This window comes from Nocardia coffeae (genome assembly GCF_019890715.1).
In the GTDB taxonomy this organism is placed as follows: Bacteria; Actinomycetota; Actinomycetes; order Mycobacteriales; family Mycobacteriaceae; genus Nocardia; species Nocardia jiangxiensis.
This window is the reverse complement of sequence record NZ_JAINZY010000011.1, coordinates 1-230,686: the sequence shown is the minus strand read 5'-3', so window position 1 is coordinate 230,686 and position 230,686 is coordinate 1. Positions and strand designations below refer to the sequence as shown.

Sequence of the window (230,686 nt, the reverse complement as noted above, 5' to 3'; positions counted from 1 at the left end):
CGAACGAGAACTCGTGGATCGGCTGTGCGCTTCGTTCGCAGATCGGGTCACCGCGACGTTCTCCGGTGTGCGCCCGCACGTTCCGGTCGAGGTGGCCGAGCAGGCTCGCGCGGCGGCGGCCGACGCGGATCTGGTGCTGTCGGTAGGCGGGGGATCGACGACGGGAACAGCGAAAGCCGTTGCACTGACGACGAATTTGCCGATCATCGCCGTGCCGACGACCTACGCGGGTTCGGAAGTCACGCCGGTATGGGGACTGACCGACCACGGCCGCAAGACCACCGGCACCGACCCGCGGGTGCTGCCGCGCACGGTGCTCTACGACCCGGAACTGACCGTGTCGTTACCGGCGGAACTATCGGTCGCCAGCGGCCTGAATGCCATGGCGCACTGCGTCGAAGCGTTCTGGGCGCCCCGGCGCAACCCGATCTCCAGTGCCGTTGCCGCGGAAGGCATCCGGCACCTCGTGGCCGGATTGGCGCCGATATCCGACACACCGGCGGACATCGCCGCCCGCACCGATCTGCTGCTGGGCGCGTATCTGGCCGGATCGGCGTTCGCGGTGGCGGGTTCGGGTCTGCATCACAAGATCTGCCACGTTCTCGGTGGCGCATTCGATCTGCCGCACGCCCGGACGCACGCGATCGTCCTGCCGTACGTGCTGGCGTACAACGCTCCGAACGCACCGGCGGCCGCGGATCGGATCAGCGCCGCGCTCGGACAGTCCGACCCGATCGCAGGGCTGCGGGAACTGGGCGAAAAGCTCGGCGTCCCAGCGGGTCTGCGCGCGCTGGGCGTCAGCGAAGCGGACATCGTCGCCGTCACCGACGACATCCGCGCGATCGCCCCCGCCGACAATCCCACCCCCGTAACCGCGGCCGGTGTGCGCGCGATCCTGCACGCCGCGTGGGCCGGAACCGACCCGACGAGGCCGACACCATGACAACTGACCACACCCGCGTCCCCGGACGGGCACAGGCGGTGACCGAGGAGGTGCTGGCCAGCTTCGACGCGACACCCGATCCACGGCTGCGCGAGGTGATGCACAGCCTCGTCCGGCATCTGCACGCGTTCGCCACGGACGTCCGGCTCAGCGAACGCGAATGGGAGCTGGCAATCCAATTCCTCACCCGCGCCGGCCATATCACCGACGAGCATCGCCAGGAGTTCATTCTGCTGTCCGATGTGCTGGGCCTGTCGATGCTGACGGTCGTCCTCAATGAGCCCGCGGAGCCCGGCGCCACCGAATCGACCGTATTCGGCCCCTTCTTCGTCGACACGGCCCCGGAGGTGCCGCTCGGCGGCGATATCGCACGCGGCGCGTCCGGCGCGCCCTGTTACGTGTCGGGCCGGGTCCGGTCGGTTACCGGCGCATCGATCGAGGGCGCGCGCGTCGAGGTCTGGGAGGCCGACGAGGACGGCTTCTACGACGTGCAGTATCCCGACGGCCGGTCGGCCGGTCGCGGATGGCTGCGCTCCGGTGCGGACGGCGAATACAGATTCTGGTCGGTGCTGCCCGCGCCGTACCCGATCCCGCACGACGGTCCGGTCGGCGACCTGCTGAACGCTACGGCCCGTGGTCCGATGCGGCCCGCTCACCTGCACTTCATGGTGACCGCACCCGGATTCCGTACCTTGATCACGCACATCTTCCTGGCAGGCGACCCCTACCTGGGCTCCGATGCGGTCTTCGGTGTGAAGGAGAACCTCGTGGTGAACGCCGTCCACCAGGAGGCCGGTCCCGCCCCGGACGGCGCACATCCCCAAGGTGGCTGGCACAGCATCACTTTCGATCTGGTCCTCGCCTCCGACCGCGACCGGTAACCCGGCTCCGCAATTCTTCGATCGAACACGCACGGGCCCGATCGCGGTCCGAATCACGCAGTGCGGCTGACCTTTTCATCAAGTTCCCAACGCGGAACCGCGACTGGCCCGCCGACCTGATCTCGCGGGGGAACCGACGTTCCCCGAATACGAAATATTCTTTGCTGCACAGGCATTCGCCGCAGCAGCTCACATTGGAGGTGCGACGATGCGCCGTACTCGTTGGATCGTGCTCGGCGGGTGTTTCCTGGCCTACCTGTTCGACGCGCTCGAGATAGTCCTGCTGTCCCTGGCGCTGCCCACCATCTGTAAGGACATGGGCCTGTCGGCCACGCAGGGCGGGCTACTGGCCACCGCCACCTTGATCGGCATCGGCGTCAGCAGCGTGCTGGGCGGATACGTGGCCGACAACTACGGGCGCAAGAAAGCGCTCATCGCAGCGCTGCTCACCTTCGGCGCCTTCACCGCCGCGACCGCGGCGACACCCGACTTCGCGGTGTTCCTGCTACTGCGGTTCCTCGCCGGTGTCGGACTCGGCGCGGTGTGGAGCGTGGTGTCGGCGTATGTGGTCGAGACCTGGCCCCCGCACACCAGGGGCCGCGCAGCAGCTTTCGTGATCAGCGCCTTTCCGGCCGGTGGCGCCATCGCCGCGGCCGTCTCGGGCCTGTTCCTGCCGGACTGGCGCCTGATGTTCCTGGTGACCGGCGCCGCAGTCGTGCTTCCGGTCGTCGTGGTGGCGGCCTGTTTCCGCGAGTCGGCCGGCTGGTCGGTCCAGAAAGCCGACAGCGCAACCGGTGTCGTCTCGGTACGCGACATCATGAGTGGACCGCTACGTCGCCGGACACTGCTCGGGACGCTCATGGCCGCGTTGGCGCTGACCGGCTACTGGGGCGCCACGACGTGGCTGCCCACCTATCTTGCCGGTGAGCGGCATCTGCCGTCGAGTACGGTGGCGCTGTTCGTGACGATCCTGAACCTGGGAATGTTCCTGGGCTACAACATCTTCGGATATCTCGCCGACCACATCGGCCGCCACCGGACCATCATCATCACCCTGCTCGGGGTCGGCGTCACACTCCCGATCTACGCGGTCACCACGGATCATCTCGGCCTGCTGTGGATGGGGCCGTTGTTCGGCGCCTTCACCGCTTTCTTCGGGCTGTTCGGCTCCTACCTCGCCGAACTGTTCCCGACCCGGACCCGCACCACCGGCGCCGGATTCTGTTTCAACGTGGGACGCGGGGTGTCGGCATTGGCGCCGTTCGCACTCGCCGATCTCGCCACCGCCATCGGATTCAGCGGCGGGCTCATCGTGTGCGCGGCCTTCTTCGGCCTCGCCGCCCTGGTGGCCGTGGCTCTGCCTCGCAACAGCGATGACGCCGGCTCGATTCTCGCCGAGCCGCGAGACGACGCACCGGCCACCGCGTGAGCCCGGCCGTGCGCCGATCGAATGCACCGGACCGGCCCAATGATCGAAGGAAATCCCCTGTGCCACAGACCATGACAGCTGCGGTGTACTACGGCGCACACGACATCCGGCTCGAAGAAGTGCCCGTCCCGGCGCCCGGCCACGGTGAAGCGCTCGTTCGCGTGCTGCGGTCGGGAATCTGCGGGACCGACGCGTCCGAATGGACCGCCGGACCGAAAACGTATCCCGTCGAGCGTCGCCACCCGCACAGTCGGCATCTCGGCCCGATCATCCCCGGCCACGAGTTCGTCGGTGAGATCGTCGAGGCCGACGCCGATTCGGACCTCATCGCGGGCGATCTGGTCGCCAGCGGCGCCGGAGTCTGGTGCGGGACCTGCCGCCGATGCCGCGAGGGCCGCACCAACCAATGCGCGCACTACAAAACCCTGGGACTCAACCTCGACGGCGGCATGGCCGAATTCGCGGCCGTCCCCTCGATGACGTTGCGCCGGTTGCCGAAAGGGCTGTCGGTAGACCACGCTGCCCTCGCGCAACCGCTCGCGGTCGGCATCCACGCAGCGCGACGAGCCGCGGCCCGCGACGGCGACGATGTCGTCGTGATCGGCGCCGGGGCAATCGGCTCCTTCGTCATCGCGGGCCTCGAGTGCATCGGCGGATTCGACATCACCGTCCTGGATATCGCGGAGGGTCGGCTCGCCCGCGCGATGCGACTCGGGGCCGATCGCACGCTGAAATCGTCGGCGACGATCGCCGCCGATGTCCGAGACCTGCTCGGTGGACGCGCACCCGAGGTCGTCATCGAAGCCAGCGGGGCACCCGGGCAACTCGCCGAAGCAGTGGCGATGGTCGCCGACGGCGGCCGCATACTGGCGGTCGGCATCCCGAAAGAGCAACCCGCGCTGGACTTTCACTCGATGATCTTCCGCGAGATCACCCTCGACACGACTTTGGCCCACGTCTGTGACACCGACCTGCCCGCAGCACTGGACATCCTGACCGACAGCGCGATCGGGCGCGAATTCGCCGAGACGCCAGTGGCACTCGACCGTCTCGGCGCCTGCCTGGACCGCCTCGCCGCCGGTCGAGTGGAAGGCAAGATCCTCATTGATCCCAGCGCGCGAGCCCATTGACCGCCGACTTCCGCGGCAGCGCAGGAATTGTCGACGGCAACCTCGTCACCGTGGTCGGGCTGACGATCGGGACCGTGGAGACGATCGACCCCCAAGCCGAGTACAGGGAGGTCCACGGGGCGACGCCGATCCACCTCCCGACCCGACACTGACCGAACCGAATCTGTAAGGAGCTGAACAATGTTCGAAATCTTCCCGGGAAACTACGTCTGGAACCTGTCGATCAACCTGGCACTCGCGCAGGGCGCCGCGATCGGCGAGATCGACGAGGCGTGCCGGCCGCTGGTCGGCGCCGAACCGGATTCGGAGAAGCTGTTCGCGAACCTGTGCGCGATCGCGGATCGGGTGCGCGCACAGGCCGATGCGGACGTCGCTGCGGGCCACGAGCTTTCGGCCGCACCGAGGTATCGCCGCGCGTCGATCTACTATCTCACCGCTGAGCGGATGCAGAGCCGGTCGTTCGCCCCGTGGAAGCTCGCGTACCGCACTGCAGCGCACCCGCCGTGAACGCCAGGTCGCCGGAACCGCCGAACCGTCGGTGCCGCACTTCTGGGAGCACGTGCTGTGGGTGTTCGGCAACGACTCGGTGGACGAGTTCGCCCACTTCGCCAATTCGATGACGATGGCCGACGCCAGCGCGAAGATCACGGTCCCGTTCCTGGTGGTGCACGGTTCGAACGATCGCCAGGTCCCTGTGGCCATGGCGCACAAGCAAATCGACGCCGCGGTCAATTCACCGGACCGGAAGCTGAAGATCATGGAACTCGCGGACGGGGAGTCGAGCACTGCTCCGCGGACAACATCTCACCCACGGTCGACTACATCGCCGACTGGGTTGCCGATCAATTCGGCACCCCGACAACGGCTCACGACCACCGCAGGGCCGTCAGCACTTCATGACTCTCGACACCTCGCATTCGAACCCGGTGTAACGGCGGGGTGAGATGGTGTCGAAGATCGTCGAGACCGACACCGAAGACCTCTGCCACCACAACGCCGTCGCTGGATGAACCGTGTCCTGACAGCTGATCAGCACTGTGGCGCTGTTTTCTCGACAACGAGACAGCTGGCGGCCGCAGCCTGCGGTCGGTTCCGGTGCCGGCTCGATCCGCGGCAGTGTCGTGTATCGATGGCCGGCGGTCACGACCCGGGGGTGTGGCCTACGCCGGGCAACACGGTCGACGGTCAAGCGTGTCGGCCGCCGGGTTTGGTTGCCGTACCGATGACCAGCGGTCGGACGATGGGGACCGGCATTCCCTGCCAGGTCGCTTCCTGAACCTCGTCGACCTCCAGTCCCGAGGCCCGGATCAGCTCGAGGGTGGCGCGGTTGCAGCGGCAGCCCTGCGCGAATCGGCGCCAGGGGACTTCGAGGCGGTCCTGCCACCGGGCAAGCCGCGGTGACTTCGAGCGGATGTGTTCGAGGAACAGCAGACTGCCGCCGGGGCGCAGCACGCGCTCGACTTCACGCAACACCGCGTCGGGTCTGTCGACAGTGCACAGCACGAGCGTGGAGACGACCGTGTCGACGGATTCTTCGGTGAACGGCAGCTGGTCCGCCGACGCGTCGAGCACCTTCGCTTTTCGTCGGGTGGTGCGCAGTCGCCGTTCCAGCCGCGTACGCATGGCGGGCTCGGGTTCGGTGAGAATGAGCTCTTCGACGTCGTCGGGGTAGTTCGGCAGGTTGAGACCGGTACCGCTGCCGAGCTCGACGGTCCGTCCTCTTGCGGGGCCGAGCACCTGGCGTCGACGGGCTCCCATGCCCGCCTGCTCACCCCACCACAGGAGGGGGTCGTACAGTGTCGCGAACACCCGCGCCCACAGGTCCGAGCCCCGTGTGGCCGCCGCCGGTGCGGTGCCGCTCATAGCTTCGATGATACGTCGGCAGACACTCTGCGGTGAGTGCCGTACGAGCGGCTACGGCTCGCTCGCGAGAACTACCGGGGCCAGGGCATACGATCGGGCACTGCGCCCGACGCGGCAGTGGATTCAGTCGGTGACTGGGCGCGCCGAGCGATCCGGCAGGATCCCGGCCTCGACGAGTTCGTCATAGATCCGCTGCTGCTCGTCGTCGAGATTCGAGTACAGCATGTCGTACGCGCGCTCTTCCTCGGCGAGCACCGCGACCGGATCCCAGTCGTCCCCCAGCGCCTCGAGGACCGCGCTGCGTCGTCGCGCCTCGTCGAGCGTGAGGTCGTAAGCAAAATCGTGGTCGGCCATCAGGCATCTCCAACCAGGTTCTATCCGAGATCGAATGGGCAACGCTGCCCAACCACGACAGACCGGGCAATGATCCGCATCACGTCTTCGGGTTGCGGTCGGTCACATTCGTGGCTGTGCGGGCACGACACTGTGCCGCGCGGAGAGATATTTCGTTGGCAGGCAAAAGGACTCACCAGACTCCGGCCACTTCGGGAGAACTCGAAATCGAGAATGAGCGGTTGATTCTGGCAAATTGACTGCAATAGCATGCGCTCGTCATGCAATCTCATCGGTAAGAAACAATTCCGACACCGACGGGGATTGACGTAGCGACGATCCGCCGAGGCAAGATCACTTGGGGTGGGACAGGTCCCTGACGCCGGTGATCGAATCGATGATGTTCTTGATGGTGGACGTGCCCTCGTCGAGGGCCGAGCTGCCGGAGTCGAGCGTGGCGGAACCGGTGGACGAGCCGGCCGAACCCGAGGACGAGCCGCTATCGGACGATCCCGAGGCCAGGGCGGCGGAACCGGAACCTGCCGCGGAGGGAGCGCCGGCGGCGGAGGCCACGGCGACCGGGCCGAAGAACAGGGCGGCGGCGGAGACGGTGGTGGCTGTAACGGCAAGGGCCTTGCGACGGATCATGTATGTAGCTTCCTTCACTGTTGGATAACGACGCCATCACGGCGCTTACCAGACAGGTTATGAATGCGATATCTATAAATCCACTGATTGTTATGTGGTGATGATCACCGTTAATATTTAGCTAACGGCATGTTGTGCCTCTATGGCACAGTTTGATCTTCATTCCAGATGTGAATTCCATGATCAAATTCGGATGATATTTCGGCGCACGCCCGAAGGTCGATGGTGATGCACCCGCCCTTGACGACGAACACTCGATCCGGGGTCGTCGACGAGAACGATTCGGGCACATCGAGATTGAACGGCGGCTGCGTTCAGGACTTCGTCGCGGCACCGGTGAGTATGTCGAGCCGCGGCCAGTAGCGGTGGTCGGCGTCGATGACGATCCGGTGAGCGTGGACTAGACCGCCGTCGGGCAGCGCACGCGCGTCGGCGAGGTGGTTCGGGTCGGTGCCGGGCTCGTGGATATGGACGAGTGGTTCGTTGTCCCGGCGCGGCCAGCAGGCCAGCCCGACGGACGCGCCGAGCGCGGCCACGACGGCGAGCACGGTCCAGGTGGTGGTGAATCCGTGGGTGGTGGCGAGCCATCCGGTGGTCGGGTAGACCAGCAGCCAGCAGGCGTGGGACAGGGAGAACTGTGCGGCGAACAGGGCGGGGCGGTCCTCGTCGCTACTCGAGCGGCGCAGCACCCGCCCGGTGGGAGTCAGCACCAGTCCGGTACCTGCGCCGATGGTTGCCCAGATCGGGAACAGGATCGGGTAGCGCCAGTCGTCGCCTGTCACGGTCGACACGATGAGCGCGCCGGCGATCGCGGCGAGCAGCACTGCGGCGCCGAGGAGCATGAGAGTGCGCTCACCGATGTGTTCGAGCAGTCGGGGAACCGAGAGCGCGACGAGGATCACGCCGAGCCCGTTGGCGGCCAGCAACCAGGCGACGTCGGATTCGGAGCGGCGGAGGGTCTGCTGGACCAGATTGACGGTGTTGACCATGACGATCGATCCGACCGCCGCCACGACGACATTCAGGCCCATCAGCCCGCGCAGGCGCGGGGTGGCGGTGAAGATCCGCACTCCCGCCAGGATCCGGTCGAGGACGGCGGTGTCGGCAATGCGACGGGTGGCGTCGGGGATTCGGCTCGAGACCACCAGGGACGCGGAGAGCAGGAATCCGGCGGCTGTGCCGGTGAACAACCAGTGGAAGGACGCAACCCCGACCAGGACCGCGGCCAGCAATGGGCTCAGCAGCGTTTCCATGCTCGATGCGAGTTGGGAGTACGACAGCGCCCGGGTGTAGTCGCGTTCGTCGGGCAGGATGTCCGGCAGCACTGCCTGGAAGGTCGGCGTGAACGCCGCCGACGCCGATTGCAAGACCGCGATCAGCACGTAGACCTGCCACACCTGGCCGACGAACGGCAGCGCCAGCACGACCGAGGCCCGCACCAGATCCAGACTCACCAATGCCGGCCGACGAGGCACTCGATCCGCCCATGCACCGGCCAGCGGCGCGATGAGCACGTAGGCGACCATCTTGACGGTCAATGCCGTACCCAGCACCGCACCCGCGCGCGGTCCGGCCAGCTGATAGGCCAGCAGCCCGAGCGCGACGGTGGTCAGCCCGTTGCCGAACAATGCCACCAACTGCGCACCGAACAGGTGCCGGTAGTCCCGGTGGGAGAACAGAGCAGCCGCCGAAGCGGGGCGCGAGGGTTGCGGCGGGGGCACAACCACGAGCATACGTGCATGAGTGCGCACATGAAGGATTACCGTGGGGTGGGGCAACCGCCGTTCGCGGGCGCGACACTTCGTAATGGAGTGCCTGGCCGCTTACTACACTCGCTACTACAAAGCCCTTCCGTGTCCCGGCAACCCGATCGTCCGTGCGTGGTCGCGAAGGGAAACCCCAGAAAGCGGTGAGCATCATGGGAGATACGACCAGCGCCGACGCGGTAGAACTGCCGCGGCCCAGCCTGGCTCACCACGTCGCCCCGGATCAGCAGCGTCTCGACGTCGCGACGAACACCTTCCGCATGCTCGCCGACCCGACCAGACTGCACATTCTGGCGATTCTCGCCGACACGGCAGCCGATGTCACCACCCTTACCGAAGCGTGTGGAGTCTCGCGCACCGCGGTGAGCCAACACCTGGCCAAACTCCGCTTCACCGGCCTGGTCGAGACCCAGAGAGAAGGCCGGCGGGTGATCTACCGCATCCGCGACGGTCACCTGACCCGCCTCGTGCGCGAAGGTCTCAATCATGCCGACCACGTCGTCACCGGCGAGCCCAGCCACGACTGACTACGGCCACCGGCTCACTTGCCGTAGTGGAATGCGTTGCGAGCGCAGCGCGTCGACCCTCCGCTCCTGGGCAGTGATCTGGCCAACATGGACGCTGGCGTAATTGTGACGCGGGCGGCGCTGTGCGGTCGTCAATGTGGGCGTCGCCTTCTGAAAACCATCTGACCAGCGGAAAGGTGACCGGGGTGAGCGCGCGAAGGTGACCGGTCGATACCGTGCGGTCTGGGATAAACCGGGATACCATCCTCCAAATTACTGAATAAGGTTCTATTCGCGAACTGAGCGGTCGAAGGCCGTAGCAACAAGAATCCGGGAGGACTCATGCCTGGAGAGTACGGTCGGCAGAACGTCTCGCCGCTTCCACCTGGTCTGACTGCAGATGCGCAGTTGGGCCGGTCGATCTCGATCCGATCACCCACCGGGTCGGTGCACACCCCGCCGCAACGGGTCCTGCTGACCGGCGGGACCGGGTTCCTCGGCGCCTATCTGCTGCACGAGTTCCTCACTCGCACGGACGCGAAGGTCTTCTGCCTGGTCCGGGCACGGGGTCATGCCGAGGCATTCGATCGGATCGTGTCCGCGTTGCACAGGTACCAGCTGTGGGATCCGCAGCACGCCACGCGGATCATGCCGTTCGCCGGTGATGTGTCGGAGCCGGGATTCGGTCTTCTCGCAAGGGAATACCGTGCGTTGTGCAGGTCGGACGTCATCGTGCACAACGCCGCCAGAGTCAACCACGTCGAGCCCTACTCCCGGCTGCGCGCCGCGAACGTGCAGGGGACTCGGCACGTGCTCGAACTCGCGGCCGGCGGGGCGATTCCGGTCCACTTCGTGTCGACGCTGTCGGTTGCCGCGTCCTGCGCACGACCGCCGGCCGGTCCGGTTCTCGAATCGGCCCGCCCAGGACCGGCCGAAGTGCACGGCAATGGTTATCTGCTGAGCAAATGGGCTGGGGAGGAGTTGATCGCGCAGGCGGGTGAGCGGGGACTGCCGGTGGCCGTTCATCGCCCCGACCGCGTCTGTGGCGGTGTGGCGACCGGAGCGGTGAGCACCGACGACGCCTTCTGGACATTGGTGCGCGCGGCGGTGATGCTCGGTGCGGTAGCGGTGGAGTCCGCCGAATTCTCCCTGGTTCCAGCGGATTACGTGGCGGCCGCGATCGTCCACCTGGCCACCCATGGCGGCACGGGACGGACCTATCACTTTACGAATCACTCCACCGCCCCGCTGACTCTCGTGTGGGATAGGTTGCGCGCCAACGGTTTCCCGCTGACCACGGCGCCTCTGGCAGACCTGGCCGCGCGGCTGACCGGTGCGGCCGCCACCGATCAGGGGCTCGCCCGCGCCGCGGCCATCCCGGTGCAAGGTTCGGACGGCGTGGTGTGTTTCGACGACAGCAATACCGTGCAGGCTCTGGCCGGTACCTCGATCAGGTGTGCACCGATGAGCGCCGAACTCATCGACCGCCATATCGAGTACCTCGTCGATGTCGGTTTCCTGCCGTCGCCCGTCGCGGTTGCCGGGGCGAGCGCCTGACCCGAAAGTTCCGTTCGCCGGCAACCGCCGCCTCCCCGTCCGACCCGGGAGGCCATACCGGTCTCGACTCGGGGCGAATGTACTTTCCGCTGAACGGAAGTCGTCGGTACAGGAACGTCGGCCATGAACCTGCAGGTGGTGCAGCAGTTTCGGCAATGCGCCACGAGCAGGTGGTCAGGGAGGATCAGTGGGCGGTGTGCCGGTACATGTCCAGCGGTACTCGGGCGAGGATCGCGTCGAGTTCGCCGGTGCGGGCATCGGCCCAGGAGACGTAGGCGTCGGTGCCGGTGAGCGTAATTCCGGACCAGCGATCACCGGGCGGGCCGGAGTTTCCGCGGGGTTCGGTGTCTCGATTGACCCGTATCGGGGCGGGGAATGAATGTCCGTGATCGAACGACACGGTGGAGTAGACGTCCACCGCGTTCGTCCGCTACATCACCCCGAGATCGCCGTTCGGTCCGTAGTCCATCCACGGGCGCTGGGCGTCCGGCGCGGCGATCACTGCCGGGCCCGACCAGCTGTGGCCGGCGTCGCCGGTCGTGTACACCTCGAGCGACGCGTCTCGTGGCACCATCACCGCGAATGTGCCGGTCCGTGTCGGGTCTGCCGATACCCAGGGCACAGGGTCGGCTGCCGCGCCCAGTTGTGGCGTCGGTACCAGCGGGCCGGTGCCCGCCGCGACCGGGGCGTGGTGACTGTCGGTGACGGGCAGATTCTCCCAGTGGCGCCCGTCGTCCCGGCTGACGTGCAGCACGACCGTCGGTGCGCCGACTTCGGAGGCGGACACCAGGATTCCGTCGTGTACGGCGAACTCACGCCCCGGGTAGCCGCACGACGGCGCCAGGAAGGGGATGATCGTCGTGCACGGTTGAGGCCCCGGAATCGTCTGCGGCGCACTCCATCTCGCTCCGCGGTCGGCACTGACCGACACGGCACCGGGGTACTCCCACCGTGCCCCGCCGACGGCGTACACCTTGCCGGTCGCCGTGTCGACGCGCAGCTTCGGCGCACCGCTGAGCGCCAGGGGCGTGATCACCGGTCCAGACCAAGTCCGGCCACCGTCGTGTGATGCGGACACCGCCACCTTGTTCCCAGATTGCCTGCCGCGCCGCTGCTCAACTGATTGTTCAGGATGTAGAACGCGCCCTTCGCGTCCGTGGCGACGGTCGGCTCGCCGCATTTCGGCCGATCGCCCATCGGCCATCGGACCTGTGACCAGCTTCGGCCCGCATCGACGGAATACGCCACGAAGCACTCACCCACCGGCTCCAGTTCTGGTGCTTTCGGGAAGATCGTCGCCGTGAACACCAGGTTGTTCGGGTCGGTCGGATTCACTGCGACCGTGGGCTGGCCGTTCTTCAGGTCCGGCATGCCGGTGACGTCGACCTCCTGGATCGTATGCGTACCGACGTCTGCCGGTGCGGGCCACGCTTGTGGGGCAACGGTTGCGGCAGCGATGGCCATTGCCGCCGCAACTCCGCACCGAGCCGCTGTTCTCGCCGATGTCATAGGTAATCTCCAATCTTGTTCGCGTCTCCGAAATGGAGGCGGCGCAACGGAATTCCGTCCTCAAGAGGGCGGCCTCGGTGAGGGGGTCGCTATCGGAACATCCTCCGCGGAATCGGATCGGACCCGCACCTGCCTCGGGCATTCGCGCTGCTGCACCATGAGGCTAGATGTGGGGCGGGGGCGCAAATATGGTGCTGCGGAACCGAATTGGCCCGCAGCGGTGGGACCGCGGTACCAGACGGCTGGAATTGATCGCCGGTGCCGCACCGCCACTTCCTGACACCGCACACCGGTGAATGAATTGCGGGACAGGGACTTCGGCTGCGATCGGCGGGTATCCTCGGGTCAGCTCCTGGGCGTGACGAGCCCGGCGTCGTAGGCGACGATCACGGCTTGGACGCGATCGCGGGCGCCGACTTTGGCGAGTACCCGTCCGACGTGCTTCTTCACCGTGGATTCGGTGAGCACGAGATGCTCCGCGATCTCGGCATTCGTCCATCCCTGGCCGATCGCGACCAAGACCTCGCGTTCACGCGGGCTGAGGGTATTCAGACGCGGGTCGACGGGTGGTGTATCGGGTGCGAGGACGTTGTGCGCGTGAGCGTCGAGCAGGCGCCGGGTCAGGCGGGGAGACACGACGGCGTCCCCGCTGGCGACGGCGCGGATTCCGGCGAGGAGTTCATCGGGGTGGGCGTCCTTGAGCAGGAATCCGCTGGCACCGGCGCGGAGTCCGGCGTAGGCGTATTCGTCGAGGTCGAAGGTGGTGAGTATCAGCACGCGTGTGCGGCCGCCGGTGGCTGCGATCCGGCGGGTGGCCTCGATCCCGTCGACTCCGGGCATGCGGACGTCCATGAGCACTACATCGGGGGACAGGTCGCTCGCCATCCGGATCGCCTGCGCGCCGTTGTCGGCCTCGCCGACCACCGTCATCGTGGGGGTGGCGTCCAACAACATGCGAAAACCCATCCGCTGCAGTGGCTGGTCGTCGGCGATCAGGATCGTGGTCATGAGGCCGGACCCGTGAGCCGGGGGAGTGCGACGTCGACGGCCCACCCGGTGCCGTCGCGGCGTGGTCCGATGGTGACTGTGCCGTCGTAGAGCGCGGCTCGCTGGCGGATGCTGGTCAGTCCGTGTCCGGGCACGCCGGCGGAACCAGATGCGGCTGATGATCCGTTATCGCTGATGGCCACGCAGATCCGGTCCTGGTCGATGGTGATCGATACCTCGGCCGCTGCGGTGGGTCCGGCGTGTTTGATCGTGTTGGTCAGCGCTTCCTGCACGATGCGGAAGATGGTGAGCTGCAAGCCGGTTCCGAGGCCGGCGACCGGTCCTTCGGTGCGGTAGGTGACTGCGGGGCCCGCATCCCGCACCCGGGCGATCAGGGCATCCAGGTCACCGATGCCGGGTTGCGGTGACCGGGTGGTGATTTCGTCGTCGGATTCGCGTAGCACGCCGAGAACGCGGCGCAGCTCGTCCATGGCTTGTCGGCCGGTATCGGCGATGAGGTGCAGGGCCTGCCCTCCTCGTTCGGGATCACTGGAGTTCAGGGCGGCGGCGCCATCGGCGAGGTTGACCATGATCGACAGGTTGTGGCCGACGATGTCGTGCATGTCGCGCGCGATTCGGGAACGTTCGGCCGCCGCGGTGAGACGCGCCCGCTGATCCTGTTCGACCTCCAGCCGCACTGCCCGGTCTTGCAACACCGCGAGATACAGGCGTCGGACCCGTACGGTGAGTCCCAATGCCACGGCCGCCGAACCGAGGCCGATCGACGACACCAGGAATGCGACGGGACTCGCCGGCCGAATCACCGCGAGCGCGACTGCCACCCAGACCGGCAGCGCAGCCGCCAGCGCCCGAGGCACGACGCGCGCCGGCCCGGTCACGACCAGGTTGTACAGGACGATCAGCAGGGCCGCGGCACCGGCCGGTCCGGCGCCCAGCGCCCACAGCAGCAGGCAAATCGGCGCCATCACCAGAAACACTGCGACGGGATGCCGTCGGCGCCACCACAGCGGTGCGATCAGCACGATTGCCACGGTCGTGACCACGGCGATCGGGAGATTCGCTCCCACGAGGCGGGGTGTGACCGACTGGGCGTGACCGTTGGTGAACAGATTCGGCGGGACCGCCGCCGCGACCAGCAACATCAGCATCGAGTCCAACAGCCAGGGGTGCCGCCGGTCGATGCTTTGCAGAAGCTGGCGAAGACGAAGCAGAGCCCTCATGGTCGCCGGCACCTCCCTGGCCGGGGCCGGGAAGGTCGCCGGTGTGTCTTCCCGCACCGAAGTCTCCTTATCCGCGGTGTCGGCCCCGGTCGTCATACGTCGGTGCGGCGCAGCCGGTAGGCGGCTCCGGCCAGCAGCACGATCGCCCATCCGACCAGGACGAACAGGCCGGCCGCAGGGCCGAAGAGGTGAGCCGGTTGGGTCGCGCTGGTCAGGGATTGGCCTGCACTGCTGGGAAGGAAACGGTTGACCGTGTCGGACCAGGAACCGGGCAGCAGTCCGGTCAGGCCGGGAAGGACCAGCACGACGCCGGCGAGGATCGCGATGCCGGCGGCGCTGTTGCGCACCAGCATTCCCACCGTCACCCCGAGCACGGCCACGAATCCCAAATAGAATCCCGCGCCCACGAGACAACGCAGCACGTCCGCATGTCCGAGCGACACCGCAATTGCCTGTCCGTGCAGTATGGCGCTGCCGAACAGGAATGACGCCACCGCCGCGACGGTACAGGACAAGAATGCGGTCGGGCCTAGGACCAGGGATTTCGCCCACAACACCGGCAGCCGTTTCGGCACTGCCGCGAAGGTCGAGCGGACCATGCCGGTGCCGTATTCACCGGCCGACAACAGCACTCCCAGCGCACCGACGGCCAGGGCGGCCAGGTTGGTGCCCGACAGTGCCAATGTCACCGCCGCCCCGCCGGAGTGGTCACTGCCCATCGGCCCGGTCGGCGAGTACAGGGCCGCGGCCACGGTGCCGAGACCGACGAGGAACAACAGGGCGATGCCGAGGGTTGCCCAGCTGGATCGCAGCGACCACAGCTTCGACCATTCGGATCGGATCACCCGGCTGATCGTGACTCGGTGCACCGGATCGACATCGGTGGGTGCGGCTGGTTCGACGGTAGTCGTCATGGGTGTCACGCGGCCTTTCCGGCGTCCGTGGTGGTCTGGTATTCGACAGCGTCGTGGGTCAGCTGCATGAAAGCGTCCTCCAGCGACTGTGATCGAGGAGTGAGCTCGGACAGCGGGATCTGGTGCCGAGCGGCGATCCGACCGATGCCGCTGGCGTCGATGCCCGTGACGAGCATGTGCTCGCCGTCGGAGGTGATCGTCACGTCGGGATCCGACAGCAGGGCCCGCAGCCGTGCGGTCTCACTGGTCACGACCTTCACCGCCCGGCCCCCGGTCTGTTGCATCAGGTCCTCGACGGTGGTGTCGGCGAGCAGCCGGCCGCGGCCGATGACGACGAGATCGTCTGCGGTCTGCGCCATTTCGCTCATCAAATGCGACGACAGCAGGACCGTGCGGCCTTCGGCGGCCAGCCCGCGCAACAACTGCCGAACCCAGCGCACGCCCTCGGGATCGAGCCCGTTGACGGGTTCGTCCAGCATGACCACTGCCGGGTCACCCAGTAGTGCCGCTGCGACGCCCAGCCGTTGTCCCATGCCCAGGGAGAACTTGCCCACCCGTTTACCGGCCACCGCGTGCAAGCCTGCCAGTTCGATGACCTCGTCCACCCGGCGGCGGGATATGCCGTGGGTGTGGGCCAGCGCCATCAGATGACCGACCGCCGTGCGCCCGGGATGCACGGACTTCGCCTCCAGCAGGCAGCCCAGCTCCCGCAGTGGATCCTGGTGCGCAGCATAGGGTTTGCCGTTGACCAGAGCCGACCCGCTCGTCGGGGCGTCCAAGCCCACGATCATCCGCATCGTGGTCGATTTCCCGGCCCCGTTGGGCCCGAGAAAGCCGGTGACCCGGCCGGGCCGGGCTGTGAAACTCAACCCCGCAACCGCGCTTCTGTCCCCGTACCGCTTGGTGAGTTCGCGGACCTCGATCATGAAACCTCCTTGCCGAGCGACGCGTGCCGGTTTTCCGGATGCGTCTTCGAAACTAGGGCCGGAACTGTCCCGAATCGTGGGCCCACGGGCGGAAATGATCGGTCGACGGTAGTACCGCGGTACACCTGCGGTGGCGGCGCTGCGCCGAACATCGCCGTAGTCGCCTGGCCCGCAATGGAATAGCTGCGCGAGATCTCCTCGAATGACGCTGTCGTTCAGTGACGTTCCACGAGTTCTACCGCGAGGCGGCTGCGCCGAGTTCGTCGAGGGCCGCGGCGAGATGGTGCGCTGTCGCGGGGCGGTAGGTGTAGAAGAAGTTGCGTCCCTCCTTGCGGACGTCGACCAGGCCGGCGGTGCGCAGCACCTTGACGTGGTAGGACACCGTCGAGGCGGACACGTGGGACTCGTCCACGAGATCGGTGCAGGGCATTTGCGGCACGGCGGCGATGCGCCGCAACAAGTCCAGGCGCACAGGGTCGGCCAGGGCTTTGAAGACCTGGACCAAATCCTGCAACGGGGGAGCATACGTCCGGGGCAGATCCACGACATTCCTTCGACAGGCATGTGGTTGCGGGTGACCCCGACTATAGCCACGATGCGGCCGCTGATCGGCCGGTGACGGCGACAACGGCCGCTGTCCAGCAGTCCTGCAGAAATGCATAGGTGTGTGCCGGATTGGTCGTTGATCACATTCAGGTGATCGCTGAGACTTGGCACACATCGGCTGAGCGAGCGATCCGGGTGGCAAATCACGCCTGGGGCACGTGCCGACCAGAAGCTTCGATAGTTCTACGAATTTGGAAGGATCCTGATGAGCGACCCCACAGCACGCGTGTCGGTAGCCGACTCCGGTGTCGACGTCGTCGATGTCGGCACTCTGCCGCCGCTGGGCGTGGTGCCTCGGCGGATGCACGCGCAAGTCGTCCGGCAGAGCCGGTACGGGGATCCCGCGACGGCGTTCGCCCACGAGGTGATCGACACTCCGGCGCTCGGGCGCGGTGAGGTGCTGATCGCGGTCATGGCCGCGGGCGTCAACTACAACAACGTCTGGGCCGCAAGGGGATACCCGGTCGATCAGGTCGCCACGAGACAGCGCCAGGGAGAGGTCGAGGACTTCCACGTCGGCGGCTCGGACGCCTCGGGCATCGTCTATGCGATCGGCGAGGCCGTCGACGGGGTTGCCGTCGGCGACGAGGTGGTCGTGCACCCGGGCGTGTGGGACGAGAACGACTCCTGGGTGCAGGCGGGGCGCGATGCGATGATCGGGCCGAGCGCCAAGATCTGGGGCTACGACACGAATTTCGGGTCGTTCGGCCAGTTCGCCCGGGTCCAGGCACATCAGCTGCTGCCGAAGGCGCCGCACCTGAGCTGGGCCCAGGCCGCCGCGCCGACCCTGGTCGGCACCACCGCCTACCGCATGCTGCACGGCTGGGCCGGCAATACCGTGACCGACGGTGATCTGGTCCTGGTCTGGGGCGGGTCGGGTGGCCTGGGCACGCAGGCCAGCCAGCTGGTGGCCGCCGCGGGCGGGCGGGCCGTGGCCGTCGTATCCGATGACGCGCGTGGCGCTTTCGCGATGAAGTACGGGGCCATCGGCTACATCAACCGCCGCGAATTCGACCACTGGGGTGTGCCGCCACTGGTCGACGATTCGGCCGGGCAGAAGGCGTGGACCGCAGGTGCCCGCGCATTCGGCAAGCGGCTCTGGGAGATCGCCGGGGGGCGGGAAGATCCAGCGATCGTGTTCGAGCACCCCGGTGCGTCCACCGTGCCCACCAGTGTCTTCGTCTGCCGCCCCGGCGGAATGGTGGTGATCTGCGCCGGCACAACGGGTTTCGATGCGATGGTCGACCTGCGCTACCACTGGACGCGTCAGAAGCGGCTGCAGGGCTCGCACGGAACCAACGACGAGCAGGCGCGGGTCTACAACCAGTTGGTCGTCGACGGGCGGATCGACCCGTGCGTCGGGCGGGTCCTGCCGATGGACGACATCCCGCTGTCGCACGCCCAGATGGGCAGGGGCGAAGAGGTTTTCGGCAATACGGTGCACCTCCTCGGCGCGCCCGACCCCGAAGACGGCCGTCGCGACTGAAGCAATCGACGTGAGGAGACGCACGATGGCCGGCGCGTGGACCGTGCGCGAATTCGGTGAACCCGGCGAGGTGATGCGGTGGGAGAGCATGCCCGACCCGCAGCCCGCGGCCGGGCAGGTGCGGGTGCGGGTCGCGGCCTCCTCGTGCAACTTCGCCGACATCCTGCTGTGCCGCGGCGGATATCAGGAGAAGCCGGCGATGCCGTTCACTCCGGGCCTCGAGGTGTGCGGCATCGTCGACGAGGTCGGCGACGGAGTCGACCCCGCTCTGCGCGGGACGCGCGTGGTGGGACAGCCGGTCCTGCCGCACGGCGGTTTCGCCGAACTCGCGCTGATGGGAGCCTCCGATGCGCTGGCCGTGCCGGACGGCATCGACGAATCCGTTGCCGCGACACTGCATCTGACGTATCTGACCGCGTGGCTCGGACTGCATCGCCGGGCCACGGTGCGCGAGGGTGATGTCGTGGTGGTGACCGCGGCGGCCGGTGGCGTCGGCTCGGCCGCCGTCCAGGTGGCCCGCGCCGCCGGAGCACGAGTGATCGGAATCGCTTCCGGCCCAGCGAAAGTCGATACTGTCCTACAGATGGGTGCGGATCTGGCGATCGACGGAGCTGCCGAAGACGTCATCACGCGGGTCCGGGAATTCGCCCCGGCGGGCGCGGATATCGTCTTCGACCCGGTGGGAGGCGACGCCTACCAGCGGGCGACCAAGTACATCGGGTTCGAAGGAACCATCGTCGTGGTCGGATTTGCCAGCGGCACCATCCCCGCGCCCGAACTCAATCACGCGTTCGTGAAGAACTACACGATCGCCGGGCTGCACTGGACGCTGTACCGCCGCCATCGGCCGGCTCTCGTCCGGCAGGCGCAAGCCGAGATCTTCGCGCTGGCACGGTCCGGCGCGATCAGCCCGCTCATCACGGAGCACAGCTTCGGCGACGTCCCGGCGGCATTGGATCGCCTCGCGAGCGGCCGTACCCGGGGCAAGACCGTCGTTGTGCCCTGAGCGGGCATCGAGAACCACGAGAACGAATCAGCACATCAGGAAAGGGACACCACATGACCGCGATCGACGAACCGGTAACCGGCACAGATGTCGCATACGAGCACCTGCGCGTCGAACGCCGCGGACCGGTCGCGCTGATCACCCTCGATCGTCCCGCGGCACTCAACGCCCTGTGCGATGCGCTGACGGTCGAACTGACCCACGCCCTGGATGCGACCGAAGCCGACGACAGCATCGGCGCGGTGGTATTGACCGGCAGCGCAAAGGCATTCGCCGCGGGCGCCGACATCAAGGAAATGCAGCCGAAGTCCTTCAGCGACGTCTACCTCGAGGACTTCATCACCTCGACCTGGGAGCGCGCGGCCACCGTACGCAAACCGATCATCGCGGCGGTCGCCGGCTACGCCCTGGGCGGCGGGGCCGAACTGGCGATGAGCTGCGACATGATCATCGCCGCGGACACCGCGAAGTTCGGGCAGCCCGAGATCACGATCGGGATCCTGCCCGGCGCCGGCGGCACTCAGCGTCTCACCCGGGCGGTGGGCAAATCCAAGGCGATGGACATGGTCCTGACCGGCCGCACCATCGACGCCGACGAAGCCGAGCGCATCGGGCTCGTCGCGCGCATCGTCGCGGCCGATGCCCTGATCGACGAAGCGATCGCGGTCGCCACCAAGATCGCGAACTTCTCCCGGCCCTCGACCCTGATGGCCAAGGAAGCGGTGAACGCCGCCTTCGAAACGCCGCTGCGCGAGGGACTTCGGTTCGAACGGCGGCTGTTCCACGCCGCGTTCGCCACCGACGGTCAGACCGAAGGCATGGCGGCCTTCGTCGAGAAGCGCAAGCCGGCTTTCAACAACCGGTGACACCAGGAAGGAATGCAGACTCCATGAGCACAGCTATTGCTCTGCCCCGCGTCATGCGGATCGGCGGCGGCGCGGTTCGCGACATCGGTGAGGTGGTGGCCGGCCTCGGTGTCGAGCGTCCGCTGGTCGTCACCGATGCGTTCCTCGCCGGGAACGGCGCGGCGGACCGCATGATGAAGTACCTCGAAGCCGCGGGCCTGACCCCGCGCCTGTTCGACGGCACCGTGCCCGATCCGACGACGGCCTCGCTCGCGGCAGGCCTGGATGCCATTCGCGAACACGCCGCCGACGCCGTCATCGGTTTCGGTGGCGGAAGCCCGATGGACACCGCCAAGGCTCTGGCATTGCTCGGCGAGCGGGGCGGGCAGATGCGCGACTACAAGGCGCCGGTGATCAACACAGGCCCTGCCCTGCCGATCGTCGCGGTGCCGACCACGGCCGGAAGTGGTTCGGAGGCAACGCAGTTCACCGTCATCAGCGACAGTGAGACGAACGAGAAGATGTTGTGCCCGGGCCTGGCGTTCCTGCCGCAGGCTGCCGTCATCGACTACGAGCTGACCGAATCCATGCCGGCGCGGCTGACCGCGGATACCGGTGTCGACGCGCTGACGCACGCGGTGGAAGCGTATGTCAGCCGAAAGTCCAATCCCTTCGCGGACAGCCTGGCCCTGGTCGCGATCGGGACCATCGGGCGTGTGCTTCGCCGGGCCTACGCTGACGGCAGTGATATCGAGGCCCGTGCCGACATGATGCTGGCGGCCACCCAGGCCGGCATCGCGTTCTCCAATTCCAGCGTGGCCTTGGTGCACGGCATGAGTCGGCCGATCGGTGCGCATTTCCATGTTGCGCACGGCCTTTCGAACGCGATGCTCTTCCCGGCCGTCACGGCGTTCTCGGTGGACGCGGCGCCGGGCCGCTACGCCGACTGTGCCAGGGCGCTCGGAGTCGCGGCGCAGTCCGATTCCGATCCGGCCGCTGCGGCCGCGCTGGTCGATGGGCTGCGCGAACTGTGCGCCGACGTCCGAGTGCCCACTCCACGCGAGTACGGCATCGACAGAACACGCTGGGACGAACTGACCCCGTTGATGGCCGAGCAGGCGCTGGCCTCGGGATCACCGGCCAACAACCCCCGCGTGCCCACCGACACCGAGATCCGCGACCTCTACGCCCAGATCTACGGCTGACACTTCCGAGGAGGAAACAACCGATATGACAGCAACATTCACCACCGAGCGGTCGGGCACCACGACTGCCGATATCGACCACTACATCGGCGGGCAGCTCGTTGTGAACCCGCGGGCCGCCCGCGCCGATGTGTACAACCCGGCCACCGGCGAGGTCACCGGACTCGTGGCCATGGCGACCGCCGCCGATGTCGACGCGGCGGTCACTGCCGCGGCCGAGGCGTTCCCGGCCTGGTCGGCCACTCCGCCGCATGTCCGCGCCCGGGTGCTGTTCCGCTTCCGGGACCTGGTCGATCAGCACGCCGATCGGTTGGCGGCCTTGATCACCAGCGAACACGGCAAGGTGCTCTCCGACGCCAGGGGAGAGGTCACCCGCGGCTTGGAGGTCGTCGAATTCGCCTGTGGCATACCACAGATGCTCAAGGGCGAGTTCTCCGAGAACGTCGGCCGCAATGTCGACGGCCTCACCTTCCGCCAGCCGCTGGGCGTGGTGGCCGGAATCTCGCCGTTCAATTTCCCGGCGATGGTGCCGATGTGGATGTTCCCGGTCGCGCTGGCGTGCGGGAACACGTTCGTGATGAAGCCGTCCGAGAAGGATCCCACGCTCAGCGTGGAACTTGCCCGTCTGCTCACCGAGGCAGGTCTGCCCGACGGGGTGTTCAACGTCGTGCACGGTGACAAGGTGGCCGTGGACGCGCTGCTGGCACATGATCAGGTCGAAGCGATCAGCTTCGTCGGCTCGACTCCGATCGCCGAATACATCCACACGACCGCGGTCGCCAACGGCAAACGCGTCCAGGCGCTAGGCGGCGCCAAGAACCACATGGTGATCATGCCCGACGCCGACCTGGACCAGGCCGTCTCGGCACTGATGGGCGCCGCCTACGGGTCGGCCGGTGAACGGTGCATGGCCATCTCCGTGGCCGTTCCCGTGGGTGCCGAGACCGCCGCAGCTCTACGCGAGCGTCTGGTGGCCGCGCTGGCCGAACTCGAAGTCGGACCCGGCACCCGGGACGGCGTGGAGATGGGTCCGCTGGTCACCGGCGCACACCGGGACAAAGTGGCCGCATACGTCGCCACCGGTGTCGAGGAGGGCGCAGAACTGGTCGTCGACGGCCGCGAGACCATTCCGGACGCGGTCGGGAAGGGATTCTTCCTCGGTGGCACCCTCTTCGACCACGTGACCCCGTCCATGCGGATCTACCTGGAAGAGATCTTCGGCCCCGTGCTGTCCATCGTGCGGGCCGAATCGTTCGCCGAGGCACTGCAACTGGTCAACGATCACGAATTCGGCAACGGCACAGCCATTTTCACCGCCGACGGGAGTACCGCCCGCACCTACCTGCACAACGTCAAGGCCGGCATGGTCGGTGTGAACGTGCCGATCCCGGTGCCGATGGCGTTCCACTCGTTCGGCGGCTGGAAGCGGTCCCTGTTCGGTGACCACCACATCCACGGCCCCGAGGGCGTGCGCTTCTACACCCGGAACAAGACCGCGACCACCCGCTGGCCGAACGACATCCAGGTCCGCGCCGAGTTCGCGATGCCGACCCATGACTGAGACACAGATCAGTTCTGCTGTGCGGGAACAGGACTCCGCATCCGGCGACGACGAGGTGATGTTCGTGCGGGACGGCCGCGTGGGCCGAATCCTGCTCAACCGGCCCAAGGCCCTCAACGCGCTGACCTTGCCCATGATCGAACAGTTCCACCGCTGTCTCGACGAATGGTCGCAGGCCCCGGGTTCGGTGCTGGTCCTGGAAAGCACCAGCCCGAAGGCGTTCTGCGCCGGCGGGGACATTCGCCGGATCCGGCAGAACACCGTCGAGGGACGGCACGACGACAGCGTCGAATTCTTCTCCGCCGAATATGCGCTCAACGCGCGGCTGGCCGGGTTCGAGACGCCGGTCGTGTCCCTGATCGACGGCATCTGCATGGGCGGCGGTCTGGGACTGTCGGTGTACGGTGCGTTCCGGGTGCTCACCGAGCGCGCTGTGCTTGCCATGCCCGAGACCGCCATCGGCTTCTTCCCCGACGTCGGCGCGAGCTACTTCCTGTCTCGGCTGCCCGGTGCGCTGGGCACGTACATCGGGCTGACCGGCTACCGGCTCGATGCCTCGGATGCTCTCCACACCGGCCTGGGCACCCATCTCGTCACGGACATCGACGCGGTGACCGCGGCACTGGATCGGCAGGACCGTTCGATCGACGAAGCGCTGCGGTCACTGGCGCCATCGACGATGCCCGAGCCCGGGCAGCTGGCCGGCCACCGCGGCGAGATCGATCACTGCTTCGCCTCTCCGAGCATGACGGTCATTCGATCACGGCTCATCGAAGTCGGAAGTCCCTGGGCGCAAGAGACTCTCACGGCCCTGGACGCGGCGTCACCGCTCAGCCTCGAGGTCACTCTGGCCGCGCTCACCGCCGGTCGGCAACTGCCGCTACGGCAGTGCCTGGCCATGGAACTGCGAATCTCGTCCGGCCTCGTCCGTACTCACGACTTCATCGAAGGAGTGCGCGCGGGTCTGGTCGACAAGGACCGATCGCCGAAATGGGCCGCACCTGAAGCACAGTCGTTCGACTACGCCGAGGCCGGTCTGTGGAACCGCGCCACGGCACCGAACTCCCTGACGGCGGCACCCGCGCTGCCGTAGGGCCCGGCGTGATCCGCCGTTCCGCACCACAACTCCGCCCGGATCCGGGCAATCGTTTCACCTCATCAGCACAGTGGAGTGTCGACATGAAACCACCCGACCACCCGACCGCACCACCACCGGCAGCCTCGCAGCACACGTCTGCGTCACTTCCCAAGTGGGTGATCTGCGCCCTCCTGATCACCGCACCGGTGGTGCTTTCACTGGCGGTACCGCTGTACCAGCGATCCGGGCCGGCTGTGGCGGGCATTCCGTTCTTCTACTGGTTTCAGATGGCGATGGCCGTCGCTGCGGCGGCCGGATGCGGCACCGTCTACCTGATCGCCTTCCGGCACGAGGCCGAAGGCGCTGATGCGCAATGACATTCAATGCCGTCACCTTCACGGTGTTCCTCGTGCTGTTCGTGCTCGTCACCGGATTGGGATTCGTCGCGAGCCGTTGGCGACGCGCCCAGGACCTCAACCATCTCGACGAGTGGGCGTTGGGCGGGCGCGGGTTCGGCGGATTCGTCACCTGGTTCCTGCTCGGTGGTGATCTGTACTCCGCGTATACGTTGATCGCGGTGCCGGCCGCGATCTTCAGTCTCGGTGCGTTCGGGTTCTACGCCGTGCCCAATGCTGTGGTGTTGTACGCGCTGGGGTTCGTGTTCCTTCCCCGGTTGGTCCGGCTGGCTCACGAGAAGGGGTACGTCACTCTCACCGACTTCATCAACGATCGATTCAAGTCGCGGACGCTCGGGCTGGCGATCACGATCACCGGGCTGCTGGCTACGCTGCCCTACCTGGCTCTACAGCTCATCGGGCTCGAAGTGGTGTTCGCCGCGATGGGGGTCAAGGCGGGGCCGCAGGCCACCTGGGTCGTCGGCCACCTACCGCTGTTCATCGCGTTCGGTGTGATGGCGGCGTACACGTACTCGTCGGGAATTCGTGCGCCGGCGTTGATCGCCTTCGTCAAGGACATCCTGATCTATCTCGTCGTGATCGTCGCGGTGATCGTCATCCCGATCAAACTCGGCGGATTCGGCGCCATCTTCTCCCACGCGGGTCAGGCGATCGCCGCCAAGACACACAGCACCGACCCGCAGGGAGCGACGATCGGCGTGAACGCCAGTGTCTACGCGACTTTGGCGCTCGGCTCCGGGATGGCGTTCTTCCTCTATCCGCATTCGATCACCGGTGTGTTCTCCGCCCGCGGCGCCAGGACCGTGCGCCGGAACATGGCGGTGCTGCCGATCTATACCGTGCTGCTCGGCTTCGTCGCGCTGCTCGGGATGATGGCGCTGGCGGCGGGCATCAAACCCCTCGACGGCAACCCGCAGTTCGCCGTTCCGCAGTTGCTGGCCACGATGTTTCCGTCCTGGTTCGTCGGCGTCGCCTTCGCCGCGATCGCGATGAGCGCACTCGTCCCGGCTGCAATCATGGCGATCGGGGCGGGAAATCTGGTCAGCCGCAACATTATTCAACAGTTCTCTCGCACCGCGCCGAACGCCCGGCGCGAGACCCGGATCTCCAAGATCGTGTCGGTGCTCGTCAAACTCGGGGCACTGGTGTTCGTGCTGACCCTGGACAGTCAGTTCGCGCTCAACTTCCAGCTCCTCGGCGGCATCTGGATCCTGCAGACGCTGCCCGCGGTGCTGCTGGGACTGTTCGTGGTCCGCTTCTCCGACAGCCGTGCGGTGCTGGCGGGGTGGGCAGTGGGCATCGTCTACGGCACGGTCGCCGCGTACAACGTGTCCTCCTCGAACGCACATCATTTCGGTGGGTCCACCGCGGCCCCGTTCTTCCTGTCGTCGCCGATGTACATCGCGATCTCCGCCCTGATCCTCAATCTGCTGGTCACGCTCGTGTGGGCGCTGGCGGCACGGCAGCTGCGGGCAATGCGGGGCCACGGCAGCGCCCCGGCCATTGAGGGGGCCGGGGCGCGGTCGGAAAACCGCTCCGCCGCAACTTTTTCGGCCAGTAATACCCAGAAAGAGAGTTCAATCTCATGACAGCAACAATCACCCGGTCCGACCGTGGTCCGGTACGAATCCTGACCATCACCAACCCGGCCAAGCGCAACGCCTTCAGCGCGGACATGGCCCCGATGCTGCGCGACATGCTGCTAGCGGCAGACCGGGATCCCACGGTGCGCTGCATCGTGGTGACCGGCAGCCGGGACGTGTTCTCCTCCGGGCACGATCTGCAGGATGTGCTCGAAAACCCCGAGACCGCAGGAGATCCCGAGGCCAACGCCGCGTTCACGCTGCCCGCCGAACTCGGCACACCCGTCATCGGCGCGGTCAACGGGGCCGCCTACGCCGCGGGTTTCATCCTCGCGCTGAACTGCGACATCCGCATCGCGGGAGACAACGCACGGTTCTGCGCCGTGGGAGCCCGGATCGGCCTCGTGCCGGTCGGCGGCCAGCTCAGCCGCCTGCTCGACCTGGTCGGTTACCCGGTCGCATTCGCCATGCTGACCACCGCGAACCCCGTGGACGCGCTCACCGCCCGGAAGACCGGCTTCGTGCACGAGATCTGCGACCCCGCTGACACTCTCGACCAGGCACTGGCGTTGGCCGACGAAATCAGCGAGGTCTCTCCGGCGGTCGTGCGGGCCATCAAGACCGGACTGCGCACGACGCTGCAGCACGGTCTGCGGGCCGGTGCGGCGCTGGAACCCGCACTGGCGCAGACGGTCCGGGACCTGCCCGACGGCGATGAAGGCGTGCGGTCGTTCCTGGAGAAGCGGCCCCCGCGTTACCCCGACGCGCCCGCCGATCTCCAGGACAGGCTCGACAAGGCAGGGGTGCAGTGATGAACCCGCGACTACGTGAAGACGCGGTCCGGGATCTGGCGATCGGCTACGGCGTGCCCGCCAACGCCATCACCTTCGCCGCGTCCGCGGACGACGCTCACCGCATCGCGGCGACGCTCGGGGTCCCGGTGGCGATCAAACTCGTCGCCGACGAAGTCGTCCACAAGAGCAAGGCCGGCGGCGTACTGCTCGGGGTCGCGCCCGAAGAGGTCCGCACCCGCACGCGGACGTTGCTGGACAGCCAGCGCGCGGCAGGGGTGAATCCGCGCGGCGTCACCGTGGAAGCCATGGTCGACGCGGGAATCGAGGCAGTCGTAGGCGGCCTGCGTGCTCCCGGCTTCGGGCCGGTGGTGATGTTCGGGCACGGCGGCGTCGACATCGAAACCCTCGACGACGTGGTGTTCGCACTGGCCCCGATCGACCCCGCCGGTGCGCGAAAAATGGTGTCGCACACCCGATTGGGCCGGGTGATCCTGAAGCGCTTTCCCGATCGGGTCGACGACCTCGTGCACGCGCTGCTCGCCGTCGGCGGGCCCGAGGGGATGCTGTTGCGCGAGCAGATCACCGAGGTCGACTTCAACCCGGTCGTCATCACCGCGGATCGGGTCGTCGCCGTCGATGCCCGCGCCACCGCGCTGGACCGCTCCGATGACCAGGAGTACGCGGTACCTGATATCGCGGCCGCCTACGAGGCGCTGCGCCCGGCCGTGTATCCGCAGTCGGTGGCGATCATCGGAGCCTCGGCCGACGAGCGCAAGATGGGCTACCGGGCGGTGCGCACTCTCGTCGACTTCGGCTTCACCGGGCGGATTTTCCCTGTCAGCAGTAAGAATGCCGAGATCTGCGGTGTTTCCACCGTCGCCGACATCGCGGGGTTGCCCGTCGGCGTGGATCGCGCGGTGGTCGCGGTTCCGGCTGCCGCCGTGCCGAATACCCTTCGGGCACTTGCCGATCGGGGCACACACACCGCACATGTGTACACCGCCGACACGGAGCCTCTGGCGGACGCCGTGTCCGGAACCTCGCTACGTGTTCTAGGGCCCAACTGCATCGGCCACTACTCCGCCTACGAGGGGGTGACGATGATCAGCCCTGGGGCCTCGACTGCGAATCCGGGGTATCTGGCCTTCGTCTCGCAGTCGGGTACCTATGCCGGCGATGTCCTGCGACGTGGCACCGAACTGGGACTCGGGTTCAGCTTCGTCAGCTCCGTGGGTAACTGCGACGACGTCACCCCCGCGGAGCTGCTGGCCTTCTGCGAGGCGGACCCGCGCACCGAGGCCGTCGCTTTCTACCTCGAGGACGACCGATGGGCCGGGCAGTTCTTCCGGCTGGCGCGCACCATGACCAAACCGGTGGTCCTGTTCAAGGGCGGACGCACGGCCGCTGGCGGTGCGGCTGCCGCCTCGCATACCGGCGCGCTGGCCAGTGACCCGCAGCTGCTCGAGGATGCCGCACGACAGGCCGGGGTGCATCTGGTCGACGATCTCGACCAACTCCTCGACGTCCTGACAGCATTGCAGTTCGTACCCCGCCTCGGTGGCGACAACCTGGCCCTCTTGGGCAGCGGCGGGGGAGTGGCCGTCGTCGGCTCCGACCGCGCGGACCGCTGGGACCTGCGGTTGGCTCCGTTCTCGGCGGCCACCCGCGACCGGCTCGCCCCGTTCGACGCACCGGGCAGCAGCCTGTCGAACCCCATCGACATTCCGATCTGGTCGATGTTCGACGAGTCCGGGAGTTTCACCGGCGCGATCGTGACCGCGGTGGCCGAGGACGAGTCGATCGACGCGATCTGCGCCTTCCTGGACCTGGGCACCGTCTTCGACATGAAGACGGTGGAGCACGGCGACAAGCTGGTGTGGATGCTGACCCAGGACATCCTGGAAGCCCCGCGCGGCGACACCCCCGTCGTACTGGTGCTGCGTAGCGGATTCGACGCCAACCAGGACGAACTCGTTCGGCAGCTTCGTCCCGTTGCCGCCGCCGCGGGCGTGGCCCTGTTCGACTCCGTGGACCGCGCTATCGACGCTCTCGGTGCGATTCGCTGGATGACGACGCGAGGAACAACTCCCGGAAGTGGCCGCAAGTGACCTCGGATGCGCGCGCAGCGCAGGCAAGCGCGGCACCGCCGCCGAGCACCGGTGCTCGGCGGCCGGGCGTTGCCCTCCTGCTGATCGCCGTCAGCACGTTCCTGTCGATGAGCGTGTGGTTCTCGGCATCGTTCGTAGCTCCGCAGCTGGTGGATATCTGGCACCTCAGCCCGGCGGGATCCTCGCTGCTGACGATCGCGGTGCAGATCGGGTTCGTCGTCGGGGCGCTGGCCTCGGCGGCGACCGGTCTGGCCGACGCCGTGGCGCCACCGAAGCTGATGTGCCTGGGCGCGATCGGGGCAGCTTTGGCCAACATCGCGTTGCTGGCGGCGCACGGGCTGGTCCTCGCCGTCCCACTGCGGGTGCTGACCGGGGTGTTCCTCGCGGGAATCTATCCACCGGCCCTCAAGGAGGTCTCCACCTGGTTCCGCACCGGGCGCGGTACCGCACTGGGCGTGATGATCGGTGCGCTCACGCTGGGGTCGGCGATTCCGCATCTGGTTCGATCGTTCGGATCCGTGCCGTGGCAGTACGTCATCGTCGCGACCACGATCATGACCGCCGGCGGCGGTCTGCTCGTACTGGCCTTACGTGGTCCGGGCCCCTACCCATTTCCGCAGCGCCCCTTCAGTTTCGCGGCAGCGCTCGCCAGTATGCGGGACAAGAAGGTCGCTCTCGCGAACATCGGTTACGTCGGCCACATGTGGGAGCTGTATGCCATGTGGGCGTGGATCGGCGCCTTCCTGGCGACCGTTCCCGCGATCGCCTCCAGCGCCGACTACGAACCGCTCTCCGCGGCCCTGTCGTTCCTGTGCATCGGCGTCGGTGCGCTCGGCTGTCTGGTCGGAGGCGGGCTCAGTGACCGTTATGGGCGATCTCGATCCGCGTTGACGTGCCTGGTCTGCTCGGGAGGCGCTGCCCTGATCCTGAGTGTCGTCGGCGCCGATTCGCTCTGGATCGTGTTGCCGCTGTGCCTCTTCTGGGGATTCTGGGTCATCGCCGACTCGGCTCAGTTCTCCGCGTTGGTGACCGAACACGCCGATCCGGTCTACGTCGGGGGCGCCGTATCGATCCAGCTCGCCCTCGGCTACCTCACCACAACCGTGAGTTTGTGGCTGGTTCCCGTTCTCGTCCAGCATGTTTCGTGGTCCGCCGCGCTGGCAGCCCTGGCGGTCGGCCCGGCCGTCGGCGCGGTCGCGATGATCGTGTTGACCCGCACACTCGACCGAGCCCGCGAAGCTGAGCCCAGCTACGGCACTGGGAATTCGAATCCTGCTGCAGGACAGTCGACTACATCGTCAGGACCAACGGCATGAGCACCTCGTCCCACCCGCCACACGACACTCCAGAGCAGCATCGCGTGCACGTTGGCCAGAGCGCCCAGCTGTCCCGGACCGTCAGCGAACGCGATATTGCGCTGTTCACCGAACTCAGCGGTGACCGGAACCCGCTGCACTACGACGAAGAGTTGGCGAAGTCGACGCGATTCGGCGGAATCATCGTTCAGGGTGGGGTGACCAGCGCCATCCTCAACGCCGTCGTCGCCGAGAAGCTCCCCGGGCCCGGCACGGTCTTCCTGAATGTCAACTGGGCCTTCCGAGCGCCGGTTCGCCCCGGCGACACCATCACCGGCCGGGTGGAGGTCGTCGCCGCCCGCACCGACAAACCGATGACCGAACTCGTCACCACCGTGACCAGGCAGGACGGAACTGTGGTTCTCGACGGCACTGCGGTCTGCTACACGCAGCCGCTCACACCTGGCAAGGCCTGACCGGCGTCCCTCGCCTGTATCCCGCGGGAGTCGGCGAGGCCCTCCTACCGGAACGGCGTCGCGCGGCTGTCCGCGTAACCCGTCGCCAATCGCAGGCCGCGGTGCTCAGCGACGAGGTCGACGATGCACCGGGTGATGGCGCGGACCCGTGCGAGCCGAGAGAACTGAGTGGGAACGACCAGCCAATAGCTGTTCGGCATCGACACGTCGACGGTCTCGACCCGCACCAGTTCGGAGGTCGAATCGCCGATCCACGTCGGCAGGTATCCGAGGCACAATCCCTGCTGGGTTGCCTCGACCTGTGCGGCGATGGTGTTGGTGAGTATCGTCAGGTTCGCATTCGGTACCGCCTGGAACAGTGCCTCGTAGGTGGGGACCGCGAGCGCCCCTTCCACATACCAGACGAATTGGTGCTCGCGTAGATCTTCCACCGTGTGAATTGGTGGATTCGACTCGAGATACGCCGGAGCGGCATAAGCGCCCATTTCGAAGTCCGCCAGTTTCTGGACTGTGACCGCGCGGGCGGCGGGTTTCTCGATGGATACCGCAACATCGAATTCTCGCGTCGACAACGACGCGTGCTGATTCGAGCTGACCAACTCTATAGCCAATCCGGGGAATGCGTTGCACATATGCGCGAGGCCCGGATTGATCAAGTAGCCGGCAAAGCCATCCGGAATGAGAACGCGCACCGAACCTTTGAGCTTGCTGTTGGAATCCAGCAGATCCTCGCGCGCCGCCTCCATTGCCGCTTCAACCGATTCTGCGTGAATGAGCAGCCGCAATCCGGAGTCGGTCGGCGTCCAACCGGAATGGTCGCGATGGAACAGACGCTGGCCGACCGACCGCTCCAACTGGGCTATCCGGCGGCTCACTGTGCTCTGGTCGAGATCCAAGTGCTTGGCCGCCTCGGTCAGACGGCCGCTTCGCGCCACTTCGAGGAAGACACCCAGGTTATCGGCAGACAGCACCGCTCCACACTATCGAATTCGCCCACCGACGGCTTCGTCATCAGTATTGTTGCGCACGTGATTTCTGCCGACGACCTGACCGTGTTTCTCGAAGTGGCACGCCGGGGCAGGTTGGTCGAGGCCGCGAAACATCTCCGGATCAACCACACCACCGTCGGCCGACATCTCACTCGGCTCGAGCGTGCGGTGGGACAGCGATTGTTCGATCGTCATGTCGACGGGTGGACGGTCACCGCGGCGGGCACTCGGCTGATGGTTCATGCCGAGGGCGTCGAGGCATCATTGCTCGCGGCCCGAGAAGAGTGTTTCTCGCAAGGGTCGAAGTTATCGGGCCGGGTGCGGGTCATCGCACCCGACGGATTAGGAATCTATCTGCTGTTGCCCGGCCTGGGGGCGATGCAGTCCACGCATCCCAGCCTCGTCGTCGAAATCGTCACCGCCAACCGGCATGCCACGCTCGCACCACGCGAGTTCGACGTCGCGATCACCATCGAGCGTCCCCAGGCCCGCGCGGTGGAGCTGCGCAAGCTCACCGACTACACGCTGTCCTTCTATGCGACACCGCGTTATCTGGAATCGCACGACGAAATTGTCGATCTGGGTGATCTCTATCGGCATTCCCTGATCTGGTATCTGGACGAAGCGTTGGACCTGACCACTTTCAACCTCCTGCACGACCTGCTGCCGGACATCGAGCCGACCATCCAGACCAACAACATCGCGGGACAGATCGAAGCGGCCAAGGCCGGGCTCGGTATCGCTTTCCTGCCGACATTCATCGGCGACGACATCTCCGGGCTCCGGCGGCTGAAGGTCGAGTCGAACACGGTTCGAAGCTATTGGCTGTCGGTGCCTCGAGATCTGCGGCGAATCGCTCGTGTCCGCGTCGTCTGCGACTACATCGAGGCGCTCGTCGCGGCCAATCGTGCTAACTTCTCGCGGTCATTGCCCAGTCGACGACCATGAGCTTGTCACCGGCGTACCGGCGGCGAGGAAGAGCTGATAGACAGGGCAGCGCCGCTCCACCTCGATCCCCAGATCATGTATCTGCTGCGGTGTCAGATCGGATTCGACAGCGATCTCGATGTCGACCGATCGAAATCGCGACGTTCCGGGAAGGCCGCGCACCAGGACGGCATTGTCGAACTGCGCGACGGTCGTGCTGCGAAACCCGCGCACCGTCCAACCCCGTGACTGGGCGACGATCTGGGCCGTAATCTGGCAGCAGGCGCCCAACGCGCTGAGCAGATGTTCGAATGGTCCAGCGGCCCTTCCTTTTCCGCCGAATACACGGTCGCCCTCGATGAACACCGGCGGTGAATCGGCGGCGCCGTGCGCCACGTGATACACCCCCGTGCCGCGGCCGGACACCTGTGCAACGTAGTTCATCGCCTCACCCTCTCTTATCCGCGCGTACGGGCAGGCCTCGTGGTTCGGTGAATTACCGCTGGAATCCGTCGACCAGCTGACGCCAGAGCGTGCCTGGCGCGGGAAGGTCGAAGTGTGTCCGCCGTCCCGGCCTTCGCAACCGGGAAGCTGCGGCAGCGTCATACATCATGGCACACAACGGATCTCGTCGCGACGGTCGAGATCTTCGTTGCACCTCTGAGCAGGGCATGTGCAATTCTGCGCACGCCTGCTCGAGGTTGGTCATTGCCGCACGCCACCGTTGCGGTGAGGCTTGGATCACACGCCGAGCAGACAGGGTGAGCAGCAGCGCACACGACACGAAAGTGCTGTCGGGCCTACCACTTTCGGCGTTCTCGGTCGCACGGTCGACCGCACTCACCGATGCTCGCCCGGCGCGTCAGGGTTCGAGAGGAGTTCAGCCACAATGAATACACCGACAGTGCAGTCGGCGAGACGGCGTGAGAATTCACCCCGGATGGTCGCACTCGGAAGCTTCATCGGCACCACGATCGAGTGGTACGACTTCTTTCTCTACGGCACAGCAGCCGCCCTGGTATTCAGCCCGCTGTTCTTTCCCGCGGTCAGCCCGGCCGTCGGATTGATCGTCGCGTTCGGCACCTACGCGGTCGGCTTCCTGGCCCGTCCGCTCGGCGGGATCATCGCCGGTCACGTCGGGGACCGGATCGGGCGCAAAGCGATGCTCGTCGTCTCGCTGATGACCATGGGCCTGAGCGCCACCCTGATCGGTGCCCTGCCCACGTATGCCTCTGTCGGTATCTGGGCGCCGGTGTTGCTGCTTGTGCTCCGGTTGCTGCAGGGGCTCGGCGTCGGCGGTGAATGGGGCGGCGCCGCACTCATGTCGGTGGAATCCGCGCCGGCCCATCGGCGCGGGTTCTACGGCAGCTTCACCCAGATCGGCGTGTCCGGGGGAATGCTGTTGGCCGTCGGTGCGTTCACCGCCGCCAAGACCGGATTGACCCATCCGGCATTCCTGGCCTGGGGTTGGCGACTGCCGTTCCTGATCAGTTTCGTCCTGGTATTCGCCGGCCTGGTCATCCGCAGCCGGCTCGTGGAGCCGGAGAGCTTCGCAAAGCTCAAGCGCGACAACGCCGTTGCCGACAAGCCTCTGGTCGACCTGTTTCGCGACGAACGCCGCGCGGTCTATCTGACCACCGGAATGCGGTTGTCGCAGAACGCGATCTACTACCTCTACACCGTCTTCGGACTGGCCTACGTCGCCCGGACCATCGGCGAAGACACCAACGTCGGCCTGCACGCGGTTCTGATTTCCTCCGCCATCGGCCTGGTGTCGGTGCCGGTGTGGGCCGCACTGTCCGACCGGTACGGCCGTCGGCCGCTGTACCTGTTCGGCGCCGTCACGAGCGCGGTCTTCATCGCGCCGTTCTTCCTGTTCGCCGATACCGGCAATCCGATCCTGATAACTCTGGCCATGGTCGTCGGCATCAATGTCTTCCACGACGCCATGTACGGGCCGCAGGCGGCCTTCTTCACCGAGATGTTCTCCACCAGGGTCCGCTACAGCGGCGCCTCGGTCGGCTACCAGATCGGATCGGTCTTCGCCGGAGGATTCTCCCCGCTCATCGCGACCGCACTGCTCGCCGCCGGAAACGGACAGCCATGGCTCGTGGTCGCCTACTTCATCGTCCTGAGCATCGTGACCATCGTGTGCGCCTATCTCGCGCCCGAGACGAACCGAAAGGACATCGATACGCATGGTGACCGAAAAGCCTGCACTACAACCCATCTCGGGGACTCCTCGCTGTCCGAGGTGTGAACTCCCGTCCCCTGGACGGCTCTGAGTACCGAATCAGCACGACAACTCGACCGAAAGGCGATCATCATGACCACCAGTGCGAAGTCCGCCGAACTCAACGGCGTCGATCGCGACGCTCTGACCGCCACCATCGACGCCGTCAAGGCCACTCCGGCGTTGGCCAAGGTGAGCTTCTCGCTCGGCTCGGCCTGGCTCACCGGCTGCCGTCAGCGGGCCGTCACCGGTGATGTGACCCAGAACGGCGCTGTCGTCACCGACCGCGAAGCCACCTATACATTCGAGTCCGACGAGCCCGCTGCGCTCTTGGGCACGGACACCGCAGCCAGTCCCGGAGAGTACGTCCTGCAAGCGCTGGCCGGATGCTACGCGGTCACCTTCGCCACCAATGCGGCGGTCCGCGGCATCGAATTGTCCTCGCTCGCACTGGATATGGAGGTCGACTTCGACCTGCAGGGCTTCTTGAACCTCGATGACAGCGTGCGACCCGGCGCGCAGCAGATCCGCGTCGATGTACGTGTCGAGTCGCCGAACGCCAGCGACGAACAACTGCGGGAACTGACCGCCGCGGTCCAGCGGCGGTCACCGATTCGCGACACCCTGGCCAATCCGGTCGACGTCGTGACGACGCTGGTGAAGTAGTCATGTACCCGCTGAGCATCGACCACCTGCTGTGGCGGATGCGACACGTTCATCGGCACTCCCGCGTCGTCGACATCGCCGGACCACACGACCGGCGAACGGACCGATCCTTTCCGGAGATCGCGACCCGAGCCGAGAACCTCAGCGCCGGACTGTGTTCGGCCGTGGGGATCGGTGCGGGCGATGTGGTCGGCGTGCTCGCATTCAACACCGGTGCGCATCTCGAGGCGTTGTTCGCCATCCCGCGGCTCGGAGCGGCGGTCAACAGCCTCAACGTTCGGCTCAGCGCCGACGCCCTGACCGAACAGGCGTTGTCGCCGAAGCCGGCCGCGGTACTGGTCGATACCGAGATGATCGACCATTCCGCACTGGGCGACAACGCCACGACGCTGCTGAAACAGATTCGGGAGAACGCATTCCGGTTGTCGGTATCGGCGACCGCGACTGGTCGTCGGTCGCCGATACCTACCTGAGCTACGAGGATCTCATCGAGCATGGATCGCACACGGTCGCACCTGCGGCCATCGAGGACGAGAACCTCACCGCGTTCCTGTTCCACACCAGTGGCACCACCGGGAGCCCGAAGATGTACTCGGTCAGTCACCGGGCCATGGTTCTGCATGCACTCTCGCAGTCGGGTGCCGATGCTTCGGGACTGACCCGCGACGACACCGTGCTGCCGCTCGCGCCGTTCTTCCACGTCAACGGTTGGGGGTTGCCCTTCACCTGTGCTTTGACCGGATCCTCCGTCGTGCTGGCCGGCGGTGACCTGACCGCGCGGCGCATCGCGCGGATCCTGTCCGACGAAGCCGTCACCGCTGCCGCAGCGGTACCGACGGTATGGCACGACATCTGCGCTGCGGTCGAGGCGGACCACGCACCCGCTCCGACCGCACTGCACACCGCCTTCACCGGCGGCAGTGTGGTCTCGAGGACGGTCGCCGACTCCGTCGCCACGGTCCTGCGTGCCCGGCTGGTCAATGCCTGGGGGATGACCGAGACCATGGCGTGCAGTACCTACGAACGTGACCGGCCCTGCGTGTCTGCGGGAATACCGATTCCGCTCGTCGAAATGTGCTTGGACGATAGCGGATTCGACAAAGCCGGGGGCGGCCCGGCGATGGGGCGGCTACAGGTGCGCGGGCCGTTCGTGGTGGGACAGGACGGTGCTGAGTGGTTCGACACCGGCGACATCGCCTCCATCGATGACGACGGCAACCTCGCTCTGCACGACCGAGACAAGGATTTGATCAAGTCCGGCGGTGAATGGATCGCCACGGCTGAACTGGAACTGCACCTGTGTGAACATCCCGCTGTCACCGGAGCTGCGGTCGTGGCGGTGCCGGATGCGCGGTGGACCGAGCGCCCGCACGCGTACCTCACCGTCGTGCCCGGTCGCGGCGGGGAGGAGCTCTACGCAGCTCTTCGCAGCCACATCCAGCAACGCTTCCCCCGTTGGTGGACACCGGACCGATTCACCGTCGTCGACGAGTTCCCGACGACATCGGTCGGCAAGGTCGACAAATCACGCTTCCGCGAAATGGCACGTTCAGAAACTCCGACACCGAAAGAAGCAATAGCATGACGAAGTCTGTCGAGAACCTGGTCATCATCGAACACCATGATGCGGTGGCATGGTTGACCATCAACCGGCCGAAGAAGCTCAACGCGCTGTCGGTCGAACTCATGCGTGAACTGTCGACGGCGCTGACCGAGGCCGAAGCCGACCCCGCCATCAAAGTCGTTGTGCTGCAAGGCGCTGATCACGCGTTCAGCGTCGGTTACGACATCACCCAGGAAGTGGAGATGGGGGTGTCCACCGCCGAGCAATGGCACGCCGGGCTCACGAACAACATCGGACTGTCGATGCAGGTGTGGCGATTGAAGAAGCCGGTGATCGCCGCGGTATCGGGATGGTGCCTGGCCGGCGGCTGCGAGTTGGCGATGGCGTGCGACCTGATCGTCGCGGCCGACGACGCCCAGTTCGGTGAACCGGAGATCCGCTTCGGCTCCGGGCCCGTCACGCTGCTCATGCCGTTCCTGTTGGGCCAGAAAGCCACCAACGAGTTGCTCTACACCGGCGATATCATCACCGCCGAGCGGGCCCAGGAGCTGGGGATGGTCAATCGTGTCGTCGCCAACGCCGAACTCGCCGGCGCCGTCGACCAACTCGCCCGCAAGATCGCGCTGACCCCGCTGTCGATCCTTCGCTACACCAAACGAGCGATCACCCGCGCGTACGACGCGATGGGGCTGACCAGTGCGGTCGAATCCAACCTCGACATCGCCGCGGTGTTGAACTCCGCGCACACCCCCGAACGTGAGGAGTTCACGAATTTGGTTGCCACCCGAGGCCTCGGCGCGGCTCTCGCATGGCGCGACAAGCGATACGGCGCCGTGGACAGCTGACCTGCGCCTCGGTCGCATCGACCCGACACCTCCGCGCCCGATCATGTGCAGTGAGTCTGTTCCATCAGCACAACATGATCTGGTCCGAATCACCCAAGTGGCGGCCCGGACCAGATCATGTTGTGCTGGGCGAGTTTTCGTGCGTGTGCTCAGTTGCGGGGGAGTGGTCCGATATCGTGCCGCCGTCTTTCAGTTGGTGACCGGGATCACTTGCAGTGCAGGCGTTTCGGACCGCCATGGTCTCGACGACAAACCAGCGCAACGACCAAGAACGCAAAGACGGCGGGGACTCGGCCGTCGAGCTGTTCGTCAAGGACGAGACGACGACTGGATCGACACCAAAGCCTGGACCGGACGAAACCAGCCGCGGCACCAGCACGCTTCACCACCACGGGTCCGTGGGACCTCCCACCCGCGACCTGATTCTCCAACGCCCTCTGGGAAGGCGTGCAGCATTCAGTGCGCCGGCCCGGGTGGTGTTGTGCCGAGTCGGTCACGTACCTCGCTGCACGCCAGAAGTATTCGTTGGATTTGTCGATCGCTGAGTGCTGCGTGCAGTGAGAACCTGATCAATGATCGGTCCGGTGGTGTGGCCGGTGCGCAGAACGGTGCGCCGAGCACTCCGTGTCGTTCGAGGATGTCGCGCAGCTGCAGGCTGCGCGTGTCGGGTCCGGTGGGTATGGAAACGATGTGACTGTCGGATCCTGCGAGGTCGAATCCGAGGGCCGTCAGCGCTTTTCGTACCGCCATCGATATCTCGTGCAATCGGGTCCGGCGGTGGTCGGCGGTGCGCACGACGTCGAGGGTGGCGGCCAGTCCGGCGATGTCGGGGGAACGCAAGGCCGAGGAGAACACCGCCGGATACGACGCCGACCGGAAGTAGTCGACGAAGTCCGGATCGTGCACCCCGATGAAGCCGGCGCGTCCAGCGAAGGTTTTGGCCAAGCTCGCGGTGCGGAACGCCACCTGCTCGACGAGGCCGAGCGCGACGACCGTGCCTGCCCCGCACGGTCCGTCGACACCCAGCGAGTGCGACTCGTCGACCACCAGCACACTGCCGGACTCCTCGGAGATTTCGCACAGCCTGGTCAGCGGGCTGTGGCTTCCACTGGTGCTGCAGATCGCGTCGACCGCGATGATGCCGGGACCGTGCTCGCCGATCCGGATGCGCAAATGGTCGGGCTCGTGGTGTCGGAAGAGGTGAATGGGCGCTGCCGCCACCACGGCGCCTTGCCGCAGAGACATGTGTGCCTTCTCGTCGATATAGACCGGAGTCTGCGGATCCGCGATCGCTTGCAGCAGGCCGAGATTCGCGTCCCAGCCCGACTGGCACACGATGCCGGCGCCGGCCTGTGTGTACCGGGCCAGGCGGTCGCCGAGCGTGCCCTGGTCGATGCGCTGCTGTGGTGACCCGGCGCCGGAGAATGCGGCAGCGACCGCCGCGGCGATCCGAGGATCGTCGGCCAGGGCGAGATAATCGTTTCCGGTCAGCACGACGTCCTCGGCTGTGGGTCGGCGACCGTGCAGGAACGGCCTGGTCCCGCGAGCGCCGTTCAGCCGCTCCGCGTGGAAATGCTCGATCCGGTCCTTGACCCGTGCGGCAACGGTTGCCACCTGTGCGCCTCCTGTGATTCGTGACCGCTTCCGGTGCGGGGAACGTGGTTGTACTCGATAACGCTCGCCACGATCATCACCTGCCGAGACCTCAGCACGCCTGGTCGACGTGGTGACGAAACTCTGACATTCATTTCCCGGTCCCGCCGAAGGACCGCCGTTGTGCCGGAAAGTGGCTGAGCAAGGCGAGGATTCAGTGCCGTCGTCGGGCGCGCAGGCTCCGGATCGCATAGGCGAGTGCACTGATCGCGAGCATGGTCGCGCACAGCAGCAGCCAGCGCAGCAGGAACGCCTGCTGGCTGCCTCCGGTCGCTGCGTGGTAGGTGGTTGCACCCTGCCGGATGATGCCGGGGAAGAACAGCAGAAACGACAGTCCGATCCCGAGGAGAGGTACTCGGATGTAGTTCACCGGCGACACCCGCAGTCCGGCCCGTGTGGACGCCGCGGTGAGGGCACGATCGAGCAGTGCGTATGCGGGGAACAGGATCAGGTCGTGCGCGATGATGGCTGCCGCGAACCACACCGCGATGGCCTGCCACCACACCCGGTGATTCCACAGGGCGTCGAACCCGAGCACCCATACGCTGTACCCGGCGAGCACCACCGATGCCAGCAGCACGGGTAAATGCAGCGGGTGCGCTCCGTACACGCGTTTCCATCGGTGGACCAGTCTTTCGGTGGTCATCTCATGCCCTCCGGAATTCGATGCTGGAGACCCATTTCGTGTTGTGCACGCCGGGCATGGCGGGGACGATGATCCGCGCCGGGTAGCCGTGGTCGAGTGAGAGGTCCGCGCCGTTCACGCGCAATGCCAGCAATGCGTCGGGGTCGAGTACCTGATTCGCTTGCAGGAGTGCGCGATTGAATGCCCCGGCCTGTTCGAGCGAGGTCACCGCCGCGGAAGCGGGCTGCTCCACCCCGGCATGGCGAGCCAGATCGCGTAGCCGTACTCCGGTCCAGGTTTGCACCGTCGACCATCCTTCGACGCAGGCGATGGGGAGCCGGGCGGCATGTTGCGGCATGGCCAGCAATGTCGCCCGGTCCAGGTGTACCGGAGCGGGACCGCCGATCAAGCTCAGCATCCAGGAATCGTCGATGTCGGCGGTGCTGATTCCGGCCGCGGTAGCGGTGCGGTTGATCTGAAAGTCGTTGGCGCCGTGGCCTTCACCGCGTCCGCGCGGGAGCAGTAGTGCGGCCCGGCGGGTGAATCCGCCGACGGTCTGGCCCGCGGTGAGGACCACGACGAACGCCACACCACCGCCCACGAGTGCCAGCGCGCCACGGCGACTGATGGTCGGCTCGGCGGGATCGGCGGCGACCAAGCCATCGGCGTCGGGTGGTTCGGGTTCGGTCTCGGCGCGGGAAGTGCGCAGCACCTGCCGCAGTGAGCGGGAGCGCAATGCGGTGATCATGCGCGGCAGCTTGACGGCCACGTGTGCGGCGAACCCGGCGATGAACACCCACGCCCCGAAGTAGTGGGCGGTGTAGAAGGAGAATCCGAAGATGTAGTCGTACTCGATATTGAGTATCCCGGTGGCCATTTCGAACAGCACGCCGCCCACCAGCATCACCAACGAGACCCGCTCGATCGCCGCAGCGACCGACCGCACCGGCGGCCAGGCGAACAATCGCGGGATCACCGACCACAGCTTTGCGGCCACCACCGGCACGAGCGCGAGCCCCAGACCGACATGTAAGCCCTGAGTGAGCCGGTACAGCCACGACGGGCGGGTGGGCCAATCGAACGTGGGCAGCGCCAGGCCCCCGACGTGCGCGGGGATCGCCTGACCGAACCGCGGCCCGTACGCGATGTACGACAACAAGCCGGTGACGATCACGATCGGCAGGCAGACCAGCAGTACCGAGCCGAACACCGAGGTCAGCCATGGACCCCGCAGCGGGCTACGCCACCGCGGCCGCGGCCGACTGTGCTTCTGCTGCATCATCACTTCGTCTCCCGTCGCTCCTGAACGACACGAATCCCCTCGGCTGTGCGAGCCGAGCGCACCGTGCTGTGTACGGATCTTCCGATAGGACAATCACTCGCGCTGAAGATACGTCGCAGCCTGCGGTTCCCGCGGTCGCCACCAGCGCTCGAATCCCGAATCGGTACCGCATTCGGTTGTCCTGCCAGGGCGAATGACGAATCAGTGACGGCCTGGAAAGACCCACGACGCTCGGCAGCCGGGACGCGCAGAAGCGAAGCGCTGTGCTCGGCGGCCAGATCACGGCCGCGGCGACGGCCGACAGCCACCGGCGGCTTTGCCGGCGATACGCTGGCGGTGTCGGAAGGTGAGCGCATGGCGCCCGGTACACGTGCCCGTGCCCGGCGGTTCCCGAGCCACTGATGGTCGACGAGGATCCGCTGCGGACCAGCCGCGACGTGAATGTGCCCGTTGCGGTGGAGTTGAGCGCGTCCGGTTTCGAGGATGCCGAGGAGATCGGGCAGGGTGGTTTCGGCGTCGTATACCGCTGTACGCAGCCGGCGCTGGATCGCACGGTGGCGGTGAAGGTGCTGACCGCGGAGTTGGACGCCGACAATCAGGCGCGATTCTTGCGTGAGCAGAAGGCGATGGGCCGGTTGACCGGGCATCCGAATATCGTCACGGTGCTGCAGGCGGGGGTGACCGGCAGTGGGCGGCCGTATCTGGTGATGCCATATCACTCGCTGGATTCACTGGATGCGTGGATTCGCCGGGAAGGGCCGTTGCCGGTCGAGACGGCGCTGTGGCTGGGGGTGAAGATCGCGGGTGCGCTGGAGACCGCGCATCGGCTGGAGATCCTGCATCGGGACGTCAAGCCGGGCAATATTCTGCTGAGCGAGTACGGGGAGCCGGCATTGACCGACTTCGGTATCGCCCGCATCGCCGGAGGATTCCACACGGCCACAGGGGTGGTGACCGCGTCGCCGGCCTTCACCGCGCCGGAGATGCTCGCGGGACAGGCGGCGACACCGGCCGCGGATGTATACGGACTGGGTGCGACCCTGTTCGTCGCGTTGACGGGGCATGCCGCGTTCGAACGGCGCAGTGGTGAGCAGGTCGTCGCGCAGTTCCTGCGGATCACCGGTCAGCCGCTGCCCGATATGCGAGAAGGTGGTATCCCCGAGGACGTCGCAGCGGTCGTGGAATCGGCGATGAATCGGGATCGGCACGCGCGGCCCTCGGCGGCGGCCCTGGGCGAGGCGATCCGAGAGGTGCAGCGCCGCAACGGATACCAGGTCGGCGAGATGGCCCTGCGGGCACGAGCGGCCGCTGCGCTCGGGCCTCACCAGGAGGCGTCGCCGAGTGCGGAATCTGTTGCGCCGCAACTGGGGCGGGCTCGCGGCCGCACTGCTGAACTCCCGCTCGAACTGACCAGTTTCATCGACCGCCGAGTGGAGACGGCCGAGATCAAGAGCTTGCTGGCGGCGGGGCGGCTGGTGACGTTGACCGGTGTCGGTGGTGTCGGCAAGACGCGGCTGGCGTTGCGGGCGGCGTCGACCGTGCGACGCGATTTCGCCGACGGGGTATGGCTGATCGAACTCGCCGACGTGACCGATCCGGCGTTGCTGATCGACGTGGTCGCGGGCGGACTGGGCTTACGCGATGATTCGGCGCTGCCGATGCGCGATGCGCTGGTGGATTTTCTGCGTTCGAGGGAAGCGCTGCTGATCCTGGACAACGGCGAGCAGGTTGTGGACGCCCTGGCGGATCTGGTGGAAACGCTCCTGGTGGCATGTGCGGACCTGCGGGTTCTGATAACCACCCGCGAGCCGGTCGACATCGCCGGAGAAGCGGTGCTGCGTGTCTCGCCGCTGACAGTTCCGAGTCTCGACAGCGCGCCGACGCTGCGGGGACTGCCTCGATTCGACGCGGTGGCGTTGTTCTCCGAGCGCGCCGCGGCGGTGGTGCCCGGTTTCGAGGTCACCGAGAAGAACATGACCGCGGTGGCCGGGATCTGCGCCCGGTTGGAGGGGTTGCCCCTCGCGATCGAACTCGCCGCGGCGCGCATCCGGACGATGTCGCCGGAGCAGATCCTCGCCCGGTTGACCGACCGATACGCACTGCTGACCCGCGGCAGCCGCACCGCTCCGCAGCGGCAGCAGACGCTGCGGTGGTGCATCGATTGGAGCTATCGATTGTGCACACCGGCCGAGCAGCGGCTGTGGGCTCGATTGTCGGTCTTCGCGGGTGGTTTCGACATCGATGCGGTCGAGCGGGTCTGCACCACCGAGTCGGGGCAGGGGAGTCCGCTGGACGTGCTGTCGTCGCTGGTGGACAAGTCGGTCGTGATCCGGGAGGAGCTCGAGGGAGTTGTCCGGTTCCGGATGCTCGAGACCGTGCGCGATTACGGGCGTGAGCAACTGCGGGAGTCCGGCGAAGAAATCACTCTGCGCCGGCGCCACCGCGATTGGTGCCGCCAGTTGGCGCTGGATGGCGAAGCCGGGTGGATCGGTGAGCGACAACCCGACTGGCTGGCGCGACTCGAACGCGAGCAACTCAACCTGCGCGAGGCGCTCGAGTTCTGCGTATCCGACAACACCGCGGAATCGGGTGAGGCCGGATTGCGGACGGTCACCGCGCTGTGGCTGTTCTGGAGCTTTCGGGGTCTGTACGGCGAAGGGCGCCGCTGGGTCGACCGAGTCCTCGCACACCCCGCCGCGCGCGCCGTGCCCGCCCGGGTGCGGGCACTCTACGTCGGCACCGTGATGGCCGCCGAGCAACAAGACTTTCGCGCCGCGGAGTTGCTGCTCACGCAGGTCCGCGAGCTTGCCGAAGGCGACCCCGCTCCGCTGCATCGGGCACTCGTCGCATCCGCCGCCGGCACTCTGGCGCTGTACCGAGGCGAGCCCGCACAGGCGGCCTCCTGCTTCGAGGGCGCGGTCGAGGTGCTCGGCTCGGATCCCGCCGGACATCTCCATATCGCGGCGTTGATGACGCTCGGCTGGGCGCAGGCGGCGCAGGGTGATATTCGGCGGGCCATCGGAAACCACGAGCAAGTCCTGGCCATCACCGAGGCGAGCGGCGAATCGCTGTTCCGGTCGAGCGCGCTGTGGGGCCTGGGAATCTACGCCTGGCAGCAGGGCGAAAGCTCCCGCGCGCAAGAGTTGCTGGCGCAATCGCTGCGAGTGAACCGGCGCGTTCGCAGCCCCGTCGTCGCGGTGCTCGATCTCGAGGGTCTGGCCTGGATCATCGCCGAGGAGGACGGTGAGCGCGCGGCGGTGCTGATGGGCGCCGCGGAAAATCTGGTGCGGTCCGGTTCCGGGTTCTCGATCTTCTTCCCGGAGTTGTCGCGGTCGCACGAGGAATGCGGCCGCGTGGTGCGTCGCGCGCTCGGCGAGCGACGGTTCGATGCGGCGTTCCGGCGCGGCCGGGCGATGACGATGAACGCCGCGGTGCTCTACGCGCTCGGCGAGCAGCCGAGTGCGGCCTCCACCTCCACCGGGTCGACGCAGCTGACCAAGCGTGAACGGCAGGTCGCGGAACTGGTCGCCCGAGGACTGACGAACAAGCAGATCGCCACACAGTTGGTGATCTCCCACCGCACCGCTCAAGGCCACGTCGAACACATCCTGACAAAACTCGGGTTCACCAACCGCGCCCAGATCGCCGCCTGGATCGTGGACCGGGCCCAGCAGCAGAATTCCTGAAGGGTGCCGGTTATGGGCGCGTGCTCCGTGTCAGCGGTCGCGCGGGCTCAGACCGCCCAGCAGGAGGCTTATCAATTCCTCGCGTCGGCCGACGGGCAGGACGTCGGCCGGGTGAGTGGAGGCCCGGAACGCGATGGTGCCGGTGATGGTGTCGGCCACGGTGGCGGGGTCGATGTCCGCGCGTACCTCGCCGCGGGCGACGGCGTCGTGGAGCGCGTCCTCGATCGCCGCGAGACAACGGTCGATCGAGTCACGTGTGAACACGGCGTACATGTCCGGGTAGTCGGCCATCTCCGCCGCGCAGCGTTGCAGGATGCTCAGCCGCGGCTCGACGAAGACCTCGGCGATCCGGTCGAGCAGGATCCTCAGATCATCGCCGATCGTTCCGGTGTGCGGTGGGACCAGTCCGGCGGCGAGAGTCGACATCCCGGCCAGAATGAGATCCTCGCGCCGGGGCCAGCGCGCGTAGATGCTGCGTTTGGCGGCGCGCGCGCGGGCGGCCACCGAGGTGATGCTGAATTCGGCGATGCCCCGCTCCGCCAGCTCCTCGACCGCGGCGTCGAGTACTCGCTGATCGACGGTGTCGTCGCGGGGTCGTCCGCGGGGCCGGGTCGAGGTCACCTCGGCAGCATATATGGCACGGTACCCGTTGCATAATTATGTGGACTGAAATACGCTCGGCGCTATGACAATTCACGAATTCTCCGTCACCACCGCCGACGGTGAAGACCGTTCGCTGGAGGCCTGCGCGGGCCGCGTGGTGCTCATCGTCAATGTGGCCAGCAAATGTGGTTTCACGCCCCAGTACGAAGGTCTCGAGGCGCTGTACACCAAAGGCCGGGACCGTGGGCTGGAGATCCTCGGATTCCCGTGCAACCAGTTCGGAGATCAGGAACCCGGTGCGGATGCCGAGATCCAAGAGTTCTGCTCCACGAATTACGGTGTCACCTTTCCCGTTTTCGCCAAGATCGAGGTCAACGGGCCCGAGGCAGATCCGCTGTTCACCTACCTGCGCGCGGAGGCGCCGGGAGATTTCGGTCCCTCGGCCGGACCGCTGTACGAGCACGTCAAGGCCACTCGTCCGGAAGCGATCGGCACCGACGAGGTGAAGTGGAACTTCACGAAATTCCTCGTCGGCCGCGACGGTAAGGTGATCCGCCGCTTCGAGTCGACCGTGACGCCCGAACAGATCGAATCCGAGATCGCCGACCTGCTGGATTGATGCTGCGTACCACCGCGGGATGTTCGCTCCTACCCGACACCACCGGCCCGGCCGAACGCACTGGGCCGGAGGTTCGCCGGTTCGCGGACTATCTCTCGATGCGTGACCTTCGATCACCGGCAGACGACGGTTGCCGGCGCACTCGCCGGATGTTGCCGGTCCGCGGCCATCGCGATGCGCCAGAGCGTCAAAGTGGTACTCGCGCGGGCATATCCGCTGCTGCTGAGCGGGGGATACCCGAGCTGGCGTTCGAGCCAGTCGATGCGCTGGCGCATGGTCGAGTGGTGCAGGTTCTGCAGACGGGCGACCTCGCGAATGCTGCTGTGACTCAATACCGCCTCGAGTGTCGCGACGACCCACGGCCGCTGGGTTTGCAGCTCGATAACCCGGCGCACGTCGGGTGCTTGCGCGGCCGCGTCCGCGTCGACGCTTTCCACGACGGTGGCGATGCAGCCGAGTTGGTCATAGCGCACGTGCGTGGGTTCGCCGGTGGTGAGTTCGACCGCGATGCGTAGTGCGGTCCGGGCGTGCTGCCACCCACGGGGGACCTCGGCGGCGGTGCACGTGTGCATCCCGGCGGCGATATCGCGCGGAATCGCTTGCGGCGCCGTGGATCCGGCGAAGAGATTGATCTGATGGTCGTCGACGACGAGCCCCGGTGGCATACGCCGCGCATCGGCGGCATGGGTTACCGCGACCGTCACGGTCGGCCCCACACCCAGTCGACGCAGTGCGTTGTCACGTTCGGCCGGAAGCACATTCGGATCGCAGACGGTGCGCAGCGCGGCAACGACCGGGGACGTGTCGCGAGACTTCTTGACCGCGTGCAGACTGCGGGCGAATCGTTCGAGGATCAGATGGTCCAGGGGCCAAGCCGATTCGTCCCGGTCCAGCCAGACCGTGATCTCCTCGAACCGCTGTACCTGACGTGATGGGGTCTCGCTGCCCACATCGGCAAGGGTTCGACCGGCAGCGTTCACGCCGAGTCGAAGGCCGCGTTCCGGATCCTCGAGCCCGGCGGGGCAATCGGCCAGAGCCGCAGCGGCCCGGAGCATGGCCAGCGCCGAAGACCTCTGGTCGACCAGCGTGTCGAAATGCTCGATCACCCGCAGCGCCTCGGCCGCACCGCCGTCGATCGTATTGAGCCTGACTATCCACTCCCGCACGAACGGACTCCTCGATCTTCACGCACAAGTCTCGGGCTCGTGCCATCGGTGCCGGGGTTCACGGGTGGCGCTTCCGCACCAGCGGCCGCGGGGAACAGCCTCGCGACGGCGGCGACGATCGCGGCCCGGCGCGCCGCGAAGGAAGGGTTGCGAATCTGCCCGTCGGCGAGCGCGACCACGCCGGGCTGCCACGCCCAGGCCAGCGCGATCTGGTTGACCAGGACCATGATGTCGATCGGGTCCCAGGCCGGATCCAGATATCCGGCCGCCTGTGCCTGACTCAGCTGCTCGATACCGCTGCGCACGGTCTGCCGCACGGATTCCTGAAAGGGGTCGCCGGGCGCCTCGGCGTCGGTGACCTCCAGCAGATTCCAGTGCATGAGCCGCAGATGATCGGGATGAGCCATGAAATAGTCGTGCACCCTGCCCGCGTAGCCGGGCAGGTCGGCGGCGTCCATGCGAGTGGCCTCGGTCATCGCGACGAGCTCGCGATCGGCGACGAACCGGTAGAGCTGCTGTTTGCTGCGAAAGTACGCGTACAACCGTTCCTTACTCGTCTTCGCCCGTCCAGCGATCCGCTCGATGCGAGCCCCGGCGATTCCGTACTGGGCGAACTCGTCGGTCGCGGCGGTGAGTATGCGCTCGCGGGTGGTATCGGCTTCGGAGGAAGTGGCCACGGTCACAGCCTACCAAACCAAACTGTTTGGTGTGGCCGAAGCTGGAAGAGTTCGCTCAGGTATTGCTCGAGAGCGGGGTCGCGATCCCCTCGGAGTCATTCGCGGTGCCGGACCCGAGGGGATCGCGCCGATCACGATGCGCAGCGATGGCGACGGCAAACCGCACCAGTGGAGGCGACGTACCCGTGATGTCCCGGATACCGGTGCCCGGAACACCTTCGGTATGTGCTGCGAACGATGTCGGCGGCTCTGTTCAGTGGTTGGTGTTGGCGGCGTGTGTGGCGGCGCGGTCGAGTCGTGGCTTGGGGGTGGGGACAGTGTCCTCGAGCCGTGTGACGCCGGGGATGTCGCCGAAGTCGGGTCCGAGGATGTCGGCCATGGCTTTGGCGAATGTGGTGTCCATGTACATGCGTTCGCCGGCGATCTTGTCGCCCGCGAAATCCATGGCGACGAAGTATTGGCCGGTGACTCGGCCTTCGGGGGTGTCGATGTAGACGTAGGCTTCGCGGGCGAGGCTGGTCGGTGAGGTGGCGTGGACTCGTTTGTCGGCCCAGAGGTTGTGGACGTCGCCGCCGTGCAGCAGGCGCTTGTAGGTTTCGCGGACCGCGTGTTGTCCTTCGATGCGCCAGCCGAGGGCGGGCAGTTCGTAGACGGGGTTGTCCACGAGTGTGGCCATGGTGGCGTCGAGGTCGACGTTGAACTCGGCCGTTTCGTGCATGGCCAGCAGCTCTTCCATCTGTTCCAGACTCAACTTGTTTTCCATTGCGATCGTCCTCTTCTTTGAGGTTGTCGCCGCGCAGACCGTCTGCGCGGCGCGAAGAAAATGTCGTGCTCGGGAACGCCCTAGATGCGCACGATCGTCCGGCCTTTGACTGCGCCCGTGAGGATTTCGGCGGCGACGGCGGGAATGCCGTCCAAGCCGACTTCGTGGGAGATGCTCTCCACCAGGTTCTTCGGCTTGAGGTCCGTGCCGAGACGCAGCCAAACCGCGGCGCGTACATCCTGCGGGCACATCACGGAGTCGATGCCCAGGAGATTGACGCCGCGCAGAATGAACGGCAGCACCGTGGTGTTCACCGCCGGACCGCCGGTGAGTCCGCAGTTCGCCACGGAGCCGCCGTAGCGGGTGGTGCGCAACAGGTAGGCGAGCGTGTCGCCGCCGACCGGATCCACCGCTCCGGCCCACAGCTCGGCCTCGAGCGGGTGCGGCACTTGCGCGGAAACCGCTTCGCGGCTGAGGATTTCGCTCGCACCCAGCTCCTCGAGATAGGCGTGTTCGGCGGCCTTGCCGGTGCTCGCGACGACTTCGTGGCCGAGGCCGGCGAGCATGCTCACCGCGGTGCTGCCCACGCCGCCGGTAGCGCCGGTCACGAGCACGCGGCCGTTGCCGGGCCGCAGCCCGTTCTGCTCGAGCCGTTGGATCGACAGGGCTGCGGTGAACCCGGCGGTACCCAGCGCCATTGCCTCCTGCAGGGTCAGCCCCTGGGGGAGCGGCTCGAGCCAGTCGCCGGACAGCCGCGCGTATTCGGCGTAGCCGCCCCAGCGGTCGGTGCCCAGGCCACGCCCGATCGCAATCACTTCCTGGCCGACGGTGAAGCGTGGGTCGCTCGACTCGGCGACAGTGCCCGCGATGTCGATGCCCGGCACCATCGGGTACGAGGTCACCACGGGGCTCTCCGGCAGGCAGGCGAGGCCGTCCTTGTAGTTGACGCTGGAGTACTGCACGCGCACGGTGACGTCGCCTGTGGGCAGGTCGTCGAGCGTGAGCTGCTGTACACCGGCACTGAACCCGGCTTCGCTCTTGTTGACGACGAAAGCGTTGAAGGACTTGGACATGACACCTTCCTGGATCGGGCATCCGGGGACGTCGCCGCGACCGGCTGGCCGACGGCAAGGAACGGGTCTCGGGCGAATTCCCTGACCGGTTGCGGTCGCTGGAACCAGATCTCGGGGCAACTCGGAGGAGTAGATAGATTAATCTACTCGGAGAGTAGCTGCATTTCTCCCGCTTCGTCAACGGTCGCGCGTTGCTTTCGGTGCGATACCGCCGCAGTAGGCTCGAGCCGCTTCCTCCGCGGATCATCTTCGGGCCGCACCGCGACGCTCCTCGTTGACGCGGCGGAGGGCAGGGTCTAGTGTCGACAAATTAGATCGTTCTATCTAATAGTGTCGCTCTGTCCGGCCGTCCAGTGCCGCCCTGCCTGTGCGTGCACGAACTCGACAGCGAGATTCGGGACCGAAGGATTGCCGGAGCAGCGTAACGAAAGGGAGCCGAATGCGACCGTGCGGCAAGTGCGCCTTGATAATTGGAGCCGAGGTTTGAGTACCGATTTCGATTCGGCGCGAGTGGCGGCAGCCGCGCGGGCCGTGGTGCGGGACCGCGACCCGCGTTCCGTTCCGGTTTCCGAGTTCCTCGGAGCCTGCTTCGATGCGGGCTTGTCCTGGGTGCATTTTCCCGAGGGGCACGGCGGACTCGGCGTCTCGCGCGGCCTCCAGTCCGTGGCGGATGCGATCCTTCAGGAGGCGGGCGGCCCCGTTCCATACAGCTTGAATCCCATCGGCTACGGCATGGCCGCGCCGACCCTGCACGAGCATGCCCAGAGTGAGGAACTGAAGCGTAAGTGGCTGCGCCCGTTGGCGAGCCTCGAGAACGTCTGGTGCCAGCTGTTCTCCGAACCGGGAGCCGGATCCGACCTGGCCGGGCTCGCCACGTCGGCCGTCCGCGACGGCGAGGACTGGGTTGTGAACGGGCAGAAGGTGTGGACCACGCTGGCACACCGCGCCAGGTGGGCGCTGTTGATCGCGCGTACCGATCCGGATGTCCCGAAACACAGGGGCCTCACGTACTTCGTCGTCGACATGCGCGCACCCGGCGTCGAAACCCGCCCGTTGCGGCAGATTACCGGCGACGCGGAGTTCAACGAGGTCTACCTCACCGACGTCCGCATCCCGGACGCGCATCGGCTCGGTGCGGTCGGCGACGGCTGGCGGGTCGCGATGACCACCTTGATGAACGAGCGCACCTCGATAGGTGCCAGCGGTACTCGTCGCGGTGACGGCGCCATCGCTGATGCCCTCGCACTGTGGGCGCAGCGGCCGGACCGTCACACCCCGGTGCGGCGGGACCGGTTGGCCCAGCTCTGGCTGCGCTCGGAGGCACAGCGGCTCACCTCGGAGCGCTCCCGCGCCACCGCGACCGTCCGCGGCCCCGGCCCCGAGGGGTCGATCGGCAAGCTCGTGGGCGCCGAGTCGAACCAGCGCGTCTACGAGTTCTGCATGGATCTGCTCGGCCCGGAGGGCCTCCTGTACGGCGACTACACCATGCGCGACATCGATACCGTCGAGGACTATCCCGAAGTGCAGCAGCGCTTCCTGCGCTCGCGCGCCAACACCATCGAAGGCGGTACCTCCGAGGTGCTGCGCAATATTCTCGGCGAGCGGATCCTGGGCCTGCCCGGTGACCTGCGCGCCGACTCCGGACGACCCTGGCGCGAGGTGCCCCGTGGCTGACAACACCGTGACCGACGAAACGTCCACTGCGAGTGCGGAATTCGCGTTCACGCCGGAGCAGCAGGAGCTGCGTGCCGCGGTGCGCCGCTTCTGCGCGGAGCACTCCGACGAGGCCACCGTCCGGCGGTTGATGAAGTCCACACCTGCCTTCGACCAGAAGGTCTGGCTGCGACTGGGATCCGAACTGGGCGTACTCGGGCTCGGTGTGCCGGAGGCGCTCGACGGCTCGGGCGGCGGCATCGTCGACGCCGCCATAGTGGTCGAGGAACTGGGCGCGGCCCTGTTCTGCGGTCCCGTCTTCGGCACCCTCGCGTTGTCGATCCCCGCGCTCGTCGCGTCACCGGACACACCGGCACGTACCGAGACCCTGGGCCCGCTCGTCGCGGGCGTCCGGACCGCCGCATTCGCCATCCCGGACCGCGGCGGCCGCTTCGCCGCCGACGCGGTGACGTTGCGTGCCAACGCATCCGGCGACACGTGGACCGTCTCCGGAACCGTCGAGCGGCTCGTGGACGCGGGCGCGGCGGACGATCTGCTCGTCGTCGCGAACGGGCCGGGCGGGGTGGCATTGTTCGTCGTCGACGCCACCGGATCCGGGGTGGAGCGCATCGCGTTGTCCACGATGGACTCGACCCGGCCGCAGGCCGCAGTTCAGCTCGTCGACGCTGCCGCCCGTCCACTGGCCGGGCCCGCGGAGACGCCCTGGATCTGCGAGCGTGCGCTGCGGGTCGGTGCGGTGCTGCTGGCTGCCGAGCAGGTGGGCGGCGGCCGGCACCTGCTCGATCTGAGCGTGTCGTACGCCAGGGAACGGCTGCAGTTCGGTAGGCCCATCGGGTCGTTCCAGGCGGTCAAACACCGCCTCGCCGATATGCTCGTCGACCAGGAGCACGCCCGTTCCGCCGCCTATCACGGCGCATGGGCACTGCAGGACGGCACCGATGATCCCGCCGTCGCGGCGTCGATCGCACAGGCGATCTGCTCGGCCGCGTACACCCGCATCGCCGCCGATACCATTCAGGTGCACGGGGGGATCGGATTCACGTGGGAACACCAGGCGCACTTGTATTTCAAGCGTGCCTTCACCGACGCCGCCCTCCTCGGCAGCGCCGAGGAGCACCGCGACCGGATCGCCGAACTCGTGCTCGATACCCATACGGGCGATTACGAAGTCGTGGTCGCGACAGGGCGAAGCTGAACGGCGCCAACCGATACGCAGGTGGCCCTCGCGCTGCCGGTCGACCCGATCATCGAGCGTGGCCGACTTCGTCTTTTCACCAAGGCCATCGGTGAAGCGGATGCGGTCCGTACCGTCGTGGACGCGGCTCGGCAGACGTGCCATCCCGATCTGCCGGGCCCCACGTTCTGCTACGGCCTTCAGCTGGAGACACCCGGCTCGTTCGGGTGTCTGTCTCTGGGCACTCGATGTGGACCTGCGCCAGGCGCCGCACGGTGTGGTGTCGTTCGTTCATCACCGCCCGGCTCACGCCGACCCTGCGGACCGGGATCGCCGACGTCTACAGCAAATAGGTTGGCGCGCTGTAATTCCCGGCCGAGCATACCGGCATCATTTCACGCTGACAGCCAATGAGCTGCCGTCGATCGATTGGGGTATCGAAGGGCGGCAGTCTCATTGGCTGCTGATTCAGAGAACTTCGGTCGAATCGGGCTGATGCTCAGTGCTTCAGCGCGCGACGGATGAACTCTTCTCTCGTCGAGAGCGACGCCTGGGAGATCGCTGCGGTCGAGATGTTCTCGTAGCCATGGAAACCGCCGGCCCACATGTGCAGATCGACGCTCACCCCCGCCAGGCTCAACCGGGTCGCGTAGTCGAGGACCTCGTCGCGGAAACCCTCCGCCGAGCCGACATCGATGAACGCCCTGGGCAGCCGGGACATGTCGGATGCGCGTGCCGGTGCCGCGTAGCAGGACACGTCCTCGGTGCCCCGTCGGTCGCCGAGCAGTGCGGTCCAGCCGTACAGACTGCCGATGCGGTCCCAGCTCCCGTCGTCGTCGAGCATCACGGAGCTGTGCGTTTCATAGCGGTCGTCGAGCATCGGGCACACGAGAACTTGATGGGTCACCCGCGGAGCACCCTGGTCTCGCGCCATCAGCGCGACACCTGCGGCGAGTCCGCCGCCGGCGCTGGTGCCGGCGACGATGACGTGCGACGGATCGAATCGCAGAGCCCCGGTGTTCTCGATGCACCAGGCGAGGCCGTTGAAGCAGTCCGTCACCGGCACCGGATCCGGATGCTCGGGCGCGAGCCGGTACTCGATCGACGCGACGACCGCCTGTCCGTCGGCCACGTGCGAAAGGAAATCGCCTAGTCCCAGATGGCGCCCGCCCGCGACCATCGCACCGCCGTGGATGAAATAGATCAATGGCCACGGGCCTTGCCCCTGCGCGGGGGACAGGACGACCATGGGCAGTTCGGCGTCCGGGGTTGCGGCGGTCATCTCGTCGACGCGAACCCGGCCGCCCACGGTCAGGTCCACCGGTTCGGTGCCCGGCACAGCCTTCAGGGTGAGCTCACGGATCTGCTCCAAGGTCTCAGCGCCCAACGGCGGCACAGCATTTCGCATTGCGGCGAGTCCGGCAACCAGCTCCGGATCGTACGGTGGCCGCGGCAGCCGCACACCGCCGGGCGTGTTCTCGGTCATGCCAGGAGTCATTCGGCGGTGCCCGCGGGTGCCATCGACTGCTGGGCCTTGATGATCGAATCCATCAACGACGGCTTATCGGTGGCGAAGGCCAATTTCTCCATGCCGCCATACGGGTTCTCGAAGCCGGCGACTTCCTCGGGGGAATTGTCTGCATACACTTCGAGTTCATTGCCATCGGGGTCGAAGAAGTAGACGCTCTTGGTCACTCCGTGGTTGACGGTGTAGGCGATCTCGACCTTCTCGCTCAGCAGCGTTTCGTAAGCTTCGATCAGGTCGGTTTCGTTGCGAAGCTTGAACGCGAAATGCTCCATTCCGACCTGATAGAAGGCCCCGTCGGGGGCCTCGGTGCCGAGCTCGGCGATACCCAGTTCGTGGTGGTCGCGTCCCGTCGACAGGAACACGACACTCGGATCGATTCTGCCCATGACCTTCAGTCCGAGGATCCGCGTGTAGAAGTCGAGCGACTTCTCCAGGCTGCGGACCTTGATGACAACGTGCGCGACCCGCTCGATTTTGATCATTCTGGTTGGCCTTTCAACTTCTGACTTCACGTGATGTGACGAGATGAGAATACTAGATCAATCTATCTAGAGCGAGGGAATCTCGTTGCCGCATCGCGCCGCGGGGTGGAACGGCGATGTCCGTGCCCGCGCCGCGCGTCGGTTTACGACGCGATGGGGTTCTTCCCGGCGACCAGCATCTGCGCCGCGAGGTCGGATCCGTACCGGTTGTCGAATTCGGTGAAGGCCCGCTCGACCTCGCGGTGCACCCCGAGCACGAGTGGCTCCCAGTCGCGGTGGGTGACGATCACGAACTGCTGATCCCGCATCGCCTGGACGACCTGCTCACCGACGCGATCGGGATCGGCGCCCTGGGTCAGCAGTGCGCCATTCTGTTCCGCGACAGCGGCATTGGGCTCGCGGCCGAGCAGCTTCGCCTGTCCTTCCTCGCCGGTCTCGTTGATTCGGGTGGCCACCGAGCCGGGACACAGCACGGAAACGCCGATATCGGTGCCGCGCAGTTCTTCGCGGAGCACCATCGAGAAGCCGACGCTGGCGAACTTCGAGGACACGTAGGCGCCGACAGTGGCCATCGGCACCAGACCGGCCATGGAGGCGGTATTCGTGAACCCAGCGCCACACCTCCAGCGGAGTTTCCTCGATCGCCCCGCCACCGTTCACACCGGCGTTGTTGCACAGGATCGAGATCGGGCCGAGCGCCGACTCGGCGTGATCCGCGGCGGCCTCCCACCGCGAGGCGTCGCTGACGTCGAGTTCCACCGCGGTGACCACGCCACCGGCGTCAGTCAGTTCCTGCACGACGTCGGCGAGCCGCGAGCCGTCGATATCGGCGAGTGCAACCTTGGCTCCCGCCGCGACCAGCGCCCGTGCGATGCCGAGTCCGATCCCCGATGCGGCGCCGGTGACGAATGCCGCTTCTCCCGCGGGCCAAACCATGATGTGCTCCTGTCCTTCGATGACGGTCGTAACCTGTTGTGGAACAATGGAATCGGGTGCCTCAGGACATCAGGGCCGCCATGTCGCGACTCGGCTCGGCACCGTCCCAGTCGGCCGCGACGGCCACGAGGGCGTCGAACATGTGCACGGCGGGACCCTGTCGGCTCATCAGCTCGGTCATGCAACCGGTCATCGGGCGGTGTCCACATAAGCCACGGGTGTCAGGCCGCCGACCGATCCGGTCATCACGACCTCGAAGCCGTGCTTCTCGTAGCTACGGCACTGGGCGTCGACATCCGGCTGATCATCGCTATCGCTCCAGTGCCCGGCGGATGAATTCGTCCCGAGCCGCGAGCGACGCCTGCGAGATCGCCGGCTGGCTGATCCCGATGTCGAATCCGTGGAATCCGCCGCCCCACATGTGCAGGTCGACGCCGACTCCCGCCTGGGACAGGCGCTGGGCGTAGCCGAGGGCTTCGTCGCGGAAGCCCTCGGCCGATCCGATATCGATGAAGGTGCGCGGCAGGCCGGCCAGATTCTCGGCTCGTGCGGGTGCCGCGTACGGGCTCACATCGGCGGTGCCCCGACTGTCACCGAGCAGAGCGGTCCACGCCCAGAGGTTTTCGTTGCGATCCCACGCACCTTCGCGGTCGAGCATCCGGGCACTGTGGGTCTGCAGGCGGTCGTCGAGCATCGGGCAGCCGAGGATCTGATGGGTGAGTGCCGGGAATCCGCGGTCCCGGGCCATCAACGCGACGGCCGCGGTGAGATTGCCGCCACCGCTGAACCCGATGGCGATGATGTGGCCGGGATCGATGTTCAGCAGGTCGGCGTTCTGTGCGGACCAGCGCAGGCCGGCATAGCAGTCCTCGACCGGCGCCGGATGCGGATGTTCGGGGGCGAGGCGATACTCGATCGACACCAGGACCGCCTTGCCTTCGGCAATGTACGGCAGCATTTCGGACAGGGCGCTGTGACGGTTGCCGGCGACCATCCCGCCGCCGTGGATGTAATACAGCAGCGGCCACGGACCCGTCCCGAATGCCGGTGTGAGGACCGTCAATTCGAGCTCCCGCTCCGGGCCGGGAATCGTCCGCTCATCGACGCGGATCGCGCCACCGACCGTCAGGTCCGGCGGTGGCTGGCCCGGGAGTCCGGTGCTCGACAGCTCGCGAACCTGGCCCAGGGTGTCGGTGGTCAGCCACGGAACGAGCGAACGGAACGCCTGCAGGACGGGAACCAACTCCGGGTCGAACGGCGGCCGCGTCGGAGTAGTGCTGGTGAACACGGTGGTGTGCGTCATGGAATTCAGTCAATCCGTCGATGGCGCGTGGTCGTAGCCACCAAACGACGTCATTGCCGCGCGATACATCCGCCAGATGGCGGTGCACGTAGATGGTCGCGCAGGACAACTGCGATGCTCGTCAGCCATTGGCATTGCCCCGATATCGGTTCCCTCTACGCCATCGACGCAGTTCGCGAAAACCGAAGCGCGCGTTCGTCAATGGCGCGGGCGCTTGCGGAGTCACGGGTACCCGGAGTCGGCGAATGCGCGAAGGGCTGTTGACGCGGCGCGAGACAGCACCTTACGCTCGACTAGATCAATCTATACAGCTACCTGCCGTGCGGTCCGTGTGCAGTCGTAAGTGACGCGCCACCGGTCGCCGAATGTTGGGAGAATCCCGTGAATCAGCCCGACCCCGTCGTCCTCGTGGCGACCCTGGTGCCTCAGCCGGGCGCTCAGCTCGAGGGCCTGCTCATCGGGTCGCTGGATGTCACTGTGCTGCAGCCGCTTCCGGCGGGCGACGTGAAACTGCCCCAGTTGTGAGGCCGGCCGCGCAGCGGCGGGCGAGTGCCGCGCTCCACCCGAACGAAAGGCCGACCGGAACGATGATCGCGTTCGAACCGATATCCGCCGACCCGGGCTTGCTGCGCCGGGCGTTCGGATGCTTTCCCTCCGGCGTCACCGCGGTGTGCGCGCTGGTCGACGGGGAACCGGTCGGCATGGCGGCGAGCTCGTTCACCTCGGTGTCGGTGACGCCTCCGCTGGTCTCGGTGTGCTTCCAGGAATCCTCGGCCACCTGGCCGAGACTGCGTGACCGGCCGCGGCTGGGCATCAGCGTGCTGGCCGAGGGCCACGACGACATCTGCATGAACCTGTCCCGCAAGTGCGACGACCGATTCGCCGATATCGCCTGGGATCACGCGGCCCATGGCGGGGTGTTCGTCCACGACGCCACCGCGTGGCTCGAGTGTTCGCTCTACAGCGAGGTTCCGGCGGGCGACCATACCGTCGCGCTGCTCGAAATCCACGGGCTGCGTGCGGATCCCGAGGCCGCACCGCTCGTCTTCCACGGCAGTCGGTTCCGTCGGCTCGCCGCCATCTGATCCGGCCGACGAGGAGTAGCGCCAACCGTGACGGGCATCAGATCGGCTTGCTGCGACTTCCGGTCACCCTGTTCGCTAGCGTGAAGGCGGCACCGGACTTGTCCGTCCCTACTTCGCGGCGAATCTAATTGCGGCGCAGGTGTAGTCGACGGGGCTGAACCGCAGCCGCCCCGGCCGATCACACTCATCAGGAGTCGTGGTTCGGCCGGGGCGGCGTGGTATCTACCGGATCGGTCGGCACGCGTACGGTGTGCGCCGCTCGGCAGTATGGCCCCGAGGCCTGCGAATCGCGCCTCGGGACCATGCGTGCATACGCAGGGTTTCGTGAAGGCGGCGCCCGGCTGGTCAGAAGATCGAGTATCCGCCGTCGATCACGATCTCGTCGCCGGTCTGGAATCCGCCGACGCCGCCGGCCAGATAGACCGCCAGACGCGCGAAATCGCCGGGTTCGCCCCAACGGCGTTGCGGCATCCGCTTCATCACGTTCTGCTCGAACGTCGGGTCCTTCATCTCCCGCGAAATCAGCGGCGTCTCGGTCCAGCCCACCACTAGCGAATGGGCGTTGATTCCGTAGCGTGCCAGCTCTATCGCGCATCCGCGAATGATCGCCGACAGGCCGGCTTTGCTCGCCGCGTAGGCCTGACCCCGCGGGGTGCCGTGCAGCGAGGAGACGCTGGAGGTGCCGACGAGCACACCACCTCCGCCGCGTTCCACCATGTGCTTCGCCGCGGTGCGCAGAGTGAGGAACGCGCCTTCGAGGTTCACCCGGGTGACCGACCGGAAGTCCGCGAGGGTGGTGTCGACGAAGCGGATATCGGGGGCGTGGGTGCCCGCGTTCGCGAAGCAGGAGTCCACGCGCCCGAAGTGGTCGAGCGTCTCGGCGAAGCTCGCGGTCACCGCGTCCTCGTCGCCGACGTCGCAGCGGACTGCCCGCACGCGGGTGCCGTGCTTCGAAAGTTCCTCCGCGGCGGCCTCGTTGCGTTCGGCGTTGGTCCCCCAGAGGCAGACGTCGGCACCGCACTGGGCGAGCCCGTGCGCCATGCCCAGGCCGATACCGGAGTTGCCCCCGGTGATCAGGGCGACGTGTCCGGTGAGGTCGAAGAGGGAGGTCATGCAGAATCCTTCGAATGGTTCCGGCGGGGCCGGGGGGCGGTCGAGAAGGCCCGACCGCAGGCCCGGCGGGCAATGAGGTCAGGCCGGGAGCACGCGTCAGCGTAGCTGGGAGAAGTCCGTCGGATCCAGGAACTGGGACGTCGCGCTGGCGGTGACTTGTTCGCCATCGGCCCGAACGGCGGCCCACTCGGGATCGGCCCAGAATGCCTCCCACGATTTCTGGGCGGCCTCGCGGCCGGCGTGGGCTACGAGATAGACCAGGGTCTCGGTGGGCTTGCCGTCGTCGCCGGTGGCCACCCAGAAACCGATGTTGGTCATCCCGTGCTTCTCGAACAGGGCCGCGGCGTGCTCGCGAAAGCGAGTCAGCAGCGCGTCGATCTTGCCGGGGACGGCCTCGTATGTGCGGAGCTCGAAAATGCGTGTATTTGTGGTCACTAGATCAATCTATCACACGGTCGATCGCCTGTTTGAACTGCTGATATTCATCGGAGAGAGGTTTTGCGACCCGATGTGGACGTGGGGGCCCGGGTCTGTGGATCCTCCTGCGTGGCCGCCTATTCGACTACTCGACGAGGGAAGTCGCATCCGCCGCCTCGCATAGCTCGCGCACCTGGCGGCTGAAGATGGGGTGCCGAACGCGGTCGGTCGAGCGATGCTTTCTTCGGGACCGAGACGCCGATGACGGGTCGCGCCGCGCTGAGCCCGATGGCGTTGTGGGCTGGGCATCTCGTATGGCGTTCGCGCACATCGGCGCCAGTAATGATGTGACGCAAAGGATTTGCGGGCGAACGGCGCGCTGAGAGATTTCGAGACCCGCGACGCGCCTTGTGCTGTCGAGACGGTGACGACTGCGTGCCGGAGTACCGTACTGATCGGTGACGTGCCGGAATCGATGTGCGAGTCGATCTCGCTGGGGCGAACGTCACAGTACGACAGATTGATCTAATGGGGTAATCTAGACGCATGTCTCCCACCTCGTCAACCCTCGGAAAGCGGCCCGAAACGCGAGAGCGTCTCGTCGAGTCCGCGGCAGAGCTGTTCAGTCGGCAGGGCTATGGGGCAACCGGCATCAAGGCCGTCCTCGCCGCGGCCGAGGCGCCCTACGGATCGCTCTACCACTTCTTCCCAGGTGGTAAGCAGGAACTCGGCGCCGCGGCGCTGGCTCACGGCGGCGAACGGTACCGGGAATTGCTCGAGTCGGTGTACCCGACGGGAGCCGACGTTGTCGAGGCCACCGCCGCTTCGTTCGTCCAAGCGGCCGAAATGCTCGAGGCGACCGATTACGAGGACGCGTGCCCGATCGCGACGATCGCCCTGGAGGTCGCGAACAACGACGAGTTGATGCGCACCGCCGCCGCTGCCGCGTTCGAATCGTGGCTGGAGGTTCTCGAGGAGCGGTTCACGACGGCCGGGATGACCTCCGAGCGCGCTCGTGAGGTCGCGGTGGAGATCTTCTGCCTCATCGAGGGCGCGGTGTTGCTGGCCCGCACCACGCGTTCATCGGCGCCGCTGCACACCGCCGGGCGCGCGGCGACCAATGCCGTGGCCGCCGGGCTCGCTGCCGGCCGCTACGACCGCTCCGGCCGGGGCAGCGGCGCGAGCTGACGCCTCCGGTATCGCCGTCGGCGTCATGTCGCCGGACAGACACCGGCTGACGGGTGCGGCGTGTTTTCCCAGTCCGCGAACCGCCACACCATCGAACATTCGTCTCTGCTCGATTGTCGGTAGTGGTGGCGTACTGCTGATGAGACATACTGTGCCGCAATAGAATTCCGTGGTACGCGGCTCGATGGTCGGCTGGCCGACTGCTTCCTGACAACGGACGCGTCCGCGTCCGGTATTCCGACCTCCGGCTGGGCGGGTTCGACACTTCACCGCTTCGGCCCACAGCCCCTGTGGCGCAACTTCTTTCTCGAACCCGCGCCGATCGCCGCGAACATCGGTGGCGCCGAGCGCACGGGCATCGCCGTCGCCCACCCGGCAATTGGCGGGCAAGCAACTCCGAGCACGCGCTGGTTGGCGGGTACTGGGTGCTCTCGTTTCCGCACAGACTTCATGGCATCGGAAATCGCCGGTCAGGAGGTGCGCGGATGACACGCATCGGTTGTGTTCGCTCGCGGTGCGATCCGATGCGAGCGCCGGATCGGACCGGCCCGCCGGGTATTGACGCAGATGGAGAATTGCGCTTACGCTTAGCGTGCTAGATCAATCTATTTAGTCCGTCGACCGGTGCGCCACCCCATTCCGACGGTGCCGGACGTGCATCCACGGAACCGACGGGCTCGATGTCAGCGGAGGCAAATATGCGCACCGCGAAACCACAATGGAGAGAGGCCGCAATGAAGCTGCTTGCGCACGACGTCGATAGTCACGAAATGATTCCCAGTCACCTGCTCGAGGATGTCCTGGGTCAGCCCGGCCGGATCATGGGCAGAGTTTTCGAATCCGCGGACCGGCTCCGCCCGGATCCGACCGCGACCAATATGCACCAGGTCGACATCCTCGGTGACACCAAGGAGATCGACGCCGAGGGAATCTGGAAGATCAAGGGCCCCTCGGCTCCGAGCGCGATCGATCTCGGCCGGCGATCCGAGGTCCTCGATGTCATGGGGATCGATCGTCAGCTGGTTTTCCCGACCACGGCGATCGCCGCGATGATCATCGGCGAGATGAACGACATCGCCTACGAAATGCGTTTCGGCGGAGACCTTTCGGTGTTCGAGGGTATCTCGAGGCCGGACTTCGCGAAAAGTTTCGTGCGGTCCTACAACGAGTGGGTCAAGGCCAATGCGGTCCTGGCCGACGGCCGCATTCGGGTGGTCGGAATCCTCAACACCAGCCCCGACGTGAACGAGATGATCGCCACGGCAAAGGATCTGATCGATGCCGGAGTCCGCGCGGTGTACCTGCAGGCCGACGTGCCGCCCGGCGGCGTTTCCCCGGCGCACTCGGCGCTCGACCCGCTGTGGCGGCTGCTCGAGGCCAACGACATCGCGGTGACGCTCCACATCGGTACCGAATTCGCGTTCCTGGATCCCGGATGGATGATCGCCGAGACCTTCGCGGATCTGTTCCAGTCGCCGGAAATACCGAACACCAATATCCAGCTGTTCTCGACCGTCCACATGGCAATCGACAACTATCTGTCCGCGATGGTGCTCGGTGGTGTGTTCGAGCGGTTCCCGCGCCTGCGACTGGGGCTGTTCGAGGTCGGCGCCCACTGGGTCGGAAACGCCGCCCGGCGAATGGATATGTACATCAACGTCTTCCCGGGCGCGGCCGCCGCCAAATTCCCGCTGAAGCCCTCGCAGTACATCGCGCGGAATGTGCGTGTCTCGCCGTTCAATTTCGAGCCGGTCGACCGTTATTTCACCGACGACCCGGAATTGGCCGACGTGTTCTGTTATTCGACCGACTACCCGCACGTCGAGGGCACGAAGGACTCGATGACGAACATGCGCGCGAAGGTCGAGCCGCTCGGTGCGGAGATCACCACGAAGTTCTTCCGTACGAATGCCGAGTGGCTCTTGCCGTGACGTTCGCTGAAGATGCCCCCGTTCCGCACCTCGGCCCGCTCGGGATCTGGTCGTACCAGCTCGATGTGCAGCCGATGGCCGTCGCGCAGCAGGCGGCCGCCGAACTCGACGAACTGGGCTTCGGTGCGCTGTGGGTGCCCGAGGCGATCGCTCGCGAACCGTTCGCCAACACCGCGCTGTTGCTGTCGGCCACTGCTCGCATGACGGTGGCCACGGGCATCGCCGGCCTGCACTCCCGCACGGCCATGACGATGAACGCGGGCTGGCACACGCTGAGTGAGGCGTTCCCGGGACGTTTTCTGCTCGGCGTGGGGGTGAGTCACCAGTCGATGGTCGACGGCAATCATCAAGGGCAGTACGGCAACAGGCCGTACAGCACGATGGTCGACTATCTGGACCGGATGGACGCGGGCATCTTCATGGGGGCGGCCGCACCGGTCGCCCCACAGCGTGCGCTGGCCGCGCTCGGGCCGCGCATGCTGCGGCTGGCCGCCGAGCGCGGCGTCGGTGCCCACACCTACTTCGTCCCGGTCGAACACACCGCCCTCGCCCGCGAGACACTCGGTCGCGACGCGTTGCTCGCTCCGGCCCAAACCGTCGTCTTCGAGACCGATCCGAGTGCGGCCCGTGAGGTTGCCCGCCGGTTCATGCAGCGGTACCTCGCGCTGCCGAACTACACGAACAATCTTCGCCGATCCGGTTGGGGCGACAGAGATCTGGACGACGGGGGAAGTGACCGGCTCGTCGACGCGATCGTCGCCCGGGGTTCGCTCGAGCAGATCGCCGCCCGGGTGCAGGCCCACCTCGACGCCGGCGCCGACCACGTGTGCGTGCAGGTGTTGACCTCGGATCTGCAGACGTTGCCGCACACCGAGTGGCGCGAGCTCGCGTCGATCATCCCCACGCTGCGTGCCCGGTCGGCCACATGACGCCCGTCCACGCTCCGAACAGAAAGCTCTCCATGCCGCACACCGCTGCTTCCCGCTATCTCACCGCGCTCGCCGAGCAAGGCATCGAGTGGTTCTTCGTCAATGCGGGAACCGATTTCGCGCCGATCGTCGAGGCCTACGCCGACAACAAGAGGGACGGCGGCCCGGATCTGCCGCTGCCCGTGCTGTGCGCGCACGAGAACCTGGCCGGCGGGATGGCGCACGGCGCCGCGTTGGTGACCGGGCGACCGCAGGCACTGATGCTGCACGTCAACGTCGGCACGGGCAATGCCGTGTGTTCCGTCGCGAACGCTGCCCGCGACCGGGTGCCGCTGCTGGTTACCGCCGGGCGTTCGCCGATCCTGGAGTTCGGCGCGACCGGCGCGCGTGATCTGCCGATCCACTGGTCGCAGGAGATGTTCGACCAGGCGAGCATGGTGCGCGAGTTCGTGAAATGGGATTACGAGCTGCGCGATCCGCGCCAGGTCGAGGCCGTGGTGGACCGCGCCCTGAGCGTCGCCACCGCGCACCCGCGCGGGCCCGTGTACCTTTCCCTTCCTCGCGAGGTCCTCGCCGAGGAGGCCGAGGAGCCGGTGCAGGCGCAGCGGCCCACTCCGGTGCCTGCCACCGTGCAGCCCGATCCCGCCGCGATCGACACGCTCGCGGAAAAGCTTGCCGCGGCGAAGTTCCCGGTGATCGTGACCGCGGCGTCCGGCGCCGAGACCGAATCCGTCGCTCTGCTCGCCGACTGCTGCACGCGGTTCGCGATCGGCGTCGCCGACCCGTGGGCCCGCTATCTGAACATCCCCTCCGATCATCCGCACCGCCTCGGCGCCGATGTGGCGGCCGTGCTCGAGCGTGCCGACGTGGTCGTATTCGTGGAATGCGACGTGCCGTGGATTCAGGCCCGCACGGCGCCTTCCGCGGACTGCTTCGTCGCCCAGGTGGGCGTCGATCCGCTGTTCACCACCTATCCGATGCGGTCGCACCGCTCGGATCTGACGATAGGCGCCACGCCGACCGCATTCCTGGCGCGGTTGATCGAGGCCCTCGAGGTGCGCGCCGAGGGCATCGATCAGGCTCGGGCCGAAGGGATCCGGACCCTCGCCTCGGCGAGTCGTGCTGCGGTCGACGGGCTGCGGCAGGCGGAGCTCGCCCGCGGCGACGAGGACGTCATCAGCATGGCGGCGATCTCGGCCGTCCTCGGCGATCTGCTCGATGACGACGACATCGTCTTCAACGAGTACGTGTCCTACCCGGATCTGTTGCACCGCAAGCAGCCCGGCACGTACTACTTCCTGCCCGCGTCCGGCGGTCTGGGGTGGGGCCTGCCCGCGGCGCTGGGCGCGAAGTACGCCGCGCGCGAGCGCACCGTGGTCGCCACCCTCGGCGACGGCGCCTACATGTTCGCCAATCCGGCGGCATGCCATCACGCGGCCGCGAAACACGAGCTGCCGGTGCTGACGATCATCGCCAACAACAGCAACTGGACGGCGGTCGATTCGGCGACCTACCTGGTCTATCCCGACGGCACCGCGGCCACCACCGGCGAGGACCGCTTCTCCAACCTCGCACCCTCGCCGGATCTGGCGGCCTACTGCACCGCCTCGGGCGGTCACGGCGCGACGGTGCACCGCCGCAGCGAGCTCGAGGGCGCGATCAAGGAGGCGCTGCGCGTCGTGCGCGACGAGAAACGTCAAGCGCTGCTCGATATCCGATGCAAATGAGCCCCTCGTCCCTGCCGATCTTTCACCCGATGGAGATCTGATGCGTTACAACCACGCCGAGCTGTTCGCCGGCATCGCCGCGGCGACACCCGAGCGCGACTGCATCGTGTTCCGGGACCGGCGTCTCACCTACCGGGATGTGGCGGGGCGAGTCAACCGGCTGGCGAATCTCCTGCTGTCGCACGGGATCACGGTTCACCGACCGCGCGCCGAGCTGCAGCCGTGGGAATCCGGCCAGGACCACGTTGCGCTGTATCTGTACAACGGCAACGAATACCTGGAGGGCATGCTGGGCGCGGCGACCGCCCGCGCGGCGTCGTTGAACGTCAACTACCGATACGTCGAAGCCGAGCTGACCTACCTGCTGAACGATTCCTCGCCCCGCACGATCATCTACCACGCGCGTTTCGCGCCGACCCTTGCGGCAGTCCTCGGCTCGCTGCGGAACCCGCCGGCGCTGCTGCTCCAGGTCGCCGACGAATCCGGCAACGCGCTGCTCCCCGGAGCCCTCGACTACGAGGACGCTCTGGCCGCCTCGAGCGCCGAGGCTCCGGCTACAGCGCCGGATCCCGACGACCTCTACATGGTCTACACGGGCGGTACGACCGGAATGCCCAAGGGAACACTGTGGGCGCAGTCGGCCATCCTCGAAAGTGCCTTGGCCGCTTTCCTTCCCGAGGGATTCTTCGATGTGACCTCGCTCGCCGGGGGCGTCGATCGTGCCGTCGCGAGCGAACGACGAGTCGTCCTGCCGTTGCCGCCGCTGATGCACGCCGCGGCCCAGTGGATCGCGCTGGCCGGGCTGCTGAGCGGAGGCGCTGTCGTGTTCCCGGATGTCGTGGATCGACTCGACCCCGCCACGGTGTGGAAGGTGATCGACGGCGAAGGCGTGCAACTGATGAACCTGGTCGGGAACTCGTTCGCGACTCCGTTGTGCGACGAGTTCGAGCGCGGCGGCTACCACGGGCGGTCCCTGCAACTGGTCGGCACCGGCGGCGCGGTGGCGAGCGCATCGGTCAAGGACCGCATCCTGCGACTCCTGCCGCACGTCGCCATCGCGGATGTGGCCGGTTCCTCGGAGACCGGTTCGCAGTTGTCGAACCTGAGTACCAGTGCGGCGCCGGCGATTTCGGGTGTCTTCACGCCGGCGCCGGGGAGCTGCGTCGTGGACGAGGATCATCGCCGGATCCTCGCGCCGGGCGACCCCGAGACCGGATGGTTGGGCCGATACGGTGCCATCCCGTTCGGATACCTCGGCGACCGCGCCAAAACCGAACGTACATTCCCCGTCGTCGACGGCAGGCGCGTGGCGCTGCCCGGTGATCGGGCGCGGCACCTGGCCGACGGCAGTATCGAACTGCTCGGCCGCGACTCGGTGACGATCAACTCCGGCGGCGAGAAGATCTTCGCGGAGGAGGTCGAGGAGGCACTGATCGTGCATCGTGCCGTCGCCGATGTGGTCGTCGTGGGCCGGCCGAGTGAGCGCTGGGGGAGCGAGGTCGTCGCCGTCGTGCAACTGCTTTCCGGATTCGACCTGGCCGATGCGGAACTACTCACCGATGTCGCGGGCCGGCTTGCCCGCTACAAACTGCCCAAAGCCATTGTCCGCGTTGACGAGGTGGTCCGGAGTCCGGCAGGCAAGGCCGACTATCGGTGGGCCGCCGAGATCGCCGCGCAGGATCCGTCCGCACAGAAGGAATTCATCGAATGACCATGACCACCGAATCCGCTGTCGAAGTCTCGCCTGCGGAACTGCAGCGCCTGCTGGACGCTCAGCGAGCCGCGCAGGCCCTCGATCCGATCCCCGACGCCGCGACTCGGCGTGATCGGATCGACCGCCTGGTCGCCGCGGTCCTGGAACACCGGCACGAACTCGCCGAGGCGCTGAACGCCGACTTCGGCGCTCGCCCGGCGACCACCTCGATGGAGGTCGACATCCTGGGCGGCTTGCCGGAGATCGCCGACACGCGCGAGCAGCTCGAGGCGTGGATGGCTGCGACCGAGGTGCCCGCCGCGATGGGCGGTGTCATCCCGGCCTTCGTACAGACTCGCCCGAAAGGTGTTGTGGGAGTTATCGGCCCGTGGAATTTCCCGCTCGTGCTCGTGTTCGTGCCGGCCGCGGAAGCGCTCGCGGCCGGTAACCGGGTGATGATCAAGTTCTCCGATATGACACCGCGCACCGGTGCGGTGTTCGCTCGTGCGGTGGCCTCGCGGATGAGCCCGCAGGAGGTCACCGTCGTCAACGGCGGGCTGGACACCGCGGCCGCGTTCTCCGACCTGCGCTTCGACCACCTCTTCTTCACCGGCTCACCGAAGGTCGGACGCCTCGTCGCCACGGCCGCGGGCAAGAACCTGGTGCCGGTGACGCTCGAGCTCGGCGGCAAGAATCCGGCGATCGTCGCGCCCGATGCGGATGTCGCCGAGGCGGCGGCCCGGATCGCGGCGGCGCGTCTGTTCAACAACGGCCAGGTGTGCCTGTCGCCGGATTACGCCTTCGTACCCGAATCCAGCCGGGACGCTTTCGTCGCGGCCTACCGCCGGGCGGTCCTGACGTACTTCCCCACCTTCGCCGACAACCCCGATGTCGTATCGATCGTCAACGACGCGAATTACGCCCGCGTCACCGGGCTCGTCGCGGACGCGAAAGCCAAGGGCGCGAGGGAGATCGTGATCGTGCCGGAGGAGGAGCGGGACCGGGTGCCCGCCCCGGAGACTCGTCGCCTCCCTCCGACGCTGCTGCTCGACACCGCGCCCGACGCCGAGGTCAACACCGAGGAGATCTTCGGCCCGATCCTGGTGGTGCACACCTACTCCGACGTCGACGAGGCCATCGCCTACACCGCGGCCGGTGAACACCCGCTGTCGTCCTACTGGTACGGCGGTGACACCGACGATTTCCGGCGGTTCCTGGTGCAGACCACCTCGGGTGGGGTGTCGCGCAACGACTTCGGGCTGGCGTACAGCAATCCCGCGGTGCCCTTCGGTGGTGTCGGGATGAGCGGTTCGGGCGCCTACCACGGCAAGGCCGGATTCGACACGTTCTCCCATCAGCGTCCCGTGGCCCATCACGACCTGCCGAGCGGGCTGGCCGGTGCGCTCGTTCCACCGCTGACACCGGAGCGCATCGAGGCCGTCGCATCCGCTGCCGCCGCGGCGGCAGCGGATGTCACCGCGCGGCTGCGCCGTCCCGACGGGCAGGGGTGAGGCGTGACCGACTTCGAGACCATCCGTTACGAGAGGCCCGCAGAGAAGGTCGCCCGGATCGTGCTGGACCGCGCCGACGCGCGCAATGCCCAGAGCATGCGCCTGCTGTACGAACTCAATGACGCGTTCGATCTTGCGGCGCAGGATGATTCGGTCAGCGTGATCATCCTCGCGGCGGCCGGTCCGCACTTCTCCGCGGGACACGATCTGCGCGAACGAGACGGTCTGCGGGTGGTGGCCGAGCACCGCCGGATCGGCACCTGGTGCGGATTCGGTTGTGCCGGTGCGGAATCGCAGATGGCGGTCGAGAAGGAAATGTACCTCGGCCTGTCCGAGCGGTGGCGCAACCTCCCGAAACCGACCATCGCCGCCGTTCAGGGCAAGGTCATCGCCGGAGGGCTCATGCTCGTGTGGCCGTGCGATCTGATCGTCGCCGCCGACGATGCGCTGTTCCAGGACAACACCGTATCGATGGGCGTATCCGGCGCGGAGTTCTTCAACCACCCGTTCGAGGTCGGCGTCCGGAAGGCGAAGGAGATGCTGTTCACCTCCGACTTCCTCACGGCCGCGGAAGTCCATCGGCTCGGCATGGTGAACCACGTCGTGTCCCTCGACGAGCTGGAGCCGTTCACGCTGGAGCTGGCGTCGCGCATCGCCGAAAAGCCTTTGTTCGCACTGAAATTGGCGAAGGAGGCGGTCAACGTGGCCCAGGACAACCAGGGTCGCGCGAATGCGATGCAGACCTCGTTCGCCTACCACCAGCTGTGCCACAGCCACAACCAGCAGATCCACGGCTTGCCGATCGATCCGGGGTTCCTGCGGCGAACGTTCACCGCCGAAGTCGGTTCCCGCACCGAATGATTCCCTGTCCCACCCAGTGCTGAAGAAGACCAAGATGACCAGCGTCGTGCTCATCGATGCAGGCCGGTCAGCAGTCATCCCGGATGATCCGGACCTGCCCGAGACGCCCACGGGGCTCACCGCGGACGTGATCGCGGCTCTGCTGCGCAGAACCGGCCTCGACCGCTCGGATGTGACCGAGCTGTTCCTCGCCGATCCCCGTTGTCTCTCGACCGGCTGCGCGGTCGGGCGGGCGGGTTGGCGTTTCGACCTACCGCCGCTCGGTCTCCCGACGACGGTCAGCGCCAGTGGTTCGCTGAGCGTGGCGCAGGCGATGCGGGCGGTGGAGCAGAATCCGGACGTCGTGGCGGTGGTCGCCGCATGCGACTTCGGTGTGGGCGCTGCGCGGTACGGCGGTGATCTCGCCTTGCCGCACCAGCAAATTCGGATGGCGCATTTCGTCGCCGCCTGGTGGGATGTCGCTCCCGAGGAGACGGCCGGGTGGGCGCGCGAGTCCTACAGCCGGTCCGCCGAATGCTCGGCGGCCGGTGACTTCGCGGGTGAGATCGTCTGCACCGCAGGGGATCACCTCGTCGATCGTTTCGTCGAGCCGGAAGCGAGCGACGCGTTCAACGGCGGGACAGGCTCCGCGGCGGTGGAGCGCGGGCATATCGGCGACGGGCCCGTCCTCCGGGCACACGCGGCCCGCGGCGCGAGTGCGATCATCCTCACCAGTGAGCCGAAAGCCATCGAGCTGGGCCTGGAATTCCGCGCCCGCCTGCACACCACCGCTGTGCGGTGCGATCGCACCGATTTCGGCATCGCCCCTCTCGGTTGCGCAGCGCTGGACGAGCTCCTGGCCCCCTGTGGAATCACGGTCGGAGGTCTCGATCAGCTCGAGGTTCCGGAGCAGTACGCCGTGACGCCGCTGGCCTGGATCAGGGAGACCGGAATCAGCGAATACCTGGTCAACCCACGCGGCGGGGACCTGTCCTTCGGCCATCTTCCCCGGTCCGGTCAGCTCCGGTCGCTGGTCACCATGGTGCATTCGCTGGAAGTCACCGGTGGTCTGGCAGGTGCCCTCGTGTCCTGCGATGCCGACCGCACGACCGCCTTGGTTCTCACCCTCGCCGACTCGATCACCCCGAAGGGGTGGAAAGACACCGCCGTCTCCCCGGCTACGCCGGCCACTGTGAAAAAGGAGAAAACATGAAGGCCGCTCTCTTCTATGGCAAGGAAGACGTCCGCGTCGAGGAGGTGCCGGAACCCGGCCGCCCCGGCCCAGGCCAGGTGAAGCTGCACAATGCCTTCTCCGGCATCTGCGGCTCCGATCTGCACTTCTACTTCTTCCCCGAAGCCTTGCCGTGGGACGTCAACCGGTCGCATCCCCTGACCGGCGCCACGTTGCCCCAGGTGCTGGGCCACGAATTCGCCGGCACTGTCGTCGAGATCGGCGAGGGCGTAAGGGATGTGCAGGTCGGTGACCGCGCCGCGGTATTCCCGCTGGCGCTCTCCTGCGGAGAGTGTGCGGCCTGCCGCCGCGGCTTGCGCTTCTCGTGCCGGATGATGGCCTCGCTCGGCGCAAGTGCCCCCGGCGGCGGCTTGTCGGAGTACACCACGGTGAACGCGTCGGCGCTGCACCTGCTTCCCGAGAACGTCGACCTGCGGATGGGTGCACTCGTCGAACCGATGACGGTCGGCTGGCACGCTGTCGCGCGGACCGGTGTCGAGGCCGGTGGTACGGCGCTCATCGCGGGAGCCGGGCCGATCGGCATCGGAGCGTGGTTCGCGTTCAAGGCGCGCGGCGTCGACAAGGTGCTCGTGTCCGAGCCGAGCGCGGACCGCCGCAAGATCATCGCAGCGCTGGGCGCGACCGTCGTCGACCCGGTGAACGAGGATCTCGCCGCCGCGGTCGCCGAATTCACCGAGGGCGCCGGTGTGGACGTCGCCGTGGAAGCCGCCGGAGCGGCACCCGCGATCACTTCGGCGCTGGCGAGTTTGGTGCCCGGCGGCCGAGTCGTGGTCGTTTCGCTGCATGAGCACCCGATGGAACTCAACCCGACGCAGCTCATGATGGGCGAGACCGAGATCGTCGGCGCCGTCGGATATCTGCCCGAGGAATTCGATGCCGTGATCGCCGCGATGGCGAACGGCATCTACGACACCACCGGCTGGGTCGAGGAGATTCCCCTGACGGGAATTGTCGACGCCATCCACGCGCTGCGCAACGGAACCGGCGCAAAGGTTCTCATCCGGTCGAATTGACCACCGCACACCGCCCGGTGTGACAGAGGAAAACAATCGATTCTCGAAAGGTTCGATGACATGTCCGAATTGACCAAGAAGGAAATGGAAGAAATCCTTCTCACCCACGAGATCGCCGAGCTGGAAATGGATGTCGAAGCCACGATGGCCACCTTGGCGCCCAATCCGCACTACGAGCTCGCATCCCTGGGATGGGCGATCGACGGGGAAGCTGCCGTCCGCGAGACGTATCTGCGAATTCTGCCCAATCGGAAACGAGATGTGGCCGCCGAGAAGCGAGTTCACGCGGTGGCGGCCAATACGCTACTGCGCGAGGCGTTCATGTCGTTCAACACCTTGGAGGGGGAGCGGACCACCGGCCTCTACCTGGTGGTGATGGCTTTCGATCCGGAGCTGAAGCTGATCTCGGGTGAGCGGATGTATATGGACCCCAATTTCGGAAAGATGATGGCCGAGAACCTCGGCCCCGACTTCGGGGACCTTCCCGGCGTTTCGCGCATCGGGGATTCGGCGCCCCTCATCGACAAACATGACGCCTACAAATATGCCTCCGCGCGTGGGTTGACCATCACCCCGCCCGCATAGGAAACGCGGCCATCGGTGCCGGTCGAGCCGGATTTGGCAGCAACTCGCATGCTGTCCGCCGCGCTGTCTGTGGCAGTGCGGCGGGAGGCGGAAAATCATACGGAGGCGGCCAGATGGGCCACTACAAGAGCAATATCCGCGACCTCGAGTTCAACCTGTTCGAGGTGCTGGCGATCGACAGGGTTCTCGACTCGGGAGCGTTCGGCGATCTGGACGCCCGCACAGTACGTTCGATGCTGGAAGAAGCGGCTCGGCTGGCGGAGGGCCCGGTGGCGGAATCGTTCGCCGACGCCGACCGCCACCCGCCGACGTTCGACGCGGCCGCACACGCGGTGTCGCTGCCCGCGTCGTTCGTCGCATCGACGCTGGCCTGGCGCAAGGCCGGTTGGCACAAAGTGGGGCTGACAGCGGAGGTCGGCGGCACGCCGGCGCCCTCTGTGGTCAAATGGTCGATCTGGGAACTGGTGCTCGGCGCCCAACCCGCGGCCTTCGTCTACACGAGCGGCCCGCAGAACGCCGCGATTCTGCACGACCTGGGTAACGCCGCCCAGAAACGCTGGGCCGAAATCGCGGCCGAGCGCGAATGGGCCGGGACCATGGCGCTGACCGAAGCCGACGCCGGATCCGATGTCGGGGCCGCCCGGACCACAGCGACCCGGCAGGCCGACGGCAGCTGGCACCTCGAGGGGGTGAAGCGATTCATCACCGGTGGCGACTCCGATATCTCGGCCAACATCCTGCATCTGGTGTTGGCCCGGCCGCAGGGGGCCGAACCGGGGACGAAGGGGCTGTCGCTGTTCGTGGTGCCGAAGTTCCATTTCGATTCCGGCACTGGCGAACTCGGTGCCCGCAACGGCGTCTTCGTCACCGGACTGGAACGCAAGATGGGCCTGAAAGCCTCGGCGACCTGTGAGCTGACCTTCGGCGGCCACGGCATCCCAGCCGTCGGCTGGCTCGTCGGTGACTCGCACACCGGGATCGCGCAGATGTTCAAGGTCATCGAATACGCGCGAATGATGGTCGGTACCAAGGCGATCGCCACCCTGTCCACCGGCTATCTCAACGCGCTCGCGTACGCGAAAACCCGTGTGCAAGGCGCCGATCCGACCAGGACGACCGATAAGGACGCGCCGCGCGTGACGATCACACACCATCCCGATGTGCGCCGCAGCCTGATGTTGCAGAAGGCGTACGCGGAGGGGTTGCGCGCGCTGTACCTCTACGCTGCCGCGCACCAGGACCCGGAGATGGCCGAGGCGGTGTCGGGGGCCGATGCCGAATTGGCCTTCCACGTCAATCATCTGCTGCTGCCGATCGTCAAAGGCGTCGGATCCGAACGCGCGTACGAGTGCCTGACCGAATCCCTGCAAACCCTCGGTGGGTCCGGCTTCCTGCAGGACTATCCGATCGAGCAGTACGCGCGCGATACCAAGATCGATTCGATCTACGAGGGCACCACCGCGATCCAGGCGCAGGACTTCCTGTTCCGCAAGATCTTTCGGGACGGAGGTGTCGCGCTCGACCACGTGACCGGGCAGATCGCGAAGTTTCTCGCGGATGGCTCCGGGTTCGATCATTTCGCCGTCGAGCGCTCTCTGCTCGCCACCGCCCTCGCGGACGTCGAGGATATGGTCGAGACCCTCGCCGGATACGCGTCGGCCGCAACCCGTGAGCCCTCCGAGCTGTACCGGATCGGACTGGTATCGGTGCGGTTTCTGCTCGCCGTCGGCGATCTGCTGATCGGCTGGCTGCTGCTGCGTCAGGCGGAAGTCGCGCGCGCCGCGATCGACACTACTGGCAGCACCCCGTTCTACGAAGGAAAGGTCGCCGCCGCATCGTTTTTCGCCAAGAACGTTCTACCTCGACTCGGCGCGGTCCGTGCGGTCGTCCGCGAAGTCGACCTCGCCATCATGAATCTCGCGGAGTCGGCCTTCTGACGCGGCGCCACCGGGCAGGAGCACCCGGTGTGTAACCGTTCGGTAGCGGCCGGGCGAACCCCGTAGCGGCAGAACGTATTCGCCAATTACAGTGCGCAGACGTGACAACCGACGACGATGCGCTCAATGTCAATACCGCGCACACTGCCCGCGTGTACGACTACTACCTGGGCGGCAAGGACCACTTCAAAGCCGATCGTGTCGCTGGTGAGCATGCCGAGCAGGTGCATCCGCATGTACGCACCTCCGCGCTCGAGAATCGCAAGTTCATGCTGCGCGCGGTGCGCCACCTGGCCGGGCACGGGGTGCGGCAGTTCCTCGACATCGGTACCGGTATCCCCACCGAACCCAACCTTCACCAGGCCGCTCAGGAGGTCGCCCCGGCCGCGCGCGTGGTGTACGTGGACAACGACCGCCTGGTCCTCAGTCATGCCCGCGCCTTGATGACCGGCACCGATGAGGGCCGCACCACCTATGTTCATGCCGATGTCCGGCAGCCCGATTCGATTCTGACCGCACCGGAACTGCTCGACACTCTCGACCTGTCGCAACCGGTAGCGGTGTCGGTGATCGCGCTCGCGCACTTCCTCGACGACCCGCAGGATCCCTTCGGTATCGTCGCGGAGTTGATGGGCGCCGTCCCGGCCGGGTCGTATCTGGTGATGTCGCACGCGACAGCGGATTTCGGGCCGGAGATGGGGGAGGTGGCGCGCGTGTACCGCGAGTCCGGAATGACCGCTCAGGTCCGCACCGGCGACGAATTCGCCCGCTTCTTCACCGGTCTGGATCTCATCGACCCGGGGATCACCACCCCGCACCGCTGGCACCCGGATATCGACCCATCCGAGGCCATGGATGGCCAAGTCCAGTTCTATGCCGGAGTCGCTCGCAAGAACTGACGGCTGGTGTCACCTGGTCGGTGCATCGTGAACGAGGTAGAGCGCATCATGCCGCTCTCCGTTCCTGGCACGTGCCGAGCGGAATGCCGAACTGTCCCAGCGCGAATGGTGCGAGGGTTCCCGGTCGACGTGACTGTCCGGTTCCCGCAGTTTCTCGCCGGCCTGCGCGCTGAGCGCAGGCCGGCGCTGCCGACCGGTCACGATGCCGAGTTGTCCGGAGGATCGAAACTGGTTGCCCTGGTTGTCGATCGGTAGTCGCCGTCTCGCCGGAGCATCGCAGGCGGCGACCGCCCGAACAGGGTGGTGTTACCGGTGCAGGTCGAAGCGGTCGAGGTTCATGACCTTGGTCCAGGCCGCGACGAAGTCGCGCACGAACTTCTCCTCGGCACGGGCGGTGCCGTAGACCTCCGCGACCGCGCGCAGTTCCGAGTTGGAGCCGAAGACGAGGTCGACGCGGCTGCCGGTCCACTTCGCCTTTCCGCTCGCGCGGTCGCTACCGACGAAGGTGCCGTCGTCGGCTGCCGACGGTTCCCATTTCGTGCGCATGTCGAGCAGGTTCACGAAGAAGTCGTTGGTGAGCGTCCCCGGCTTCGCGGTGAAGACGCCCAGTGGCGACTGCTTGTGGTTCGCGCCGAGTGCTCGCAGGCCACCGATGAGGACGGTCATCTCCGGAGCGCTGAGGGTCAGCAGGTTCGCCTTGTCGAGCAGCAGGTACTCGGCCGGGAGCCGGGCGCCCTTGCCGACGTAGTTGCGGAAGCCGTCCGCGGCCGGTTCGAGCAGCGAGAACGACTCGATATCGGTCAGCTCCTGCGTAGCGTCGGTACGGCCTGGGGTGAACGGCACCGTGATGTCGAATCCGGCGTCCTCGGCGCCCTTCTCGACCGCCGCGACACCGCCGAGCACGACCAGGTCCGCGAACGAAATCCGCACGTTCCCGGACTGGCCAGAGTTGAACGACTCCTGAATACCTTCGAGAATGCGCACCACCTGCGCCAGCTCGTCGGGCTCGTTGACCTCCCACCCGGCCTGCGGCTGCAACCGGATCCGGCCGCCGTTGGCACCGCCGCGCTTGTCGCTGCCGCGGAACGATGACGCCGCCGCCCATGCCGTGGAAACCAGCTGCGGCACAGTCAATCCCGAGGACAGGATGCGGCCCTTCAGGTCGGCGATCTCCGCGGGACCGACCAATTCGTGATCGACCTCGGGAACCGGGTCCTGCCACAGCAGCGTCTCGGCGGGGACGAGCGGCCCGAGATAGCGGGTCTTGGGGCCCATGTCGCGGTGGATCAGTTTGTACCAGGCCTTGGCGAATTCCTCGGCGAGTTCCTCGGGATGGTCGAGCCAGCGCCGCGTGATCGGTTCGTAGATCGGGTCGACTCGCAGCGAGATGTCGGTGGTCAGCATCGACGGGGTGCGCGTGCGCGTGCCACCCTGCGGGTCGGGCACGGTGTCGGCCCCGGCGCCGTCCTTCGGGACGTACTGCCAGGCCCCGGCCGGGCTCTTGGCTTTCTCCCACTCGTAGCCGTAGAGGGTTTCCAGGAAGCTGTTGTCCCACTGCGTCGGTGTCGGCGTCCAGGTCACCTCGATACCGCTGGTGATGGCATCCGCGCCGACGCCGGTGCGGAAGCTGCTGCGCCAGCCCAGGCCCTGCTGTTCGAGCGGGGCCGCCTCCGGCTCGGGACCGACCAGATCGGCATCACCGGCGCCGTGGGTCTTGCCGAAGGTGTGGCCGCCCACGATGAGCGCCGCGGTCTCGACGTCGTTCATCGCCATCCGGCGGAAGGTCTCCCGGATGTCGACCGCCGCGGCCAACGGGTCCGGATTGCCGTTGGGCCCTTCGGGATTGACATAGATCAGGCCCATTTGCACTGCGGCCAAAGGGCTTTCCAGGTTTCGCTGGCCGGTGTAGCGCTCGTCGCCGAGCCAGGTGTGCTCGGGCCCCCAGTACACGTCCTGGTCGGGCTCCCACTGGTCGACGCGGCCGAAGCCGAAGCCGAAGGTCTCGAACCCCATGGAGTCCAGTGCCACGTTGCCGGCGAACACGATCAGGTCGGCCCACGACAGCGCCGGGCCGTACTTCTGCTTGACGGGCCACAGCAGGCGGCGGGCCTTGTCCAGGCTGGCGTTGTCGGGCCAGCTGTTGAGTGGTGCGAACCGCTGCATCCCCCCGCCGGCGCCACCACGGCCGTCGTGGATGCGGTAGGTGCCGGCCGCATGCCAGGACATCCGGATGAACAGCGGCCCGTAGTGGCCGAAGTCGGCCGGCCACCAGTCCTGCGAGGTGGTCATGAGTTCCTCGAGGTCGCGGCGGACCTCGTCCACATCGAGGGTGGCGAATTCGGCGGCGTAGTCGAAGTCGGGGCCCATCGGGTCGGCGACCGCGGGATTCTGCGCCAGGATCCGCAGGTTGAGCTGGTTGGGCCACCACTCCCGGTTGCTGTTTCCGCCCTCGGCGGGATAGTTCAGACTGCCGACGACCGGGCAGCCGCTCACGCCGGGCTCGGTGCTGGCCTCTGCGATGGGTGGGTGTTCCTCGGACACGTCAATTCCTTTCGATAGCAAGCAGATTCGGGCTCTCGATCACGGAAGGTGTTGCGAGGAGGGAGAGTTCGAACAGGCAGGGCACAAACCCCAATAGACGACTTCGGCCTCGTCGATGACGAAACCGTGACTGTCGGAGGCGGTCAGGCAGGGGATCTCGCCGACAGCGCAATCGACATCGGCGATCACGCCGCATTCTCGGCAGACGGCGTGGTGATGGTTGTCGCCGACGCGTGTCTCGTAACGCGCCACCGAGCCCGTCGGCTGGATGCGCCGCAGCAGACCCGCCGCGGTCAGGGCCCGCAGCACGTCGTAGACGGCCTGATGAGACACCGCTCCCAGCGCCTCGCGCACCAGCCCGATGATGGAATCCGTATCCGAATGCGGCCTGCGATGCACCGCCGTGAGCACCGCTATCCGCGGCGCCGTGACCCGCAGCGCAGAGCCGCGCAGCAGTGCCTCGAAGTCCGGAGTCGTGGACACACTCTGAAGTATGACTCATTCAACCGGGCATGTGGGCAAGGTTCTGGCAAACTTACCGAAATATCTGTAGCTCGACTTTCGGATCGGATTCGCGCACTGGTGCAATCCTGGCAAACTGTCGAACGCGACGGACTGTTCCGGGTGACGGGGTGTTCACCCGCCGGAAGGCCCTTCGGTGCACGTGCCGCGGGTAGTTCGACCCTGGTTGCGGTCGTGGCCTCGGGGTGTGCTGGAAAGCATGTCGAAGCATCGGAAGATTTACCAGGACCATCGCACACTGACCCGGGCCGAGCTGGCTGACGAACTGCGCCGCCTGGCCGGTGACCTCGAGGCGGGCGGGCAGCTGGGCTATGCCGGAATGGGCGGCGCCGTCAGCGTGCCCCCGCAGGTGATCCGGGAGCTGGAGATCGAACGCAGCAAGGACGACACCGGCTGGAAGGTCGAGGTCGAATTCACCTGGGCCGACCGGCAGAGCGCGTTGGAAACGATTGCCGCCCAGCCGGACCATTCCGCGCAGCCGCATTAGACGCGCATCGAACGCGTCACACGAATCGTGATCACTACCGCGTGCGAGAACCCGGCGAACACGGGGCGACCCGCGGACACGATGAGTGAATCCGCGGGTCGCCGGAAGTGCCGCTAGTGGTGCTGCAGCTTCTTCTTGCCCGAGTTCTTGTCGTCCTTCATGTCGGGCCGCGCCTGTCGAGTCTCGCGCTCCATCCCGCCGGTCAGCTGATCGGTGTCCTGCTGCTGATCGTTGATCATGCGATCTGAATCGCGCTGCGCACGCTGGCCCTGGTTCTTCATGCCTTGTTTGGACTTCCCGGCCATCTGCCCGGATTTCCTGCTCCGATTGCGATCAGACATTTCAACCTCCACATCGGTCGATCTCGTCCGAACTGCGACATCGGACGCGGAGTGCGTTGCGTCCGCCGAATCTCTGAGCGCTGTCGAACGCCTCAGCGAGAACCGTCGACAACCAGATGCTCACCATCAGCTGTCAAGGCAACAACTGCGGCCCATACATCCTGACGATGATGGCTCATCGATGTCAACGCGTCGAGGCAGTTGGAGGCAGAGCGCGGCTCGGTAGTAGATTTATGTGGCATATCGATCACTCCCGGGCGGCGCGCGGCGGTCGGGCTCGAGGCCGCCGATGCCGCATTCTGCACATGAACCAGGACGGAGTGATCCGCTGACCACGTTGCGGGACCGGCGTCACCGAGACCGCCTGGCCGTATGGGCCGGCTGTGGGGTGCGGCGATCGCCATGTTCGTCCTGCTGGAGGAGACGATCCCATACGGTGACATGGGTGGAAGGTTCGCGGGCGCGGCGATGATCCTGGTCGGCACGTCGAGTCTGGCTCTGCTCGTCGGCGCCTGAGCCGCAACGGTTTTCACTGACCGGTCGGATAAAACAGTAAGGAGCGCAATCATGAACGTCGCGGTACTCATCGGACGCATCCTGTTCGCCGCACTGTTTCTCGGCTCCGCGTTCGGGCACTTCACCCAGCGCAAGCAGATGGCGGAATACGCCGGGTACAAGGGAGTCCCGGTTCCCGGGTTGTCGGTTCTGGCCTCCGGTGTGCTCCTGCTCGCGGGTGGTCTGAGCGTGCTGTTGGGCGTGTGGGCCGATCTGGGCTCGCTGCTGCTGGTCGTATTCCTCGTCCCGGCCGCCCTGCTCATGCACGCCTTCTGGAAGGAATCCGATCCGCAGGTCAAGCAGCAGGAGATGATCAACTTCAACAAGGACATCGGACTGGCGGGCGCTGCCCTGATGCTGTTCGCGTTCTTCTCGCACGTCGGTGGCGACCTCGGGCTGACCCTCACCGGACCGCTGTTCCACATCTGAGCCGCAAGGCCGCTCACCGAGGTCCGGGTTGTCGCGGCGATCCCTGCTCTGCTGCGTCGAGTGCCGGCACCAGCGGGGTGAGCGCGGCGCGGAGCAGGTCGGGCAGCGAGCCGGACACGACGACGAAGCCCGCGGTGGCGGGCACGCCTGTCGGCGGCTGTAGCCAGTGTTCGAGTGCGACACGGATCGCGGCGGCCACGGCGGTCGCGAGCACGGGGGCGGTGAGTTCGTCGGGAGCGTCGAGACGGTCGGCGATCGCGGCTGCCAGAGGTTCCGAGACCGCGCTGGTGGCAACGAGAAACGCATCGCGCAGCGCCGGGTGCGTGGTGATCAACAGCAACGCGTCGCGATGGTGTTCGCCCGGGTCGGTGTAGTGCTTCAGGACCGCCTCGATGACGGCGTCGGCGAGGCGAACGTCCAGCGGCCGGGCTGCTACCGCCGCCGCGACTCGCGCCTCCCGCTCGGCGGTGACGGCGCCGACGATCGCCTGCTCGCGACTGGAGAAGTAGTTGTTGTAGGTCCGCGGCGAGACACCGGCGGCCTCGGCGATGTCCTCGACGCGCACGTTGTCCGGCCCGTGTTCCAGCGCCAGTCGCAGCGCCGCTTCCCGCAGTGCCTCGCGAGTGGCCTGCTTCTTGCGCTCGCGCAATCCTGCCGGTCTCGTTGTCACGATCCGATCCTGCCACGAAAACATGCGTACGCGTAATATTGCGCGCACGCATGTTTTGCCTCTAGGCTGGCGCCGACCGAACCCGATCGACAGAAGGGTCACGCACATGCGAGGCAAAGGGATGACCTACGACACCGGTTTCATCCGGCATGGCCGGGCGTCACGGAAGGAATTCGACGCGGAGATCGTCCGGCGGGAGCTGGCTATCATCCGAGATGACCTGCACTGCAATGCCGTTCAGATCGTCGGAGGCGACGCCGACCGACTGGAACTCGCGGCCCGGTGCGCCGCCGAACTCGGGCTCGAGGTGTGGTTCTCGCCGTACCCGCTGGAACTGACCACCACGCAGATCCTGTCGCTGTTCGCCGACTGCGCGCGCAGAGCCGAGCGGCTGCGGCGAACGGGGGCCGAGGTCGTTTTCGTCACCGGCGTCGAACTGAGCTTGATGAACCGGGGATTTCTGCCCGGCGACACCGTCTGGGAGCGGCTCGAGTTCCTGCTGGGGAACCTCGATATCCGCGGCGAGCGACTCGCGGAGCTGATCGCCGGCCTCGACGACTTCCTCGGGGAGGCGGTACGCGTGGTCCGCGAAGCCTTCGGCGGCGAACTCACCTACTGCGCCATACCGTTCGAACGGATCGACTGGACACCCTTCGACATCATGTCGATCGAACTCATCCGCTCCGCCGAGGTGGCCGACCAGTTCCCGGCCGGTGTGCGTGAGCTGGTCGCGCAGGGAAAGCCGCTGGCGATCACCGGTTTCGGCACGGCCACCTGGCACGGCGCCGCCGAGGTGGCGCCGCGCAGCAACGAGATCGTCGAATACGACACCGCCACCGGCGACCCGATCCGGCTGAACGGACAGTACGCCCGGGACGAGGCCGGGCAGGCCGCGTACCTGAGCGAGCTGCTGGAGATCTTCGACAGCGAAGGCGTCGACAGTGCCTTCGTATTCCTGTTCGCACTCCACAGTCACCCGCACCGTCCCGGCGGCGATCCGCGAGACGACCTGGACCTCGCCAGCCTCGGCATCGTCAAGGTCCTGGAGGGCCGCCACGGCGACATCTATCCGGACATGGCCTGGGAACCCAAAGCGGCGTTCGCCGCCGTCGCCGAGTACTACGGCGGGATGACAGGCAGATCCGTTGCGACACCGGCCTTCTGAGTGAGGAGCAGCGTTCTCTCGCGGATCGAGCACTTGCTGTCGGCGTATCGCGCCGCGTCAGTCGACAGGCCCTCGGGCGGTCAGCACGGTCCTGAGCACGTGCTCGACCGCGGACTGGAACAGCGCTCCCCGTAGCTCATCTCGTTCGGCGAGGTTGCGGGTCGCGAGGTCGAGCATCTGGTCGGGGCACAGACGGCGCACCACCAGGGTGGCAACGTCTTCCAGATCGAGATCGCTGTTCGCGTTGTCCAGTCTGGCCAGGGCGAACGCGACGACGACTTCCTCGTCGGTCATACTTCGCCTCCGTCGTTCGCTCGTGCGGCTACGCCGTGGGCAGCCAGGCTCGATCCTACGGCGTCGGTCGATCGGGTCACCCTTCCGATCGGTAACACATCGGCCCGGACCAGCGACATTGCCTGTGCAACAAGATACTTCGGCAGAACTGGCGTAACGGCTGGTGAACTCTCGGGAGACTCCATGAAAGCACGCACATTCGTCGGCGTGGCGGTCGCCGCCGTCGCGGTCTCGATGGCCGGTACTGCCGGTGCGAATGCGGCGCCGCCCAGTGTCGATGTGACACCGTATCTGGTCGGCACCACCGCCTACTTCAGTGTCGATGGTGCGAATTGCTCGATCGAGTCCAACGGTGACGTCGGGTGTGACATTCCGGCGGGTATGGCCAAGTGGTACAACGTCATTCCGGTCACCGACCTGGCGATCGACCTGCCTGTCCTGCCCGCGCACCCGACCTTCGGGCTGTTCGGGCAACACGGGCGAGCGGGCAGCCCGGTGTTGCCGGAGGGAGACGGCTACGGCAGCACCATCAGCTATGCGGGAGCGACGTGTTCCGGCGGCGGCCGCGGCGCGATCAGTTGCAGCTCGAAGGGGCACAGTTTCAGCTTCGGCTGGTCAGGCACTCAGACCAGCTGAACGACCCACCCGGCGGCGAGACCGCCGGGTACGCACCGCGAACACAGCGCGATCAGAGGCGGTTCGTGGTCTGGTGGCGTTCGACGAGCTGCTTGAAGTTCAGTAACTGCCGTCGAGCCATGATCAGATCACCGACGGACAGCCCGAGCGCCACCCATCGGTTGGTCTGCATGACGACCTTGAGCAGCAGCCGCGTCGTGTCCTGATCCTGGGGCAGCAGGACGTAGGACATGAAGGCGCCCAGCATACTTCCCGTCAGCTGATTCCCCGGATCGACGGAAACGATTCGACCCCATTCGCGCCCGGCGGCGGTGGTGAATCGGTCTCCGACTCGAGGCTCGGGAAGGCTCACCAGTTCTCGCGGTGAGCGGCGGCCGAGGTTGTCGATCCAGTCGTACGAGTAGGGCGCGATCCGCACTTGCGCGACCCAGGGCCACACCGCTTCGACGGGTGCCGCGACACTTACGCCCCGCCACGCTTGCAGTGCGGGTGAGGTGACGAAGTCGTCGCAGGGATACGAGCGGACGACCTCGCTCTCGTGCACGCCCCACCGGTCACCGATCACGCATCCATTCTCCGCGCGGGGGATGTGGCAGAGCAACGGTTTGTGCCGTGAGGGAGTTGCTCGGCCCTGGCTATCGGCGGACAGGTTCGTCCCCGAGCAGATCATTCATGAAATGAACTTAGTTCACCTGAGACCTTCTCGTCGAGACATGTCCTCGCTACTCTCGAATCATCGAACTGAACTCAGCTCAATTGGAGGGTCATGTCCACGCCATTGGTCGCCGCAGGTGAAGTCCGCTGGCCACGTTCCGAACCGGTCGGGCTCACACCCGGTCCGGAGCAGTCCGCCCTGCGCGAGTCCCTGCGGGCGCTGCTGGCTAAACACGGCGACATCACTCAGGTTCGTGAAGCCTCGTCCGCGGAACGTGGGTTCTCCGCATCGCTGTGGCGGGCCCTCGTCGACGACATGTCGGTTACCGCACTCGCCGCACCCGAGGATCGCGGCGGGCTGGGATACGGGGTGGCCGAACTGGCGACGATTCTCGAGGAGTGCGGGCGCGCACTGGTTTGCGAGCCGGTCTACAGCTCCGCCGTGCTGGGCGTACAGGCTCTGCTGCTGACCCGCGCCGGCGACGACCTTCTGGCGGGCGTGCTGGCAGGGGACCTGCTGGCCACCGTCAGCGCTCTCGATGTCACCACGGACGATCTGCGGGCGGCCCGGACGTCGGCAGGATGGGTTGTCGACGGTACCGTCACCCACCTCACCTGCGGCCGAACCGCCGACGTGATCGTCGCATCCGCGGACTGTCCGGACGGCCGGCGCCTGTTCGCCCTGCGTCCGGGTCAGGACTGCGTACGGACCGAGCGAACGGTCCTGGATCCCACCCGCCGACAGGCGGACGTGACGTTGCGGGGCGCTGCGGCGGTGGCACTCACCGAACCGGAGGAGACCGCCGCCGCCGCCACGCGATTGCGCGATCTCGCCACGCTCGCCCTCGCCTGCGAGAACACCGGCATCGTCGACATGTTGCTCGAGATGACCGTGGCCTACACGTCGACTCGCCGCCAGTTCGACCGGGCGATCGGCTCCTTCCAGGCCATCAAGCATCGGCTCGCCGATCTGCTGGTGCTACTCGAGCGTGCGCGATCGGCCTCCCGGTATGCGGCCGCGGCCTTCGCCGAGGACCCGGATGCGGCGAGGCTGGCGGTTGCGGTGGCCGGTGCGGTGTGCACCGACGCGGCCGTCCACGCGGCGGCCGAGGCTGTCCAGTTGCACGGCGGAATCGGGTTCACCTGGGAGCATCCGGCTCACTCCTATTTCCGTCGCGCCATGGGAAATGAAGCGGCACAAGGCGGTTCCCGTACCCACCGCAGCACGATAGCCGCCCTCGTCGGTTTGTGAGCAGCCGCGTCGCCACACCGAATCCGGTGGACGGCGCGTATTGACGCCGGTGATTCCAGCCGGTAAAACTGAAGTGAATCCAGTTCAGGAAACTCTCCCCGACCGAAAGAGGCCACATGATCGACACCGACCACATCGTGCTCGAGAAGGACGGCGACATCGCCCGGGTCTGGCTCAACCGCCCGCACAAGAAGAACGCCGTCACCACCGAACTGCTGCACCGGCTCGACGAGATCATCGTCGAGGTCGACAACGATCCCGAGCTGAAGCTGCTCGTCCTGCGCGGGCGCGGCAACACCTTCTGCTCGGGCTTCGACCTCGATGAACTGCGCGCGAACTATGTCGGCAAGACCACCTCCATGGACGTGGCAGTGCTCTCGGCAAAGGTCTGCGACCGCTTGTACTCGATGAACACCCCGTCGCTCGCGGTGCTGGAGGGCTACGTCACCGCGGGTGGTTTCGAGCTCATGATCTCCTGCGACTTCGCCGTCGCGGCCGACGATGCCAAGATCGGCGACTTCCACATCCGCCGGGCGCTGTTCGGCGGCGCGGGACCGATCTACCGGCTGCCGCGCATGATCGGCATCCGCAAGACCAAGGAGCTGATGCTGACCGGGAAGCTGTTGAGTGGTCAGCAGGCCGCCGCGTTCGACCTCATCAACGCTTCGGCGCCGGCCGCCGAACTCGACCAGCTGGTCGCCGATTTCGCCGCGCCCATCGTCGACAAGAGCCCGTTCGCGATGAAGCTCACCAAGATGACCATCGACCGTGGTCTGGATGCGGACATCCAGTCGCTGATGGTGATGGAGCACTTGGCCGTCGGCAACGCGCTGCAGTCCGAGGACGCCGCCGAGGGCGTGAACGCGTTCCTCGAGAAGCGCGAGCCGAAGTGGGTCGGTCGCTGAATCACGAACCGGTTCAACCCTTTACGCCGACGTAAGAAGGAAAAGACATGGGCGTTCCGGAGGTCCTCGCACTCGAGGGCAGCAGGTGCACGACGTGCGGCACCGTCGCATTCCCGGCCGGCACGATGTGCGGGCGGTGCGCCACTGCGACCGCGATCACGATTCCCCTGAGCGACCACGGCGTGGTCTGGGCGTACACCGTGCAACGGTTCGCGCCCAAATCACCGCCCTATGTCGTTCCGGGCGAAGGCTTTTCGCCGTTCGCGGTCGGATATGTCGAACTTCCCGAAGGCATCAGGGTCGAGGCGGTTCTGGACTGCACCGACTTCGCCGAACTGGACGGGGCGCAGGTGCGGCTGGTCGCCGTCGCGCCGGTGCCCCGGTTCGCGACTCGCACGTTCATTCAGGAAGGTAAGGCGCAGTGACACAGTCGGTCTCGATCATCGGCACCGGACTGTCCCGGTTCGGCAGACAGCCCGAGGTCACCGGCCGCCGACTCGCGGTCGTGGCGATCAACGCCGCGCTCGACGACGCCGGATTGACGTGGCCGGACATCCAGCTGGCCTGCGGCGGCAGTGACAGCTCCGGGCTGGCCGATACCCTCGTGGCCGAATTGGGCTTCACCGGAATACCGTTCACCAACGTCAAGAACGGCTGCGCGACCGGCGGCAGCGCACTGCTCGGCGCGGTCAATGCCGTGCGCTCGGGTACCGCCGAGATCGCGCTCGCCGTCGGTTTCGACAAGCATCCGCGCGGTGCGTTCGACCCGATGCCGCAGGAATGGGGTCTGCCGGACGGCTACGGGGAGGCCGGGCTGATGGTCACCACACAGTTCTTCGGCGCGAAGATCAACCGGTACATGCGACTGCACGGCATCTCCACCATGACGCTGGCCAGGGTTGCGGAGAAGGCTTACCGCAACGGCAGTCTCAACCCCAATGCCTGGCGGACGGAACCGATGTCCGCGGCGGAGATCGCCGCGGCTCCCATGGTGAACGACCCGCTGACCAGGTTCATGTTCTGCTCACCCGGTACCGGTGGCGCCGCGGTGATCGTGGCGAGCGAGTCCGCGACCCGGCGCCTGGGCGCGCGCGGCGTCCGCCTGCGCGCGATCAGTCACCGCACCCGCCGCTTCGGCTCTTTCGAGGTGTTCAGCCCGGCGATCCAGGGCAGCGGCGAACCGACCAGCGTGAGTTCCGACGCGGCGGCCGCGGCGTTCGAGGAGGCCGGTATCGGTCCCGCCGACGTCGACGTCGCACAACTACAGGACACCGAGAGCGGTGCGGAGATCATGCACATGGCCGAATGCGGCTTCTGTGAACACGGCGAGCAGGAGGCGATGCTCGCCGCGGGCGACACCGAAATCGGTGGGCGTCTGCCGGTCAACACCGATGGCGGCTGCATCGCCAACGGTGAGCCGATCGGCGCGTCGGGGCTGCGGCAGGTCCACGAGATCGTCACCCAACTGCGCGGTGCGGCGGGCGCCCGGCAGGTTCCGGGGACGCCGCGGGTGGGGTTCACCCACGTCTACGGCGCGCCGGGGATCAGCGCTTGCACCGTGCTCTCGGTGTGAGCCGAGCACATCGATCGAGAGAAGAGCAGTGACCGAACCTACGATTCCCGAATTGGACCGGTTCATCGAACAAGCCACGTCCTGGCTCGCCGGTGTGGCCGCACCCCGCACCGAAAGTCCCTGGGGTAGCGGGTCCGATTCGGTCGCGGTCTTCGAAAACTGGACCGAAGCCCAGGAGCGTGCCGAGACCGAGCGTGTGCGCGCCTACGAACGCGCCAAGTTCGACGCGGGCTGGGGTGCGCTGAACTGGCCGCGCGGCTACGGCGGGCGCGAACTCCCGCTGTCGTACGTACTGGCCTTCCGGCGCGCCGAGGAAGCCTTCGACCTGCCGAAGCGCACCGAAATGTTCTCGGTGACACAGCAATTGGTGGCACCGACGATCGACCAGTGGGGCACCCAGGAGCAGCGGGAGCGGTATGTGCGCGCCATGCTGCGCACCGATGTCATTGCCTGCCAGCTCTTCTCGGAGACCGAGGCGGGATCGGATCTGGCCGCGGTGCGGACCAGGGCGGTCCGGACGGACGACGACGCGTGGATTCTCAACGGGCACAAGGTGTGGACCTCCGGCGCCCGGATCGCGGACATCGGCGTCGCGGTGTGCCGGACCGATCCGGGCGTCGCCAAACATGCGGGCCTGACCGTGTTCCTGGTTCCCATGGACACACCCGGGGTCACCGTGCGCCCGATCCGGCAGATGACCGGGGGGAGTTCCTTCAACGAGGTCTATCTCGACGACGTTCGCCTCGACGACGGCTATCGGCTCGGGCCGGTCGGCAAGGGCTGGCAGGTCGCGCTGACCGTGCTGGCGGCCGAGCGCCTGGACGGCGCCAACCTGGGCCTGGCCAACGCGGATCGCGCGATCGCGCTGGCCGGGAATCTGGATCGTGACCTCACCGAACTCGAACGCGACCGAGTGGCCGACCTGGTGACCCGCGGCTATGTGCAGCGCGTCGCCGCGATGCGGGTGGCCGCTGCCGTGGTGGCCGGGCGCGATCCGGGACCCGAGGCATCGATCGGCAAGCTGCTGGCCACCGACACGATGGCGCGGACCTCCGAGGTCGTGCGGCTGCTGCTCGGCCGCGACCTGGCCGCCGATTCCGGCGCGTGGGGCACCTTCGCGTGGACCGAACACGTGCTCGGCGCGCCCGGGTACCGGATCGCGGGCGGCACCGACGAGATCCAGCACAACATCATCGCCGAGCGCGTGCTCGGCCTGCCCAAGGAGCCGCGTCCGTGAGCGAGCGCAGCGAGCGAACAACAGACACAGCCGAGCCCTGGCTCATGCCGGAGCGCAGCGGAGGCATGAGCCCGACACTGGAACAGCGGGTCGCAGCGCGACTGCGTGCCGATCTCGGCGTGCGCCTGACCTCGTTCGAACGGCTGCCCGGCGGCCATTCCGGCCTGACCTTCCGGGCGGAAACCAGCGGCGAAGCGTATGTGGTCAAGGCGGTGCCGGAGGGCAGCAAACCGATCGGCCGACACGACATGTTGCGTCAGGCGCGCATCATGCAGGTATTGGCGCCGACTCCCGTGCCGGTGCCGCGAATCGCGGTGGTGGACAGCGACGAACCCGCTTGGTTCGCCATGGAACTCGTCGCCGGTGAGTCGCTGGAGCCGGTACTCGACGATCCCGCGGTCGCCGCGGACCTGGCCGCGGCCCGCATGCGCCGCGCCGCGCAGTTGCTGCCCGCGCTGCACGCGGTGGATTCGGCCGACATCTCCGCGTCCGCACTGACGCCCGCCGAGGAACTCGCCCGCTGGGCGCGCACTCTCGGCGCCGTGCCGCCGGAACTGGTTTCCGGCGGCGATCGGCTGCTGGCACTGCTCGAACGCCGGATCCCCGAGCCGATGACGCCGGGGCTCGTGCACGGCGACTATCGCCTGGGCAACATCATCTCCGCCGGCTCGGAACCGGTCGCCCTGATCGACTGGGAGATCTGGAGCCGGGGCGATCCGCGCGTGGAACTCGGCTGGTTCCACGTCTTCGCGGACGGCAGCAATTTCCCCGGTGTCGGCCGGGAGGTGCCCGGTCTGCCCAGCGCGGCGGAACTGCTGGACATCTACTGCGCAGGCGGGCCCGTGCTCGCCGAGCAAACCTGGTTCGACGCGCTCGGGCGGCTCAAGATGGCCGCGATCATGGGCCACAACCTCCGCAGGCACCGCGAAGGCCGACACCACGATCCGGACCAGGAAAAACTGCCCGCGACCATCACTCGCCTCATCGATACCGGAACCGCGCTACTCGCCGGTTGACCCTCGCCCTGCCGCTCAGGAGCCGCACTGTGGACTTTTCCTACACCGCCCGCACCCGGGATCTGCTCGTCGAACTCGACGACTTCATGAACAGCCACGTATTTCCGGCCGAGCCGGTATACGACGCGCAGATCGCCGCCAATGCCAACCCGCACGAACAGCCGCAGATCATGCGCGATCTGCAGGCCGAGGCCAGGCGGCGGGGTTTGTGGAACCTGTTCATGACGCACGACGGATTGGGCGCGGGTCTCACCAACCTCGAATACGCGCCGCTGGCCGAGGTGGTCGGCCGCTCGGTGATCGGCAACGAGGCGATCAACTGTTCGGCGCCGGACACCGGCAACATGGAAATCCTGGCCATGTACGGCACCGAGCAGCAGCAGCAACAGTGGCTGAAACCGTTGCTGGACTGCGGGATTCGCTCCGCTTTCGCGATGACCGAGCCTGCGGTGGCCAGCTCGGACGCCACCAACATCACCTCGACGATTCGCCGCGACGGTGACGAGTACGTCCTGAACGGCCGCAAGTGGTACACCTCCGGAGTTCTCGATCCGGACTGCAAGCTGATCATCTTCATGGGCAAGTCCGATCCGGCGGCGAAGACCTACCGCCAGCAGAGCATGATCCTGGTGCCCGCCGACGCCCCCGGCATCGAGGTGCTGCGCGATCTGCCGATGTTCGGCTTCCACGATCGTCTCGGCCACGGTGAGGTCCAATTCACCGACGTCCGGGTACCCGCGGAGAACATGCTGGGCTCCGAGGGCGACGGTTTCGCCATCGCTCAGGGCCGGCTCGGGCCGGGCCGGATGCATTACGCGATGCGCGCCATCGGGATGGCCGAACGAGCCATGGAGCTGATGTGCCGCCGGGCGCTGGAACGCACCGCATTCGGTGGCCCGCTCGCCGATCGGGGTGTGGTCCGCGAGTGGATCGCGCGCAGCCGCATCGAGATCGATCAGATCCGGTTGCTGGTGCTGCAGTCGTCCTGGCTGATGGACACCCAGGGCAACGCCGCGGTGCGCTCGCAGGTCGCGGCGATCAAGGTCGCGGCGATGGAGGTGGCGCACACCGTCGTCGATCGCGCCGTGCAGACCTTCGGCGCCGCCGGGGTGAGCAACGACACCGTCCTGGCCCGGATGTACGCCATCACCCGGGCACTGCAGATCGCCGACGGCCCCAACGAGGTGCACCTGCGCACGATCGCTCGTCTCGAAGTGGAGAAATACCGATGAACACATCCGATCTGACCGGCAAGGTCGCCCTGGTCACCGGCGCCAGCCGGGGCCTGGGACTGGCCATTGCCCGGGGCCTGCGCGACGCGGGCGCCACGGTGATCGTGTCGAGCCGGAAACTGGCGGCCTGCCAGGAGGCGGTGGCAGGGCTGGGCGATTCCCCGGTCGGCAGCGCCCATCCGCTGGAACTGCACGTCGGCAAGTGGGATGCCATCGAGCCGGCCCTCGACCGGATCATCGCGGAGTTCGGGCGGCTGGACATCGTCGTGAACAATGCGGGCATCGCACCGGTGGCCGAAGATCTCGCGTCGGTGACGGAATCGTTGTGGGACAAGACCATCGAGGTCAATCTGAAGGGACCGTTCCGGCTGATGGCCGCGGCCGGCGCCCGGATGGCCGCCGCCGACGGCGGATCGATCATCAATATCTCCAGCATCGGAGCCCTGCGGCCGAGCCCGCCGGAAACGATGTACGCGGCCGCCAAGAGCGGGCTCAACGCCCTGACCCTGGCCTTCGCCCAGGCGTACGCGCCGACCGTCCGGGTGAACTGCGTCCTGCCAGGCGGGTTCGCGACGGATATGGCCGAGTACTGGGACGACGAGTTCATCGCGAAGATCGTCGATCGGCTACCGGCGGGACGGCTGGGCAGACCGGAGGAAATCGCCGGACTCGTCACCCATCTCGCCGGTGATGCGGCCAGCTACACCACCGGCGCGATCATTCCGGTCGACGGTGGCCGGACCGCGGTGTACTGAGATGGGTACTGCAATGACCGACACCCGGACTGTCGATACCCTCACCCGCCTGTTCGGCTTGCCCGGCCGGACCGCCGTGGTCACCGGCGCGTCGTCGGGCCTCGGGCTCGGCTTCGCCAAGGCGCTCGCCGATGCCGGGGCCACGGTGTTCGCCGCGGCCCGCCGCACCGACCGCCTGGCCGCCCTCGCCGACGCCGATCCGCGCATCGTTCCGGTTCGGTGCGATGTGACTCTCGACGACGACCGCCGGGCGCTGGTGGATCGCTGCTACGAACAGACCGGCCGCCTGGACGTGCTGGTCAACAACGCGGGCAGGCCCGGACCCCCGCAGGCGGAGCAGGAATCGGCCGAGGGTTTCGCGGCCCTGCTCGAGGTGAATCTGCTCGCCGGATTCCATCTCGCCCTCGCCGCCGCCACCGCCCTGCCGGAGGGGCGAGGTGCATCGATCGTCAACATCTCGTCGATCATCGGACTGGCCTCGACCGCGCCGATCGGCGGGGCGAGCTACGCCGCGTCCAAGGCGGGAGTTCTGGGACTGACCCGCGAACTGGCCGGTCAGTGGGGTCATCGCGGGATTCGTGTCAACGCCGTCGTGCCCGGATGGTTCGATACCGAGATGACCGACGGACTGTTCAGCAACGACAAGTCCGGCGGCTGGGTGCGACGCAACACCATGCTCGGCCGCGGCGGTGCGGCCGGGGAGGTCGATGGCGCGGTGCTTTTCCTCGCCTCGGATGCGTCGTCGTACATGACCGGCCAGACCGTGGTGGTCGACGGCGGATGGACGGCCCGCTGATGTTGGCCGTACAGCTGACCGAATGGGGGCGGCCACCGGAACTGCGGGAAGTGCCGGTACCCCAGCCCGTCGGCGAGGAACTCCTGCTGCAGGTCACCGCGGCCGGACTGTGCCGATCCGATCTGCATGTCATGGACGCGGCGGCGGCGAGTTTCGACTGCCCGCTGCCGCTCACCCTCGGCCACGAGGTCGCCGGAACCGTTCTCGCTGCCGGACCGGACGCCGATCCGACATGGCTCGGCGAAACCGTTGCGGTGCACGGCATCTGGAGTTGTGGACACTGCCGCAACTGCGCGCGGGGCCGGGAGAACTACTGCCTGCGGCTGCGCCCCCGGACCACCGGCGCCCCGGCGCCGATCGGCAACGGCCTCGGATATCACGGCGGTCTGGCCCAGGCGATGCTGGTCCCGTCGGCCCGGCATCTGGTCCGCACCGATGGTCTGGACCCTGCCGTGGCCGCGCCCCTGACCGACGCGGGGCTGACCGCCTACCACGCGGTGCGCGAACACGCCGATCTGATCGATGCGCACGCGACCTGCGTGGTGATCGGCGTCGGCGGCCTGGGCCACCTCGGCGTGCAGATCCTGCGCGATATGGGCGCCGGTCGAATTCTCGCCGTCGACAACCGCACGGAGGCGCGCGAGATGGCCCTGCGGCTGGGCGCCGAGGCGGCCTTCCCTGACGTGGACTCCCTGCGAACAGCCGTGCGCGACGGCGCCGATGTGATCATCGACTTCGCCGGCGCACCGGACACCGCGCAGCCTGCGCCGCGCCTGCTCGCACCGGGCGGGCGACTGACGGTGGTGGGCAGCGCCGGTGCCCGGATGGAGGTCGGCAAACACCTCGGCCTGGCCGCGGGCTGGCGGGTCACGGCACCGTTCTGGGGTCCGCACGCGGATCTGGTCGCGGTGATCGACATGGCGCGGCGCGGGGCCCTGCACGTGGAAGCCACCCCCTACCCACTGGCCGATGGGGTCGAGACCTACCGGCGCCTGCGCACCGGCGACATCACCGGCCGCGCCGTGCTGATTCCGCCGCCTCTGGTGCGCTGACCGGCAAGTACGCAGCGAAGAACTCACAGTCCACACGAGGAAACAGACGATGAAGATACTCGCGAAAGAACTGCTCGAGCGGGCACAGCACAGCCCGGATCGGATCGCGGTCGTCGACGAGCTCGGCGAACATACCCTCGGTGAGATCGTCGCTGCGGCAACGACTCTGGCCGCCCGCATCGAGGCGATCGATCCGGGCGCCCCGACGGTACTCGTACAGGCGGACAACACCTGGCACACCGTGGCCGCCGCGCTCGCGGTCGGGATGCGGGGCGGGGTCGTCGCGGTGCTGAGCCCGCACGCGGCCGACTCCGAGTTCCGGCTCGCCGTGGCCGATATCGCGCCCGATCTGGTGTTCGCCGAGCCCGAGCCGTTGGACCGGTGGGACGTGCCCGCCGACTTCTCCCTCCGGGAGGCCGCCTTCGCCGGTCGCGTGGTGTGCGCCCGGCCGGGGCCGTTCGGACCGGTGGAACGCTGGCGCGGCGGAACGGCCATCGCGATGACCTCGGGATCCACCGGACGTCCCAAATGCGTCGTGCAGTCCGAGGAAGCTATTCGCTACGCCTGCGCCCGCACGATCGAGGTCGTGGGCATGCGGCCCGGCGACGCCGTCGGGGCGTTCGTTCCGCTGTCGTCGGTGGCCGCGTTCTGCTTCGGCATGTATCTGCCCGCTTACCTGGGCGGGAGCATGGTGACGATCGAGAAGTGGTCCCCGGCCGCCGCGTTGCGCGCGATGGCGGCCCATCGCGTCGCCTGGACGATGTTGGTCCCCACGATGGCCCTGCAGCTGTCGCTGGTCGACAATTCCCCGGGCACGCCGGCGCTGCGAGCGATGACCGTGGGCGGCGGCCCGATGAACGAGAGCGCCATGGCCGCGGCGGAGAACCGCCTCGGCACCACCTTCCTGCGGGTGTTCGGCATGTCCGAATGCCTCGGCCACACCACGCCGCGGATCGACGACCCGCCCGCGATCCGCCTCGGCCGCGACGGACGCCCGTTCGAGGGCACCGTGGTCCGCGCGGTCGACGGCGCGGGGAACATCCTGGGCCCGGGTGAGGTCGGCGACGCCCAGGTGAAGGGGCCGTCGCTGTTCGTGGGCTACGCCCGGGAGGGTGTTCCGGTGCCACCGCAACTGACCCCCGACGGATTTCTGCCCACCGGCGATCTGGTCGAGGTGGCACACGACGGCTCGATCCGCGTGCTGGGTCGGCAGAAGCAGATCATCATCCGCGGTGGCCGCAACATCGATATCAACGAGATGGAGGCGGCGATCGCGGGTCTGCCCGCGGTCGTCCAGGTCTGTGTCGTCGCGGTGCCCGACGATCTGCTCGGTGAGCGCGCGGCCGCGCTGGTCGTCACCGATGGTCCGCCGCTGACGCTGGACAGCGTCACCATGCAGCTCGCGGCCGCGGATGTGCCGAAGTTCAAGTGGCCGGAGTATCTGTTCACCGTGGCGGATCTGCCGCAGAACCGGGTCGGCAAACTGGACCGGCCCGAGGCGGTTCGCCTGGCGACCCGCTTGACAACCTCGACTGACTCGAGTTCAGCTCAGGTGAGGTAATGTCGATCCGGCTATATATACGAGACGCATGGGGGTATTTCACTGATGGTCGCTGATACCGAAGCTCGCCGCGAGAGCGCCCGTTCCAAGCGCAGCCATATCCTCAGCACGGCCATCGAGAAATTCGGGCAGGTCGGCTACGAGCAGACCAAGTGGGCATCGGTCGCCGGTGAGGTCGGCATCGGCCAGACCGCGCTGTACCACTACTTCGAGTCCAAGGCGCACTGCCTGCTGACGATCATGCGCCTCGAACTGGCCGATTCCGTCGACCGCTTCGTCGCCGCCACCGAGAATCAGGACGACCCCGAGCAGGCTCTGCGCGCAGCGGTCGCCGGAGCCCTGGCGGGCACACCGACCGACGCCCTGCAACGGCGGATCCTGCAGAGCCACATGGATCTGCTGACCGCACCGCGCCAGTCCGAGAAGGAGGAGGCCGAACGGCTGCGCTCCCGGGAGCTGGTACAGGAGATCGAACAGAACTGGTCCGGGCTGGTGTCGCGCGGTATGGACGCCGGCGTGTTCATCGACGGCGACCCGCGTCTGCTCGGACAGTTGATCCTCGGCATGATCGTCAGCATCTGGCGCTGGTACCGGCCTCAGGGCGATCTGAGCCTGGCCGAGATCACCGAGACGATCAGCACCTCGGTCGTCCGGCTTCTGGTCAAGTAAATCCCCGGCACATCCGAACGGGGTTCGGCATGCCCGCAGAAACCAAACAGAATTCAATTAGGAGAATCGTGTACAACCTCATCGTTCTGGCATCCCGCCCCAGTGATTGGTCGCACGAGCAGTTCATCGAGTGGTGGCGCGGCGAACATGCCGAGGTCACCTACCCCATTCCCGGACTGCTGCGCTGGCAGCACACCGAACTGCTCGAGTCGATGGACGAGAAGTCGGCAGGTTGGGATGGGCTGTCGATCCTGAGCTTCGAATCCCGTGAGGCGCTCGACGCCGCGCTGGCGAGTCCGGAATGGCAGGCCGCGGTGCGGCACGTCGGCGCCATGCGGGGTCGGCGGATGATCTGGTTCGGCGACGAGCGGACGATGGTGCCGCTCACCGAAACCGCCGCGTGAGTACGCACTGGGCGGAACCCGGGTGTTACCCGATAGCCGAAGGCATTCATCGCATTCCGCTGCAGATGCCACAGGATGGACTGCGTGCGATCAACGTGTACGTGCTGGAGACCGATACCGGCCTCGCATTGATCGACGGGGGCTGGCACCGGCCGGACACCTACCGTGAACTCGCCACCGGGCTCGCTCGAATCGGCCGTTCTCCCGATGAGATCCACGACGTGTTCGTCACGCACGTGCATCGCGATCATTACACCTTCGCCGTCGAGCTGCGTCGCAGGCACGGGTGCCGAGTCCATCTGGGCGCCGAGGAATCTCCCGGCCTCGAGGCCATCCACCGGCTCGGCACCAACGAGCCCGAGAATTCCCTGCACGAGTTGCGTCGCGCGGGCGCAAGCGATCTCGCCGCCCGCGCCCGGATCGGCAGCCTGGCCGAGTCTTTCGATCCACAGGACTGGGAGCCGCCGGACCACTGGTTGCGGCCGGGCACCGTCGAACTGTCCGGGTACCGTCTGCACGCTCAGGCGACTCCCGGTCATACCAAGGGCCACATGGTCTTTCGGGACCTCGATCGACATCTGATGTTCACCGGCGACCACGTGCTGCCGACGATCACCCCTTCGGTCGGGTTCGAACTCGGCCCATGGGAAATGCCCTTGGACAACTTCCTGCGCTCGCTGACACTGCTGAGCGACGACGACGCACCGGTGATGCTGCCCGCCCACGGCCTGCCCGGCGGGAGCGTCGGCCGTCGAGCGCGCGCACTGCTCGCTCACCACGAACATCGGTTCGCTCAGATCCTGGACGTCGTCGGCGAACTGGCGCCGTGCACGGGAGCGGTCGTGGCCCAGGCACTGACCTGGACGCGGCACGACCGCCGGTTCGACACCCTGGGCACCTTCGACCAGATGTTCGCCACCTGTGAGACGCTCGCGCATCTCGATGTGCTGGTCGCTCGAAATGTGTTGACCGCGAAGGACAACGACGGTGTGGACGTCTTCGGCATTGCTCGCTGAGGACGTCCACACCGTCGTTTCCGGACCCGCTCTACACGCAGGTCCACCCACCGTCGACGTAGAGTTCGGTGCCGGTGATGAAGGTCGAATCGTCGCCGGCCAGGAACGCGACCGCCGCGGCGACCTCCTCGGCTCGGCCGAGCCGGCCCATCGGGGTGTGCTCGAGCATCGCGCGGTGCCGGTCACTGCCCTCGTACCGGTCGAGCAGCTGGCGCGTCTCGATGAATGCGGGGTGGATCGAATTGACCCGTACCCCCTTGGTCGCCCAGTGCAGGGCCGCATTCTTGGTCATCGTCCGGACCGCGCCCTTGGCCGCCGCATACGCCAGACTGTTGCCCAGTCCGCCCACGGTGCCCAGGACCGAGCAGAGGTTGACGATCGACCCCCCGCCGGTGCGCTCGATGAGCGCACCGGCGTGCTTCATACCCAGCCAGGTACCGGTCTGGCTGATCGCGATCACCTTGTTGTACCGCTCGAGATCTTCGTCCACCACCGTGGCCAGGCTGCCGATCGCGCCGTTGGCGACGAGCGCATCCAGGCCCGAGAAGCGCTCGGCAATCACCTCGACCGCATCGCGCCACTGCTGCTCGTCGCTGATATCCAGCTCGAGCACGTGGTGTAGTTCGGGATTCGGGATCTCCGCCGCCACCCGCGCACACGCCTCGGCATCCAGATCCGTCAGCACGAGCACGGCGCCCTCGCCGGCCAGCCGCCGCGCGATCTCCACGCCGATGCCGCCGGAGGATCCGGTCAGCAGGATCACCTTCTCGCGCAATCTGGCACTACCGCTCGTCATATCCATCTCTCCACTTCCGGCTTTCGCCGCCCGGTCCGAATCACAGATTGCTCAACACGTTCCGGCCGCCCACGAGCATCGCCGCCGCCACGCCCACGGTCGTGACCGCGGTCATCAGCAGCGCCATCGCGGCGACGAGTGGATAGGAGCCGTTCTCCCACAGATCGAACAGCAGGGTCCCCATCACCTGGGTGGTCGATGCGCGCACCAGCAGTGAGGCGGCGAACTCGTGCGTGAGCAGGATGAACATCAGCGCGACCGCGCTCAGGATGGTCGGGCGCATCAGCGGGAGCATCACCCGGATGTTCGTAACCATCGGTGAGGCTCCGCTGGTCGCCGACGCCTCGCTGTAGGTGGTGCCCAGCGAGAGCAGCGCGGTCATCTGCATCCGGATCGCGTAGGGCAGCATCAGCACGATATAGACCAGGATGATGACCGCGCGGGTCCCGTACAGGATGAACGGCGGCTCGGTGTAGGTCAGCAGGAATCCCACACCGAAGATCACCGCCGGAATACCCATCGGCAACACGGCGATGAGGTCGGCGATCAGTGCCAGGATCCGGAATCGCCTGCCGCGCACCAGCAATGTGGCCACCGCGTAACCGATCGGAATGCATATCGCCACGGCGACCAGCGAGGTGATGACGCTGGTGACCACCGAGTCCACGATCGCCTGGTTCGAGGCGAGACTGCGGAAGTTCGCGAGGGTCAGGATGTGCGGGGACAGCGAGCCCGACCAGTACGGCGTCAACGAGACGACGACCAGCCCGAGCAGCGGGATGACCAAGGCCAGCAGGGCGTAGATCACCATCGTGACCGAGGCCCAGACCGAGCGTCCCGGCGGCGCCGAGAATGCCTTGCCGCCGTGGGTGACGAACCGAGTCTGGTTGCCCAGCAACCCTTTCTGGATCAGCACCACCGCGAGCCCGAAGAGCACCAGGGGTGAACCCGCGGCCGCGGCCGCGGCGAAATCCGACGGTGACTCCGAAACCCGGCTGTACATTTCGGTGGTCAGCACCTTCACGCCCTTGTTCTGCCCGAGCAGCAGCGGCCCGGTGAACTGGCCCAGGCCCAGCAGCAGGGCGATGCCGCCGCCGTAGACCAGCGACGGGCGCAGCAGCGGAAGCACGACCCGGAAGAACACGCCGACGGTCGAGGACCCGCTGATCTGAGCCGCCTCGAGATGTTCGGCATTGATGCTCTGCATACCGGCGCTGACGAACAGGTAGACGAACGAGGTCAGACCGAAACCGGTGAGGATGACGATCCAGGGCACCGTGTAGACGTCGACCGGTCCGGTGTCCGAGCCGCGCCACCAGGGCAGGTGGCGTAGCAGCACATTGAGATACCCCGGCCCGGGGGACAGCAGGAACGTCCAGCCGACGATATTGGCGACCGCGGGCATCACGATCGGCAGGATCGGGACGATGCGCAGGAACGACAGGCGCGCGGGCAGCCGGCTCGCGGCGAAGGCGAGCAGGGTCCCGAGGACCATCGCGATCACCAGCGATCCGACGGCCAGCACGATCGTGGTCCGGATCGTGTCGCCGATGTCGTATCGGCCGTACTGACTCCGGTAGCCGTGCGCTCCGTCCTGGAATGCCAACGCCTGCAACCGGATCATCGGGACGACGACCAGATAGGCGAGAACCGCGAGCAGGGCCAGGTATCCGATCCGCGACCGCCATTGCGCCGGAATCGCGAAAGGTCTTGCGGCGGTGATGCTCAGCGAGGTCATCAGGGGTGTCCTTGCGCGCTCACGGGTACCGCCACGGGTACCGCTGGGTCGAGATCGCCTGCCGGAGGGAAGATCCGGAGGCTCGCGGGCGAGAAACTGACCACCACCGGAGCACCGGGGCGGCTGTTGCGCAGCGCCGGACCGTGTGTCGCGGCATCCGCTCGCAGCAGGAGTTGCTCGCTGCCGGTCGCCACCGTCACGTCGAAGTAGCGGCCGCCGTATTCGTAGGTGACCAGTTCCGCGCTCAGCACCACGTTGCCCAGCGGCACGTCCTGGGCCGAGGCATGGAGCAGCACGTCGTCGGGACGCAGTCGCGCGACCGCCGCCGAGCCCCGATCGGCCGAGCCCTGGACCAGCGCATGCGTGAGGTCGATGGCGTCTCCCGCCGACGTGCGCCAGCCGTCGTGACCACGGTGCAGCTCGAGACGGTTGGCCATGCCGATGAAGGCCGCGACGTACTCCGACACCGGATTCTCGAAGACTCGTTCGGGTGCGTCGTATTGTTCGATCCTGCCGGACTTCATGATCGCGAGCCGATCACCGAGCGCGAACGCCTCGGCCTGGTCGTGGGTCACGAATACCGCGGTGAAGCCCAATTTCTGGTGCAGCTGATGGATCTGGGTGCGTACCTGGTCGCGCAGCCTGGCGTCGAGGTTGCTCAACGGCTCGTCGAACAGCACCAGGTCCGGTTGCGCGACCAGACCGCGTGCGACGGCCACCCGCTGCTGCTGCCCGCCACTGAGCTGGGAGGGATAGCGATCGAGCAGGGCGCCGCAGTCCACCATCTGCGCGGCGGCCTCGACCGCGCTCTCGGCGATCGCCTGTTTGCGCCCCCGCACCTTCAGCGGATAGCGGATGTTGTTCCGGACCGTCATGTGCGGCCACAGCGCGTACGACTGGAACACCATCCCGATATTGCGTTTGTGCGGAGGCACATTCGTGCGGGCGCGTCCGTCGAAGACGACGTGGTCCTTGAACGTGATCGATCCGCCCTGCGGGGTTTCCAATCCCGCCAGGCAGCGCAGTGTCGTCGTCTTTCCGCACCCGCTGGGACCGAGCAGGACCAGGAATTCTCCCTCCTCGATCTCGAGGTCGAGTTGATCGACCACGACGTTGGATCCGTAGGTCTTGCTGAGCCCGGCGACGGTGAATTGCGACATCGGCTCATACCTCCTGCGGCTGTCGCTTGGGGGTGTAGACGCCCGCGGCGGTACCGCCGTCGATGAGCAGGTCCACACCGGTGATGTAGGCGCTGTCGACGCCGGCCAGGAACGCGATCACCTTGGCCACCTCCTCGGCCGAACCCCGGCGCTGCATCGGGATGCTGCGCACATAGGCCTGCACGTCGTCGGATTCGAAGCCGGGACCCGCGGTGATCTCGGTTTCGATGCTGCCGGGGCACACCGAATTGACCCGGATGCCACGGCCCGCCAGCTCCAGGGCCGCGACCTTCGTGAGCGCACGGACGCCGAACTTGGCGGCGCCGTAGGCGCCCAGCTCGGCGGTGGCCAGCACCCCGCGCAGCGACGAGATGGTGACCACCGCGCCGCCGTCGCGCATGGCCGACGCGGCGGTCCGCAGGGCCAGGAAGGTGCCGACCAGATGCTGATCGAGGATCGTGCGGAACTGCTGCAGTGTGGTGTGTTCGAGCGGGGCCTTGAGCGCCGAACCGGCGCAGTTGACCAGCACCTGGAGCGGGTGTTCCGCCCATTCCATCTCGGAAACGACTGCCTGCCAATCGGATTCGGCGGTGACATCGAGTTTGCGATAGTGCGCGCCGGGCCCGAGTCGCCGGGCTCGTTCGCGCCCTGCGGCATCGTCGACGTCGGTGAGGTAGACCGTCGCGCCACGTGCGGCGAACAGTTCCGCGGTCGCGCCGCCGATCCCACCGGATGCCCCGGTCACCAGCACATTGACGCCGCGTAGCGGCTCGGCTGTCTCGTCCATCTGCTGTCCTTCGTCAAGGGGGGAGTGGTTGGGGTTGCGCCGGCGATCAGCCCTGGAAGCGCTTCGACCAAGCCTGGGAATACTGCGAAACTTTGTCCGGCGTCAGGTTCGCCGTATTCGGCGTCGGAAGGTCCTGGGCTCGGGCGACCGCACCGGGAATGTCCGGCAGGACCGCGGCGTAGCCGGAATTGAGCGCGACCTGTCCGTCACGGGTGACCATGAAATCGGCCAGTACCTGCGCGGCGTTCGGATGTGGCGCCACCTTCGTGACGTGGCTGTACCAGGGGGTTCCGAAAGGCGACTGCGGCAGAACCCAATTCACCGGCGCGCCCGCGGCCACCTCGGTGGTCAGCGGTTGCACCGAAGGGGTGACGGAGATTTCACCGGACGTGAGTGCCTGCGCGATGCCCAGGGCGCTCGGATACACCCGTGGCGCGAGTGCGGCGAGCCGCTTCCAGTAGTCCGCGCCGTAGGTCTTCTCGTAGTACTGGTACATATCGACGTACGCGGCGATACCGGTGGGGTTGGTGATGCCGATCTTGCCCCGGTACTTCGGATCGAGAATGTCGCGCGGATCCTTCAGCCCGCCCGGGACGGCCGCGGTGTTCCAGCCGAGTGCGAAGACCGCGGCGCTGGTGAGGGCGAAGCGGTTGTGCAACACGCTGGTTTGCGGCTGGTACTCGGGGGCGTGCAGGTCGGGACCTACGAGATCGGACGAATAGGTGCCGGACTGCGCGGCGGTCTGCACCCAGGCCGCGTCGGTCAACATATGCACATCTGCTATGCCTTTGCCGGTCTTGTTCTCGGTCTCCACGCGCGGATTGATATCGGCATCGGTCCCGCGCACGTACTCCATGTGGATCTGCGGATACTTCGCCTCGAATGCCCGTTTCAGGGCATCCAGATTGGCCGGTTTCTGGCTGGAATAGAGCACCACTTTGCCCTCGTGCTCCGCGGCTGTGACTACGTCGGACCAGCTACCTGATACCGGCTTCGTCGTCCCGGAAGCCCCACCGCAGGCGCTCAGGCCCGCGACGGCGGCGAAGACCGCGCCGATGGCGACGGCCTTCGACAGGGTCCTCATGATGCGATGCGTTTGCTGAAAGGTCACCGAATCCACCTAACTGAACTGATGTCAGTTTGAGAAACTAAGCCAGAAGGCCTTGTGGTGTCAATCACTCTGTGTCAATAATGTGAATTGAATCCAGTTCAAGGAGGATCTCATGGCCACACTGTCGGCTCCGCTGCGGATCGGCGCATTGCGCCTGGCCAACCGCCTGGTAGCCACCGCGCACGGGTCCGGCGCCGTCGCAGGTGGTCTGGCGCAGCCGGGAGACGACGAGTACTGGCGCCGCTGCGCGGCCGGTGGTGCGGCGATGGTGATCGCGGGCGGAACGGTGGTGAGCCCGGAATCGACCAACCGCATCGGCAACACCACCGAGGCGTGGCGGCCCGAAGCCCTCCCCGGGCTGCGCAGGCGCGCCGCGGCGATCGCCCAGGAGGGGGCGATACCGGTCTGTCAGCTGGTGCATCTCGGGCGAGAGACGCTGGGCGCGGAGATCTGGGGGCATCCGATCGGGCCGTCGGCGCTCCGATCCCCACGCGAACCGGTGCGTGCCCGCACGATGACCGAGGCCGATATCGACCGCGTCGTCGACGATTTCGTGGTGAGCGCACGGCACGCCGCCGAAGCGGGCTTCGCCGCGGTGGAACTGCATGCCGCGCACGGCTATCTGCTCGCGCAGTTCCTGTCCGGGGCGTCCAATCACCGCGCCGATGCCGACACGATCGCCGGCCGGGTGCGCATACTGCACCGGCTGCACGCGGCGATCGCCGATGCCTGCGCGGATCTCGTTCTCGGCGTGCGGGTTTCGATCGACGGCGCCGATGAGGCGGGTCTGGACATCGATGGGTTGTGCGAACTGCTGCCGCTGCTGGAGATGTTCGACTACCTCAATGTGACGGCGGGGGTTCGCACCACCTACGTCCGCGATATGGCCACCGACGTGCCGCCGCTGCTGACACACGGAGCCCGCCTGCGGGCCGCGACGACGCGACCGCTGCTGGTCTCGCAGGCGTTCCGGTCCCGCAGCGACATCGAATCGGCGTTGGACGCCGGCGCCGATCTCGTGGGCATGGCGCGTCCGTTCATCGCCGATCCGCAGATCGCCGAGAAGCTGCTCCGTGGTGACGATGCCGCGATCCGCCCGTGCGTCTCCTGCAATGAGGACTGCCGCACCTTCACCCCCGCGCTGCTGTGCTCGGTCAATCCCGACCTGGGCCCCGGCGGCTCGGGCGACCGTCCTGCGACGCCGCTGCGGCTCGGCCGACGACCCGGGCCCGGCAATCGCGTGGCGATCATCGGTGCCGGACCCGCCGGGCTGGAGGCCGCGTTGCGATTGGCGCCCACGCACGATGTGACGCTGTTCGAGGCCGGCTCCCACATCGGCGGGCAGTTGCGGACCGCCGCGCAGGCGCCCCATCGCGACGGGTGGGCCCGATTGCTCCGGTTCTATCAGGACAACATCGGCGCCGCGACGCTGAAGCTCGGGCACTCGGCGCGCCCGGCGGATCTGGACGGCTTCGGCGAGATCATCATCGCCACCGGCGCGACGGAGATGTCGACGCAGGGTGCGTGCTCCGCCACCGAGGTCATCCTCGACCGGGACCGGATCGGGCCGGGAAACCGGGTGGTCGTCGCCGACGACGGCTTCGGGTACTGGGCGACCATCGGCGCGGTCGAGTCGGCACTGGCGGCCGGCGCGGCCGAGGTCACGGTGCTCGTTCCCGGGCCCGCATTCGCGTCGTCGATTCCCGCGGAGAGCCGCGTCCAACTACGCAAACGGCTGGTGGGCCACCCGGTGACCTTGGTTGTGGAGGCCGCGCCCGTCACGGTGACCCCTGCGCCGGAAGCCACCTCGCAGACAGTGCTGACCTACCGAAACATTCTGTCCGGCAGCACTTCTGAGCTGGTCTGCGACAGGTTCATCGCAGTCGGTGAGCGGGTCGCCCGTGACTGGCAGCCGTTCGTGCAGGAGTTGCCGCACACTCGCATTCAGGTGATCGGCGATGCGGCCGTGCCGCGTCGCGTCGCGCACGCCATCGCCGAGGGATACGCCGCCGCTGAAACGATCACCTCGAGGCCGCACACGATCACCGCGGCATGACATGAAAGCCCCGGGACGCGATGGGCTTCCGTCGAGCGCTCGACGCCTGCTGCATCATCTCCCGGTTCGCGCACGCGCGGTGCAGGCATCCGTCCGGCGGTAGTAGCCCCGTCGGAACTCCCGAACCCGGCCTGCCCGACTCGAAGTCGACGCCGGGACAGTGACCCGACCCCTATCTCCCCTGACCAGGTCCGGCCGGTCCGCCGACCGTCGACCTTCCCCGGCGTCCCACGCCGGACCACACCTCCCCGGCGGCGAAGCCGAGGAGTCCGATGAGAGGAAACACCGATGAGGAAAATCGCTGCTACGTGCGCGCTGGTGGCCGGAGCCGTCAGCATCGCGGGTACCGCGCAGGCCGCCCCGGCGCCGAACGCGATCCACTACAAGACGACCGCCACACCGACCGGTACCGTCATCACCACCGACGCGGGAACCCTGAACGCCGACAAGGGCATATTCACGATCAAGAGCCCCAACGGAACCGTGCTCGCCGGGTCCAACCTGTCGTTCCGGGTGGACGATTTCGTCTTCCCGATCGCCGCGAAGATCAGCGGCCACACCGCCACGCTCACACCCCAGTTCGACCTCGCGCACGCCAGCTACCGGCCCGTCGCCCTGCCGTACGAGGACTCGGCGCCCTGGAAGACCCCGTACGACCGCGAACAGGCTGCGTGGAACCGGATGGCCAGCACCATCACCACCGGCGCGACCGTCGGAACCATGGTGGGCGGGCTGAGCGGTGCGGCGGTCGGCTGCGTGCTCGGCGGAATCGCCGGTGCGACGGTGGCGGCCGCGACCATCATCGGCATGTTCGGCCCGTTCATCCCCGCGGCCGCGGTCGGCTGCCTCGGCGGCATCGTGGCCGTCGGCGCATTGGGCACTGCGGTTGGCCAGCTCCTGGTCACCGCACCGCTCGCGATCATGGCCGCGGTGCAGTACTTCACCACCATCAACGAACCCGCCCCGGCCCCGGCCCCGGCCAAGTAACCCCGTAAACGGCCCGGAGCGTTCAGGTTTCGAGGTCTTCCCGACCAGATACCGAGCGCTCCGCGGTCGGGCCGCGGGCGAGGCAGCGATGCCGCGTCACGCACGCCACCACCGAGCCCGCGCTCGATCACCGCCGCATGAAGCGAAAGAACAAGATGCACAAGATATTCCGAACTGCCGTCGTAGTGGTGGCAGCCGCGCTCGCTCTGGCGGGCTGCGCAAGCTCCGCCAAGGTCTCCCAGCCGGTCTCGGGCTCCTGGGCCGACATCGTGGCGGCGGCGGACAAAGAGGGCTCGGTGACGCTGTATTCCACCCAGGCTCAGGCGGTTCTCGACAACCTGAAGAAGGCGTTCGAATCCGCCTACCCCGGCATCAAAGTGACGGTGGTGCGCGGCATCGACTCCGAACTGCTGCCCCGGATCGGTGCGGAGCAGAAGACCCACCACGGCATCGGAGACGTCGCGGTGACCACGGACGAGGCCTGGATCCACGCGAACGAAAACTCCGATACCGCTGTCGCGGTGCACGGCCCGAGCTTCGACGATCCGGCATATCGTCGGCGGGAGGCCATCATCGGCGGCAAGTTCTTCACCGAGAGCGCCATCCTGTTCGGTTTCGGCTGGAACACCAACCTGTACCCCAAGGGCATCAACTCCGCGCAGGATCTGCTGGATCCGGCGCTGCGCGGCAAGGTCGGCATCGTCACCCCAGCGACTTCCCCGACCTACATCGACTACTACGACTTCATCGAAAAGCATTACGGCGGCCGCGATTTCCTGCAGAAGCTGGCCGCGAACAAGCCGCGCATCTACCCGAGCACCCAGCCGCTGAGCCAGGCCATGGCCTCGGGTGAGATCACCGCCGCACTGATGTGCAATCCGATGCTTCCCGAGCGTGCGGCCGGCGCCCCGGTCGGCTGGAATGCGGGCAAGTACGCCTGGGGCGCGAAGTGGTACGGACTCACTCTGGGCACCGCGCCGCACCCGAACGCGGCCCAGGTCCTGGCCGATTTCATGGTCACCAAGGCCGGACAGCAGGCGACCTCGCCGGGTTACGGGGCCGCGCTGCCCGGCATCGACGGCGCACTGGCGGTCGCCCAGGATGTGCCCGCACAGAATCTCGAGGTCACCGTCGGCGCCGGCGCCGAGAAGTTCCGCAACGACTGGGAGTCCATCTTCCGCTGAACGCGCCGGGCAACAGTACGAATGAGGAAAGAGGGACGATGACCGCAGATCAGTTCGAGGGAAAAGTCGCCGTGGTGACCGGCGCGGGATCCGGGATCGGCGCGGCGACCGCGCGGCTGCTCGCCCAGCGTGGCGCCGCGGCGGTGTACCTGTGCGATATCAATGCCGATGCCGCCGTGCGCAATGCGGCGGCGATCGGCGTCGGCCATCCCGTCGGGCTCGACGTCTCCGACTCGGCCCGGGTGCGCGAGATGTTCGATACCGCCGTCGCCGAGCAGGGCCGGGTGGATGTGGTGGTGCATGCGGCCGGCGTCGACGATCCCCAGAGCAAGCAGTGGATATACGAGGCCGCCGAGCGCAACGAGCCCGTGGACGTGCTGACCCGGTTGGACGACGCCGACTGGCGTCGGGTGCTGACGATCAACCTCGACGGCACCTTCTTCCTGCTGCGCGAGGCCGTCCGGGTCATGCGGGGAACCGGTGGCGGGGCGATCGTCACCGTGGGTTCTTCCTCGGCCTTCGACACCCTGACCGGATATCCGCACTATTCCGCCTCGAAGGCGGGCGTCCACGCGCTGAGTCAGGCGGTCGCGAAAGAGGTTGCACCCCTGGGAATTCGGGTCAACACCGTAGCGCCCGGACCGGTCGACACCGGGATGGCCGCGCGCACACCGGCGCATCTGCGGGCAGCGATGAACGACGGTCCCACCCGCGGCTACGCGACTGCCGAGGAACTGGCCGACAACATCTTGTACCTCGCCTCCGCGGGTGCGGCGAACGTCGTCGGCGCGGTGCTGCTGAGCAATGGCGGGCGGTTCACCGTCTGACGCTCGACTCCGAACCGCCGGACAACGGCCTACATCAGATTTGTCACACCGCGAGCTGCGTTGCGCGGCAGCGGTTTCGACCAGGGAGCAACAATGCAGGTAATCAGGACCGACGTACTCGTCATCGGCGCCGGGATGGCCGGGCTCACGGCAGCGGCCCGGTCACTGGACCGGGGCAGCTCGGTCGTGGTGGTCGAGAAGGCAGCGGCCGTCGGCGGGTCGGCGCGGTACGCCGGATACGCGTGGACGGCGCCGACCCACGAGGTGATGGACGAGGTCAACCCCGACGGCGACCCGGCCCTGCGCCGAGCGCTGGTGGACGGGTTCGCAGACGCGATCGCCTGGATTCGTTCAGTTGGCGTCGAATGCGCCGACGCCGTGCCGATCCTGCGCTACGGCACCGGCCACCAGTTCGACACCAACCAGTACCTCGACGAATGCCGACGGCGAGTCGGCGCCGAGGGCAAGCTGTTCACCGAGACGGACACCCTGGCACTGCTCGGCAACAACGGAGTCGTCACCGGTGCGCACCTGCGCCTGCCGGACGGAACCGAGCTCGACATCGAATCCGCCACAACGATTCTCGCGACCGGCGGGTTCCAAGCCGATCCCGGATTGGCCTGCGAGCACATCCATCCGAACGCGGGCGTGATGCAGCTGCGTTCGAACCCGGCCAGCTCCGGGACCGGCTTGCGACTGGCCGCAGCGGTCGGTGCCGCAACCGGTAAACCCCGGTCCGGGTTCTACGGCCACCTCGTTCCGGCCGACGTTCCGTTCCGCGACTCCGGCGATTTCGTCGCACTGTCGCTGTACTACAGCGAGCACGCCCTGCTGTTCAACCTCGACAATCGCCGATTCACCGATGAGACGATGGGCGATCACCTCACCGCGATGCGACTGCTCGACCAGCCGGAGTCACGCGGACTGCTCGTCGCCGACGAACGTGTGTATCGCGATTGGGTTCTCGGCAGCTACGTCGAGGGCGCCATCGCGGTCGACAAGTTCGACCTCGCCCAGCGCCGCGGCGGCCGGTGTGGAATGGCCGAGAGCCTGGAGGAGTTCGCCTACCTGCCGCCGGAGTGGGGTTACGACGGTGCGGCGATCGCGGCCGAGATCCGCGCCGTGAACGCGGCCGGCGCGGCGGTCCAACCCGCACGCGTGCACGACTCGGCACCGCTGGACCGGGGACCTTATTACGTGATCGAAACCCGTCCGGCACTGACCTTTCCGTTCCACGGGATCCGCATCGACGAGCACGGCCGGGTGCTCGCCGCAGCCGGTGGCATCGTGGACGGCTTGTATGCGGCGGGATCCGATATCGGCGGTCTCTACGACCACGCCTACGCCGGCGGTATCGCACCCGCACTGGTCTTCGGTCTGGCTGCCGCCGACGCTGCGGCCACACACCGGCGCCGGACGCCGACTCCGCAGCCCGCGTAGCGCAGCTGCCCGGTCCCGGCCATCGAAACCGATACCGCCTGCCCCGCCCCGGCCGTCACCGATCGCCCCTGGGTGCGCGCGGGCCGTACTCCGGCGCGTTGCCCATGTACGGCCCTGTGCCGGACGGCGATGTGTCCGGGTGTGATCCGGAGTCGGTCGGCTCGACGTGTCGGTCGATACCGATCGTGGCGATGGGATTCGGCAACGGCTGCCGAGGTCGGGGACACGATCCTGCGGTTGAGTCGAGTTCGACCGGATGGCTTCGAACCGGACGTCCTGACCTCTCGACAAGACCCGATTCCTTGAACTAAATTCAATTCATGAGCTACGTAATCGAGAAGTACTACGCGACGCTCGACACCGGCAGGTTGCAGGACGCGACTGCTCTGCTGGCCGAGGACGTCGAGTTCGCCATGGTCCTGCCCGCGGGCGTGAACCGCGACCGCGGCCGGGCGGCGATGTTCGCCTATCTGAGCGGCAGGCCGGCGGTGGACCGCAAGCACGTGCTGCTGCGCGTCGCCGCCGAGGGGGATATGCAATTCGCGTACGGCGCGGTTACCGAGAACGGGTCCGTGACCACAGGCTGGTTCGTCGCCGCGATGCATGTCGACGCCGACGGCCGTATCGACCGGTATCAGGTCTCGTTCAGCGCGGATTTCGCGCTGCTGCCAGTGCAATCCTCGCGCGAGGAGGCGCGGCGATGACGGCGACTGTTCCGGTTCTCACTCGCTGGTTCACCTATATGGACTCCGACGACCCGGATCGCGTGCTCGGCATGATCGCCGAGGATTTCGCGATGTCCGTGCAGTTCTCCAAGGGCGGTGGGCAGAGCGCCGAATTCGTCGGTGATCGCGACGGCCTGGTCGCCTACCTGGCACAGCGCGAGAAGAGCACGCTGACCCACCACATCGATGTCGGTGCGGTGAGCGGCGAGTACGAGCTGGTTGTCGGTCGCACCACCCGAGCCGGCGCGTTCGAAGCATCCTTCAATGCGACCGCACAGCTCAACGCCTCGGGCGCTGTTCGCCGCTTGCTCATCGCGCGGACGCCCGAGGTCGCTTTCACACCGTGATTCGCACGCCTTCGTGCGGACGAGAAGGGATCCGTTTGATGAATCGTCATGTGCGCCTTGCCCGGCGCCCGATCGGGAAGCTGCGTGCGGCGGATCTGGAGCTGGTCGAATCCCCGGTCCCGGATCCCGGGCCCGGGGAGGTCCTGATCCGCAACACCTGGTTGTCGATCGATCCATCGATCAGGATTCGGCTCGCCGACACCACACCGAACGGGTATCTGCCGCCGCTACAGCCCGGCGACGAGCTCTCCGGGCTCGCCCTCGGCACCGTCGTCGAGTCTCGGTCACCGGAATTCGCCTTCGGCGATCTGGTGTCCCATACCTTCGGTTATCGGGAATACGCGATCGTCGGAACCCAGGCCCAGACCATCGGCGGTTACGGTGCACCGGCCCGGATCGATGCTGGACAACTGCCGATCCAATGGTTCCTCGGCCCGCTGGGCAGTGCCGGGCTCACCGCGTACGTGGGACTGTTCGAGATCCTCGAGCTGACCACGACGGACGTTCTGTGGGTGTCGTCGGCCGCGGGGGCGGTGGGTGCGCTGGCCGCGCAACTCGCGAAGTTGCGGGGGGCAACCGTGCTGGGTTCGGTCGGAAGCCCGGAGAAGGTCGCGTACCTGCGTGACGAACTCGGCATCCCGGCATTCGACTATCGCGACGGGTCGTTGCCGAAGTCCCTGGCGGCCCTTGCGCCCCGCGGCATCGACGCCTATTTCGACAACGTCGGAGGCGACCACCTCACCGCCGCCCTGGATGCCCTGCGCCCGTCCGGCCGGATCGCGCTGTGCGGAGCGATCGCCGGCTACGACGACAGCGCAGTGCCCGGCCCGCCGAATCTGTTCACCATGGTGTCGAAAGGGCTGCGCATGCGGGGATTCCGGGCCGGCTCGTTCACGCATCTCGAAGACTCGATGCGCCGAGAGGTGTCCGGTTATCTCGCCGACGGCCGGTTGATCTACCGCGAATCCGTCTTCGACGGTATCGAATCCGCGATCGCCGCGCTGCTGGCGATGCTGTCCGGGGCCACCGTCGGAAAAACCCTCTGTCGGCTCGATCGGTGAGGACCGGCGCGGTGTCGCGTCCGCACGGCCGGACGATCGCCGGACGAAAGTAGTTGCGAGCTAAGGAGATTGGTCCGTTCCGGCCGCTTTTCTGCGCCGCCGTGGTGCGGCCGATCGCGGTGGGGTGTGACGCATGTGGTCTCGCGCGCGGGCGAGGATGTCGGCGAGGGCCTCGATGTCGGATCGGGACAGCGGGGCGAACAGCAGGTCGTCGAGAACAGCGACGTGACCGGGGAAGACCCCCTCGAGCACGGCACGTCCCTCGTCGGTGATGGTGACGGTGATGCTGCGCTCGTCATCGGCGGACAGCGCGCGGGTCACCAGGCCCCGCTTCTCCAGTGTTTGGGCCTGGTAGGTCATTCCGCTGCGGCTGTAGACGACACCGTCGGCCAGATCGGTCATCCGCCGACTGCCTGTCGGGGAGTCGCCGAGGGTGGCCAGGAGCTGGAACTGCACGTAGCTGAGATCCCCGGCCTCCCGCAGCTGCTGTTCGACGGCGTGCTTCAGCAGGCTGCTCGCCTCGATGAGGGCGAAGTATGCGCCCAGCTGCGTGGGATCCAGGGGCGGCGGCGAAGCGGGCATGAGCCGAGTCTATCAGTACTTCGAACTCGAAGCACTTGCTTCGAGTTCGAAGCAGTGCTACCTTGGGCGTCAGTTGCTTCGAATTCAAAGCAACTCACCGAAAGGATAGACACCATGAAGGCAGTACGGTTCCACGAAACGGGCGGCCCGGAGGTTCTGCGCTATGAAGACGTCGACCTGCCGGTCCCCGGTGCCGGTGAGGTGCGCATCCAGGTCGCCGGGTCGGCGTTCAACCCGGCCGACGGCGGGATGCGCGGCGGCTTCCTGCCGATCCCGGTGACGCTGCCGCACGTTCCGGGCTACGACGTCTCCGGCACGATCGACGCGATCGGCCACGGGGTGGACGGCCTCGCCGTGGGCGACAACGTCGTCGGGTTCCTACCCATGGATGCCGACGGCTCGGCGGCGCAGTACGTCGTCGCCCCGGCGGAAGCGCTGGTGCAGGCTCCGGCGAGCATCCCACTGGCCGATGCTGCCGGGTTGCCGTCGGTCGGGCTGACCGCCTCACAGGCACTTTTCGAGGCCGGCGAGCTCGCGGCAGGCCAGCGGGTGCTGATCAACGGTGCCGGCGGCCCGGTGGGCGGATACGCTGTGCAACTGGCCAAGCGTGCGGGTGCGTACGTCATCGCCACAGCGAGCCCGCGCAGCAGCGAGATCGTCGCGGCAGCCGGTGCGGACGAGATCATCGACCACACGGCCACTTCCGTGCTCGACGCGGTGACCGAGCCGGTCGATGTGCTGCTCAATCTGGCCCCGATCACCCCTGACGGGTTCACCGCCCTGGTCACGCGCGTCCGTGATGGCGGCGTGGTCGTCTCCACGACACCGACCGTGACGACGCCCGGTGACCAGGAGCGAAACGTGCGCGCGGCCACGATCTTCGTCCACCCCGACGCGGATGTGCTCTCGCACCTCGTCGCCCTCATCGACCGCGGCGACCTGCACGTCGAGATCGCCCGGCGCGTGCTGCTGAGCGAGCTGCCGTCGATCCATCAGCAGGCCGAGGCGGGAGAGATCCACGGCAAGGTCGTGGCTGTCCCGCCCGCGGTCTGACGATCGGCCTCAGCTCGCCAACGCCGCCGGAACCTGTTCGGATCCATCACCACGACGGATCGGCCCCATTTCGATTGCACTGCGCCATCATCACGTCGGCGAGGGCGGTTGCACCGAGGCGGCAGTCCTCGAGGGTGGCGAATTCCTTGGGGGAGTGGGAGATTCCGGTGGGGTTGCGGACGAAGATCATGCCGGTCGGGATGTGCGAGGACAGGATTCCGGCATCGTGGCCCGCGGCGGTGGGGACGATCGGTATCTCGCCGTGGTGGGCCAGCGCCTGCTGTATCGCCTCGCGGGGCGGCTGTGGGAATTCCACTATGGGCGTGACGGATTCGGTGTGGATGTCGAGCGTGATCCGGTCCTCGGCGGCGTGTTGCCGGGCGAGGTCGGTGATTGCGGCCAGCAGTGCGTCGAGGGTGTGCTGATCGGCGGCGCGGGCATCGAGCCAGGCCCGGATCTGTGCGGCGATCGCGTTGGTGCCGTTGGGGGAGACGAGCACCTTGGCGAAGGTGGCGACGGCGTTCTGGCGTTCGGCGACGGTGCGGGCCGAACGCGCGGTGGCCGCGAACGCGAGCATCGGGTCGCGCCGGTCGGCGAGGTGGGTGGTGCCCGCGTGATTGGCCTCGCCGTCGAAGACGAATTCCCAGCGTCCGTGTGGCCAGATGGCGGACGCGACGGCCAGTGGCCGGTCGATGCGGTCCAACAGCCGCCCCTGTTCGATGTGCAGCTCGACGAAAATACCGATCCGGCTTATCAATTCGGGATCGGGGCCGAGATGTGCGGGCGTGCGTCCGGCGCGGGTGAGGGCCTCGGCCAGGGTGATGCCGTCGTTGTCACGCAAGCCCAGCGCTCGTTCGGGCGTGAGGGCGCCCGTGCTGAGCTGGGACCCGATGCACGCGACACCGAATCGGGCGCCTTCCTCGTCGGAGAAGGCGACGACACCGATCGGCACGGCGGGCTCGAAACCGCGGGCACGCAACAGATCCACGGCGGTGAACGCGGAGACCACGCCGAGCGGACCGTCGTAGGCGCCTCCGTCCGGGACCGAGTCCAGGTGTGAGCCGGTGACGAACGCGCCGCGCGGGGACCCGATCCATCCTCGGGGCAGCCACCAGGCCCAGAGGTTGCCGTTGCGATCGGTGTCGAGTTGCATGGATCGGGCCGCGGCGGCACCGGCGAACCACTCCCGCAATGTGAGGTCCGCATCGGACCAGGCGTAGCGGCGGTAGCCTCCGGTGCCGCGGTGACGGCCGACCTCGAGGATCTCGTTCCACAGCGGATCGAACACGCCCGCAACGGGATTCGGCTGTTCGGTCACGATCCGGCTCATATCGCGCCTCCTGGAATCCAGGTGGTGCCCGCGAGCGGAACACGTGCCATGGCGGCCGCCTCCACCGTGAGTGCCACCAGATCCTCCGGTTCGAGATTGCGCAGATGCGATTTGCCGCAGGCGCGGGCCAGGGTCTGCGCCTCCATGGTCAGCACGCGCAGATAATTGGCCAGTCGACGACCGCCCTCGACGGGGTCCAGGCGCTGGGCGAGCTCGGGGTCCTGGGTGGTGATCCCGGCGGGGTCGCGCCCGTCCTGGAAGTCGTCGTAACAGCCTGCGGCCGAAGCGATCTGCTCGTACTCCGCGGCGTGCGCCGGACTGTTGTCGCCGAGTGCGATGAGCGCGGCGGTGCCGATCGCGACGGCGTCGGCCCCCAGCGCCATCGCCTTGGCCACGTCCGCGCCGGTGCGGATGCCCCCGGAGACGATGAGTTGCACCGAGCGGTGCACCCCGAGTTCCTGCAGCGCCCGCACCGCCTGCGGGATGGCCGCCAGGGTCGGAATCCCGACGTGCTCGATGAACACTTCCTGGGTGGCGGCCGTACCGCCCTGCATCCCGTCGACGACCACGACATCGGCTCCGGCCTTCACCGCGAGTTTCACGTCGTAATAGGTGCGGGTGGCGCCGATCTTGACGTAGACCGGCTTCTCCCAGCCGGTGATCTCACGCAGCTCGAGAATCTTGATGGCCAGATCGTCGGGCCCGGTCCAGTCCGGATGACGGCAGGCGCTGCGCTGGTCGACCCCCTGCGGCAGGGTGCGCATCGCCGCGACCCGCTCGGTGATCTTCTGGCCCAGTAGCATTCCGCCGCCGCCGGGCTTGGCGCCCTGGCCGAGCACGACCTCGATGGCGTCGGCCTTGCGCAGGTCGTCGGGATTCATGCCGTAGCGCGAGGGAAGGTACTGGTAGACAAGGTGTTTGGATTGACCGCGCTCCTCGGTGGTCATACCGCCGTCGCCGGTGGTGGTGGAGGTGCCGGCCGCGCTGGCGCCGCGGCCCAGCGCCTCCTTGGCCGGCCCGGACAGCGCCCCGAAGCTCATACCCGCGATGGTGACCGGGATATCCAGGTGCAGTGGATGTTTCGCGTGCCGATCCCCGAGCACGACGTCGGTGTCGCAGCGTTCCCGATAGCCCTCCAGCGGGTAGCGGGACATCGAGGCGCCCAGGAAGAGCAGATCGTCGAAATGCGGGAGGGGACGTTTGGCGCCCCAGCCGCGGATGTCGTAGATGCCGGTGTCGGCGGCGCGCTGGATCTCGGCGATGACGCGGCGGTCGAAGGTGGCCGATTCACGCAGTACGGGATGGGAAGTGGTCATGATCAGTACGCTCCGGCGTTGTCGACGTGGAAGTTGTACAGCGTGCGGGCCGATCCGTATCGGGTGAATTCGCCTGCGTCGTAATCGAATCCCGCGATCGAGAGGAGTTCGGTCAGCTCGGCGAGGTGTTCCGGGCGCATAGGTTTGCGGATGCAGTCCGCCCCGAGGGAGGCCACTGTTCCGCGCACGTAGAGCCTTGCTTCGTACAGCGAATCACCCAGCGCCTCACCGGCATCGCCGCAGACGACCAGACGCCCGGCCTGTCCCATGAAGGCGCTCATATGCCCGACGTCGCCGCCCACGACGATGTCGACACCCTTCATCGAGATCCCGCAGCGGGCGCCGGCGTCGCCCTCGACGATCAGCAGCCCGCCGTGCGCGGTGGCCCCGGCCGACTGCGAGGCGGTGCCGCGCACCCGCACGGTCCCCGACATCATGTTCTCCGCCACTCCGACACCGGCATTGCCCTCGACGGTCACCGTCGCGTGCTGGTTCATTCCGGCGCAGTAGTAGCCGACCGGGCCGGTGATCCGGACGTCGAGGTCGGCGTCGAGTCCGCACGCCAGCGCGTGGGCGCCACGGGGATTGGTGATCGTCAGCGCGGCGGGCGCGTCCGGCCCGGCGAGCAGTGCGTTCACCTCGCGCACCGTCGAGGTGGTGAGATCGGCGATGACGCGCGTCTCGCGGTCGGGCACGATGCTGGTCACTGTCGGTGCCATAGGTACACCTCTTCCGGTTCGGGTTCGAAGATGCGGGCGTTCTGCACGCCGGGCAGATCGGTCAGTGCGCGGTATTCCGAGGCCATCGCCACCCAGCGGTCGGTCTCGGCGATGATCGCGGGTTTGCAGGCGATCGCGTCGCGCACGACCGCGAAGGAGTCGCTGGTGGACACCAGCAGCGTGTAGAAGCCGTCGAAGCGTTCGTTCAACAGCAGCAGCGACTTCTCCAGATCCGCTCCCGCGGCGAGTTGTTCGGCGACGAAGCGCGCGCCCACCTCGGTGTCGTTGGCGCTGTCGAATCGCACGCCGTGCCGCTCCAGTTCGTGCTTGATGCCCATGTGGTTGCTGAACGAACCGTTGTGGACCAGGCACTGGCCGGGGCCGACCGAGAACGGGTGCGACCCTTCCGCGGTCACGGCCGATTCGGTGGCCATACGGGTGTGGCCGATGCCCTGCCAGCCCTGGGCTGCCGGTAGGCCGAATCGGCGGGCCAGCTCACCGGGATTGCCGACGCCCTTGAGCACGGTGAGGTCGGAGCCGAAACCGACGATCCGCGCGTCGGGGGCGTATGCCCGGACCGCCTCGGCCAGCTCGGTCGCGTCGAGTGCGGCGTGCAGCACGGTGGTGGGTGTGAGGTCGTGCGTGACGACCTCGACTCCTGTTGCGCGAGTGAGTGATTCGGCGAGCTGTTCGGCCGTCACGGGGTTGTCCAGCAAGGAGACGGTGGCATGCCCCGGCGGTGACCAGACCGGATCGCCGTAGACGGCCATACCGGCCGAATCGGGTCCGCGGTCACACATGTGGCCGAGCATGTCGGTCAGCAGCGCACCCAGGCGCGGGTACAGGGTCGCGTCCCGCAGATGCAGTCCGACGATTCCGCACATGATTTTCTCCTCCGAATCGGGGGTCAGAACGCCGTGAGGTAGTGGTCGATCTCCCACGCGGACACCGTGTTGTGCCAGGTGAAGAACTCCTCGCGTTTGCGTTCAGTGAAGTAGGCGGCCACACCGGGCCCGGCGATATCGAGCGCGGCGGTGAGCACGGGGTCGGCGTCGAGGGCGTCCGCGGCGTGCACGAGGGTCATCGGCAGCATCCGATCGCCGCCCTCGCCCGGCCGTCCGGGGGTGAGTCCGCGGTCGATGCCGTCGAGTCCGGCCGCGATCGCCGCCGCGGCGGCCAGATAGGGGTTCGCCGAGCCGTCCGCACCGCGCAACTCGATCCGATTGTGATCGGGGACGCGCAGGTAGTGGGTGCGGTCGTTGCCGCCGTAGGTGGCGTAGCGCGGCGACCAGGTCGCGCCGCTGCTCGTGGTGGTGGCACCGGTTCGCTTGTAGGAGTTGACCGTTGGTGCGATCACCGCCTGCAACCCGCACGCGTGGTCGAGCAGACCGGCCAGGAACGCGTACGCGATCCGCGACAGGCCCAGCCCGTGCGTGTCACCGGCGCCGGGGAACAGCGGCTCGCCTCCGCGCCACAGCGACAGGTGCAGGTGCATGCCCGAGCCAGTGCGATCGGCGAACGGCTTGGGCATGAATGTCGCTGTCATTCCGCGCTTCTCGGCGATCACGGACAGCAGGTACCGGGCGGTGATCACGCGGTCGGCGGTGGTGAGCGCGTCGGCGTAGTCGAAGTTCTGCTCGAACTGACCGTTGGCGTCCTCGTGGTCGCTGGCGTAGTTGCCCCAGCCCAGCGCGTTCATCGCCGTCGACACCTCGGTGAGGTGGTCGTACATCCGGGTCACGTCACGCGCGTCGTAACAGGGCTGGCGGCTGATATCGGCGCGGTCGGCGGTGCCGAGCGTGCCGTCCGTATCGCGGTCGACGAGAAAGTATTCGACCTCGGCGCCCACATTCACGGTGAAGCCGCGTTCGGCGGCGCGTTCGAGGGTGCGCTGCAGGATCGCCCGCGGTGCAAACGGCCACGGCTCGCCCGCCACGTACGGGGTGCAGTGCACCAGCGCCAGTCCCGGGCGCAGGAACGGCACGGGGGTGAACGACGTGAGATCGGGCCGGGCGACCAGATCCGGATCCCGTGGTTGCTGGCCCATCATTCCCGCGGCGTAACCGGCGAATCCGGCGCCCTCGGCCTCCAGTTGATCGAGGGCGGCGACGGGGACCAGCTTCGCGCACGGCTTGCCGGACAGGGTGGTGAACAGCGCGAGTACGAAGGTGGTGTCGGTCGCCTCGGCGAGCCGGGTCAGTGAGGTATCGGTGGTTATCGGTGTGACGGTGGCGGCATCGGGCATGGCGGTTTCTCCTGCGATACTCATGTGATCGGTTGTTACTCAGCGCATTTCGCCAGCACCGTGGTATGGGTGCGGACTCAGCAGCGGTGCGTTCTCGGCGAATCGCGAATAGCGGAAGTCGGTGGCCTCGACGCCGGGCAGGGTGGTGGTTCCGTCGAGCAGCAGATCGGCGACCAGGCGCCCGACTGCGGGGGAGATCTTGAAACCGTGGCCGGAGAATCCGGTCGCCAGGAAGAGTCCGGGTGCGGGGGAGGGGCCGATGATCGGGTTGTAGTCCGGGGTGACGTCGTAGGCGCCGACATAGCTTCCACTGATTCGAGGGTCGGGCATGTTCGGCAGCCGGTGATCCAGCTTTCCGATGACCTTCTCGATGGTGCTGTCGTCGGCGTGGTTGGTGTAGTGGTCGGGGTCGATGTACTCGGGTGCGACGTGATCGCTGTTCCCGGCGAGGATTTCGCCGTTCGGTTCGCGGCACAGATACTGCAATCCGGCCAGGTCCGACAGGACCGGGACAGGCGGGAGCGGCTCGCCCTGATCGACCAGGACCAGTTGGGCGCGTTGTGCTTTCACCGGGACATCGACGCCGACGGTGGCGCCGAGCGCGGCCGACCAGGGACCGGCCGCGACGATCACCGTTCCGGCGTGGACCTGCGTCCCGTCCGCGAGCGTCGCGCCGTAGACCGTGCCGCCCGAATCCTGTAGCAGCGCCGTCACTTCGGTGCTCTGCCGGATTCGCACGCCCAGCAGCCGGGCCGCGGCCGCGAACGCCATCCCGGTCAGATGCGCGTCGCCGCGGCCGCCGCGCGGCTCGTAGGCCAATGCGGCGAAATCATCGAGCCGCAGGCCCGGCCACAACTGCGCCATCTCGTCGTGATCGATGAAGTCGACGTCGATGCCCAACTGCTGCTGCATCACGACATTGGCCTTCAGCGGCTCGACGTTGTCCGGGCCGACACCGACGACGTAACCGCACTGGCGGAAACCCATGTCGTCACCGAATCGTTCTGCTGCCGTGGCGAATACCTGCACGCCGTACCACGACATCGCGGCCAGCGACGGGGTGCCGTAGTGGCAGCGCACCACGCCACTGGATTTGCCGGTCATGCCCGAGCACAGCGTGTCGCGCTCGACCACGAGTACGTCGGTGGCGCCGCGATCGGCCAGTGACCAGGCGATGGCCAGGCCCTCCAGTCCGCCGCCGACGATCAGGTATTCGGTGGTCTCGGTCATGCCACATCCTCGGTGAATCCACTGTCTGTCATCTGAGGTGAATCGATGTTGACTGTCATGAAACATGGCGGACATGACGGCGAGGTTTCCTGAGCATCACGAAACGATGTCTACTGCTGGTGGACAACGCTCTACGCGATCCTGCGGCGATTAACCATGGATTCACATTCGAGTCGGCTGTCGCAACATCCGCCATGTTCACTCTTGTGAGACGCCGATTCCTCATAGGCGTCATGAAGGCTCTCTGGAAAACAGGTGATCACGATGAATCAGGCAGTCGCCGCCGACACGGCGTGGATGCTGGCCGCCTTCGCGGCCGTATCCCTCATGGTGGCCGGGCTCGCGTTGTTCTACGGCGGGATGGTCAGCGTCCGCAACACCCTCAACATGGCGATGATGATCTTCGGCGCGCTGGCCGTGGTCGGCGTGCTGTGGATCGTGGTCGGATATTCGGCCGCATTCGGCAATTCGCTCGGCGGACTCGGGCTTCTGGGCGACCCGTTCGAGTACTTCGGTTCCTCGGGGCTGCTCGCCGCGCCGGCCGGTGCGTTGCCACCGGCGGTGGTGTCGGCGTTCCAGCTGCTGTTCGCGGCGATCACGGTCGCGTTGATCGCCGGTGCGGTGGCCGATCGGATGAAGTTCGGGTCGTGGCTGGTGTTCGCGGGACTGTGGGCGGTGCTGGTGTATTTCCCAGTGGCGCACTGGGTTTTCGCGTTCGACAGTAAGGACGGCTCGGTCACCGGTGGCTGGATCGCCAACAAGCTGAAGGCGATCGACTTCGCCGGCGGCACGGCGGTGCACATCAACGCCGGCATCGCCGGACTCGCGCTGGTCCTGGTGCTGGGCAATCGGCAGATATTCCCCAATGCACCACGCCCGCACAGCCTTCCGCTGACCATGCTCGGGGCCGGGATGCTGTTCTTCGGCTGGTTCGGGTTCAACGGCGGCTCGGCGTTGTCCGCCGGGAACTCGGCGTCGGTCGCGGTACTCAACACCCTCGCCGCCTCCTGCGCGGGCATCTGCGCCTGGTTGGCGGTGGAGAAGGTACGCGAAGGCCGCGCCACCTCTCTCGGCGCGGGGTCCGGACTGATCGCTGCGCTCGTCGGCATCACCCCGGCGTGCGGTGCGGTCTCACCGCTGGGCGCGCTCGTGGTGGGCGCGGTCTGCGGTGCGGTCTGCTGCCTCACCGTATCGCTCAAATACCGGCTGAAACTGGACGATTCGCTCGACGTCGTCGGAATCCACCTGGTCGGCGGCATCCTGGGGACGCTGCTGATCGGGCTGCTCGGCGATCCGGCCGCGCCCAATGCGGTGGCCGGGCTGTTCTACGGCGGTGGACTGAATCAACTGTGGCGCCAGGCCGTTGCGGTGCTTGCCGTGCTGGCGTACTCGTTCGTGGTCACCTGGATCATCGCCAAGATCATGCACATGGTCCGCGGTATCCGGATCGATCGGGACAGCGAGAGCGAGGGGCTGGACGTCGCGGTGCACGGCGAAACCGCCTACGTGCTCGACACATTCGCGACCGCCACGGCACCGGCCCAGGCTGCCGATGCGGTGGCCGCGGCCGAATCCCTCACCGCCGCGGCCGAATCCGCCACCCGGAACTGATTCCGGTGTCCCGCCCGCCGCGGAACCACGGCGGGCGGGGCGTCCGCCACGGCGCGATGCGGCTATTCGACGTGGTTGTCCGGGTAGGCCGTCACCGCCAGGAATCGGATCGGCAGCCGCACGAGTTCGTTCGGCCCGTGCGGTCCCTCGCCGTCCAGGAGAAGCGAATCACCCGGGCGCAGTGTGTATTCCGCGTCCCCGTGGCCGTACACCATGACACCCTCGAGCATGTGCAGCAACTCGGTGCCGGCATGCTGGAACAGCGGGAAGGTCTCGCTGGACTCGGTGAGCGTGACCAGCACCGGCTCCAACCTCTTGTGCTGGCCCCGCAATCCGCCGAGCAGTTCGTAGTGGTGGCCCACGCGCGTGCCGCGGCCCACGATCACCGCGCCATGACCGGCGGGGGTGAACACCGCCTCTCGTTCGGCGTCGGCCCCGCGGAACAGCGACGTCACCGGAACGTCCAGTCCGGCGGCCAGTCGCGCCAGCGTGGACAGGCTGCACGAGGTCTGCGCGTTCTCGATCTTCGACAGCATCGCCTTGGAGATCCCGATCTTGGCCGCGGCCTCTCCGACGGTGAGACCGCTGGCCGCGCGCAGCCGCCGCACCTGATCGCCGATGACCCGCTCCAGCCCGAGCTGGGTGGCCGCGTCCGGGTAGACCTCACGCTGTACCGGCGCCGGATCACCGGTGTCACGGTGCTCGCGGCGGATAGCTGGCTGACTCATGGTCACCAGTCTATGACCCACAGTTTCCTGCTAGTAAACAGACAACGCGTTTCGCCCGATCTGGTCCGGAGTGGACTGCGGGGATATTCTGATTGGCGCCCACGGGGTTGGGTCATGAGTAGCCGATGGTTGAGAGCGATCCGTTCCAGACACAGCGTGATGTCGGCATCGATGTCATCACGGAGCTGGCTGCCGCTGGTTTCGAGGATGCGGAAGAGATCGGCCGGGGCGGGTTCGGCCAGGTGTATCGCTGTACCCAGCTCGGCATGGACCGGATGGTCGCGGTGAAGGTTCTCACCGGCGGGCTGGAGGAGAATCGCGAGCGTTTCTTCCGTGAGCAACGCGCGATGGGGCGGCTGACCGGGCACCCCAACATCGTCGACGTGCTCGAGGTCGGTGAGACTGTGCGCGGGCTGCCTTATCTGGTGATGCCGTACTGTGCGCGAGGCGCGGTCGATGCACGCATTCGCCGCGACGGCCCGCTGCCGCTGCCCGAAGTGCTACATCTCGGGGTGAAGATCGCCGGCGCGCTGGAAACAGCGCATCGGGCCGGCGTGCTGCACCGTGATGTCAAACCGGGCAATATCCTGCTCACCGACTACGGCGAACCCGCGCTGACCGACTTCGGGATCGCCCACATCGACGGGGGATTCCGGACCGGGACCGGCACGGTCACCGGTTCGCCCGCGTTCACCGCGCCGGAGGTACTCGCCGGGGATCCGCCGAGCCGGGCCTCCGATGCGTACGGGCTCGGAGCCACCCTCTTCTGTGCTTTGACCGGCCATGCCGCGTTCGAGCGCCGCAGTGGTGAGCAAGTGGTCGCGCAATTTCTGCGAATCCTCGAGCAGCCGGTGCCCGATCTGCGTGCGGGCGGCATGCCCGACGACGTGTGCGTGGTGATCGAGTCGGCCATGTCGCGCGACCCGCAGAACCGCCCGACCGCTGCGGAACTGGGCGAACAACTGCGGCAGGTGGAACGCGATCACGGTTTCGCCGTCGACGAGATGGCCCTGCGCGGCGAACCGGGACCCGACCGCGCATCACCCCACGTGCTGGTACTCGCGGCGGGAAACGGCATCGAAGGAAACAGCATCGGGAATCTGCCGCTGGAACTGACCAGCTTCGTCGATCGACGGATCCAGGTCGCCGATGTCAAGGGCCTGCTCGCGGAGTCGCGTCTTGTGACGTTGACCGGCATCGGCGGAGTCGGCAAGACCCGGCTCGCACTGCGCGTGGCGCACAAGGTGAAGGACGATTTCGCCGACGGCGCGTGGCTGGTCGAGCTGGGTGATCTACGGGATGAAACATTGCTCGCCGACGTCGTGGCCGCGGCCCTCGGGCTGCGCAACCAGAGCGCCAAGCCCATGTCGGAGGTGCTGGCGGAGCGGTTGGCTTCGCGTGCCGCGCTGGTGGTGCTGGACAACTGCGAGCATCTGATCGATGCGGTCACGAAGCTGGCCGATGTGCTGCTGCGGTCCTGCCCGCAGCTGCGGATTCTGGCGACCAGCCGCGAGGCGCTGAGTCTGGGCGGGGAAGCGGTGTACGCGGTGCCGCCCTTGGCAATTCCCGATGCGACGGACAAGCCGGCGCCGCGGGCGGCGGCACGCTCCGACGCGCTGGCCCTGTTCGCCGAACGCGCCGCCGCGGCCGTACCCGGGTTCGAGATCACCGTCGACAACCGGCTCGCCGTGGCCCGGATCTGCGCCCACCTCGACGGCCTACCGCTGGCGATCGAACTGGCAGCGGCCCGATTACGGACGATGTCGCCCGAGCAGATCCTGGCCCGGCTCGACGACCGATACGCCCTGCTGACCCGCGGCAGCCGTCGAGCCCCGAAGCGGCAGCAGACGCTGCGGTGGTCCATCGGCTGGAGCTATGACCTGTGCACGCCCGTCGAGCAGCAGCTGTGGAACCAACTGTCGGTGTTCGTCGGCGGTTTCGAACTCGAGGCCGCCCAACAGGTGTGCAGCGTCGACATGACCGAGCCGGAACTGCTCGATGCGCTGTCCGCGCTGGTCGACAAGTCGATCCTGATCCGCGGCGAATCCGACGGCACGATCCGTTTCCGGATGTACGAGACCGTCCAGGAATACGGCAGGGATAAAGCCGCTGAAGGTAGCGGATACCTGGAATATGCTCGGCGGCAACGAGATTGGGTCGGGCGGTTGGCGGCCGCAGCACACGCGCAATGGGTCGGTCCGCACCAGTTGCGGTGGGTTGCCCGCTTGGAGCGAGAGCTGCCGAATATTCGAAAAGCGTTGGAGTTCAGCCTGTCGGAATCGGACGGGAGCGCGTTGCGGATCGTCACCGACCTGTACATGTTCTGGACATTGCGCGGGCGCCTGGGTGAGGGCCGCCGCTGGTGTGAACGCGCGCTGGACCGATCGCCTGATGCGCCGGTCGTGGATCGGGCGAAGGCACGTCTCGCGGCCTGCACGATAGCCGCCATGCAGGGTGACATCCCGGGCGCGGCCGACAATGTGGCACAGTTTCGGACCCTGGCCGAGCAGACGACCGACCCGCTGGTGGGGGCCTTGCTCGCCCACGCCGAGGCAAACCACATTGTCGGCGGCGGCGATGGTGATCTGGCTCGCGCGGGTAGCCGTCTGGCCGCGGCCCTGGACCTCTACGAGATGTCCGACGACCTCAGATTGCAGGTGGACGCCAGGATCTCGCTCGGCTGGGCGTACGCACTACAGGGGGATATGCCGCGCGCCCTCGCCTGTCACGAAAGAAACGTGGCGATCACCGAATCCGCGGGTGAGACGATGCTTCGCGCGTGGGGGTTGTGGGGCATGGGATTCGCCGTGTGGCGGAGCGGCGCTCCCGACCGTGCCGCGCACCTGTTGCAGGACGGTATTCGGGCAGCGCAGCTGGTCGCCGATCCGCTCGTCCCCGCTGCCTGCGTGGAGGCACTGGCGTGGATCGCGATCGAGGAGCCCGAGGCGCGGCGCGCTGCTGTCCTGCTGGGCGCGGCCGATATGCTGAGCCGCATCGTCGGTGGCGTCAGCTTCATGTTCGCGAATCTCATTGTGTACCACGAGAAATCCATCCACGACGGCCGCGAGATGCTCGGCGAAGAAGCATTCGAGGCGGCCCGCGGGCAAGGCGCCGCGATGAGCGTCGATACCGCGGTGAGCTACGCGCTGGGCGAGCGATACGAAGATGCGCCGGCCCCTTCGGAAGCAGTGAAGCTGACCAAGCGTGAGCGTCAGGTCGCGGGTCTCGTCGCGCAAGGCCTGACCAACAAGGCGATTGCCGCCCAACTGGTGATTTCGCAGCGCACCGCCGAGGGGCACGTGGAGCACATCCTGACCAAACTGGGATTCAATTCGCGCGCACAGATCGCTGGATGGATCGCCGAGCAGTCTGAACCCTGAACCTTCGGGCCTCCTTGCGCGCGTGCCACCGAACACTTCGACATCGATGCGAGCGCGCCGAGCTTATTCGGCTCCGACGCCGATCTGCTGTTGCAACCGTAGCCGGACGCCGGGCGCCTGTTCTTCGATCACGGTCGCCAGGTGGTCGGCCGCCACCGTCGCCGCGTAATCCGAGACCAGGAAGGTGAATTCGCGGGTGGCGGCCCTGGGTCGAAGGTGGGAGCCGAGTCGAAGACCCGCCGGATTCCGGCCAGCGCCCGATGACACGCTGGGTGGGGGAGGGGGTCGAAAACGGCTGGACATCTCAGCGCCTGGCGGGTTGGTCGAGACGGCGGCGCGACGATGTGCCGCGGCAGTGGCGGGCACACGCCCTGGCGTCGTGATTCCAGCGTTCGAGTCCGGGTGAGCGGGATCGGTAGACGGCGCCACGGACCGGTCGATCCGCTTGATAAACAACAGTATCGACATATGCGCATCTAACTATCGGAGATCAACAAGTCAACATAACCACCGAAAAACACACGGACGGGAGGGGGCGACCCGTGAGGCTGCGTGGACTCGTTGCTCGAATGCTGCGCGGGTGTTTACTGAGGGGAGCGGTTCGGTGTGATTACCCTTCGATGGCCGTTCGAGGTTTGTATGCCGGTATGGCGACTGCGCGAATTTCGTGACGCTGATCTGGATCAGGCGATTCAGATCTGGGAGCAGAGCCGTGCGGCCGGTGGGGATGAGCCGGTATTCGCATTGGCGGAGGTGCTCGCGTCCGCGCGGGCGGGGCAGCCGGCTGTGGTGGCCGAGGTCGGCGAGGAGATCGTCGGTATGGCGGTCGCGCAGATTCAGGGTGAGCGTGCGTGGGTGCTGTTGGTGGCGCTGGGTGCCCAGTGGCGGCGGCGCGGTATCGGCAGTGCGTTGCTGACCGAACTGGAGCGGCGGCTGCGTGCGGATGGCGTGCGGCGGATCTGCACGCTGGCCCCCGAGGGAGCCACCGGATCGGTTGCGTTCGAGAACTCCGGGTACCAGCGCAGGACCGGTTTGGTCTATTACGAACTGGTCGAGCCGTTGGCGCCCGCGCAGGCCGGTTTGCTCACCGAATTGGGTGGGCGCCTGTTGCCTCCCGGCCTGTGGCAATCGATGGGGGGAATGGACCGCGAAAAGGAGATCATCGAGCGACGGATCGTGCTGCCGTTGGCGAATCCCGATGTCGCTGAGCGTTATCGGGTTCGGCCACCCAAGAGCGTCATCCTGTTCGGGCCGCCCGGTACCGGTAAGACCAGCTTCGCGAAAGCTGTCGCTTCGCGGCTCGGGTGGCCGTTCGTGGAGTTGTTTCCCGCTCGGCTGGCCACGACGGCCGGTGGCGGACTGGCGGCAGCACTGCGCGAGGTGTTCGCGGAGCTGGCCGAACTCGATGAACTGCTGCTGTTCATCGATGAGGTGGAGGAGATCGCCGGTGCCCGCGACGGCAAGGCGACCAGTCCGGCCCATGGTGTGACGAACGAACTGCTCAAGCTGATACCGGTTTTCCGGGAGGACTACAGCCGCCTGCTCATCTGCGCGACCAACTCGGTGCGTTCGCTGGATTCGGCGTTCCTGCGGCCGGGCCGTTTCGACTACGTGATACCGGTCGGCCCGCCCGATGAGCCCGCGCGTGCAGCGATCTGGCAGCGATACCTGGGCCCGGCTGCCGAGACCATCGACCTCGACCAGCTGGTGAGCGCTACCGATCACTTCACGCCCGCGGACATCGAGTACGCCGCCCGCTCAGGGGCGCAGTCGGCGTTCGAACGTGCGATACGTGAGAAAACGAGCGAACCCGCGCGCCTCGAGGATTATCTGTCCGCCGTCGCCAATACCCGCCTGACCCTGACGCCGCAGATCTTGACCGCGTTCGACCATGATCAAGCGAACTACACCCGGCTGTGAAACCCAGCTGGGGTGATAGATCATTGCCGGCTGTTGATCGTGTTTCGGCGCTCGGAATTTTGTCGTGTGGGCCGATCGTGGCGATGACAGTCGAACGCGTCGGCTGAATGGCCGCTGAGCGGACATTGGTCGTGGTGATGAGGTCTTCCGTCCCTTATCTCGACACGCCGCGCCAGGCAATGTGGACGCAACGGATACCCCGCCGACACGCCGATCCCGAGAGAGATGACACGACGATGCGCACCGGCTTCGAGTTCTATCAGCGCCTGCAGCGGCTGGTACGCGAGTGTGAGAGGGATCCGCGATCGTGACTGTTGATGCCCCCGTGCTGAGTGAGGTCATGTCTCGCGATGAACTGCCGGATGAGTTCTTCGCCCTGTTCCTCGACCGGACCCGCACCTACAGTTGCGCGCTGTGGACTCGCCCGGACGACACCCTGGAACGCGCTCAGTCGGCGAAGATCGACCTCGCGTTGGCTCAGTGTGATCTGCAGCCGGGGATGACGTTGTTGGATGTCGGCTGCGGTTGGGGTTCGACCATGTTGCGGGCCATGGACACCTACGGGGTGAACGCGATCGGGTTGACCGGCAACTGTCACCAGTACCGGTACGTGCGAGATCAGCTCGCCGACCGGCTGATTCGCGGCCGCCCCTACGGCGGGGTACGGCGGCAGGAGTGGGCTCAATTCGACCGCCGCCCGGACCGAATCGTGTGCATCGGCACGCTGGAACACCTTGCCCCGCAACGCTATCCCGATTTCTTCGATTTCGCCTACCGGATGCTGCCCGAGGACGGAGTGCTGTTGGTGCAGACCGTCGTCGCACCGGGCCGCGATCGTTCCGATGCCCAGCGGACGGAGTTCGCGGACACCGATCTCGTTCGTGCCCCTGGCGTCATCTTCCCGGCCGATCGACTCCTGCCACCGACCGGCCGCAGCCCCAAAGGGATTGCCGAGTACGCGGCAGATGCCGGATTCGCCATCACCAGAATCGGCAAACTGGGACCGCACTACACGACCACACTGCAGAGCTGGGCCTGCGCTCTGCACGAGCGCCGCGACCGGGCGATCGAACTCGCCGGGCAGGGCACCTACAACGCGTACATCAACTCCATGACGGGGTACGCCGACGACTTCCGCAGCGGTCACCTCGACGTCATGCAGTTCACCTGCACAAAGTCCACCGCACTGCAGCAACCCGTGCCGTGCTCGGTTGTGCCTCGCGATATCCCGGCTCCGGCGATCACTTAGCGAAGGCTGGAGAATTGGGCTAGGAATCGGTCCAGGCGACAGCGCGCAACGGAAACGAGCTCATCCCGCGCACAGGCGCCGGTAGTGCGACCAGCCTGGCGCCGATGTCGGGAACCGCGCCCAGGTTCGTCATCTGCTCGATGATCGGAATGCCCGCACCGAGCAGCGCATGGTGGCACGGCCGCGTCGGCAGCGACGTGTCGTCGATATCGAGCGAATCGATTCCGACCAGCGCTACGTTGGCAGCGACCAGTGCATCCGCGACCTCGCCGACCAGAAAAGGGTGGCCCGGACTCCGGTACGCCGGCGAACCCCACCGGGCCGACCATCCGGTGTGCACGAGCACAGCCTTGCCCCACAACCGCGCGGGATCTCCGAGCACATCCGGCCCCACCGCGCGGGTCCCTACCGCGCGGATCATCACTATCGCCACGTTGAGCAGCCGTTCGAGCGGCAACTGGGCGATATCGGCACCATCGGCGTGGAAATGAAAAGGCGCGTCGATATATGTCCCGGTATTGCCGACCATATTCACGCGTGCGATGTCGTAGGTCATCCCGATCAGCTGCGACCGCTCACGCGAAAGCTCTCTGGTGATCTGCGGACCTGGCAGGCCGGCACAGGTGATCATGCCGTCCGAGATCGGATGAGACAGCTCCACAACCACCTTGCTCATACAGGGACCGTACCGGCCGATCCCGCTGTGTGAGCAGACAAGAAGCGAGTTCACCTACAAGTAGCTGACAACGACTGGAGATAGCCGCAGTCGGATGCGAGCCGCCAGTCAACTGCCGATGGCCAGAGTATTGGCGGCGAAGACGCTTTGTCGCGACACATCTTTTTCGAACGCTGAACGGTAGCTAGGGCATATCATTGCTGAATGGCCCAATGTGAGGTTTGCGGCAACGAGTACACGATGGCATTCACGGTCGAGGCGCAGGGCGCCCGGCACGTATTCGACTGCTTCGAATGCGCTATCCACAGGCTGGCACCTATCTGCGAGCACTGTCAGTGCCGGATCATCGGCCACGGTGTGGAGGCGAACGGGCGCTTCTTCTGTTGCGCGCACTGCGCGTTGTCCGAAGGCGCCAAGGGGCTGGTCGACCACATTTGACGATATTTCGGAGATCGCTTCACGGGCTACGGCACCCAAGTTATCGGCAGGTCGCCGAGAAACGGCACGCTGCGCGCTTCCAGATGGCGCCGATGTCAGTGGTATTGACCGTTTTCGCCGTTATGAGGGGCATGCGCTGGGGGACTCGCCGGAAGATTGCCACATGAGCGTGCGGAGTGGATAGGGTGGCATCCGCTCGGCGCGTGTGCCCACAAGCGGGGGATTCTGATGGAGGAAAGGAAGCGATGCCAGTAGCTCTGAATGCCACTGCGGCACAGCTGGTGAGGGATATCGTGGCCCGGTACGGTTCCTTGGACGCGTTCTGCGCCCGCCTGCGAGGTAGCGTCGAGAATCCGACCGAGGAACTACGCCGCATCACCGGCACCTGGGCGGGGTCCGGGGCGTCTCCAGCACCGGTGCGGGCCGAGCGCGAGGGGGACGGCGGCAGGCACCGATCGCAGCGGTGAGCGTTGATGACGCGGTCCACTGCGCATGTGCTTGATTCGCACAAGCGAAACCTATTGTGCTGTAGGTCGTTTGGATCGGAATCCGCTGACGGGCGCAACCGTACGGATCAGTGCGGCTGCTCGGGCCGTGCTCTGCCCGCCGGCTCGCCTGGAACGGTATCGAGGATGCGCAGAACCCACCGGTCCTTGCTGCGGGTCTTGGCCTGATACAGCTCCCGGTCGGCGGCCTCGAGCAGGGTGGTGGCGTCGGTGTTCGACGCGGTCGCGATGATCGCCCCGATACTGGCCGATACCCACTGTGTGTGCCCATCGACCGCGATCGGGCCGGCCAGCGCCGAGAACATCCGGTCGACAACGGCAACCACTCGCACGTCGTCGACCGGGGGCGCGAGCAGGGCCACGAATTCGTCACCCCCGATGCGGGCGAGTGTGCAGTCCTCGTCGGCCAGCTCCTCGTGCAGGAGGTTAGCGACCGCACACAGGACCTGATCACCGATCCCATGCCCGTAGCGGTCGTTGATCTGTTTGAACCGGTCCAAATCGACGAAACACAGCCCCACCCGGTCCTCGCCGCGGGCCTCGGCGCTGAGCATCTCGATCCGTTCGAGAAGGTACCGCCGGTTGGGCACGCCCGTCAGTGCGTCGTACCGTGCCTGCCGGTGCAATTCCTCGTCCAGGCGGCGCCGCTCGGTGACATCCTCCCCGACAGCCAGAAGATGGTCCGGGAGTCCGTCCGAACCCTTCACATAGGAGATCGTGAACGCCGCCCACCCGATGCTGCCATCGGCCCGCACCAGCCGACGCTCCAGCTTCGCCGCGCCCTCGCGCGCGCGAACCAGGCGATCGAACACCACCGTGTCGATCTCGTCCTGGTCACCGGGGTGGGCGAAGCGATAGACCGAGATCCTCCGCAACTGCTCGACCGGAACACCGATCATCTCGGCCAGACTGCGATTGGCGTACACCAGAGTGCCATCGGTGTCGGCGATCGCCATCGCCATCGCCGCATTGTCGAACACGCACCGAAAAACCTCGTCCCGCAGAACAAACGCTTGTTGCTCGGCCCGGCGATGCTCGAGTCTGGTGTGGTGGTGCACCTGGCGACGCACTTCCTCTGTCACAGCACTCGAGCCCTTCATCTCCGATAGAGCGGATTCGTTGTCACGCTGGTGATCGTCCCCTCGAGTCACCCGGACCATCTTTCCTGCGCGGCAACGACTTTGCACCCTACATGCGTGAAAGCCAGGGTGATTCATTCTGTCGCAGCATTTTTCGGAACGCGATCGCCGAGGGGAGTTGCTGGTCGATCAGCCGTTCCGGCCTGCCGTGGTCGTGAGCGGACTTTTGTACCAAATGCGCAGTGCGCGAGGCGATTTCATTCCCTCAGATAGGGTCTCGATGTCTGGATCATCGGTCTGTGTCGGCTCGTTGTGGACCGAACACCTTGTGGGGCAGCGCCGTACCGCCGCGGGGCGGGTATCGATCATGGTGTGAGCATAGGCGGGCGGGCGGTGCGCTCGGCGCGGAATCGCCCACTACTCGCAGCCCTGCAAGGTCGCGTTCGTCAGTTCGGTGATGACGTCGCCGACATCTCGATGTGCGCGGAAGGCGTTGATCTGGCGGCGTGCGCCGTTCCCGCGGTCGAATACCGTCGCGATGGTGTCGGTGACGAACGCGTGGTCGCCCAACTCCTTCAAGGCGAATCCCAGCGAATCCACGAGTTTGTCGAGTAGTTCGCGAACAGCGGCCATGTGGCCGTTCACCGGGTCCATGCCGTCACCGTCGATGCCGGTGCGTGCGGCCTTCCAGTACGCGGCGAGCAGCGTCTCCGCTGGGACCTGCGGGGCTGTGCGCTTCTCGGCCAAGGACATTCGCGCTGTCGTTACCGCACCCCGTATCAGGGCCGCGAGCAGCGCGGTCTCCTCGACAGTGGCGGGTACGTCGCTGATACGGATCTCCACCGTGGGGAAGGTCAGGGACGGGCGGACGTCCCAATACACCATTGTCTCGTCGAGGATGCAGCCGCTGGCCCTCATCATGGCCACCATCGCGTCGTATTGATCGGCCGAGGTGAAATAGGGTGGCGGCCCGGCGCTGGGCCAACGCTGCCACAGAATGCTGCGCCAACTCGCGAAGCCGGTTTCGGCGCTGCGGTAGATCGCCGAATTGGCGGTCAGCGCCAAGAACAACGGCAACCAGGGTCGCAGGAAATTGCTGATCTGGATCGCGGTTTCTCGATCCGGAACCCCGACGTGGACGTGACAGCCGCACAACCCCTGTTCATGCGCGAGCATGCCGAAACCATCGGCGATTCGTCGAAACCGTGGCGTGTCGGTGACCGGAAAACTGTGCGGCACCGTCGGGGGAATCGCCGCTGCCAGCAGGCGTGCGCCGTTCTTTTCCGCGCACTCGGCGACATCTCGACGCAACTCACGCAATTCCCGAAGCAACCCCGCCAGAGTGCAATGCACGCCGGTATTCGTCTCCACCTGACATTGTGTGAGCTCGAGTTTCAGGTGGATACCGGCTGCTTCCGCCGTCCGCGCCACCTCGGTGTTTTTCGGGACAGGTGCGCCGGTGTGCGGATCTGCCAGGAGGAACTCTTCCTCAACGCCGACGGTCACGGAAGCGACGTCCATAGCCACGAGATTACTCGCCGACATTGCGGTTCCACGACGTGTCAGTCGGCATTGACGCTTCGGTCGGCGAATCCGTTGGGCTCTCGCGTATCCGGACTCGAGCAGCCGGTCTCGGCATCCTGCGGTAGCGAGTTCATTACACCGCATATGTCGGCGCCAGGTGCGGTCTGTTCGGCCTGCTCCCGGGTCGTTCCGTGGTGACGGCGGCCGATCCTCTGGCCGGTGGACGCGCGTGACAACCTACCGGCTGGGGAGTCTGCGAGGTTTGGGGATGCGGTGTGCGGGTGAGGATCCCGGTGGTATGAGGTTGTCGGCGATCGCGCGGTGGTAGGTGAGCTCCGGTGCCGCCCGCGAGGCACATGACCTATGCCTCCATCGGCACCGTACGCATCCTGCGGCCTGTTGGATCCAGGACCACTCCGGCGCGTTTGGTGGTGCGCAGGACCACGGCGCGGTCGATGATCTCGACGTCGGGGAGGTGGGTTTCGATGGCGGCCTCGAGTCCGGTGACGTCGGTGAGTTCCCGGAGCCAGACGGCCATGATGACGTTGTTCGGGCCGGCGATCTGCAGGACGGTGCGGATTTCCGGGAGTGCGCCGAGGCGTGGGCTGATCGCGGTTGCGGCTGCGGCTGGGACGCGCAGGAAGAACCAGGCGTAGATCGGCCAGCCGCTGGCCGCAGCCCGTAGTTCGGTGCGCAGAGTGAGGCGGCCGGAGCCGAGCAGGTCGCGCACCAGATCTCGCGCGCGCCGCGGGTTCAGGCCGGTGGCGGCGGCCAATTCGGTGGTTGAGGCCCGGCCGTCGGCGACCAGTGCATCGAGGACGGCTCGCTCCTGGTCGGTCAACTCGCGTCGGCGGGTGTGATCCGTCGGCACGGCGGACTCGCGTAGCCGGGCTTGTTCGGTCTCGGTGAGCGCAGTGAGCCGCCAGTCGGCGCCTTCGGCGATCACGCGGGTGACGGGGTGGGTGCGGACGGCGCGTACGTGGTCGAGGTTTCCGAGGCGGTGCAGTAGATAGTCGGTGAGGCGGGGGAGATCGTGCGCGCTGACCGTCAGGAGCAGGTCGCGACCGCCCGAGGCGATATCGATCGAGGCGCATTGCGGGTCGTCGGCGAGCCGGTCTGCGATTTCCAGGGAGTGACCTGCGCTGTCGATTTCGACGAGCGCCACTGGTCCACGTTCTCCGGGGGGAGCGATGTAGGCGGTGATCCAGACGTCTCCGTGGTCGCGCAGCCGTTGCCAGCGACGGGACGCGGTCACCGGATCGATGCCGAGCACCGCACCCACCTGCGCCCAGGATGCTCGCGGGTTCACTTGGAGCGCGTTGACGACTCTCCGGTCGAGGTCGTCCATAGGAGCCGAATCCTGCACAGATAGACGATATATCAACCAGATCGTGCAGATTGATGTGTCAAGGCTGCCGGGTTCAGGACACTTTTCCATCAATCGTCAGATCTATTTTGGAGCGTGTCGGGATGTCCAGCATTCCTTCTTCCGCCGCAGCGACCACGCCCGTTCCGGTGCGTATCGCTTCGATCGTCGGCTTTCTCGTGTTCACCGAGCTGGCCTCGGGAATCACCCAGGGGTGGATCGCGCCTCTGCTGCCCAGCTTCATCGAGCGGTACGGGCTGACCTCGGCCGATGCGAACTGGATCGTGGCGTCCGCGCTGCTGGCGACCGTGGTCCTGGTGCCGCTGCTGTCCAAGCTCGGCGACGTCTACGGCCACAAACGGCTGCTGTTGGTGGCTGCCGTGCTGGTGGCTCTGGGTTCGGTGATCGTCGCTGTCGCTCCGTCGTTCGCTCTGCTACTGGTCGGACGCGTTCTGCAGGGGGCGGTCACGGCGTTCCTGCCGTTGGAGTTCGCGATCGTGCGGGAACGGGCCGATGACCGGGCGGGCCGTGCGATTGGCTTGCTGGTCGGGTCGTTGACGGTCGGCGCGAGCCTGGGCCTGCTGCTGGCTGGTGTCGCTCGGCAGTATCTGAGTCTGCCGGCCACGCTCTGGCTGCCCGCGATCATGATGCTGATCATCGCCCCGATGCTCGCCCGGCTCGTTCCGGAGACCATCGTGCGCAAGCCCGGCGGCGTCGACTGGCCGGGAGCCGCGTTGCTCGGGATCGGGCTGCTGTTGTTCCTGGCCGCTGTCGGCAACGGCACTCGGCTGGGCTGGCTGAATCCGTGGATCGTCGGAGGCATGCTCGGTGGTGCCGTGCTGCTGGTCGCGTGGGTGTACGTGGAGAGCCGCATCGAGCATCCGTTGGTGCCGTTGGAGGTGATTCGCCGCGGTGGGCAGGGGCTGCCGCTGCTGACCGCCTTCGTGTTCGGCGCCCATCTGTTCGGCGTTTCGGCGCCCACCGCGGTGTTCCTGGGTACCCGGCCGGGGGTCGCCGGGCTCGGGATGGGCCTGGCCGGTACCGCGCTCGGTGGTGCACTGTTGGTGCTCGGCGTGGCGATGTTCGTGGGCACGACGATCGCGGCCCGGTTGGCCGACCTGATCGGTGAGACGGCCACGTTGGTCGCCGGTGCGCTGCTGTCCGCGGTCTGCTATCTCGCGGCCGCGGCGTTCCATCACGATCTGGCCGTCTTCCTGATCTGGCAGGCCGGGCTGGGTCTGGGTGGCGGGTTGGTGGGGGCGACGCTGCCGACGATCATCGTGACGCGTGCACCGGCGGATTCGGTCGGAATCGTCTCCGGGCTGTACAACACCGCGCGCACGGCGGCGGGTTCGGTCGCGGGCGCGATGTTCGCCGCGGTCATGTCGGCGCTGGTACTGACCCGGCACCGGCCCGGCGGCGGCACGACGACGGTGTCCGCGGAGTCCGCCTACGTCGTGGTGTGGTTGATCTGCGCGGGCTTGGCGTTGCTCGTCGCGATCCTCGCGATCGGTGTGACCCGGCGCGGGCACCGGATCGTGGAGCAGGCGTGAGCGGCCCCGTCGTCACCACCGGGCTGCGCTCCGTGCTGGACCTGTTCTCGATCGGGATCGGTCCGTCCTCGTCGCACACCGTGGGACCGATGCGCGCGGCGACCGCGTTCGCCCGGCCGCTGCGCGGCCTGCAGGTGACCCGGCTGGAGATCGAACTGCTCGGATCCCTGGGCTCGACCGGCATCGGTCACGGCACACCCGACGCGGTCGTGGCCGGGCTGCGCGGGCTGGACCCGGCCACCTGCGACCCCGGCGAGGTTCACGGTGCCTGGTCGGCACTGGGCAGCGGCAGCCCGATCGGTCTGGCGTTCGGGACCGTAGTGCGGTTGCGTGCCAACGACATTCGGTTATGTCCCGGTGTTCGGATGCCTGGACACCCCAATGCCCTGCGGATGCGGGCATGGCTCGATGGCGTGTGTGAGCCCATCGAACGGGTCTACTACTCGATCGGCGGCGGCGCGATCATCGAAGAGGGCGCCCAGCATATGACCATCCGAGACATCCCGGTGCCGCACCCGTACAGCTCCGCGGCCGAACTGCTCGAGCTGTGCGCGGCGCAGCAGTGCGACATCGCCGAGATCGTTCGACGCAACGAAATCGCCCAGCACGGAGCAGCTTTGGACCGGGGCCTGACCGAACGCTGGACGGCGATGCGCGACTGCCTCACCGCGGGGCTGTCGGGCCACGGGATATTGCCGGGCGGCCTCGGTACCCCGCGTCGCGCCGGAGCGTTGGCCGACACCCTGCGCAACGATGGCATCGCGCCCGGCGCGCCGGAGTGGTTGCAGGCGTATGCGATAGCGGTCAACGAGGAGAACGCGGCGGGCCACCGAGTGGTCACAGCGCCCACGAACGGGGCCGCCGGAATCATCCCGGCGGTGCTGTACCACCACCTCACGGCCTGCGGCGGCGACACGGCCGCAACCGTACGTCCGTTCCTGCTCACCGCCGCGGCGGTCGGGCAGTTGATGGCCCGCAACGCCTCGATCTCGGGCGCGGACATCGGCTGTCAGGGTGAGGTGGGTTCGGCCGCGGCGATGGCCGCAGCGGGCTACTGCGCGGTGCTCGGCGGTTCGCCCGCCGTCGTGGAGAACGCCGCCGAGATCGCGCTGGAACATCACCTCGGCCTGACCTGCGATCCGGTCGCCGGTCTGGTCCAGATCCCGTGCATCGAACGCAACGCCATCGCCGCGGGCACCGCGGTGGCCGCCGCGCGACTTGCCTTGCGCGGCACCGGCACACACCGCGTCCCGCTGGACGTGGTGATCGAGACCGTGCGGCAGACCGGCCGCGATATGTCCCACCGCTACAAGGAGACCTCCGACGGCGGCCTCGCGGTGACAGTTCCCTACTGCTGATGAAGGAGCCCAGCACATGACCACAGTTTCGAACCGGACCGCATTCGTGCAGGATGTGCGAGCTCGCATCCTGCGCACGATCGACGAGCACGCGGATCGGCTCATCGCCCTGAGCCACGAGATCCACGCCAACCCGGAACTGTCCTACGACGAGCACGCCGCGGCCCAACTGGTCGCCCGCGCGGTCGAGACGGCCGGATTGACGACCGAGCTCGGCGCCTACGGCGTACCCACCGCAGTGGAAGCGGTGGCCGGGGACGGCGATCTGACCGTCGCCGTATGCGCCGAGTACGACGCTCTGCCCGATATCGGACACGGCTGCGGGCACAACATGATCGCCGCGATGGGAGTGGGTGCGGTCGTGGCGCTGGCCGAGGTGGCCGCCGACCTGGGCCTGCGGGTCAAACTTCTCGGCACTCCGGCCGAGGAGCACGGTGGCGGCAAGGTCGATCTGCTGCTGGCCGGTGCCTGGGAGGATGTCACGTTCTCCTTGATGGCGCACGGCAGCACCGGGCCGGACGCACCGGCCGACGCGATGCGCAGCACCGCGGTCGAACGGCTGGAGATCGAATACACCGGCCGCGCCGCGCATGCCGCGGGTGCCCCGACTCGGGGGATCAACGCGGGCGCCGCGGCCACTGTCGCGCTGACCGCGCTGGGTCTGCTGCGCCAGCAGCTCAGTCCGAACGTCAACGTGAACGCCTTCGTCTCGCACGGTGGCGAAGCGACCAACATCATCCCGGAACGAGCCGTCGTACAGGTCGAGGTCCGCGCCTACGACCTCGACGAGTGGCGCGAGCTGCGGCGGCGGGTACTGGCCTGCTTCGAGGCGGGTGCGATCGCGACCGGCTGCTCGTGGCAGCACCGCCGCACCGAGCATCCCTATGCGCCGCTGGCCCCGCACGCCGGGATCGCCGAGATCTGGGACCACAACCTTGTGAGCCTGGGCCGCGAACTCGACCCGAACCACATCGTGGGTGGCGGTTCCACCGACATGGGCAACGTCTCACAGGTACTGCCGGCCATCCACCCGCTGGTATCGGTACTCGGCCAGGCCGCCGTGCCGCACAACGCCGAGTTCACCGCCGCGGCCGCGAGCCCTCAGGCCGACGCCGCCGTGCTCACCGGAGCCACGGCGCTCGCTCTCACCGTCGTCGACGTCGCGCTCGACGAGCAACTGCGCGCCGAACTGATCGACCTGCAACGGGCCCGGCCCGAAGGCGCGACCCGCACCACTCTAGACGACTGGCAAGGAGTTGACATGACCTCCGTACAGGAGCTGAAGCCACTGATCACCGCCCTGTCGCCGACCTACCACCAGCTCGGTGACGACATCTGGGACCTGCCCCAGCTGCGCTGGGCCGAACACGACGCCACCAGCCGACACATCGCGCTGGCCGAGCAGGAGGGCTTCACCGTCACCCGCGACCTCGGCGGCATCCTCACCGCCTTTCAAGCCGAGAAGGGCAGCGGCGGCCCGCTCATCGCGTTCCTCGGCGAATACGACGCCCTCGCTGGACTGAGCCAGGCCTCCGGCGCCACCGAGTGCCGACCGGACCCGGCCAACACCACCGGCCACGGCCACGGCTGCGGGCATCACCTGCTGGGCGCGGGCTCCCTGCTCGCGGCCGTGACCCTCGCACGGTATCTCGAGGCGAACGAGCTGCCGGGACGGATCCGCTATTACGGGTGCCCCGCCGAGGAAGCCGCCGCGGGCAAGACGTTCATGGCCGCGGCCGGCGCGTTCGACGACGTGGATGCCGCCCTGACCTGGCATCCGGCAGGCGGTACCGGCACCCAGTCCACCCAGGGGCGTTGCTTGGCATACGCGCAGGCACGGTTCCACTTCACCGGCATCGCCAGTCACGCGGGCGTCTCCCCGCACCTGGGCCGCAGCGCCCTGGACGCGGCGGAGTTGATGAACGTCGGGGTGAACTTCCTGCGCGAGCACATGCCCGACAGCGCCCGGATCCACTACGCCTTCACCGACGCCGGCGGCACCTCCCCGAACGTCGTCCCCGCCGCAGCGGAGGTCTACTACCTGGTCCGCGCCGAAACAGTCCCCGCTATGCAGGAACTCTACGACCGGGTCGTCGCGATCGCGCAAGGCGCGGCCCTGATGACCTCCACCACGGTCGAGGTCACCCTCGAAGGAGCCAGCGCCGAGATCCTGCCGAACCGTGTCCTGGAACAGGCCCTGCACGCCACGCTGGTCGAAGTGGGCGGAGTGCCGTTCGACGCGGCGGACCAGGAGCGCGCCGCGAGGTTCAGCGCCGGTTTCGCCGCCGAGGAGATCCGCCGCGCCCGAATCGCCTGCGGCATGTCCGCCGCCGACCCCCGCCACCTGCACGACGGCGTGCCCGAACTCGGTGACCCCGCGCATCGCCCGCTCAACAACGGCTCCAGCGACGTCGGCGACGTCAGCTGGATCACCCCGACCGTGCAGATCCTCAGCAGCGCAGTCGCATTCGGCACCCCGTGGCACACCTGGCAGTACGTCGCGCAGGGCAAGCTGCCCGCCGCACACAAAGCGCTCAGCCATGCCGCCACCGTCATCGCCGCGACCGGCCTGGACCTGATCACCCAACCCGAGCTACTTGCCGCAGCCCGCGCAGAACACACTGCTAACACCGCCGCGACGCCGTACGTCTGCCCGATCCCGAAGGACCTGCTCGCGCCTCCGGTGGTGCGTGCGGCCGCCCACTGACACCCGAACCCCGTACGTCGCACCCCGAACGATCCACCGGCTCGCCCCCCGCACACCAGACCAGCCGCGAAGGGCATCAACGGCTCGGAACTCGTTCTGCCCGAAGGGAAGTCGACATCGCTCGACCGGGTGAACCCCTATCCCCCCGAACAGGTCCGGCCCGTGCACGGCCGTGGACCCACCCCGGCCCCACGCCGGAGTCCGACCTCGCCGGCACTCAGAGCCGGAGAGTCCGATGAGAGGAAACAACGATGAGGAAAATCGCTACTACCTGCGTGCTGGTAGCCGGAGCCGTGAGTATCACCGGAACCGCCCACGCGGCCCCACCCCCGCAAGTGATCCACTACACGAGCACCGCCACGCCCACCGGGACCGCCATCACCACCGACACGGGATCGCTGAAAGTGGAGAACGGCGTATTCGAGATCAAGAGCGCCAACGGGACCGTGGTCGCCGGAACCGACCTGTCGTTCCGGGTCGACGAATTCCTCTTCCCCATCACCGCGCAGATCAGTGGCCACACCGCGACGCTGACACCCCGTTTCGATCTCGCGCACGCCACCTACCGGCCCGTCGCCCTGCCGTACGAGAATCAAGCACCCTGGAAAAACCAGTACGACCGCGAACAGGCGGCCTGGAGTCGGCTGACCAGCACGATCACCACCGGCGCGACCGTCGGAACCATGGTCGGCGGCCTCACCGGCGCGGCGGTCGGCTGTGTACTCGGCGGGATCGCCGGCGCCACCGTCGCCGCGGCCACGATCATCGGAATGTTCGGCCCGTTCATCCCCGCGGCCGCCATCGGCTGCCTCGGCGGGATCGTGGCCATCGGCGCACTGGGCACCGTGGCCGGGCAACTGCTGGTGACCGCACCCATCACGATCATGGCCGCGGTCCAGTACTTCACCACCATCAACGAACCAACACCCAGCCCAGCCCCGGCCAAGTAAACCCCACCGCGCCAGGGGGTTCGGCGCCGAAGGCCGACACGACCCAACCGGACCACGTGCATCATGTACGTACTGCCGGTACGGCCGATCCTCCCCGAACCCCCGGAGCACCCCTGTTCTGCAATCGCATTGTCACCGCGGACTGACCCGATCAGCCTTGGGGTGCAGAGGAACAGCTCCGGAAATAGCGAAAGCCGTTGCGATGCAACGGCTTTTGTTTCGAACTGTGTCCGGATCGGCCGGTCTGGGGCCTAACATCTCCTGGTTGCTGCGGTACTCCCGCCGACGTCGTGAGATGGCTTTCTCGGGGGTAAACTTCGATTTGCTCGTTGGTGTCCGAATGGTGAACTCGACGGGGTGACTATGAACCTCTCCGAAGGCATGGTGGACGTCATCACCTGGACGGCCGATGCGACCGTGGCTGTGTCCGGGGCCGTGGGTGGCGCTACCGTCAACGGCGTGATCGGCAGCATCAGGGGTGCCGCGATCGGTGTGCGGGACGGGGTGAGCAGTGGCAGTCACTCGAGGCCTGCGGCGCTGCTGCCATTGTCGGCGATCGGCCAAGCCGCCGACAGCCGGGATCGTCAGTCGACGATCTCGATGACTTCCAGGCGCAGCAGCACCGCGTACAGCTGACGCAACGGCACCGTGAGCACCTGCGTCAGAGCGCTTGTCAGAGGATCCGACCCGATGCCCATGTCAGTACTCGTCACGGTCACCACAGTGCGGATCGCGGGCGTCGGATACTCGAATACATCATGGCCGGGAGGCAACCAATGGCCGAAAAATCACTAACTGGTCACCGCAACGCGGTCGATCGTGTGCTGTCTGCGCAGGGTTTCGCCGTGGATCTGCCGGGGATCGGCCGGGTCCGCATCCCGCGGCCCGAGCAGTTGGCGTACTACGGCGCCCTCGGTGCGCTGGCGGCAGCGGAAATCATCGAATGGCCTGTCGCGGTGGTCCTGGCAGCGGGTCATTGGCTGATGCAGGATCAGCACAACCGTATCGCCCACCAGATCGGTGAAGCCCTGGAAGAGGCGTGAACTCACTTCTGTGCGTTGATCTGCGTGGCATGGTCACGATCGGCAGGTCTCTCGATGCGCGGGCCTTGCCATTCATCTCGGCGGGGCCGGGACTCACTGCGCACCTACCGTGATGACTCGATCAGGAAACGCAATAGCGATCTTTTGGCAACCCTGCTCGTCGAGCAGCGAGAATTCTGTCGCCATATCGACGAAGGTTGACATTGGTGCCGACTGAACTGGATATTTACTGCCTCCGTATATGGCTGTCGACGTGAGTGTGCTGCCTTCTGTCTAAGCTTCATGGGTCGTTCTGAGGATCGAAGAGTATTCTGGCAACGCACTGGTTTCCGCAGGAAGTTCCTTTTCGCGCTACCTACGACAACTGGGGTGTGAAGATGAGCGTTGCAGCGGGCGCTGTGAAGATATTGCAGACTACGGCATCGGCGACTGTCCAGGGGGTCGAGGCGGCCGGTGGAGCCGTCGTCGGTGCGATGACCGGTGCCGCACGCGGCACTGTCGAGGGCGCCGTATCCGGTGCCCGCAACGGGATCGATGTACCGACCGCCACCGTGCTGGGTGTCGTTGCGGCCGGCGTGACCGGCCTGGTGGACTGGCCGCTGGCCGCGGCCGCGGGCGGGGTGGCGGGTGCGGCGTATCTGTTGCGGCGCGCGAGAACCGAACCCGAGACGCAGGGCCCGGCCGAAAAGCCGAAACCGCGGAAGAGCCCGCCGCGGAAGAGTTCACCGAGTAAGAGTGCTCGGCAAAAGCAGTCCTCAGCGGGTTCGCGGCGAGCGCGAACCGCTGCACGGTGATGGTGTCGCTGCGTGCTGTGGCCACTGCGCCGATCCGGCTGCCTCTGACGGCGAGCGGAGTCACGCTCGGACTGCTTCGGCGGCCGGTCACGGTGGCGTCGCGCCTGGCGGACCCGGCAGTCACTCGGATCGCCACCGAACTCACCGAGGGCCTCGGCCGGGAACTGAGCGCGCTGGTGGATCCGCGGCGCATGCGTACGCAGCGGCGGGTCACGGTGCACGGCAACCGGATTCACGCCGAAGTTCGCGGTTTACGGTCGGCGCGCAGCGCGCGGGTGGCCGAATTGGTGCACAAGCACCTTGAGCAGGAACCGGCAGTGGACCGGTTCCAGGTGAACGCCGCTACGGGGCGGGTCATGGTGGCCGCGGAGCCGCAATGCCTGTCTCCGGCACAACTGGAAACGATCCTGGAACGTGTCGAGGACCTCGCCGGAACCAGTGACGAGCCGTGGAATCGCGAATTCGAGCACCCCTCGGATCGGGAGCCGATAGTGACCTCGGCGCTGCAGTTGGCCGGCGATGTCATCGGCATCGGTGCGGCGGTCACCGGCCGGTTGCTGCCGGCGCCGCCACCGGCGCACGTGGTCCGGGGTGTGGTGGCTCTGGTTGACGGGCAACCGCGGTTGCGCGGCACAGTGGAAGCTCAGCTCGGCCGCCACCGTGCCGATACGGTGATCTCGATCGGAAACGCCGTGGGTCAGGCGCTGGACTCGGAAGTGACCGGCCTGTGTACCGATGCGGTGCAGCGGTTGGTGCGGCTGGTCGAGGCCGCCGCCCGCTTCGCCCAGTGGCGGCGCTGGGAACAGCTGATCGCCGACGCCGATCTACCGGGCGTCGACGAGTACGACCCGCCCGAGCCGCGTCCGATCGCTCTGCCGCGCGGACCGATCGAACGCTGCACCGAACAGGCCGGCGCCGCGGCCGTAGTCGCCTCGGCGGCGACGCTGGCCGGTGGCCGGGCGGTCGCCGATGCCGCCGATGCCGTGGCAGCGGGTGTGCCCAAAGCAGCGCGGGCCGGTCGCGAGACCTTCGCCGGTGCGATGTCCACCCTGATGGCCGCGCGCGGCGTGCTGACCCTCGACCCGCTCATGTGGCGCCGCCTGGACCGGGTCTCCGCGGTGATCGTGGACCGGGACGCCGTGCGGGGTCAACGGGCCGTGGTGCTCGACGCCGAATCCCGCGACGACAGCTGGCCGGTCGAACACGTGTGGAGCGCGGCCCAGCGGCTGCTTCGGCGCAACGGTGAGGAACTGCCGATTCCACCACCACCCGAGCACCGGCGCGAGAATCTGCACCTGGGCATCGACGCCGACCCACGACCCGGCGTCGCCACCGATCCCTCCGGCTCGGGATTCGATTCCGGGGGCCCGCGCTGGCATCTGCTGCACGAGTACGGACGTGTGGTCGGGCGGGCGCTGATCGGGAACGAGCCACATCCCGGTGCCGTCGGGCTGCTGGCCACCGCACGGCAGGCGGGCCTGCGGGTAGTGCTCATCGGTGACGAGGGCACCGGCGAATTACGGCGCAGTGCAGACGAATTCGTGCTCACCGGCGGGTCGGTGTCCGAGCTGGTACGGCGACTGCAGCAGCAGGGGCATGTCGTCGCGGTGGTGAGCGGTCACGCACATCGCGCCCTGGGCGCCGCCGATCTCGGGATCGGTATCGCCACCTGCACCCGCGGAGTCCCCACCCAGATTCCCTGGCAGGCCGATGTGGTGTGCCCGGATCCCGGATCGGCACGGCAGATCATCGCCGCCACCGGCCGAGCGCGCGATGTCAGTGACCGCGGTCGGGTCCTGACGCTGTCGGCGGGCACACTCAGCGGACTGTTGCTGGCCTCCGGTCCAGCCGAGTCGCGGGCGGCACGCGCGACGAGCCCGATCGCGGCGGCCACTCTGATGGGGTTGATCACGGGGCTGAGTTCCGGGCGCCGGGCAGCGAACGCGGCCGGACCGGCCGAGGTGCGCCTGGTGCCGTGGCACGCGCTGGAACCGGACGAGGTGCTGGCCCGGCTCCCTGCCCCGCATCGGCCGACACCGCCGCCGCGTTCGCACGCCGGCGCCGCCACCAGCCGCCTGTCGCGGCGATTGGCCACGCCCGCAACGTCTCTCGCCGGTCTGGTCGCGGATGTACGCCGCGAGCTGGCCGATCCGATGACGCCGATTCTGGGCGTCGGTGCGGTCGCCTCCGCGTTGCTCGGCTCGCCCACCGACGCCGTGCTCGTCGGCACGGTGCTGGGGCTCAATGCCACGGTGTCGGCCCTGCAACGCCGGCGCGCCCGGGTGTCGCTGGACAAACTGCTGCTCGGCGAGCGATTGACCGCGCGCCGGCTCACCGGAGACGGTGAAATCCGAACTCCCGCAGACGATCTGCTGCCCGGTGATGTGATCGCGCTGGCCACCGGCGAGGTGGTCCCGGCGGATGCGCGGCTGCTGGAGACCGACGGGCTGGAGGTGGACGAGTCCGGCCTCACCGGCGAGGCGGTGACCGTGGAGAAGCAGACCCCCGCCACACCCGGGGCCTTGCTGGCAGAGCGCACCGGCATGGTGTTCGAGGGCAGTGTCGTGGTCAGCGGTGACGCGACCGCGGTGGTGGTCGCCGTCGGAACCGCCACCGAAGCCGGCCGCGCGCTCGCCACCGCCGCACCGCCCCCGACCGGTGGTGTGCAGGAGCAGTTGCACAGCCTCACCAGGCGGGTGCTGCCGTTCACCCTCAGCGGTGGCACCGCTGTCACCGTCACCAGTTTCCTGCGCGGACTGCCGCTGCGCGCGGCCCTGGCCGACGGGCTGGCCGTCGCGGTCGCCGCCGTGCCGGAAGGACTGCCGCTGGTAGCGACGGTTGCCCAACTGGCCGCCACCCGCCGCCTGTCCCGCCGCGGGGTGCTGGTGCGCTCCAGCCGCACCATCGAGGCACTGGGACGCATCGACACCATGTGCTTCGACAAGACCGGCACCCTCACCGAGGGGCAACTGCGGCTGGTCGCCGTTGCCGACCTCGACCAGCAATGGGACAGAGACGATTTCGCGAGCACGCCACAGTCGCGGGAACTGCTGCGCGCCGCCGCCCACGCGTGCCCCAACCCTGAGGACAGCCCACTGGTACATGCCACCGACCGGGCCGTCGTCGAGGCGGCACACACGCACCTGGGCCACCGACCGCCCCACGCCTGGGATCGGATCGACGAGGTGCCGTTCGAGAGTTTCCGCGGTTACTCCGCGGCGGTGGGCAACACGGGCCTGCACATCCGCCTGGCTGTCAAAGGCGCCCCGGAAGTGCTCCTGCCACGTTGTGACCAGGTGTTGTGCACCGACAACGAAGGCCGCCCCCGGATTTCGGGATTCACACCGAAGTCCCGCACCGCCGCGGAGACGGCGGTGCGGCGGCTGGCCGCGCAGGGTCTTCGGGTACTGGTGGTGGCGCGGCGCGATTTCGCGTCGGCTCCCGATGACGTCACCGAGGAGATCGAGCAACTCACCCTTCTGGGCTTCCTCGGCATCGCCGACAGCCCGCGCCCGCAGGCGCTCGAACTGCTCGCCGAACTGGCCCGCAACGACATCAGCGTGCGGATGATCACCGGCGATCACCCGATCACCGCGCGGGCGGTCGCCGAACAGCTCGCCATCCCCGCCGACACCGTGGCCACCGGCGCCGACCTGGACGCGCTGGACGAAGACGGCCAAGCCGAACTGATCGAGCAGGCAACGGTTTTCGCGCGGGTATCGCCGGAACACAAAGTGCGGATCGTGTCCGCACTCCAGCGCCGCGGGCACACGGTGGCGATGGCAGGTGACGGCAGTAACGACGCGGCCGCCATCCGCACCGCCGACGTCGGGATCGGGCTGGCCGCCCGAGGGTCGGTCGCCGCACGCGAGGCCGCGGACCTGATCCTCACCGACACCGGCTCGGTCCTGGACCTCACCGTGCTACTCGAGACACTGGCCGAGGGCCGCGGCATGTGGCAACGGGTGCGCGACGCGATCGGTGTGCTGGTCGGCGGCAACGCCGGGGAAGTGGCCTTCACCGTCCTGGGCACGCTGCTGTCCGGTCGAGCCCCGATCGGCACCCGTCAATTCCTGGTGGTGAACCTGCTCACCGACCTCGGCCCGGCCATGGCCCTCACGCTCGCGGACACCCGTCCCGTCGACGACACCGACACGGCCGACACGACACTCGGACCGCCGCCCGGCATCGGCACCGAATTCCTGCAAGCCGTGGCGGTACGCGGCACCTGCACCACCCTCGGCGCGGGCGCGGCCTGGCTCCTCGGCCGCGCCACCGGCCGGCGCCGTCGCGCGGACACCATGGCGCTGGCCGCCCTGATCGGCACTCAACTCGGGCAGACCCTGGTGATCGGCCGGCACAGCAGCCTGGTCTGGACAACCGTGGCAGCCAGCTCCGCGGTCCTGGCCGCGATCATCATGACACCCGGAGTGAACCGGTTCTTCGGATGCGTACCACTCGGGCCGGTCGCGTGGTCGATCGTGCTGGGCTGCACCGCAACCGGAACCGGCGCAGCGCTTCTGGCCGGCCGCGCGCTGTCCGAACCGCAGGCCGCGGACGTTCGGTGAAGTGCGGCCACCAGCGGGCCGGAGATCGGGGGAGTGGCCCTGGTCTTCCTCACCGCGACCGTCGGGGAATCAGTGCGGTGAGCGCGAGCGCGATCAGTACGACGCCGTAGCCGGTCGCGGTGGTCAGCAGGCTGACGTGGGTCGCGATGGCGCCCGCCGCGACGGCCGGGATGCAGAACGCGAGGTAGCTGAGCACGTAGAACGCGGCGACGAGCTTGCCGCGTTCGGTGGCCGGTGCGAGTGGGAACACGGTGCGGGTGATGCCCTGAAAGCTGGCGCCGAAGCCGATCCCGGCGATCACCGTGCCCACGAACAGCAGCGCCGGCGACCCGGTCTGGACGGCCGCGATGGTCACCGCGATCCCGATCGCGAGCACGGCGGCGGCCAAGCGCATCACCCGGGCGGCCGCGACCGTGCGCAGCAGCCAGATCGCCGCCGCACCCACCCCGGCCAGCGTGAACACCAGCAACCCGCCGAGCAGGATCGAGTTCGAGCCGGTGACCACACGGACCAGGCTCGGGCCGAGCGAGAGGTAGAACCCGCTCAACGCCCACGCCGCGATGTCCAGTAGCGCGGTGGCCGCGAACGCGGACCGTGCCGCGGCCGGGACGCCGACGGTCGGCCGGATCGCCTGCCGCGCGCCGGGCATCATCGGTGAGGTCTCGCTCACCACGATCGTGCCGATCGCCTCGACCGCGAACAACACGATCAGCACCAGGTACACGGTCTGGCCCGGCCACGGCAGGAACTGGACCAGCGCCGCGGAACCGAGTCCGCCGACGGCCAGACCCGCCACCGGGGCAACGCTGTTCACGATCGGCCCGTGTGGTCGCTCCGCGTCCAGGATCGCGGCGGCCAGCGCACCGGTTGCCGCGCCGGTCGCGATGCCCTGCACCATGCGCGCCGCGATCAGCAACCCAACGCCGTCCGCGGTGCTGAACACCAGCATGGCCACCACGTCGAGCGCGATGGCGCCGAGGATCACCGGGCGGCGTCCCACGTGGTCGGACAGCGACCCGACGGTCAGCAGTGCCAGCAACAGGCACACCGCGTAGACGCCGAAGATCACCGTCAGCATTCCCGAGGAGAACGCCCAGCGCGCCTGGTAGACGCGGTAGAGCGGGGTCGGCGCGCTGGACGCGGCGAGGAACGTCAGCATTGTCGCCGCGGGCAGGACGGTGGCCAGCCCGGACGACATACGCCGGGTGGCCGGAGCGATCAGCATGGAATACCCCAACATCGGTTAAAGCGAAGATTATTGCTTTAGCTGACGGTACATGGGGCGGAGCTTAAAACAAAGACCTCTGCAATAATGGCCGCATGTCGGCCACCACACCAGCCCGGCGGCCCGGCGGGCGCAGCGCGAAGGTCCGGGACGCCATCTACACCGCCGTCGGCCAGCTCATGGGCGAGGGCAAGGCGGACCGCATCACCATCCCGGTGCTGGCCAACCGGGCAGGGGTCAACCCGACCAGCATCTATCGCCGCTGGGGCGACCTGGACACGCTGCTCGAGGAGGTCGCTGTCGCCGCGCTCACCAAGGACGGCGACGAACCGCCGGACACCGGGTCACTGCGCGATGACCTCTCGGCGTGGGCTGGGATCGTGGTCGACGACATCACCCAACCGCGCCGGACCCGTTACCTGCGCGCCATGATCTCGGCCCGCGACGAGGTCGGCACCTGCCCGTGCTGGGAGCAGCGCCGCGCACAGGCCAAGGTGATGCTGGACCGGGCACGGGCGCGCGGGGAGCGGACCCCGACCGAGCAGCAGGTCCTCGATCACGTGATCGCGCCGATGTATCACCACGTGGTCTTCGGCCTGTTCGTCGACCGGGACTACGCGAGCCAACTGGTCCACGACGTGCTCGCGATGGCCTAGGCGCCCACCGTATCTCCGCGCGTTGGTGCTCGGCTGGGCTGCGGGGTGTGGTTGGTCGGCCGAGGTCCGTGACGATGTGTAATGATTCGGGCAACGGGCGCGACATCCGGTGCAGCGGCTCACTTCCGGGCCGTTCTACGGGTTCCTATTCGAGGACAACCTATGCGCAGCATCGCGCGCGTTCGCGCCGTGTTCGCCCTTGCCCCGCCGCGCCGGAGGGTCACGGTGGGGGTTATCGGCATTCTCATCTGTGCGGCTGCGATGAGCGGCTGCTCCAGCGATTCACCGGCGCCGAGTCGGTCGACGACGGTTGCCGTGGATACCACCCCGGCACCGGAAGCCGCCGCGCCTTCCCAGCCGGGCACTGCCCAGACCGGCAACGACGAGGGCGACGTCCCGTCCGCGGTGTCCACCACGGAAACCGTTGGCGCGCAGCCATCTCCAGCCACACCCGGCACCGCGGCATCGCCGCCCCCGAATGCTCACCCCGCAGCCGGGACGCCGTTCCCCGGCGAGGGGATGACCGTGGCGCAGGTCGAGAATCTGCAGCAGGCCGTCGACGGTGGGCATCAGCCGTGGCGGCTCGATCGCGTCGCGGTGGCAAAGTCGTTCGCACAAGCGCGATTCGGGTGGTCGAATGCGCAAACCAGCACCGGCGCGGCACCGAACGTCATCTACCTCACCAACAGTGACGGCACGCGAGTCTTCGTGCACCTTATTCAGCCGGCCACCCAAGGGCCCCATGGTATCTGGACAGTCGACAGCGGTGCGTGGTCCTGAATTCCGTTATCAGGTTCCGCGAGTCCGGCTGGTGTCGGCGGCGACAGTGGTCTCCTCGCGGAGCGCAGGTTCGAACTCGGCGGAGCTACGCTCGCGGTGGCGGTGGGTGAAGGCGATCCCGGCTATGAGGATGGCCAGCAGCGCCGCTGAGGTACCGTAGGTGCCCAGTGCCAGACCCCCGGATGCGTGCGGCTTGGACAACAGGTCGCCGCCGGTCGCTCCGAGCGGGCGCGTGAGTACGAACGCAACCCAGAACAGAAGAACGCCAGGGATTTTCGTGAAGTAGTGCGCGGCGAGGATCGCGGCCATGACCGCGGCGATGAGAACGGCACTGCCCCAGTAGCCCAGTCCGGAGCTGTCGGACAGGAAATCACCGGTCGAGGTGCCCAGGGTGTTCGACAGCAGGATCGCCGCCCAATACAGCAGTTCGCCCCTGAAGGTCGTGATGTTGGCGACGTCGTAGGTTTGGCCACTGAATTTCCACACCAGGAACACCACGGCCAGGCCACTGATCAGGATCGCGGCGCCGGCGGGATAGCCCAGGCCCCCGGCAGTGGACGTGCCGTCCCCGGGGCCGCGGTTGAGCAGGTCGGACATGGTGGTGCCCGCCGTGCTGGTCGCTGCGATCACCGTCCAGTACAGCGCGGGATGGAATCGGCGCGCGCGCAGTTGGATGAGCAGGCTCACCACGAGGACGGCCAGGAACAGCAGGGTCGCATCGACGTACCCGAGTTTCAGGGTTTGCGAGATCATGTCGCCACCGGTCTCGCCCAGGGTGGTGGCTGCGATCTTGAGTACCCAGAACATGATCGTGATCTGTGGCAGCTTGTACTCGGTGACGAGGTCACGGGCCTGTGTCATGGCCTCCACTCACTTCTCGCCGCACATGCGGCGCATCGGATGCTCATCACACCGTAGTGTGCCCGAGCCGCGCTGAGACGTGGCTGAGAGATCAGCGCCCAGATGGATACGTACGACGGGCGGAGTTGTCGCTCCGCCCGTCGTACGCCCCTCATCGGGTCCGGTCGCTAGCCTCCGCTACCGATGGTCTTGTTCGCCTCGATGACGTACTGATCGGTGTAGGTCTTCGCGAGATCGATCTGCTGTTTGATCTTTCCTGCCTGCTGATCGATCGTCAGCGCGGTCTGCGGGGCGCCGGCGGGCATCATGCCGTCCGGCAGGAACTGGCCTTTGTCCTGGTCCAGCGCCTTGATGTAGTCGTCTTTGGTGATCAGGGAGTTGGATACGAATTTCGGCGGCATGTGCGCGGCGATGTCGGCCGCGGAGTGGGTGTGGATGTAGTGCATGGTGGCCACCAGCGCGTCGACGACCTTCTGAACCAGGTCCTTGTGTGAGTTCACCCAGCTCGCCTGCGCCAGAACTCCCGCTGCCGGGTAGACCCCGCCGAGCCATTTCTGTGCGCCGTCGGTGCTGGCGAGGTCGATGGCCGAGTAGCCGAGGTTCTTCTTCTCGATGGCGGCCACGGTCGGCTGCGTGGTCATCGCACAGCTGATCCGGCCGCGCTGCAGCGCCGAGATCAGGGTGCTGCCTTCGCCTACGCCGACTCGGCTGAAGTCCTGGGTCGTGAGCTGTTGGCGCGCAGCCAGATAACGGGTCAGATCGTCGGTGCCCGAACCGGGGTCGGTGACCCCGACGCTCTTGCCCTTCCAGTCCGCGGGTGTGTGCACGTTCGCGTTGGTGGCGCACATCTCGCGTTCCCCGGGCGCGCCCGAGAGCTGGGCGACGCTGATGACGTCCTTGCCGGACTGCTGGAACTCGATCGTGTGCTCGTACCAGGCACCGGCCATGTCCGCCTGCCCGGAAGCCATCGCCTCCTCGGCGCCGACCCCGCCCTGTTGCTCGGTGCTCAACTGCATGTCGACGCCGTATTTCTGGTAATAGCCGAGCCCTTGGGCCAGCTGATACGGCAGGTAGATCTGTTTGTCGATACCGCCGACCATCATGGTCACGGTCGGCAGGGCGCTGGAGTGGCTGCTGCCGCCACAGGCGGTCAGGGCCACCGCCAGACCCGCGGCGATCGCGGTCCCGGTGAGGCGGGCGATCAGGGTGCGCTGCATTGTTGTTTCTCCTCGTCGAGAGTTGCGGGGCAAGGGATGTCGAAGGAGTCCGGCGCTAGCCCGCGGCCTGCTCCGAGGGCGCCGCGGGCCGCCAGGCCAGCAGTCGCTTCTCCAGGCGGGTGATGATGAACTCCGCGGTCAGGGCGATCGCGCCGATGATGACCATGGCCGCGAACACGCCGTTGGGTTCGAAGTTGTTCTGCGCGGTGGAGATCACCAGTCCCAGGCCGTGCTGGGCGCCGAGGAATTCGCCGACGATCGCGCCGATCACCGAAAATCCGAAGGCCACATGCAAACTCGCGATGATCCAGGTCAGCGCCGAGGGCAGGATCACGTGCCGGGTGATGTCCCAGCGCGAGGCGCCCAGCACGCGGACGTTGGCCAGCAGGTTGCGGTCCACCTCGCGCACTCCCTGGAAGGCGTTGAAGAAGACCACGAAGAACACCAGCACCGCGGCCAGCATCACCTTCGAGGCGGTGCCCAGCCCCAGCCACACCACGAAGATCGAGCCCAGCACGATGCGCGGCATCGAATTGAGCACCTTGATGTAGGGGCCCGCGACATCGGCCAGGAATCGGAACTGCCCGAGCAGCACCCCGGTCACCACACCACCGACCGTGCCGTAGACGAAGCCCAGCAGTGCTTCCTTCATGGTGATCCAGATCTGCTGCCACACCGACCCGTACTGGGTGCCGTGCTGGACCCAGTCGCCCAGCGTGGACACGATGCCGCTGGGACGGCCGAAGAAGAACGGGTCGATCACTTTCCAGCCGGTCAGCAACTGCCAGCCGCCGATCACCACGACGGCCACCGCGATCCGCACGAGGTTCACCCAGATCTTGCGCTGCCATGCCTTCCGTCGGGCCGCGGCGGCGATATCGGCGTCCTCGGGCACGCGCCGGATTTCGGTCTGCATGGAATTCACCGCCGCCAGGGATTCGGATTTCGTGGTCATGCTCGCGCTCCCGCCGTGGATTGCGAGTAGGCCTGCTCGACCTCTTCCCGCAACGACTGCCAGATCTGTTCGTGCAGTTCGAGAAACCGCGGCTGGAAGCGGATCTCCTGGACCGCGCCGCGGGGGCGGGGCAGGTCGATCGTGAAGCTGGCCTTGACCGTTCCCGGGCGGGCGGTCATCACCACGACCACGTCGGCCAGCGCGATCGCTTCCTCGAGGTCGTGGGTGATGAACAGGACGGTGGGGCGGGTCTGCTCCCACAGCTGCAGCAGCTCGTTGGACATGATGGCCTTGGTCTGCACATCAAGGGCGCCGAAGGGCTCGTCCATCAGCAGGAGCGAGGGCTCGTTGATCAATGCCGCGGCCAGGCTGACTCGCTTGCGCATACCGCCGGAGAGCTGGTGCGGGTAATGGTCCTCGAAGCCTGCCAGTCCGACTCGGCGTAACCAGTCGCGTGCCCGGGTGTTGGCCTGGCGCTTGGATATTCCGTGGAACCGCGGCCCCAGCGCGACGTTGTCCAGCACGCTCTTCCACGGCAGCTGGGCATCGGCCTGGAACATGAAACCCGTTCCGGGACGGATGCCTTCGACCGGGCGCCCGCCCACCCGCACGGCGCCGGTCGTGGGCCGGTCGAGCCCGGACACCAGGGTCAGCGTGGTCGACTTGCCACATCCGGTGGGCCCCACGATCGCGCAGAACCGGCCGGGTTCGACGGTGATCTCCACCTCGCGCAGGGCAGTGAACGCAGTGCCGGTCGGACTGGTGAATCTCTTGGTGACCCCGGACAGCTCTATGCGGGAATCATGGGCGCCGGCAGTCGGCGGGGCGGCCGCGGGACCGTTCGGGGCGGACATCGGTGGTCGTCTCCTCGAATTGTGGTGAGTTCGATACAGACGACCATCGGCTATGACCGGGGTCACGTCGATATTTCCGACAATGACCGCGCCTTTACTGTCATTACGAGCATTTCTGCATATAAAGCTCACGAAGCCGTCGAGAAATATGCGCTACCATTCGCGCGTGACGCCCCTCACATACCGGCGTCGGAGCTTGCGTTTGTCCACCCAAGTGCTGGTTCTACTGCTGGGTATCCTATTCATTTCTGCTATTGCCGACGCTGTGCTGTCCTATCGGGAGATTCGTGCGGACCTGGACCATCAGGCCGGTGAGAATTCGCTGCGTATCGCGCATTCGGTCGCTGCGGATCCGACGGTGCTGGCGGGATTCACCACCTCGGACGGGGCGCGCACGATCGCGCCGGTCGCCGAGTCGGTGCGCCAGGCCACCAGCGCCACCTTCGTGGTGGTCACCGATCTGCAGGGTGTGCGGTACTCACATCCCGACCCCGCACTGATAGGCACCTCGCTGCTGCACGATCCGGGTGAGAATCCGGCTGCGGTGTTGTCCGGCGGCTCTTACGTCGGGGTGCAGCACGGTTCACTGGGGCGGTCGATGCGCGCGAAGGTGCCGGTTCGAGATGCCGCGGGCCGGGTCATCGGCATGGTTTCGGTCGGCACCCTGGAAAAGACGGTGGGAACCGAGTTGCACTCCCGGCTGCCCTCGACCTTCGTGCCCCCGTTGCTGGCGCTGGCATTGGCCGTCGTCGGCACGCTGCTGCTGGCCCGCCGGATCAAACGCCAGACCTACGGGCTCGAACCCGCGGAGATCACCGCGATGCTCGAACAACGCGAGGCGATGCTGCACAGCATCGCCGAGGGCGTCATCACCCTCGACCTGGACGGCTGCATCACCCTGGTCAACGATGAGGCGCAGCGGCTGCTCGACCTGGACCGCGAGCACGTGGTCGGGCGCTCGCTCGTCGAAGTGGCCCCCGAGGGGCGGGTGCGTGACGTGCTGATCGGCCGGGTGCCCGGCCGCGACGAGATCGTCCTGTTCGGACATCGCATTCTGGTCGTCAATCACATGGCGGTCGAGGTGCGCGGGCGCCGGATCGGTGCGGTGATCACGTTGCGCGACCGCACCGAACTGGAGGCGTTGCTGCGCGAACTCGATGACACCCGCACCCTCGCCGACGCTCTGCGCGCGCAGGAACACGAGTTCGCGAATCGGTTGCACGTCATCGCCGGGCTGATCGAACTGGGCCGCTACGACGACGCGGTCGAGGTCGTCAACCGCGCGTCCGCGCAGAACCAGCGACTGGCCGCGCGGCTGGTCGACGGGGTGAGCGAACCGATCCTCTCGGCGCTGCTACTGGGCAAGGTCGCGGTCGCCGCGGAACGCGGCGTCGAACTGGTGGTGACGACCACAGGGGAAATCCCTGGCGACCTGGACAACCCGGAAGGACTGGTGACCGTGCTGGGCAACCTGATCGACAACGCGGTGGAATCGGTGGTACACGCCGGGACCGGAGGCAGGGTGGAGGTTGCGATCACCACCGCCGCAACGGAGTTGACGATCACGGTGCACGACTCGGGACCGGGGGTGGACGAATCGCTGACCGAGGAGATCTTCCGGCACGGCTTCACCACCAAAGCGGCCCGGGACGGGCGCCGCCGCGGCCTCGGGCTGGCGCTGGCGGGGCAGGAGGTCCGGCGGCGCGGTGGGTGGATCAGGGTGTCCAATGCCGCCGGTGCACTGTTCACCGTGATGATCCCACTCACCGAACCGGCCGCGGCGCAGGCGGTGCGGTCGTGATCCGGACACTGGTGGTCGACGACGACCCGATGGCCGTATCGGTACACCGCCAATTCACCGAGCGCGTCGAGGGATTCGAAGTGATCGGCGAAGCCACCTGCGGCGCGGCCGCCCTGCGGGCAGTGCAGTCGCAGCAACCCGAACTGTTGCTGCTGGACATGTACCTGCCCGACCTCGACGGCCTCGAGGTGCTGCGGCGGCTGCGCGGCTCGAGCGCGCCGGTCGATGTCATCGCGATCACCTCGGCCAAGGACGTGGATGTGCTGCGCTCGGCGATGCATCTAGGGGTCGTACATTATGTGGTGAAGCCCTTCACTTTCCGGACCTTCCGGGAGCGACTCGACAGCTACGCCGCCGCCCGCGCACAACTCGATCGCATGCGAGCACCCGCGCAAGGCGACATCGATCGGCTGTACGGCAGACTGCGCTCGAGCGGTGAGCAATCCCTGCCCAAGGGCATTTCCGCGGCCACACTCACCCATGTCACCGACACGGTGCGAGCACTCGCCGACGGGCTCACCGCGAGCGAACTGTCCGAACGGGTGGGATTCAGTCACGCTGCGGCCCGCCGCTACCTGAAATTCCTGCACGACACCGGGGCTGTGCAGGTCGCACTGCGTTACGGGGCGGCCGGTCGGCCCGAACACCTCTACCGGTGGTCCGGGACCTGATCCGCCCCTGGGCCCAGGCTCAACCGCACCTCGGCGTCAGGCGCAGGAGCACCAGGCCGTGGGGCGCGACGCCGACATGGCTGATCGCGCGGGTTGTCGTCGTTGATGTGTGGGCCCACAAGTCGCGCACCGTATAGCACTGTGCACCGGGCAATCCGGCCGCAGTGGCCGTGGTGCTGATGTCGGCAGGGCTGCGGTCCGGGTTGTACAGGGCGACCGCAACCGAGCCGTCGGAGAGCGGTTTGACCATGACGTGGTCGTCGGCAGGCAGGAAGGTTCCCTGCACCGATGCCGGATCCTGGTCGACGGCGATGACCTCACGGTTGGTGAGCATCACCCGGGTCTGCTCGGTCATGGCGCGTACGTCGTTGCCCGCGATCAGGGGCGCGGCCAGCATGGCCCACAGCGAGAAATGTGTGCGTTGTTCCTCGGTTGTCAGGCTGTACTGCGGATCGCGCAGGGCCGCAATCTGTTCCGGGGTCAACGTCAGCAGCGATGTCGCCTGTTTGACGCCCGCGCGGGCGGAGATCCGTTGTTGCAGAGTCAGCGGCAGGGCCTTGAGTACCGCGCTGGGCACCGTGCCCGGGTGCATGCCGAGGAATTCGGCCAACTGGGTGCCGACGACCAACATGTCGGGATCGTTCCAGTAACCGGGACGGCTGCGCGGGGCGACGGGAGTCGCGGCCGCCAGCTGATCGGTGATGCCCAAGAACTGCTCGGACGAGAAGTCGTTCACTGCGACGACCGGAGTTCGGTTGTGCCAGAACGGGTACAGATCGTGGGCATTGCGAGTCAGGTCCCCGATACGGGACCAGTCGTAGTCCTGCGCCGCGTGCAGTCCGGCGGAACTGTTCGGGTTGATGCTGTAGACGATGTGGCGGCCGGTGGCGCGCAACGCATCTCGCATCGCGGTGAACACGCGCACCTGAGCGGTCAGGTCGTCGTCGTTACGGCACCAGTCGTATTTCAGGAAGTCCACACCCCAGGCCGCGAATGCCCGCGCGTCCCGATTCTCGTGCCCGGCACTCGCGTTCTGCAGTGATTGGCCACAGGTTTCGTTGTACGGGCTGGAGTACAGCCCCAGCAACATCCCCCGATCGTGCGCATAGCGCGCCAGCGCTGCGATTCCGCTGGGGAACCTCTGCGGGTCGGCCACCAGGTCCCCGGCCGCATCGCGAGCGGCCGCCGCCCACCCGGCATCGAGATTCACATAACGGTAGCCCGCATCCCGCATTCCCGAACTCACCAGGGCATCGATCGTGGCCCGAATATCGACCTCGGTCAACGGGATTCCGGAGTTCCACGAATTCCATCCCATCGGCGGACCCGAGCTCGCGGGCTCCGCGTTCGCGGCCTGTACCGGAGCCACGCCGAGCACCGCGGTCGCCGCGAACACCGCCGCGACCCAATGACGAATCCGCATCACGCCACGATGTCGGGCGATCTTCACCGCTGTAGATCGGGGCACGATGCCATGGTCGCAGCGTCTCGCTGATGGGAAGGATCAGCGCAGCTCTCTTCCCCCCGCGACGGCAACGTCCGCAGTCGTGAAGGGCTCTGGAGTCAGGGCTGTGTAGACGGCACCGGCGCTGGTGGTGGCCGAATCGACCAGGCGAAAGCCGGTGGCCGGTGCGTCAGGGGTGAAGAGTCGCTTGCCTGTTCCGACGCAGACGGGGAACGTCACCAGTCGGTACTCGTCGATGAGCCCGGCACGGTGCAGGGCCTGCACGAGGCGGCAGCTGCCGTGCACTTGAAGCTCGCCGCCGGGCCGCTGTTTGAGGGCGGTGATCCCTGCGAGCGGATCGTCGGCGAGTACGGCGGTGTGGTCCCACCCCGGGGTGTCGATGGTGTGCGATACGACGTATTTGGGCAGGCCGTTCAAGGCTGTCGCGATGGCGTTGCCGGGGTCGGTGACGTGCGGCCAGTACCCGCGCATCGCAGTAAATGTGTTGCGTCCCAGGAGGATCGCCTCGGCGCGCGAATACCACTGCGCGACGATACGGTCCATGTCCGGATCCCGTCGTGGCACCAGCCATCCGCCCCGGTCGAAGCCGTCACTGGGGTCTTCAGCGGCCGCTCCGGGGCCCTGCATGACGCCATCGAGAGTGAGGAAGATCTGCGCGGTCAGTTTCACCAGTGATCCATTTCCTTTATCCGCGAACACCTGTCAGCGATACAGACGCGGCACGGCCCCGAAAATCATCGACGGGCCGGTTTCTTCGAGCGTCAAGGCCGTGTGGCTACCACCTCGGACGCAACCTCGAGGAAGTTCAGGTCGGTGACGGCAGGGACCAGGATGAACTCGTCGCACCCGGCCCGCTCCGCGCCGGCGAGAATGCCGGCGAGCACCTCGGGACTCGACGCCCGCGCTGATGCGGCGACCATGTCGGCCAGGTCGGGGCCGAGGAAGCCGAGGTAGCGAGCGGTGAAGGAGTGCAGCGCCTCGGATGCATCGGTGACGCCCAAGGCGGTGAAGCAGCCGCTGACCTTGCGCGGGGTCGTCGCACGACCGGTCTCGGCCCAGCACCGGTCGGCGAGCTCGCCTACCTTGGCGATCTCCTCGGCGTCGCCCGGGATGCTGAAGCTGGAGATGCCGTCGGCCCACCGCGCCGCCCGACGCATCGCCTTCGGCCCCATCGCGCCGGCGAGGATGATCGGCCCACCCGGCTGCACGCACGCCGGCCCGACCGGGTCCGCGCCCTCGAACGGGGGTTCGCCGGCGAGCAGTGACTTCAGCTCGGCGACCTTCTCGTCGAGTTGCTGGTGCCGTCGCGTGAAGTCGGCGCCGAGAGCGCGGTAGTCGTGCTCGCGACCGCCGACGCCGACGGCTACCTCGAGGCGGCCGTTCGCGAGCTGGTCCAGGGTGCCGATCTGCTGGGCGACCATTGTCATCGGGTGCTGGGGGAGCACCCAGAGATTCGCCAGGACCCGCACTCGCTCGGTGACCGCGGCGCAGGCGCCCAGTGTCGCGACCATCTCCGGGTTCGAGAACGTCACCCGCTCGCCCACCGAGACGCTCGAGAACGGGCCCGCGTCGATTCGCCGGGCCCAGTCGAGCGTCGTACCCGGTCCGTAGCCGGGAGCCATCTGCGGAAGTGCGACACCGATCTTCATATGGCGACCCTCTCAAACCCACCCGGCCCCGGTCACGCGATCCCCAATTCCGACAAGTGATGGCTCACCCGGGCACCGACAACACGTCCGATCAGCATTTTCGCCCGCCCCACGGGAACGCCATGCCGACCGCACGGCGATGCCGCTGGGCGGGCATTGCGCGTCGCCAGATCGACTGCAACGCAAAATATTCGGAGTAAGCGATGACTATCGCATGCTTATGTCGGAGCCGACACGCGGCAGGCACGAGGAGGTTGAAGAGTTGCCGGATACCGCGGCTCCGAGATGCTCGAAGACATGACCGAACCATCGCCGTCGGGTCTGCGGGAGCGCAAGAAACCGCGCACCGAGAAGGCCCCGAGCGAGGCGGCTAATCGGCAGGGTGGGTGCTGATTTGGATGAGGAAGGTGGTGATCGCACGGATCGTTTCGGTGGGGCGTTCCAGGTGTGCGAGGTGACCGGTGCCGGGCAGGTCGACTCGAACGGTTTCCGCCCGCCCCGGGAAACAGAATCAGCGGCGTGCCGAGGCCGGTGATCTCGACCGAGAGATGGACACCCGCCGCAGTCGTGATCTGTTTCGTGACCATCGTGTTCCGCCTTCACCGAACCACTCGGTCCGGCCGATGCCGGACAGATCTACCCAGAATTTCAGAATCAGCTACCCCATTGGACATTGATGCAGAAGTCGCGCGACCGGCGAATCGGGCAATGGCGTTGTTCTGTCTCGTTGAGGCTGAGGCAGTCTCGTCCGTCTATCGGCCCGCTGCATACGCGCGCATCTGTTCGGCCATCCGCTCGAGCTCGGCCATCGCTGCAGGAGAGGCGCTGTTGAGCCCGCTGTGCGCGGCGGTCGGGCTTCGTAGGAAGCGTCGCAGTACGACCATGAGCAGCCCCTCCGGCAGGATCTGTAGGGCGACGAACCCGCGGGGGACCGGCGGCGTCGGCATGGCGGCCAGGTGCTGGCGCATGAGGCGGATCATGCCGCGGACTGCGTCCGGATCCTCGGCGAGTGCTACCGGGCCGCCCGCCGCGTGCACCGTTTGCTCCAGGGGCACCGCGAAAGCGGCGTGCGTCTTGAGCCAGGCATCCATCCGTGGCTCGGCCTTGGCGTTGATCCCGGCGGCACCGAGCGCCCGCACGATCCGTTCCAGCCGCAGGGTGTTTCGGCCGTCGGGTTCACCGATCGGCATCGGGAGCAGGCGGGTCATGGGATTGGTCGCGCGATAGCGGACAACGTCGCCGTCCATCGTGCCGCCGGCAGTGAGGAACCCGAGCAGTACCCGCTCGTACCCGATCACCGCGCCCAGCGGCTCCGCGCCGGCCGCCCAGTTGAGCAGGAACAGCACGTCGCCTTCGATACCGGCGAGCGACTCCAGCACCGTGTCCACTTGATGGGTGCGGACGACGACCGCGATCAGGTCGTACCCGTCGGCCGGGTGCTCGACCACCGGAACCGGTATCCGCCTGACGTGCGGGCTGTTTCCTTCGGCGAGTTGCACGCCGTGCCGACGCAATGCGGCAAGGCGCCGGCCCCGGGCCAGGAGCGAGACGTCGTGTCCGGCCTCGTGCATCCGGGCGGCGAACAGGCTGCCGAGAACCCCGGCACCGTACACGAGCAGTCTCATGACGACCCTCTTTCATACGTTCGTTTCAGTCATACGTTCGTTTGATTCAAACATATGTATAGTACGTACACATGGCGCCGCCGGACACCCGCACCCAGATCCTCGACGCGGCCGAACGCCTCTTCGCCGAGCGCGGTTTCCGCGGCACCTCGGTCCGCGCGATCACCGACCTCGCCGGAGCGAACTTGGCCGCCGTCGGGTACCACTTCGGTTCGAAGTCCGAACTCCTGGCCCAGGTCGTTCGCCGCGTGGTCGAACCCATCAACGCCGCGCAGTGCGCCGAGCTCGACCGACTGCTCGCCCGGACTCAGGACCCGACGGTGACCGAACTGGTGGAGGCATTCGCGGGTCCGCTGTTCGACGAGACACCGGCCGGCGACGAGGGCGGCGCTCGCGCATCCCGGCTGATCGTGATGATCTTCGGCGACCCGGCCGAGGAAATGCGCAACTGGACAGGTCCGGCCGAGGAGACCGTCCGTGATCGCTACCTGGCGGCCTTCGCACGCGCACTGCCCGGCCTTTCCGCGGAGGAGCTGTGGTTCCGGATGCGAGGCATCCTCGCCGTGACGGCCGTGGACCGCGTCGAGGTCTACAACCGATGCCCCCCGGCCTGCGTGTCCCCGGAGGCGGGCGAGGCGACCCAGCGCTGGGCGATCACGTTCCTGGCGGCCGCGATGAGCGCGCCACCCACCGAGACCTGACAACTCGGGACGGCCGTGTGCCTCATCTTCGATCAGACAGGACAGTCGTGCAGTCCGTCCGTCGGTCCACAGTCGGCTCGGCCGACCGCGGACCCGTCACTGCCGCGAAAAGCCCTGGGCCAGAAGGGAAATGACTCCCGGTCTGCGTGCCACACCGAGGGTTACCGACAAGCTTTCGGACACGCCCTCATCGCTGGGCTGGTGTGGGGACAGCGTTGTCGATGAGGACCGCGGCGATGGCGGCGGCGATGGGGAAGGTTTCGGCGTTGAGGGCTCGATTGCGGGCCGAGGCGCCATCGAGCAGCAGCGCCAGTTGTTCGCCGAGCTGTTCGGGGTTGGTGGCACCGGCCTCGCGGGCGGTCTCGGCGAGCCGTGCGGCGACGGCTTTCTTGTAGTCGTGTGCGTGTCGGCGTGCGGGGTGGTCCGGGTCCTGGATTTCGACGGACGCTCCGATGAACGGGCACAGGGGCGTGATGTCGTCCTCGGTCGCGTTCGCGGGCGCCTCGAAGGCCGCGAGGAGTCGTTCGCGCGGCGTGAGGTCGGTACGGTCGAACACTCCGGGCATGACGTCGGGATCGAATCGGCGCAGGTATTCCGCGACGAGTTCGTCCTTGCCTGCGAAGTGCTGGTAGGCCGTGCGCTTCGACACCTGCGCCGCCGCGCAGAGCTGGTCCATGCCGGTCTGGTTGATGCCCTGCTCACGGAACAGTTGTTGTGACACGTTGAGGATGCGCTCGCGCGCACCCCTGCCGCGGCGCTGACCCCGGGGGCCTTTCTCCAACTCCGTCATCGTGCCAGTGTAGCCGGTTTGGGTAACGACCTGTGTACATAGCTTGCCCTCCTGTCGACCGTTCGATACGGTAAGCACACAGATCGGTGTACATAACTCGAACGATGGAGTGATCGTGGGAAAACTCGATGGCAAGGTAGCGGTGATCACGGGCGCAACAAGCGGCATGGCGCTGGCCGGCGCCAAGCTGTTCGTCGAGGAAGGCGCGCATGTCTTCATCTCGGGCAGGCGGCAGGAAGCGCTGGACGAAGCCGTCACGTTGATCGGCAGGAACGTGACCGGCGTGCAGGGCGACTCGGCGGACCTGGCGGATCTGGACCGGCTGTTCGACACGGTCGAGCGGGAAAAAGGCACGATCGACGTGTTGTGGGCAAGTGCCGGAACGGGCGAGCAGCGCAGGCTCGGCGAGATCACCGAGGAGCACTTCGATGCCACGTTCGGGCTCAACGCGCGCGGGACGCTGTTCACGGTGCAGAAGGCGCTGCCGTTGTTCAACGACGGCGGCTCGATCTTCATGACCGGGTCGAACGCTTCGGTCAAGGGCTATCCCGAGTGGAGCGTGTACGCGGCGAGCAAGGCTGTGCTGCAGGCCTACGCCCGCGTGTGGTTGTCCGAGTTGAAGGACAGGCGGATCCGCGTGAATGTGCTGATGCCCGGCCAGGTCGCCACGCCGAAGCAGGAGGAGTTGTTCGACGAGGAGACCAAGCGGCAGTTCGAATCGCTGATCCCGCGAGGAGAGATGGGCCGCCCCGAGGAGATCGCGACGGTCGCGTTGTTCCTCGCCTCGGACGACTCGAGCTATGTGAACGGGATGGAACTGGCCGTCGACGGCGGCACCGCGGCGATCTGAGCGGCGGAAAGCCAGAGCAGCCAACCTATTCGATCGTCAGCAGAGACGGGACAACTCATGAGCAGCATCAGCATCATCGGCACCGGGAACATGGCTCGCACCATCGGCGCGCTGGCGGTGGCCGGCGGCAACGCCGTCGAGGTCATGGGCCGCGATCGGTCCAAAGCCGCTGACCTGGCCGAGACTCTCGGCGGCGGCGCCACGACGGGAGAGTGGGGAGCCATTCCGTCCGGGGACATCGTCATCGTGGCCCTGCTGTACGCCGACGTCGTTCCGGTCGTTACCCACTACGGGGACGCCCTCGCGGGCAAGGTCATCGTCGACATCAGCAACCCATTCAATTCCGCGGCCGACGGGCTAGCCCACAGCGAGGGCACCTCGATCGCGCAGGAAGCCGCCAAGGTGGCCCCGGCGAGCGCCAGCGTGGTGAAGGCATTCAACACGATCTTCCGCCATGTCCTGGAGAAGGGCCGGCCCGCCGTCTTCATCGCCGGCGACGATGCGCAGGCCAAGGCAGGCGTGGAGGCATTCATCGAGAGCCTCGGGCTGCGCCCGCTGGACGTCGGCGACCTGAAAATGGCGTACTGGCTGGAAGGAGCGGGCGTGGTGACGATGGGCCTGGCCCGCCACGGCGTCGGGAACTGGGACTTCGCCCTCGGCGTCACCGAACTTCCCGGCTGAGCCGCACTGCCCGATGCCAACGCGCCCAACCGGCCACCGTGAGAAGTCGGGTTGATCTCCGGCCTGCTAGTGCCCGCCCAGAGATTGGTGGTCAGAGGTTGCCCTGTCGGCGAGCGCCAGGATTGCAGTGGCGACGGGTGTGGGGCTGTTGACCGGTGTGAGATGGGCTGCGCCGGGGATCACTGTCGGTGTTCCGGCGCCGATCTGTTCGGCGGTCCGGGTGGGGGCGTTGCTGGTGAAGACAGAGTCCTGGGCGCCGAATACCACCGATTTCGGCAGCGGCATCGTCGCCAGCTCGGCGAGGCGGGCCGGGGGAAGGCCGGGAACACCGAGGGTGAGCATCGCCCACAGCGCGGGCTCGGCGCCTGGAATCTGCAGGGGGCGGCGCCACTGGTCGACACCAGCCGCATCGAGCCGCGGGCAGCCCGGACCACAGGCTTTGCGATACACGCTCTCCACGAGAGTGTCCGAGCGCACGGCCAGTCGCAGCAGTGTCGTTCGGTAGGGCTCGATCAACAGGTGGGTCAAGGGGGACCGTGAGCCGGCGCCGGTGGCCAGAGCATCGCCGTCGAGGAACATCAGGCCACCGACCGCCTGCGGGTTCCGCAGTGTGGCCGCCGCCGCGATCGCCGCCCCACTGGAATGCCCGACCACAACCGGGCGCTCGAGGTGCAGAGCCGTGATGAACTCCAGCAACTGACTGGTCTGATGGTCGAGGTCGAACGGTGCGCCCCTGTGCGTGTAGCCGAAGCCGTCGAGGTCCAAGGCGTAGACCCGATGTCCGGCGGCAGCCAGGCGGGCAGCCACATACTGCCAGGTATCCGCCGATTCGATGAAGCCGTGCACCAGCACGATCGGGGTTCCTTCGTCTCCCCACTGCCGATAGCGGGTAGAGATATCGCCCGTCTGCACGTACGCCGCGCCGATCGGTGCAGTGGCGCGATCGGGCGTCGCCGCGTTGTAACCGAACGAGAACGCCGTGACAGCGACGATCGAAGCCGCAATAACCATCACGGTCCGCCGGAGCCACCGACGAGCCCGGCCGCGAGCCGTGGCCACGCCCGCCGCAACGGCCTCGGACTCGGCCGAGTCGGGCTGATCGAGGGTCATTCCAGGGCGTACCTTCCTGGCGCACAAGAGTGTTCGCCTGTGACCTCAACTCGATGAGCGGAGCACATGACGGTTGGGAGTGCCGGTTCATCGATGTGGATGAGCTCCACGTCGACGAGTGCTCCAGAAACGACGAAAGCCGTTGCGATGCAACGGCTTTCGTTTCGAACTGTGTCCGGAGGGGGACTTGAACCCCCACGTCCGTTAATAGGACACTAGCACCTCAAGCTAGCGCGTCTGCCATTCCGCCACCCGGACCGGTGGTGCTCAGCAAGGTTATCGGATCAGTCCACGTGGACCAAATCACAGGGGTTTGTGCAGGTCGCGGGGCTGTTCGATGCTGAGCGCCGCCGGGATCAGTTCTTGATCGCCTCGAGCAGGGCGGCGCGCTGGCGCGAGCCGAGGCCGCCGATGCGACGGTCGGCGGGGATCTCCGCCTCGTCCATCAGCTTGGCGGCTTTGACCGGTCCGATGCCCGGCAGTGCCTTGATGACCGCGGCGACCTTCGTCTTCTTCACGAGATCTTCCTTGTCGGCCCGTTCGAGCACCTGGGACAGCGACACCGATCCCTTGCGGATCTGCTCGATCAGCTCCGACCGAGCCTTGCGGACGGCGGCAGCCTTCGCCAGCGCCTCGGAGCGTTGCTCGGCCGTCATGGTTGGAAGTGCCATGTCTACTACCTTTCACTCGTTCGCTGGAACTGCAACGGCACCGATTGAACATCACCGAGCGCCGGGCTGTGTAACGACACACCGCGAGGATAGACGCGGTAACGAGCCGAAGTCACGCGGTCGTGAGCATCGGATGCGGGTAATTTGCCCGAGTTGCGGGCAGTGGGGGCGCCCGGTCAGATGCCCAGTCCGGAAGCGAGCACCGGCCAGGACTTCACGAACGCGTCGTTCCAGTAACCCCACGAGTGGGTTCCGGTCGGGGTGTAGTCGTAGGTGGCGGGGATGCCGAGCTGGCCCAGGCGTTCCTGGAGGTGGCGGGTGCAGGCGTTCACCCCGGCCTCGATCAGCCCGCCGAGCAGGATCTGATTGGCCAGCGTGTCGGGGGTGCGGCTGAATCCGTAGGTCAGGTACGGGCTGTCCAGGGTGTCGTGCGGTCCGGGTAGTCCACTTCCGGCGGAGATGAACAGCTTCACCCCGCGTAGTTGCTCGGCGTGCACGTACGGGTCATTGGCCGCCCACAGCGGGCTGTCGTCCGGGCCCCACATGTTCGCCGGGTTGCCGTGGCCCCAAAATTCGACCATCGTCTTGATCTCGCGCTGGCCGAGCGGATCGCTGGTCTGCGCGCAGCCGCTGTAGGAGGCGATGCTGCGGTACAGGCCCGGTTTCGCGATCGACAGCGCCAACACCGATTCACCGGCCATCGACAGGCCCGCGATGGCGTTGCGGCCGTCGGTGGCCAGGGCCGCGTCGATCAGCGGCGGAAGTTCGCGGGTGAAGAAGGTCGTCCACTTGTTGCGGCCCAGCTTCGGATCGTCCTTGATCCAGTCGGTGTACACGCTCCACGCGCCGCCGAGCGGCTGCACCACGTTGACGTTCTTGTCCGTGAGGAATTGCAGGACGTGGGTCATGGTGGCCCAGCTGTCACCGTCGGTGCCCCCACCCGAGCCGTTGAGCAGGTACAGCACCGGTCGCGGTGTCGAGCTGTCGGCGGGGCGTTGCACCTCGACGGCGATGTCGCGGCCCATCGCGGTGGAATACACCTGCAGGGTCAGGTGCCGTGCGTCGTGCACGGTCAGCTTCGTGACGGTCGATCCGTCGGATGCTTTCGCGGTGGCCGCGGGCCGCCCGGAGGAGGTGATCGGATCCACCGGCCCGGCAGCCGATGCGGTGCTTGCGGTGCCCGTCGTCACGACAGCGGCGGTGAGGGTGGTGACAACTGCGAGTGCGGCCACCCGCATCGCGTCTCCGGGTGTCAATTCGATATCTCCATTTTCGGCCAGCGATTCGATGCCGCGCCGTCGCGGCGCGTCCACTCTCGCATACGACCAGCGATGGAAAATACCGATTCCCCCTCGGCTATTTCGGCTGCAACATTCCGAATGGGACTGTGGCGGAACGACTATCGGGATGTGGTGTAACACCGGACAAAATGTTCGGCCGAGAATTGGCGTAACGCCGCACCGGGGCTCGCGGACACTTCCCGAGCCGGGCGCGGGGCTTTCCGTGCGGGCACGCCGTGGGGTGGTGTCATGCCGGGAAGTGGGCGCGGCCAGGACATAGAGTTGGGCCGGGCGACGAGGCTCGCCCGGCCGACCGATCGGAAGGAGTCCGGGTGCGCCGCATGTTGTTCGCGCTGTCCGCACTGGCCGCGATCCTGCTCACGCTGCCCGCCGCGGGGTGTTCCGCGTCGCCGGGCGGTTCCTCCGCGCCGTCCAGCCCCGCCGCACCGCAGGGGACGGTGAAGGTGCAGGCCGGAACCGGCACCGAGCGGTTCCCGGTCCCGATGGTCGCGGTGCGGGTCACGCGGTGTTCGGGGAACGACGCCATGGCGACGTTGACCACCGGAAACGACGGCGCCGCGAGTCACAGTTTCGCGCCCGGCTGCTACAAGGCCACCGTGACCTCCGTGCCGTCCGGATGTTCGCCCGATGCCGTGGCGAACGCTCAGGTCGATGTGAAACCCGCCGATACCGCCGTGGCGACGTTCCTGATCCACTGCGCGTGAGGTTCGGCTATTCGTGCCGGTGACCGGTCTGGTCCACGAGGGCGTAGATGCTCGCCGGCGAGCCCGAGCCATGTTCGCTGACGAATCCGCCGACCACGACGGTGAAACCGCGCGCCGGCAGGGCGGCCAGACCGGTCAGGATCTCCAAACTCAGCCGATGCTCGCGGTACAGGAGTTTGGAGACCGCGAAGGTGTCGTCCACGCCGAGGTCCGGGCTGAACGCGTCGGTGCCCAGTGCGCCTCGGTGCCCCAGGACGTCGTGGTCCAGCAGCCAGTGCACCGCCTCGACCGAGAATCCCGGATGATGCATCCGCCCGTCCGGGCCGAGGTTGGCGAAATCGTCGGTGCCCCAGCGGATATCCCACCCGGTGTGCAGCAGCACGGCGGCCTCGACCGGGAACGGACCGTGCCGGTCCTGCCATTCGAGCAGATCGGCGACCGTGACGGCGTAGTCGTGTTCGGCGGCGGCACGCTCGGCGATATCGATCACGACTCCGGGAAGCACGAAATCCTCGGCGAGCAGCTCGTGTGCCGCCGCGGCCCCGTCGGTGAAGTGCGCGGGGGCTCCCCAGTGTGTGCCGGTGTGTTCGCCGACGGTCACCGTTCGCAGGTAGTAGCCGTCCTCGGCGAGGGTGCACACGGTGTCCAGGCGCGGCGGCGGATCACCGGGGAACACCGACACCCTGGTCGTGGACAGTGGATGCGACAGGATGTGCACCGACCCCATGACCCCGCCTTTCCGGTGCGAGCTGCGCGCTCACCGACCGTCTCGGTGGACATCATCACCCGGCGCGGTGCTCGAGGTCTCGTGGCACACCGTGCACGAGTGCACCCGGTGCCGCCCTGCGGGTCCTCCGGAAGGCTGAACATCCGGCCTCCTACGATGGCCGGATGAAGGCCCTGCGGTTCGATCGGTTCGGCTCCCTGGATGCGCTGCAGCTGGTGGAGACGCCCGCGCCGACGCACGAGTCCGGCGACGTGCTGGTCCGGGTGCATGCGGCCGGGCTCAACCCGAGCGATGTGAAGAACGTCCTGGGCAGATTCCCGTATACGACCCTGCCGCGGATTCCCGGTCGCGATGTGGCCGGTGAGGTCGTGGCGGGACCGGCCGAACTTCTCGGGGCCCGGGTGTGGGCGAGTGGACGCGAACCGGGATTCGTGCGCGACGGCACCCATGCGCAGTACATGACGCTGCCCGCGGGCGGGGTGACCCGGTTGCCGGAGAACCTGTCCTTCGCCGAGGCCGCGGCGGTGCCGGTGCCCTATGTGACCGCGCTCGAGGCGCTGGACCGCAGTCTGGTCGGGGCCGGCACGCCGACGGTGATCATCGGATTCGGTGCGGTGGGCTCGGCGGCGTATGCGCTGGCGCTTGCTCGCGGTGCACGGGCGTGTGTCGCGGTGCGGCGTGCGGAGCAGGCCGCCGCGTTGCGCGAGCGGGGTGCTGACGCGTTCGTGTTCGCCGAGCGCGAGGACTTCACCGCGCAGGTGCGCGACCGGTTCGCCGACGGCGCCGAGGCGATCTTCGACACCAGCGGATTCCATTTGCCCGCAACGATTCCCGCGCTCGCCGCGGGTGGCCGGACCGCGGTGATCGCGGCACCGCCGGACGGGCACGAACGCGTCCCGGTGCTGGACCTGTACCGGCGTGGCGGAACCCTGATCGGGGTCAATTCGCTGCTGCACGAGACGGTTCGCACCGCCGGGGCGCTGCGGACCCTGGCCGGGTTGTTCGAGTCCGGCGATCTGCGAGCACCTTCCGGGATCGTGGAACGTCCGCTGCTCGAGGGGCAGGAAGCGTACCGCGACGTTGCTGACGGCGCTACGGCCAAAGTCGTCCTCACGCCATGGAATTGATTACTGCCACGCGTCGGCCGGTCGCACACCCTCTGTGTAGCCGCACTCGATGCGAACCCGTTGACGAGGCATTTGTCGGGATATCGAGTGCGCGAACCGCGCTCGACTACACTTCTCCGCGCCTATCGCATACCTTCGGACACCGTGAGTGATGTAACACCGGCCCGACCGAGCGTCCCGCCGGACCCGACTCCCACCGCCCCGCCCACACCGCGAGGCGCACATGTTGTGCGCAGATACGCCTCGTTACGGCGGGTTCGTTCGCGGGATGTGCGTCGCCTGCTCGGCTCGATGATGATGGCATTGCTCACCGCCACGGTCACCCTGGCGTTCGCCCCGGCCATGCACGCCTCGGCGTCGGTGAACAATCCGGGCTCGGAGAATCGCGCGGCGCGCGCGGCGGTGACCGATCTGATCGGTGCGCATCCGTGGGACGTGCGTCTGCCGGCCGATTTCGTCGAAGGGGCGGGGTACCGGCCGGTGGTGGAGAACCATCTGCTCGTGGACCCGGGCGGGGCGTGTTCGTCCCCGATCCAATTGCCCGCGGAGTTCCTGTCCGCCTGCCGTGCCCACGATCTGGGGTACGACGTGCTGCGTTATGCCGAACACCGCCATCAGCCGCTGGGCGCGTGGGGCCGTCAGGCCATCGACGCGGTGTTCCAGCAGCGCATCCACGCAGCCTGCCAATCGCGGGTGGACAGCATGTCCGAGACCGGTTGCGAGCTGATGGCGACCGTGGCCACCACCGGCGTGGACCTCAATTCCCGTCGACAGAACTACGCCACACCCGAACCGGAGTACATATTCGGCACGCAGCTGTCCGGTAAGACCTTCGATCATCAGCTCTGGCACATGGGCGGCCCGGCCGCGGTGATGGTGATCGGCGCGCTGGTACTGCTGGCGGTGGCCGCGATCGGATATCGCCGCCGGAGCCGGAGGGTGGTGGCGCGATGAACCGCATCCGTCCCCGGGTGGGCACCATCGCGGCGGTGACGATCGCCACGGTCGTCTCGTTGCTGCCCGCGGTGCTGCCGCGGACTTCGGCAACCCAGGCGGTGCTCACCGGCGTACTGGCCGCGGTCGCGATCGGGATCGCCGGACTGGGGCGAATCATGTTGCGGCGGCGCGATATCGACGTCGAGAAGCGGTGGGGGCAGCATCGGGTGCCGGTGCTGCTGGTGTGCGGGTTCGCGGTGATCGCCGCGACGGTCAACGCCACGCACTGGCAGAGCGGATTGCGCGCGGACATGGGGATGGCGCCGGTGGGTCCGGCGTACTGGCTGCGTGCCGCGGTGGGCACCGCGCTGCTGGCGGCCATTCTGGTGGGCCTGTCGCGCGGGCTGCGCTGGTTGGTGCGCAAGGCGACCGGTGGGAATCGGAGCCTGCCGGACGAGCTGCCCACAGCCGCATTGCCGGAGGTTTCCGGCCCCGAGAGTGAGCAGGCCGAACCGGAGCCCGCGGTGTCCGCACGGGCCTCGGGCTGACCTCGTGTCCGAGCGCAAGATCGTTCTCGTCACCGGTGCCGGGACCGGCCTGGGCCGCGCGATCACCGTCGCGCTGAGCGCGGCGGGGCATCACGTCGTCGCCGCCGGTCGCACGGCCGCGACACTCGCGCAGACCGTCTCGGCCGCGCCGGATCCCGGTTCGGCCGAGGCCGTCGTCGCCGATGTCACCGATGCCGACTCGGTGCGGGAACTGTTCGAGCACGTCGAACGCCGTTGGTCCCGGCTCGACGTACTGATCAACAATGCCGGACTGTTCGGACCTTCCCAGCCGATCGAGCAGGTCGAGCATGCGCAGTGGCGTCGGGTGATCGACACGAATCTGACCGGGTCGTTCCTGTGCGCACAAGCCGCGTTCGGGTTGATGCGCCGCCAGGACCCCGCCGGCGGGCGGATCATCAACAACGGCTCGATCTCCGCGCACGTGCCGCGCCCGTACGCGGTGGCCTACACCGCGAGCAAGCACGCGGTGACCGGGCTGACCAAGGCGCTGGCCCTCGAGGGCCGCGCCCACGGCATCGCGGTCGGTCAGATCGATATCGGCAATGCGGCCACCGATCTGACTGCGGGAATCGCCGCGGGCGCGTTGCAGGCCGATGGCACCGTGCGCCCCGAGCCGACCATCGACGCGGCCGATGTGGCTCGGCTTCTCGTACAGACGATCGACCTCCCGCTGAACACCGCCGTGCCGTTCTTGACGGTGATGGCGACCGCGATGCCCTATATCGGGCGCGGCTGAACGACTCCCCGGGCGGGTCAGAGCAGTTCGGCCAGCGCGGACAACGGACCCGGCAGCCCGGCGAGATGCGTGCGGATGCCGGTGGTGACCGGATTGGGGGTCTCGGCGCGCAACCGGTCCAGTTCGGTCTGCATGGTGGACACGGTGTGCTCGTAGCAACGCTCGACCGTGGCGGTGTCGCAGTGGTCGCCCGGCTCGGTGGACCACTGCAGCGGCGGCAGGAAACTCACCTGCACCGAGGCCGGGAGCGGCACCTGCGGCAGGACCGGCGCGACACCGAAGGGCAGGCCCACGGTGTAGGGGAAAACCTTGGCGCGCAACAGCTTGTCCAGTCCGAGCAGTCGCGCGGTGCGTTCGCCGCGGCTGAGTACGAAGATCGCGTCGTGGCCGCCGTTGGCGACCGCGGGGATCACCGGGATGCCCAGTTCCAGGGCCAGGCGCACGAATCCGCAACGTCCGGCGAAATCGACCTTGCCGCGTTCGGTCCACGGACGGCACGCCTCCCAGTCGCCGCCGGGATACACCAGGACCGCCCCGCCGTCCTTGACCGCAGTGGTGGCCGCCTCCCGGCAGGCGGGCAGCACGCCGAGGCTCTGCAGGCTGTCGCGCAGAATCGGTGTACGCAACAGAATGTCGTGCGCGACACCGAAACTGGGCTCGCCGCGGCGGTGGTCGAGCATGGTCATGAAGGTGATCCACACCTCGGGGGCCCAGTAGATCGAGGAGTGGTTGCCGATGATCAGGGCCGGGCCCGCGGTGGGCAGGTTCTCGAGTCCGGTGACGCGCGGGGTGAAGTACTTGGTGTAAACGCGCGCGACGGGGATCAGCGGATGGTCGAGGTCGGGCATCGGTGCGGGGATGTTCATGTGCCTTCCTGTCTGTCGGGTCGCCAGGAGCACGGCAGCATCGTGTGCGCGTCGACGTCGTGTCCGTGCTGCGTGTGGGCACCTGACATCGTCGAGCGGCAGTGATCTGCCCTCGGTCACATCCCCGTTGATAGTCCCCGATGGGCCGCGTATCGCGCGGTCCGGTTCGGCGCGTAGCGCGATCGTCGTCGATCGCCGCGGCCGTCCTCCTGCACCAGCGACGGTAGCAAGACAAGCATTTGCTTGGTAGCAGATCGGGAACTACTGTGGGCTATCCCACTGCAATCGCGCGAGCCGGGGCCTCAGGCCCCGGGTCGCACCAATCCGTGCTGATGGGCGTACACCACCGCCTGAATCCGGTCGCGCACACCGAGTTTGGCCAGAACCCGGGACACGTGCGTCTTGACCGTCTCCTCACCGACATGCAGGGCCGCGGCGATCTCGCTGTTGCTGCGCGCATCGGCCAGCAGAAGCAGAACCTCTTTCTCCCGGGCGGTGAGCGTGGCCATCTCGGGCGGTTCGGCGCGATCGGTGAGCGTTCCGGCGAACCGCCCGGCCAGACGCCGCGTCATCGACGGGTCGATCACCGCGTCACCGCGCGCGGCGATGCGCACCGCGGCGATCAATTCCTCCGGGGGCAGCGTCTTGAGCAGGAACCCGCTGGCTCCGGCCTGCAACGCGCGCGCCAGGCTCGCTTCGCTGTCGTAGGTGGTCAACACCAGCACCCGGGTGCCCCCGGCCGCGACGATCGCCTCGGTGGCGGCCAGGCCGTCGAGTTTGGGCATGCGCACGTCCAGGATCGCCACATCGGGGCGCAGCCGGGACACCTCGGCCACGGCCGAACGGCCGTCCCCGACGTCGGCGACGCATTCGGTCTCCGGATGCGCCTGCACCACCGCGCGCAGCCCGGATCGGAACATGGCGTGGTCATCGGCGATCAGGACGCGGATCGGGGTGTTCATGTGCCTCCCAGGGGTAGCGATACCGTGATGCGCCAACCATTTTCGTCGTCGAGCCCGTAATCGACCGTGCCGCCGAACAATTCGGCACGTCGGCGGATCCCGTCCAGGCCGCGGTGCAGCGAATGTGTCGTATCGGGTTGTGCGGCGACCGGATTGGTCTCGGTGATCAGTACGCGATCGCCGCGTTCGTGCACCGTGAGATCCGCGCGGCCCGCACCGTGCCGCAGCGCGTTGGTGAGCATCTCCTGCACGATCCGGTACACCGTCACGTCCAGGGATTCCGGTAGCGGCGTGTCCGAACCGTGGGTGTGGATCTCGAGGTCCAGGCCCGCGGCGCGCACGTGCGCAGCCAGTTCTTCGATGTCGGCGAGTCCGGGCTGGCGGCGTCCGGCCTCGTCACGGCCGTGCAGCAGATCGAGTTGGCGGCGCAGATCGACCATGGCCGCGCGACTGCTGGCTTCCACCGCGGCCAGGGATCTGGTCGCCGGATCGTCGGGGACCGCACCGGGCGCGAGCGCCAGCCGCGCCGCGCCGGCGTGGATGCCGATGGCGCTGACGTGGTGGGAGATCACGTCGTGCAGGTCGCGGGCGATCGCCTCGCGTTCATCGGACAGCGCCCGGTCCAGCGCGGCGCGCTGTTCCTGGCGCCGAAGTCGTTCGCGCTGTTCGAGTTCGGCGATGTACGCGCCGCGGGCGGTGGTGTATCGCCCGACCAGCCACGGCAGCACTCCGGTCGATACCGCGGTCACGGCCAGTCGCCGCCAGTCGTGCATGGCCGGGCTGTCGGCGATCAGCGCGCTGCCGCACGCGCCCAGGCCCAGCAGCGGCACGATGATCAGCGAGGCCCGCCCCGACAACCAGGCACCGGCGCGGTATCCGGCGATGAGGAATCCCACGTCGCCCACACGCACCGGCAACCCGTGCCCGTGCAGCACCACAGCACCGGCCAGCCGCAGCACCACCTGTGCGACGGCCACCACCCCGGCGGTGCGAGGTGCGGCCGCGAAGGCCAGGTCGGCGGCTACGATGAGCACGGTCACCACGATCGCGGGCACCGGCGCCACGGCGAAGATTCCCGACAGCGCCAGGATCACCGTGTCCAGGATCGCGGTGGCGACGGCCACCAGCATCGACTGCCGAGACAGCGATCGCAGCACCCCGGCCAGGTCACCGCCCTCGGCCGAGCCGACATCACGCGCCGAGGCGAACAGGCGCGGCAGCCGCCCGCGATGCCCAGGCACCGATCCGGTAATCACGCCAGGGACGATACCCGCAGGCCACAGCCCGATCGTCCCGCGAGCGAGGGATGCCGCGTCCCCCGGTGGGGCGAGCAGCCCGCAACCCGCGGCATACGTGCGGACAAGCGCGGGGACTCGAATCGGCCGCGTTCCCGGAAGATCGACAGGGGGCCTGAACCCCGCTGCAGTGCAGAATAATACGCAGATCAGCCGCAGATGAGCGGGCAGGAGCATGGACAGTGTGGTTCGCGTGCTCTGCGCAGTGGACGCCGTCGCGGCCCGGCCGCGGAGGCCGCATGGCCCGCACCGGTCCTGGTGCTCGGTACCGCGCGGATGGCGCGGTTGCGGCGTGCGGAGACTGCGGTTTTCGCGAACCGACGGCGTTGCGGAACCGGTGATCGTGCCCGGTGATCTCTCCCGAACCGCGGTGGTCGGCTCCGGTGACGGCTATTGCGCGAACCGCCCGCGCCCCGGAGGCGGTGCCGCCTCCAGGGCGCACGGGATTACGCGCGGGCTGCGGGCAAAGCGTGGATGAGAGCTGGGGCAATGGTAGGAAGGGGTACGTGTCCGCAACTGGTGAAGATATGCGATCGGAATCGACCTCCCGCGCGGTATCGGAGGTGGTGGATCTGGTCAGTGCGCTGATCCGGTTCGACACCTCCAATACCGGGGATCTGGCCACGACCAAGGGGGAACGCGAATGCGCCGAGTGGGTGGCCGATCAGTTGCAGCAGGCCGGTTACACCACCGAATACGTGGAATCGGGTGCGCCGGGGCGCGGTAACGTCTTCGCTCGTCTGCGGGGTGCGGATCCGAGCCGGGGTGCGCTGATGATCCACGGGCATCTGGATGTGGTGCCCGCGGAGGCTTCGGACTGGAGTGTGCATCCGTTCTCCGGTGCGGTGCGCGACGGGTACGTGTGGGGCCGCGGCGCGATCGATATGAAAGACATGGTCGGCATGACGCTGGCCGTGGCACGGCAGTTGAAGATCGAGGGCACGGTCCCGCCGCGGGATCTGGTGTTCGCGTTCCTGGCCGATGAGGAGAACGGCGGACGCTGGGGCTCGCAGTGGCTGGCCGATAATCGGCCCGATCTGTTCGAGGGTGTCACCGAGGCCGTTGGCGAGGTGGGCGGGTTCTCGTTGACCGTGCCGCGCCCGGACGGCACCGAGCGGCGGCTGTATCTGGTGGAGACCGCGGAGAAGGGTCTGGGCTGGATGCGCTTGCGCGCCAAGGCTCGCGCCGGGCACGGGTCGTTCCTGCACGAGGACAACGCGGTCACGATCCTGGCCGATGCGGTCGCGCGACTGGGCAAACACACCTTCCCGCTGGTGCTCTCGGATTCGGTCGCGGAATTCCTGGCCGCGGTGTCCGAGGAGTCCGGTCTGCAGTTCGATCCCGACAGCCCCGATATCGAGGGCCAGCTGGCGAAGTTGGGCACGATCTCGCGCATCATCGGCGCGACCCTGCGCGATACCGCCAATCCGACGATGCTGCAGGCCGGATACAAGGCCAACGTCATTCCCCAGACCGCGGAGGCAGTGGTGGACTGCCGGGTGGTGCCGGGCCGGCAGGCCGCGTTCGAACGGGAGGTCGACGAGCTGATCGGCCCGGATGTGGAGCGCGAGTGGATCACCAAACTCGACTCCTACGAAACCACGTTCGACGGGCATCTGGTCGACGCGATGAACGCCGCGGTGCTGGCCCACGACCCGAACGGCCGCACGGTGCCGTATATGCTCTCCGGCGGCACCGACGCGAAGGCGTTCGCGCGCTTGGGAATTCGCTGCTTCGGTTTCGCACCGCTGCAGTTGCCGCCCGAGCTGGACTTCTCGGCGCTGTTCCATGGCGTGGACGAGCGGGTTCCGGTAACCGCACTGGAGTTCGGCACCAAGGTTTTGGAACACTTCCTGCTGAACAGCTGACGATTCGAACGTGCGCTGGGCCGGTGCGGTCCGGCGCGGATCTCGACGACGAAAGGACGGCCCCGTGCCCGACTATTCCTACAACCCGTACGCGTCGCTGCCGCAGTTGCCGACGTTCGCGCTGACCTCGGCGGATGTGAGCGACGGCAGCGCGTTCGCCCTCGAGCAGGCCAGTGGCGCGTTCGGTGTGCCCGGCGGCAAAGATGTGTCCCCGCAGCTGTCGTGGTCGGGTTTCCCGGCCGAGACCAAGAGCTTCGCGGTGACCGTGTTCGATCCGGATGCGCCGACCGCGTCGGGTTTCTGGCACTGGGCGGTGGCCGATATTCCGGCCACGGTCACCTCCTTGGAGGGCGGGGCAGGGAGTTCGGGCGGCACGCTGCCCGCCGGAGCGGTGCAGTTGAACAACGACGGCGGTTTCCCCGGATTCGTCGGCGCGGGCCCCCCTCCCGGGCACGGCTACCACCGGTATTTCATCACCGTGCACGCGGTGGACGTGGAGAGCCTGGGCGTGGGCGCGGACGCCACGTCTGCTTTCCTGGGCTTCAACCTGTTCTCGCACGCGATCGGTCGCGCGCAGATCGTCGCCACGTTCGAAGTCAAGGGCTGATTTCGGCTCGATACTGTGGCCCCGGACGTATTGTCCGGGGCCGCAGTGCATTTCGAATGTTCAACGCTGAGCATCGGAGGTGGTGGGTGCACATGTCGCCTGCTGGGCCGAGATCGCGAGGAAACCAGGCTCGGCCGCACCCCGCGCGGCCCCCGTTCCCCGCTGTCGGCTCGGTTGATGCGCGGGTCGACGGCGGAAGTGTCAGGGCCGCAACGGGATTCACCTCGGTGCGCGGCGGTGGATCGTTATCCGAGGCTGGCGACTCCGTCGGGGACCGGGTCGGTGTAGAGGCCGGTGATCTCGGCGGCGTATTTCGCGGCGATGGGTGCGCGTTTGAGCTTGAGGGTGGGGGTGATCTCCTCGCCGCCGGGTTCCCAGGCGCGCGCCACGATCCGGAATCGTTTGATCTGTTCGACGCGCGCGAGCCGGGCGTTGCCGGATTCGACCGCGGTGCGGACCTCGGCGAGGATCTGCGGGTGCGCGCACAGTTCGGCGAGTCCGGCCTCGGGTGTGCCGAGTGTCCTGGCGCGCAGCGCGGCGGTGTCGGGGTCGAGCACGATCAGCGCGCTGATGTACGGTTTCGCATCGCCGATGGCCACGACCTGTGCGATGAGCGAGGACGCCGAAGCGATGGCGTTCTCGATGTTGGTGGGGGAGAGGTTCTTTCCCGCCGCGGTGATGAGCAGTTCCTTCTTGCGGTCCACGATCGTGACATAGCCGTCCTCGGCGATGGTGGCGATATCGCCGGTGTGCAGCCAGCCTTCGGCATCGAGCGCTTCGGCGGTCTTGTCCGGCATACCGCGGTAGCCGTGGGTGACGATGGATCCGCGGATCAGCAGTTCACCGTCGTCGCCGAGGCGTACCTGCATCCCGTCCATGACCCTGCCCACCGACCCGGGCCGGGGTGCGTCGAGTTCGGTGTAGGTGCCCACGCCGCTGGTTTCGGACATGCCCCACACCTCGGTGACCGTGAAACCCAGTCCCAGAAGGTATTCCAGCGTTTCGGGCGGGATGGCCGCCGCGCCGGAGGACGCGACACGCAACTCGTCCAGGCCGAGTGCGCGGCGCAGGGTGGACAGCACCAGGGCATCGGCGATCCGATGTTGTGCCGCCAGAATCGGATTCACGCCCTTGTGGGCCAATCGTGCTCGCGCGTGGGTGATTCCGACGCCGATCGCCCAGCCGGCCAGTGCCTTGCGCAGCGGGCTCGGTTCGGCGGCGAGCTCGGCGTCGATGCCGGCTTTGATCTTCTGCCACACCCGGGGGACGCCGAAGAAGGTGGTGGGGCGCGCGTCGGGCAGTGCGGCGGCGATCTGGCGCGCGTCGGGGACGCAGGTGATCGTGATGCCGGTGAACAGGTTCATGCAGTGTCCGGAGATCCGGTCCGCGACGTGGGCCGAGGGCAGGTAGGACACCGCGCGGTCGTCCGGGCCGACCCGCATCGGGCCCTGCAGACCGGTGATCTGGGCGATGACGTTCTCGTGGGTGAGTTCCACGCCCTTGGACGGGCCGGTGGTGCCGGAGGTGTAGATCAGGGTGGCCAGATCCTGCGGCTGCACCGCGCGCCAGGCGGCGTCGAAGTCGAAATCGGGCGCGGGATTCGACTCGAGCTCGTCGAGTGGGACGGCACCCTCGGCGGTGCCGTCGACCAGCACGATGTGCTCGAGTTCGATGCCCGAACCGCGCACCGCGTCCAGGAATGCGCGTTCGGTGATGACGACCGTGTTGCCCGCGTTGGTGAACACGTGCGCGATCTGCTCGGGTGAGCTGGTGTTGTACACCGAGAACGGTGTCGCGCCCACATGCAGTACCGCGGTGTCGGCCAGATTGAATTCGGGCCGGTTGGTGAGCATGATGCCGACCGTATCGCCGTGGCGCACACCGAGTCCGGCCAGTCCGGCCGCGATCGCGCGGACCCGGCGATCGTAGTCGGCCCAGGTGATCTGCACGGTCCCGCCGACCGTGCGCAGGGCCACCTGATGCGGGCGCAGCCGCAGGGTCTCCTGGAACGCCTGCGGCACGGTGCGCACCACCGCGCCGGACTGATGTGTGTAGCTGATCTGAGTGTTCATATCCCTGTCCCGATACCTCGTGCGGGCCGAGCCGAGGCGACGCTCCGCACGGTGTGCGCAACGAGCTCGACCCACAGGGTGTCGGTGATCACATGGCCGATCGCGACTCCGGCGTCACGTCACCGAGTGACGCGGCTCACTCATGGTATCGGCCGCCACGTCGCTCGCAGGGTTATCGCACGATCGCCGAACGCGACGTCACAGGTGCGTCGCACCATCGGTGGCCTCGGACGCCGGCGCCGCACGAAACGCTGCCGAGGCGAATGATCAGGACAGGTCCGGCGCCCAGGGGGCGTCGTCGGTGGGGATCCAGTGGTGGCGGTGGCGGCGTTTGGCGTCGAGGTAGTCGCTGGCGCGTTCGCTCAGGGCGGTGGTGCGCAGGGGCACGACGGTGACGGTGAGGCCGGTGTCGATGACCGCGGCGGCCTTGGCCGGGTTGTTGGTGAGCAGTTGGATCCGGCCGATTCCGAGGGTGACCAGCAGTTTGTACAGGCTTTGCGCGGCACCGGTGTAGGTGCGTGCGTCGGCGGGGTAGCCCAGGGCCTCGTAGCTGGTGAAGGTGTCGGTGCCGGATTGTTCGCTGTGCCGGTAGCCGCGGGCCTTGGCCAGCAGGCCCAGGCCACGGCCCTCCTGTTCGAGGTAGATCAGCACGCCCGCACCGGCGTCCTGGATCATGTCCAGGGTTTTGTCCAGTTCGGGGCCGCAGTCGCAGTCGTCCGAGCGCAGCGACTCCCCGTACAGGCAGCGGGAATGGATGCGGACCAGGCAGTTATCGGCCGGTCGGCCGAATATCAGGAGGTGGCCGTGGTCGGTGACGCCGCCGATCTCGTGCACCTGTAACGGCAGTTCGCGGCCCCCGCGGCTGAAGGTGTGCTCGGTGTCCGCGGGGGATCCGAGGGGCGGGGGCAGGACAGTGGTCAACGTTCCTCCGAAGCGAGTTTCACGATGTGGTCGATCCGGTCGGCCGGCGGCATGGCACTGGGAACATCATCGAGCGACTGTGTGGCTACCATCGCGGCTGTCGCCCAGGTGAAGTCGCCCGTATCGGCGGGGTGCCGCGACCGCAGCAGACGATACGCCAGCGCGGCGGAGAATGCGGCATGAGCACCGGGCGAGCCGGTGAGCAGCGCGGGAAATGGGGGGATGTCCACGTTCAACCGGTCCGAACGTACCGAACAGCCGAAATCGTCGATGCTGCAGACGGTTTCCACGCCGTGCATACGCAACTGCCAGGCCGCCTCGGCGGTGCCGGTGAGCATGCGCAACTCGTCGCTGCTGCCGATGAGGTAGTCCACGACGCGCAGATGCGGGTAGAGCCGTTCGGGGCGGGTGACCGGGGGCGCGGCGTGCACGATCAGGGTCGGGCGTGGTTCGAGTGCGCCGACGGTGGCCAGGACGTGCTCCAGGATGGGCACGGGTTGTTCGAAACTCATCAGCACCGCGTCCGCGCCGCGCAGCGCCCGGTGTGTGGCGGGGGAGTTGAGATCCTCGGCGGTCAGGACGGCGGGGTCGGCCTTGCAGGCGATGATGGCCTGTTCTCCCGACGGGGCGACGATCACGGCGGTGACCGGGGTCGGGGTGCTCGGGACGATCTTGATCAGGTCGGTGCGGACCTGCTGGTCGTGCAGGAAGTCCAGGATCTGGCGGCCGGCCTCGTCGTCGCCGACCGCGGCCATCAGGTGCACCTCGAGCCCGAGGCGCGCGAGCGCGACGGCACGTGCCAGGCCCTTGCCGCCGGGGTGGGCGATGAAACTGCCGGTGGCGGTGCTGTGCGCCTGGGGGATGCGCTCGACGCGGTAGAGGTGGTCGATCACCGCGTCGCCCACGACGGTGACGCGGCCGCGGACCTGGTCGCCGGTGCCCGCGGTGGTGTCGGCCGGGTGCGATCCGTAGGTGGTGCCGTCCACCAGCAGGCGTGCGAGTTCGGTGAAGGCGCGGTGCTCGGGGGTTCGGCGTAACTGGCTGAGTGTCGGTGCGGGCGGGATGGTCTCGGCCTTGACCGCTTCGTGCAGGGGCCGCCACTGCCGGCACAAATATTCTCGGCGCTCGCCGAGATCCTCGGCGTAGAGGCGCTCGGGGTCGATCTGTGCGGAGCGGGTGTCATCGAGCAGGCCCAGAGCCAGTTCGGCGTCGGCGATGAGACGGTCGGTGGCGGGCATGCGCCGGACCATCTCGCGCAGGACCGGGGCCACCGCGTCCTGGCGGCGCAGCCCGAGGCGGTCCGCGTGCTGTGCGATGACGCGCAGATCCAGCAGTGCCGCGGCGTCGATCTCGGTGCTGTCCAAGCGATTCGAGCGCAGGCCGCGGCGTTTGCGCAGCCGGGACAGCACATTGCGCACGGCCTCGATCGCCGCGTCGTTTCCGGCCATGGGACCGACCACCTCCGTTCCGGTGCGCTCATCGCCGGATCGGATGCGAGACCGACAAACCGGCGATTGCCGGTTTATCGACCATCAATTCCGGCAATTCCCAACTTATCCCGACATTTGTCGCTGTGGAACGGCAAGTGCCATAATGAAATCGACGATCTCGAGCGCCCCTGCTCCGGGGAGGTCATCATGCTGGGAGCGATTCGACCCAGGCGGTGTATCCGTCGGCGACGGTCGATCCGGGTCGACGGCGAGTCCGACATGGCCGCGGTCGGTGCCCATCGGTGGATTCATTGACCGCGCACGAGCAATGCCGGGCCCAGAGTGTCCGGCCAGAAGATCACCTACACTGCACGCCCTCGGCGGTTGCGGCCGATCGCGTGGGTAGGCCCTTTTCCGGTGCAGCATCCCGACTGCCCGGCGGCACACGAGAGGAGAACCTCGTGACCATCGAGACGACCCCCTGGGCGATGAGCAGCGATCGCACACCCGAGCACGCGTGGCGGGTGGTCGCTGTGGGCGCGGCGGTCTGGCGGCTGAGCTGGCTGCCCGATCACCGGCTCACCTTCGAACAGGCCCGCGCGGGCATGGAGTTGGACGAGCTGCTCAGCGATCCGGCCGCGGTGCACGACATGGAGGCGCATCGGCAGGTGACCGTGCATTCGGCCACGCTCGGTGTGCGGTACGAGCACGCGGTGCTGTTGCTGGCGCGCCGGATGCTCGAGCGGCTGCGACGGCATTCGGGCGGGCGCAGCCCGCGCGAGGCCGAACCGGTGTTGTCGGGATGGATGACGCCGAGTCTGTGAGCGGGCTCGCCACGCGGGGGTCTGTGCGGTCGGCCCAGGCTCAGGCGTGGCGCGCGCCGACCGCGTCGGCGATGGTGGTGTAGCCGTCCGCGCGCAGCCGCGCGGCCAGGCCGCGATGCAGGTGGCGGGTCCACAGCGGCCCGCCGTAGATGAATCCGGTGTAGCCCTGCAGCAGGGTCGCACCGGCCAGGATGCGTTCGTAGGCCTGGTCCGCGGTTTCGATGCCACCGACCGAGATCAGCACCAGCCGGTCGCCGACCCGCGCGTACAGCCGGCGCAGCACCTCGAGGGCGCGCTCGGCGACCGGCGGGCCCGACAGCCCGCCCGCGCCCATCGCGGCGACCTGGTCGGCGGGGGTGCGCAGTCCCTCGCGCCCGACGGTGGTGTTGGCGGCCACGATCCCGGCCAGGCCGAGTTCCAGGGCCAGATCCGCGACCGCGTCGATGTCCTCGTCGGACAGATCCGGGGCGATCTTCACCAGCACCGGCACGCGAGGTGCACCGCTGTCCTCGGCGAGGCACTCCAGGACCGCGGCCAGCAGCGGGCGCAGTGATTCGACCGCCTGCAGGTCGCGCAGGCCCGGGGTGTTGGGGGAGCTGACGTTGACCACGACGAAATCCGCGAGCGGGCCCAGCAGCCCGGCGCTGGTGACGTAGTCCTGCGCGGCCTGTTCGGCGGGCACGATCTTGGTCTTGCCGATGTTCGCGCCGATCGGCACACCGCCGGGCCGCCGGTCGCGCAGTCGCTGTGCCGCCGCGGCCGCACCCTCGTTGTTGAACCCCATCCGGTTGATCAGCCCACGGTCCGCGGGCAGCCGGAACAGCCGTGGGGCCGGGTTGCCCGGCTGCGCCTGCGCGGTGACCGTGCCGACCTCCGCGAAACCGAAACCCAGTGGGCCCCAAGCGTTCACGCCCTCGGCGTTCTTGTCGAACCCGGCGGCCAATCCCACCGGCGCGGGGAACCGCACCCCGAACGCGGTGGTGGCCAGGATCGGATCGTCGGTGACCGCCAGGCGGGCCAGGATCGCGCGCGTGGGTGCGAAGCTGGTCGCCAGGCGCATCGCGGCGAACGCCAGGTGGTGGATTCGTTCGGGGGGTAGCAGGAACATCAAGCGCAGCAACAGCGAATACATGCGGCTCACATCCCCGGTTCCGGCACCGGGAGGGAGGTTTTGCGCCGCCGCAGCAATACGCGGCGACTGCCGTCGGTGTACGCGCGGACCCGCGAGAGTTCCCAGCCGCCGTACTCGGCGTGGATGGACAGCCGGATCGATGCGGTAACCCGATTGACCTCCGGGGGTAATCGCAACGGTATGTACTCCCATTCCCCGTCGTCGCTGAGCTCCTCCCAGCTCGCCGGAATCGACCGCCTGCCGGGTGAACGGTGCGCAGAGGCCCGAGCCATCACTGCCCTCTCTTCCTCTCGTCCGCGCCGATCCGCTGCAGACCGTCGCCGGTCGCGGACCCCACGAACAGGTCGCCGGTGCGGGAGTCGACAGTCACCGAGTTCGGCTGGCGCACGCTGGCGTAGCGACCCACCTCCACCGGTATACCCGTCGACAGGTCGAACCCGGCGATCTGATTGCTACCGGTGAGAGTGACCCACACGGTCTCGGACCGCTGATCATAGGCCAGCGCGTAGGGCGCGGAGGCCAGCGGGAACATCTGACGCATCACCAGCGGATCGGCGGTGTACACCAGCAGCGCACCGCCCGCGGTGTCGGTGACCAGCATCCGCCCGAAGTGATCGGTGACGACGTTGGTCGCGCCCTGTCCGGCGCGCAGGGCCAGTGCGGGGCGCGCGCGGGCGATATCGGCCTGGGTCAGGGTGGTCTGGGTGCGGTCCAGCGTCACGACCGCGTTGCCGGGGGCGACGATCTGCTCGCCGCTCATCCCGTTGATCGTGTGCACCACATGCCCGTCCGCGGCCAGGATCAGCACCCGGCCCTCGGCCAGGGCCACGGCCTCGGTGCCGTCGGGACGCTGGGCGACCGAACGGACCTGCCCGTCCACCGCGGTGGCGTGCACGGTGCCCGCGGCCACGTCGATGTGCAGCACCGTGCGTCCGGCCGCGGCCAGGACCTGTCCGGCCGGTCCGGGCACGAGCGCGCTCGTGCGCGCGGGCAGGGTGAGGGTGCGTTCGGGGGCCGCGCCGGTGGGGTCCTGGATGCGCACGGTGACGCCGTCGCCGTCCAGCAGCACCAGATCTCCGGTGGCGGGTTCGGCGAGCAGGGCCGCCAGAGGCCCGGACGCAGTGACCGTGCCCGCGGGGGCGGTGTGCTGGACCGGTGCGGTCGCGGCGCTGGCCGGCGCGGCGGAGGGGGCGCTGTCGCTGCTGCTGGAATGCTTGGCGCAGCCGCTCAGCAGTGCCGCCGCCACGACCGCTGCCACCGCCGCCGCACACACCGATCGGCTCACACCGTGAGCGCGCATAGTCCGAACTCCTTCTCACCTGCCACCGGTGCGCTGTCGGCACCGCCCCGGACCGTGCGCGGTGACCTGTGGTCGCCGCGGGTGGCCCGGCCCGCTCATGCGGGCTTTCTTATCTGACCATGATCGCGGACCGGACCGGCTCGCCGGGGTGGTTCCGGGCACGTGGGCGCGTCGCGGGCGCGCGTCGGTGCGGGTTCGTCGGTGCCCGGCGTTACGGTGGACGAGCGTATACGGCCAGATCAGGAGACTCGGTTGAGCACAGAACCACCGTGCGGTTTTTCCGTCGAGGACATCACCGTCGGCGCGTTCGCGCACGGGTTCGGCACCACCGCGGACGGACGCTCGTTCGCGTTCCGCACCGTGCGCGGCACACTGACCCTCGAGATCTATCGCACCGACACCCCCACGCAGGTCCCGGGCCCGGAGGATGTGACCGCCGTCGCGCGGGCCCGGGTCACCGACATCGACCTGGACGACGAGCGCAGCGTCATCGCCCTGGTGCACGATCTGATCCCGACCGCGGTGCCGGTGATCCCCGACGCCCGCCGCGAGCCCGCCACGGTGCGCGCGCTGCTGCTGCGCCTGAGCGCGGTCATCGACAGCATGTAATCGCCTGGGCTCCAACGCATCTCGCTCACCCGCGCGCGGCGCCCCGGACCGCCCGCGCAAATGGCCGCGCCCGGCCGGGCCGCGAACACGCCGGAGCGCCCGAGCGTCCGCGGGCCACGCGGTTCACCTACCTTGGTGGGTGTGAACGCTCGGCGGGGTCGAGCCGCAGTCGATGGCATATCCGCATGACGGACTGGTGGGACAGTGAGAAGTACGGTTAACTTCGAGGCCGTGAGGATGGCTATGGCAGTGCGAGGAACGTCCCGGCGGGTGCGGATCGGCGGTGCGCTCGCGGCACTGGCCGGGGTGGTTGCGCTCACCGCGGCGTGCAGCAGTGATCCGGACGAGGCATCGGTGGCCGCGGCCCGATCCTCCGCCTACGCCGCGCTGAGTTCCTCCTCGCAGGCCGCGGTCGCCAGTTCGGCGAACCGGCCGCCGATCCCGACCGCCGCGCAACTGGACACCCAGCTCAAACGCGCCCTGGATCCCGCACTGCCGGACAGTGATCGCACGAACCTGATCCAGGACGGCGCGGCGTTCCGCTCGGCCATCCCCGACATGTACAAGGCGCTGCACGAACATCCCAACGCGGTGTACGGGGTGGTGGATCCGGTGTTCGACAACCACGACGGCACGCTGACCGCGACCCTGCGCCTGGACAAGGACGGCAGCGGGGAGAACGTGCGCACCACCGTCATGCACTTCGTCGATCTCGACGGCACGTGGAAGATCTCCCGCACCGACCTGTGCGGCATCCTGCGCTCGGCGGACTACCAGACCCCGGCCTGCGGCTGATCCGGGACCGGGCGGAACGGGAAAACGATTGAGCCGCACAGTGACCGAGCCTGTGAGCACCGAGCCCGCGCGCACCGAACAGGGGCGATTCCGGGAGCTGTCGCTGTGGTGGGGCCGGTTCGTGCACCGCCACCGCTATCCGGTGCTGGCGGTGTTCATCCTGCTGGTCGCGGTGTCCGGGTTCTGCGGCCGCGATCTGGGACCCCGCCTGACCCAGGGCGGCTGGTTCGACGACCACAGCGAATCGGTGGTCGCCTCGCAACTGGCCGATGAGACCTTCGGCCGGGACACCGACGCCGATGTGATCGTCCTGTACACCGCCCCGCCGGGGCACACCCTCGACGATCCGGCCGTCCACGACGCGATCGCCACCGCCCTGACGAACCTGCACGACCGGTACCCGGACCGGATCAAGAAGATCGATAGCTATTTCGACGGCCCGATGATGGGCCGGTTCGCCGACGCCACCCGCACACACGCCTTCGCCAGTATCGGACTGCGCGGGCAGGACACCGAAACGGTGAACAACTACCTGGCCATCGAGGACCAGCTCGGCGCGGGCGCGGCCGGGGCGGGACCGGGCGGCACGACGGTGCAGCTGGCCGGACTGCAACCGGTGGTCGAGGGCATCAATCTCGGGATGCAGCACGACATCCGGCGCGCCGAGCTGATCGCCCTGCCACTGGTGGCGATCCTGCTGTTCTTCGTGTTCGGCGGCGTGGTCGGCGCGCTGCTGCCGGTGCTGATCGGCGGGATGACCGTACTGGGCACCCAGGGCATCATCCGGGCGCTGACCGACGTGATCGATGTGAACGTGTTCGCCAGCGCCGTGGTGACATTGGTGAGCCTGGGTCTGGCGATCGATTACGGGCTCTTCGCGGTGACCAGATTCCGGGAAGAACTCGCCGCTGGGCACACCGTGGAGGAGGCCACCGCCGCCACCGTGGCGACCGCGGGACGCACCGTGCTGTTCTCCGCGGCGATCATCGCGGTGAGCCTGGGCGCGTTGTTCATCTATCCGCATCAGGTGCTGCGGTCGGTGCCCTACGGCGGGATCAGCGCGGTGTTGCTGGCCGCGGTGTTGTCGGTGACCGCGCTGCCGGCGCTGCTGAGCATCGTGGGCACCCGGGTGGACATGTGGGGCTGGCATCGCCTGGCCAGTGTGCGCAGCGCCGACCCCGTGGAGATCTCCCCGACGTTGCGCGATCAGCGCGGGCAAGGGTTCTTCTCGGATCTGGCGTTGTTCGCGATGCGCCGTCCGGTGCGGGTCATCGTGCCGGTGGTGCTGGGACTGCTGGTGCTGCTGATCCCGTTCCGGAACATCGAATTCGGCGGATTGAGCGAACGCTATCTGGCCTCGGACAATCCCGCGCGGGTGGCGCAGCAGGACTTCGACCGGCTGTTCCCGGACTTCCGCACCCAGCCGCTCAAACTCGTCGTGGTGGGCGCGAATCCGCAACAGCTCTCCGACATCCGGTTCCAGGCGAATTTCGCGCCCGGACTGACCGGGCCGTTCGAACCGACCGCGCCGACCACGCACGGCATCAACGTGCTCTCGGCCGGACTGGTCGATCAGCAGCATCCCGACGCGGCGATCGACACCGTGCGCGCGATCCCGCATCCACCCGGTGTCCGGGTGATGGTCGCGGGGGTTCCGGCGCTCGAGCGGGACAGCATCCGCGGCCTGATCGACGGGTTGCCGCTGTTGGCGGCGATTCTGATCTGCGCGGCGATCGCGCTGATGTACGTGGCGTTCCGGTCGCTGATCCTGGCGGTGAAAGCGGTGGTGATGAGCGCGCTGAGCCTGGGCGCGACTCTGGGTGTGCTGACCTGGATCTTCGTCGAGGGGCACGGTGCCGGGCTGTTCAACTTCACCGCGGGGCCGTTGATGTTCGCGGTGCTGGTGCTGATCGTGACGGTGCTGTTCGGGCTGTCCACCGACTACGAGGTGTTCCTGCAGTCCCGGATGACCGAGGCCCGCGCGGGCGGCGCCCCGGCGCAGGAGGCGATCCGCTACGGCATCGCGCACACCGGCGGGGTGATCACCTCGGCGGCGGCGATCCTGATCGTGGTCACCGGCGCGTTCGGGTTCTCGGATCTGGTGCTGATGAAGTACATCGCGTACGGGATGATCGCCGCACTGGTGCTCGATGCCACGGTGATCCGGCTGCTGTTGACCCCCGCGGTGCTGAAACTGGTGTGGCGCTGAGCATTTCGCGTGTCAGCGCCGCAGCGGCAGCACCAGTTGCGCGCCGGTCACCGGATGGTCGATGACCTCCACCGGATGCTGATAGACGCGGGTGAGCAGGTCGGTGGTCAGCACCTCCCGGGGCGGACCGGCGGCGGCCAGGCGACCGTCCCGCAATACCGCGACGCTGTCGGCGTAGGCCGCGGCGATACCGAGATCGTGCAGCACCACCACGACCGCGGCTCCCGCGGCCGCGCGCGCCCGAGCCAGTTGCAGCACCGCCTCCTGATGTCCCAGATCCAGTGCGGCGGTGGGCTCGTCGAGCAGCAGGGTGGTGGTGTGCTGGGCCAGCACGCGCGCCAGCGCGACGCGCGCGCGTTCGCCGCCGGACAGCGCCGGGAACGGGCGTTGGGCCAGGTGCGTGACATCGGTGGCGGCCATCGCCGCATCCACGGCCTCCAGGTCCTGGTCCTGGCGTGGGGTGCGCGCCCACGGGGCACGGCCCATGGTGACGACCTCGCGGGCGGTGAACGGGAATCCGACGTTGTGCGTCTGCGGCAGCACCGCGCGACGGCGCGCCATATCCACCACGGCCCAGTGTGCGAGTTCGCGGCCGTCGAGTTCGACTGTGCCGGTGGCGAGTTCGAGTTCGCCGGCAAGGGCTGCGAGCAGTGTGGACTTGCCCGCACCGTTCGGCCCGACCAGCGCCAGGATCCGCCCGGCGACCACCTCGAGGTCCACGTGGTCCAGCACCCGCCGCCCGGCGCCGCGGTCCACGCTCACCTTCCGCGCCCGCAACGTCACCGTGCCCGGGGGCGGATCGTCCGGGATGCGGTGCGATCGCGCCAGAACCCGGGTGACCGCCCGTGACATCCCGCTCATCGGCACTCCTTCCACACCCTGCTCGCCTCGCCGGGCTGCGGTTCCGGATGGCTTGGCATCGCGCGGCTCACGCCCAGCCTCCCGAGCGGGCGCGGGTGCGGCGCAGCAGCCAGAAGAAGAACGGGCCGCCGACCAGCGAGGTGAGCATGCCCAGCGGCAGGTCCGCGTTGGCGACCAGATCGCGGGCGCCGATATCGGCGGCCAGCAGCACCACCGCGCCCAGGATCGCCGAGAGCGGGATCAGCACCCGATGCGCCGGGCCGACGAGCATGCGCACCACGTGCGGCACGATCAGCCCGACGAACAGGATGATGCCGGTGAACGCCACTCCCGCGGTGGCCAGCACCGCCACCACCAGAACGACGTTGCGCCGCAACCGTTCCACATCCACCCCGAGATGCCGTGCGGCGGCCTCGCCGAGCGCGAGCAGATCCAGCCGCGGAGCCATCAGGATCGCGGCCAGCACACCCGCGGCGGTCAGCGGCGCGACCACGGCCACCGACTGCCAGGTCGCGCCGTTGAGGCTGCCCAACTGCCAGAACACGATCTGATCGCGCGCCGCGTTCGAGGCGGTGAACAGCAGGAACGACATCAACCCACCGGCGAATGCGTTGACCGCCACACCGGTCAGCACCAACGTCACGGTCTCGGTGCGCCCCCCCGACCGCGAGAGCAGATACACCAACAGCGTCGTGCCCAGCCCGGCCACGAACGCACCCGCGGCCACCGACCACGCCGCGGCGAACGCGCCTCCGACCACGATCACCACTCCCGCACCGACCGCCGCACCCGCCGACACCCCGATCACGCCCGGTTCGGCCAGCGGATTGGCGAACACCCCCTGCAACAACGCACCCGCTGTCGCCAACGCCGCTCCCACCAGCAACGCCAGCACCACCCGCGGGAAACGCACCTGCAGCAACGTCACCTGTCCGGCCGGATGATGCGGCAACGGCCCCCAATCCAGCCCGACCTGATGGAACACCGTCCCGGCGACCTCCCACGGCGTCGTGGGCACCTGCCCGATCGCCGCGGACACCAACGCCAACCCCACCAACAGCGCAATCGACACCACGAACGCGATCGTCACCCGCGAGCGCCGCCCCCGCCGCGGCGCGGGACCGCTGCCGCCCTCACCAGGGGGCGCGGATTCGACCGCGACGGCCTGCTCTCGCTGCCTCGCCGCATCAACCGACTCCAACGGCTTCGATTCCGCTGCGGCTGCACTGTTTTCCCCCGACGCGGCCGCTGGTTCATCACCGGCCGGGTCCGGCTCGATCGAGCCAGGATCGATGCCGGTGCGGTCGGATGGCGCAGCTTCGGCTTCGAGACCATTCGAATCCTGCTGCGCGTGAGCATCGTCGCGCGGTGGTGTTGCCGCAGACGCCGTTGCGCGCTCTGCTGGGCGGGTTTGCGGGCCCATCGTGGTGTCGGCGGTGCGGTCTGCGCCCGAGGGTACTGCGCTGCGGTGGGGTGCGGTCTGTGCCTGCTCGCCGCCGCGGGCTGTGTGCGGATCCGGTGTGCCGGTGCGGGATTCACCATTGCTCGGGATTCGATGCGCTGGTTGCAACGCTGCATCGACTGCCGTCGCGGGATCCTCGGGCGGCGAGGGGGTGTCGATCTCGCTGTTGGTGGGACGGGTCGGTGGAATGCCTTGCGGGGTGGGCTCGCTCATGCCGGGTGGGTGCCGTAGAGGGCGTGGGACAGGGCGGCGAGGATGCGGCCGGTGTTGGGGCCGAAGCTGAGCAGGACCGAGTCGGCCATATCGATGACGCGCTTGTTCCTACCGGCGTTGGTCTGCGCGACCCCGGGGACCTTGGCCAGGCCGTCCGCGCCGCCGATCGATTGCAGTCCATCGGACATGACCAGGAACGCATCGGGATTCGCGCTGATCATCGATTCGCTGGTGATCGGCACGAACGGTTCGGTGATCCCGGCGGCCTCCCCGGCGTCGGTGCCGCCCAGGGCGGTGATCAAGGCGTGCGAGCCGAATTTCGGTCCGGCCATCATGGTGATCGCGGTGCTGCGCAGATACAGGAACGCGATCTTGGGCGCCGGATTCTGTTCGGGCACAGCGGCGGTCGCGGCATCGATCTCGTGCTGGGTGCGCTGAGCCAGCGCGGTTCCGGCCTGCGGGACGCCCAGCGCGGCGGCCACGGCCTGGATCTGCGGGCCGACCCCGGCCAGGGTGCGGTCGGGGTCGAAGTAGACCACGGTGATGCCGAGCGCTTTGAGCTGATCGCGAATGGTGGGCGTGGCGCTGACGGTGTCGGTCAGGAACACCGTGGGTCGTTGCGCGGCAACGGCTTCGACGTTGATGCTGCCGCTGCCGCCCGCGACGCTGGGCACGTCCTTCGCGGCCGGGAACGCCGCGGCGGTGGAACGCCCGACCAGGTTCGCGCCCAGTCCCAGCGCCCACACGGTCTGAGCGAGGGTGCCGTACTGGTCGACCGCGACGATGCGGCTGGCATCGGTGACGGTCACCGAGGACCCGTCGAACGAGTGCACCGTCACCGGCAGCACCGGATGCGGTGCGGACCCGATCGGCACCGGGTTGGTGTCGGCCAGCGTCGCGGTGGCCGGACCGTGCTGTGTCGTGCTGCCGGTCCCGCCGGAGGACCCGCACGCGCCGAGCGTCGCGGCCATCGCGACGGTGAACACGGCCACGGCGATGCGGCGCACCGGCCGCGCGGATGCGGTGCGGGACGATCGGACCCGGACGAGGCAGCTCATGTAGGCAAGCCTAAGTGGTGCCCGCGCGGGCCGGACAACGACCCGCCATGGCACGCGGCGCACCGCACCCGATCCACCAGTGGCGCTGCACGAGGACCATCCCGCACCGCACGCATGATCGCGGGGCCGCGGTGCGCGCGGGCGGGTCAGATGCTGCTGACGTCGTCCAGGGCCGCGGCGATCGCCCGCGGCAGTTCCAGGGTTTCCGCGGCGAGCACACCGGTCAGCTGACCCATGTCGCGCGCGCCCACGATCAGCGAGGCGACCGCGGGCCGGTCGCGCACCCAGGCCAGCGCCACGGCCAGCGGGGAGGTGCCCAGACCGTCGGCAGCGGTGATCAGCGCGTCCACCACCCGGTCGGAGTGTTCGTCGAGGCGGTCGCGGATCTGCGCACCGCTGATCTCGTCCGCGCCGCGCGAATCCGCGGGCACCCCGTCCCGGTATTTGCCGGTCAGGATGCCCCAGGCCAGCGGTGTGGTGGCGATGAGCCCGACGCCGTGATGTTGCGCGGCGGGCACGATGTCGTGTTCGGCACCACGCGCGAGCAGCGAGTACGGGGTCTGCGCGACGGTGATCGGCGCGGTGCCCGCCATGGTCGCCAGCTGCCAGGCGTCCAGGCCGCGCACCCCGCCGTAGCGGACCTTGCCCGACTGCACCGCGTCCTGGACGGTGGCGGTGATCTCGTCCAACGGAGTGTGCGGATCCCACGCGGCCACACTCCAGATGTCGAGATGGTCGGTGTCCAGTGCGGTGAGGGTCTGCTCGAGCTGGCGCAGCAGGGTGCGCCGCGAGGCGTCCACCCGCCAGCGCGGCTCCGCGGCGGTCGCCCCGTCCGGATCGGTGACCGGCACCGGGGTGATCCCGGCGCATCCGCTGATCACCAGATCGTGCCGGGGCACCAGTTCCCCGATCAACTCACCCAGGATGCGTTGCGCCGCGCCGCCCCCGTAGGCGGGGGAGGTGTCCAGCAGCGTGCCACCGGCCTCGACGAACGCCACCAGCTGCACTGCCGCGTCGTCCGGATCGGTTTCCCTGCCCCAGGTGTGGGTGGCCAGGCCGATCCGGGAGACCCGCAGGCCGCTGCGCCCGACCGCCCGCTGTTCCATCACCGTGCGCATACTTCCGTCACATCCAAGAGCCTAGGGCCACAACCCGTTCGGACACGGCTAAGGCACGGCGAACCGCCGGAGTGATCGGTTCGGGGTGCCCGGTGATCGCGCGCACGCACCCCGATCGCGGGTCCGGGCGCACGGAACCGATCCGGCGAGTGACCCAGCACACTGCCCGAGCAGCGAAATCGTCGTCGCCGGAACCGGATTCGCCCTGAGCGTAATCGGGATCGGGTGCGTGTGCCGCTCGTCGCGTGGCCGAGCCGGTGCGATCGCCTAGGCTGGGGGCATGACGGTGATCCTGCTCCGGCACGGGGTGTCGACTTCGAATACGGCTCACACCCTGTCCGGGCGCACTCCCGGAGTGGAACTCACCGAACGCGGCCGCGAACAGGCTCGCGCGCTCGCGGAACGCTTGGCCCCCTTGCCGATCGAGCACATCGTGGTCTCCCCGCTGCTGCGGTGCGCCCACACGGTGGCTCCGCTGGCGGAGAAACTGGCCCTCGAGCCGGTGACCGAGGAGCGCCTGGTGGAGGTCGACTACGGCGACTGGACCGGCCGCAAGCTGGCCGATCTGGTCAAGGAACCGCTGTGGTCGGTGGTGCAGAGGCACGCGTCGGGCGCGGTGTTCCCCGGTGGGGAGGGCCTGGCCGATGTGCAGTACCGCGCGGTGGCCGCGATCCGTGAGCACGATCGGCGTTTCGCCGAGCAGCACGGCCGCGATGCGCTGTGGGTGGCGTGCACGCACGGCGATGTGATCAAATCGGTGCTCGCCGACGCCCTGGGCATCCACCTGGACGGATTCCAGCGCCTGGTGGTGGAACCGGCCTCACTCAGCGTCGTGCGGTACACACCGGCGGGCCCGTCGGTGTGGCGCAGCAACGACACCGGCACCGACCTGTCGGCGCTGGCGCCACCCCCGGAACAGCGCTCGCGCGAACCGGCGGGCCCGGTGCCCGGCGGTGAAGTCGGCCCCGGACCGGCCGCGAACGGTGGTGCTGCGGCGGGCGAGCGCACCACCGACGCGGATAATGGGAATGCGCAACGCCCCGACTCTTTGGAGTAAGTAGTGCAGTGTGGTTTCAGGAGGTGCAGATGAGCCGAGCAATCCACGTGTTTCGCACCCCCGATCGTTTCGTTGCCGGGACCGTCGGTGAACCGGGCGATCGCTCCTTCTATCTGCAGGCCGTCGAGGAACCGCGGGTGGTCAGCGTGCTGCTGGAGAAGCAGCAGGTCAAGGTGCTAGCCGATCGGATGGGTCTGCTGCTGGACGAGGTGGCGCGCCGATTCGGCGCGAGTGTGCCGCCCCAAGCGGACGACGTGAACGACACCGGGCCGTTGCAGACCCCGATCGACGCGGAATTCCGGGTCGGCACCATGGGGCTGGGCTGGGACGCGGACGCCAACGCGGTGGTGGTGGAGTTACTGGCGATCACCGAGACCGAGGTGGACGAGTCGGTGGTGCTGGACGACACCGAGGAGGGCCCCGACGCGGTACGGGTGTTCCTGACGCCCACCCAAGCCCGGGAATTCGCGCTGCGCTCCACGCGGGTGATCGCGGCCGGGCGGCCGCCGTGCCCGCTGTGCGGGGAACCGCTGTCGACGAAGGGGCATATGTGTGTGCGCACCAACGGCTATAAACGCGGCGGGATCTTCGGTGCGGCCGATCTCGAGGACTGACCGGTGAGCGCCGAGACCGGCGGGCGCGTGTGCGACCCGTTCTACGGCGGTGATCTGGCGGTGATCGGGCGGGTCAGCACCGCCAGCAATCTGACCTTGGTGTGCGAGATCGGCCCTGATGGCACGGTGCGCGAATCGGCATCCGATGCGGGTGTGCGCGTGGTGTACAAACCGGTGCGCGGGGAACGTCCGCTGTGGGACTTCCCGGACGGCACCCTCGCCGGGCGCGAGGTCGCCTCGTATCTGGTGTCCAAGGCACTGGGGTGGACGGTGATCCCCGAGACGATCCTGCGGGAGGGTCCGCTTGGTCCGGGGATGGTGCAACGCTGGGTGGAGTCCGTCGACAACCACACCGAACACGGCGACCGGCTCGATCTGGTGGATCTGGTGCCCGCCGGTGCGGTGCCGGAGAGGTTCCGGGAGGTGCTGCGCGCGGTCGACGGGGCCGGTGCGGAGGTGTCGCTGGTGCATGCGGACGATCCGCGCCTGCAACGGATGGCGGTGCTCGATGTGCTGCTGAACAACGCCGACCGCAAGGGCGGGCACGCCCTCGAAGGCCTGGACGGCACGGTGTACGGGGTCGATCACGGCATCTGCCTGCACACCGAGCCCAAGTTGCGCACGGTGCTGTGGGGATGGGCGGGTGAGACCGTGGACGAGGACCTGATCACCGACATCACCGCCTTCGTCGAGGCGCTGCCGGGCGCGATCGGTGATTCGCTGGCCGAACACATCACCGACGAGGAGATCGAGGCGCTGCTGACCCGCGGTCGGCGCTTGCGCGACGATCCGGTGATGCCGATGCCGCACACCTCACGCCCGATTCCCTGGCCCGCGTTCTGAAGATCGCCGCGCCGGTTTCGATCCGGCGAGATTGCAACGGTTGCGATCCCGCATCCGGTGCCTCGACGCAGGTGAGCACCGGTGCCCGCGGGTGTGGCGGGGCGCGGGTCCCTGGGGGTGGCGGGCACCCGGGCCGCTGAAACCTCTACTCTCGAATCATGCAGTCCTGGTCCGATATCGCTGTCCCGACCGTCCCCGGATCCGGACCGCCGTTGCGGTTGTTCGACACCGCCGACGCGCAGGTGCGCCCGGTCACCCCCGGCTCCACCGCCACGATGTACGTGTGCGGCATCACCCCCTACGACGCAACCCACTTGGGACATGCGGCTACCTACCTGACCTTCGATCTGGTCAACCGGGTGCTGCGTGATGCCGGGCACGAGGTGCACTATGTGCAGAACGTGACCGACGTGGACGATCCGCTGTTCGAACGCGCCGACCGCGACGGGGTGGACTGGCGTGAGCTGGGCAGCCGCGAGATCGCGCTGTTCCGCGAGGATATGACCGAGCTGCGGGTGCTGCCCCCGCGCGAGTACATCGGCGCGATCGAGTCGGTCGGCGAGGTCGTGGAACTGGTCGACAAACTGCTGGCCTCGGGCGCGGCGTACGTCGTGCCCGACGAGCAGTACCCGGACGTGTACTTCCGCCACGACGCCACCGAACAGTTCGGCTACGAATCCGGCTACGACCGCGCCACGATGGACCGGTTGTTCGCCGAGCGCGGCGGAGATCCCACCCGGCCCGGTAAGCACGACCCGATCGATGCGCTGCTGTGGCGTGCGGTGCGTCCGGGGGAGCCGTCGTGGCCCTCGCCGTTCGGGGAAGGCCGTCCGGGCTGGCATATCGAGTGCGCGGCAATCGCTTTGAACCGCATCGGCCCCGAGTTCGACATCCAGGGCGGGGGCAGCGACCTGATCTACCCGCATCACGAGTACTCCGCCGCACACGCCGAGGCGCTGGTGGCGGGCCGGCGCTTCGCCCGGCACTACGTGCACGCGGGCCTGATCGGCCTGGACGGGGAGAAGATGTCCAAATCGCGCGGCAACCTGGTGTTCGTCTCCCAGCTGCGCCGCACGGGCGTGGATCCCGCCGCGATCCGCCTGGGCCTGTTCGCCGGGCACTACCGGCAGGACCGCGAATGGTCCGATCAGGTTCTGGCCCAGGCACTGTCCCGGCTGGACACCTGGAAGCGCGCCGCAGCGCTGATCTCCGGCCCGGACGCCACCGACACCGTCGCGCGTCTGCGCCAGCATCTGGCCGACGACCTGGACACCCCCAAAGCACTTGCCGCAGTCGACAACTGGGCTCGCGAAGCACTCGAATACGGCGGCCCGGACAGCTCCGCGCCCGCCACGATCGCCAGCGCGGTGGACGCCCTGCTCGGCATCGGACTCTGAGTCCCCGCCTCCCACCGGGCTGGACCGACTCGCTCGGAATCCGGCCCTGCACGAGCGCTGCGAGCGACTCCGTACAGCTGTGGCCGAGCGGGCGCGCGGTCCAGTCAGGTTGCGGCCGATCTGCGGATCACCGAGGTGCCAGCGGCCTTCGGCGGGCCCACTGATCCTCTCAACCGGCTCGCAGTGCTTGCTGATCGTTCGTCAGGGCGCCCGCCACGACGTGGAGAAGGCCCAGCCAGCCGGATTCGCCCGACGTAGTGGGCGGCCGGCGTCCTCCGGTGTGCTCACTGCACGGGGCTTCGGCAAAGGCCGGCGATGCCCGAGGGTAGCCGGGGCGGGCGCGCGCGTGCACGGTCGAATAGTCTCGTACTCGATTGAGGAGATAGGACGGTGTGAGCTGTGTCCGGTGGCGATCGAATGCGTTCGGTGCGTAAACAACTGCGTGCGGGCGGAGAGTTGGCCGCGATGGTCCGCAAGAATCCGCGGATCGCTCGTGAACTGATCGCGGGAATCGTGGCGAGCCGGAACGCGCCGGCTCCCGAACCGGGCACGAACGCGCCGCCGACACCTGCCGCGCCCTCGGTCGAGGAGCGGCGTGAACGGCTGGCCCCGGCCGGATTGAGCGAATTCGCCAAGACCGCGCATGCCGACCAGCTCGTGGACGCCCCGGTGGAGACCGTGGCGGCGTATCTGCGCGACCTGAACCGCCTGGGCGACTGGTTCGTGCTGCACGGCGGCTGGCGCGGTGATCCGCCCGGCACGGTCCGCGAAGGTGCGGAGTTCACTCAGCAGGCGCAGATCATGGGCCTGCCGGTGGACATCGTGTGGACCGTCGCCGCGGCCGGGGACCGCGGATTCGAACTGCGCGGGCAGGCCCCGCAGCAGGTGCGGCTGGGCTACTGGATCACCGTGTCGGGTAACGGCGCGCAGACACTCGTGGATTTCGATGCCGGAGCGGCCGGACCGCCCGTGGAGGGCCCGTTGGGCGGATCGGTGGTCCGCAGCCTGGGCGAGGCGATGCGCGAATCCCTGGACCGCCTGCCCGCGGCGATCGCCGCGGCCGGACCCGTGGACACCGAACCCGCGCGAAAGCCCGTGCTGCACACCGCATCCGGTATCGAGCTGGATCCCTCGACCCCGGTCCTGGTGGGCGTGGGCCAAGTGGTGCAGCGCACCCCGGACCAGGAGTACGGCGACCCGGCCGAACTCGCGGTGCAGGCCCTGCGCCGCGCCGCGCAGGACACCGGCGCGGGCGAATCGGTCCTGCGCACCGCCGACGCGGTGTTCGCGGTGGCGTGCGCCTCGTGGCAGTACCGCGACCTGGGTGCGGTGGTCGCCGAACGGGTCGGGGCGGGCACGGTGGACACCGTGCAGTCCAGCACCTTCGGCGGCGACGGCGGCCAACTGGTGATCAACGAGGCCGCCGCGGCGATCGCCGCGGGCCGGTACGACCTGGTGCTGGTCACCGGCACCGAGGCCGGCGCCACCCAGGCCGCGGTCCAACGCGCCGGAATCGATCCGGGCTGGCCCGCCCAGGACCCCGCGACCACCCCGACCCGCACCGTCGGCATCGACAAACCCGCCAACAACGCCGCGGAGACCGAGGCCGGGCTGATCGCGCCGATCAACATGTACGCGCTGCTGGAATCGGCCAACCGGCATCGCCTCGGCCGCACCCCCGCCGAACACGCCGCCGCGATCTCCCGCCTGTGGTCCGGCTTCTCCGCGATCGGCGCGGCCAACGAATTCGCTTGGCAGCGTACGGAATTCACTCCGGAGCAGATCGCCACGCCCACCGCGGACAACCGCATGATCTCCACCCCCTACACCAAACTCGAATGCGCCAACCTGCAGGTCGACATGGCCAGCGGCATCATCCTGACCAGCGTCGCGGCCGCGCACGAGGCCGGAATCCCGCAGGACAAATGGGTGTTCCTGCACGCGGGCGCCTCCGGCCACGACGAATGGTTCACCAGCGAACGCGCCGAACTGGCCGCCTCCCCGGCCATCCGCACCCTCGGCGCGGCCGCGCTCTCCCACGCGGGCATCAGCGTGGACGATCTGGCGCACGTCGACCTGTACGCGTGCTTCCCGGTGGCGGTGCAGATCGCCGCACGCGAGCTGGGATTGCCGCTCGAGGACCCGAAACGCCCGCTGTCGGTGACCGGCGGACTCACCTTCGGCGGCGGCCCCGGCAACAACTACGGCGGCCACGCGGTCGCCTCGCTGGTCACCGCACTGCGCGCGGATCCGCAGTCCTACGGGCTGTCCACCTCGCTGGGCTGGTACGTCACCAAACATGCCCTGGGCATCTACTCGGCCACCCCGCCGCGCACCCCCTACCAGCATCTGACGCCGGTCATCGACAACCCGCCCGCGCGTCCGGCCCGCAGCCGATACCAGGGCCCGGCCGTGATCGAGGCCTACACCGTGCCGTTCGGCCGCGACGGCGAACCCGAAGCCGCGGTGCTGAGCCTCATCGCACCCGACGGCGCGCGGATCCTGCTGCGCAGCACCCAATCCGAGCTGATCGGTGAACTCACCGACGGGGATCTGCTCGGCCTGCCGGTGACCGTCGCGGACGGGCAGATCACCGTGGACTCCCGCGACCGCACCGAACTGCCCCCGCCGCCACCGGCTCCGGTACTGGTCGACCGCAGCGGACCGGTCACCATCATCACTCTGAACCGCCCGCAGGTGCGCAACGCGGTGAACCTGGCCACCGCCCTGGGGATCGAACGCGCCCTGGACGCGTTCGAAGCCGACCCCACCGCACAGGTCGCGATCATCACCGGCGCGGGCGGATACTTCAGCGCCGGAATGGATCTCAAGGCCGCCGCCACCGGCGAGGTGCCGATGACCGAGGGCCGCGGCCCGCTGGGCATCACCGGCAGACCGCCCACCAAACCGCTCATCGCCGCCGTGGAAGGCCCCGCCCTGGCCGGTGGCTGCGAGCTGGCGTTGTCCGCGGATCTGGTTGTCGCCGCACAGGATTCGACGTTCGGCATCCCGGAGGTCAAACGCGGCCTGGTCGCCGTCGGCGGTGGCGTGCTGCGCCTGGCGCAGCGGATCCCGCGCGCGATCGCGATGGAACTCGCGCTGACCGGCGACCCGATCACCGCCGTCCGCGCCGCGGAACTGGGCCTGGTCAACGAACTCGCCGAACCCGGGCACGCCCTGGACGCGGCCCTGGCGCTGGCCGAGCGCATCGCGGTGAACGCCCCGCTGAGCATCCAGGCCAGCAAACGCATCGTCGACGAGTCCGCCGACTGGTCCACCGAGGAGGCGTTCACCCGTCAGGGCGAACTCGCCGCACCCGCACTGTCCTCCCGGGACGCGGGCGAAGGCGTGCTGGCGTTCGCGCAGAAACGCGCCCCGGTCTGGCAGGGCCGCTGACCGCGCACACCACACGCGCAGGAACCACACAGCTACGCCCGCTAGCGTGAGTTCCATGACGGCACAGCGTGAACGGGCTACCTCCTTCGGCTCGGTCGCCCACGACTACGACCGGATGCGGCCCGGCCCGCCCGAACAGGCCCTGGACTGGCTGATCCCGCCCAGCTGCACGACCGCACTGGATCTCGCGGCCGGGACGGGACTGTTCACTCGGGCGCTGGCCGCGCGTGTGCCCGAGGTCGTCGCGGTCGAACCCGACGAGCGCATGCGCACGGTCCTGGCGCAACGCTCACCACAGGTGCGGGTGCTGGACGGGCGCGCGGAGGCGATCCCGCTGCCGGACGCGAGCGTGGACGCGGTCTTCGTCTCCGCGGCCTGGCACTGGTTCGATCATCCGGTCGCGGTCCCGGAGATCGGCCGGGTGCTGCGCGAGGGCGGCCGTCTGGGTGTGCTGCGGACCAACCGCGACCGCACCGTGGACTGGGTCTTCGAACTCGACCGCGGCCACGCCGAACAACCCCAGCCCAGCCAGGAGCATCTGGCCGGCCGATTCCGGTTCGCTCTGCCCGAGCACAGCCCGTTCGGGCAGGTGGAGACCACCTCGTTCGCCTTCACCCGCACGATGACCCTCGACGAGATCGTCGCGTGGCTCAGCACCTACAGCCAGTTCATCATCGCGGACGCCGAAGAAAAACACGCCCGCCTGACCCGCGTGCGCGAACTGCTCGAGACCCAGGCCGCGGGAGCCCCCACCCTGGACGTCCCGCTGACCTCCCAATGCTGGCGCACCGACCGCCTGCCCCGCTGACTCGCCGCGTTCCCGGCATCGAATTCGATACTGACACAACAGGTTCGGCCGCTCGCCGCGCATCCGCCCGCACCCGGCGACCTGCCCGGCTCAGCGTATCGCGCCAGAGCCGGGCGGCGGATCCGCAAACTCCTGCCCGGCTCGGCCATCGCGCTTTCCAGTTGCCGTTCCCGACCGGCGGCCTGGCGCGAAAATCGGTGCGGCGCAATGGATTTTCTGCGCGGGGGAGCGAGGCTCAGCTGTCCACGTGCACGTGCGGACGCTGATGCGGGTCGGGCACCGCGCGCCGCAGGATCTCACGAGTGACCGGCGCGACCTCACCTTCACCGACGAACAGGAACTTCAGCAGGTTCGTGATCGGATTGCCTTCGGTCCATTCGAAATACACGTGCGGGTTCAGGCCGGTGCGGTCGCGGATGGCCAGCAGGATCGCCGCGATCGAGTTCGGGATCGCCGCGGCCTCCACCGACAGGATCTTGTAGCAGTCCAGCTCCACCGCCCGCACGTGCAGATCGGTGGAGAACTCCGAGGCGTCGCGAACGATCACCTCGAGGAACAGGATCGGCGCCTGGGCGGGAATGTGGCTCTCGAGCCGCTGCTCGGCCTCCTTCTGCCGATATTCGCCCGGCTCACGATCCTCCATCCCCTCGAGATCGTGCGTGACGATGCGGATCGTGCCGCTCGAGGCGATCTTGTCGATCAGCCACGCGGCCTTGTCGTCGAAATCGACCTCGATCGCGCGCAACTCGAACGCGCGCCGCGCCCGGGAGATGAACGACACCACGATGATCGCCAGAATGAACAGCGAGGCCAGCTGCACACCTTCGGGCTTCTCGAAGATGTTCAGGATCGTGGTGTACACGAACACCGCCGAAACGATCCCGAACCCGATCATCTTGCCGACCTCGCGTTTGCGCGCGGCCGAGAGCGTCACCGCCACCGCGGCCGAAGTGATCAGCACCAGCACACCGGTGGCGTACGCGCCGCCCTGAGCATCGACGTCGGCATCGAAATACCAGGTGATCCCGAACGCGATCACCGCGAACACCAGCACCAGCGGCCGCGTGGTGCGCGCCCACTCCGGCGCCATGCCGTACCGGGGCAGATAGCGCGGCACCAGATTCAGCAGACCCGCCATCGCCGAGGCGCCCGCGAACCAGAGGATCGCGATGGTGGAGATGTCGTAGACGGTGCCGAACCCGTCACCCAGATAGTGGTGCGCCAGGTACGCCAGCGCGCGCCCGTTGGCCGAACCGCCGCTCTGGAACTCCTTGGCCGGGATCAGCACCACGGTGATGAAGCTGGTGACGATCAGGAATCCGCTCATGATCAGCGCGGCGGTGGTGAGCAGTTTGCGCGCGCCGGCGATGCGGGCCTGCGGATCATCCTCGGGCTCACCGGGTTCGCCCTTGATCTGCGGCATGACCGCGACACCGGTCTCGAAACCCGACAGGCCCAGCGCCAGTTTCGGGAACACCAGCAGCGATACGCCCACCATCGCGAAAATGCTGCCGTGCTGGGCGGTCAGCGCGTGCGTCCAGTCCACCACCAGCCCCGAGGCGGTGAACACATGCCACAGCCCGACCACCGCCACGACGACGTTCAACGCCAGATACGCCCCGACCAGCACGACCGCGGTACTGATCGCCTCGGCGAACCCCTTGAGGAAGATCGCCGCCAGCAACGCCAGCAGCACCAGCGTGATCAGCACCGAATGTCCGGTGAGCCAGTGTGGGACGAGCGGATTCTCCACGATGTGCGCCGCGCCGTCGGCCGCGGACAGCGTCATCGTGATCACGAAGTCGGTGGCCGCGAACCCCAGCAGCACCAGGATGAACAGTTTGCCGGTCCAGCGCGGCAGCACGTGGGTGAACATCGCGAGTGATCCACCGCCGTGCGGGCTCTCCCGCGCCACCCGCCGGTACACCGGCAGCGCGCCCAGCAAGGTCAATGCCACCAGCACCAGCGTGGCCATGGGGGACAGCACGCCCGCGGCGACCGCCGCGATACCCGGCTGATAGCCGAGCGTGGAGAAGTAGTCGACGCCGGTCAGGCACATCACCTTCCACCACGACCGCTGATGGGCCTCCTCGGTCTGTTTGACCATCGGCCCGGGATGGCGGGAGTACCGGTCTTCGTTCGCCCCCTCCAGCAACCAGGTTCTGAATCCGGATCCCGGCCGTTGGTCGGTCGTGGTCACGTCGTGGTCCCCCTCGGGAGCGTCCATCCGGAAAACCCGGTAACTCGGCATCGTCGGGGTCAATCTACGCGGCGCGGCGCGGCGTGTCGTGAGGGGCTGTCGCCGGATCGCACCGCGGATCGGCAGGTTTCGGGCACGCTGTCCGTCAGCGACCGTTGCTAGCCAATCGTGCCAGAATCAGCAAGTGTGACGACCATCACAAAATTGGATATAGTCACTGGTCGTCCGGTGTGCATAGCCACGTTCTCGGAGTGTCTCTCCGTTTGCCGCCGCGCCAAACCGGGTAAACGTGGCATTCGTTGCCATTCTGTAACCCGCATGGCGACATCAGTTTTCCGCACTGCGACAGCGCGGTGCTTCAACACCCACCGGGGAGAGGAGTTCGCGCGTGACAAACGGCGACTCACAACCGCAACAACGACGTTCCGTGGCCGCAGCCGCAATGGGGAACGCCACCGAGTGGTACGACTACGGCGTCTACGCCGCCACCGCCACCTACCTCACCCACGCCTTCTTCCCCGGCGCCCTCGGCACCATCGGAACCCTGCTCGGCTTCGCCATCTCCTTCGTGCTACGCCCCGTCGGCGGCATGTGGTGGGGCCCCCTCGGCGACCGCATCGGCCGCAAAGCCGTCCTGGCCGTCACCATCCTGCTCATGGCCACGGTCACCGGCCTCATCGGCGTGATCCCCAGCCACGACAGCATCGGCATCGCAGCCCCCATCCTCCTGATCGTCCTGCGCGTCATCCAGGGCTTCTCCACCGGCGGCGAATACGGCGGCGCGGCGACCTACCTCGCCGAATCCGTCGACGACAAACGCCGCGGATTCCTCGGCAGCTTCCTGGAATTCGGCACCCTCAGCGGCTTCATCGGCGGCTCGGCCATCGTGCTGCTCATGCAGGTCATGCTCGACGAGGACCAGATGCAGGCCTGGGGCTGGCGCGTCCCGTTCCTGATCGCCATCCCGCTCGGCCTGGTCGGCTGGTACCTGCGAAGCAAACTCGACGAGTCCCCGGTCTTCACCGAAGTCGCCGAACACGAGCACCCCAAGGGCGGCCTGATCAAACTGATCACCGAATACCGCCGCGAACTGCTCACCCTCGGCGGCCTGGTCATCGCCCTGAACGTCGTCAACTACACCCTGCTCGCCTACATGCCCACCTACCTGCACGGCACCATCGGCGTCAGCGACACCCAGACCACCGCCATGGTCCTGATCGGACAGCTCGTCATGGCGCTGGTGCTGCCACTGTGCGGCGGACTGTCCGACCGCATCGGCCGCCGACCCATGTGGCTGATCTCCCTGATCGGACTCGGCGTGCTGTCCATACCCATGTACTGGCTCATGGGTAAGGGAATAGGTTGGGCCATCACCGGATTCATCGTCCTGGGCCTGCTGTACGTGCCGCAGCTGTCCACGATCTCCGCGACCTTCCCCGCGATCTTCCCCACGCACGTCCGCTACGCCGGATTCGCCCTGTCCTACAACGTGTCCACCGCCCTCTTCGGCGGCACCGCGCCCCTGATCAGCCAGTGGGTCATCGACCGCACCCACTGGGACCTGTTCCCGGCCTACTTCATGGTCGGCTCCTGCGTCCTGGGCCTGGTCGCCTGGGTGTTCCTGCGCGAAACCGTCGGCGCCTCCCTGCGCGGCACCGACGTCCCGGCCAGCGGCGAAATCCCCGTCGTACAAAAGGAAAAAACCGCCTGAACCCACTCGGCCGGTGTTCCGCGACGCTCGCGGACACCAGCCGAACCAAGCGCACCCCTCGGAGAATCAGTTCCCCGAGGGGTGCTGCGCGTCCGACGAGGCCAGCGCCGCCTCGAACCGAGGCCACGAACGATGCAGGTCATCCTGCCAATAACCCCACGAATGCGTCCCCGTCGCACGAAAATCGAACGTCGCGGGAACCTGCAACTGCCGCAAACGATCCTGCAACTGATGCGTGCACATATTGGTCACCGACTCCAGCGGCGCACCGAACAGCACCTGATACATCAGCAGCACCCCGTTACCGTGCGCGCCCTCGACACTGTCGTGCGGCCCCAACAGCCCCGTGCCGGTGGACACGTAGATCGTCGTGCCGCGCAACCGATTCGCATGCAGATACGGATCGTTCGCCGCCCACGCCGGATCACTCGGCGGGCCCCACATATTCACCGCGTTCCCGTGCTCCTGCGCGACCACCGCCTGAACCATCGCCTGTCCCATCGGATTGCTCGTACGAACGCACCCGCTGTACGACCCGATCGCCCGATACAACCCCGGCGAATCCATCGCCAACTGGAACACCGACGTGCCCGCCATCGAAATACCGGCGATAGCGTTCGCGCCACTGCCACCGAACGCCGCATCTATGATCGGCGGCAACTCGCGAGTCAACAACGTCGACCACCGCTGACGCCCCAGCACCGGATCGTCCGCACGCCAATCGGTGAAGTAGCTGCCCGCACCACCGAACGGAATCACCACGTTGACCTGCTTGTCACGGAAGAACTTCACCAGATCCGTACCCTCGAGCCAGTTTCCGTCCGATCCACCGTTGGCGCCGTTGAGCAGATACAGCGTCGGCGCCGGCCGATCGGGGTGAGCGGCCCGCAGCACCGTCAGCCGCGTCCGGGTAGCCATCGCGGCCGAATACACCCCGACATCCAGCACGCGATCGGACACCTTACGGATGCCACTGATATGCGATGCGTCCTCGGCGCTCGGCTGTTTCGGAGACCCCGGATCGGGCGCGGCCACCGCAACCCCGTTGGCGCCCACCGTGACAGCCAACGCCGTGGTTGCCGCCAGAAAACCCCGCGACATGCGCGCGAACATCATCGCACTCCGATCTGGATGCGGTGAACCGTCCGCTCGGCCACCCCCGAGCGTCGCCCACCTGAATACGAATCCGATTGAACAGCAGCGCGATTGCGCCGGTCCAGAACTCACGCAGAAGTTGTGCTCGTTCCCAGAACGTGCGTGCGGTGATTGGCAGAGCTCCTCGAGGCAGGACAGGCGCACTGTGAGTTGCGCAGGGCGAGCACCGATTCCACGACCGAGCTTGCGGAACAACTGGATTGCCGAGCGATTGCTGGGGTACTCTACCGGCGGTATACATCAGTTCGGATATCGGGAGTGTGGCGTGAGTCGTTTGATGCGAATAGTGGTTCTCTTACTGATTCCGGTGGTGGTCCTCGTCGGCGGCTGTAAGAGCTCGTCGTCGAGTGCACCCAGCAGTGGTACGGATCAATCGATTCCGGCGGACCCGACCGGCACCGCCGCCGACGCGAAGGCCGAGGACACCAGCTGTCCGACCTCGAACACCACAGCCTTCGCCAAAACCAAGTTCGTCGCCCACTCCGGGCTGGCCTTCGGCGCGTTCCACCGGTGGTTGTACAAGCCGATGAAGGCCGGCACCTTCAAGAAGGGCGCCAAGGGCCGCATCACCGCATTCGTCAAGGGCGGCCTCGCGGCACTGTTCGTCAAGCGTGAGGTCCGCTTGGCCCTGGTCGACGCGAAGGCGAATCCCACACTGTGCAAGTCGATCTCGGTCCCGCTGGGCAAACTCGGCGACACCGTGCAATCGGCCTTCGACAAACTCAAGGGCGGCGACAGCTCCGGCGTGGACGGCCTGAACACTCTGATCAGCCAGACCGAGAGCACCTCCAAGAGCGACGGCGTGGAGATCACCGAGAACGAGAACGGTGATCTGACCAAGTCTCCGAGCTGATTTCCTTCTCGAACGAGTGAGGGCGGCCCCAAGGGTCCGCCCTCACTGCTGTTCGGACACTGATTGATGGAAATGCGAGTGATCAGATAACCCCGAAACCCTACCTTAATTCATCACTGTGACATATTAGGATAGCGGGCCCGGAAGGGGTGGGGGAGTTCGCCATTGGATGCTGCTCGTTTTCATGAGCGCCGGACTCTGCGCACATCCTGAGGGGCTCGAGACTCGCCGAGAAAACCTGGCACCGGTTCGCGCCGCCAACCCGCAAGCGGGCGAATGTCGCACCGCGACGGCGACAACCTCGTGACCTGAATCCAGAAAACCTGCACACGCCGAAGCATGTCACATCAGCAACATCAGTCACTTACGTCACTGTGACGTATAACTATGCGTCAGGCGGTGAATAAAACCCGGGCGCTCGCAAGCTGTTCCAGGTGAAGCGCGACGTCCGGACGCTCGCAATCCCGACCGGGCGGCTTGCGACCCTTTCCTGACCGGACACCAGATGCGCTGTTACCCAGGTCTTCCGGAACTATCTGACAGACGCCAGCTAGAAGGCGCCGGTCACATCCACCTCTTCTCGGATCGCACACCTACGAATGTCGAACCATCGGATTGGCCGCCTGTGACGGTGGAGGATCCGGACCGTCGTACAGAGACGAACGGCCCCCTCGGCTAAGGCAGCACGGTCAGTAGTGCGCATGAGCCTGCACCGAGTCCAGCAACCAACGTTGAAGTAGCGGGGGAAGTTTGCTGTTGATGAAAGACGCTGACACAAAGGTGTTGGCGCTCTGGGGATTTGGAGCTTGGCCGGTGGTAATCGATCACGATCTGGGTGCGCTGATGTCGACCCGAAGGTTCTGTTCCCTCGGGTCGCCGATCTGAATATCGCGCAGGTCGCCCGCCGCGGCGCGACCTTACGAATCGATGCCAGTGCGCTTATTCGGCGACACGGGCGGACTGCTTCATCGGCGGCCGAGTGCTTTCATGGACACGTGGGATTCACGAAGAGGTACATGGAGGAGATCGAGGCGCGCGGCTTCGGCGAGACCGGTGACAAAACTGTGTGTCTGAAGTGCATCCACGACGACACTCTGCGTGAGGAAACCCACCGACACCTCACTGAGATGGCATGCTCGTTCTGCGGTGCCTCCGTTGATGACGCGTCCGAGCCGATCGCGGCCTTGTTCGAGGACTTCATGTACATCGTCGTCGAGGCCGTGCGGTTCCTCTACATGTCAGTCGACGACGCCGGTCTTGTCTATGACGAGGGTGAGTGGTTCGGCGGCGAAGTCCTCGAATCCGCCGAAGTTGCCTATGCGGTCTGCGAGGGCGACGTCACCTATGACGTACTCGATGCCATAGGGGACGTGATCGTGCAACAACTATGGACCGAGTCCCACATCGCCGAGTCAACGCCTGACAAGGCTCTGGCCTGGGGATGGGAGGCGTTCTGCGAGAAGGTGAAGCACGAATCGCGATTCGTGTATCTGTCGACCGCTGAGGAATCCTCGGAGCATCCGGATGACTTCACGGCCGCCAGCCTCCTGAGCAGGTTGGAGAAGATCATCGTTGACAACGAGATCTTGCTGGCGGTACCGGCTGGACGGGTGTTCTGGCGCGGCCGGCTCGCGGATGAACCTGGCACGGTTGTCAAGTTCAAGACCGCCGCGGCGTTGGGCTCGCCGCCGAAGGAACGCGCATCGAACAGCCGGATGAGTCCCGCTGGCATCTCGATGTTCTACGGCAGCGAAGACATTGACACGGTGGTCGCCGAGATCGGAGCGCACAGCACTCGGCGCTACGCTATTGTCGGAGCATTCGAGACAGCACGGGACATGACGCTGCTCAACCTCGCCGACCTGCCACCGGTGCCGAGCCTGTACCGGGACCGCGGACGAGGGCTGCACTACTACGAGCTCAAGTTCCTGCGCTCTTTTGCTGCTGACCTTGGTAAGCCCATCATTATCGATGGCAGGGAACACATCGAGTACGTGCCGACCCAGGTCGTGACCGAATATCTGCGGTACGTCCCCGAGTTCAAGGGCGACGGCATCCTCTTCCGCAGTGCGCAGAATGACGGCGTGAATTGTGTGCTGTTCTGCAACTCAGATGGCTGTGTCGATCCAGACGTTCCGCCCAGTAGGCCCTACCTCGGCCCCGAACACCTCTACGTGCGGCTTCGGCCCGACACCGTCCAGTGCGTCCGAATCGTCACGAAGGTTGCGCGGGCCTAGCGGGACCTCTGCCTGTTCGCTCCATCTCCGGTCGCTCGGGAGTGCCAATGGCCAGTAATTTCTGGCTCTTGGCACAAGGTTGGTGGCGCACTAGGGATTTGGCTGCCGCCGCCCGATGCCGAGATTATCGTCATACGGGAGGTCTTCCTTTGGTTGCTGCTCGAGGTCGATCAGCAGTTCGAGGGCGGTGAAGTCGTCTGCGTCGAGTCCTGCGCAGGCCTCGGCTGCGCTGGTTTGGGACGTGATGACCAGTGCCCCGCCTACGGTGCTGGCGGTGTCCCGGGCCAGGCGGGTCTGTTTGTCCAGGACACCGCCGGGCGCGGCGCCGAATCGGTCGATGACCTCGGTTGGCGCAGGATGTGGCTGAGATAGGCGACTGACGCGGGCGACCTGTCGGCTTTGACGCCCTTGGTGACGATGAGGTGCGGATTGTTCGTGCGCCAGGACGGACATCCGTATCGCCGAGGTACCTGGCCGTTGTCGGACAATATGGCACACGCACTCCAAGGCGGTGAGGTGGTGTCAGCAGCCGTGCAGGATGCTTGCTATCGCGTCGTGTTCAGCTTGGGTGACCCACAGTCCATAGATCGATTTCACCTGGACCTGCCGTTCGACATAGGTGCAGCGGTAGGAGATTTGGGGCGGGAGCCAGGTCGCCGCGTCCGCGTCACCTTTCTACTCGTTGGTGGGCCCATGCACGGCCTGCAGGTTGCGAGGGTCGTTAGCCAAGTCGCGACGTCTGCTTGCCGGGAGTTGCTGGGCACCGGGTTGCCATGCGTCGCCGAGGGAAACCATGTGATCGATCTGCACGACGGTGCTTTTCGGGCCGAGCACGAAGGAGATGGTTTTGCCGGTGTACACGTCGTGCAGGGTGCCGGAGATGATCTGGCAGCCGGTCGCGGGTTTCACGTCGGCGAGGTCGCGGCGCAAGACGTCATCGCGAGTTATCTCCAGTGCCGTACCGGGTGGGAGGCACGAGAGCGAGGTGTGTTGGGCCATCTGTTCCTCACTGTTATCCGAATACCGTCTGTGCCACGAGAGGGACGAACGCTCGGCCGCGGTGACGCGGCGGTCTTTGCTGTCGAGACGGTCGTGTCGCCGACGTCCGGGCAGCCCGGTTGGATGGTCGTCGACGAGGAGTCGATGCGGCCGGTGGTCGAGGTCGCGGAGTGGGTGTTGTTCATGTCCGGGCCGGCCGGTCGCCTGAGACCGTCCGCGCGTATGTTCCGCGGGTGTGCTGGTTCCTGAACTGGGCAGGTGCCCTCTGTCTGGACTGGCACCGGGTGCGTATCGGCGAGTTGGCCCGGTTCAAGTTCACGGTCGAGCAGACTCCGACGGTCCACGGCAGGCTGCGGGTCGGCAAGTCGGTGAACGCCGTGCTGATCGCGGTATGCGAGTTCTTGCGGTTCTGTGCCTCGCGGGGATTCGTCTCGGCCGACGTGATTGCTGGCCTGTCGCAGCTGAAGTATCTGGCCTATGCCCCGAACGGTTTCCACGAGGGCGAGAGCGGTCAGTTCCGGATGATCCGCAGCCGGGTACTGAAGGCACCGGAAGTCGAAATCCCTCCGAAAACCATTACTCCGGAACAGTTTTCGTCGGCGATGACCGCCGCACGAACAGAGCGGGACCGGTTTCTGGTGCTGCTGCTGGTGCGGTCCGGGCTGCGGATCGGTGAGGCGTTGGGGCTGCACCGCGAGGATATGCACCTGCTGCCGACCTCGATGCATCTGGGATGCACCCACGCAGGCCCGCACGTTCATGTCGTGCCGCGGCAAAACAATCCGAACTCGGCACGGGTCAAGGGCGGCCGCGCCCGGATCGTGCCGGTCGAGCACGAGGTCGTGCTGCAATATCGGGAGTATCTGCTCGAGCGCGACCAGATCCCGGCCGCGACGGACTGCGACCTGGTGCTGGTCAATCTGACCGGGCCCAACGCGGGAGCGCCGATGTCGTACTCGAACGCCAAGCAGATTGTCGAACGCATCGGCAACCGATGCGGTTTTCGGCTGCGGCCGCACATGCTCTGGCATACGGCAGGGACCGCTTGGACGCGCAGCGGAACCGACATCGATGTGGTGCAGGCTCTGCTCGGTCACGCCAGCCGGGCGTCGACGGCGATCTACCAGCATCCGGACCCCCCAGGATCTGCGCGCCGCGGTCGAGCGGGCGGGCGTGTGAGCGCGCAGCGATCGCGGCCGCACCGAGACTCCTGCTCGCGTCCGGAGGGCGGGAAAGCTGGGAGCAATGGTTGACCGCGCAGCTGGACCCGAATTGGCGCGCCGGAGAATGGGATTCGCAGCGGCAGGTCTTCACCGGCAGCCTCGGCAATCCGAGGACGGCAGCATACTCGTGCCGGGTTGAGCGCTGCGAGGAGCAGGTGGAGAACTTCAACCGACGCTGCGCCCGCTGCCGCCGCCACTACGACCGCGCCGGACGGCCAAGCAACTTTGACCGAGCTTTCGATCCGACGCACATCCTCGGCCGGGCCAACGACCAATGGCCGCAGGCAATTTCGACCTCCGAGTCGTCGATCCAGTGGTCGCGGCGGAACTGCCTTACGGGATCGCCCAGCGCGACCGTGACGAAATCATCCTGGTGCCGGCGCGTATCCGCCGCATCCTCGTCTGACTGCCTGACGGCTGCGGCTCTCTGCTGCCATTGGCTGGTGACGCCGGGTTCGAGAACGCCCTGCCTCGCAACGCATGGGCAGTGTTTCGGTCGATCACCACACATCTGGCGCGGGCGCACATCGTGTTCACCGGTGCCGACCCGACTCAGGGCGACATCTGGAAGCCAGCGGTGGTCGGGTTGCAGGCGGCACCCGACCACCACTACAGCGCGGTCGGCGGCGTGGTCGACTTCCGCAGCATCCGCCAGCCCTGGCTGCGGGAGTTCACCAAGCGGTTCGCCCGCGAGGTCCGGCCGCCGGTGACCGTGCTGCGGCAGGTCGTTCACGCTGCCGAGATCGCCTCGCAGCAGCTGGCGCTGCGCACGAATGGCGATCGGCCGGAGCTGCTGAATACGGGTGATATGAGCGAGGTTGTCGAGGGCTTCCATTCCAGCGCCGACCGGGATGGGATAGTGCATTCGGTCTCGCATCGGCGCGCGATGCTGGGAGTTTGGCATCGAATGATCGAGCACTCTCGCCGCAGCGGCGCGATGGATGCCATCCATGGCGGGTTCGCCATCGACCCGCGATTCCACTTCATCGCGCTGATCGACACTCGTGAGGACGACCTCGGCCGGGTCATCCCCGAACACGTCATCGCCCAGCTCGACGCCAATACCGCTCTGCTGGGTGCCTTTTCCAGCTACGCGATCCCCGGCTGGTCGGCCGCTGATTTCGCCAGGATGTATCAGACGGTCTACAAGATCCTGCGCGACACCGGCCGACGACCCAGCGAGGTCTGCTCGCTCAAACGCACCTGCATGGAATGGGTTGACGGCAAACCCACGCTCATCTACGACAACCGCAAACGCCGGCGGATGGGCCGACGGCTGCCGATCCACCTCGATACCGTCCAGGTGATCCAGGACTGGCTCGACTACGTCGACCGTTTACCGGTCCCGGAGACGTTGCGCGAGTGGATGTTTCCCATCCCCGGTGGCCGAAACAACCTCCGCCGAGGCCATCTGACTGCCCACCAGTTCGGCTCTCGAGCATTCGCGCTCTGGATCGACCAGATCCCCGACATAGTCGATCAGCGCCTCGACGAGACCGGTGACCCGCTCCCTTACGACCGAGCGCTGATCACCGCCTATGGACTGCGACATTCCTACGCCCAGCGACACGCCGACAACGGCACCCCAGTCGACGTTCTCTGCCAGCTCATGGACCACCGCAGCATCGAAACCACCATGGGTTATTACTCGGTTTCGTTGCGGCGCAAGCGCGAAGCGACCGAGAAGGTCGGCGCGTTCATGATCGACCGGTGCGGCCACCCGGCCGGGTTCGCCTCCGTCGGCGACTACGAACGGCAATCGGTGGCTCGTCCCGTTCGGCAACTGCACCGAGCCGTCCAACATCAAGGCCGGCGGCCAGCACTGCCCGATCCGATTCCAATGCGCCGGTTGCTCGTTCTATCGCCCCGACCCGTCTTACCTCCCGGCGATCGAACAGCATATCGCCCAGCTGCGCACCGACAAGGAACTCGCCCTGGCCACCGACGCCGCGGACTGGGTGATCGGCAACTTCGACGCCCAGATCACCGCCTTCGGCGAGGTGGTCACGGCAATGACCGGGATGCTCGCCGGGCTGCCTCGCGACCAGCGCCTCACCATCGAGGACGCCTCCCGCGAACTCCGCAATGCCCGCCAAGCTGCCACGTTCATCCCCGTCACCGCGGTCACCAGCAGAAAGGCCACCAACGATGACGATTGACCGGGCCTAACGCACCAACCGGCTCGTCGCCGCGCGCCGCCGCGACACCATCCTCAAACACGATCGCGCCCCGGCCGCCGTCACCGACCTGCTCACCGAGGGAAAACGAGTCACCATCAGCGATGTCGCGCGCCGAGCGGGAGTTTCCACCTGGTTCATCTACAACACCCCGGCAGTCCGCGCCGCGGTCGACGCTGCCAGCACCCAACAGGTCAACGCCGACCAACGGCCGCCCCGGGCCGAACGCGGGAACCCGGCTGCCGCGGAAGGCCTCCGAACCGAATTGTCGCTCGCGCGTGAGGAAATCCGAATCCTGCGCGCCGAACGCGACAAGCTCACCAAGAAGATCCAACTGCTGCTCGGCGGGCAGCTCGAGCAGGCCCCGCACGAACGGCTCGTCGACCGCATCCGCGAACTCGAAGGTGTCGCTGCGGGTATGGCTATCCAGGCAGACGAAGAACGCGCCCGCGCCGACGCCGCGACCTCCCGAGCCGAGCAACTCGACGACGACTCACCGCCTCGAGAGCGGCGCTCAAACACATGATCCAGAAAGCCTCACCAGCTCGCCAACCAGGAAAACCGAGTGAATACGACCAGGCCAACCCGCTAAAGTCATGATCATGACGGCCGTCAACAAATGGCTCACCGACGACGAGATCGAACGGTCCAAGGAGCGCACGCGCAACAACCCGCAGCGCACGCGCATCCATCACTTCGTGCCGCAAACATATTTGCGCCGGTGGACCGAGGACGGCGGTCGCGAGAGCCCGGTGCTGTTGACCGAGCTCGTCACCGGACACAGCGACCTCAAATCTCCGGAAGAGATCGCGAACGGCGAGAACTTCTACCAGATCATCGCCGCCGACGTCGATCCCGATGACGAACCAGACCTCTGGTTTGAAACTCACATGTCCCGGATCGAAGACGCTGCGGCGCGCTGGTTTCGAACACTCGACGACCGCGCACCCGGGAAGATCACAGACCCCAACTTCGCTGAGAATCTCGCTGTGTTCGTCGCCCTCCAGAGTCAGCGCACACCGCGAGCGCGAGCCGCCGACCTCAACATCAGCGCAGCCCTCCAGCGATTCGGTTCCCGCAACGCGCTCGACGATCGCAGGGTGCTGCCGATCATCTGCGCTGCTCTGCGGATTCCCTACTCCCCGTCCCGGCACTACCAGATCATCGACGAGATACTGGCCCAGCCGACGTTCAGCAGCGACGCCAAATCGACCGCGATCGACACCGCGATCAAAGTCTGGCGCAACCACATCACCCCGCACTTGGCCCAACGCACCTGGTGGCTCGCAACATCCGACGACCCGCTCCTCACCTGCGACGAACCTGTCGTCCGCATCGCCGGGCCAGGAAAGCCGCGCAATCGGCCGCCCGACTTTTCCAACACAGCGCTGGTGCTGTTTCCCATCAGCCCCCACCGCCTGTTGCTGGCGACGCAGAAGACACAACTCCCGACACCGTTCGAACTCACACCGGACGAAACCCGCGGCGTTAACCTCGAAATCACCTCGAACGCAATCGAATTCACCTACGAACTACCCGGCGACGACATCGCCGCAGGAATAACAGTTCCGCCACTCCCGCCCTTCGATCCTTCTACCGCGAGCAACTTCTGGGAGGCCGTGCTTCCACCACCCACTCGATGGGCTGAGCGGGCCGACGCACCGAGCTGGCCACTCCAGCGCTGGACCGCCAACTAACCCTTCAGACACGTCTTCGGGGAGGAAGGTGATCAGATTCCTCGACGCCCCGTGCCTCTCGTCGCTCGCTCCGGCCATGGCTCACACAGCATCTCGCGGCCAGGGCAACCGGACCACAGCACTCTGAACAGTGCAGATAATGCGAGTGTCGCAGCCGTTGTGTCCGTCGGGGGTGTCATTGTCATCGGTCCACGCCTCTCCGAACTGACTCGGCTGTAGCCGCTCATCGCAGCGGCTCCTTTGATCGGTAGCTTTGCAAGCAGCTGTGTGGCTTCAGATGCGGACACCGGATTCGGCTGCCCTTGGACCGGTTCCGCCGCGGCAAGGGGCAGCGCGGATGTGTGCCCGCTCAATACGGCCGCGTCGGCGAACAGCCCCGCCGACAATCTCCTGACAATCCTCATCAATACTTCCTTCAACACGAGGCCACGGGCCGAACCCTGTGCCGGCCCAAACCAACTGGGCCGCTTGCCTCGCCGCCAGGCATGACCGCTCGTGGTGGTGCTGGTGGCCACCGCCAAGATCGCCTTCAACGCGGCCAGCGGCGCCTATCTGAAAACGCTTGTGCCCAAGCAGAATCTGATCGGGCGCGACCGTCCGTGAAACAACTGCCGCCTGCGAATGATGGATCAGCACGTTCTAGGCAGCAGGAAAAAGCGCGAGGCGTTGGCGCTCAGGCCAGAAGCCGGGGGCAGTAGTAGGCGAGGAGGACTCGGGTCAGCTGCTCGCCGCGGGTGGATAGGGCATCGAGATGTTCCTGGCTCATCTTGGCGAAATTGGTTGGGTAGTCGATGATCTCAACGCGGGGGACCAAATCGACCAGGGGTGCTGGTAGCCGGTTGTCTTTCATGGCGAGATAGGCGTGAACGAAGCCGGTGATTTGTCCTGTTCGCTGGGCCTCGTGGATTCTGGCGCGGCCACTGTCCTGGGTTTTCTCATAGGTGATGTCGAAGCTGCGTTTGAGGCGCATCGGCAGGTAGCCCCGCGAGGTGATGGGTGTGCGTCCGCGACCGGCGTCGCAGGCGATGATGTAGTCCAGCTCGTAGACGTGGCTGGTGTGCTGGAGAGACCGGCCGGGGAGCAGCGGCGAGAGCCCGAGGTTGTCATAGACGCCGCCGTCGGTCAATAGCACGCGCCGCCGATGAGCTTGGCCATCGAGAGGTTGGAAGGTGAATTCCCGGCTGATCGGCGGCAACAGCAGCGGGAAGGCGGCCGAAGCAGCCACCGCGTCGGCGACGGTGAGACAGTCGCTGATGGTCCCGTGTGGCGAGCAAGCGCTCACCCGGCTGCCGAAGCGGATGGCGTTGGTGGTTTCCAGGTCCGTCGCAGACAGCACCGTGTCGAGCCCGGGGTGGGTGACTTCGGTGAGGTTCTTGGCCCCGAACGCGCGGGCGGCCAGGGCGGCCAGCAAGCTGTTGGTTCGGGTGTACCGCCGCGGTTGACCGGTCCCGGTCGATCGCAGAGTGTGGGTGAGGCTGCGCGCCAGACTCGTAGGCGATGCCGCCCGGAGCATCAATTCCCTCTGCAGGCCTGAACGAAGCAGTTCGGTGACGGTGTCGTCGAACTCGGTGAACGACGCGGGTCCGTAGGCCCACATTGCGGCGAGCAGGCTGCCGCCGCTGATGCCAGACACCACTCGCACATGCGGGAGCAGGCCCTGATCGTGCAGGGCGCGCAGACAACCCAGCCCGAACGCCGTTGCGCGGAACCCACCACCCGACAGAGCGATGCCGACTCTAGGCTCGGTCGTGGTCATCGTTTACCCACCCACTGTTCTGCGTGCCTGAGCAATCGCCGGAACAAACCTGGCCTGAGCTGGTGGTCGGTGTCTAATTGATTGTCGGCGGTGGTGCGGTACCCGCCGGGAAAGTAGCGCCCCGGCGGGGGAGCAGGCTGGATGGCCGCGGCGAGGCCGGGCCGACGACGATCGACGACCTGGACGTACAGCGGCGGTGGTGTGCCGTGATCATGCCAGGCGTTCCAGTCGGGGCTATCGCCTCCGAGAATCAGCATCAGGCTTCGTCGGCTGGTGCCGTCCGGAGAGGTGAGGTAGGCCATACCGGCGGTGTCGGTGGAGCTGGGTGACGCAGGTCCGAACGGGTGGGTGTGCCACATGCCGAGAAACCCGACCCTGTCGCCGGTCTGTGCACGTAGGTTGTCGAGCAGTTGTTGGCTGCCGGCGGTGCCGTGAGTGAAATGGACCTCCGAGAGTTTGCTGTCGGGTGTGGGCCCGGTGGCCAGGTCTACGATCACGGTTTGGGTCGCATCGTCGAACGCACCCAGCAGCATCCCGCCGGTCTCGACTCTCTCACCACGCAGCCTGGCACCACGGCGGGTTTCGGCGCGCATCTCAGCCAGCGCACGCCGGGCGATCCGCACTTCGATCCCGGTCGAATGGTCAGTCGCCAGCACGTCGTTGGGCCAAGACAGACGATCGACAACGTTGGATGCGGTGCATCCGAGATCCGGCAACCGCAGCGCAGTCACCGTCATCGGCGCAATGGTTGCCGGGTCGGCGGCCAACACCTGCACTGCCTCGGTCAGGACCAGGGAGGCCAGCGCCCCGGTTTGGGCGGCGCCGCCGACGAAGGTCGGTGCCGAACAGCCCGGTTCGGGCAGGAACAGCTCGGTGCGCGGCGGATCGCGGAAGAAATCGTCGGCGACGTCAGACCAGGCGGGGTGGATCCCGCGGCCGAGGTCGATCGCCAATCGCCGCAGCACGTCGTGTGCGGCTCCACTCGCACCGGCCAGGGAGACGGTGACCAGCGCGCGCTGGCTGGTGTGCCCGAACAGCGCGGTGACCACCGGCGGCCAGTCACCACGCCGCCGCGCCCGGGCGGTTTCGAGCGCCGCGCGAACCCCGGTGTCGGCAGTCGCGTCAATGACCAGGTCGAACGCCGACATATCGGCGGTGGCAGTGAGGTGGCGAGCTACCACATCCCCGACAGCGTCCTCGACGGCAAGGTCGGGCCGGATACGACGCAGGCGCCGGGCCAGCGCCGATGCCTTGGGCTGGTCGATGTCGGTGTCGTCGTACGGTTGACGCACCAGAATGCCCGGGTGGACGATGCCATTATCGGCGATGGTCATCGCCGCAGCACCTGCTCGGGCGCAGTGCTCGGCAATGGGTGCACCGAGCGCGCCGCATCCCAGTATCAGAATCCGCTTGCCGCGCAACCAGTTCGATGCCGTTGCTTCGTCCCGCCGATGGGTGACTTCAGCACGTTCTTCGAACACTGTCATCCACGCGGTTTTCGCGCCCTCGAGCCACTCCCGCGCCATGGTGGCGACCTCTTCCTGCAACGCCAACCACCGGTCAGCGGTCTCAGACCCGGCGTACTGCGATGTGCTGGCGTCGATTTCGGCCAACAGCTCCAACAGCTTGGCGTCCAAGTCATCGAATCGCCACGCCGCGAAATGCGGAAGCCGGGCCGAGCCACCGATTCCCCGAGACGGTGTAGCCAACAAGACCAGAACCGGCGCCGACGGGTCAACGCGGGCCCCCGTCCGCATCGCGAGGTTGAAACCCGCCGCAGCGGTGACCGCCTCGAGGAAGGCGTCGCCGCTGATGCCCGCGACGTCGAGAGCTCGGGCCAGTACGGCCGCGGTCGCGGGGTATTCGAAACCGATCTCCTCGCTGATCGCGATCACTGGGGCCAGGTAGAACGGCTGGCCACGCTCGTCACGAACGGCTTCGGTAACCGCACGGGCAGCGGCCTGCTCACCGGTGAGCCATTCTTCGACATCGACACGGCTGCCATTCCGACGGCACCACGCGAACAGCATCGCCGTGGGCCGCCCAGAACCTGGCGTACTCCAGGGAGCCATACAGGCGAAATCGGGCCGGATCACCACCGATCCTGCGGTGCCGCTGGCGTAGGCCACCGGTGGGTGCAGTGGTTGCCCGTCGGCATCGAGGGCGCCCTCGGCGGCCCGCTCAAGCCACAGGGTCAGTCGTTCGATCAGCCCGCGCATCCCGTCAGCGGGATTCCACTCCACCGACGGTGCAGCGTACAGGCACAGCAGCGTGCCCCACTGAACATGGGGGGTCCCGACCCACCGGCGGTGGTGCACGGACACGCTCGGCGGGGCGAACGGAAATGTCGAGGACACCATGAGGGTGAACCGTTCGCGGTCGAGCACCCGGATTCCTCGACCACTTCGGCTGAGGCCGTGGGTGTCCAGCGACACCTCGAATGTGGTTGTGGCGATACGTTTCTCGGTGGCCAGGATCTCGATCGCGCCATCGCTTGCGGCGGCCAGGTCCTCGAGCTGCCGGGCGGCGAGATCATTCACCGGCCGAACCCTACTGGGCTTCCAGGCGCGCAGGCCCCGCCGCGGTCAGCGGCGACCGCGGCGCGTACCCGTTCTGGACCGGTCGACGCAGGAGCGGAGATCGCGGGCGTGGCAAGGGTGCCCGCGAGCGAGGCTGCAGCAGAGGTAACCGCGACCATACGTCGAACGATCGGCGAGGTAGCACGGTCGATGGCAGTGAGCGCCTCCGCGGACACCTCGAGGACATGCGCGCCAGCCATGTCCACACCGAGCACGACCGGCGACGGCGCGGTTTCGCTTCCCCACGACATAGTGCAGATGAACTGCGCGATCTCGCGGTAGCGGTTGGCCGCCATCAGATGCGGTGGATTCTTACCGGGCTCGTCCTTGGCCGGGATCGGTTCGCTGCTGCTGACGATGACCGCGTCATCGCTGCGGGCGTAGCGGGTGAACGCGTCGAGGACGTCCTGCTGTGGGACATCTTTGCCGTCATCGCTCACGTACATAACTTTTTTGGAGCAGTGATGTGGGGCCAGCAACAGGTCCCATTCGAGCCGCTCGCTGCGCTCGTGGCCCTCGCTGTAGGTGATGATCTTCATGATCGTGTCGTGGGCAAGATCGCCCAACAATAGGATCTTGGCGGTTCCGAGGCCGTCGGAGAGGGTGATCTGCATCGCCAGAGAGGTCTCGTTGCGTTCGGCGGCGCAGTCGTCGACGAACGGGGCGTGAAAAAATGCCTCGAACCACTCGGCGCAGTCGTGATCGTCCAGAACAGTCACCGCTTTGCCGGGCCCGGAAAGGTACTTGTCGGGAAGCTCGGAGTAGGCGTGCTCGTCGTGGTCGCTGTCGTAACCGATGACCAAGATACGGTCGCCGCTGCCAGGTTCTTGGCCTTTGGCCAGCGCGTCCTTGGTGGCCGCGACGCGGCGTTCGGCCTCCTTCTGGAACGCGATCGCGTCCGGACAGGGGTTCGGCGCGTCCGGATCGGCCAGTTCCCGCCACATCCGCGGAGTCGCCCACAATTCACCAATACGGACGCGGCCCAGCAGATCAGCGAACCCCTGGCAGTGGTCCTTGTCGGCATGAGTCAACGCGAACACCGCCAGATACGGTTCGCCATCGATCTCCGGCAACGCGGCGACGAGCTCATCGACGACCGGAGTATGCGGAGTGCCATCCTCCTGCGCTTTGACCAAATCGTGCAGGTCGACCTGTATGACGATCGTGTCGTTGAGCACGATCGTGGTGCTGTCTCCGGTGCCGACAGGCCAGAAAACCGCTCCTCGCGAGGGAAGGTCGAACGTCACTGTCCACCTCCACACACGAGGCCGGCCAGGCAGTTCTGGTCCATGGTGTCGATGTCGGCATCGAACAGGTTGAGCATGTACGGCTTCTTCGAGCCCAGCTCTGTGACGATGAATGTGACGGCGGGCACATCGACTCTGCTGGCCACCGGCCACAACTCGTTGTCGCTATTCATATGCTCCCCTTGCGCTCCACGCCCAGCGGCCAGCCCGTCATGAGCAGGCCGCCGTGCCGGTAGCCGGAAGCGGACAGCAGGGTACCGTCACCCAACACTCGGTTCAGCGCGACGTATCGAACCGCGTGTCGTAGCATCGAGATGTCCGACCAAGACAAACCCGAGGCCCCTGGAGTCCGCTCCGGCTGGGCCTCGGCGTTTATCCGGTGCGCGGCCCAGGTTCGAGGCCGCACGAGATAAGCATAGATGTTGTGTCCGACAAAATCGTCTGACACAACATCTTGCGAATCACAACCATGTTAGATTCGGGCAATCGTCACATGCCACCGACCGGCAGCACGCCTCGCGCAGCCGGCCCGCGACCCTGGAACCCGCGGTGCACGAGACCCCGAGTCTGCGAATCGAGGTGTCGCTGGGAAGACCGCCGATCTGCTCAGGACGGAAGTGCTCGATCCCCGGCAGGGACGCGAGGACTCCGATGAGTTCGGTGCGATGGGCTCTGAGCCACGATTCTGAGGCTATCGACACCCCTGGCCTCGAGGGGCGGGGAGCAGGCGGGATAGCTCGTTCCGCTCCGTCTCGATTTTTCGACGGTTGAGCGCCGAGGCGGAATCCAGCGATAGTCCACACACCGCCTCGGCTGCGGTCGCTCGGTGTTGCCACTGTTCAGGGAAATTCTGGTGGCCATGGTGTCGGCAGGACATTCGACGGCTTAAGAGAGCGATCGTCACTCCAGTCGAACGATGAAGCGTGTGCCCCACCCCATTGTTGGACCGCAGTGAAATCTACAGTTTGGGAGCCAAAATCGGCTCCCATAAACGTGACTCCCTGCTGGAATGAGACGTCAAGTACCGTCTTGTCTCTGAATGAGGCCCTATCGAAGCGGCAGTAGCCGCTAAAATGCGCTGCTTCGAATACCGTCGATCCCTCGAAGGTCGCTGTGCTGAATGTGGTATTCAGTCCCCAGAAATGAGTGGCAGTGAATCCGACGTCACCGAACGTTGCAGCGGAAAAATCTGATGTGCCATAGAATTCGGCCTCGACCATCGTCAATCGGCCAGCAAAATTTGCACTACTGAAGTTCGCATTTACGAATGTGGCATTATCGAAGCTGGTGTCACCCGCGAATGTTACCCTTTCGAAGTCTACATCGCGGCCTTCCATCTTCGCGTAGTCGAATCTGGTGTCGCCGAGGAACGTTGTTCCGGCAAAGAGTGCAGCTCGTTTGAAAGTTGCTCCGGAGAGATTTGCATCCTCAAGAAATGCGCCGCGAAAGTCGAACTCAGTGTCGCTCCAGGATGATCGACGCCTCCTGAGGCGATCAGAAATTACGTGCAGAATGGTTTGGCGAACCTCTCGGTCGTTTTGCAGATACTCGAAATGGTCCTCGACTTCCATGTCAGAGGTACCGATATCCTTAATTTTTCTGATGTGTTTGGTTTGATAATTGGAGCCGCGTTCAGGGAAATATGGCAGTCGCAGGTAGCCGCACAGAACATCTACACACTGTTGGCGACGAGATCCCCTGGATTCGTCTGCTACGCCCGCCAATGCATACACACCTGCTATCCGAACTGCGACCTGACTGGCGCCGAGTTGCGCGGCCGCAGCGCCGAAGCGCTCCACAAATCGCCCCTGCTCAACATCTCTCTGACGGCGATACGCCACGACGAGGGCAACCACAGCGCCAATTCCGCCCGCTACGGTAATTGCTAGTTTGGTTATATCCAAGGGGTCCGGCGATTTGACAGTGGGGTTCAGCAGCTTGGCCAATGCCCACCATGACGCTCCGACAATGAGCCCGCCACCTACAGTAGCAATAAGGATGGAAGGGAGGAGCGTCATCCTTCGCAGATATTCCTTTACGAAAGGCGCAACCCTCGGCAAGTAGCGCCGGACCGCGTATATTCCGGCAATAATCAGAACGACATTGAGATAGCTAATTTTGTCGGGCCTGAACCCTGCCAAGACCCATTCCAGCAGGACCCCGATACAAATGTATGTGGAGCCAACGAATATCCAAGCGGAAACTTGCGCAAGAAGAATCGCCTCGTCTGAAAGTCGACGGTACGCTTCCCGTCGCCGCGGAGCTTCTTGCAACCACCATGTTAACTTTTCCCTCAGTCTCGACAGCATTTCACCATTGTCGCCGGATGCGGTGGCCAGCGCAGCCGAACACGCGATCTCACTGTTTTTCACGGTGGATTACGCAAACACCACCGCAACCGCGGACGATGACCGTTCCCGCGCTATGTGAGCGTGAATTCGCCGTCGATCAGCAGATGGATCTGCGCGGCATTCCGGGAAGGTACTGCTCCCAGTCGCCGTCCTTTATTGTCGTATCGCCGGGTAGTGACGCGCAGGCCGCTCGCAGAGTTTCGGTCCCTATGTCGCGGATTTCGTCGAGGTCCCACATATCGATGATGCCGTCGAGTCCGGGTTGGGCGACGTAGTTGTCGCTGGGGTGCATGTATTGGCGTTCGTGCTCGATCTCGGGATTCACGCTTGTATTCAATGCCAACGTTCCTCTGCCGTGGTCCGGGAACGTCACCACCGATGTCGGCTTATCGGATTCTGTTGCCCAGATGTCGATGTTGCCATTGCGCCGGAAAGTCCGGGTGTGTCCATCCGCGCTGACGGCGATCTTGCCGACGTCGTCGTTGTTTCGTGCGATCGTCGTGGTGCTCTTTGTGGCCGGGTGTGTGGGGTTCGTGACGTCGAAGACCTTCATCGTCGTAGTTCCCTTGACTGTGTCCCTGCCGTTCACGGCGTAGAGCAAGCGCCCGTCCGGTGAAAAGGCCAGCGACCCATCGGGTGTGCCGCCATTCATGGCGAGGCCTGCCAGACGGACCGGGTGTTCGGGATCCGTGACTGACCACAGGGCACTGTCCGCACCGTCGGCGTCGACTGCGAAGATCTTGTTATGCGGGCTGAATACGATATCGCTGATACTCACATACTGTGTATTTCTATTGTTCCCGATATATGGCGGTTGCAGAGGTAATCCCGTAAGGATGGAGTGTGTTGCGTCTGTGACGTCTACCAGGGTGATCCACCGGTCGAGCAAGGGCGGTTGGGTAGGGTACAGACTTTTCGCGACAGCGATGATGTTCCCGTCGTTGCTCAGGGCGAGGTGTTCGATCGTGTCCTTTGGGTTCGCCTGGGATGGATACCGAGACTGCGGGGTGGGGTCGGTAGATGTATTCGGCGGGATGGGACAAGTAGAGGAACGGGCCGCGCCATAGTGTGACGGTGGGGTCGTTGACCGCAGTGCTGGCTATCGCTGTGCCCGACGACGCTGTGGAAATGTGGTTGACCAGAGTGCGGTGGCCCGGCGGAGCGGTCGGCTGGTTGGCGATCTGCGTCGAGGTGTATTTGGCCAGGCCGCTGGAGTAGTCCCACAGCACCGTGGTGCCTTGAGGGCCGCTGCTGGCCAGGATCGGATTCTCGTCGTGCGGTAGAGCTGTGAAAGCGATGGTGGCGGCTTCAGCGTCGGGGATGGCGGTCCAGACTCTGTGACGAGTGCTGTCGATGAGGTTGGCGGACAACGTTTGTGTGGCATCGGGACTGCTCAGCCGTGCGGCCAAGATCATCAGTTGTGTCGATAGGGTGGGTTCGTCGGTGTGTAGGCCGTTGGCGACCGCGAGGACGAATTGTGCTCGCGCTCTGCGGTTTTGAACGTAGGCGATGGCCGAAGCGGTGAGGCTGGTGATCAGCAGGATGGTGAGTGCCACCACGAGTGAGCGCAGGCGACGCCTGCGGCGTTTTTCGCGAGTGTGTTCCTTGAGTTCCTGGGTGATGCTGGCGTCGACGAACGCGCGCTGCACCGCGCCGAGATGGGCATCGTGTAGTGGGTCGGGGTCCGTGGCGCCGGTGGAGGACTCTGCGGCGCGTTGGCGCAGCGCTGCCAGGCGGGTTTCCCGGTAGAGCAGTGAGGGATCACGTCCGGATTGCTCCCAGACGTGGGCATCGTCGGTGAGTTGCTGGTGTCGCCGCAGCCATTCGCGGTCGTTGTCGATCCATCCGCGCAGCCGTGGCCAGGCGCGCAGTAGCGCTTCGTGGCTGATCCGGGCGGTGTCACGGTCGAGGGTGAGCAGCCGGGCGTCGGTGAACACCGTGATCACCTGTTGTGCCATGCGCGGATCGGGCAGACCGTGCACGAGCAGGGAACGTTCTATGGCCTGCGCTGTGTCGGTGGAGTCTTCGCGTACTCGGACCAGGCGTAGCAGCATGCGGTGCGCGGTGCGCTGGCTGTTGGGGTCGGGGTCGGCGTATGCCTGTTCGGCGGTGGTGACGATCGCCTTCGCGATGCGGCCGGCCTGGCGATAGCCAGTGACGGTGAGGTGCGTACCGCCGCCATGCCACCAGGTTGCCCACAACGCATGTGACACTGGCCGCGGGCCTGGACGAGTTGATCCTGACCGAACTCGGCGCTACCGAGGGCGGGCAATCGGTGGCCGACGCACTGCCGTTGCTGTCAGGCCCGCCGCAGCGGCTGGCCCTTCGATCGCGGCCCGGATCTCATTGGGAGTCATCGGCGTGATCAGCAGTTGACGATTCTGCAAGGCTGGCCAGCAACTCCGGATACACGGCGGCTTCGCCGTAGAAGTCCGCGCGCAGCGCCAGGATCGCCACGACCGAGGGCGCGCCATGGCCCTGTGTGGCGGTGAGCTCAAGCGATTTCCCGTCTGCGACAGTCATTTTCAGCGACACTTCACCGCTTCGGCTGCGTAGCCACTGCGATCACCGTGGTCGCGATCGCAGTGGCGACGCCACCAGGCCCGAGCGCCACCAGCACGCTCTCGAGCACCGGCCCCAGTGTGCCCGGCTCGGGGGCGCGTTCGCGACCGGTGACACGGCCGCGGAGCCCGTCCGCGTCGGCCATCCACCCGCACAAAGAACGGAGCTGGTCCGCCGCGTCCGTATCCGGCGATGTCACAACGACGTCCATGAGTCCCCAAATCTCTTGGAACAGCGTCACTTACGAAGCGCTTGCCAAGGAGAACGGCCCGCGATCGCGCATGTATCGGCATTGTCACTGTATCCGAGGTCCGGGCCGCGACGCCTGTGAACGAGAACCGCGTGCGACGGTGTGGAAGAATTCGTGAGCACGCCAGTGGACATCGCACCTGCGATCGACACATGGCAATGGCACTGATCCGGCATCGTTCTCATGAGCACCATTCGCCATTACGATCGGAGATCGATGCCGAATAGTAATACTGCTCCCAGGAGAATGCCCGGTCGATCACACGGCAGAAATAGTTGCGACGAATTCGCCTCCGACACAACGAAAATCGCATTTGACCACATATAGGAATTCTGCACATACCGGGCAGTTAGCCGAATCGCGACAAAGCGCACCGAAAGAGAGAATGTCATTGCGAATGCACTCTCGTCTGAAATGGAATACGAAACCGCATCGCCGCGTCCTTGCAGCATCCCGGCTGTACCGAAGCGGGGGAATGTACAGCATCGGGCGCGACGCGACGTGCCGGTTGGCAGGCAGCGACGGCGCGGTCCGCGGGCCAGGAGATGGGAACACCCCCGGAAGAGCCGCGCCACGATCGCCCGGGATGCTCGCGAGGCTGGGATACGGCTGCGGCCCTGCCGGATTCGGTACCGTGCCAGCCTGCGGCATGTTCTTCGGCTGCGTCCGCCGAGGCCAGCGATTCGAGGATATCGATGATGCCGCGGTCGAAATCGTCGTGGGACGCGGTGACAGCGCCATGATCCTGAGGGGCCTTGTTGTGGGGCGCCCCGGAGTGATTGCGCACGTTGATCCCTGCAGCCACAGCAGCGGCATATCGCGGGACCGGTGGCGTCACCAGCACAATGGTGATCCGATCGGCACCTCGTTCGCAGCGATCACACTGCGAACGAGATAGCGTGTTGCCGAATATATTTGACGCCCTTGCTCGGTGTGCAACGAGGCCGCGCTCGGCCGTCGACATCGAGCAGCCGCCGATTCCGCCGCTTGTGCGCGGCGGCCTGCTGTGACTTCAGGTTGTCCGGTGCCCTCAGCGGATCAGCCAATGGAAGAACTTGATCGCGCCTGCGGCCGCGGCGACGCCCAGCAGCGCTGCGTCGTAGGGGGAGTGTCGGGCAAGGCCTGTCAGGACGCTTGCGCCGACGCCGGTAATGAGCGCGCACAAGAAGATCAGAGCGCTGCGGACGGACATCAGCGCACTCGGCTTCTCGTCGTTTGTCACGGTAATTCTCCTCTGGGGTCTCATCGGTCGGGGCGTACCGGCTCGGACGGCAGACCGGCGAGCGGACCTCGATTCGGTCTGGCGTTTGTGCGGGTATCGCTGGTCAAACTGCCACTCGGCGTGGTGGTGCATCGAACGCAACGCGTTGCAAAATGTGGCGCAACACCTGGCGGCAGGGCCCCTGAGGAGATATGACTACTCGGGTGCGACACACCGCTGGCCAGTTCAAGCCTCTGCGAGCAGACCTGCCCGAGGAACGCCGCGTGCTCGCGGTCGCACTGCGCGAGCAGTTCGCTCTGCTCGGCGGGATTTCGGGGCGCGAATACGCCAAGAAGCAGGCGCTGCAGCCGAGCACGGTGACCCGCTACTTCAACGGTGAGGTGCTGCCCTCCGAAGAGTTCATCAACGACCTCGTCGACGCAGTTCAGCTGCGATCCGAGCATCCGCGCCCCGGACAATCAGAGCGACTGATGGAGTTGCTGTACACCGCCCAGGACGCCCAGAGCGGAACGTGGGGCCACACCACGCGCCTGCATAAGCAGCTTGCCGGGACCAGGGAACGTCTCAGGAACGCGCTCGAGGAGAACCATGCCCTGCGGAACCTCCAGCCCGCAGCGGTGACGGCCCTACAACATCAGCTCAGTGCAGCGAGAAAACGGAACACCGAGCTGGAACGTGAAAATCTCCTGCTGCGGCTCGATGCGGCCACTGCACCACGCCCGAACAGCAATTATGCCGACGGCCAGTGCTGGCACTTCTACCGGAACGCTCTCGCGCTGCGTGGTTGGTCGCCGGTGGCCGCGGCTTGCGCCGAAGCTGTGGCGAATGAGGTTCTCGCCCAGCTCGCTGCCCCTGGTGCTGTTACCCCTGAGCACCGCACCGGCGTGGTTTTGCACGATATCGGGCACGATCGAACGAGTGCTGCGATCGCGCTTATCGCCAAGGCAATCGATGCAGGCTACCGGCTCGTAATCGTGCTCGCCGGAAACCGCAACCTGCTTCGCCGTCAGGTGCAGCAGCGACTCGACGCCGAGCTTCCGTCGATATCTGAAGCCCCCGGGGTCTTACGCCTCACAGGGCAGGATCTCGACTACGGCAGGCTCGGGCCCGCGCTTCGTGATCTCGCTTTCGAGAAGCGGCTGCCGGATCTGCCCGTGAACTCACCGGAGAATCTGTCTGGTGCGGCGACGCGCTTGCTGGTCGTCAAGAAGAACCGGGCCGTGCTGCGGAAGCTGACCGCGGACTTGCAGGCCAACCCAGCCTCGCGCGCGGAGATCCCGGCTCTCGTGATCGACCTGGACACCGATGTCACACAGCGCTATTCGGCTGTTGAACACCATCTCAGGTCATTGCTCGATGCCCTGCCCCGAGCTCAGTACGTCACCTACACGGCCAGCTCGTACCTCGACCGCCCCACTGCGGCCCCAACAGATTTCACAGTGCGCGCACCGAGGCTGCCAGGCTATCTGGGCTCGGAGGCCTTCTACGATGCCGAGGACGTACCAACTGGGGCGAGGGATCTGGCCATATCTGGGGAGAAGGCATTCGTGCGCCACGTCGACCGTGATGAGAGCGGCCTGCGCGCTGCGATGGATGCGTTCGTGTTGACCGGCGCGATGAAGATTCACCGTTCCCTGCAGACAGGAGACTCGTTCCCACGGCACGTGCTGTTCGTTCACTCCTCTTACCGGATCGACGAGCAGGATGCCCTGTGCTCGCGACTCGCATCGTGTTGGCACGCAGCTGATTACGCCGGACCGCGAGGCCAGGTTCGACTGCGCACACTTTTCGACACCGACATACTGCCGGTCTCACGCGCTCGCACGTCCGGCATGAATGTGCCTTCCTCCTTCGATGAACTCGCCGCAGCCCTCACGACCGCATTAGACCGGATCGGCGACGAACCGATAGCCCGAGACCTCGGCACCGGAACCGAGCCCCTGTGGAAGATGACAGTCTCGAGTGCCAGCAACGCGAGCGAGTCGGCAGGCGATGGGCTCACCGTCCTTCACCTCCACCACTCCCCGGGACCGAACACAATGCTTCGAATATTCGACATGTGGTTCGGTTTCCGGCCCCACGACGCCGATCTCGTCCGGCTCTTTATCCCGCGCCAGCCCTCACCTGGCACCGATCTGTACGAACAACTCGTCAATTTCTGGCGTGACACCGATGGAACTGGACCACACCGACCACAGCAGCCGTAGCGATGGTTCGTTCTCAGTTGATGAACACAGCCTGCATCTCGATAGAACTCGTTGCCACACAATGGATACCACCCCGCGCAGGACGTATGACGGGGGACTGTGTAGCTAACGGTGGTTCCGGCCTGATTCGCTGAACGAAGTTCGGCGGGAAGGTGCCACCATGACGACACTTGATGCGGTGACGAGGAAGAAGGAGCCGGTCGAGGCTTCCGCGGAGACGTTGGCCGCTCAGGAGCTGGTCCGGATGGCCAAGGAACAGGGTTTGTCCCTGACCGGGCCGGACGGGCTGCTCAAG

At 67.1% G+C, this 230,686-nt stretch carries 212 protein-coding genes, 1 tRNA gene and 1 pseudogene (1 of these 214 cut by a window edge); 118 read left to right on the top strand and 96 right to left on the bottom strand.

The window, feature by feature from the left end:
* The 5 genes from K7711_RS33430 to K7711_RS33410 all read left to right on the top strand — a co-directional run.
* Positions 1-943, top strand: the 3' portion of a protein-coding gene (locus K7711_RS33430; protein ID WP_222974455.1) for a maleylacetate reductase. Its footprint begins 128 nt before the window's first position; 943 of the gene's 1,071 nt are visible here — the last part of the coding sequence; its start codon lies beyond the left edge, outside the window; its stop codon occupies positions 941-943.
* The gene (locus K7711_RS33425; RefSeq protein WP_222974453.1) at positions 940-1,824 is read left to right on the top strand and encodes a hydroxyquinol 1,2-dioxygenase; all 885 of its coding nucleotides are present in this window, start codon (positions 940-942) and stop codon (positions 1,822-1,824) included. Before K7711_RS33430 ends, K7711_RS33425 begins: the two co-directional genes overlap by 4 nt.
* A gap of 208 nt (positions 1,825-2,032) precedes the next feature.
* Complete coding sequence (locus tag K7711_RS33420; RefSeq protein WP_222974451.1) at positions 2,033-3,253, top strand: MFS transporter; 1,221 nt, start codon at positions 2,033-2,035, stop codon at positions 3,251-3,253.
* A 59-nt stretch (positions 3,254-3,312) separates the two neighbouring features.
* Positions 3,313-4,383, top strand: a complete 1,071-nt coding sequence (locus tag K7711_RS33415; RefSeq protein WP_308015065.1) for a zinc-dependent alcohol dehydrogenase — start codon at positions 3,313-3,315, stop codon at positions 4,381-4,383.
* A gap of 180 nt (positions 4,384-4,563) precedes the next feature.
* Positions 4,564-4,890 carry a hypothetical protein gene (locus tag K7711_RS33410; protein ID WP_222974449.1) on the top strand — a complete coding sequence of 109 codons (327 nt, stop codon included), beginning with the start codon at positions 4,564-4,566 and terminating at the stop codon, positions 4,888-4,890.
* 678 nt (positions 4,891-5,568) lie between these two features.
* On the opposite strand, the gene K7711_RS33405 is transcribed toward K7711_RS33410, so the two are convergent.
* The 4 genes from K7711_RS33405 to K7711_RS33390 form a co-directional block, all read right to left on the bottom strand.
* Entirely contained in the window at positions 5,569-6,246 is a 678-nt protein-coding gene (locus K7711_RS33405; RefSeq protein ID WP_222974447.1) for a class I SAM-dependent methyltransferase, read from the bottom strand.
* 123 nt (positions 6,247-6,369) lie between these two features.
* Positions 6,370-6,600: a DUF6400 family protein gene (locus tag K7711_RS33400; RefSeq protein WP_372460214.1), complete on the bottom strand. Its 231-nt coding sequence runs from the start codon at positions 6,598-6,600 to the stop codon at positions 6,370-6,372.
* Between the two features lie 333 nt (positions 6,601-6,933).
* The gene (locus tag K7711_RS33395; protein WP_222974445.1) at positions 6,934-7,227 is read right to left on the bottom strand and encodes a hypothetical protein; all 294 of its coding nucleotides are present in this window, start codon (positions 7,225-7,227) and stop codon (positions 6,934-6,936) included.
* Positions 7,228-7,541: 314 nt separating this feature from the next.
* Positions 7,542-8,948, bottom strand: coding sequence for an MFS transporter (locus K7711_RS33390; RefSeq protein ID WP_308015064.1), 1,407 nt, complete (start codon positions 8,946-8,948; stop codon positions 7,542-7,544).
* Positions 8,949-9,145: 197 nt separating this feature from the next.
* Between K7711_RS33390 and K7711_RS33385 the strand changes: the two genes are divergently transcribed.
* Together K7711_RS33385 and K7711_RS33380 are read left to right on the top strand one after the other, a co-directional pair.
* The gene (locus K7711_RS33385) at positions 9,146-9,520 is read left to right on the top strand and encodes an ArsR/SmtB family transcription factor (RefSeq protein WP_222974441.1); all 375 of its coding nucleotides are present in this window, start codon (positions 9,146-9,148) and stop codon (positions 9,518-9,520) included.
* A 321-nt stretch (positions 9,521-9,841) separates the two neighbouring features.
* Positions 9,842-11,056, top strand: coding sequence for an SDR family oxidoreductase (locus K7711_RS33380; protein ID WP_222974439.1), 1,215 nt, complete (start codon positions 9,842-9,844; stop codon positions 11,054-11,056).
* Between the two features lie 184 nt (positions 11,057-11,240).
* Here K7711_RS33380 and K7711_RS33375 read toward each other — a convergent pair whose 3' ends face one another.
* From K7711_RS33375 to K7711_RS33340, 8 genes are all read right to left on the bottom strand, one after another.
* On the bottom strand, positions 11,241-11,474 hold the full coding sequence (locus K7711_RS33375) for a hypothetical protein (protein ID WP_222974438.1): 234 nt from the start codon (positions 11,472-11,474) through the stop codon (positions 11,241-11,243).
* Between the two features lie 12 nt (positions 11,475-11,486).
* Positions 11,487-12,092 (bottom strand): sialidase/neuraminidase family protein, encoded by a 606-nt coding sequence (locus K7711_RS33370; protein ID WP_222974436.1) that lies wholly within the window; start codon positions 12,090-12,092, stop codon positions 11,487-11,489.
* Positions 12,089-12,520 carry a hypothetical protein gene (locus tag K7711_RS33365; RefSeq protein WP_222974435.1) on the bottom strand — a complete coding sequence of 144 codons (432 nt, stop codon included), beginning with the start codon at positions 12,518-12,520 and terminating at the stop codon, positions 12,089-12,091. Before K7711_RS33365 ends, K7711_RS33370 begins: the two co-directional genes overlap by 4 nt.
* Positions 12,521-12,910: 390 nt before the next feature.
* Positions 12,911-13,573 (bottom strand): response regulator, encoded by a 663-nt coding sequence (locus K7711_RS33360; protein WP_222974433.1) that lies wholly within the window; start codon positions 13,571-13,573, stop codon positions 12,911-12,913.
* The gene (locus K7711_RS33355) at positions 13,570-14,793 is read right to left on the bottom strand and encodes a sensor histidine kinase (RefSeq protein ID WP_222974431.1); all 1,224 of its coding nucleotides are present in this window, start codon (positions 14,791-14,793) and stop codon (positions 13,570-13,572) included. The genes K7711_RS33360 and K7711_RS33355 overlap by 4 nt, the downstream gene beginning before the upstream one ends.
* A 92-nt stretch (positions 14,794-14,885) precedes the next feature.
* Positions 14,886-15,707 (bottom strand): ABC-2 transporter permease, encoded by an 822-nt coding sequence (locus tag K7711_RS33350; protein ID WP_222974429.1) that lies wholly within the window; start codon positions 15,705-15,707, stop codon positions 14,886-14,888.
* Positions 15,708-15,712: 5 nt separating this feature from the next.
* Entirely contained in the window at positions 15,713-16,633 is a 921-nt protein-coding gene (locus K7711_RS33345; RefSeq protein ID WP_222974428.1) for an ABC transporter ATP-binding protein, read from the bottom strand.
* A 235-nt stretch (positions 16,634-16,868) separates the two neighbouring features.
* Complete coding sequence (locus K7711_RS33340; protein WP_235748150.1) at positions 16,869-17,147, bottom strand: ArsR/SmtB family transcription factor; 279 nt, start codon at positions 17,145-17,147, stop codon at positions 16,869-16,871.
* Positions 17,148-17,444: 297 nt separating this feature from the next.
* Here K7711_RS33340 and ccrA point away from each other — a divergent pair, with 297 nt between their 5' ends.
* The 12 genes from ccrA (at position 17,445) to K7711_RS33280 (ending at position 31,092) form a co-directional block, all read left to right on the top strand.
* Positions 17,445-18,725: a crotonyl-CoA carboxylase/reductase gene (gene ccrA, locus K7711_RS33335; RefSeq protein WP_222974426.1), complete on the top strand. Its 1,281-nt coding sequence runs from the start codon at positions 17,445-17,447 to the stop codon at positions 18,723-18,725.
* 25 nt (positions 18,726-18,750) lie between these two features.
* A complete protein-coding gene (locus K7711_RS33330; protein WP_222974425.1) occupies positions 18,751-19,731 on the top strand; it encodes an NADPH:quinone oxidoreductase family protein in 981 nt (326 codons plus the stop codon).
* Positions 19,732-19,784: 53 nt separating this feature from the next.
* Positions 19,785-20,597 carry an enoyl-CoA hydratase gene (locus K7711_RS33325; protein WP_222974424.1) on the top strand — a complete coding sequence of 271 codons (813 nt, stop codon included), beginning with the start codon at positions 19,785-19,787 and terminating at the stop codon, positions 20,595-20,597.
* A 23-nt stretch (positions 20,598-20,620) separates the two neighbouring features.
* Positions 20,621-21,781, top strand: a complete 1,161-nt coding sequence (locus tag K7711_RS33320; RefSeq protein WP_222974423.1) for an iron-containing alcohol dehydrogenase — start codon at positions 20,621-20,623, stop codon at positions 21,779-21,781.
* Positions 21,782-21,806: 25 nt separating this feature from the next.
* Positions 21,807-23,342, top strand: coding sequence for a CoA-acylating methylmalonate-semialdehyde dehydrogenase (locus K7711_RS33315; protein ID WP_222974422.1), 1,536 nt, complete (start codon positions 21,807-21,809; stop codon positions 23,340-23,342).
* Positions 23,335-24,435 (top strand): enoyl-CoA hydratase/isomerase family protein, encoded by a 1,101-nt coding sequence (locus K7711_RS33310; RefSeq protein ID WP_222974421.1) that lies wholly within the window; start codon positions 23,335-23,337, stop codon positions 24,433-24,435. The genes K7711_RS33315 and K7711_RS33310 overlap by 8 nt, the downstream gene beginning before the upstream one ends.
* 86 nt (positions 24,436-24,521) lie before the next feature.
* Positions 24,522-24,797, top strand: a complete 276-nt coding sequence (locus tag K7711_RS33305) for a DUF3311 domain-containing protein (protein WP_222974420.1) — start codon at positions 24,522-24,524, stop codon at positions 24,795-24,797.
* Entirely contained in the window at positions 24,794-26,425 is a 1,632-nt protein-coding gene (gene mctP, locus K7711_RS33300; protein WP_222974419.1) for a monocarboxylate uptake permease MctP, read from the top strand. The genes K7711_RS33305 and mctP overlap by 4 nt, the downstream gene beginning before the upstream one ends.
* The gene (locus K7711_RS33295; protein WP_222974418.1) at positions 26,422-27,231 is read left to right on the top strand and encodes an enoyl-CoA hydratase/isomerase family protein; all 810 of its coding nucleotides are present in this window, start codon (positions 26,422-26,424) and stop codon (positions 27,229-27,231) included. Before mctP ends, K7711_RS33295 begins: the two co-directional genes overlap by 4 nt.
* The gene (locus K7711_RS33290) at positions 27,231-29,321 is read left to right on the top strand and encodes an acetate--CoA ligase family protein (RefSeq protein WP_222974417.1); all 2,091 of its coding nucleotides are present in this window, start codon (positions 27,231-27,233) and stop codon (positions 29,319-29,321) included. The genes K7711_RS33295 and K7711_RS33290 overlap by 1 nt, the downstream gene beginning before the upstream one ends.
* Positions 29,318-30,637: an MFS transporter gene (locus K7711_RS33285; RefSeq protein WP_308015063.1), complete on the top strand. Its 1,320-nt coding sequence runs from the start codon at positions 29,318-29,320 to the stop codon at positions 30,635-30,637. Before K7711_RS33290 ends, K7711_RS33285 begins: the two co-directional genes overlap by 4 nt.
* Positions 30,634-31,092 carry a MaoC family dehydratase gene (locus K7711_RS33280; protein WP_222974416.1) on the top strand — a complete coding sequence of 153 codons (459 nt, stop codon included), beginning with the start codon at positions 30,634-30,636 and terminating at the stop codon, positions 31,090-31,092. Before K7711_RS33285 ends, K7711_RS33280 begins: the two co-directional genes overlap by 4 nt.
* Before the next feature lie 44 nt (positions 31,093-31,136).
* On the opposite strand, the gene K7711_RS33275 is transcribed toward K7711_RS33280, so the two are convergent.
* Positions 31,137-32,027, bottom strand: coding sequence for a LysR family transcriptional regulator (locus tag K7711_RS33275; RefSeq protein WP_308015062.1), 891 nt, complete (start codon positions 32,025-32,027; stop codon positions 31,137-31,139).
* On the opposite strand from K7711_RS33275, the gene K7711_RS33270 reads away from it, so the two are divergent.
* Entirely contained in the window at positions 31,914-33,029 is a 1,116-nt protein-coding gene (locus tag K7711_RS33270) for a LysR family transcriptional regulator (RefSeq protein WP_235748148.1), read from the top strand. The two genes, K7711_RS33275 and K7711_RS33270, sit on opposite strands and share 114 nt — an antisense overlap.
* Here the strand turns inward: K7711_RS33270 and K7711_RS33265 are convergent.
* Entirely contained in the window at positions 33,006-33,614 is a 609-nt protein-coding gene (locus K7711_RS33265) for an OsmC family protein (protein ID WP_222974413.1), read from the bottom strand. The two genes, K7711_RS33270 and K7711_RS33265, sit on opposite strands and share 24 nt — an antisense overlap.
* 334 nt (positions 33,615-33,948) lie before the next feature.
* On the opposite strand from K7711_RS33265, the gene K7711_RS33260 reads away from it, so the two are divergent.
* From K7711_RS33260 to K7711_RS33245, 5 genes are all read left to right on the top strand, one after another.
* Complete coding sequence (locus K7711_RS33260; protein WP_222974610.1) at positions 33,949-35,268, top strand: MFS transporter; 1,320 nt, start codon at positions 33,949-33,951, stop codon at positions 35,266-35,268.
* Between the two features lie 66 nt (positions 35,269-35,334).
* Positions 35,335-35,907, top strand: coding sequence for an OsmC family protein (locus tag K7711_RS33255; protein WP_222974412.1), 573 nt, complete (start codon positions 35,335-35,337; stop codon positions 35,905-35,907).
* 2 nt (positions 35,908-35,909) lie between these two features.
* Positions 35,910-36,380: an AMP-binding protein gene (locus K7711_RS48635; protein ID WP_268929562.1), complete on the top strand. Its 471-nt coding sequence runs from the start codon at positions 35,910-35,912 to the stop codon at positions 36,378-36,380.
* Entirely contained in the window at positions 36,323-37,492 is a 1,170-nt protein-coding gene (locus tag K7711_RS48630) for an AMP-binding protein (protein WP_308015071.1), read from the top strand. The genes K7711_RS48635 and K7711_RS48630 overlap by 58 nt, the downstream gene beginning before the upstream one ends.
* Entirely contained in the window at positions 37,489-38,316 is an 828-nt protein-coding gene (locus K7711_RS33245; protein WP_222974410.1) for an enoyl-CoA hydratase/isomerase family protein, read from the top strand. Before K7711_RS48630 ends, K7711_RS33245 begins: the two co-directional genes overlap by 4 nt.
* A 456-nt stretch (positions 38,317-38,772) precedes the next feature.
* Here K7711_RS33245 and K7711_RS33240 read toward each other — a convergent pair whose 3' ends face one another.
* The 3 genes from K7711_RS33240 to K7711_RS33230 all read right to left on the bottom strand — a co-directional run bounded on the left by K7711_RS33240 (position 38,773) and on the right by K7711_RS33230 (position 41,876).
* Positions 38,773-39,930 (bottom strand): aminotransferase class I/II-fold pyridoxal phosphate-dependent enzyme, encoded by a 1,158-nt coding sequence (locus K7711_RS33240; protein WP_222974408.1) that lies wholly within the window; start codon positions 39,928-39,930, stop codon positions 38,773-38,775.
* 193 nt (positions 39,931-40,123) lie between these two features.
* A complete protein-coding gene (locus K7711_RS33235) occupies positions 40,124-40,615 on the bottom strand; it encodes a hypothetical protein (RefSeq protein ID WP_222974406.1) in 492 nt (163 codons plus the stop codon).
* A gap of 1 nt (position 40,616) precedes the next feature.
* Positions 40,617-41,876 carry a molybdopterin-dependent oxidoreductase gene (locus tag K7711_RS33230; RefSeq protein WP_222974404.1) on the bottom strand — a complete coding sequence of 420 codons (1,260 nt, stop codon included), beginning with the start codon at positions 41,874-41,876 and terminating at the stop codon, positions 40,617-40,619.
* Between the two features lie 401 nt (positions 41,877-42,277).
* Between K7711_RS33230 and K7711_RS33225 the strand changes: the two genes are divergently transcribed.
* Entirely contained in the window at positions 42,278-45,562 is a 3,285-nt protein-coding gene (locus K7711_RS33225; RefSeq protein WP_222974402.1) for a protein kinase domain-containing protein, read from the top strand.
* Between the two features lie 30 nt (positions 45,563-45,592).
* On the opposite strand, the gene K7711_RS33220 is transcribed toward K7711_RS33225, so the two are convergent.
* Positions 45,593-46,183: a TetR-like C-terminal domain-containing protein gene (locus tag K7711_RS33220; RefSeq protein ID WP_222974400.1), complete on the bottom strand. Its 591-nt coding sequence runs from the start codon at positions 46,181-46,183 to the stop codon at positions 45,593-45,595.
* Between the two features lie 64 nt (positions 46,184-46,247).
* On the opposite strand from K7711_RS33220, the gene K7711_RS33215 reads away from it, so the two are divergent.
* Positions 46,248-46,784 carry a glutathione peroxidase gene (locus K7711_RS33215; RefSeq protein WP_222974398.1) on the top strand — a complete coding sequence of 179 codons (537 nt, stop codon included), beginning with the start codon at positions 46,248-46,250 and terminating at the stop codon, positions 46,782-46,784.
* Positions 46,785-46,897: 113 nt separating this feature from the next.
* Here K7711_RS33215 and K7711_RS49070 read toward each other — a convergent pair whose 3' ends face one another.
* The 4 genes from K7711_RS49070 to K7711_RS33195 all read right to left on the bottom strand — a co-directional run bounded on the left by K7711_RS49070 (position 46,898) and on the right by K7711_RS33195 (position 50,463).
* Entirely contained in the window at positions 46,898-47,950 is a 1,053-nt protein-coding gene (locus tag K7711_RS49070) for a helix-turn-helix domain-containing protein (RefSeq protein WP_222974396.1), read from the bottom strand.
* Positions 47,935-48,627 carry a TetR family transcriptional regulator gene (locus K7711_RS47970; protein ID WP_222974394.1) on the bottom strand — a complete coding sequence of 231 codons (693 nt, stop codon included), beginning with the start codon at positions 48,625-48,627 and terminating at the stop codon, positions 47,935-47,937. Before K7711_RS47970 ends, K7711_RS49070 begins: the two co-directional genes overlap by 16 nt.
* Positions 48,628-48,880: 253 nt before the next feature.
* Entirely contained in the window at positions 48,881-49,390 is a 510-nt protein-coding gene (locus K7711_RS33200) for a hypothetical protein (protein WP_222974392.1), read from the bottom strand.
* Positions 49,391-49,470: 80 nt separating this feature from the next.
* Positions 49,471-50,463, bottom strand: a complete 993-nt coding sequence (locus K7711_RS33195) for an oxidoreductase (protein WP_222974390.1) — start codon at positions 50,461-50,463, stop codon at positions 49,471-49,473.
* Positions 50,464-50,946: 483 nt separating this feature from the next.
* On the opposite strand from K7711_RS33195, the gene K7711_RS33190 reads away from it, so the two are divergent.
* Together K7711_RS33190 and K7711_RS33185 are read left to right on the top strand one after the other, a co-directional pair.
* Positions 50,947-52,137: an acyl-CoA dehydrogenase family protein gene (locus tag K7711_RS33190; RefSeq protein WP_222974388.1), complete on the top strand. Its 1,191-nt coding sequence runs from the start codon at positions 50,947-50,949 to the stop codon at positions 52,135-52,137.
* The gene (locus K7711_RS33185; RefSeq protein WP_222974386.1) at positions 52,130-53,332 is read left to right on the top strand and encodes an acyl-CoA dehydrogenase family protein; all 1,203 of its coding nucleotides are present in this window, start codon (positions 52,130-52,132) and stop codon (positions 53,330-53,332) included. Before K7711_RS33190 ends, K7711_RS33185 begins: the two co-directional genes overlap by 8 nt.
* A gap of 478 nt (positions 53,333-53,810) precedes the next feature.
* On the opposite strand, the gene K7711_RS33180 is transcribed toward K7711_RS33185, so the two are convergent.
* The 4 genes and pseudogenes from K7711_RS33180 to K7711_RS33165 all read right to left on the bottom strand — a co-directional run bounded on the left by K7711_RS33180 (position 53,811) and on the right by K7711_RS33165 (position 57,560).
* On the bottom strand, positions 53,811-54,797 hold the full coding sequence (locus K7711_RS33180; RefSeq protein WP_222974384.1) for an alpha/beta hydrolase: 987 nt from the start codon (positions 54,795-54,797) through the stop codon (positions 53,811-53,813).
* 8 nt (positions 54,798-54,805) lie between these two features.
* Positions 54,806-55,321: a VOC family protein gene (locus K7711_RS33175; protein ID WP_222974382.1), complete on the bottom strand. Its 516-nt coding sequence runs from the start codon at positions 55,319-55,321 to the stop codon at positions 54,806-54,808.
* A gap of 143 nt (positions 55,322-55,464) precedes the next feature.
* Positions 55,465-56,257: pseudogene (locus K7711_RS33170) on the bottom strand (SDR family NAD(P)-dependent oxidoreductase).
* A gap of 310 nt (positions 56,258-56,567) precedes the next feature.
* Complete coding sequence (locus K7711_RS33165; protein WP_222974380.1) at positions 56,568-57,560, bottom strand: alpha/beta hydrolase; 993 nt, start codon at positions 57,558-57,560, stop codon at positions 56,568-56,570.
* A 381-nt stretch (positions 57,561-57,941) separates the two neighbouring features.
* Here K7711_RS33165 and K7711_RS33160 point away from each other — a divergent pair, with 381 nt between their 5' ends.
* Positions 57,942-58,085, top strand: coding sequence for a hypothetical protein (locus tag K7711_RS33160; protein ID WP_222974378.1), 144 nt, complete (start codon positions 57,942-57,944; stop codon positions 58,083-58,085).
* Positions 58,086-58,147: 62 nt separating this feature from the next.
* On the top strand, positions 58,148-58,645 hold the full coding sequence (locus tag K7711_RS33155; protein ID WP_222974375.1) for a flavin reductase family protein: 498 nt from the start codon (positions 58,148-58,150) through the stop codon (positions 58,643-58,645).
* Between the two features lie 345 nt (positions 58,646-58,990).
* On the opposite strand, the gene K7711_RS33150 is transcribed toward K7711_RS33155, so the two are convergent.
* On the bottom strand, positions 58,991-59,758 hold the full coding sequence (locus K7711_RS33150; RefSeq protein ID WP_222974373.1) for an SDR family NAD(P)-dependent oxidoreductase: 768 nt from the start codon (positions 59,756-59,758) through the stop codon (positions 58,991-58,993).
* A 96-nt stretch (positions 59,759-59,854) separates the two neighbouring features.
* Positions 59,855-60,193 (bottom strand): NIPSNAP family protein, encoded by a 339-nt coding sequence (locus K7711_RS33145; protein ID WP_222974371.1) that lies wholly within the window; start codon positions 60,191-60,193, stop codon positions 59,855-59,857.
* Between the two features lie 528 nt (positions 60,194-60,721).
* Between K7711_RS33145 and K7711_RS33140 the strand changes: the two genes are divergently transcribed.
* The 12 genes from K7711_RS33140 (at position 60,722) to K7711_RS33085 (ending at position 75,680) form a co-directional block, all read left to right on the top strand.
* Positions 60,722-61,363 (top strand): TetR/AcrR family transcriptional regulator, encoded by a 642-nt coding sequence (locus tag K7711_RS33140; RefSeq protein WP_222974369.1) that lies wholly within the window; start codon positions 60,722-60,724, stop codon positions 61,361-61,363.
* A 770-nt stretch (positions 61,364-62,133) separates the two neighbouring features.
* Positions 62,134-63,294 (top strand): amidohydrolase family protein, encoded by a 1,161-nt coding sequence (locus tag K7711_RS33135; protein ID WP_222974367.1) that lies wholly within the window; start codon positions 62,134-62,136, stop codon positions 63,292-63,294.
* Positions 63,291-64,223 (top strand): LLM class F420-dependent oxidoreductase, encoded by a 933-nt coding sequence (locus tag K7711_RS33130; RefSeq protein ID WP_308015061.1) that lies wholly within the window; start codon positions 63,291-63,293, stop codon positions 64,221-64,223. The genes K7711_RS33135 and K7711_RS33130 overlap by 4 nt, the downstream gene beginning before the upstream one ends.
* A 32-nt stretch (positions 64,224-64,255) precedes the next feature.
* Positions 64,256-65,950 carry a thiamine pyrophosphate-requiring protein gene (locus tag K7711_RS33125; RefSeq protein WP_222974363.1) on the top strand — a complete coding sequence of 565 codons (1,695 nt, stop codon included), beginning with the start codon at positions 64,256-64,258 and terminating at the stop codon, positions 65,948-65,950.
* 40 nt (positions 65,951-65,990) lie between these two features.
* Positions 65,991-67,661, top strand: coding sequence for an AMP-binding protein (locus K7711_RS33120; RefSeq protein WP_222974361.1), 1,671 nt, complete (start codon positions 65,991-65,993; stop codon positions 67,659-67,661).
* Complete coding sequence (locus K7711_RS33115; protein WP_222974359.1) at positions 67,658-69,154, top strand: aldehyde dehydrogenase family protein; 1,497 nt, start codon at positions 67,658-67,660, stop codon at positions 69,152-69,154. Before K7711_RS33120 ends, K7711_RS33115 begins: the two co-directional genes overlap by 4 nt.
* 3 nt (positions 69,155-69,157) lie before the next feature.
* Positions 69,158-70,015 carry an enoyl-CoA hydratase gene (locus tag K7711_RS33110; RefSeq protein WP_222974358.1) on the top strand — a complete coding sequence of 286 codons (858 nt, stop codon included), beginning with the start codon at positions 69,158-69,160 and terminating at the stop codon, positions 70,013-70,015.
* 34 nt (positions 70,016-70,049) lie between these two features.
* Entirely contained in the window at positions 70,050-71,207 is a 1,158-nt protein-coding gene (locus K7711_RS33105; RefSeq protein ID WP_222974356.1) for an acetyl-CoA C-acetyltransferase, read from the top strand.
* Positions 71,204-72,259, top strand: coding sequence for an alcohol dehydrogenase catalytic domain-containing protein (locus tag K7711_RS33100; RefSeq protein WP_222974354.1), 1,056 nt, complete (start codon positions 71,204-71,206; stop codon positions 72,257-72,259). Before K7711_RS33105 ends, K7711_RS33100 begins: the two co-directional genes overlap by 4 nt.
* 60 nt (positions 72,260-72,319) lie before the next feature.
* On the top strand, positions 72,320-72,844 hold the full coding sequence (locus K7711_RS33095; protein ID WP_222974352.1) for a hypothetical protein: 525 nt from the start codon (positions 72,320-72,322) through the stop codon (positions 72,842-72,844).
* A gap of 113 nt (positions 72,845-72,957) precedes the next feature.
* The gene (locus K7711_RS33090) at positions 72,958-74,781 is read left to right on the top strand and encodes an acyl-CoA dehydrogenase (protein WP_222974351.1); all 1,824 of its coding nucleotides are present in this window, start codon (positions 72,958-72,960) and stop codon (positions 74,779-74,781) included.
* A gap of 101 nt (positions 74,782-74,882) precedes the next feature.
* The gene (locus tag K7711_RS33085; protein WP_222974349.1) at positions 74,883-75,680 is read left to right on the top strand and encodes an SAM-dependent methyltransferase; all 798 of its coding nucleotides are present in this window, start codon (positions 74,883-74,885) and stop codon (positions 75,678-75,680) included.
* Between the two features lie 306 nt (positions 75,681-75,986).
* On the opposite strand, the gene katG is transcribed toward K7711_RS33085, so the two are convergent.
* Both katG and K7711_RS33075 read right to left on the bottom strand, forming a co-directional pair.
* A complete protein-coding gene (katG, locus tag K7711_RS33080) occupies positions 75,987-78,221 on the bottom strand; it encodes a catalase/peroxidase HPI (protein ID WP_222974347.1) in 2,235 nt (744 codons plus the stop codon).
* 39 nt (positions 78,222-78,260) lie between these two features.
* The gene (locus tag K7711_RS33075) at positions 78,261-78,704 is read right to left on the bottom strand and encodes a Fur family transcriptional regulator (RefSeq protein WP_040821827.1); all 444 of its coding nucleotides are present in this window, start codon (positions 78,702-78,704) and stop codon (positions 78,261-78,263) included.
* 238 nt (positions 78,705-78,942) lie between these two features.
* Here K7711_RS33075 and K7711_RS33070 point away from each other — a divergent pair, with 238 nt between their 5' ends.
* Positions 78,943-79,230, top strand: a complete 288-nt coding sequence (locus K7711_RS33070) for an amphi-Trp domain-containing protein (RefSeq protein WP_222974345.1) — start codon at positions 78,943-78,945, stop codon at positions 79,228-79,230.
* A gap of 113 nt (positions 79,231-79,343) precedes the next feature.
* Here the strand turns inward: K7711_RS33070 and K7711_RS33065 are convergent, their stop codons facing one another.
* Positions 79,344-79,571: a hypothetical protein gene (locus K7711_RS33065; protein WP_222974343.1), complete on the bottom strand. Its 228-nt coding sequence runs from the start codon at positions 79,569-79,571 to the stop codon at positions 79,344-79,346.
* Positions 79,572-79,943: 372 nt separating this feature from the next.
* Between K7711_RS33065 and K7711_RS33060 the strand changes: the two genes are divergently transcribed.
* Both K7711_RS33060 and K7711_RS33055 read left to right on the top strand, forming a co-directional pair.
* Positions 79,944-80,087, top strand: a complete 144-nt coding sequence (locus K7711_RS33060) for a hypothetical protein (protein WP_222974341.1) — start codon at positions 79,944-79,946, stop codon at positions 80,085-80,087.
* A 51-nt stretch (positions 80,088-80,138) separates the two neighbouring features.
* A complete protein-coding gene (locus K7711_RS33055; protein ID WP_222974339.1) occupies positions 80,139-80,555 on the top strand; it encodes a DoxX family protein in 417 nt (138 codons plus the stop codon).
* A gap of 13 nt (positions 80,556-80,568) precedes the next feature.
* On the opposite strand, the gene K7711_RS33050 is transcribed toward K7711_RS33055, so the two are convergent.
* Entirely contained in the window at positions 80,569-81,225 is a 657-nt protein-coding gene (locus tag K7711_RS33050; RefSeq protein WP_308015060.1) for a TetR/AcrR family transcriptional regulator, read from the bottom strand.
* 106 nt (positions 81,226-81,331) lie between these two features.
* Here K7711_RS33050 and K7711_RS33045 point away from each other — a divergent pair, with 106 nt between their 5' ends.
* Positions 81,332-82,390: a glycoside hydrolase family 113 protein gene (locus K7711_RS33045; RefSeq protein WP_222974335.1), complete on the top strand. Its 1,059-nt coding sequence runs from the start codon at positions 81,332-81,334 to the stop codon at positions 82,388-82,390.
* A 57-nt stretch (positions 82,391-82,447) separates the two neighbouring features.
* On the opposite strand, the gene K7711_RS33040 is transcribed toward K7711_RS33045, so the two are convergent.
* Positions 82,448-82,684, bottom strand: a complete 237-nt coding sequence (locus K7711_RS33040) for a hypothetical protein (protein WP_222974333.1) — start codon at positions 82,682-82,684, stop codon at positions 82,448-82,450.
* A gap of 183 nt (positions 82,685-82,867) precedes the next feature.
* Between K7711_RS33040 and K7711_RS33035 the strand changes: the two genes are divergently transcribed.
* The gene (locus tag K7711_RS33035; protein WP_222974331.1) at positions 82,868-83,320 is read left to right on the top strand and encodes a hypothetical protein; all 453 of its coding nucleotides are present in this window, start codon (positions 82,868-82,870) and stop codon (positions 83,318-83,320) included.
* 52 nt (positions 83,321-83,372) lie between these two features.
* On the opposite strand, the gene K7711_RS33030 is transcribed toward K7711_RS33035, so the two are convergent.
* Entirely contained in the window at positions 83,373-83,885 is a 513-nt protein-coding gene (locus K7711_RS33030) for a polyketide cyclase (protein WP_222974329.1), read from the bottom strand.
* Between the two features lie 201 nt (positions 83,886-84,086).
* Here K7711_RS33030 and K7711_RS33025 point away from each other — a divergent pair, with 201 nt between their 5' ends.
* The 14 genes from K7711_RS33025 to K7711_RS32960 all read left to right on the top strand — a co-directional run bounded on the left by K7711_RS33025 (position 84,087) and on the right by K7711_RS32960 (position 97,442).
* Positions 84,087-85,226 carry an acyl-CoA dehydrogenase family protein gene (locus tag K7711_RS33025; protein WP_222974327.1) on the top strand — a complete coding sequence of 380 codons (1,140 nt, stop codon included), beginning with the start codon at positions 84,087-84,089 and terminating at the stop codon, positions 85,224-85,226.
* Positions 85,227-85,342: 116 nt separating this feature from the next.
* A complete protein-coding gene (locus tag K7711_RS33020) occupies positions 85,343-86,131 on the top strand; it encodes an enoyl-CoA hydratase/isomerase family protein (protein WP_222974326.1) in 789 nt (262 codons plus the stop codon).
* Positions 86,132-86,178: 47 nt separating this feature from the next.
* A complete protein-coding gene (locus tag K7711_RS33015) occupies positions 86,179-86,556 on the top strand; it encodes a Zn-ribbon domain-containing OB-fold protein (protein ID WP_222974324.1) in 378 nt (125 codons plus the stop codon).
* Positions 86,553-87,704 (top strand): thiolase family protein, encoded by a 1,152-nt coding sequence (locus tag K7711_RS33010; protein ID WP_222974322.1) that lies wholly within the window; start codon positions 86,553-86,555, stop codon positions 87,702-87,704. Before K7711_RS33015 ends, K7711_RS33010 begins: the two co-directional genes overlap by 4 nt.
* A 43-nt stretch (positions 87,705-87,747) precedes the next feature.
* On the top strand, positions 87,748-88,941 hold the full coding sequence (locus K7711_RS33005) for an acyl-CoA dehydrogenase family protein (RefSeq protein ID WP_222974608.1): 1,194 nt from the start codon (positions 87,748-87,750) through the stop codon (positions 88,939-88,941).
* Between the two features lie 65 nt (positions 88,942-89,006).
* On the top strand, positions 89,007-89,957 hold the full coding sequence (locus tag K7711_RS33000) for a phosphotransferase family protein (protein WP_222974606.1): 951 nt from the start codon (positions 89,007-89,009) through the stop codon (positions 89,955-89,957).
* Between the two features lie 29 nt (positions 89,958-89,986).
* Positions 89,987-91,189 carry an acyl-CoA dehydrogenase family protein gene (locus tag K7711_RS32995; RefSeq protein WP_222974320.1) on the top strand — a complete coding sequence of 401 codons (1,203 nt, stop codon included), beginning with the start codon at positions 89,987-89,989 and terminating at the stop codon, positions 91,187-91,189.
* Entirely contained in the window at positions 91,186-91,944 is a 759-nt protein-coding gene (locus tag K7711_RS32990; protein WP_222974318.1) for an SDR family NAD(P)-dependent oxidoreductase, read from the top strand. The genes K7711_RS32995 and K7711_RS32990 overlap by 4 nt, the downstream gene beginning before the upstream one ends.
* A gap of 1 nt (position 91,945) precedes the next feature.
* Positions 91,946-92,740 carry an SDR family NAD(P)-dependent oxidoreductase gene (locus tag K7711_RS32985; protein ID WP_235748146.1) on the top strand — a complete coding sequence of 265 codons (795 nt, stop codon included), beginning with the start codon at positions 91,946-91,948 and terminating at the stop codon, positions 92,738-92,740.
* Complete coding sequence (locus K7711_RS32980; RefSeq protein WP_235748145.1) at positions 92,725-93,792, top strand: NAD(P)-dependent alcohol dehydrogenase; 1,068 nt, start codon at positions 92,725-92,727, stop codon at positions 93,790-93,792. The genes K7711_RS32985 and K7711_RS32980 overlap by 16 nt, the downstream gene beginning before the upstream one ends.
* A 49-nt stretch (positions 93,793-93,841) precedes the next feature.
* The gene (locus tag K7711_RS32975) at positions 93,842-95,353 is read left to right on the top strand and encodes a class I adenylate-forming enzyme family protein (RefSeq protein WP_222974316.1); all 1,512 of its coding nucleotides are present in this window, start codon (positions 93,842-93,844) and stop codon (positions 95,351-95,353) included.
* Positions 95,354-95,398: 45 nt separating this feature from the next.
* Positions 95,399-96,022, top strand: coding sequence for a TetR/AcrR family transcriptional regulator (locus K7711_RS32970; RefSeq protein ID WP_222974314.1), 624 nt, complete (start codon positions 95,399-95,401; stop codon positions 96,020-96,022).
* 68 nt (positions 96,023-96,090) lie between these two features.
* Entirely contained in the window at positions 96,091-96,426 is a 336-nt protein-coding gene (locus K7711_RS32965; protein ID WP_222974312.1) for an EthD domain-containing protein, read from the top strand.
* Positions 96,427-96,491: 65 nt separating this feature from the next.
* Positions 96,492-97,442, top strand: a complete 951-nt coding sequence (locus K7711_RS32960; protein WP_222974310.1) for an MBL fold metallo-hydrolase — start codon at positions 96,492-96,494, stop codon at positions 97,440-97,442.
* Positions 97,443-97,473: 31 nt separating this feature from the next.
* On the opposite strand, the gene K7711_RS32955 is transcribed toward K7711_RS32960, so the two are convergent.
* From K7711_RS32955 to K7711_RS32935, 5 genes are read right to left on the bottom strand one after another with little or no spacing between them, the layout of a single operon-like run.
* Positions 97,474-98,238, bottom strand: coding sequence for an SDR family NAD(P)-dependent oxidoreductase (locus K7711_RS32955; protein WP_222974308.1), 765 nt, complete (start codon positions 98,236-98,238; stop codon positions 97,474-97,476).
* Between the two features lie 40 nt (positions 98,239-98,278).
* Positions 98,279-99,976: an ABC transporter permease gene (locus K7711_RS32950; protein WP_222974307.1), complete on the bottom strand. Its 1,698-nt coding sequence runs from the start codon at positions 99,974-99,976 to the stop codon at positions 98,279-98,281.
* A complete protein-coding gene (locus K7711_RS32945) occupies positions 99,976-101,136 on the bottom strand; it encodes an ABC transporter ATP-binding protein (protein ID WP_222974305.1) in 1,161 nt (386 codons plus the stop codon). The genes K7711_RS32950 and K7711_RS32945 overlap by 1 nt, the downstream gene beginning before the upstream one ends.
* A gap of 4 nt (positions 101,137-101,140) precedes the next feature.
* Positions 101,141-101,923, bottom strand: a complete 783-nt coding sequence (locus tag K7711_RS32940) for an SDR family NAD(P)-dependent oxidoreductase (protein ID WP_222974303.1) — start codon at positions 101,921-101,923, stop codon at positions 101,141-101,143.
* Between the two features lie 46 nt (positions 101,924-101,969).
* Positions 101,970-103,007, bottom strand: a complete 1,038-nt coding sequence (locus K7711_RS32935; protein ID WP_222974301.1) for an ABC transporter substrate-binding protein — start codon at positions 103,005-103,007, stop codon at positions 101,970-101,972.
* A 139-nt stretch (positions 103,008-103,146) separates the two neighbouring features.
* On the opposite strand from K7711_RS32935, the gene K7711_RS32930 reads away from it, so the two are divergent.
* The 8 genes from K7711_RS32930 to K7711_RS32895 all read left to right on the top strand — a co-directional run bounded on the left by K7711_RS32930 (position 103,147) and on the right by K7711_RS32895 (position 111,661).
* A complete protein-coding gene (locus K7711_RS32930) occupies positions 103,147-105,090 on the top strand; it encodes an oxidoreductase (protein ID WP_222974300.1) in 1,944 nt (647 codons plus the stop codon).
* A gap of 288 nt (positions 105,091-105,378) precedes the next feature.
* Positions 105,379-106,077 carry a DUF8020 domain-containing protein gene (locus K7711_RS32925; RefSeq protein ID WP_222974298.1) on the top strand — a complete coding sequence of 233 codons (699 nt, stop codon included), beginning with the start codon at positions 105,379-105,381 and terminating at the stop codon, positions 106,075-106,077.
* 137 nt (positions 106,078-106,214) lie between these two features.
* The gene (locus K7711_RS32920) at positions 106,215-107,261 is read left to right on the top strand and encodes an ABC transporter substrate-binding protein (protein WP_235748143.1); all 1,047 of its coding nucleotides are present in this window, start codon (positions 106,215-106,217) and stop codon (positions 107,259-107,261) included.
* 38 nt (positions 107,262-107,299) lie between these two features.
* The gene (locus K7711_RS32915; RefSeq protein ID WP_222974296.1) at positions 107,300-108,088 is read left to right on the top strand and encodes an SDR family NAD(P)-dependent oxidoreductase; all 789 of its coding nucleotides are present in this window, start codon (positions 107,300-107,302) and stop codon (positions 108,086-108,088) included.
* A gap of 93 nt (positions 108,089-108,181) precedes the next feature.
* Positions 108,182-109,528 (top strand): FAD-dependent oxidoreductase, encoded by a 1,347-nt coding sequence (locus tag K7711_RS32910; protein WP_222974294.1) that lies wholly within the window; start codon positions 108,182-108,184, stop codon positions 109,526-109,528.
* Between the two features lie 320 nt (positions 109,529-109,848).
* On the top strand, positions 109,849-110,232 hold the full coding sequence (locus K7711_RS32905; RefSeq protein WP_222974291.1) for a nuclear transport factor 2 family protein: 384 nt from the start codon (positions 109,849-109,851) through the stop codon (positions 110,230-110,232).
* Positions 110,229-110,600: a hypothetical protein gene (locus K7711_RS32900; protein WP_222974290.1), complete on the top strand. Its 372-nt coding sequence runs from the start codon at positions 110,229-110,231 to the stop codon at positions 110,598-110,600. The genes K7711_RS32905 and K7711_RS32900 overlap by 4 nt, the downstream gene beginning before the upstream one ends.
* Before the next feature lie 35 nt (positions 110,601-110,635).
* On the top strand, positions 110,636-111,661 hold the full coding sequence (locus K7711_RS32895; protein ID WP_222974288.1) for an NADP-dependent oxidoreductase: 1,026 nt from the start codon (positions 110,636-110,638) through the stop codon (positions 111,659-111,661).
* Between the two features lie 60 nt (positions 111,662-111,721).
* Here K7711_RS32895 and K7711_RS32890 read toward each other — a convergent pair whose 3' ends face one another.
* Complete coding sequence (locus tag K7711_RS32890) at positions 111,722-112,243, bottom strand: MarR family winged helix-turn-helix transcriptional regulator (RefSeq protein WP_222974286.1); 522 nt, start codon at positions 112,241-112,243, stop codon at positions 111,722-111,724.
* Positions 112,244-112,357: 114 nt separating this feature from the next.
* On the opposite strand from K7711_RS32890, the gene K7711_RS32885 reads away from it, so the two are divergent.
* Positions 112,358-113,296 carry an NADP-dependent oxidoreductase gene (locus tag K7711_RS32885; protein WP_222974284.1) on the top strand — a complete coding sequence of 313 codons (939 nt, stop codon included), beginning with the start codon at positions 112,358-112,360 and terminating at the stop codon, positions 113,294-113,296.
* Positions 113,297-113,342: 46 nt separating this feature from the next.
* Here K7711_RS32885 and K7711_RS32880 read toward each other — a convergent pair whose 3' ends face one another.
* From K7711_RS32880 to K7711_RS32855, 6 genes are read right to left on the bottom strand one after another with little or no spacing between them, the layout of a single operon-like run.
* Entirely contained in the window at positions 113,343-114,626 is a 1,284-nt protein-coding gene (locus tag K7711_RS32880) for an allantoate amidohydrolase (RefSeq protein ID WP_222974282.1), read from the bottom strand.
* A complete protein-coding gene (locus K7711_RS32875; protein WP_222974280.1) occupies positions 114,623-115,942 on the bottom strand; it encodes an FMN-binding glutamate synthase family protein in 1,320 nt (439 codons plus the stop codon). The genes K7711_RS32880 and K7711_RS32875 overlap by 4 nt, the downstream gene beginning before the upstream one ends.
* Positions 115,943-115,944: 2 nt before the next feature.
* Positions 115,945-116,661 (bottom strand): GltB/FmdC/FwdC-like GXGXG domain-containing protein, encoded by a 717-nt coding sequence (locus tag K7711_RS32870; protein WP_222974278.1) that lies wholly within the window; start codon positions 116,659-116,661, stop codon positions 115,945-115,947.
* Positions 116,646-117,545, bottom strand: a complete 900-nt coding sequence (locus tag K7711_RS32865; RefSeq protein WP_222974276.1) for a class II glutamine amidotransferase — start codon at positions 117,543-117,545, stop codon at positions 116,646-116,648. Before K7711_RS32865 ends, K7711_RS32870 begins: the two co-directional genes overlap by 16 nt.
* Positions 117,546-117,568: 23 nt before the next feature.
* Positions 117,569-118,906 (bottom strand): type III glutamate--ammonia ligase, encoded by a 1,338-nt coding sequence (gene glnT, locus K7711_RS32860; protein ID WP_235748179.1) that lies wholly within the window; start codon positions 118,904-118,906, stop codon positions 117,569-117,571.
* 39 nt (positions 118,907-118,945) lie between these two features.
* Positions 118,946-120,136 (bottom strand): NAD(P)/FAD-dependent oxidoreductase, encoded by a 1,191-nt coding sequence (locus K7711_RS32855; RefSeq protein WP_222974273.1) that lies wholly within the window; start codon positions 120,134-120,136, stop codon positions 118,946-118,948.
* Positions 120,137-120,400: 264 nt separating this feature from the next.
* Here K7711_RS32855 and K7711_RS32850 point away from each other — a divergent pair, with 264 nt between their 5' ends.
* The gene (locus tag K7711_RS32850; RefSeq protein WP_222974272.1) at positions 120,401-121,747 is read left to right on the top strand and encodes an ammonium transporter; all 1,347 of its coding nucleotides are present in this window, start codon (positions 120,401-120,403) and stop codon (positions 121,745-121,747) included.
* Between the two features lie 62 nt (positions 121,748-121,809).
* Here the strand turns inward: K7711_RS32850 and K7711_RS32845 are convergent, their stop codons facing one another.
* Positions 121,810-122,475: a helix-turn-helix domain-containing protein gene (locus K7711_RS32845; protein ID WP_222974270.1), complete on the bottom strand. Its 666-nt coding sequence runs from the start codon at positions 122,473-122,475 to the stop codon at positions 121,810-121,812.
* Between the two features lie 125 nt (positions 122,476-122,600).
* Here K7711_RS32845 and K7711_RS32840 point away from each other — a divergent pair, with 125 nt between their 5' ends.
* Entirely contained in the window at positions 122,601-125,855 is a 3,255-nt protein-coding gene (locus tag K7711_RS32840; RefSeq protein WP_222974267.1) for a protein kinase domain-containing protein, read from the top strand.
* A gap of 63 nt (positions 125,856-125,918) precedes the next feature.
* Here K7711_RS32840 and K7711_RS32835 read toward each other — a convergent pair whose 3' ends face one another.
* Positions 125,919-126,122 (bottom strand): hypothetical protein, encoded by a 204-nt coding sequence (locus tag K7711_RS32835; protein ID WP_222974266.1) that lies wholly within the window; start codon positions 126,120-126,122, stop codon positions 125,919-125,921.
* A gap of 372 nt (positions 126,123-126,494) precedes the next feature.
* Between K7711_RS32835 and K7711_RS32830 the strand changes: the two genes are divergently transcribed.
* Together K7711_RS32830 and K7711_RS32825 are read left to right on the top strand one after the other, a co-directional pair.
* Positions 126,495-127,775 carry an ATP-binding protein gene (locus K7711_RS32830; RefSeq protein ID WP_222974264.1) on the top strand — a complete coding sequence of 427 codons (1,281 nt, stop codon included), beginning with the start codon at positions 126,495-126,497 and terminating at the stop codon, positions 127,773-127,775.
* 307 nt (positions 127,776-128,082) lie between these two features.
* Positions 128,083-129,024, top strand: coding sequence for a class I SAM-dependent methyltransferase (locus K7711_RS32825; RefSeq protein WP_308015058.1), 942 nt, complete (start codon positions 128,083-128,085; stop codon positions 129,022-129,024).
* A gap of 19 nt (positions 129,025-129,043) precedes the next feature.
* Here the strand turns inward: K7711_RS32825 and K7711_RS32820 are convergent, their stop codons facing one another.
* The gene (locus tag K7711_RS32820) at positions 129,044-129,700 is read right to left on the bottom strand and encodes a cyclase family protein (protein WP_222974262.1); all 657 of its coding nucleotides are present in this window, start codon (positions 129,698-129,700) and stop codon (positions 129,044-129,046) included.
* Between the two features lie 204 nt (positions 129,701-129,904).
* On the opposite strand from K7711_RS32820, the gene K7711_RS32815 reads away from it, so the two are divergent.
* Together K7711_RS32815 and K7711_RS32810 are read left to right on the top strand one after the other, a co-directional pair.
* On the top strand, positions 129,905-130,138 hold the full coding sequence (locus K7711_RS32815; RefSeq protein ID WP_222974260.1) for a metallothionein: 234 nt from the start codon (positions 129,905-129,907) through the stop codon (positions 130,136-130,138).
* A 245-nt stretch (positions 130,139-130,383) separates the two neighbouring features.
* Positions 130,384-130,605, top strand: coding sequence for a hypothetical protein (locus tag K7711_RS32810; RefSeq protein WP_222974258.1), 222 nt, complete (start codon positions 130,384-130,386; stop codon positions 130,603-130,605).
* A 107-nt stretch (positions 130,606-130,712) separates the two neighbouring features.
* Here K7711_RS32810 and K7711_RS32805 read toward each other — a convergent pair whose 3' ends face one another.
* The 3 genes from K7711_RS32805 to K7711_RS32795 form a co-directional block, all read right to left on the bottom strand.
* A complete protein-coding gene (locus K7711_RS32805; RefSeq protein WP_268929572.1) occupies positions 130,713-131,744 on the bottom strand; it encodes a sensor domain-containing diguanylate cyclase in 1,032 nt (343 codons plus the stop codon).
* Between the two features lie 396 nt (positions 131,745-132,140).
* On the bottom strand, positions 132,141-133,244 hold the full coding sequence (locus K7711_RS32800) for a glutamate--cysteine ligase 2 (RefSeq protein ID WP_222974255.1): 1,104 nt from the start codon (positions 133,242-133,244) through the stop codon (positions 132,141-132,143).
* A gap of 364 nt (positions 133,245-133,608) precedes the next feature.
* Complete coding sequence (locus tag K7711_RS32795) at positions 133,609-134,595, bottom strand: Lrp/AsnC family transcriptional regulator (protein WP_222974253.1); 987 nt, start codon at positions 134,593-134,595, stop codon at positions 133,609-133,611.
* 122 nt (positions 134,596-134,717) lie between these two features.
* Between K7711_RS32795 and K7711_RS32790 the strand changes: the two genes are divergently transcribed.
* From K7711_RS32790 to K7711_RS32770, 4 genes are all read left to right on the top strand, one after another.
* On the top strand, positions 134,718-136,166 hold the full coding sequence (locus K7711_RS32790; protein WP_222974251.1) for an MFS transporter: 1,449 nt from the start codon (positions 134,718-134,720) through the stop codon (positions 136,164-136,166).
* Complete coding sequence (locus K7711_RS32785) at positions 136,163-137,524, top strand: L-serine ammonia-lyase (protein WP_222974250.1); 1,362 nt, start codon at positions 136,163-136,165, stop codon at positions 137,522-137,524. The genes K7711_RS32790 and K7711_RS32785 overlap by 4 nt, the downstream gene beginning before the upstream one ends.
* A gap of 16 nt (positions 137,525-137,540) precedes the next feature.
* Positions 137,541-140,231, top strand: coding sequence for an amidohydrolase (locus K7711_RS47960; protein WP_235748142.1), 2,691 nt, complete (start codon positions 137,541-137,543; stop codon positions 140,229-140,231).
* 251 nt (positions 140,232-140,482) lie between these two features.
* Positions 140,483-141,181, top strand: a complete 699-nt coding sequence (locus K7711_RS32770; protein WP_222974248.1) for a DUF8020 domain-containing protein — start codon at positions 140,483-140,485, stop codon at positions 141,179-141,181.
* A gap of 584 nt (positions 141,182-141,765) precedes the next feature.
* Here K7711_RS32770 and K7711_RS48615 read toward each other — a convergent pair.
* The gene (locus tag K7711_RS48615) at positions 141,766-141,894 is read right to left on the bottom strand and encodes an Rv1535 domain-containing protein (RefSeq protein ID WP_308015056.1); all 129 of its coding nucleotides are present in this window, start codon (positions 141,892-141,894) and stop codon (positions 141,766-141,768) included.
* A gap of 63 nt (positions 141,895-141,957) precedes the next feature.
* Between K7711_RS48615 and K7711_RS32765 the strand changes: the two genes are divergently transcribed.
* The 3 genes from K7711_RS32765 to K7711_RS49065 all read left to right on the top strand — a co-directional run bounded on the left by K7711_RS32765 (position 141,958) and on the right by K7711_RS49065 (position 147,586).
* A complete protein-coding gene (locus K7711_RS32765) occupies positions 141,958-142,224 on the top strand; it encodes a hypothetical protein (RefSeq protein WP_222974246.1) in 267 nt (88 codons plus the stop codon).
* Between the two features lie 377 nt (positions 142,225-142,601).
* The gene (locus K7711_RS32760; RefSeq protein ID WP_222974244.1) at positions 142,602-143,018 is read left to right on the top strand and encodes a hypothetical protein; all 417 of its coding nucleotides are present in this window, start codon (positions 142,602-142,604) and stop codon (positions 143,016-143,018) included.
* A gap of 17 nt (positions 143,019-143,035) precedes the next feature.
* On the top strand, positions 143,036-147,586 hold the full coding sequence (locus K7711_RS49065) for an HAD-IC family P-type ATPase (RefSeq protein ID WP_222974242.1): 4,551 nt from the start codon (positions 143,036-143,038) through the stop codon (positions 147,584-147,586).
* A gap of 49 nt (positions 147,587-147,635) precedes the next feature.
* Here the strand turns inward: K7711_RS49065 and K7711_RS32750 are convergent, their stop codons facing one another.
* Positions 147,636-148,826 (bottom strand): MFS transporter, encoded by a 1,191-nt coding sequence (locus K7711_RS32750; RefSeq protein ID WP_222974240.1) that lies wholly within the window; start codon positions 148,824-148,826, stop codon positions 147,636-147,638.
* An 80-nt stretch (positions 148,827-148,906) separates the two neighbouring features.
* Between K7711_RS32750 and K7711_RS32745 the strand changes: the two genes are divergently transcribed.
* The gene (locus tag K7711_RS32745) at positions 148,907-149,467 is read left to right on the top strand and encodes a TetR/AcrR family transcriptional regulator (protein ID WP_222974238.1); all 561 of its coding nucleotides are present in this window, start codon (positions 148,907-148,909) and stop codon (positions 149,465-149,467) included.
* A gap of 162 nt (positions 149,468-149,629) precedes the next feature.
* Entirely contained in the window at positions 149,630-150,247 is a 618-nt protein-coding gene (locus tag K7711_RS32740; RefSeq protein ID WP_222974236.1) for a hypothetical protein, read from the top strand.
* A gap of 9 nt (positions 150,248-150,256) precedes the next feature.
* Here K7711_RS32740 and K7711_RS32735 read toward each other — a convergent pair whose 3' ends face one another.
* From K7711_RS32735 to K7711_RS32720, 4 genes are all read right to left on the bottom strand, one after another.
* The gene (locus tag K7711_RS32735) at positions 150,257-151,108 is read right to left on the bottom strand and encodes a COG4705 family protein (protein ID WP_222974234.1); all 852 of its coding nucleotides are present in this window, start codon (positions 151,106-151,108) and stop codon (positions 150,257-150,259) included.
* Between the two features lie 167 nt (positions 151,109-151,275).
* The gene (locus K7711_RS32730; RefSeq protein ID WP_222974232.1) at positions 151,276-152,325 is read right to left on the bottom strand and encodes an ABC transporter substrate-binding protein; all 1,050 of its coding nucleotides are present in this window, start codon (positions 152,323-152,325) and stop codon (positions 151,276-151,278) included.
* 55 nt (positions 152,326-152,380) lie between these two features.
* Positions 152,381-153,280 carry an ABC transporter permease gene (locus K7711_RS32725; RefSeq protein WP_222974229.1) on the bottom strand — a complete coding sequence of 300 codons (900 nt, stop codon included), beginning with the start codon at positions 153,278-153,280 and terminating at the stop codon, positions 152,381-152,383.
* Positions 153,277-154,134 (bottom strand): ABC transporter ATP-binding protein, encoded by an 858-nt coding sequence (locus K7711_RS32720; protein WP_235748141.1) that lies wholly within the window; start codon positions 154,132-154,134, stop codon positions 153,277-153,279. Before K7711_RS32720 ends, K7711_RS32725 begins: the two co-directional genes overlap by 4 nt.
* Positions 154,135-154,399: 265 nt before the next feature.
* On the opposite strand from K7711_RS32720, the gene K7711_RS32715 reads away from it, so the two are divergent.
* Together K7711_RS32715 and K7711_RS32710 are read left to right on the top strand one after the other, a co-directional pair.
* Entirely contained in the window at positions 154,400-155,935 is a 1,536-nt protein-coding gene (locus K7711_RS32715) for an ATP-binding protein (RefSeq protein WP_222974228.1), read from the top strand.
* Positions 155,932-156,606, top strand: a complete 675-nt coding sequence (locus K7711_RS32710; RefSeq protein ID WP_222974226.1) for a response regulator — start codon at positions 155,932-155,934, stop codon at positions 156,604-156,606. The genes K7711_RS32715 and K7711_RS32710 overlap by 4 nt, the downstream gene beginning before the upstream one ends.
* Before the next feature lie 19 nt (positions 156,607-156,625).
* On the opposite strand, the gene K7711_RS32705 is transcribed toward K7711_RS32710, so the two are convergent.
* The 4 genes from K7711_RS32705 to K7711_RS32690 form a co-directional block, all read right to left on the bottom strand.
* Positions 156,626-158,029 (bottom strand): glycoside hydrolase family 27 protein, encoded by a 1,404-nt coding sequence (locus K7711_RS32705; RefSeq protein ID WP_222974224.1) that lies wholly within the window; start codon positions 158,027-158,029, stop codon positions 156,626-156,628.
* A gap of 81 nt (positions 158,030-158,110) precedes the next feature.
* Entirely contained in the window at positions 158,111-158,740 is a 630-nt protein-coding gene (locus tag K7711_RS32700) for a dihydrofolate reductase family protein (protein WP_222974222.1), read from the bottom strand.
* A 92-nt stretch (positions 158,741-158,832) separates the two neighbouring features.
* A complete protein-coding gene (locus K7711_RS32695) occupies positions 158,833-159,720 on the bottom strand; it encodes an LLM class flavin-dependent oxidoreductase (RefSeq protein ID WP_222974221.1) in 888 nt (295 codons plus the stop codon).
* Positions 159,721-160,472: 752 nt separating this feature from the next.
* Positions 160,473-161,345 carry a ketopantoate reductase family protein gene (locus K7711_RS32690; RefSeq protein ID WP_222974219.1) on the bottom strand — a complete coding sequence of 291 codons (873 nt, stop codon included), beginning with the start codon at positions 161,343-161,345 and terminating at the stop codon, positions 160,473-160,475.
* Positions 161,346-161,416: 71 nt separating this feature from the next.
* Between K7711_RS32690 and K7711_RS32685 the strand changes: the two genes are divergently transcribed.
* On the top strand, positions 161,417-162,046 hold the full coding sequence (locus tag K7711_RS32685; protein ID WP_222974217.1) for a TetR/AcrR family transcriptional regulator: 630 nt from the start codon (positions 161,417-161,419) through the stop codon (positions 162,044-162,046).
* Positions 162,047-162,233: 187 nt separating this feature from the next.
* Here K7711_RS32685 and K7711_RS32680 read toward each other — a convergent pair whose 3' ends face one another.
* Positions 162,234-162,836 carry a TetR/AcrR family transcriptional regulator gene (locus tag K7711_RS32680; protein WP_222974215.1) on the bottom strand — a complete coding sequence of 201 codons (603 nt, stop codon included), beginning with the start codon at positions 162,834-162,836 and terminating at the stop codon, positions 162,234-162,236.
* Between the two features lie 115 nt (positions 162,837-162,951).
* On the opposite strand from K7711_RS32680, the gene K7711_RS32675 reads away from it, so the two are divergent.
* Positions 162,952-163,686: an SDR family NAD(P)-dependent oxidoreductase gene (locus K7711_RS32675; RefSeq protein WP_222974214.1), complete on the top strand. Its 735-nt coding sequence runs from the start codon at positions 162,952-162,954 to the stop codon at positions 163,684-163,686.
* A 57-nt stretch (positions 163,687-163,743) separates the two neighbouring features.
* Positions 163,744-164,367 carry an NADPH-dependent F420 reductase gene (locus tag K7711_RS32670; protein ID WP_222974212.1) on the top strand — a complete coding sequence of 208 codons (624 nt, stop codon included), beginning with the start codon at positions 163,744-163,746 and terminating at the stop codon, positions 164,365-164,367.
* A gap of 66 nt (positions 164,368-164,433) precedes the next feature.
* Here K7711_RS32670 and K7711_RS32665 read toward each other — a convergent pair whose 3' ends face one another.
* The 4 genes from K7711_RS32665 to K7711_RS32650 form a co-directional block, all read right to left on the bottom strand.
* Positions 164,434-165,477 carry an alpha/beta fold hydrolase gene (locus K7711_RS32665; protein ID WP_222974210.1) on the bottom strand — a complete coding sequence of 348 codons (1,044 nt, stop codon included), beginning with the start codon at positions 165,475-165,477 and terminating at the stop codon, positions 164,434-164,436.
* 172 nt (positions 165,478-165,649) lie between these two features.
* A tRNA-Leu gene (locus K7711_RS32660) sits at positions 165,650-165,735 on the bottom strand.
* Positions 165,736-165,833: 98 nt separating this feature from the next.
* A complete protein-coding gene (mihF, locus tag K7711_RS32655) occupies positions 165,834-166,148 on the bottom strand; it encodes an integration host factor, actinobacterial type (RefSeq protein ID WP_040822033.1) in 315 nt (104 codons plus the stop codon).
* A 176-nt stretch (positions 166,149-166,324) separates the two neighbouring features.
* The gene (locus K7711_RS32650; protein ID WP_222974592.1) at positions 166,325-167,386 is read right to left on the bottom strand and encodes an alpha/beta hydrolase; all 1,062 of its coding nucleotides are present in this window, start codon (positions 167,384-167,386) and stop codon (positions 166,325-166,327) included.
* 374 nt (positions 167,387-167,760) lie between these two features.
* On the opposite strand from K7711_RS32650, the gene K7711_RS32645 reads away from it, so the two are divergent.
* Complete coding sequence (locus K7711_RS32645; RefSeq protein ID WP_222974208.1) at positions 167,761-168,153, top strand: hypothetical protein; 393 nt, start codon at positions 167,761-167,763, stop codon at positions 168,151-168,153.
* 7 nt (positions 168,154-168,160) lie between these two features.
* On the opposite strand, the gene K7711_RS32640 is transcribed toward K7711_RS32645, so the two are convergent.
* Positions 168,161-168,880, bottom strand: a complete 720-nt coding sequence (locus tag K7711_RS32640) for a cyclase family protein (RefSeq protein WP_222974206.1) — start codon at positions 168,878-168,880, stop codon at positions 168,161-168,163.
* 164 nt (positions 168,881-169,044) lie between these two features.
* Between K7711_RS32640 and K7711_RS32635 the strand changes: the two genes are divergently transcribed.
* From K7711_RS32635 to K7711_RS32620, 4 genes are all read left to right on the top strand, one after another.
* Entirely contained in the window at positions 169,045-170,007 is a 963-nt protein-coding gene (locus K7711_RS32635) for a quinone oxidoreductase family protein (protein WP_222974205.1), read from the top strand.
* 144 nt (positions 170,008-170,151) lie between these two features.
* The gene (locus K7711_RS32630; RefSeq protein ID WP_222974204.1) at positions 170,152-170,961 is read left to right on the top strand and encodes a hypothetical protein; all 810 of its coding nucleotides are present in this window, start codon (positions 170,152-170,154) and stop codon (positions 170,959-170,961) included.
* Complete coding sequence (locus K7711_RS32625) at positions 170,958-171,491, top strand: alpha/beta-hydrolase N-terminal domain-containing protein (RefSeq protein ID WP_222974202.1); 534 nt, start codon at positions 170,958-170,960, stop codon at positions 171,489-171,491. The genes K7711_RS32630 and K7711_RS32625 overlap by 4 nt, the downstream gene beginning before the upstream one ends.
* A 4-nt stretch (positions 171,492-171,495) precedes the next feature.
* Positions 171,496-172,248: an SDR family oxidoreductase gene (locus K7711_RS32620; protein ID WP_222974200.1), complete on the top strand. Its 753-nt coding sequence runs from the start codon at positions 171,496-171,498 to the stop codon at positions 172,246-172,248.
* 17 nt (positions 172,249-172,265) lie between these two features.
* Here K7711_RS32620 and K7711_RS32615 read toward each other — a convergent pair whose 3' ends face one another.
* The 3 genes from K7711_RS32615 to K7711_RS32605 all read right to left on the bottom strand — a co-directional run bounded on the left by K7711_RS32615 (position 172,266) and on the right by K7711_RS32605 (position 175,332).
* Complete coding sequence (locus K7711_RS32615) at positions 172,266-173,114, bottom strand: lysophospholipid acyltransferase family protein (protein ID WP_222974198.1); 849 nt, start codon at positions 173,112-173,114, stop codon at positions 172,266-172,268.
* Between the two features lie 302 nt (positions 173,115-173,416).
* Positions 173,417-174,076, bottom strand: a complete 660-nt coding sequence (locus tag K7711_RS32610) for a response regulator (protein ID WP_222974197.1) — start codon at positions 174,074-174,076, stop codon at positions 173,417-173,419.
* Positions 174,073-175,332: a sensor histidine kinase gene (locus tag K7711_RS32605; RefSeq protein ID WP_308015054.1), complete on the bottom strand. Its 1,260-nt coding sequence runs from the start codon at positions 175,330-175,332 to the stop codon at positions 174,073-174,075. The genes K7711_RS32610 and K7711_RS32605 overlap by 4 nt, the downstream gene beginning before the upstream one ends.
* A gap of 566 nt (positions 175,333-175,898) precedes the next feature.
* Here K7711_RS32605 and K7711_RS32600 point away from each other — a divergent pair.
* Entirely contained in the window at positions 175,899-177,239 is a 1,341-nt protein-coding gene (locus K7711_RS32600; protein WP_040822047.1) for a M20/M25/M40 family metallo-hydrolase, read from the top strand.
* 64 nt (positions 177,240-177,303) lie between these two features.
* Positions 177,304-177,846 carry a YbhB/YbcL family Raf kinase inhibitor-like protein gene (locus tag K7711_RS32595; protein ID WP_222974195.1) on the top strand — a complete coding sequence of 181 codons (543 nt, stop codon included), beginning with the start codon at positions 177,304-177,306 and terminating at the stop codon, positions 177,844-177,846.
* A 245-nt stretch (positions 177,847-178,091) separates the two neighbouring features.
* On the opposite strand, the gene K7711_RS32590 is transcribed toward K7711_RS32595, so the two are convergent.
* The 3 genes from K7711_RS32590 to K7711_RS32580 form a co-directional block, all read right to left on the bottom strand.
* Positions 178,092-179,918, bottom strand: coding sequence for an AMP-dependent synthetase/ligase (locus tag K7711_RS32590; RefSeq protein WP_222974193.1), 1,827 nt, complete (start codon positions 179,916-179,918; stop codon positions 178,092-178,094).
* A 267-nt stretch (positions 179,919-180,185) separates the two neighbouring features.
* Entirely contained in the window at positions 180,186-180,839 is a 654-nt protein-coding gene (locus K7711_RS32585) for a GTP cyclohydrolase II (protein ID WP_235748140.1), read from the bottom strand.
* Positions 180,836-182,287: a PfkB family carbohydrate kinase gene (locus K7711_RS32580; RefSeq protein WP_222974191.1), complete on the bottom strand. Its 1,452-nt coding sequence runs from the start codon at positions 182,285-182,287 to the stop codon at positions 180,836-180,838. Before K7711_RS32580 ends, K7711_RS32585 begins: the two co-directional genes overlap by 4 nt.
* 443 nt (positions 182,288-182,730) lie before the next feature.
* Here K7711_RS32580 and K7711_RS32575 point away from each other — a divergent pair, with 443 nt between their 5' ends.
* Positions 182,731-183,093: a hypothetical protein gene (locus K7711_RS32575; protein ID WP_222974189.1), complete on the top strand. Its 363-nt coding sequence runs from the start codon at positions 182,731-182,733 to the stop codon at positions 183,091-183,093.
* Positions 183,094-183,133: 40 nt separating this feature from the next.
* Here K7711_RS32575 and K7711_RS32570 read toward each other — a convergent pair whose 3' ends face one another.
* From K7711_RS32570 to K7711_RS32560, 3 genes are read right to left on the bottom strand one after another with little or no spacing between them, the layout of a single operon-like run.
* Positions 183,134-184,225 (bottom strand): quinone-dependent dihydroorotate dehydrogenase, encoded by a 1,092-nt coding sequence (locus tag K7711_RS32570; RefSeq protein WP_222974188.1) that lies wholly within the window; start codon positions 184,223-184,225, stop codon positions 183,134-183,136.
* A 5-nt stretch (positions 184,226-184,230) separates the two neighbouring features.
* Positions 184,231-184,497, bottom strand: coding sequence for a DUF5703 family protein (locus K7711_RS32565; protein WP_222974186.1), 267 nt, complete (start codon positions 184,495-184,497; stop codon positions 184,231-184,233).
* Positions 184,497-185,525, bottom strand: coding sequence for an NHL repeat-containing protein (locus tag K7711_RS32560; RefSeq protein ID WP_222974184.1), 1,029 nt, complete (start codon positions 185,523-185,525; stop codon positions 184,497-184,499). The genes K7711_RS32565 and K7711_RS32560 overlap by 1 nt, the downstream gene beginning before the upstream one ends.
* Positions 185,526-185,777: 252 nt before the next feature.
* On the opposite strand from K7711_RS32560, the gene K7711_RS32555 reads away from it, so the two are divergent.
* From K7711_RS32555 to K7711_RS32545, 3 genes are all read left to right on the top strand, one after another.
* Complete coding sequence (locus tag K7711_RS32555) at positions 185,778-186,134, top strand: hypothetical protein (RefSeq protein WP_222974182.1); 357 nt, start codon at positions 185,778-185,780, stop codon at positions 186,132-186,134.
* A gap of 243 nt (positions 186,135-186,377) precedes the next feature.
* Entirely contained in the window at positions 186,378-186,929 is a 552-nt protein-coding gene (locus K7711_RS32550) for a WKL family lipoprotein (RefSeq protein ID WP_222974180.1), read from the top strand.
* Positions 186,930-186,969: 40 nt separating this feature from the next.
* Positions 186,970-189,138 (top strand): MMPL family transporter, encoded by a 2,169-nt coding sequence (locus K7711_RS32545; protein ID WP_308015053.1) that lies wholly within the window; start codon positions 186,970-186,972, stop codon positions 189,136-189,138.
* 12 nt (positions 189,139-189,150) lie between these two features.
* Here the strand turns inward: K7711_RS32545 and K7711_RS32540 are convergent, their stop codons facing one another.
* The 4 genes from K7711_RS32540 to K7711_RS32525 form a co-directional block, all read right to left on the bottom strand.
* Positions 189,151-189,990 carry a heme ABC transporter ATP-binding protein gene (locus K7711_RS32540; protein ID WP_235748166.1) on the bottom strand — a complete coding sequence of 280 codons (840 nt, stop codon included), beginning with the start codon at positions 189,988-189,990 and terminating at the stop codon, positions 189,151-189,153.
* Positions 189,991-190,066: 76 nt separating this feature from the next.
* Positions 190,067-191,089 (bottom strand): FecCD family ABC transporter permease, encoded by a 1,023-nt coding sequence (locus tag K7711_RS32535; protein WP_308015070.1) that lies wholly within the window; start codon positions 191,087-191,089, stop codon positions 190,067-190,069.
* A 581-nt stretch (positions 191,090-191,670) separates the two neighbouring features.
* On the bottom strand, positions 191,671-192,732 hold the full coding sequence (locus K7711_RS32530; protein WP_222974176.1) for a heme/hemin ABC transporter substrate-binding protein: 1,062 nt from the start codon (positions 192,730-192,732) through the stop codon (positions 191,671-191,673).
* A 146-nt stretch (positions 192,733-192,878) separates the two neighbouring features.
* Positions 192,879-193,838: an aldo/keto reductase gene (locus K7711_RS32525; protein ID WP_222974583.1), complete on the bottom strand. Its 960-nt coding sequence runs from the start codon at positions 193,836-193,838 to the stop codon at positions 192,879-192,881.
* Between the two features lie 292 nt (positions 193,839-194,130).
* Between K7711_RS32525 and K7711_RS32520 the strand changes: the two genes are divergently transcribed.
* The 6 genes from K7711_RS32520 (at position 194,131) to K7711_RS32495 (ending at position 201,965) form a co-directional block, all read left to right on the top strand.
* Positions 194,131-194,907 carry a histidine phosphatase family protein gene (locus K7711_RS32520; protein ID WP_222974174.1) on the top strand — a complete coding sequence of 259 codons (777 nt, stop codon included), beginning with the start codon at positions 194,131-194,133 and terminating at the stop codon, positions 194,905-194,907.
* A gap of 29 nt (positions 194,908-194,936) precedes the next feature.
* Positions 194,937-195,521, top strand: coding sequence for a DUF3090 domain-containing protein (locus K7711_RS32515; protein WP_040822467.1), 585 nt, complete (start codon positions 194,937-194,939; stop codon positions 195,519-195,521).
* 3 nt (positions 195,522-195,524) lie between these two features.
* Positions 195,525-196,364 (top strand): SCO1664 family protein, encoded by an 840-nt coding sequence (locus K7711_RS32510; RefSeq protein ID WP_308015052.1) that lies wholly within the window; start codon positions 195,525-195,527, stop codon positions 196,362-196,364.
* 158 nt (positions 196,365-196,522) lie between these two features.
* Positions 196,523-197,761, top strand: coding sequence for a cysteine--1-D-myo-inosityl 2-amino-2-deoxy-alpha-D-glucopyranoside ligase (gene mshC / locus K7711_RS32505; RefSeq protein ID WP_222974172.1), 1,239 nt, complete (start codon positions 196,523-196,525; stop codon positions 197,759-197,761).
* A gap of 417 nt (positions 197,762-198,178) precedes the next feature.
* Positions 198,179-201,157 (top strand): crotonase/enoyl-CoA hydratase family protein, encoded by a 2,979-nt coding sequence (locus K7711_RS32500; RefSeq protein WP_222974170.1) that lies wholly within the window; start codon positions 198,179-198,181, stop codon positions 201,155-201,157.
* Positions 201,158-201,212: 55 nt separating this feature from the next.
* On the top strand, positions 201,213-201,965 hold the full coding sequence (locus tag K7711_RS32495) for a class I SAM-dependent methyltransferase (protein ID WP_222974168.1): 753 nt from the start codon (positions 201,213-201,215) through the stop codon (positions 201,963-201,965).
* A gap of 235 nt (positions 201,966-202,200) precedes the next feature.
* On the opposite strand, the gene K7711_RS32490 is transcribed toward K7711_RS32495, so the two are convergent.
* The gene (locus tag K7711_RS32490) at positions 202,201-204,192 is read right to left on the bottom strand and encodes an APC family permease (protein WP_372460213.1); all 1,992 of its coding nucleotides are present in this window, start codon (positions 204,190-204,192) and stop codon (positions 202,201-202,203) included.
* A gap of 415 nt (positions 204,193-204,607) precedes the next feature.
* Here K7711_RS32490 and K7711_RS32485 point away from each other — a divergent pair, with 415 nt between their 5' ends.
* Positions 204,608-205,876, top strand: coding sequence for an MFS transporter (locus tag K7711_RS32485; protein WP_222974578.1), 1,269 nt, complete (start codon positions 204,608-204,610; stop codon positions 205,874-205,876).
* Positions 205,877-205,942: 66 nt separating this feature from the next.
* Here K7711_RS32485 and K7711_RS32480 read toward each other — a convergent pair whose 3' ends face one another.
* Positions 205,943-206,977, bottom strand: a complete 1,035-nt coding sequence (locus tag K7711_RS32480) for an alpha/beta hydrolase (protein WP_222974166.1) — start codon at positions 206,975-206,977, stop codon at positions 205,943-205,945.
* 340 nt (positions 206,978-207,317) lie between these two features.
* Here K7711_RS32480 and K7711_RS32475 point away from each other — a divergent pair, with 340 nt between their 5' ends.
* Together K7711_RS32475 and K7711_RS32470 are read left to right on the top strand one after the other, a co-directional pair.
* Positions 207,318-207,884, top strand: coding sequence for a hypothetical protein (locus tag K7711_RS32475; protein ID WP_308015051.1), 567 nt, complete (start codon positions 207,318-207,320; stop codon positions 207,882-207,884).
* A gap of 995 nt (positions 207,885-208,879) precedes the next feature.
* Positions 208,880-210,121 carry a HEPN-associated N-terminal domain-containing protein gene (locus K7711_RS32470; RefSeq protein ID WP_222974164.1) on the top strand — a complete coding sequence of 414 codons (1,242 nt, stop codon included), beginning with the start codon at positions 208,880-208,882 and terminating at the stop codon, positions 210,119-210,121.
* 90 nt (positions 210,122-210,211) lie between these two features.
* Here the strand turns inward: K7711_RS32470 and K7711_RS32465 are convergent, their stop codons facing one another.
* Both K7711_RS32465 and K7711_RS32460 read right to left on the bottom strand, forming a co-directional pair.
* A complete protein-coding gene (locus K7711_RS32465; RefSeq protein ID WP_222974162.1) occupies positions 210,212-210,574 on the bottom strand; it encodes a hypothetical protein in 363 nt (120 codons plus the stop codon).
* Positions 210,575-210,796: 222 nt separating this feature from the next.
* Entirely contained in the window at positions 210,797-211,120 is a 324-nt protein-coding gene (locus tag K7711_RS32460) for an HNH endonuclease family protein (protein ID WP_372460212.1), read from the bottom strand.
* A gap of 233 nt (positions 211,121-211,353) precedes the next feature.
* Between K7711_RS32460 and K7711_RS47945 the strand changes: the two genes are divergently transcribed.
* The 5 genes from K7711_RS47945 to K7711_RS32440 all read left to right on the top strand — a co-directional run bounded on the left by K7711_RS47945 (position 211,354) and on the right by K7711_RS32440 (position 216,217).
* Entirely contained in the window at positions 211,354-212,373 is a 1,020-nt protein-coding gene (locus K7711_RS47945; protein WP_222974159.1) for a tyrosine-type recombinase/integrase, read from the top strand.
* 244 nt (positions 212,374-212,617) lie between these two features.
* Complete coding sequence (locus K7711_RS48610) at positions 212,618-212,749, top strand: hypothetical protein (RefSeq protein ID WP_268929542.1); 132 nt, start codon at positions 212,618-212,620, stop codon at positions 212,747-212,749.
* A gap of 222 nt (positions 212,750-212,971) precedes the next feature.
* On the top strand, positions 212,972-214,495 hold the full coding sequence (locus tag K7711_RS32450) for a tyrosine-type recombinase/integrase (protein ID WP_222974157.1): 1,524 nt from the start codon (positions 212,972-212,974) through the stop codon (positions 214,493-214,495).
* Positions 214,496-214,551: 56 nt separating this feature from the next.
* Positions 214,552-215,046 carry a DUF6262 family protein gene (locus K7711_RS49385; protein WP_222974575.1) on the top strand — a complete coding sequence of 165 codons (495 nt, stop codon included), beginning with the start codon at positions 214,552-214,554 and terminating at the stop codon, positions 215,044-215,046.
* A 76-nt stretch (positions 215,047-215,122) separates the two neighbouring features.
* The gene (locus K7711_RS32440; protein ID WP_222974155.1) at positions 215,123-216,217 is read left to right on the top strand and encodes a DUF4238 domain-containing protein; all 1,095 of its coding nucleotides are present in this window, start codon (positions 215,123-215,125) and stop codon (positions 216,215-216,217) included.
* 673 nt (positions 216,218-216,890) lie between these two features.
* Here K7711_RS32440 and K7711_RS32435 read toward each other — a convergent pair.
* The 11 genes from K7711_RS32435 to K7711_RS32385 form a co-directional block, all read right to left on the bottom strand.
* Positions 216,891-217,973, bottom strand: coding sequence for a patatin-like phospholipase family protein (locus K7711_RS32435; protein ID WP_222974153.1), 1,083 nt, complete (start codon positions 217,971-217,973; stop codon positions 216,891-216,893).
* The gene (gene cap2-3 / locus K7711_RS32430) at positions 217,970-220,513 is read right to left on the bottom strand and encodes an anti-phage 6A-MBL system cap2_3 protein (RefSeq protein ID WP_222974151.1); all 2,544 of its coding nucleotides are present in this window, start codon (positions 220,511-220,513) and stop codon (positions 217,970-217,972) included. Before cap2-3 ends, K7711_RS32435 begins: the two co-directional genes overlap by 4 nt.
* Positions 220,510-221,799, bottom strand: a complete 1,290-nt coding sequence (gene mblB / locus K7711_RS32425; protein WP_222974149.1) for an anti-phage 6A-MBL system MBL-fold protein — start codon at positions 221,797-221,799, stop codon at positions 220,510-220,512. Before mblB ends, cap2-3 begins: the two co-directional genes overlap by 4 nt.
* Positions 221,796-221,972, bottom strand: a complete 177-nt coding sequence (locus K7711_RS32420) for a hypothetical protein (RefSeq protein ID WP_222974147.1) — start codon at positions 221,970-221,972, stop codon at positions 221,796-221,798. Before K7711_RS32420 ends, mblB begins: the two co-directional genes overlap by 4 nt.
* Entirely contained in the window at positions 221,969-222,205 is a 237-nt protein-coding gene (locus K7711_RS32415) for a hypothetical protein (RefSeq protein ID WP_222974145.1), read from the bottom strand. The genes K7711_RS32420 and K7711_RS32415 overlap by 4 nt, the downstream gene beginning before the upstream one ends.
* Before the next feature lie 433 nt (positions 222,206-222,638).
* Positions 222,639-224,171, bottom strand: a complete 1,533-nt coding sequence (locus K7711_RS49060; protein WP_222974143.1) for a pentapeptide repeat-containing protein — start codon at positions 224,169-224,171, stop codon at positions 222,639-222,641.
* Between the two features lie 76 nt (positions 224,172-224,247).
* Entirely contained in the window at positions 224,248-224,928 is a 681-nt protein-coding gene (locus K7711_RS32405; RefSeq protein WP_222974141.1) for a WD40 repeat domain-containing protein, read from the bottom strand.
* Between the two features lie 13 nt (positions 224,929-224,941).
* A complete protein-coding gene (locus K7711_RS32400; RefSeq protein WP_222974139.1) occupies positions 224,942-226,363 on the bottom strand; it encodes an nSTAND1 domain-containing NTPase in 1,422 nt (473 codons plus the stop codon).
* 130 nt (positions 226,364-226,493) lie between these two features.
* A complete protein-coding gene (locus K7711_RS32395) occupies positions 226,494-226,673 on the bottom strand; it encodes a hypothetical protein (RefSeq protein WP_222974138.1) in 180 nt (59 codons plus the stop codon).
* Positions 226,674-226,686: 13 nt separating this feature from the next.
* The gene (locus K7711_RS32390) at positions 226,687-226,911 is read right to left on the bottom strand and encodes an effector-associated constant component EACC1 (protein WP_222974136.1); all 225 of its coding nucleotides are present in this window, start codon (positions 226,909-226,911) and stop codon (positions 226,687-226,689) included.
* A 1,081-nt stretch (positions 226,912-227,992) separates the two neighbouring features.
* On the bottom strand, positions 227,993-228,184 hold the full coding sequence (locus K7711_RS32385) for a hypothetical protein (RefSeq protein ID WP_222974134.1): 192 nt from the start codon (positions 228,182-228,184) through the stop codon (positions 227,993-227,995).
* Between the two features lie 191 nt (positions 228,185-228,375).
* On the opposite strand from K7711_RS32385, the gene K7711_RS32380 reads away from it, so the two are divergent.
* Together K7711_RS32380 and K7711_RS32375 are read left to right on the top strand one after the other, a co-directional pair.
* A complete protein-coding gene (locus K7711_RS32380; RefSeq protein ID WP_222974132.1) occupies positions 228,376-230,391 on the top strand; it encodes a hypothetical protein in 2,016 nt (671 codons plus the stop codon).
* A 160-nt stretch (positions 230,392-230,551) separates the two neighbouring features.
* Positions 230,552-230,686, top strand: a 135-nt coding sequence (locus K7711_RS32375) for a VOC family protein (RefSeq protein WP_504740836.1), incomplete at its 3' end; no start/stop codon positions are given.

What these genes read in the sequence shown, in the direction of transcription:
- K7711_RS33425 (WP_222974453.1), top strand. Translation starts at nt 940, where the DNA reads ATGACAACTGACCACACCCGCGTCCCCGGACGGGCACAGGCGGTGACC.
- K7711_RS33420 (WP_222974451.1), top strand. Translation starts at nt 2,033, where the DNA reads ATGCGCCGTACTCGTTGGATCGTGCTCGGCGGGTGTTTCCTGGCCTAC.
- K7711_RS33410 (WP_222974449.1), top strand. Translation starts at nt 4,564, where the DNA reads ATGTTCGAAATCTTCCCGGGAAACTACGTCTGGAACCTGTCGATCAAC.
- K7711_RS33405 (WP_222974447.1), bottom strand. Translation starts at nt 6,246, where the DNA reads ATGAGCGGCACCGCACCGGCGGCGGCCACACGGGGCTCGGACCTGTGG.
- K7711_RS33400 (WP_372460214.1), bottom strand. Translation starts at nt 6,600, where the DNA reads ATGGCCGACCACGATTTTGCTTACGACCTCACGCTCGACGAGGCGCGA.
- K7711_RS33395 (WP_222974445.1), bottom strand. Translation starts at nt 7,227, where the DNA reads ATGATCCGTCGCAAGGCCCTTGCCGTTACAGCCACCACCGTCTCCGCC.
- K7711_RS33385 (WP_222974441.1), top strand. Translation starts at nt 9,146, where the DNA reads ATGGGAGATACGACCAGCGCCGACGCGGTAGAACTGCCGCGGCCCAGC.
- K7711_RS33380 (WP_222974439.1), top strand. Translation starts at nt 9,842, where the DNA reads ATGCCTGGAGAGTACGGTCGGCAGAACGTCTCGCCGCTTCCACCTGGT.
- K7711_RS33365 (WP_222974435.1), bottom strand. Translation starts at nt 12,520, where the DNA reads ATGGCCATCGCTGCCGCAACCGTTGCCCCACAAGCGTGGCCCGCACCG.
- K7711_RS33360 (WP_222974433.1), bottom strand. Translation starts at nt 13,573, where the DNA reads ATGACCACGATCCTGATCGCCGACGACCAGCCACTGCAGCGGATGGGT.
- K7711_RS33355 (WP_222974431.1), bottom strand. Translation starts at nt 14,793, where the DNA reads ATGAGGGCTCTGCTTCGTCTTCGCCAGCTTCTGCAAAGCATCGACCGG.
- K7711_RS33350 (WP_222974429.1), bottom strand. Translation starts at nt 15,707, where the DNA reads ATGACGACTACCGTCGAACCAGCCGCACCCACCGATGTCGATCCGGTG.
- K7711_RS33345 (WP_222974428.1), bottom strand. Translation starts at nt 16,633, where the DNA reads ATGATCGAGGTCCGCGAACTCACCAAGCGGTACGGGGACAGAAGCGCG.
- ccrA (WP_222974426.1), top strand. Translation starts at nt 17,445, where the DNA reads ATGAGCGACCCCACAGCACGCGTGTCGGTAGCCGACTCCGGTGTCGAC.
- K7711_RS33330 (WP_222974425.1), top strand. Translation starts at nt 18,751, where the DNA reads ATGGCCGGCGCGTGGACCGTGCGCGAATTCGGTGAACCCGGCGAGGTG.
- K7711_RS33325 (WP_222974424.1), top strand. Translation starts at nt 19,785, where the DNA reads ATGACCGCGATCGACGAACCGGTAACCGGCACAGATGTCGCATACGAG.
- K7711_RS33320 (WP_222974423.1), top strand. Translation starts at nt 20,621, where the DNA reads ATGAGCACAGCTATTGCTCTGCCCCGCGTCATGCGGATCGGCGGCGGC.
- K7711_RS33315 (WP_222974422.1), top strand. Translation starts at nt 21,807, where the DNA reads ATGACAGCAACATTCACCACCGAGCGGTCGGGCACCACGACTGCCGAT.
- K7711_RS33310 (WP_222974421.1), top strand. Translation starts at nt 23,335, where the DNA reads ATGACTGAGACACAGATCAGTTCTGCTGTGCGGGAACAGGACTCCGCA.
- K7711_RS33305 (WP_222974420.1), top strand. Translation starts at nt 24,522, where the DNA reads ATGAAACCACCCGACCACCCGACCGCACCACCACCGGCAGCCTCGCAG.
- mctP (WP_222974419.1), top strand. Translation starts at nt 24,794, where the DNA reads ATGACATTCAATGCCGTCACCTTCACGGTGTTCCTCGTGCTGTTCGTG.
- K7711_RS33295 (WP_222974418.1), top strand. Translation starts at nt 26,422, where the DNA reads ATGACAGCAACAATCACCCGGTCCGACCGTGGTCCGGTACGAATCCTG.
- K7711_RS33290 (WP_222974417.1), top strand. Translation starts at nt 27,231, where the DNA reads ATGAACCCGCGACTACGTGAAGACGCGGTCCGGGATCTGGCGATCGGC.
- K7711_RS33280 (WP_222974416.1), top strand. Translation starts at nt 30,634, where the DNA reads ATGAGCACCTCGTCCCACCCGCCACACGACACTCCAGAGCAGCATCGC.
- K7711_RS33270 (WP_235748148.1), top strand. Translation starts at nt 31,914, where the DNA reads ATGGAACAGACGCTGGCCGACCGACCGCTCCAACTGGGCTATCCGGCG.
- K7711_RS33265 (WP_222974413.1), bottom strand. Translation starts at nt 33,614, where the DNA reads ATGACGCTGCCGCAGCTTCCCGGTTGCGAAGGCCGGGACGGCGGACAC.
- K7711_RS33260 (WP_222974610.1), top strand. Translation starts at nt 33,949, where the DNA reads ATGGTCGCACTCGGAAGCTTCATCGGCACCACGATCGAGTGGTACGAC.
- K7711_RS33255 (WP_222974412.1), top strand. Translation starts at nt 35,335, where the DNA reads ATGACCACCAGTGCGAAGTCCGCCGAACTCAACGGCGTCGATCGCGAC.
- K7711_RS48635 (WP_268929562.1), top strand. Translation starts at nt 35,910, where the DNA reads ATGTACCCGCTGAGCATCGACCACCTGCTGTGGCGGATGCGACACGTT.
- K7711_RS33245 (WP_222974410.1), top strand. Translation starts at nt 37,489, where the DNA reads ATGACGAAGTCTGTCGAGAACCTGGTCATCATCGAACACCATGATGCG.
- K7711_RS33235 (WP_222974406.1), bottom strand. Translation starts at nt 40,615, where the DNA reads ATGACCACCGAAAGACTGGTCCACCGATGGAAACGCGTGTACGGAGCG.
- K7711_RS33230 (WP_222974404.1), bottom strand. Translation starts at nt 41,876, where the DNA reads ATGATGCAGCAGAAGCACAGTCGGCCGCGGCCGCGGTGGCGTAGCCCG.
- K7711_RS33225 (WP_222974402.1), top strand. Translation starts at nt 42,278, where the DNA reads ATGGTCGACGAGGATCCGCTGCGGACCAGCCGCGACGTGAATGTGCCC.
- K7711_RS33215 (WP_222974398.1), top strand. Translation starts at nt 46,248, where the DNA reads ATGACAATTCACGAATTCTCCGTCACCACCGCCGACGGTGAAGACCGT.
- K7711_RS33200 (WP_222974392.1), bottom strand. Translation starts at nt 49,390, where the DNA reads ATGGAAAACAAGTTGAGTCTGGAACAGATGGAAGAGCTGCTGGCCATG.
- K7711_RS33195 (WP_222974390.1), bottom strand. Translation starts at nt 50,463, where the DNA reads ATGTCCAAGTCCTTCAACGCTTTCGTCGTCAACAAGAGCGAAGCCGGG.
- K7711_RS33180 (WP_222974384.1), bottom strand. Translation starts at nt 54,797, where the DNA reads ATGACCGAGAACACGCCCGGCGGTGTGCGGCTGCCGCGGCCACCGTAC.
- K7711_RS33175 (WP_222974382.1), bottom strand. Translation starts at nt 55,321, where the DNA reads ATGATCAAAATCGAGCGGGTCGCGCACGTTGTCATCAAGGTCCGCAGC.
- K7711_RS33165 (WP_222974380.1), bottom strand. Translation starts at nt 57,560, where the DNA reads ATGACGCACACCACCGTGTTCACCAGCACTACTCCGACGCGGCCGCCG.
- K7711_RS33155 (WP_222974375.1), top strand. Translation starts at nt 58,148, where the DNA reads ATGATCGCGTTCGAACCGATATCCGCCGACCCGGGCTTGCTGCGCCGG.
- K7711_RS33150 (WP_222974373.1), bottom strand. Translation starts at nt 59,758, where the DNA reads ATGACCTCCCTCTTCGACCTCACCGGACACGTCGCCCTGATCACCGGG.
- K7711_RS33140 (WP_222974369.1), top strand. Translation starts at nt 60,722, where the DNA reads ATGTCTCCCACCTCGTCAACCCTCGGAAAGCGGCCCGAAACGCGAGAG.
- K7711_RS33135 (WP_222974367.1), top strand. Translation starts at nt 62,134, where the DNA reads ATGATTCCCAGTCACCTGCTCGAGGATGTCCTGGGTCAGCCCGGCCGG.
- K7711_RS33125 (WP_222974363.1), top strand. Translation starts at nt 64,256, where the DNA reads ATGCCGCACACCGCTGCTTCCCGCTATCTCACCGCGCTCGCCGAGCAA.
- K7711_RS33120 (WP_222974361.1), top strand. Translation starts at nt 65,991, where the DNA reads ATGCGTTACAACCACGCCGAGCTGTTCGCCGGCATCGCCGCGGCGACA.
- K7711_RS33115 (WP_222974359.1), top strand. Translation starts at nt 67,658, where the DNA reads ATGACCATGACCACCGAATCCGCTGTCGAAGTCTCGCCTGCGGAACTG.
- K7711_RS33105 (WP_222974356.1), top strand. Translation starts at nt 70,050, where the DNA reads ATGACCAGCGTCGTGCTCATCGATGCAGGCCGGTCAGCAGTCATCCCG.
- K7711_RS33100 (WP_222974354.1), top strand. Translation starts at nt 71,204, where the DNA reads ATGAAGGCCGCTCTCTTCTATGGCAAGGAAGACGTCCGCGTCGAGGAG.
- K7711_RS33095 (WP_222974352.1), top strand. Translation starts at nt 72,320, where the DNA reads ATGTCCGAATTGACCAAGAAGGAAATGGAAGAAATCCTTCTCACCCAC.
- K7711_RS33090 (WP_222974351.1), top strand. Translation starts at nt 72,958, where the DNA reads ATGGGCCACTACAAGAGCAATATCCGCGACCTCGAGTTCAACCTGTTC.
- K7711_RS33070 (WP_222974345.1), top strand. Translation starts at nt 78,943, where the DNA reads ATGTCGAAGCATCGGAAGATTTACCAGGACCATCGCACACTGACCCGG.
- K7711_RS33065 (WP_222974343.1), bottom strand. Translation starts at nt 79,571, where the DNA reads ATGTCTGATCGCAATCGGAGCAGGAAATCCGGGCAGATGGCCGGGAAG.
- K7711_RS33060 (WP_222974341.1), top strand. Translation starts at nt 79,944, where the DNA reads ATGGGCCGGCTGTGGGGTGCGGCGATCGCCATGTTCGTCCTGCTGGAG.
- K7711_RS33055 (WP_222974339.1), top strand. Translation starts at nt 80,139, where the DNA reads ATGAACGTCGCGGTACTCATCGGACGCATCCTGTTCGCCGCACTGTTT.
- K7711_RS33045 (WP_222974335.1), top strand. Translation starts at nt 81,332, where the DNA reads ATGCGAGGCAAAGGGATGACCTACGACACCGGTTTCATCCGGCATGGC.
- K7711_RS33040 (WP_222974333.1), bottom strand. Translation starts at nt 82,684, where the DNA reads ATGACCGACGAGGAAGTCGTCGTCGCGTTCGCCCTGGCCAGACTGGAC.
- K7711_RS33035 (WP_222974331.1), top strand. Translation starts at nt 82,868, where the DNA reads ATGAAAGCACGCACATTCGTCGGCGTGGCGGTCGCCGCCGTCGCGGTC.
- K7711_RS33025 (WP_222974327.1), top strand. Translation starts at nt 84,087, where the DNA reads ATGTCCACGCCATTGGTCGCCGCAGGTGAAGTCCGCTGGCCACGTTCC.
- K7711_RS33020 (WP_222974326.1), top strand. Translation starts at nt 85,343, where the DNA reads ATGATCGACACCGACCACATCGTGCTCGAGAAGGACGGCGACATCGCC.
- K7711_RS33015 (WP_222974324.1), top strand. Translation starts at nt 86,179, where the DNA reads ATGGGCGTTCCGGAGGTCCTCGCACTCGAGGGCAGCAGGTGCACGACG.
- K7711_RS33000 (WP_222974606.1), top strand. Translation starts at nt 89,007, where the DNA reads ATGAGCCCGACACTGGAACAGCGGGTCGCAGCGCGACTGCGTGCCGAT.
- K7711_RS32990 (WP_222974318.1), top strand. Translation starts at nt 91,186, where the DNA reads ATGAACACATCCGATCTGACCGGCAAGGTCGCCCTGGTCACCGGCGCC.
- K7711_RS32985 (WP_235748146.1), top strand. Translation starts at nt 91,946, where the DNA reads ATGGGTACTGCAATGACCGACACCCGGACTGTCGATACCCTCACCCGC.
- K7711_RS32980 (WP_235748145.1), top strand. Translation starts at nt 92,725, where the DNA reads ATGGACGGCCCGCTGATGTTGGCCGTACAGCTGACCGAATGGGGGCGG.
- K7711_RS32975 (WP_222974316.1), top strand. Translation starts at nt 93,842, where the DNA reads ATGAAGATACTCGCGAAAGAACTGCTCGAGCGGGCACAGCACAGCCCG.
- K7711_RS32970 (WP_222974314.1), top strand. Translation starts at nt 95,399, where the DNA reads ATGGTCGCTGATACCGAAGCTCGCCGCGAGAGCGCCCGTTCCAAGCGC.
- K7711_RS32960 (WP_222974310.1), top strand. Translation starts at nt 96,492, where the DNA reads ATGCCACAGGATGGACTGCGTGCGATCAACGTGTACGTGCTGGAGACC.
- K7711_RS32955 (WP_222974308.1), bottom strand. Translation starts at nt 98,238, where the DNA reads ATGACGAGCGGTAGTGCCAGATTGCGCGAGAAGGTGATCCTGCTGACC.
- K7711_RS32950 (WP_222974307.1), bottom strand. Translation starts at nt 99,976, where the DNA reads ATGACCTCGCTGAGCATCACCGCCGCAAGACCTTTCGCGATTCCGGCG.
- K7711_RS32945 (WP_222974305.1), bottom strand. Translation starts at nt 101,136, where the DNA reads ATGTCGCAATTCACCGTCGCCGGGCTCAGCAAGACCTACGGATCCAAC.
- K7711_RS32940 (WP_222974303.1), bottom strand. Translation starts at nt 101,923, where the DNA reads ATGGACGAGACAGCCGAGCCGCTACGCGGCGTCAATGTGCTGGTGACC.
- K7711_RS32935 (WP_222974301.1), bottom strand. Translation starts at nt 103,007, where the DNA reads ATGAGGACCCTGTCGAAGGCCGTCGCCATCGGCGCGGTCTTCGCCGCC.
- K7711_RS32930 (WP_222974300.1), top strand. Translation starts at nt 103,147, where the DNA reads ATGGCCACACTGTCGGCTCCGCTGCGGATCGGCGCATTGCGCCTGGCC.
- K7711_RS32925 (WP_222974298.1), top strand. Translation starts at nt 105,379, where the DNA reads ATGAGGAAAATCGCTGCTACGTGCGCGCTGGTGGCCGGAGCCGTCAGC.
- K7711_RS32920 (WP_235748143.1), top strand. Translation starts at nt 106,215, where the DNA reads ATGAAGCGAAAGAACAAGATGCACAAGATATTCCGAACTGCCGTCGTA.
- K7711_RS32915 (WP_222974296.1), top strand. Translation starts at nt 107,300, where the DNA reads ATGACCGCAGATCAGTTCGAGGGAAAAGTCGCCGTGGTGACCGGCGCG.
- K7711_RS32910 (WP_222974294.1), top strand. Translation starts at nt 108,182, where the DNA reads ATGCAGGTAATCAGGACCGACGTACTCGTCATCGGCGCCGGGATGGCC.
- K7711_RS32905 (WP_222974291.1), top strand. Translation starts at nt 109,849, where the DNA reads ATGAGCTACGTAATCGAGAAGTACTACGCGACGCTCGACACCGGCAGG.
- K7711_RS32900 (WP_222974290.1), top strand. Translation starts at nt 110,229, where the DNA reads ATGACGGCGACTGTTCCGGTTCTCACTCGCTGGTTCACCTATATGGAC.
- K7711_RS32890 (WP_222974286.1), bottom strand. Translation starts at nt 112,243, where the DNA reads ATGCCCGCTTCGCCGCCGCCCCTGGATCCCACGCAGCTGGGCGCATAC.
- K7711_RS32885 (WP_222974284.1), top strand. Translation starts at nt 112,358, where the DNA reads ATGAAGGCAGTACGGTTCCACGAAACGGGCGGCCCGGAGGTTCTGCGC.
- K7711_RS32880 (WP_222974282.1), bottom strand. Translation starts at nt 114,626, where the DNA reads ATGAGCCGGATCGTGACCGAACAGCCGAATCCCGTTGCGGGCGTGTTC.
- K7711_RS32875 (WP_222974280.1), bottom strand. Translation starts at nt 115,942, where the DNA reads ATGACCACTTCCCATCCCGTACTGCGTGAATCGGCCACCTTCGACCGC.
- K7711_RS32870 (WP_222974278.1), bottom strand. Translation starts at nt 116,661, where the DNA reads ATGGCACCGACAGTGACCAGCATCGTGCCCGACCGCGAGACGCGCGTC.
- K7711_RS32865 (WP_222974276.1), bottom strand. Translation starts at nt 117,545, where the DNA reads ATGTGCGGAATCGTCGGACTGCATCTGCGGGACGCGACCCTGTACCCG.
- glnT (WP_235748179.1), bottom strand. Translation starts at nt 118,906, where the DNA reads ATGCCCGATGCCGCCACCGTCACACCGATAACCACCGATACCTCACTG.
- K7711_RS32855 (WP_222974273.1), bottom strand. Translation starts at nt 120,136, where the DNA reads ATGACCGAGACCACCGAATACCTGATCGTCGGCGGCGGACTGGAGGGC.
- K7711_RS32850 (WP_222974272.1), top strand. Translation starts at nt 120,401, where the DNA reads ATGAATCAGGCAGTCGCCGCCGACACGGCGTGGATGCTGGCCGCCTTC.
- K7711_RS32845 (WP_222974270.1), bottom strand. Translation starts at nt 122,475, where the DNA reads ATGAGTCAGCCAGCTATCCGCCGCGAGCACCGTGACACCGGTGATCCG.
- K7711_RS32840 (WP_222974267.1), top strand. Translation starts at nt 122,601, where the DNA reads ATGGTTGAGAGCGATCCGTTCCAGACACAGCGTGATGTCGGCATCGAT.
- K7711_RS32830 (WP_222974264.1), top strand. Translation starts at nt 126,495, where the DNA reads ATGCCGGTATGGCGACTGCGCGAATTTCGTGACGCTGATCTGGATCAG.
- K7711_RS32820 (WP_222974262.1), bottom strand. Translation starts at nt 129,700, where the DNA reads ATGAGCAAGGTGGTTGTGGAGCTGTCTCATCCGATCTCGGACGGCATG.
- K7711_RS32815 (WP_222974260.1), top strand. Translation starts at nt 129,905, where the DNA reads ATGGCCCAATGTGAGGTTTGCGGCAACGAGTACACGATGGCATTCACG.
- K7711_RS32810 (WP_222974258.1), top strand. Translation starts at nt 130,384, where the DNA reads ATGCCAGTAGCTCTGAATGCCACTGCGGCACAGCTGGTGAGGGATATC.
- K7711_RS32805 (WP_268929572.1), bottom strand. Translation starts at nt 131,744, where the DNA reads ATGAAGGGCTCGAGTGCTGTGACAGAGGAAGTGCGTCGCCAGGTGCAC.
- K7711_RS32800 (WP_222974255.1), bottom strand. Translation starts at nt 133,244, where the DNA reads ATGGACGTCGCTTCCGTGACCGTCGGCGTTGAGGAAGAGTTCCTCCTG.
- K7711_RS32795 (WP_222974253.1), bottom strand. Translation starts at nt 134,595, where the DNA reads ATGGACGACCTCGACCGGAGAGTCGTCAACGCGCTCCAAGTGAACCCG.
- K7711_RS32790 (WP_222974251.1), top strand. Translation starts at nt 134,718, where the DNA reads ATGTCCAGCATTCCTTCTTCCGCCGCAGCGACCACGCCCGTTCCGGTG.
- K7711_RS47960 (WP_235748142.1), top strand. Translation starts at nt 137,541, where the DNA reads ATGACCACAGTTTCGAACCGGACCGCATTCGTGCAGGATGTGCGAGCT.
- K7711_RS32770 (WP_222974248.1), top strand. Translation starts at nt 140,483, where the DNA reads ATGAGGAAAATCGCTACTACCTGCGTGCTGGTAGCCGGAGCCGTGAGT.
- K7711_RS32765 (WP_222974246.1), top strand. Translation starts at nt 141,958, where the DNA reads ATGGCCGAAAAATCACTAACTGGTCACCGCAACGCGGTCGATCGTGTG.
- K7711_RS32760 (WP_222974244.1), top strand. Translation starts at nt 142,602, where the DNA reads ATGAGCGTTGCAGCGGGCGCTGTGAAGATATTGCAGACTACGGCATCG.
- K7711_RS32750 (WP_222974240.1), bottom strand. Translation starts at nt 148,826, where the DNA reads ATGTTGGGGTATTCCATGCTGATCGCTCCGGCCACCCGGCGTATGTCG.
- K7711_RS32745 (WP_222974238.1), top strand. Translation starts at nt 148,907, where the DNA reads ATGTCGGCCACCACACCAGCCCGGCGGCCCGGCGGGCGCAGCGCGAAG.
- K7711_RS32740 (WP_222974236.1), top strand. Translation starts at nt 149,630, where the DNA reads ATGCGCAGCATCGCGCGCGTTCGCGCCGTGTTCGCCCTTGCCCCGCCG.
- K7711_RS32735 (WP_222974234.1), bottom strand. Translation starts at nt 151,108, where the DNA reads ATGACACAGGCCCGTGACCTCGTCACCGAGTACAAGCTGCCACAGATC.
- K7711_RS32730 (WP_222974232.1), bottom strand. Translation starts at nt 152,325, where the DNA reads ATGCAGCGCACCCTGATCGCCCGCCTCACCGGGACCGCGATCGCCGCG.
- K7711_RS32725 (WP_222974229.1), bottom strand. Translation starts at nt 153,280, where the DNA reads ATGACCACGAAATCCGAATCCCTGGCGGCGGTGAATTCCATGCAGACC.
- K7711_RS32720 (WP_235748141.1), bottom strand. Translation starts at nt 154,134, where the DNA reads ATGTCCGCCCCGAACGGTCCCGCGGCCGCCCCGCCGACTGCCGGCGCC.
- K7711_RS32705 (WP_222974224.1), bottom strand. Translation starts at nt 158,029, where the DNA reads ATGCGGATTCGTCATTGGGTCGCGGCGGTGTTCGCGGCGACCGCGGTG.
- K7711_RS32695 (WP_222974221.1), bottom strand. Translation starts at nt 159,720, where the DNA reads ATGAAGATCGGTGTCGCACTTCCGCAGATGGCTCCCGGCTACGGACCG.
- K7711_RS32690 (WP_222974219.1), bottom strand. Translation starts at nt 161,345, where the DNA reads ATGAGACTGCTCGTGTACGGTGCCGGGGTTCTCGGCAGCCTGTTCGCC.
- K7711_RS32685 (WP_222974217.1), top strand. Translation starts at nt 161,417, where the DNA reads ATGGCGCCGCCGGACACCCGCACCCAGATCCTCGACGCGGCCGAACGC.
- K7711_RS32680 (WP_222974215.1), bottom strand. Translation starts at nt 162,836, where the DNA reads ATGACGGAGTTGGAGAAAGGCCCCCGGGGTCAGCGCCGCGGCAGGGGT.
- K7711_RS32670 (WP_222974212.1), top strand. Translation starts at nt 163,744, where the DNA reads ATGAGCAGCATCAGCATCATCGGCACCGGGAACATGGCTCGCACCATC.
- K7711_RS32665 (WP_222974210.1), bottom strand. Translation starts at nt 165,477, where the DNA reads ATGACCCTCGATCAGCCCGACTCGGCCGAGTCCGAGGCCGTTGCGGCG.
- mihF (WP_040822033.1), bottom strand. Translation starts at nt 166,148, where the DNA reads ATGGCACTTCCAACCATGACGGCCGAGCAACGCTCCGAGGCGCTGGCG.
- K7711_RS32650 (WP_222974592.1), bottom strand. Translation starts at nt 167,386, where the DNA reads ATGCGGGTGGCCGCACTCGCAGTTGTCACCACCCTCACCGCCGCTGTC.
- K7711_RS32640 (WP_222974206.1), bottom strand. Translation starts at nt 168,880, where the DNA reads ATGGGGTCGGTGCACATCCTGTCGCATCCACTGTCCACGACCAGGGTG.
- K7711_RS32635 (WP_222974205.1), top strand. Translation starts at nt 169,045, where the DNA reads ATGAAGGCCCTGCGGTTCGATCGGTTCGGCTCCCTGGATGCGCTGCAG.
- K7711_RS32625 (WP_222974202.1), top strand. Translation starts at nt 170,958, where the DNA reads ATGAACCGCATCCGTCCCCGGGTGGGCACCATCGCGGCGGTGACGATC.
- K7711_RS32615 (WP_222974198.1), bottom strand. Translation starts at nt 173,114, where the DNA reads ATGAACATCCCCGCACCGATGCCCGACCTCGACCATCCGCTGATCCCC.
- K7711_RS32610 (WP_222974197.1), bottom strand. Translation starts at nt 174,076, where the DNA reads ATGAACACCCCGATCCGCGTCCTGATCGCCGATGACCACGCCATGTTC.
- K7711_RS32600 (WP_040822047.1), top strand. Translation starts at nt 175,899, where the DNA reads ATGCGATCGGAATCGACCTCCCGCGCGGTATCGGAGGTGGTGGATCTG.
- K7711_RS32590 (WP_222974193.1), bottom strand. Translation starts at nt 179,918, where the DNA reads ATGAACACTCAGATCAGCTACACACATCAGTCCGGCGCGGTGGTGCGC.
- K7711_RS32580 (WP_222974191.1), bottom strand. Translation starts at nt 182,287, where the DNA reads ATGGCCGGAAACGACGCGGCGATCGAGGCCGTGCGCAATGTGCTGTCC.
- K7711_RS32570 (WP_222974188.1), bottom strand. Translation starts at nt 184,225, where the DNA reads ATGTATTCGCTGTTGCTGCGCTTGATGTTCCTGCTACCCCCCGAACGA.
- K7711_RS32565 (WP_222974186.1), bottom strand. Translation starts at nt 184,497, where the DNA reads ATGGCTCGGGCCTCTGCGCACCGTTCACCCGGCAGGCGGTCGATTCCG.
- K7711_RS32560 (WP_222974184.1), bottom strand. Translation starts at nt 185,525, where the DNA reads ATGCGCGCTCACGGTGTGAGCCGATCGGTGTGTGCGGCGGCGGTGGCA.
- K7711_RS32550 (WP_222974180.1), top strand. Translation starts at nt 186,378, where the DNA reads ATGGCAGTGCGAGGAACGTCCCGGCGGGTGCGGATCGGCGGTGCGCTC.
- K7711_RS32540 (WP_235748166.1), bottom strand. Translation starts at nt 189,990, where the DNA reads ATGTCACGGGCGGTCACCCGGGTTCTGGCGCGATCGCACCGCATCCCG.
- K7711_RS32530 (WP_222974176.1), bottom strand. Translation starts at nt 192,732, where the DNA reads ATGAGCTGCCTCGTCCGGGTCCGATCGTCCCGCACCGCATCCGCGCGG.
- K7711_RS32525 (WP_222974583.1), bottom strand. Translation starts at nt 193,838, where the DNA reads ATGGAACAGCGGGCGGTCGGGCGCAGCGGCCTGCGGGTCTCCCGGATC.
- K7711_RS32520 (WP_222974174.1), top strand. Translation starts at nt 194,131, where the DNA reads ATGACGGTGATCCTGCTCCGGCACGGGGTGTCGACTTCGAATACGGCT.
- K7711_RS32515 (WP_040822467.1), top strand. Translation starts at nt 194,937, where the DNA reads ATGAGCCGAGCAATCCACGTGTTTCGCACCCCCGATCGTTTCGTTGCC.
- mshC (WP_222974172.1), top strand. Translation starts at nt 196,523, where the DNA reads ATGCAGTCCTGGTCCGATATCGCTGTCCCGACCGTCCCCGGATCCGGA.
- K7711_RS32500 (WP_222974170.1), top strand. Translation starts at nt 198,179, where the DNA reads ATGCGTTCGGTGCGTAAACAACTGCGTGCGGGCGGAGAGTTGGCCGCG.
- K7711_RS32495 (WP_222974168.1), top strand. Translation starts at nt 201,213, where the DNA reads ATGACGGCACAGCGTGAACGGGCTACCTCCTTCGGCTCGGTCGCCCAC.
- K7711_RS32490 (WP_372460213.1), bottom strand. Translation starts at nt 204,192, where the DNA reads ATGGACGCTCCCGAGGGGGACCACGACGTGACCACGACCGACCAACGG.
- K7711_RS32485 (WP_222974578.1), top strand. Translation starts at nt 204,608, where the DNA reads ATGGGGAACGCCACCGAGTGGTACGACTACGGCGTCTACGCCGCCACC.
- K7711_RS32480 (WP_222974166.1), bottom strand. Translation starts at nt 206,977, where the DNA reads ATGTCGCGGGGTTTTCTGGCGGCAACCACGGCGTTGGCTGTCACGGTG.
- K7711_RS32465 (WP_222974162.1), bottom strand. Translation starts at nt 210,574, where the DNA reads ATGTCCGTCCTGGCGCACGAACAATCCGCACCTCATCGTCACCAAGGG.
- K7711_RS32460 (WP_372460212.1), bottom strand. Translation starts at nt 211,120, where the DNA reads ATGGCCCAACACACCTCGCTCTCGTGCCTCCCACCCGGTACGGCACTG.
- K7711_RS48610 (WP_268929542.1), top strand. Translation starts at nt 212,618, where the DNA reads ATGGCCGCAGGCAATTTCGACCTCCGAGTCGTCGATCCAGTGGTCGCG.
- K7711_RS32440 (WP_222974155.1), top strand. Translation starts at nt 215,123, where the DNA reads ATGACGGCCGTCAACAAATGGCTCACCGACGACGAGATCGAACGGTCC.
- K7711_RS32435 (WP_222974153.1), bottom strand. Translation starts at nt 217,973, where the DNA reads ATGACCACGACCGAGCCTAGAGTCGGCATCGCTCTGTCGGGTGGTGGG.
- K7711_RS32420 (WP_222974147.1), bottom strand. Translation starts at nt 221,972, where the DNA reads ATGAATAGCGACAACGAGTTGTGGCCGGTGGCCAGCAGAGTCGATGTG.
- K7711_RS32395 (WP_222974138.1), bottom strand. Translation starts at nt 226,673, where the DNA reads ATGACTGTCGCAGACGGGAAATCGCTTGAGCTCACCGCCACACAGGGC.
- K7711_RS32380 (WP_222974132.1), top strand. Translation starts at nt 228,376, where the DNA reads ATGACTACTCGGGTGCGACACACCGCTGGCCAGTTCAAGCCTCTGCGA.